A 230,686-nucleotide genomic window follows, 5' to 3' on the forward strand; every position below is an offset into this window, starting at 1 on the left:
CTGAGCGTGACCGTCGTCGGACTGTTCAGGCCGAATGCGACGGACGGCGCGATGCCCCAGCGCTTGCTATAGACGTTATTGCGGCCTGCCTGATTGGCATCGAAGCCCATCGCGTTGAAGCGGAACGCGTTGTCGCCGGCGAACTTCTGGTTCACATCGAGCGTCAGGCGCTTGTACGCATCGGTACCGATGCCCGCGCTGCCGTTGATGAAGTTCTCGTTCTTCGGCATCTTGGTTTCGATGTCGATAGAGCCGCCCACCGCGCCGCGCCCCGCATACACCGAGTCCGGACCTTTGATCACCGTGATGCTCTCGATGTCGAACGTCTCGCGGTTCTGCACGCCCGAGTCGCGAATGCCATCGACGAAAATCGAATTGCGCGATTCGAAACCGCGGATCACCGGCCGGTCCGCCGACGGATTCGCTGCCGCATCGCCCCCGAGGAACGTGATGCCAGGCACGGTCTTGAGCGCATCGGCGAAGGTCGTCGCGTTGGTTTCCTTGATGAGTTCTTCGGGAATGACCGTGATCGAGCGCGGCGTGTCCAGCAGCGGCGCGGTGAATTTGTACGAAGGCAGTTCCTTCGTCTGCAGGTCGGATTGCACCGTGCTCGCGTTCACCTGAACCGCGGGCAAGGATTGGGGCGAAGCGTCGTTCGAGACTGGCGCCGACACGGACTGCGCGACGGCCTGGGACGGAGCGAGAAAACTTGCGCAATAAAGAGCACCGACGGACGCGAGCAGACGCGTCCGCGTCTTTAACAGAGCGGGCATGGTGACAATGTGAAGAAGGATGAAGCCCCACGTTGCATGGAGCGGACGGGCGCGAGACGGATCGCGTTAGACTCAGTTAATGAGAATCATCCTCAATAACTGACGGGACGGATTGTAATGTTTATTTACAAAGGTGTAAACGTCTTCGGACGTGCATTTGCCGAAATGCCCCGCCACATAAGGCGAAACAGTAGAAATGAAAGATTACGCTAAGTAAACAGAGGTCGCTAAGCAACGTCTAAGTAAACCCCGGCAGAGTGCCGCCTGACTCGACGCGTGAGCCCGAGCGAACTCACACCAATCAAAAAACCAGACCGGAACGCACATGGATATGTTGTTACTCGTCAAAGCCGCGATCATGGGAATCGTCGAAGGGTTGACGGAGTTTCTGCCGATCTCGTCAACCGGGCATCTGATCCTGGCCGGGTCGCTGCTCGACTTCACCAGCGAGAAGGCCAAGGTATTCGACATCGCGATCCAGACGGGCGCCATCTTCGCCGTGATCCTGTTCTACTGGCGTCGTCTCGTGGACACCGCCGCCGCACTCGGCGATTCATCGCGCGCCCGGCGGTTCGTGCTGAACGTGCTGATCGCGTTTTTGCCCGCGGTGGTGATCGGTCTTCTCGTGGGCAAGGCGGTCAAGGCGCATCTCTTCACTCCGACGGTCGTGGCCACGTCGTTCATCGCGGGCGCGCTGGTGATCCTGTGGGCCGAACGCCGTCCCAAGAGCACGGTGCGCGTTTTCACCGTCGACGACATGTCGCCGCTCGATGCGCTCAAGGTCGGCCTCCTGCAATGTCTCGCGCTTGTTCCAGGCGTCAGCCGTTCGGGATCGACCATCATCGGCGGAATGCTGGTCGGACTGAGCCGCAACGCGGCGACCGAGTTCAGCTTCTTTCTCGCGATACCCACACTCATCGGCGCGGGCGCGTACAGCCTCTTCAAGGAACGTCATCTGCTCTCGGCGACCGACGCGCCTTTGTTCGCCGTCGGATTGATCTTCTCGTTCCTGAGCGCATGGGTGTGCGTGCGCTGGCTGCTGCGCTACGTGGCGACGCATGACTTCGTGCCGTTCGCGTGGTATCGGATCGCGTTCGGCGTCGCGGTGCTGGTGACGGCGCACTTCGGCTGGGTCAACTGGGCCGATTGACGGGCCTTGAACAGTATGCTCGTACTAAGACCCTGCTAAGGATTCGGTAGCAATTTGATTGAAGGCGCGACGTCGATTTTATAAAAAGCACGCTTCGCGAGCGCCTCAATCAATCGAATCACTCTCGAGGATATTTTCATGCTGACACTGATCATTGGCTCCGTCTACGCCGTCTCGCTGGGCGCATTGCTAACCCTGTCGATGGGCCGATTTTTCGAGCGGATTGAGCTTAGCGAGACCGCGCGACGACACGGACGCTTCGCCTGAAGACGTTCCGGTACACGCTCGGCTCCAGGCAAACGGCGTCGCCACACGCCGACGCAGATTACAAGCTTGTCATTTAACGGACAGTATCAGGTAAGGCGGCCGCCCGCACACTCCATCCCGTTGTGCAATCACAAGACCCGGCGCCTTCTGGCGTCGGGTAACAACCGTGGATACTGCTCGTGTGGATCGTTCGCCTGGCCCTTCGGCGGCCCTATACCTTCATCGTTCTGGCGCTGCTGCTGTTCATCATCGGCCCGCTGACGATTCTGCGCACGCCGACCGATATCTTCCCCAACATCAATATCCCGGTGGTCAGCATCGTCTGGTCCTATAACGGCTTTTCAGCCGAGGACATGGCCCGGCGCATCACGACCAACTATGAGCGCGCGCTGACGTCGGATATCGAGAATATCGAGCACGTGGAGTCGCAATCGCTCAATGGCGTGTCGATCATCAAGATCTTCTTTCACCCCGGCGCGGATATCAATCGTGCAGTGGCGCAGGCGACATCCAGCTCGGCGTCGATCCTGCGGGTGCTGCCGCCCGGCACGCTGCCGCCCAATATCATCACGTATAACGCGTCCACCGTGCCCATCCTGCAACTGGGTCTGACCAGTGCGACGCTGCCCGAACAATCGCTGTACGACCTCGGCAACAGCTTCGTGCGCACGCAGCTCGCCACCGTGCAGGGCGCGGCCGTGCCGCTGCCCTATGGCGGCAAGATCCGCCAGATCATGATCGATATCGATCCGCGCAAGCTGCAGGCGCGCAATCTGTCGCCGAGCGATATCGTCAATGCGGTGAACGTGCAGAACCTGATCCTGCCGGGCGGTACCGCGAAGATCGGCACGCGCGAATACAACGTTCAAATGAACGGCAGCACCGAGAACGTCGCCGCGCTCAACGACTTGCCCATCGAGGCGGTCAACGGCAGCGTGGTCTATCTGCGCGACGTGGCGCAGGTGCGCGACGGCTATGCGCCGCAGACCAACATCGTGCGCAGCGACGGCAAGCGCGCCGCGCTGCTGACGGTCGAGAAGACCGGCAGCACGTCCACGCTGACCATCATCCAGCAGATCAAGTCGATGCTACCCACGATCTCGGCGGGCTTGCCCAAGGCGCTGCATATCGTGCCGCTCGCGGATCAGTCGGTGTTCGTCAAGTCCGCGATTCTCGGCGTGGTGCGCGAGGCGCTCATCGCCGCGTGCCTGACCGCGATGATGATCCTGCTGTTTCTCGGGAGCTGGCGCGCGACGCTCATCATCGCGGTGACGATTCCGCTGTCGGTCATCACGTCGCTGCTGGCGCTGTCCGCGCTCGGCGAGACCATCAACATCATGACGCTGGGCGGACTCGCGCTCGCCGTCGGCATTCTGGTGGACGATGCGACCGTCGCGATCGAAAACATCACGCATCATCTGGAGAACGGCGCGCCGCTCGCGGATGCCATTCTCAACGGCTCAGGCGAGATCGCCGTGCCCACTTTCGTTTCGACGCTTTCCATCTGCATCGTGTTCGCGCCGATGTTCATGCTGTCGGGCGTGGCGCGCTATCTCTTCGTGCCGATGGCCGAAGCGGTCGTGTTCGCGATGTGCGCGTCGTACTTCTTCTCGCGCACGCTGATCCCGACGCTCGCCATGTACTTGCTCAAGGCACGCTCGAAGCAGGCGCCGGCCGGCCGGCTTGCGTTTCTCTCGCGCGGGCAAGCGGCCTTCGAACATCGCTTCGAGCGCCTGCGCCTGCGATACAAGGCCGCGCTCACGAACAACACGGGCCGGCCGCGCACGGTCATCCTGATCTTCGCGCTCTTCTGCGCGGCCTCGATGGCGTTGATTCCATTCGCGGGGCGCGACTTCTTCCCCAGTGTCGATACCGGCGAGATTCGCCTGCATATGCGCGCGCCGACGGGCACGCGCATCGAAGAGACCGCGCGGCTCGCCGATCAGGTGGAAGCGAAAATCCGCACCGTGATACCGAAGTCCGAAGAGGCGTCGCTGCTCGATAACATCGGCCTGCCGGTGAGCGGCATCAACCTCACGTATTCGTCGTCGGCGCCTATCGGTTCGGAAGATGCCGACATCATGATCGCCCTCAAGCCCAGTCATGCGCCGACCGCATCCTATGTCGCGAAACTGCGCGGCGTGCTGGCCGCTTCGTTCCCCGGCACGACGTTCTCGTTCCTGCCCGCCGACATCACGAGCCAGATTCTCAACTTCGGCCAGCCCGCGCCGATCGACATACAGATCGTCGGCAGGAATCTGGTCGCCAATCGCGCCGTGGCCAACGATCTGCTCGCCCGGATGCGCGGCGTGCACGGCCTCGTCGATGCCCACATCCAGCAACCCGACGATGCCCCGGCGATCAATATCCGCGTCGATCGCACCAAGGCCATGCTGGCCGGCCTCACGCAGAAGCAGATCGCGCAGGACATGCTGATCTCGCTCTCGGGCAGCTCGCAGACCACGCCGAATTTCTGGCTCGATCCGAAGAACGGCGTGAGTTATCCGCTCATGGCGCAGGTGCCTCAGTACGATATCCATTCGTTGCAGACGCTCGCCAATCTGCCGCTCGACCAGCACGCGGCATCGAGCGCGCCGCAGAGCATTCTGGCGTCGCTCGGCAGCATGCAGCGCGGCTCGCAGCAGGCGGTGGTGTCGCATTACAACGTGCAGCCCGTCCTCGATATCTACGCGTCGGTGCAGGGTCGCGATCTGGGCGGCGTCGCCGCGGACGTGTCGCGCCTGATCGCGCAGAGCCGCGCGCATCTGCCGGGCGGCTCGACCATCGTCATGCGCGGGCAGGTCCAGTCGATGACGCAGTCGTTCAGCGGCCTCGGCTTCGGACTCGTCTTCGCGATCGCGCTCGTGTATCTGCTGATGGTCGTGAACTTTCAGTCTTGGCTCGATCCGCTCATCATCATCGGCGGATTGCCTGCTTCGCTTGCGGGCATCGCGTGGATGCTCTTCGCAACGGGCACCACGCTGAGCGTGCCGGCGCTCACCGGGACGATCCTCTGTATCGGCATCGCGACGGCGAACAGCATTCTCGTGATCAACGCCGCGCGCGAACTCTTGAGCAATGGCATGGCACCGGTTCAGGCCGCGATCGAAGCGGGCTTCTCACGCTTTCGCCCGGTGCTGATGACCGCGCTCGCGATGCTGATCGGCATGCTGCCGATGGCGCTCGGACTGGGCGATGGCGGCGAACAGAACGCGCCGCTCGGACGCGCGGTGATCGGCGGCCTGATGCTCGGCACGGTGTCCACGCTCCTTTTCGTGCCCGTGGTGTTCGGCGTCGTGCATGCATGGCTCGCGCGCCGGCAGGCTGCGAGGGGCGCATCGAGTGCAGATCTTTCTATCGACGCCTAATAGCGACCATCATGAACCGGCAAGACGAACACACGACCAAGCGGCGCTTTCTCCCAGCGCTAATTCTTCTCGGGATCGCAGCCGCGCTGCTCGGCGCCGGCATCATTCCGCGCCTGCACGCACAGAGCGCGCTCGCCGCGCAGGCCGATGTCCAGAGCGTGATGAACGTATCGGTTATCGCGCCGCGTCAGGCCCCGGCCACGCAGGAGCTGTTGTTGCCGGGCGCCGTGTCGGCGTACTCGGACGCGTCGGTCTATGCGCGCACCAGCGGTTATGTACAGCACTGGTATGCCGACATCGGCGCGCACGTGAAGCAAGGGCAGTTGCTCGCGGTGATCCAGACACCCGAAGTCGATGCGCAATTGCAGCAAGCACGCGCCGACGAAGCCACCGCGCGAGCGAACTATGTCTATGCGCGAGACACGGCCGCACGCTGGCAGGACATGCTGAAGACGCAGTCGGTGTCGCAACAGGATGCCGATACGAAATCCGGCGACATGCTTGCGAAGCAGGCCATGTTGTCATCCGCGCAAGCCAACGTGCGCCGCCTCACGGAACTCGTGTCCTACGAGAAAGTGCTCGCGCCGTTCGATGGCGTGGTGAGCGCGCGACGTGTCGATGTGGGCGCGCTCGTCACGGCGGGCGGCACGCCCGGCCTCGGCGGCACCACGGGTGAACTCTTCCATGTGGTGCAGAGCGATACCTTGCGCGTATTCATCGATGTCCCGCAAGGCGATGCGCCTTACGTGACCTCGACGACCCAGGCTTATCTCACCGCGCAGCAATATCCCGGACGACGCTTCCCCGCGACGGTCGCGCGCAATGCCGGCGCAATGGACCCGGTGACCCGCACCTTGCGCGTCGAGCTGGATGTGGCGAACGCCGATGGCGCGCTGTTGCCGGGCGCTTACGCGCAGGCGCATCTGGAGCTCATCAGTCAGACGCCGAAACTGGATCTCCCCGTCAGCGCCCTGCTCTTCCGGCCGAACGGCGTGACGGTGGCGACCGTGGATGCATCGAACAGGATCAGTCTCAAGACCGTGACGCTCGGCCGAGATTTCGGCACGCATGTCGAGATCATGACCGGCGTGCAGTCGTCCGATAAAGTGATCGACAACCCCGGCGACGCGATCACGAGCGGCGAAGCGGTGAAGATCGCAAAGTCCGCGAGCGCATCGTGAAGGAGGACAGAATGAAACGTGTCCCTTTCGCGCTGCGCCGTTGCGCCGCTGCCCTCGTCTGCGTGACGCTCGCCGCTTGCTCGACCGTGCCGCCGTATCAGACACCGGAGGTCGCCGTTCCGGCGCATTTCGCGGGCTCACCGCTTTGGTCGGTTGCCGCGCCCGCCGATTCGACACCGCGCGGCCCTTGGTGGAAAGCATTCAAGGACCCGCAACTCGACGATCTCGAAGCGCGTGTGAACGTCTCGAATCAGTCGCTGAAGAAAGCCGTCTCTTCGTTGCAGGAAGCGCGCGCCATGGTCGACTATCAGCGCGCGGGTTTCTTCCCGACAGTGACAGCCGGCGTGGCGCAGAGCCGCTACCGCACATCGCAGAATCTGCTCGGCAAATCGCTGGCGGGACAGACCATCTCCGACTATTCGACGGGCGTATCGGCATCGTGGGAACCGGATCTTTTCGGCCGCATCCACGATGCGACGCTCAACGCGCAAGCCAGCGCCGAGGCGAGCGCCGCCGATGTCGAGGCGCTGCGTCTGGCGCTTTCGAGTCAGCTCGCCGTGAACTACTTCAATCTGCGCTCGCTCGATACCCAGAAGCAGCTTCTCGACGATTCCGTCAGCGCTTATGACGCCGCCCTGCAACTGCTGAAGCGGCAACTTGCCAGCGGTGCGATCGACGCATCGGCGGTGGCGCAGGCGCAGGCGCAACTGGAAAGCACGCGCACGCAGTCGACCGAGGCCGCTTCGCAACGCGCGATGCTCGAACATGCGATTGCGACGCTCATCGGCGAACCGGCTTCGACCTTCTCGATACCCGCGCGCAAGCAGACCTTCCTGTTGCCGGACATTCCGCAGGCGCTGCCTTCGCAATTGCTCGAACGCAGGCCGGACATCGCCGCAGCGGAACGCCGCGTCTTCGCGGCGAATGCGCAAATCGGCGAGGCACGCGCAGCCTTCTTCCCCGATCTGATCCTGAGCGCGAGCGCGGGTCTGGAGTCGAGCTTCTTCGCGCCCTGGCTCACCGCGCCGAGTCTCTTCTGGTCACTCGGTCCGCAGCTTGCGGGCACCTTGTTCGATGGCGGGCGTCGGAAGGCATCGCTTGCGAGCGCGCATGCGCGCTATGACGGCTATGTCGCGGATTACCGGCAAACCGTGCTCACTTCGTTCCAGCAAGTCGAGGACAACCTCACCGCCCTGAACGCACTTGCGGACGAAGCACGCAGTCAGCGCTTGGCATCGGACGCGGCGGCGCTCTCGCTGAAGCTCGTGACGAATCGTTTCGATGCCGGCGCGGTGAGTTATCTGGATGTCGTGACCGCGCAGACCATTGCGCTCACCAACGAACGCACCGCGGAGCAGATCGATGCGCGCCGGGCCGTCGCCTCCGTGGGCCTCCTGGTCGCGCTGGGCGGCGACTGGCGGGTACGCGCAGATCAGTGATATCGGGCTTGGCAATGTGGCCTGATGAGGGCGTTTTCGCTGGATCCCGTATTCGTGTCGGTCTATTTGTGTTGCCCCTGTGCGGGGCGGCAGTCACTTTCTTTGCTGCTGCAAAGAAAGTAACCAAAGAAACAGCTATCCCCAGCCTAAGCACTTCATGCCGGCCGCGGCACAGGCAATTGGCTGAATGGCCCGGCAGTAGCGAGTGCCCCCACAAGCAGACAAGGGCTTGGACCGCGCACGGTCTGACGAGCCATAACCTTGAGCGCGCTGGTTCAGCACCAAATAGCTCCGGCCCGCTTTGCGGCCGATGGGTCAATCGGGTCTGCGCGAACTTCTTCGATGGTTTCCCTCGCAGACCCGACGGCAGCGCGTAGCGCTGTGCCGAAGCTCTTTGGTGCTGAACCAGCGCGCTAAAACATTTGGGGTGGCAGACCGTGCGCGAGCCAAGCCCGGTTGGTCCTTCGAGGGCGACACTTAGGCGAGGGCCACTGCGGGCTGGCAAGCATGGCCAAACTGCGTGTGACCGCGGGCGGTGAGAAGCTGCTTTCTTTGGTTACTTTCTTTGCAGCAGCAAAGAAAGTGACCCCCGCCCCGGGGAGGGGCAGTGCCAATAGACCACTGCGAATACGGGATCCAGCGAAAAGCCAGAAGCGTGTCACGCGCTCTCTCCAAGAAATTCTGCATTTCTTAGAAAAAGCACATAACACGCGCCAGCGTTCAGTTCGACGTCTGACCGTCCGCTGCTCCGCCGTAACCCGTTGCCGCAGCATGCGCTTGCTCTCGCGCCTGAAAGGCGGCCTTGTTCCGTGCGATGGCGCCCGCGTTCGGCGGATAGTCGACGCCGTTCGCAGGCAACAGACCCTGCGCTTCGGCTTGAACCAGTTGTTGCTTGACTTCGGCGCGCGTGATTCCGCTGGTCTGCGCGGACGCCTGCCCCGCCACACCGATAGCCAATGAAGCGAGAAGAAGCAAAACAGTCTTTTTCATGATCTTAATCCTTAAGGAGTGCGTGAATATAAGCCTATGACTCGACTAATGTGATTCGATTGAGTGAGTTTCTCGGCGATGCCGCTTCACAAGTTATTGCGCGCCTGCACTACCCACTTGATGCGCGCCGCCCTGATCGCCGCCGTACGCGGCGTTGTGGCCTTGCATCGCTGCGACTTTCGACTCGGCGGACATGAGCGCATTGGGATAATCCGCGTCATGCGTGCTCGGCCGATATCCGACCGCTTCCAGTTGCGCGAGATCGGCGCGCACTTCGGCGCGTGTCACCTGCCCGCCCGTGGTTTGCGCGAAAGCGCTGAACGGCAGCAGCGTTGTTACTGCCAGCACGACACATGCGATAGCTTTCATGGTGTTCCCTCTCCGAAATAGAAGACGAGGGTCTTGCCCGAGTGCAATTTACCCTCGCGACACCGGCTTCAATGAATGCCGGCGTTGAAGTTATTCTGGATTCGGAGCACTGCCGAAAGTCTGACGCTGACGTTACAAGTTTGAAATCTGAGCGCGTGAAACGCTGCCGCCTTCGGTCAGATCGGACGCTTCCACAACCGGGAAGGTCAGTATGAACCGCGTGCTGCGCGTATCGCTTTCGGCGTGCGCACGGCCGCCATGCAGATCCATGATCGTGCGAACGATTGCAAGTCCGAGTCCGGCCGATCCCGCGGTCGTCCCCGATGCACCGCGCGACGGATCCGCCCGGTAGAAGCGATCGAAGATCCGTTCGAGCAAGGAAGGATCAATAGGCGCGCCTTCGTTCTCGACGCATACGCGGACCCGGTCTTCCGCGCTGTGGATCGACAGCGTGATCATGCCTTGCGCCGGCGTGAATCGCATCGCGTTGGCAAGCAGGTTGCTGACCGCGCGCCTGAAGAGTTCCACATCGACCCGCAACATCGCGGACCCGCACGCGACGATGTGAACACCGGCATCGTCCGCCAATCCTTCGAAGTAGTCGGCGATATGCTGCAATTCCTTGCCGCCGTCGATGATGCGCATGTTCTTCGAAAACTGCGGATGCTCGGCGCGCGCGAGAAACAGCACGTTCTCGATCATCCGCGAAAGCCGCTCGCATTCTTCGAGGCCGGACTCGAGTGTCGCCTGATACTCCTCGACCGGGCGTGGCCGCGCAAGCGCCACCTCCATCGCGCCGCGCATGTTGGAAAGCGGCGTGCGCATGTCGTGCGCGAGATCGGCGGTGAACTGCGAGAGTCGTTGAAAGCTGCTCTCCAGTCGGGCGAGCATCCCGTTCAGCGACACGACGAGCGGTTCGAGTTCAATGGGGACGCGCGACGCTTCGATTCGGGTATCGAGCTTGTCCGAGGTGATGCTGGCTGCGTTGACCGCCATTTCACGCACCGGCTGCATCGCGCGGCGCACGAGAAAATAGCCGATGCAGAATGCCAGCAGAACGCCGAGCACGCCCGCCAGTTGCAGCTTGTCGCGGTATCGATCCAGCAGCAGCCAGCGATCGTGCATGTCGCGCATGACGACGATGGTCGCGATCGTTCCGTTCTGCAGCGCGGCATCGACGGCGAGCGCGCGGATCGGCGCGCCGGTGGCGATGGCGAGCGGCGCGATGGCACGCTCCGTGATCTGGGCGTTGGCAGGCACCGCGGCGGTGGGCATCTCACGCGTGCCAATCGCCGGATCGACGTTGTGCTGCACGAGCGTCGTTCCGGCCGCGTCCGAGATTCGCAGCGATAGTGCTTCGTTGCCGAGCACTTGGCTTTCGAGTCGTTCACGATGCCGCAGAATATCGCCGTAGTCGGTCAGCTCGTCGGCGAGGCGGCGTGTATGCCGGGCCGCGAGCACGATATCGAGATCGTCCTGAACCTTGACCTGTTGCTCCAGCGCAAGATAGACGAAAGTGCCGACAAGCCCGAATACCGCCAGTGTGGTCGCCGCGAACGCCAGAGCAAGCGTGGTGGTCAGCGAGCGCGGCCTGATCACGCGGAGTCTTCCAGCGCGATGACGTAACCCACACCGCGAACGGTCTGAATCAGTTTGGTGGCGAATTCGTCGTCGATCTTCGCGCGGAGTCTTCGTATGGCGACTTCCACCACGTTGGTGTCGCTGTCGAAGTTCATGTCCCAGACGTATGACGCAATCTGCGTTCGGCTCAGTACTTCGCCGTGCCGCCTCGCAAGCAGTTGAAGCAGCGCAAATTCGCGCGGCGTGAGATCGATGCGCTTGCCCGCGCGCTTGACGCGCCGCCGCGTGATGTCGATTTCCAGATCGCCGAGAACGATGAGGTCGCTCTCCCGAGGCGGACCGCGACGCGCAAGTGAGCGCACCCGGGCGAGCAGTTCGACAAAGGCGAACGGCTTGACCAGATAGTCGTCGGCGCCCAGCTCCAGACCACGCACGCGGTCGGCCACGTCATCGCGCGCGGTCAGAAAGAGAACGGGCGTCGACTTCGACTCGCGCAGGTTCTTGACGATGGACCAGCCGTCCATCGACGGCAGCATGACATCGAGAACGATCACATCGTAGTTCTCTTCTTTCGCGAGAATGAGGCCCTCGGCGCCGTCGCCGACGACGTCGACAAAGTAACCCGCTTCTTCGAGGCCCTTTTTTATGTAGGCGCCCGCCTTCTGCTCGTCTTCGACAATGAGTACCCGCATTCTGGCAGTCCCGTTTGCTCCAGTTCGTCTGCAAGCAATTCTACGCGCGCCTTACGCAGGCTGAATTACAAATCTGTTATCTGGGGATGATTCAGTCAGACGATATTCCTCCGAATCTCGATGGAGAACAAAAGCCGGGCAACCGCCGCGCGGCCATTTCTTACCCCCGCGAAGCACAACACTCCTTATGAAATCCTTAACAACGACCGCATCTGAAGAAAAATAAAGTACGCAGAAGACAGTCAATCGAAAGCCCTTGTTCATGGACGCGCCGCAATTGCACCGCAAATTGATAGGCCTCTGCGAAAGCTTCATCAATTGACAACAAGGTGAGACATGAAGAAGACGAACAGACGCACCCTCGCGCACAGCCCTCTCGTCGTCGCGATTCTCGCGGCGGCTACATTCAACGCGTCGCATGCAAGGGCAGACGACCGCGATCATCGCCGTCCGGATCATGATGACCGCGCCGTCGCGAAGCATGTGATTCTCATCAGCTTCGACGGTCTGCACGAACAGGACGTCGCGCGCTGCGTGGCATCCAATGCGTGTCCCAACATTGCGCTGCTCGCCAGGGACGGCGTCACTTACACCAACGCTCACACGCCCGGGCTGTCCGATTCCTTTCCCGGTCTCGCCGCACTCGTGACCGGCGGTTCGCCCAAGACGACCGGACTCTTTTACGACGTGTCGTACGACCGTACCCTGTACGCCCCGTCCGACACCAACTGCAGCGGCGCGCAAGGCTGGAACGTGGTATTCGACGAAACCACCGGCATCGATGCCCAGAATGGCGGCGCACTCGTGCATCTCGACGGCGGCAATGCATTCAATCCGCAAGCGATTCCCCATGCGAAAGTCGATGGCGTCTGCAAGCCCGTTTATCCGCACGATTATGTGAAGACCAACACCGTCTTCGAAGTTATCAAGGCGCGCGTGCCGCAGGCGCGCACGGCGTGGGCCGACAAACATGCGTGGGGTTACGACTGGCTGAACGGACCGTCGGGCACGGGCGTCGACGACCTGATGCGCACCGAGATCAACGCGATCGATCCGAAGACGAACACGAACTACACCGACATCTACACGCATACCGAAGTCTTCGACGATCTCCACGTGCAGGCGCTCATCAACCAGATCGACGGCAAGAGTTCGGCAGGCGACCCCGCGCCCGGCGTTCCGACCATCTTCGGCGCGAACTTCCAGACGCTGAGCGTCGCGCAGAAGGCCACGGTGGCAACGAACGGCGGCTATCTCGACGCGAGCTTCACGCCGGGTCCGCAGGTGAGCGCAGCCATCGCTTATGTCGATGCATCGCTCGGGCGCATCGTGTCGGAACTGAAGCAGCGCGGGCTGTACCGGTCCACGGCGATCATCGTGACGGCCAAGCACGGCCAGTCGCCGACCGATCACAGCAAGCTCGTGAAGAATGGCGATACGGTCGCGGCGCTGCTTCAGGCGAACAACTATCTCGATCCGAAGGGCAACTACGGCCAGAATGCGACGAAGACCGGCAACCTGAACGATGGCAGCGGCCTCGTCGACACCGGCTTCGTGCAAAGCGACGATGTCAGTCTCATCTGGCTGCGCGATCAGCATCAACTGGCGCAAGCCGTCAAGTCGCTCAAGGACAATCTGAGCTGTAACGCGCCGGGCATCTGCGCGGACGGGCCCCATGCCTATCTGCTCTACGGTCCGCGCATCGCGGCCGCATTCGGCGATCCGCGCGAGGGGCGCACGCCGGACATCATCGTGCAGCCGAATCCGGGTGTGATCTATACGTCGAGCGGATCGAAGGATGAAGAGCACGGCGGCAACGCACCCGACGACGGTCACCTCGGCCTGATCGTGTACGCGCCGGGCGTGAAGCACGCGGGGCGCACGGTCGATGACCGCGTGCTGACGACGCAGGTCGCGCCGACCATGCTGAGACTTCTCGGCGTCGATGCAAAGCGTCTGCATTCGGTCGAGATCGAAGGGACGCAGGCGTTGCCCGGTTTCGAAGGCGACCGCTTCTAGTTGAGCGAAAGAAGTTCGTCACGCCGATCAGCCGGCAGCGTGATCAAACGAGCGTTCTCATTCAATTCGATCAGCTTTTGCGGGATGTCGAGCTGACCGGTTGTCACCGCATTGGCGGAAGAATTGGATCGATCCGGCGTGCGTGGGAGCAGACGCGGGTTCGTCGCGCTGGAGTCGGATATCGGCGGTACCTCAGCGACGGCTGATGCATCAAGCATGGGAAAAGCGCGCGCACATGACGTGCGCGCGCATCGATAAGACAAAGCTAGCAGCAGCCTTTGAAATCTGCGCCGCGACGCCCCGCCCGGCTATATGGCCGCAGGCGTCGCCAGGCTATCCGGCCGTGGCGGTTTCGTGACGCGCGATACGGACGTGCGATACCAATGCGGGATCGTCGAGCCGAACAGCGCACCAATCGCGGCGCTCAGCAATATCGGCACCAACAGGCTGGGCGGCTTGTCGTTCGCGTGAAGCAGCGCCTGATCCACACGGAGCCAGTACACGACGAATGCGCCCACCGTCCCCATCAGAACACCGAGGCCAGCGCCTTCGGCCCACCGGAGCAAGGGTGGCGGAACATCGTTGCGAAAGTTGTCGCATTCGAACGCCAGTGCGAGCGCGAGCACCGTCGACAGAACCAGCCACTTGCATTGCGCGGAGAACGGCAGAACCGGGCCGCTCGCATCGAAAAAGTGGATGCGATACAGATAGAACGCATACGACGCCGTCAATCCCACCAATAGCGCGGCCAGTGTCGAGAGAAAATAGGCGAGCCACGGCCGTTCATTCGATTGCTCGATATCCGCGAACTTCCACGCCTGCTTCGGCACGAGAGCGGCGATGGCCGCGATCACGTGATTGAAGGCGACGAGCACGCCGATCGAAAACGCCTTCTCGATGGGCATGGTGTTGGCGGAAAGCACCGTCGAAACGATGAAGAGCGCGATCACGCCCAGCAGATCGAGACACAGCAGGTTTGCTGGTATGAGGATGCGCTTCGCCGGCGGGATGGCGAAACCCATCGCCCGGAATTTATTGGCGACCGCGAGATCGTTGTTGCAACTGTAGAGGAGCGCCCTTGCGAGCATCAGTTTGACATCGGCGGCGCTCGCGAGAATTACCTTGCGGATATTCTCGGTCGCATCCGCGGGGGGCTGGAGCTTCTGCGCCGACAACTGGTCGATCGTCGCGAAGTAGCCCAGACTGTGCGCGAAGAAGTTCGCCATCTTCGCTTCGAACTCCGTATCTATTTCCGGGAACGCACTGACGAAGCGGGGTTGAATCTCCAGGTCGCGGTAGGCGACATAGAGCACCACGACTTCGGTGAATGCATGGGGAATCCTGGCGCCTTCCGGGTCAATGACCAATTTCAGCGCAAGGTCGTCCTGCAGGTCGGGCCGGCATCTGACGTACTGTCTCGCCCTTTCGAGCGCGCTCTCGGTCATCACGAAAGAAACCGAGCCGAGCCGCTGCACCCAGCGGATCGCATTGACAGGAATGGCGCCCATGCCGTGAAAGAACGAGAGCATGCCAGCGTCGAAATCCCGAAGAAACGGGAAGCTCGGAAGCAGGGTCGTCAGCATGAGCGCGCCGATAGCCGGCGCATCGAATCCTGAAACCTGCTTGCCGACGCTTCCCTCAGCGCCCATGTGCAGCCAGTTGATGGCGTCCGGATTGTCCTTCACCAGCCACGTGATGATCAGCAGCATTGCTTCGCAGCAGATGACATAGGCCACGCCGCTGCCGTAGAACTGGAAACGGCTCGTCTCGGAGCGCAGCGTCCTGGGCGTATTGAAGCGGCTCCAGGCATAGAACAGCACGAGGAGCATGGCGACCAGGTAGCTGATATCGGTGTCCAGCGCGTCGAGGATTGATTGAATCATGACTTGCTCCCAACCAGAATGGATTGCTCTGCGAAGCCGGCCACGGCGGGCGCCCGCGCGGGCACATCGTCATCGAGCGGCACCCGAAGGCGCCGCCCGCGCCTGACGCTTCGCGCTTACCGGTTACATCAGCGCGTCGAGCAGTTTCGCGCCGTCGGGAACGCCCAGACCGGTGCAGGCGTCCCAGCCCTTCCCGGCCGCATACGCCCCGTTATTGCCCTGCGTGATATCGCGCGTGATGCCGGCGGTCCGATACAGCAACGGATTGAGGAAGCCGACCGGATGCCCGAGCTTGTGATTGAGCAGCGCGACGAGACCGGCCATCAGCGGCGCGACGGCGCTCGTGCCGCCGATCACGGCATCCTGCCCGTGAACGCGCACGAGATAGCCGGTAGCCGGATCGGCGTCCGCGGCGATGTCGGGAACGCCGCGTCCCTTGCGGCCGCCGGGATTCGCGGACACAGGAATCTTTGCGCCGGCCTGATAGCCCGGAACGTCGAAGAAATCGCTGATGCCGCCGCCTGTTGCGCTGCGCACCGGATCTTCGTTCCACACGGTCTCGCTCGTGATCGCACTTGCCGACGCCACGAGCTTCGTTCCGCCACATGCGAGCGCGAACGGGCTCGAAGCCGGGAAGTCCGCGTGCGACAAGCCGTCGGGCGTAAGGCCGATGCTCGCGAGCGCGTCGGGATTCTCGTCGCTCGAACCGGCGTCGCCGGACGCGGCGCAGATCGTCACACCGAGCGCCGCCGCATCCTGGAAGACCTGATCGAGCTGCGTCTTGATCTGCGCCGACCAGTCCTTTTCCGGACCGCCCCAGCTCACCGAAATGACGGACGGCTTGTGCACCGTGTCATGAATCGCGTGCGTGAAGGCGTCGATGAAACCCTGCGAAGTATTCGGCGCAAAGTACACGACGATCTGCGCTTTCGGCGCAATGGCGGCCGCGACTTCGATATCGAGCATCACCTCTGCGTCCGCGTCGTCCGAGCGCATATGCGCGTGATCGACGAGCACCGTGTTGACGTGCGGCGCGGGCAATCCGAGTTCCTTGAAATAGGCGCGGATATCGGCCGCGCGGATCGCTCCGCCGAACTCGACGATGCCGATGCACTGGCCCGTGCCGTCCGTGTCGCCGGGATAGTTGTATAGCTTCGCCAGTTGCGGCGGCGTGAACGAGGCGCCGCCGGCGTGTGGCGCGGCTCCATCTTCCGCACGCACGGCATGCGCCGAGCGCTTGAAATGTGCGATGGCCTGCGGACGGTCGTCGAGACCGAAGACGCCCTCGACGATGTCCCCGATCTCCGGCGATACGAACACCGGGCCGACGCGCCCGCGATAGCTGCCGCCGTCGAAGCGGTACTGCTGCAGCTTCACGGCGAACGCCGACTCCAATGCCGCAACCGTGCCCGATACGATGACGCAGCGGCGCGCGGCGCTCGTCAGCACGACCTGAAGGCCGTGCGACTGCGCGAACGCCTCGACCTTCGCGATATCCTCGGGCGCTGCGCCATGCGCCGACGCGAGCTGTTCGCGGCTCAGATAACTACGCTCGCCAGGCGGACGAAGAGACTGCGCCTCGGAGGCAGACGCGTGCAGTTGCGCGCGCGGACGCACGCGCAATGTCACTTCCAGTCGCTCGTCGCTTGCGGCGGGACCGACGACGTGCGCCGTAGGCAGCGCCGCGCGCTCGCTGCCGCGAACCGGAATGGATGAAGGCTGGGACGGCATGATCGACTCCATGTGGCGACGCCTTCCGCCGAGTGGAAGTGTCGCGCAAGATGAGAGACTGTCTCGGCTGATTGAAGCTCAGACGCGGTGCGAATCGGGGCGCGGCGCTCGGTTGCTTCTGCGCTTTGTGTTGCGCCCTCTGTACGTCAGGTCTCCTCGCGCAAAAGCCCTTCTCTCACACATTACTTCGCTATCCGAACTACTTGATGAACGAAGAGACAGGCCGCGCGGCGAAACTTACGGATTGGTGACGAGAATATCCGTCGATACCCGAAGCGGCGAATTCCATCCGATATTGATGCGGAACTCGGTACGGCCCGGCTTCACCACGATGTTTTGCACGGTGTAGATGGCAGAACCCATGAAGCGGTTGCCGCCGTTATCGCATTCGCTGACGGACACGAACACGTGTGATCCTGCCTGGATCGGGCCTGCGTTGAACCCGAAGGAGACCTCGCCGTGCAGCGAGGGCCACGCATCGTAGCGATACGCCACGCCAGTCATGGTGCCGGACAGACGAGTCTGAACGACGCCGTGATGGTCGGCGCTCACTTCATGAGTGACCGTTTGTTCCGGGGACGGATCGTGCGCTTTCATTTCCATGCTTCGCTCCTTCATTGCTGGTGGATTGCGCGTGCCGATATCGAGCTCAGTCGACGAGCACGCTCGATATCGCACATCCTCGTTCAAGGCGACACTGCTTGCGTGCCACGCCGAATCTCGTGCGATTGCATGAGCCTACAATCCGCGGGATATCGAACCTATCGGCTAGACGGTGTACGTCGAAGGTCGCAGGGAATCTTGATCGACAGGGATCGAATAACCACGTCCCAACCGTAAACCGCGTATAAAGTTATTCGAGTACCGTCAGGGAGACGATGCGATGCGCGTGCTGCTCGTCGATGATCACGAACTCTTCAGAGCCGGTTTTGCACTGCTCATCAAGGAGCTTTTTCCGCATGTCGAACTGCTGCATGCGAGCACGTTGTCGCATGGAGTCGATTCGGCGATGATCGATCATCCGGACATCGTGTTTCTGGACCTCGAACTTCCCGACGGGCACGGTTGCGATGCGCTGGTCCGCCTGAAAGACGCACGACCGTCCTTGCCCGTGGTCGTGGTATCGGCCGATGAGCGCATGGAAACAGTCAGTCGATGCCTTGCACTGCGCGCGATGGGCTACGTGCCGAAATCGTCGTCGCCCGAAGCGCTCCATGCCGCGATCGTCGCCGTGCTTTCGGGCGGCGTCTACCTGCCCGCGGCGAGCATCGCCGGGTTGAGGCGCACGATCGACATGGCCGAGGCGCCGGCACGCGAATCAGGGCATGCACAGCCGACGCACGGTGGCGCGGAACGTTGGGACGCGCCGGATCTCGGACTCACGCCCCGCGAGTACGAAACGCTCGCGTGGCTCGTGCGCGGCCTTCCGTCCAAAGCCATCGCGTCGAAGATGGGGCTCGAAGACATCACGGTGCGCAAGTACATCAGTCATCTGCTCGCGCACTTCAATCTGCGGCGGCGCACCGAACTGATCGTGATGCTGGCCGACAAGGGCATCAAGCTCGGGACGCTGCCGGTGACAGATCCGTCGCGAGATCGGGATTCATCTGCCGATGGGCGGCAACGAAGCGGCTGATCTCCGCCAGCAAGTCTTCCGGAGCCGACGACTTGCGCAGCAGCACGAAGGGCTCGGGGAAGTCGCGCAACACCTGAACGGACAGCAACTCGCCGGTGATAAAGGCGACGGGAATAACGCCGGCCCACGCGAAGTGACGCCTGATCCGGTCTGCGACCTCTTTGCCGGAGACGCCATCGCGCAGCCGGATATCGGTCACGATGAGATCGGGAATGCGGCTGTCGTCGGCAAGAATGGCTTCGAACCCGGCCAGCGATTCGGCGGCCTGCACGAGCGCGCCCGCGCTCGAAAAGAGGCGTCGCAGGCCTTCGAGGACCATCGGTTCATCGTCGCACAGCAGCATGAACGTGCCGTCGAGATCGGGGCGGTGGCGCTCGCCATGCTGGATCGTCGCGCCAGCCGGCTTCGATGCCGAAGTGCTCGCGTAGAGCGAAAAGCGCGATCCGCGCCCTTCGACCGACGCGAAACTCATGGCGTGTCCCGGAAGAATGCGAACCACGCGTTGCACGATCGACAGCCCCAGTCCCAGCCCTTTGGAACGATCGCGTCCCGGATTGTTGATCTGGTAGTACTCGGCGAAAATAGCTTCCCGATAGGCCGGTGCAATGCCGATGCCCGTGTCCCATACATCGACTCTCAACCGGTCATCCACCTGCACCCAGCCGAGCACGACGCCGCCCGACGACGTGTTCTTGATCGCGTTCGATACGAGATTGGATACGGCCCGCTTGAAGAGCGACCGGTCGGTCTCGATGGACGGCGGCTCGACTCGCCGCCTCGCGAGTCTCAGATCGATTCCTCGTAGCTGGGCCGTCTCCCGATATTGCTCGAGGACTTCGGTCAGCAGATCGAACGTATTGACCGGCACAAGGCGGGGAACATGCGAGCCCAGCTCGCTGTAGTCCTGGATCTCCTTGAACATGTCGAGGATCTCTGACGCGGTCTCTTCGATCACGTCGAGATCGCGATCCACCGCGTGTCCGTCCTTGATCCTCGTCCGGGCGCTGCGGATGAAGAGGTTGATCGCGGCGAGCGGCTGCTGGATGTCGTGATACGCCGACGAAAAGAACCGCTCCTTCTCCTTGACGAGCTCCTGCATGCGTTTGTTCTGCTCGTTGATCGCACGCGACGTGGCTTCGACGCGCGCCTTGGCCGCGCGCAAGGTGCGGCGGTACATGAATTCGCGCCGTGCCGAACGTTCCAGCGGAATACTGACGAGCAGACCGATGGCGTACGTCAGCGGCAGACTCGTGCCGTGCGCGATCACCGACGACAGGTGCATGCCGAACCTCTCGCCCGGAGGCTGGAGGAACAGCATGAGCAGGTAACTCGCAATGCACAGCCCGACCAGCCACGCCGTGGTGACCACGCGTAGCCGGAACGCCATGAAGATCGTGAACAGCGTGAGCGTCAGGATCGAATAGTGTTCGTGCCACGGCAGGTCCACGATCTGCAGCAATCTCAAGGTGGCGAGCCACGCACTGAGCGTCCACAGGCAGAGCAGCCCGACGGCCCAGCGTTCATCGAGTGCGCGCGGCGTCCACAGCACGACGGCCACGCTCATGCCGATGGCCGCGGCGCTTCTCGCGAAGATGATTTCGTGGTGGTGCAGATGGGCGGGATCGAGTATGTCGATCCGCCCGAAGTCACGGATCGAAAAAACGATCCACAACGCGGTGAAGATCGCGATGGCGAGTCTTCGCTGTCCGGACATGCGCTGCGCGTAGTCCCTCAGAAACGCCCGTTCCTGAGCCGCCGATCTGAACCTGCGCACCCAGAGGTCTGACGATCTCATCGCGATGCCCGATCCGGAAATGTCGCCGTCCGCGAATACGGCAGCATGACATCCAGACAGAATAGCAGGACCGCATTCGAATGCGGATATACAAATGTAGCGGTACGAATGTATCCGTTCGCTTAACAATAGCTACATCTTCGCGGCGCGATTTCGGGCGCTCGCCTACCTACGTGGGTGTCGAGGGCGTCGGCACTGGCCGACAATCGATACGACGGTGCAGAGAGCCGAGACTTGACCTGTGTTTCGTAACGGCCGCTTTGCACCTGAATCTACTGCCTGGCATTTACGAGGAGGTTGTCATGAAATCAGTCGTTATCGCGGTCGCCGCAGCGTCGGCGCTTTCCTTGCCTCTCGCTGCGTTCTCTCAGACGGATCCGGCATTGACGCGTGCCCAGGTGCGTGCAGAGCTGCAACAGCTCGAACAGGTCGGCTATGATCCGGCCAAAAGCGCGGATGCAAGTTATCCGGGCGACATCCAGGCGGCTGAGGCACGAGTATCGACCGATCACGCGACAGAGTATGGCGGCATGCCATCCGGCTCATCGACGTCCGGATCGCGCACCGTCGTTCGCCCCGCGTCCGACGAAGACATGAAGCACCTCTATTCTGGCGGCCAGTAGCATCCCGTAATCGTCGAGCGCTCAGTTTTCTATGCCGGCGACCAGCTCCATGAATTGCTTCATCCGCCTTGCTGCAAGCTCTGGACGGATCAGCACGCCGGAAGCATCGGCTTTACGAAAGACGTCCGCGTAATGAAGTGCCGATCGCGCCGATTGCATTGCGCCTGCCATCGAGAAATGGTTCTGGTGCCCGTTGAGCCACGCAAGGAACACGACGCCAGCCTTGTAGTACTGAGTCGGCGCAGCGAAGAGTTCGCGAGACAGCGTGACCGTCGGCGCCATTAGCGCGTGATAGGTGTCGGTGTCGTTTCGGGCCAGCGATGCCAGTGCCTTCGACGCAACCGGTGCGATCGGATCGAAGATGCCGAGCAATGCATGTGACTTGCCTGTGCTGTCACCGGCGATGAGTTCGCCATAGTTGTAGTCGTCGCCGGTGAACATGACGACACCTTCCGGCAGCTTCGAGCGCAACTGCCGTTCATACTCCGCGTTGAGCAGGGAGATCTTGATTCCTTCGATCCTCTCCTTTTGATGACCGATGATGTCGAGCACCGTGGCCATCGCGGTATCGACATCGCTACTGCCCCAGTAACCGGCGAGCGCCGAGTCGAACGCATCGCCGAGCCAGTGCAGCACGACTTTTTCGCGTGATGCGGAGATGACTTTTTCGTAGACGTACTTGTAGTCGTCGGCGGAGCGGGCAGCCGCGCAGAGCGCGCGGCTCGCCATCATGATCGGACGGCCGCCCGCAGATTCGACAACCTCGAACTGCTCGTTGTAAGCGGCAACGATGTCGTCGAGAGAATGCGCTTTCTTGCTATCGAGATGATCGGTTCCCGCGCCGCATGCGAGGTCTGCGCCGGGAATCGACTTCGCGTGGGCAATGCTGCGTCGGATCAATTCGGCCCCGACAGGCCAGCCGATGCCCATGCCGCGCTGGGCAGTGTCCATCGCTTCGGCGACCTTGAATCCGAGACTATAAAGATACGTACGGAATGCCAGCGTCGCGTCCCAATCGACAGCGGGTGCATCACCCGAAGGCTCGTAAACAGCACGCGCATCAATGACGACGTGCGCGGCCGCATACGCTATCCGGTTGAACGTCGGTGCGTTCGATCCCGGAAGCTGGTTCTCGAGATTCTGTAGCGAATATGCCCGGACCGTACCGTCCTGCAGTGGCAAATTGATGTTCATGCTGTACCTCTCAGTGTCTGGAAGGAATGGCGAAGTCGGACAGGTTCGTGATAGGTGCAACCGTGGGCGCGGCGATGCTCGCAGACGCGGACTGAATGATCATGTCCGCTGCTTTCTCGGCGACCATGATGGTCGGCGCATTGGTATTGCAGGAAGGCACGAAAGGCATCACGGACGCATCGACGACGCGCAGTCCATCGAGACCGATCAGCCGCAAGTCGGGCGTTACGACCGCGTCCGGATCGTTTGCCTGTCCCATGCGGCATGTCCCGACCGGGTGATGATCGGTCTTCGCATTTGCGCATGCGTACTCGAAAAGCTCCTGATCGCTGTTGGCCCGCGATCCCGGAAGAACTTCGTTCTGCACGAAGCGGCGCATGGCGGGCGCGCTGAGGATGTCGCGTGCCAGACGCAAGCCCTTGATTGCCATATGCCTGTCGTGCGGGTCCGACCAGTAGTTAGGATCAAGCAGAGGCGCATCGGCGGCATTACTGCTTGCGAGACGAACCGTGCCGCGCGACCGTGGCCGAAGATAAGCCGTGTTCAGCGTCACGCCCGCGTTTTTCAGCTTGGCCATACCCGCCTCGATTCCCGAACCGAGCCCCAGATGGAACTGGATATCGGGCGAGCGGTCGCGGTCGGGCGAGTCACGGTCTGCGTACCAGAACCCGCCAGTTTCGAAGAGACTCGACGCCACCGGGCCCTTTTTCAGCACGAGGTATTGCAACGCGGCCCACGCAGCGTGATGCAGCTTGTTGTATTTGTCGTAGGTGTGATCGCCCGTGCATTCAGAAATGACGAACAGATCGAGGTGATCCTGAAGATTTTCGCCGACGCCCCGCAGATCATGGACTGGTTTGATCCCGACAGACTGAACATGCGCTGCGGGCCCGATGCCCGATTGCAGCAGTAGCTTCGGCGATCCGATCGCGCCGGAAGACACGATCACTTCTTTCGCGGCTCGAATGATTTGCGTATCGCGGCTGTCGCCGACGACTACCTCGACGCCCACCGCGCGATGGCCTTCGACGATGACGCGCAACGTGCGCGTGGCCATTTGCACGGTGAGGTTACGTCGTCCGAGAACCGGCTTGATGAAGCTCGTTGCTGCCGACGAACGACGCGCGTCAAGCTGCGTCAGTTGATAGTACCCAAGTCCCTCTTGCGAAGCGCCGTTGAAATCGGGGTTGAACGGAATACCTAACTCCTGCCCGGCCTGAAAGAACGCTTCGCAGATAGGAAGCGGGCTGATCGGATTCGAGACGCCCAACGGTCCGCCGTACGCGTGGAACTCATTCGCGAAGCGCTGGTTGTTTTCGGAGCGCTTGAAATACGGCAGTACCTCGCGATAGGACCAACCCGTCGCTCCGGCCTTGCTGACCCATTCGTCATAGTCGGCGGGCACACCACGCGTATAGAGTTGCGCGTTGATCGACGAGCCGCCGCCGATCACCTTTGCTTGCGTGAAGCGCAGGACGCGATTGTTGAGATGCTTCTGCGGCACGGTATGCCAGCCCCACGACCCGATGCCCTTGGTCATCTTCGCGAAGCCTGCCGGCATCGCAAAGAACGGGTGGCGATCCGAACCGCCCGCTTCCAGAAGAAGCACGTTCACCGCGGGGTCAGCGCTCAACCGATTCGCCAGCACGCATCCAGCCGAGCCGCCGCCCACGATCACGTAGTCATATGTCGTCGTATTCATGTCGGTCACGCTCAAAATGCAGGGATCGAAAGGCCGCCGTCAACGTGCAACACGCTGCCGGTGCAGAACGGAAGAGATCCATCGGCGAGAGTGGCGACCGCGCGGGCCACTTCCTCGCTTTCGCCCCAACGAGCCGCGGGGACCAGCCCTTCCTCGAATCGGGCCTCGTACTTCTGTGCGACGCCTGCCGTCATCGGCGTCCGGATGATTCCGGGCCGCACTTCGAAGACGCCTATGTTCGACTTCGCCAGTCGCAGCGCGAAAAGCTGCGTAAGCATCGGCAAGGCGGACTTCGACAAGCAGTATTCCGCTCGCTCCACCGAGGCCATCTGCGCCGAGACCGACGAGACCGTCACGATCGAACGCGCACGTTTCGATGACGTCGCGATCATGTGCCGCGCGACAGCTTGCGTCATGAAGAACGTGCCGCGGAGGTTGATGCCGAGCACGGTATCGAACGCGTCTGAACGAACGTCGAGGAGGTCGCCGCGACTTGGCGAGCCCACGCCCGCGTTATTCACGAGGCACTCCACGCTGCCTTTGAAACCGATGGCGGCGTTCACAACCTCTGCGTGCGATTCGATATCGATCAGGTCGCTGCGAACGAAAAGCGCATCTTGTCCCTCGTTGCGGATAAGGTCGCACGTCGCGTGCGCGTCTTCGTCATCGGTCACGTCGGTCAGCACGACATCGAAACCGCGCCGTGCCAGTTCGACACAGATCGATCGGCCGATTCCTCTGCGTCCGCCCGTAACCAGCGCGGTCGGGCATGGTCCATTCGACTTGCTCATAAGTCCACCGTCCCAGTCGTCGATCAATGAATGCGTGCTTCCGTGTCCTTATCGAACAGCACCAGCTTCGACAGATCGACACGCAGTTCGCAACGTTCACCCGACTCGTGCGGCATGTCCGGCCCGAGCCGCGCGGACACTTCCATGCCGCCGAAATCGAGGACAGCGAGCGTGTCCGGTCCAGTGGGCTCGAGCACGTTGATCCTGACGGGCACAGTTCGAATAGCAGACGCCGCGCGTTCGTTCTCTACGCCAATCGCCTCCGGCCGCAACCCTGCGACGACTTCCTTGCCGACATAGCGGTCCACGGCTTGAGATTGCGGCGGAAGTTCGAGATCCAGCGCGTCATTGCCCTGACCGATCTTCAGATGCAGCGAACCGTCCCTGCCCTCGATTCGCGCGGGAATGAGGTTCATCGACGGCGACCCCATGAATGTCGCCACGAACGTGTTTGCGGGCGTGTTATAGACCTCGGCCGGCGTGCCGAGCTGCTGAAGAATGCCGCCCTTCATCACCGCGATGCGGGTTGCAAGCGTCATCGCTTCGATCTGATCGTGCGTCACGTAGACGATGGTTGCGCCCAGCCGCTGGTGCAGCTTCTTGATTTCCGTGCGCATGTCCACGCGCAGCTTCGCGTCGAGGTTGGAGAGCGGCTCATCGAACAGGAAGATCTTGGGATGGCGCACGAGCGCACGGCCCATCGCGACGCGCTGGCGCTGACCGCCCGAAAGCTGACCGGGCCGACGATCGAGCAGATGCTCGATCTGAAGAAGACGCGCCGCATCCTGTACGGCTTTCTCGCGATCGGCCTTCGAGACTTTCCGCATCTCCAGTCCGAAGCTGATGTTTTGCCCCACGGTCATGTTGGGGTACAGCGCATAGCTCTGAAACACCATGGCGATATCGCGCTCGCTCGGATGCAGGTCGTTGACCTTGTCGTCACCGATGCGGATTTCGCCGCCCGACAGCGTATCGAGTCCGGCAATGAGCGAGAGCAACGTCGATTTGCCGCAACCCGACGGGCCGACGAGCACGAGGAAGTCGCCATCGTCCACATCGATATTGATTTCGCGAAGGATTTCCGTAGACCCGTAGGCCTTACGCACGTTGCTGACATGAAGTGAAGACATGATGATTACCCCTTGACCGAACCAGCCATCAAACCGCGGACGAAATAACGACCTCCAACGACGTAGACGAGCAGCGTGGGAAGCGCCGCGATCATCGCGGTGGCCATCTGCACGTTGTATTCCTTGACGCCGGTAGAAGTGTTGACGATGTTGTTGAGCGCTACCGTGATCGGCGCCGATGCGCCGGTCGTGAACGATGCGCCGAACAGGAAGTCATTCCAGATGTTCGTGAACTGCCAGATCACGGTCACGGTGATGATCGGCACCGAGTTCGGCAGGAGGATCCGAAAGAAGATGCGGAAGAAGCGCGCGCCGTCGATCATCGCGGCCTTCACGAGTTCATCGGGAAACGCGATGTAGTAGTTGCGGAAGTACAGTGTCGTGAAGCACAGACCGTAGACCACATGCACGAAGACGAGGCCGGTGATCGATTGAGCGAGACCGATCTTGCCGAGAAACGTCGCCATCGGGATCAGCACGATCTGGAACGGGATGAAGCAGCCGAACAGGACGAGCGCAAACAGAACGTTGTCGCCCTTGAAGCGCCACTTCGTCAACACATAGCCATTCAGCGCGCCGATCAGCGTCGAAAGGAACACTGCTGAAAAGACCATGCGGAACGAGTTCCAGAAGAAGCCTTTCACGCCGGAGCAGTCGAGACCGACACAGGCCGAGCCCCAGGCTTTCTCCCATGCAGCGAGCGTCCATTCGTGCGGGAGCGCGAGAATATTGCCCGCATACACTTCCTGAAGCGGTTTGAACGAGGTGAGCAACATCACCACGAGCGGCACGAGATATACGAGCGCGACGATCAACAACATCGTATAGATGACGATGCGCGATACGTTGTTATGCTTTCCCACCACCATTTGCGGCGAGTCCCAGGTCTTGGCAGCCATGCTTGTCTCCTTCAGGCTACGTGGATAGGTACGAATTGCTTCAGTGACCGCCGCCGGAACGACGGGGGCGCATTTCCGAGTAGAGGTAGGGCACCATGATTGCGGCAACGGTGCAGAGCATCATCACGGCGCTTGCGGCTCCCATACCCAGCTCGTTACGTGTGAACGTGAACGAGTACATGAACGTCGAAGGCAGTTCGGTCGAATAACCGGGGCCCGCACCCGTCAAGGCGATCACCAGCTCATAGCTCTTCACGGCCAGGTGAACCAGGATCACGAGTGCCGAGATGAAGACCGGGCGCAGTTGCGGAATGATGATGCGGCGATAGATCGAGGGCATGCGTGCGCCGTCGATCGACGCTGCCTTGATCTGCTCCTGGTCGATGCCGCGCAAGCCCGCAAGGAACATCGCCATGACGAAGCCGGACGCTTGCCAGACCGCCGCGATGACGACGGTGTAAATCGCCATGTCGTCGCTGATGATCCAGTCGAACTGGAAGCTCGCCCATCCCCAGTCGTGGAAGAGCTTCGTCAGGCCGAGCCCGGGATTGAGAATCCACTTCCACGCAGTGCCGGTGACGATGAAGGACAACGCCATCGGGTACAGGAAGATCGCGCGCAAATAGCCTTCCGCCCGAATGCGCTGATCCAGAAGGATCGCGAGCACGAGGCCGATTGCAAGACACAGGACCACATACAGCGACGCATAGATGCCGAGGTTCTCCACGGCGACGTGCCAGCGAGGGTGTTCCCACACCCGCGCAAACTGCGTGAATCCAGCCCATTTGAACGTGGCGAATGCGCGGGAACGTGTGAACGAGAGCACCGTCGTCCAGACGATGAAGCCATAGACGAACACCAGCGTGATGATCAGTGTCGGGCTGAGCACGAGCTTCGGGAGAAGCGCTTCGAACGCGTTGCGCGCAGAACGCTTTTTCCCGACTTTCTCCACTCGGGCGGGGGACTTGGCCGGGTCTATGGACTGGGCACGAGAGTGTAAGAGCATGATTTCACCTGCACGTCGAGAACATCGAACACGAGAGCGGAGCGGACGCTTGCCGTCCGCCTGAGCGGTCAGATCGTTACTTCGAATTCTGGATAGCCGTGACGAGCGCCTTAACAGCGTCGGCCGACGACTGATTCGAATTGAAGAAGTGCGTGACGACGTCATAGAGCGCTGTCTTCGATGCTTCGGGCATCGCCTGGCCGTGGGCGAAGCTGCCGACCATCGTCCCGTTCTTGAGCGCCGTGCGCATGTCGGCCATCGACTTCTGACCGCACTCGTCGAAGCCATCGGCAGGCACATCGAGACGTGCCGGCACCGCGCCCTTGATCTGATTGAACTGGGCCTGAACCTTGGGGTCCATCACGGCTTCCGCGAACGCGTACTGTCCGGCCTGCCGGTCGCTGCCCGCCTTGAAGGTGGCGAACTGGTCGGTTACGAAGATGAAGTCGCCCTGCGTGCCGGGGTATCGCATGCAAAGATAGTCCACGCCCGGCTTCTTGCCCGCGTTGGCGAATTCGCCTTTCGCCCAGTCGCCCATGATCTGCATCGCGGCCTTGCCATTGATGACCATCGAGGTAGCGAGATTCCAGTCCCGGCCGGGGAAATTCGGATCGACCATGCCACGCAACGCACGCAACTGGTCGAACGCCTTTTCCATCGTCTTCGAGCCGAGCGCCTTGGCATCGAGCTTGACCAACGCATCGTTATAGAACTTGGGGCCACCCGCCGACATCACTGCACTGTCGAAAATCGTAGCTTCCTGCCACGCCTGTCCGCCGTGAGCCAGCGGGATATAACCCGCCTTCCGAATCTTGTCCGCGTCGGCGACGAGCTCTTCGAAGGTTTGCGGCGGCGTGAGCTTGAGTTCATCGAAAATCTTCTTGTTGGCCCAGATCCAGTTGTCGCTATGCACGTCGATGGGCACGCCATACCAGTGTCCATCCGACTTGGAGAAGCGCTGCAGCGGAGCGGGCACCTGCTTGTCCCAATCGCCCTTCTTGGCGATGCTGTCGAGGTTTGTGAGCAGGTCCTGCTCCGCGTAATCCAGCACGCTGAAGCCAAGCATCTGCACCGCGTCGGGCGGATTGTTCGAAGCTATGCGCGCGCGCAACACCGTGCGCGCCGCTTCGCCGCCGCCGCCCGCGATCGGGCTGTCTTTCCACGCATAGCCTCGCTGCTTCAGGTTGTCTTTCAGAACGCCCAGCGCTTTGGCCTCGCCGCCGGAGGTCCACCAGTGCATCACTTCCACTTGCTTGTCGGCGGCGATCGCCGAGAGTGCGTGGCACGCGAACAATCCAGCCGCGACGGCGGCAATACGCTTCTTGAACATCTTCGTCTCCTTGTTGATCGCCCCGCGACGGGAGCGTTCGTATATGACTGTCACTTGGTGGACTGGGGCAGCCACCAGTTCTTGCGTGCGCCGATGTGCAGCTGGATGGTTTTGGTTTCGGTGTAGTCCTCGACCGCCTGCTTGCCGAGTTCGCGACCGACGCCGCTGGACTTGAAGCCGCCGAAGGGCAGTTCCGGATAGCCGTCGAGGAACGTGTTGACCCATACAGTCCCTGCGTCTACGCCGCGTGCGACCGTGAGGCACGTGTTGATGTCGTTGCTCCAGACGGCGGCCGACAGTCCATACGCCGAGTCGTTGGCGATCTCGATCGCTTCTTCGACGTCCTTGAACGTCACGATCGAGAGAACGGGACCGAAGATCTCGTCGCGCGCGACGCTCATCTCTGGCGTGACATCGCTGATGATGGTCGGCTCGAGGTAAAGACCCTTGGCGTCGTAGCGCTTGCCGCCCAGACGAAGGCGCGCGCCGGCGGCTACGCCCTTGTCGATGTTCGCGAGAATTTCCCCTAGCTGCGTTTCGCTGACGATGGCGCCGATCTTGGTATCGGGGTGCAAAGGATCGCCCACCGGAACCTGTCGCGCGCGCTCGACGACAGCCTGCGCGAACTTCTCCGCTACCGAATCATGAACGAGAACACGGCTGCCGCTATTGCAGCATTCGCCCGCATTGAAATAGACGCCGAAGACAACGGCATCGACCATCGCGTCCCAATCGCAATCGGGGAAGACGATCTGCGGATTCTTGCCGCCGAGTTCGAGCGCCACCTTCTTCAACTGCTTCGACGCGATGCCGCCGAGCAGTCCGCCCACGCGCGTCGAACCGGTGAAAGACAGCATGCCGATGGCCGGGTGTTCGGCGAGCGGCTGGCCGACCGTGGGCCCCTTGCCGGTGACGACGTTCACGACGCCCTTCGGAACGCCGGCTTGTTCGAGAATCTCCGCGAGAATGACCGTCGTGCTCGAAGTCAGTTCGCTCGGCTTGATGACGCACGTGCAGCCTGCGGCAAGGGCAAACGGAAGCTTCTGCGAAAGAATCCAGATAGGGAAATTCCAGGGCGTGATGAGCCCGACCACGCCGATCGGCTGACGCAGGACGATCCCCAGCATGTCTTCGCCGAGCGAGTCGTAAGCGTCGCCGCTCGTCGTACGGGCGAGGCTCGCGGCGTACTGCCAGAGATCGACGCAGCCCGAGACTTCGCCACGTGCTTGCGTGAGGGGCTTGCCGGTCTCCAGCGATTCAAGCAACGACATCTCTTCGACCCGCGCCTTGATGCCCTCGGCGACCGCGAGCAGCACGCGTGCGCGCTCGACACCCTTCATCCTGGGCCACGGGCCTTTCCTGAAAGCGACGTCGGCGGCCTGAATCGCGGCTTCGACGTCTGCGCCCGTGGCTTCGGGAAATGAACTCACCACTTGACCGTGAGCCGGGCTGCTGCGCTCGAAGCGCTCGCCGCTTGCGGCCTCCTTCCATTGGCCATCGATGAACATCTTTCCGGCGAACGCCTCGTGTTGCAGCGGCTTTGCGTTCTCAAGCAGCGCCGTTGCGGCGGGAACAGCAATCTGACTCGTCATTTCATTGACCCTCGTATTGCGCCTTGCGGCGTTCGCGGAAACTGGCCATACCCTCGCGGGCGTCTTGCGTCGTGGCGGAGAGCGCGCCGGCCATCGCTTCCAGCGTGGCGCCGGTATTGAAGCCTGCGGCTGCGTTGATCAGTTGCTTCGTGAGTTGCGCGGACACGGGCGCAAGCGTCGCGATCTGCCCGGCGACGGCCATCGCCGCATCGAGCGACTTGCCCGCTTCGGACACTTCGTCGACGAGGCCGATTGCATAGGCGCGCTGCGCGTCGATGCGTCGTGCGGTGAGCGCCATCGACTTCACGTGACTGGGTCCGATGAGGGACACGAGCCGCTGCGTTCCGGACCAGCCGGGACAGGTCGCGATGCTCGCTTCGGGCAGCGCGAAGGTCGCGGCCGGATCGGTCACGCGAACGTCGGCGATTGCGGCGAGTTCCAGACCGCCGCCGAACGCATGACCGTTGATCGCAGCGATCACGGGCAGGCGCAGTGCAGCCCAACGATCGAAGATGCGATGTCCGCGCGTGACCCAGACACGCCACATATCCAGCGGCGCGAGGGCGGACCATTCATTGATATCCGCACCGACACAGAAGGCACGTTCACCAGCGCCTGTCAGCACGACGGCGCGCAGACTGCTGTCCGCTTCGAGTTGCGCAGCGGCGTCTTCGAGTTGTCCAAGCATCGACGGCGTGAGCGAGTTGAGCTTGTCGGGACGATCGAGCGTGACGACCGCAACCGGACCGCGCTTTTCGATGCGGATAAAGGCCTGATCAGCCATGACGCGCCTCCTTGAGCTTGAGTCCGAATGGTGCGTCCGTGAAGATCGCGGGGTCCATCGTCTTCAGCGAGGACGACACCTTCAACTCGACGTCGCACTGATCCAGCACGTCCCTTTGCAGATCGATACCGGGAGCGATCTCGATGACTTCGAGCCCGTCTTTGCCGAGCCTGATCACGCATCGTTCGGTGATGTACAGGACTTCCTGATCGCGGGCTTGTCCCATGCGACCGCTGAAGGTCACGTGATCGACATCGGCAACAAACTTCTTCTTGCCTTCCTTGACGATCGAAAGTCTTCCGTTGCCGACTTCGAATTGCGCGCCGGCCGTAAAGTAGCCGCTGAAGACAAGGCGCTTCGCGTGCGTCGTGATATCGATGAAGCCTCCGCACCCCGCCGTCAGATACGGCTTGCTCGGAAGCCTGGATACGTTCACGTTGCCGAAGCGATCGATCTGCATGAACGAGAGCAGAGACACATCGAAACCGCCGCCCTGGAAATAAACGAACTGCGACGGCGACGGCATGATGGCGTCGGCATTGCCCGAGCAGCCGAACGCGAAACCCAGCAATGGCACACCGCCCACCGCGCCTTGCTCGATGGCCCACGTCACATCGTTCGGATAGCCTTCTTCGAGCAAGATGCGAGGCACATTCGCGGAGATCCCGAAGCCAAGATTGACCGCGTCGTTCTGCGCCAGCTCCATCGCGGCGCGCCGGGCGATGATCTTGTCCGGATGCCATTGCGCAAACTCGAATGCGCTTTCGGGCAGCTTGATTTCGCCGCTGATCTCCGGGTCGTATTCGATCTGCGTGGTCTGCTTTTGAGCCGGATCGACCACGACGTAGTCGACCAGATTGCAGGGAATGTGCACCGATTGCGTGTGCAGCGATCCCGCTTTCACGACACGTTTGACCTGCGCGATGACGATGCCGCCGTTATTGCGCACCGCAAGCGCCTGATCGCGTCCGCCCAGCAGCGCGCCTTCGTGTTCGAAGGACAGGTTGCCGCGCTCGTCCGCGGTCGTGGCGCGAACGATGGCAACGCGCGGGACGAAGTTTCGATAGTGCAGCCACTCGTCGCCGGCGAACGTCACCTTCTCCACGATTGGGAGCTCGGCAGCGCTGGCGTTCATTGCGCCGCCCTGGCGCGACGGATCGACGAAGGTGTCCAGTCCGACCTTGGTCAATACGCCGGGACGCCTGGCCGCCGCCTCGCGGTGCATATCGAACAACACGCCGCTCGGCAGGTTGTACGCACGAATCTCGTTGTCGGCGATCAGGTGCCAGATGTCCGGCATCGGCAGACTCGACGGGCCACTGGGGAACGAGCCGGCTATGACCGTTTTGATGAGCCCTTTCTTTGCGATGTGATCGATGCCCTTGATCCCGTACATGTCGCCGGCGGCGATAGGATGGAGCATCGTCAGATTGCGCGGATGCGCTTGCGCGTCAAAGCGCGCGCCGATCGCGGCGAGCATTGCGTCCGGACAGCCCAGGCCGCTCGACGAACTGACGGTGACTACATCGTCATCGTTGATGAGGCTGGCGGCTTGTGCGAGGGTGATGACCTTGCTGGAACTCACGGTGAGTCTCCTGATAAAGCGGTTCTGGCTGATTTATTCGGCGTAGCGACGCGACACATCGACATGTCCGCGGGCTTGCGCAGCCTGTGCGACCGCGAGGGCCGTGATCAGCGAGCGATATCCGTCCACCCCGCTGGCGGCGGGGCTCTGGCCTTCGCGGATGGCCCGGTGAAACTGGGCAACGCCGGTGTGGTAGAGGTTTGCGTGTTCCACTTCGATCGATCGCACACCGTTCGCGTCGCGGAGTTCGATCTCCCCGACTGCGCGCTGGGTCATCACGTCCTTTGCGATCAGCGAACCGTCCGAACCGTGAACTTCGAGTCCGGTCGCCGCGAATGGCACGGTGAAGGCGTCGTGGAGTTGCGCGAGAACGCCATTGTCGAAACGCACGATCGCCATGACGCCGTCGGTAAGACCCGCGTTGCTCATCGTGCCGGTGGTCGTCATTGCACTGACTTCGATCGGCTCCGCGTTCAGCACGAAGCGCAGCGTGTCGACGTCATGAACGGTGATGTCGAGCACGACGCCGCCGCTAGCGTCCTGCTTTTCGATGCGCCACCCGCGCAGATGTGGCGGGAGCGACACCGCATGAAAGACGCGGGCAAAGAGCGGCGTTCCGATCGCGCCTTCGATGATGAGTTCGCGCAGCTTGCGATGCGTGGAAGCATTCCGGAGATGGTGGTTCGTTCCGAGAATGACACCGTGTTCGGCGCAGGCCTCGATCATCCGGGCTGCGTCTGCTTCGGAAAGAGCAAGCGGCTTCTCGCAGAGAACATGTTTGCCGGCGCGCGCCGCGGCCAGAACTTGCGGAAGATGTTTCTCGTTGGTGCTGCTGATATACACCGCGTGGACTGCCGGATCGGCGAGCACGGCATCGAGATCGGTGGAATGCCTGGCGATGCCGTGCTTCGCGGCGAATTCTCGTGCGCGCGCTGCATTGCCGCTGACGACGGTTTCGATCGTCGCGTCAGCCTGGGCCCGGATGGCGTCGACCATCCACTCGTCTGCGATCGTGCTGGCGCCAACGAGCGCCCATCCAATTCGTGCCGCCATGTTTGTCTCCATATCGTTCAAGTAGAACGTTCCACTAGCGGAGGGAAAAAAACGCGTTTTCCGCGTTCCTGGCTATCGTCACCCTCGGTGGATCGTTCCACTAAGCTGCTGAAAAATTCGGCGCCCGGCGCCGTTCTTCGTGGTGGATCGTTCCACTTAATGTAGTTCGCGGGTTCTTGCGAGTCAACTAGAGACGAACCCTGATCCCTTCGATAATCGGGAACGCAAAACATCCGACTATTCAAAAATTCAGTGGAACGTTCTAGCGGCGGTGATAATCTTCCGGTGAGCAAGCCGTTCCCGAGCCCGTCCCACATGAAAAGCAATCCAACCATCCTCGACATCGCCAGAACCGCGGGCGTGTCGAAATCGACCGTGTCGCTGGTGTTGCAGGAGAACCCGCGCATCCCGGCAGACACCGCGGAAAAGGTGCGGCAGGCCGCGCGACAGCTCGGATACGTGTACAACCGGGGCGCGGCGGCGTTGCGCGGTCGACGCAGCGCCACGATCGGCATGGTCATCAACGACCTGACGAACCCCTTCTTCGTCGAGTTGCTGGTGGCGATCGAACGCGTGCTCGCCGAGGCGGGTTACACCACGTTGATGGCGCATACGGCCGAAAGCGTCGCAACGCAAACTCGCGTGCTGCGCTCGATGCGGGAACAGAATGTCGCCGGCTTGATCATGTCGCCCGCGCTCGGAACGGACGATGCGCTTCCGGCGGAGATTCGATCGTGGGGCATTCCGCTCGTGCTGGTGATGCGTCCGATGGGCGACGACGTCGATACCATAGGCGTCGATAACGCTTTCGGCTTCGCGCTCGCCACTGAGCACCTGATCGCTCAGGGACATACGCGCATCGCGTTCGCCGGCAATCGCAAAGGCTACGCGGTGGCTAGTCAGCGTCGCGAGGGTTATCTCTCGACGATGAAACAGCACGAACTTCCGGTTGCCGACGAGTGGACTATCGACGTCGAACTCACGCCACAGGGCGGCCAGAAAGCGGTGCGCGCGATCTTTGACATGGCGCTCCGTCCCACGGCAGTGCTCTGCTACAACGACCAGGTTGCGATCGGCGTGCTGCATGAACTCGATCGGATGGGCAAGCGGGCAGGCAAGGACCTGGCGGTTGTGGGTTGCGACAACATCGTGGCGGCCGAACATACGAATCCACCGCTTACGACGCTCTCGGCAGGCTCCGACAAACTCGGCGCGCTTGCAAGCGAGACCCTTCTTTCGAGGTTGGTTGAAGGCGCTGTGACGGACGGTCCGGCAAAGCAATTCTTTGCTGTGCCGGAACTTATCATCCGTGAATCAAGCGAGCATGCGATCGAAACAGAGGACGCCACGCAAACCGTTCGAGGCAAGCAGCCTGGCCGCAAGCGTACAGCCCGGGCCTCGTGAACGAACCGATGCGCGCGCTGCGTTGCGTTCGATTCTGCCCGTTCGCACTCAAACAGGCGCGCAGTGGATGTCGAACTTGATCAGCTTGGTCGGGCCGAAGGTATTGCTGATGGCGACATCGGCGGCATCGCGACCTCGCGCCATCAGCACGCGGCCAATGCGCGCCACGTTGTTGCGCGGATCGAAGGTCTGCCATGAACCGCCCACATAGGCTTCGAACCAGGCAGCGAAATCCATCGCGCTATAGGGCGGCGGCACGCCGACATCGCTGATATAGCCGGTGCAATAGCGCGCCGGAATATTCATCGCGCGGCACAGCGCCACGGCCAGATGAGCGAAGTCGCGACAAACGCCCTGTCGTTCCTCAAACGCCTCGAACGCGGTCTTGGTCGGTCGTGCGAATCCGTATCCGAACTTGATGTGGCCATGCACGTAGTCGCAGATCGCCTGCACCCGGTCACGCCCTGGGGGAGTCGCGGCGAACAGTTTCCACGCGATGGCGGACAACAGATCGGTTTCGCAATATCGGCTGCCGAGCAGAAACACCAGACATTCATCCGGCAGCGTCTCGACGGGATGCTGATGCCCGAGCGGTTCGCGCGTCTCGGGTTGGTCGGAGATTTCGAGCAATGCGCTGGTGGACAGCGAGATCAGCCCCGCCGGTGCGACGATGCGGCTGCACAGATTACCGAAGCTGTCGCGATACTGCGTGATCGGCACGGGTGGATCGACCACCAGCAGATCACCCGACAGCACGTCCTGCGCGCGGGAGAAGTGCGTGTTCAACATCAGCATCATCGGGGTCGGCTGCGGACACTCGTAGATCAGTTCATAGCCCACGCGGAGTTTCATCGAATCATCCTTGCATTGAGAAGTCATTGGCGCGGGGCGCAAAGATGTTTCCATCAGTTGTCTTCGGTGACGCTCACGTCTACGTCGAGGCTTCGGAACGAATGCATCGCGCCGTGCCATGTTCCCCACAGCGGCAGCGCCTGATCCGAATTCCAGGCTACGGCCACACGAATCAGATGCCGATTTCCGATGATGCTGTTGGTCGGATCGAAATCGACCCAGCCGGCACCGGGGAGATAGATCTGCAACCATGCGTGCGTCGCACCGCCGCCCAGCGTGGTGTCGTGGTTCGGCACGAAGATATAGCCGCTGACAAACCGGGCTGCGAGGCCCAGCGAGCGGACCGCATCCATCATGAGCACCGCGAAATCCCGGCAACTGCCGCTGCCCAGCCGCAGGGTCTCGGCTGGTTGATTGACGCCCTTCTCGACTCGCCGCACGTAGGTGAAGCTGTTCTTGATCTCGAGCGTCATGCTGCGCAGCAAGGTCATTGTTTCGGTCGATCCGCCCGGTCCGATGAAACGTCGCGCCCATGCGTCCACGTCGCCGGTAAGAATCGGCCGGCTTCGCGCGTTCACGAGATTCGACGCCTCCTCGCTGGTGTACGCGAAAGGCCACTTCGATGCATACCCTTCCAGCGAATAATCGGGCAACGGCGCTTCGTAGTGTTCGAGCGTCACCTCGCTTCTGAAAATCAATTCGGACGCCTCGCCCGAGAACGTCGCAATTGCGACCGAATTGTCGAATACGTCATGCAGCCAGTGCAGGCGATCGGGCGTCGGGCTAATCATCAACTGCGTACTCAGAAGACGCAGATCATGACTCGCACGCGGGCGGAACATCATGCGATGCTCTCCGAAGCGCACCGGCTCCGAATAGCGATATGCACTTTGATGTCGCACGGTAAGACGTTGCGGGCCGCTCATTGCGGCACGCAGCGGAGAGACTGGATCACTATTTCGCTCCCAAAGGGTTAATCCGCGCGGAAATGCGCGAATGAGTCAACCGAGACTCGGAAGCGCGTCAAATAATCCGAACATCGAATGAAAAGCCAGGCATGAAGTAAGACTGACTCACGTACACGGCCATGCAAGGCATGGCGGCAATCGGCTATTTCTTTTTGGCGGCGCTGGTTGACCCCGTAGTCTTGGGAACCGGGATCTTGAACGGATCGGCGACTGGCGCCGACAATTTTTTGGCTTGTTTGGGCTTCTTTGCCTCGCGATTACTTCGCATTTGACCCTTTGCCATTTTGCGCCCCTGTGTGGCGGCCACGGAATGGGCCGCTAATTGGCCTATTCTGAGCGCATTTTTAATTGCTGTCGCGATCTATTTAATTGGCTCGGCGACGAGCGTTGAGAGGCGCGTCCGCAGATTTCCTCGAGGCATCGCCCTGTCGAAGTCTGACGATTGTTCTTGCTTTGTTTCGCCATGCGGCGCACGCTCGCGTGGCTAACGTTCATCGACCTTCTTTTTTGCGGAAATCAACATGCTGAAGCGAATCCCGACCGACCCCGCCGCACCGTTTCGAAAGCAGGACCTTACGGCAACTCAAAAGGCGCGCGTGGAAGCATTGCGGCAGGCAGAGTCCGACCGCGCCGAAAAGCGACTCGAGAACGATGCGCGCATCGACGTCAACGCTGCGAAGTGGCGTTATGTATCACCGACGAACTAGATCGCCTCGAAGTTTCCCTCTGACGAGGTATCTCGGCATGGAGTTTGATTCGGATTTCTGACTATTTTGGTGAGATGCGAGCTGGCATTTGAACACGTATCAGATGAGCCCGAAGTCGGCGCAAAGCACTTTGATCGGTGAGCGGGAGCCATCCCTTTGTTTCTGAGTCGCTATCCCGACGATGTGATTCAGGTTCACACGCAGGACTTCGCTGTCCTGCGACACCGACCCGTCCGAGCCGAAAACACGGTCGAGACATTCGCGCGTGACCTGCACCTGCAAGCGCTTGTTCTGGATCGTCTGGCTGAAGAAAAGATCGCCGTCTGACCGAAGGAAAGGACGATTTAAAGACAGAGCCTCGGAAGCAGCGGCTTGCTGCAAACGAACGCCGCCTCTTTTTGATCCGGTCAATGGATTACGTTCGAAGCAGCCCGGGCATACGAAATAAATCCCGAGGCTATCGATGGCTGGATGCGCGTTGTGCCGGGATACATCGACTTTGCAGTGCTTGCAGTTCCACATGGCGACCTCCGCGTCGTCGATGCAAGCAAACAGGTTACGCGTCGTCTCGTGCGCTTGCGAGACTTCATTTGTAAAAGCAAGTCCGGCCCTTTTGATTTGTCGCGCAAGAGCTAACGCCTTATTCTCACCGCCTGACGTCGCGCGTGAGCCGAGCCGCCTTCATAGGCTTCGTCCTCGGTCTCGAAGCGAAGATGACTGTCGTAACGGATCTCGCTGACGTTCGAACTACTCAAATCCACATCGACACATGCGTAGGTGAAGCCACCGGCAGGAAGCGGTTGAACCACAACATGGAATTCATGGTTTCCAACTTTCAACATGCGTGACATCGAGAACTCCAGTAGTGGTGAGCCATCGTACCACGCGATGAAGAACGAACCCGCGGTCGTGTCGCTGGGGCTCGGGCATTTGTGTTCACTGCATCGAAATGATCAGGCGTGCTATTCATTTCGACGAAAACACCTGAACGAAGTTTAATTACCCCAGATACGAAACTGCCGGTTCCGCATGCGGAACCGGCAGGAAGGCTACTCAGATCGGCGTGATGTTCGCGGCCTGTAGACCCTTGGGGCCGCTCTTCGTCTCATAGCTGACTTTCTGATTTTCCGCGAGCGTCTTGAACCCTTCGGCGCGAATCTCCGAGAAATGCGCGAACAGGTCATCGCCGCCGCTGTCGGGTGTGATAAACCCAAAACCCTTACTGTCGTTGAACCACTTGACGGTGCCGGTATCCATGAAACTCTCCTGAAGATGAACGAACAAATGGGACCGCGAGAGGGTCCCGGAACAAAGGATCAAGGAGGGAGAGGACAACGAACACCGCAGGCTGCGGTCAATGATGAGCAGCAATCGCGCTTCTTGAAGACTTCATCAAGAAAATTACGCCTCGCCTCGAAAACCGTCAAGATCTTTCGGCCCGCGGCACGGCAAGCGATTTGTCTAACTGCTCGTCCCCGCCCCGACGGGCCTGCGTGTCCGGAATAACGCAAACCGTTTACCGCGCGACCCCGGCGGGCTTTACGGGTATAGTGGATCTTCATTCTCGAGGAGACGTTCATGCCAGCATTCCCGCCTCTTTACAAGGGCTTCGAACTCCATCCTCTCGTGTTCTCGCGCGCATTCAGCCGCTTCGACAGGCATTCGCGCTACGACGAAGGCTACGATGTCGCGATTCGCATCTGTCGCCCGGAGATATCGGGCGAGGCCGGCACGAGCCGCGTATTCAAGCTCGATCGGCAAGATGTGTTTGTGGACTTCGGAATTGCCCGGCGCGCCGCTCGTCAACGCGGTGAAGATATCGTCGATGGAAAGGTGGAAGGCTCGTCTGTCGCCGATATGTGAGCCTTATTCCTGGTGTACCTGGTGTAAGCAGCCATTCGAATGGCTCGTTTGCCAAGGTGGCCGTCACGCCACCGCAATTGCTGGCGAATTTCTTTATGCCGCGTGAGCCGCGCAGGGGACTGCAAACTTTCCATCTTCCCGGCTCGCATAGCGCGACGCCGGCCTGGCGAGACCGAGATGATCGCGTAGCGTGCGGCCTTCGTATTCGCTTCGAAAGCGTCCGCGCCGCCGCAACTCGGGCAGCACCAGTTCGATGAAATCGTTCAGCGAATCGGGCAGCAGCGCGGGCATCACGTTGAATCCGTCCGCGCCGTAATGCACGAAACGCTCTTCCAGCGCATCGGCGATCTGCGCAGGCGTGCCGACCAGTTGCCAGTGTCCGCGCGCGCCAGCAATACGACGATAAAGCTCGCGAATCGTGAGATTTTCCCGGCGCGCAAGCTCGATCATCAGCGTCTGACGGCTTTTGCTTGCGTTGGTCTCGGGCAGTTCTGGAATCGGTCCATCGAGCGGATAAGCCGACAGATCGAAGCCGCCCGTCAGCATCGAAACCATCGCGAGGCCCACGACCGGATCGATGAGCGCCTGCAGTTCGTCGAACTTCGCGCGCGCCTCGCCTTCCGTGCGGCCGACTATCGGCATCACGCCCGGCATGATCTTGAGCGAGTCCGGATGACGGCCGTGGCGCGCCATGCGGCCTTTGACATCGGCGTAGAACGCGACGGCGTCGTCGAGCGTCTGTTGCGCCGTGAAGATCACTTCCGCGGTGCGGGCGGCGAGTTCCTTGCCCGCCTCGGACGAGCCCGCCTGCACGGTCACCGGGTGTCCCTGCGGCGAGCGCGCGACGTTCAATGGCCCACGCACGTTGAAGAACGCACCGCGATGATCGAGCACGTGGCGCTTGTCCGGATCGAAGTATCGCCCCGACGATTTGTCGCGCAGGAACGCATCTTCGTCGAAGCTATCCCAGAGGCCCGACACGACATCCGCGAATTCGTCCGCGCGCTCATAGCGCGTCGCGTGCGCGAGATGCTCGTCGAAGCCGAAGTTGCGCGCCTCATGCTCGCTCGATGACGTCACCAGGTTCCATCCCGCACGTCCGCCGCTGATGTGATCGAGCGACGCGAACTTGCGCGCGATGTGATAAGGCTCGTTGAACGAGGTCGATGCCGTGCCGACGAGACCGATGCGCCGCGTGATTGCCGCAAGCGCGGAAAGAAGCGTGATTGGTTCGAACTGCGCGACGTAGCTGTGGGCGGTGCGGCTCAGGAACTGCGCATCGTCGCCGCGCGTGCCGGAACTATCGGCGAGAAAGATCAGATCGAACTTCGCCGCTTCCGCCGCCTGCGCGAGCTGAACGTAGTGGGCGAAATTGCTGCCCGCATCGGCGCTCGCATGAGGATGCCGCCATGCGGCGATGTGATGGCCCGTGGGATAGAGAAACGCGCCGAGATGCAGATGTCCGTTCCGTTGAGTCATGTCCGATGGTTTCTCGTTGTGAGTGCGGTGCAGGTTATGCCTTGCCCGCTCAGTGGCAATACAGATCGTTCTGGGCGTTGAACATGTCGAATGCGAGACGCGTCGCCTGATCTTCGCGCACCGTCGAGAGCCAGCGTTGCCGTCGCCAGTCCTCGACTGTCCGTTCGATGAACGCCGTGCTCGCGACATCGCCGGTGCGTGTCGCGATGAAGGCAGGCGCAGGCGCAACCGTGCCGGGGAGACTCCGGTAATAAGCCCAGTCGGGCTGCTTCAGCAACTGGCGGATCACATATTCGTCGTCGACGAGCGCGGCGCACTCGCCCGCCTGAAACGCCAGCAACGCATCGAGCGGACGGTCGAACGCCTGTATGTCCGCATGCGCGCGGCGGGCGGCCTCGGTCGCGAACGGACTGCCGCGCGATGCGCAGATCACGCCGTCCGCGAGATCGCTCCAGTCGCGCACCGCGCCGCGCCGAAGCACGAGCGCCGTGCCGCGCCCGGACGTATAGGCGCTCGGCGCATAGGCGATCGACGGTTCAGCGCCGAAGCCCAAGCCCGCGACGGCGACATCCGCGCGGCCCGATCGCAGCGCCTCCGCAGCTTCGCGTGGTCCGGCGAGCAACAGGGTAACGGGCAGTCCCGCGCGCTGTCCGATGTCTTCGGCCAGCGCCGCGGCAAAGCCGTCCGCCACGCGCGCGAAGTGATCGACCCGGCCGACGTTGAGCGTGGGCGCCGGCCGCGACGGCACCGCGACGATCAGCGTTCCGCGTGCGAGCGCGGCGGCGAAGGGCCGGTCATCGTCCGGACGATTGCGCCATGCATCGCGCAGCGGCAACGACGAGAGCGCGACCATCGCCATGACTGCAAGGGCAAGCCAGCGCAGCCGTTTGCCGTGACCCGGAAGCGCTGCGAACGCGCTCCTAGCCATTTTGCGCGAGCCCCACGCGCCAGCGCAGCAAGCGCCGTTCGAGCAAAGAAAGACTCTTGTTGATCAGCAAACCGAACAGCGCGAGCAGCACGATGCCCGCGTACATGTCGGGAATCTGGAACGTCTCCTGCGAATTGAGCGTGTAGAAGCCGAGACCCGAGCGCGCGCCGATCATCTCCGCCGCGACCAGCGCCGTGATGCTGTACGCGCCCGCGAGCCGGATGCCCGTGAGGATCTCGGGCAACGCGGCGGGCAGCACCACCTTGGCGAAGATGAAGCTCTGCGAAGCGCCCATCGAGCGCGCGCAATCGATGAACACGCGCTCGACCTGCTTGACGCCCGAAATGGTATTGAGCAGCACCGGCCAGAACGCGGCCCACACGATGATCGCGATCTTCGACGACTCGCCGATGCCGAGGAACAGCATGAACACCGGAAACAGCGCGAACGCGGACACCTGGCGCAGCAGTTGATAGAGCGGATCGATGATCCGTTCGGCGCGACGAAACCATCCCAGCGCGAAGCCCGACACGACGCCGCCCGCGATGGCCAGCAAGAGGCCGACGATGGAACGCAACGCGCTCGCGCCGAGGTGCTTCCACACGTCGCCGCTATCGAACAGGCGCGCGATGGCGAGCGCCACTTGCGACGGTGGGCTGAGATACGCCGGGCTCACGATGCCCGAGCGCGGCAGCACTTCCCACAGCAACGCAAAAACGATCAGCGCGATCGAACGCTCGAACGCGTAAGAGACGTTCATGCCGCGCCCGCGCTTTGCCTTGCGCGGAACGTCCCGCTTCGCGCCGATCAGCACCGGCAGCTTGTTCAAGGTCTCTTGCTCTGCCACTTCTCATGCCCCCGTCAGTGTTTCGGCGACGAGCTCACGCGGCGCGCCCCGCGCGTCGTCCAGTTCATCGCTCAGGCTCGCCCACGCGCGCTGCCGCAGCGCGACGAACGCGGCGCTGTGTCGTATCGATGCGGGACGCGGACGCGGCAGATCGACATCGATGATCTCCTTCACGCGCCCCGGCCCGCGCCCGACGATAGCCACGCGATCCGCCAGAAAAATCGCTTCGTCGATGCTGTGCGTGACGAACACGACCGTCTTCGCGCTCTGCTCCCAGATGCCCAGCAACTCCTGCTGCAAGGACTCGCGCGTCTGCGCATCGAGCGCGCCGAAGGGCTCGTCCATCAGCAGGATTTCGGGGCCGTAGGCGAGCACCCGCGCGATCGCCACGCGCTGCCGCATGCCACCAGAAAGCTGATGCGGATAGTGATCGGCGAAATCGAGCAGGCCGACCAGACGCAGGAACCGTTCGGCCTCGCTGCGGCGTTGCGCCCGCTTCACGCCGCGAATATCCAGCCCTGTTTCGACGTTCTTGCGCACCGTGCGCCACGGAAACAGCGCATAACCCTGAAACACGAAGCCGAGTTTGTTGCGCGCCGCGCCGACAGGCTCGCCGTCCACGCTGATGCGGCCCGAGGTCGGCGCGGTCAGGCCCGCGAGAAGGTTGAGCAGGGTCGACTTGCCGCAGCCGCTCGGACCGAGCACGGCGAGGAACTCGCCCTCGCGCACGCGCAGGTCGAAGTGTTCGAGCACGGTATGGCTCGACGCCGTCGCCTCGTTGACGTAAGCGAGCGACAGATCGCGCACGACGATCTTGTCGGGTGCCGTGCGTGTCGCGCTCATGATGGTCTGCCGTTCGCGACCGGCGTCGCGTTTGCCTGCGACTGCTTCGAGGCCAACGGGTTGTACTGGTTCGTGTAGACGTCCTTCACCTGCACCTTGCCCTTCGGGATCTTGCCGGCCTGTTCGAGGATATCGATGTAGTACTGGATCGGCGGTTCGGTCACCACGAGATCCTTCACGTAGGCATAGCGCTCGACCAGCTTCACGTCGATGCCGAGCCGCTCCGCCGTGAGCTGGCGCGCTTCGTCCGGATGCGCGTTGACCCAGTTGCCGGCCTTCGCGATGGCCGTCACGAAATCCTTCACCGCTTGGGGATGGGCGCGCGCGAACGCGCCGTTCACGCTGTAGGGCGCCATGCCGCCCAGTCCGCCGTCCTCGTCCCAGTCGCTCCACAGCTTGTGCAGTTGCGGATCGGCCTCGGCAGCGCCGGAGAAAGGCGGATGAATGATGGCGATATCCACGTTCTTCGTGACGAGCGCCTGCTGCGACTGGTTGTCGGGCACGACGAGCCAGTTGACCTTCGACACGTCCACGCCGTGCTGCGACAGATACTTCTTCGTCACGAACTCCGCGCACGCGCCGAAGCTGTTGAACGCCACTGTCTTGCCCTCGAAGTCCTTCGGCCCGCGAATGCCCGAATCCTTGCGTGTGAAGTACTTCATATGCGGCGCATCGGGCAGCGTCTCGCCGCCCGCGGACACGACCTTGATATCCGCGCCGCTCGCGATCGCGGAGATGACGAGCGGCACCATGCGCGTGCCGAAATCGATCTCGCCCGTGCCGACGAGCGGAATGATCTGCGGCGCGGATATCTTGCCGACATACTTCGGACGCGTGCTCGTGCCTTCGAAATAGCCGAGCTTGTCGGCGAGATAGACGAGATCGAACGCCGGGTTGTCGGGATACTTGAAGTACGTCACTTCCTGCCGGCTACTCTGCGCGACCGGCGACGCCGACGATTGCGCCTGCTCTTCATGAGGCTTGCAGCCGCCCAGCAAAACGAGCGCGGCGGCCATGCAGGCCACCACAGTGAGCTTTCCGGCAACGTATGGCCGGCGATGCGAATTGGACGCCTTCATGGGATCGGAATGAGAAGAGCAGCAAAGGGAAATGGTCAGGCACGGCGCGACCGGCCATGCGGTGCTCAGGCATTCTCACGCCGCGAGCGACACGCGCGAACGAAGGAAATATGCATAGCTCTTGCGATGAAAACTGAAATGCAATTCAGGCGATTGGCAATGGCATAAGCGGCATCGGCGGATATGAACACTGCAAAGCAAAGAACAATAAAACGTTTGTCGACGCGCCATTCGGCGGCTTCTAATAAGCAGCTCTCCTTCTCGACTCGCGGATAGCTTTTTATCGCAGCGCCCATCCTTCATGGCTGATACGGAAATGAAATGGCTGACCTGACTTCCACCCGCAACAGCTATGTGTCTTCGCATGCACCTCGCGCGGGCATATCGAAAGTCGTGCTCTATCGATGGCTTTCGTGGGCCATTCCCGCGATCGTCGTGCTCGTGTGGGAAACAGCATCGCGCATCGGGCTCATCGCGCCTCAAGTGCTTCCCGCCCCGAGCCGCGTCTTCGACACCGCCGTGAATCTCGCAAGGAACGGCGAGCTTTTCGTTCATCTCGGCGTGTCGCTGTTGCGTGCCGCGGGAGGCTTCGTCATCGGTGGGACGATCGGGCTCGCGCTGGGCGTCGCCGTCGGCTTCTCGCCGTTTGCGCTGGCGCTCTTCGATCGCTCGATCCAGATGGTGCGCGCAGTTCCTTTTCTGGCGATGCTGCCGCTCGTGATCGTCTGGTTCGGCGTCGGCGAAGTCGCGAAGATCTTTCTGGTCGCGCTCGCGGTGCTCTTCCCCATCTACATCAACACGATGCTCGGCATCCGGCAGATCGATCCGAAGCTGATGGAACTCGCACGCGTGATCGGCATGGACCGGCTCGCGATCGTGCGGCGAATCATTCTTCCCGGCGCGATGCCTTCCATCCTGACAGGCGTGCGCTATGCGCTCGCGCATGCATGGCTCGCGCTCGTCATCGCCGAGACGCTCGCGACGACGAAAGGCATCGGCTTTCTCGCGATGGATGCCCGCGAATTCCTGAACACCAACGTCATCCTGCTGACCGTGATCATCTACGCGATCATCGGCGTCGTTGCGGATGCGCTCGTGCGCCTGCTCGAAGCACGTTTCCTCTCGTGGCACGCGAACTATGCCAAAGGAGCGCGCAAGTGACGCAGAGCACTGTGTTGTCCTACGAGCGCGTGAGTTCGTCATCGGCGCTGGCCGTATCGGTGCGCGGACTGCAACGGCGCTATGGCAGCCGTGTCGTCATCGATGCACTCGACCTCGACATCCGCAAAGGCGAATTCGTCGCGCTGCTCGGTGAAAGCGGATGCGGCAAGACCACGCTGCTGCGCGCGCTGGCGGGGCTCGATCTGCCCGACGCCGGAAACATACGTGCGCCGGAGCGCCCTTCCGTCGTCTTCCAGGAGCATCGGCTGCTGCCCTGGGCGACGTTATGGCAGAACGTCGCGCTCGGTCACGAAAACACGATCGGCCGCGAAGGCGCGGCGCGCGCGCTTACCGAAGTCGGACTCGCCGGACGTGAGGACGACTGGCCGCGCAATCTGTCGGGCGGTCAGGCGCAGCGGGTGGCGCTGGCGCGCGCACTCATTCACGACCCCGCGCTGCTGTTGCTCGACGAGCCCTTCGCGGCCCTCGATGCACTCACTCGCATCCGGATGCACGGCCTCGTCAAGGAACTCGTCGCGCTGCATCAGCCGGGCGTGCTGATCGTGACGCATGACGTCGACGAAGCGCTCACGCTCGCCGACAGGATTCTCGTGATGCGCGCCGGACGCATCGCGGCTGCGTTCCAGCCCAAGGATCACGCGCCGCTGGCGCTGCGGCCCATCCTGCTCGCGGAGCTGGGCGTCCGCACTCACTGACCTCTCACTGACCTCTCACTGACCTCTCACTGACCTCTTTCCGTACAACCAGAAGGACCTCAAAGGATGACTGATTCTTCGCTGACCCGCCGCCAGTTGTTACGCGCGGCAGGAGGCCTGCTGGCCGGCGTCGCCACCAGCGGACTTTTACCCGCGCGAGCCGCCGAGCCGCGCAAGCTCACGCGCAATACCGATACGGTGCGCATCGGCTGGGGCTACGGCAGCCTGCCCGACATCGCCAGGCAGCGCGGCGTGTTCGAAAAGACGCTCGCCGCCAAAGGCATCAAGGTCGAATGGATCGGCCCGTTTCCGAACCATGCGCCCTCGATTCAGGCCGTGGTCGGCGGCAGCGCCGACTTCGGCTTCTGGGGATCGACGACCCCCGCGCTCGCCGCGATGCTCGCCGGATCGCCGATCGTGTTCAACGCGTTCGATATCTATTCGCCCCGCTCGACGGCCATCATCGCGAAGAAGTCGAGCGGCATTGATTCGGTCGCCGATCTGGCGGGCCGCAAGGTCGCCGTCAACCGTTCGGGCCTCGGCGAATTCCTGCTCATCGCGGCGCTGGAAAAGCATCGCGTCGATCGCGACAAGGTCCAGTTCGTCTATCTGAATCCGCCCGACGCCGCGCCGGCTTTCGCGCAAGGCAAGGTCGATGCATGGTCGATGTGGTCGCCCGGCGTGGACATCTCGCGCTTCTCGAATGACGCGAAGGACATCTTCAACGAAGGCCGCGATCTGGATTTCCTGATCGACTACAGCTCGCTCGTGACGCGCCGGAAGTTCACCGAAGAGAACTCCGAGCTGATCCGCGCGGTGATCGATGCGTACCGCGTAGAAGGCGCATGGCAGTCCGCGCATTCCGCCGACGCCGAGCTTCTCGTGCAACGCGAAGGCAAGTATCCGGACCAGGTGCGCGACTATCTCGCGAGTCTCAAGCGCGTGAATCAGTTCCACGAGCCCGACGACGCCGCTTTCATCGCACAATTTCAACGCGCCGCCGACTGGCTCGCGGAACGCAAGATCATCAATTCGCGCATCAAGGTCGCGGATTACAGCATCAAGGTTTGATTCGAGGAAATGCAAGATCATGTCTGAACTCACCAACGTATCGAGCGCCGGGCCCGCGCTCGTATCGCCGCTGTCGGCAAGCCTCGGCTTCGCGCAGATCATCGACGATATCGCCACGAGCGCCGCCGAGCGTGAACGCGATCATCGCCTTCCGCGCGAGGAGATCGCCAATCTAAAGGCGCTCGGCTTCGGCGCGCTGCGGCTTCCCGTCGATGCCGGCGGACGCGGCGTGTCGCTGCGCGAATTGCTCGTCGTCGCGCGCGATGTGGCCGCGGCGGACTCGAACATCGCCCATGCGTTCCGCAATCATCTGTGGCAAGTGGAAGCCGCGCTCAGAAGGCGCGAGCATCCCTTTCATGCACGCGTGCTGGAACTCGCCGCGCAGAAGAAGACCATCGGGCTGAGCTTCGTCGATAGCGACGTGACGGCGGCAGGCGCGCGCCCGACGAAGGTGCTGAGCCGGCTCGAATGGGACGCTTCCCGCGATGTCTACGTCGGCTCGGGCGACAAGGTGTACGCGACGGGCAATCTGTACAACGACGCGTTCATCGGACTCGCGGTGGAAAGCCGCGCGGGCCGCACCGTGCAATACGTGCTGGACCGCGGCGAAGGCGTAAGCGATGACGACGACTGGCAAGGTTTCGGCCAGCGTCTGACAGGCTCGGGCACGGCGCGGTTTCGCGACGTGACGCTGCCCGCCGCGCATCTCTATCCGACGGACCCGCCCAAGTCCGACGAAGCGGCGCCGTGGGGCTATACCTTCCATCAGGTCTATCTGACCAACTGCATCGCGGGCATCGTGCGTCGCGTGGCGCTGGACGCCGTGGACGTGCTGCGCGCGCGCGGGCGCAACTTCTATCACGGCGAAGCGGCACATCCCGCTGACGAACCCGCGCTGCAATCGCTGCTCGGCCGTATTCGCGCGTACGCGGCGAGCGTCGAGGCGACCGCGGACCGCGCGGTCGCCGCTCTGCAACGCGTATGGGATGCGCAAGGCACGCGCGACGAATACGAGACCACGCTCGCCGCTACCTTCGCGGCTTCTGAAGCCAAAGTCGTGATCGACGATCTCGCTCCGCAGATCGCGAGCTGGCTGATCGATCTCGGCTCGGGCTCGGTCGTCTCGCGCATCGGCGCACTCGACCGGCACTGGCGCAACATCAAGGTGATCGCCTCGCATAATCCGCGGCTCTACAAGGAGCGCCTGCTCGGGCAGAACCTGCTGACCGGGCAACTGCCGCCCACGGGCGCGTTCTTCTGATCATGCGTAACGGGTTCGCTCGCGCGCCGCTGAAGGCCTGGCGCGACGAGCGGACCGCGTGCTCAGCCGCCCAGCAGACGGCGCACGCGCGGCATCACTTCCTGCGCGAAGCGGCCCATGTCGGCCTCGAATGGCTGGAACTGCAGCATGAACAGTTCGATGCCTGCCCGATGAAATTCCGCGATGCGTCGCGCGACCGTATCGTAATCGCCGACGAGATCCGCCGCCGTGCCGCCATTCGACCCCACGCGCGCCGAGCGCGCGAAGGTCTGGTGCATCACCGCTTTCGGATCGGTATTGGCCTTCTGTCGTTCGCGCAGCGGCTTGTCGAGTTCCGCCAGCGCAAAGAGACGTTCGAGATGCGCCTGCGCTTCATCCTGCGTCTCGCGTGCGATCACGAACGCCGACAAGCCGAAGCGCAACGCCTCGCGTCCGGCCGGTCGCGCGCGGGCGGAGACATCGGCGATCAGGGCGGCCACGTCGTCGTGCGGCTGGCCGTTGATGAACCACACGTCGCCATGCGCCGCCACGAGCGAGCGCGCCGGCTCCGATTCGCCGCCGACATAGATGCGCGAACGCGCGCGGAACGGATCGGCGGGACGCAGTCGATAGTCATCGATACGGAAGTGGTCGCCGCGATGCGTGACGGCTTCGCCGCGCAGCAACGCCTCGACGACAGCTATCCACTCACGGCCATAGGCATAGCGCTCGTCGTGCTCGGCAAAGCCGATGCCGGCGCGTTCGAGCTCCGGACGGTTCCACGCGTTCACGAGGTTGATCGCGAAGCGCCCGCCGCCGAGGTGCTCGATCTGCTGCGCCATCTTCGCGAGCACGACCGGATGATAGAGATAAGGCTTGATGGCCGCGATGATCTCGATGCGCGAAGTGAGCGCCGCCAGTGCCGCCGAGGCAGTCCACGCTTCGAGCTGATCGAGCGAGGGATCGTGCGGATTGATCGTATGCTGCGCGACGAGCACGGAATCGTAACCGAGGCGTTCTGCCTCCAGCACGAGCGCCTTGTTGCGCGTCCACGAGGCGTCGTACGGCTCCTCGGGATCCTGCAGCGCTGCGCGGCTGCCATGCACGAGCGCCCAGACGCCGAAGCGGGGAAATTTGGACATCGCTTGAATGAACCGATGGACAGAGTGGGAAGGATGCTCATGCTAACGCCGGGCGCTCACATGGCGATCCAATTTCTATCGATAAGGAATTGCCATATCGACATTAGGCGCGCGCGGACTTGCTGCGCTGATCGATCCAGAGCCGCGCCCAGCGCGCCGCATATGCGATGGCGTGATCGGGCTCGAAGAAGTAGTCGAGCGCATCGAAGGTGAAGGATGCGCCGCTTGCCGCCGTGGGGCTCTCGATAATCAGGTTCGCCGCATACAGGCCGCTCGGCAATGCATGTGCGGACGGTGCCACGTCATATCCCTTGTATCGCATGAAGTTTTCCTGGAAAGCGCTGGAGCGTGAAAATCATCTCTGGCGCCCGATGCTAAAGCTCGATGCGCGCATCGCCAACGAATGCTTTGAAGAAAGCAAATCAGCGCTGGCCTCAGTTACATCGCGCGAATGCTTTGGATTACCAATTACATTGACGAAGCAGTGAGCACTCGATCAAAACCACGACAGTTAATTAACCGCTGCAATATGATCCGTCGGCTTGGATATCCCGCCGCATCGCCTATACTGAAAGTGAGCCGCGCGGAAGCCGGCCCCTGACGAAAGACGAACGAGAAACCGTTCATTGGGGCGCGGTAGCGGGGCCACGGAAACGCCTGCGTTCAGCGCGGGCGTTTTCTTTTTGCGAGCCTCGACCGCACTCACTCACGCCTGCTTTCGAATGTCGGTGCACAGCTCGATTACATCGAGCAAGGCGCGCTTGATCGCATTTTCCGGACCGCACGAGGCAAGCCCGATTCCCGACGTGTGATCGCGCAGTTCGAGCGGCCGGGCAACGACCTTCGGCGGCAGCGCCATCGCCGCGGCAGCCGGAATCACGCCGATGCCGAGCCCCGCTGAAACCAGCGCGAGCATCGTCGAGAATTCGCCGAGTTCCTGCGCGATGTTCAGGTCCACGCCCTCGCGCTTGAGCGCCACCAGCATGTCGTCGTGAAATCCCGGCGCGTAACGGCGCGCCAGGACGAAAGCCGGAAAACCCCGGAGATCGGGCGGATGAATCATCGTTTGCATGGCGAGCGCGTGATCGTCGGGGAGCGCGACGACGAACGGTTCTTCGAGCACCACGCGGATGTCGAGGCCGCTGACACTCACCGGCAGGCGGATCAGGCCGAAGTCGAGCTGATTTTCCCGGAGCGCGGCGATCTGATCCGGCGTCGGCATATCCTTCAGTTCGAGCGTGATGAGCGGATAGCGCGTGTGCATTTCGCGGATGAGCGCCGGCAGCAGCTTCGGCAGCACCGACGACACGAACGCAATACGCAAGGTGCCGATCTCGCCGCGCGCCGACAGCCGCGCGATCTGCTCCGCGCGACCCGCCTGATGCAGCGTCGCGCGCGCCTCGGGCAGAAAAAGCCTGCCGGTCGCGTTCAGGACGACCTTGTGACGATCGCGTTCGAACAGGCGCACGTCGAGTTCCTCCTCAAGCGCCTTGATCTGCATGCTCAGCGCCGGCTGCACGATGCACAGGCGCTGCGCGGCCCGGCCGAAATGCAGTTCCTCGGCAAGCGCGACGAACGCGCGCAGATGCTTCAGCTCCATGAAAACCCCCGGCTCGCGGGCATACGTCGCCCGTCATCACGATTCATGATAACAGCGTCATGAAAGACTATTGGCGCGACGACCGTTCTTCGGGTGAACTAGGCGCATTCGGAGACAAACCGCATCCATCAACGAATGGGGCGCTAAAAAATGGACGAGACACTCAAACTCTTCAGCCTGCACGGCAGGCGCGCGCTGATCACCGGTTCCGGGCGCGGCATCGGGCTGGCGCTGGCGCGAGGGCTCGCGGGCGCGGGCGCCGCAATCGTCATCAACGATCGCAATGAGCAAAAAGCAGCCGGTGTCGCAGCAAGCCTGCGCGACGAAGGCTTCGACGCCGCCTACGCGGTCTTCGACGTGACCGATCGCGAGCAGGTCGTCGCGGCGATCGATCGCGTCGAGAAGGACATCGGCGCAATCGACATTCTCGTCAACAACGCGGGCATCCAGCGCCGCGCGCCGCTCGAAGACTTCGGCGAGCGCGACTGGCACGACCTTCTGCGCGTGAATCTCGACGGCGTGTTCCAGGTCTCGCAGGCCGTCGCGCGGCACATGCTGGCGCGCGGGCGCGGCAAGATCGTCAATATCGGTTCGGTGCAGAGCGAGCTGGCGCGGCCGGGCATCGCGCCCTACGCCGCGACCAAGGGCGCCGTCCGCATGCTGACCAAGGGCATGTGCGCGGAATGGGCGCGCCACGGCATTCAGGCCAACGCCATCGCGCCCGGCTACTTCGAGACCGATCTCAATCGCGCGCTCGTCGACGACCCGGCGTTCTCCGAGTGGCTCTGCAAGCGCACGCCTGCGGGCCGCTGGGGCCGCGTCGAGGAGCTGTGCGGCGCGGCGGTGTTTCTTGCGTCGGCGGCGTCGGATTTCGTGAACGGCCAGACGCTTTTCGTCGATGGCGGATTGACCAGCGTGGTCTGAGCCCAAAAGGAGACAACAAGATGCTTGATTCACTGGCAAATCGAAGCCGCCGCGTCCGGGCGCTCGCCGGTCTGACGATGGCCGTCGCGGCATGCGCTGCACAGGCGTCCGACTGGATCGTATCGGGCAACGACGGCAAGTATCAGCGCGTCGAAGGCCGCGACACGTATCCGGACAACCCCGCGCCTGACACGCTGACGCTGCTGGACGCGAGCGTCTTTCCCCCGCGGGTCAGGATGCAGGTGGAAGTCGAGAACGGCATTCAGGGTCCGCCGCAGGCGGTCGCCATCACGCCCGACGCGAGGCTTGCGCTGGTCGGCGCGCCCACGCGCTACGACTACGCCGCGAAGAAGCTGCTGATGGATTCGTTCGTGCAGATCGTCGATTTGCAGGCGACGCCGCCCGCCGTGACCCGGCTCGATATCGGTAGCCATCCGCAGGGCATCGCCATCGACCGGAGCGGTGCGCTTGCGCTCGTCCCGTGCGTCGATGGCAGCGTGGCGGTGCTCGGCATCGACGGCAACCGCGTGACGCTTCTGGACACGCTGAAGATCGCGCAGAAGCGGCTCGCCGGCGTGAGCTTCACGCATGACGGCGCGCATGCGCTCGTCGCGCTGCGCGACGAACAGGGCGTCGCCGTGCTCGATGTCGCCAACGCTCACGTGACCGATAGCGGCACGCGTCTTTCGAGCGGCGTCGCGCCCTACACGATCGACGTGTCGAGCGACGGCAAGTGGGCCGTCGTCAGCGATGTCGGGCTGGCCGGCCTGCCCGGCTATCCGGGCAAGCTCGCGGGCGATGCCGATACGGTGACGCTCATCGACGTCTCGCGCACGCCGTTTCGCGCGGTTCAGCATGTGAGCGTGCCGTCGCTGCCCGAGGGCGTGGCGATCTCGCCCGACGGCAAATGGATCGGCGTGCAGGCGATGGACGGCTCCAACCTGACGCCGGACAACCCCGGACGCCACGCGCGCGGCAAGGTGCTGCTGTTCGCGATCCGCGATGGGCAGGCCGTGAAGGTCGCCGAAGCGCCGGGCGGCGAAGCGGCGCAGGGCATCGTCTTCACCGCCGACAGCAAGCATCTGATCGTGCAGTTCAACGTCGAGAAGCAACTCGCGTTCTACGCCGTGAACGGCGGCCATCTGCGCGACACCGGACAACGCATTTCACTGACGGGCGGACCTTCGTCCCTGCGCACTACGCCGCGCTGACGCGCCAGTCTTTCACGCAACGAACATCAGGAGAGAAGCATGCGTACGCCCAGCGCCGAACGCAGGAACGTGGTCGTCTTTCGAAAACTGCCGGACGATCTGCTCGACCGGATTCAGACGAGACACGACGTGACCGTCGCCGACCCGCGACGCGCCGATGAACTGCCGCGCTTTCGCGAAGCCTTGGGCGACGCCGACGGCCTGATCGGCTCCAGCTTCAAAATCGGCGCGGACGACCTCGCGCGCGCCCCGCGGCTGAAGGTGATTTCGAGCATATCGGTCGGCGTCGACAATTACGATCTCGCGCATCTGAAACAACGCGGCATCACGCTCTGCCATACGCCCGGCGTCCTGACCGAAACCACCGCCGACACGGTGTTCGCGCTGATCATCGCGAGTTCGCGCCGTCTGGTCGAGCTGTCGAATCATGTGCGCGAAGGGCGCTGGACCCGCAACATCGGCGAAGACCTGTTCGGCTGGGACGTGCACGGCAAGACGCTCGGCGTGCTCGGTTTCGGCCGTATCGGGCAGGCGGTGGCGCGGCGCGCGGCGCTCGGCTTCGGCATGCCGGTGCTCTTTCACGATCCCTTCGATGTGCCGGTTCCCGAGATGCTCGCCGGGCACGCAACACGCGCATCGTTCGACGAGGTGCTCGCACGCGCGGACATCGTCGCGCTGACGCTGCCGCTCTCTGACGACACGCGCGGCCTGATGGACGCGCAGGCGTTCGCCGCGATGAAGCCGGGCGCGATCTTCGTGAACGGTTCGCGTGGCGCGATCGTGCGCGAGGACGCCCTCTTCGCCGCGCTCGAAAGCGGCCATTTGCGTGCAGCCGGGCTAGACGTGTTCGCCGTCGAACCGCTCGCGCAGGATTCGCCGCTACGCACGCATCCGAAGGTCACGCCGTTTCCGCATATCGGATCGGCGACGCACGAAACGCGCCGCGCGATGGCCGAGCTCGCCACCGACAACCTGCTGCGCGCGCTCGATGGCGTTGCGCCCGTCGCCGCGTTCGATCTCTCGAACCACTGACCGAGCATGCCGACCATGCCTCATTCGATTCCTTCCCTGTGCGGCTCGCTCGCGGGCCAGCCCTTCACCTTCAACGTCAAGGTGCATAACGCGGCCTATCGGGCGCTCGGCGTGGACTACACGTTCGTCAGCTTCGGCGTGGAAGATGCAGCCGGCGCGATCGACGCGATGCGCACGCTCGGCATCCGCGGACTGAACGTGACGATGCCGCACAAGCAGGCGGTGATACCGCATCTCGACGCGCTCGACGAAACCGCTCGCGAGATCGGCGCGGTCAATACCATCGACAACCGCGACGGGCATCTCACGGGCTACAACACGGACTGCGTCGGCGCCGTGCGTGCGCTCGAAGAAGCGACGCCGCTCGACGGAAGGCGCATCGCATTGCTCGGCGCGGGCGGCGCTGCCCGCGCGATCGCGTGGGGCGTGCGGCGCGCCGGCGCGCGGGTCACCGTGTTCAATCGCACGGCGTCGCGCGGGCAGGCGCTCGCGCACGACTTCGGCCTCATATACGGCGGCGATCTCGACGACTTCGATCCGCACGCGTTCGATGTCGTCGTGAACGCGACGGCCGCCGGATTCCGCGCGCCGGACGTGAATCCATTGCGTGCCGGACAGCTCGCGCCGCATCTCGTCGTGATGGATGCGGCCTTCATCCCGGTTCGCACGAAGCTGATCCGCGATGCCGCCGAGCTCGGCTGCCGGGTGATCGACGGCACGCGCATGCTGCTGCATCAGTTCTGCGGCCAGGTCGAGCTTTACACGGGCAAGGAGGCGCCGCTCGAAGCGATGAGCGCCGCCCTGCTCGACGAAATCGCCCGGGTGGGTTAGCGCCCATTCGTCTATCAGGAAGAGCCGGCGGTCCCGCATTTCGCGCGAAGACGAAACGGGACGGCTGCCAGTAGTCGAAGGAACGGAGAGAGACACCATGAAACACCAGCCAACCATCGCGGCCGCCGACGGCGGACTCGCGCGCAACGCCAGCGCCGGCACGAACCGCGACGAGGTCACGACAGGCGACCTGTATCGCGCCGCGTGGGCCGCATCGCTCGGCAGCGCGCTCGAATACTACGACTTCGCGCTCTACAACCTCGCGTCGGCGCTGATTTTCGGGCCGCTGTTCTTTCCGTCGGCCGATCCCGCGATCGGGCTGATCGCGAGCTTCGGCGCGTACTTCCTCGGCTTTGCGATCCGGCCCGTGGGCGGCATCGTCTTCGGCACCCTCGGCGACCGCTACGGCCGCAAGTTCGTGCTGATGGCGACGATCCTGCTGATGGGCGTCGCCAGCACGCTCATCGGCGTGTTGCCGACATATGCGAGCGCCGGCATCTGGGCGCCGATCCTGCTGGTCGGCTGCCGCCTGCTGCAAGGTCTCGGCGCGGGCGCGGAACAGGCCGGCGCCGCTGTGCTGATGGCCGAATACGCGCCCGCGAAAAGACGTGGCTACTTCGCCGCGCTCCCCTTCATGGGCGTGCTGCTCGGCACGGTGATGGCGGCCGCGATCTACTTCGCGCTCGTGCGCGTCGAAGATATCTCGCAAAGCTGGCTGTGGCGCGTGCCGTTCCTGCTGAGCGTGCTCATCATCGCGGTGGCGATCTGGATCCGGCTGAAGCTCAAGGAATCGCCGTCGTTCGCGAAACTCGAAGCGCGTCATCAGATCAATGACAGCCCGCTCAAACATCTCATCAAGCATTCGAAGCCGACGCTGCTCAAGGTTATCGGCATGCGTATGGCGGAAAACGGCGGCTCGTCGATCTATCAGTCGCTCGCCATCAGCTACATGGCGACCGCGACGGGACTCAAAGGTCCCATCGGACCGATCGCGCTGCTGCTTGCCGGCGTATCGGGCGCGGTGATCATTCCGCTCACCGGCAAGCTCAGCGATCGCTTCGGGCGCGTGCCTGTGTATCGCGCCTTCGCGCTGTATCAGTTGCTGCTCGCCTATCCGACGTGGTGGGTGCTGAGCCAGGGCAATGCGACGGCCAGCATCGCGATGCTGTGCGTCGCGCTCGCGGGCGTCTGGGGCATGTTCGCCACGCAAGGCGCGCTGTTGCCCGAGCTCTTCGGCGCGCAGCATCGCTATGCGGGCGTCGCCGTGGGTCGCGAGGTATCCGCGGTGATCGCGGGCGGGGTCGCGCCGCTGATCGGAGCGTCGATCATCGCGTGGGCGACTGCGCACTGGGGCGGCAGCGAAGGACGTGTTCTCGCGTGGATTCCGCTCGCCAGTTATGTCGCCATTCTGAGCCTGATCGGTGTCGTGACGACGTTCTACACGCCTGAAACGCGTGGCCGGGATCTCGACGATTTGCGCGATGCGGCTGATGCTGTTTAGTCGACGACGTCCTCACGAAGCAGGTCGAACGACCGTTAGACGGCAGGCCGCGCACCTTCCCAGGCACGCTGCAACAGTGCTCGAAGCGGCTTTGCCTCCACCGGTCTCGGGTTCCAGTACGGGTTCGACAGCGCCACCTCGCAGGCGTGATCGAGGTCGGCTTCTTTCAATCCGATCTCACGGAGACCTTGCGGCACACCAAGCTCCTTGTTCAGTTGATAGAGTCCGTCGGGTGCCGAGCTCACGCTCAGCGCCCGTGCAATCCGCTCCATGGCATCCCCCGCGACCGCACTGTTGTACGCAAGCGCGTGGGGCAGGACGATCGCATGCGTCTCGGCGTGAGGAAGATTAAACGTGCCACCCAGCGTATGGCAAAGCTTATGATGCAGCGCCATGCCTACATTGCCGAGCACCATCCCGCACAGCCACGCGCCGTAAAGACATTCGCTGCGCGCCGCTTTGTCCTTTTCGTTTTTCTTCACGCCACGCAGACCCGTGGCAAGAGCGCGAATGCCCTCCTCCGCCATCAGCGACATGACGGGATTTCCGTCCTTCGCATACAAGCCTTCGGCGGCATGGGCGATTGCGTTGAGTCCGCTCACGATAGAAAGCTTTACGGGTAACCCCATCGTCAGTTCCGGGTCGTACAGAACCGTCTTCGGGATGACCCTGGCGTCGCGGCCTGTCTTTTTCAAGCCCTTCTCGGTTATCCCGTAGATGGGCGTCATCTCCGACCCGGCATACGTCGTCGGTATTGCGATGATCGGCAGCGAAGATTCCAGCGCGATCGCCTTCCCGAGTCCGATCGTCGAACCTCCGCCGATGGCCACCGCGCAGTCGGCATCCACTTCCTTCGCATGTTCGCGCGCGCGACGAGCGTTCTCAATCGGAACATGCATCTGGGCGCCATCGAAGACGCCCGCGCTCGAGGGACCAAGGAGGGACGAAACGACTTCCGCCTGAGCCTTCTGCTCGGGCGTACACAGCACCAGCGCACGCCGTGCGCCCAGAGCCTCGACTTCCTGTTGAATAAGCTTCATGCTCCCTGCACCGAATACGACTCGGGCTGAAGGCGTGGTATAGGTGAATTCATACATGAGAGTGGCTTCCTCGCTCGTCAATCGTCAAACTCGCTCAGATGTAATCGACCTGATGACGAGCGATACGCACATCACCGACAACTTCCTTCACCCGCAGATGCTCCGGATGCGAGGCGTACGCGTCGAGCGACTCCAGGGTTTCGAACTCCGTGTACAAGACGACGTCGCACGCGTAGTCGACGGCGCTGACATCGACGCCAACTTCGAGCTTCGTAAGCCCGGGGATCTTTCCGCTCAGACTTTCAAATGCGGACTTCACGAGCATCGCGGATTCCTTCTTCTGCTCGGGCGTGTTGCCGCGAACGTCCCACATCACGATATGCTTGACCATAATTATTTCCATTAGTGATGCTGAAAAACAGGCCAAATGTTAGAGATGCAATCTCGTGATTCAAGTCTGCATGTCGGCGGAACCTCACCACGCAACCGGTCCCGCCGACTTCTGAATCTGGTCTGCTGTCGAAATTGGGCTTTACGCCTTGTTCTTGTTGTAGACATCGACGAACACGGCGGCGAGCAGCACGATGCCCTTGATGACCTGCTGATAGTCCACGCCGATACCCATGATGGACATGCCGTTGTTCATCACGCCCATGATGAAGGCGCCCACGACCGCACCGACGACCTTTCCGACACCGCCGGACGCCGATGCACCGCCGATAAAACACGCTGCGATCACATCGAGTTCGAATCCAGTGCCGGCCTTCGGCGTACCGCTATTCAAACGCGCGGCGAAAATCAGGCCCGCGAGCGCGGCGAGAATACCCATGTTCACGAACGTCAGAAAGCTCACTGCCGGCACGCTGACACCTGACAGACGCGCAGCCTTCGCATTCCCGCCAACTGCATAGATGCGACGTCCGATGGTCGTGCGATTCATGAGGAACGTGTACACGCCAATCAGCACGCCCATGATGACCAACACCGTCGGCAAGCCGCGATAAGACGCGAGCAGGTAGCAGAAACCCACGATGAGCGCCGTAAGCACGACATTCTTCGTAACGAACATCGTGAACGAGCCGCTCTCGACGCCATGTTTCGCCGCACCAGCGCGATGCCGAAGCTCGATCACGAAAAAGAGCACGCCGACGAAAACGCCGAGAAGGATGGAGGTAAGGTGAAGCGCCTGGCCGTGAAAGACGTCCGGGATAAAACCCGAACTCACCGTGCCAAACCCTTCGGGGAACGGTCCGATGGACTGTCCCTGTAGCACGAGATTCGTCATGCCGCGGAACACCAGCATGCCGGCCAGCGTAACGATGAACGAAGGCATCCGCCAGAAAGCAATCCAGTAGCCTTGCATAGCGCCAATGAGCGCGCCAGCGGCGATACAGATGATGGTCGCCCACACGTAGTTGACTTCATACTGCACCATCAATACGGCGGCCAATGCGCCCACGAGCCCGGCCGTCGAGCCGACAGAAAGGTCGATATGACCCGAAACAATCACCATCAGCATGCCGAGCGCCATGATGACGATATAGCTGTTCTGCAGCACAAGGTTGGTCAGATTGAGCGGCTGCATCAGCACGCCGTTCGTCGCAATCTGGAAAAACACCATGATGATGACGAGCGACAGCAGCAGCCCATATTCGCTACCGATACGCTTGACCATCCCGAATACTTCGCTTTTCTTGACCTCGGCGCCTTCGGCGGCTACCGGAGAGAGTGCCTTACGCATTTTGAATGTCTCCATTTCGCATGATCGCTCGCATGATGCTTTCCTGCGAGGCTTCTTCCGCGGTTAATTCGCCGACGAACCGGCCTTCATTCATGACATAGATGCGGTCGCACATTCCAAGTAGCTCGGGCATTTCCGAAGAAATCATGACCACACATTTGCCCGCTGCAACCGCCTGATTGATGATGTTGTAGATCTCGTACTTCGCTCCGACGTCAATGCCTCGCGTGGGTTCGTCGAGAATCAGCACCTCGGGTTCGGAAAACAGCCACTTGCTGATGACGACTTTCTGCTGATTTCCGCCCGACAGGTTTCCTACTACATGCGTCACGCCTTGCGCACGAATTCGAAGCTTCTTGAGAAACTCGGTCGCGACCTTGATCTCCTCATGCTCATCGACGACACCGAGCTTCGAAACACCGGACAGGTTGGCCAGCGTAATGTTTCGCTTGATGTTGTCGTCGAGCAAAAGGCCATTGCCTTTGCGGTCCTCGGTGACATAGGCGATGCCCGCATTGATCGCCTTCTTCACCGATGATGTGTCGACCTGCTTTCCGTGCATCAGCACCTGGCCTGTGATGTCCTGACCATACGTGCCGCCGAAAACACTCATGGCAAGCTCGGTGCGCCCGGAACCCATCAGGCCGGCAATACCAACGATCTCGCCCTTGCGTGCTGTAAGATTCACGCCTTTGAGGACGGCGCGGTCTCGCTGCGTGGGATGCTTTACGCGCCAGTCCTTCACTTCAAAAATCACGTCGCCGATTTCCGGCGTACGCGGCGGATAGCGGTCGGACATCTCCCGGCCGACCATCGCTTTGATGATGCGGTCTTCGCTCACAGCCTCAGTGCTGCAGTCGAGGACATCGACCGTCGATCCATCGCGAATCACGGTGATCCCGTCCGCGACACGCGAGATTTCGTTCAGCTTGTGCGAGATGATGATCGACGTTACGCCGTTCGCCTTCAATTCGAGCAGCAGCGTAAGAAGCGTGTCGCTGTCTTTCTCGTTCAAGCTCGCTGTCGGTTCGTCGAGGATGAGCAGACGAACTTCCTTCGACAGCGCTTTCGCGATTTCCACAAGCTGTTGCTTGCCGATCCCGAGCGTGCCAACTGCAGCGTCGGGAGAATCCGTGAGGCCGACTTTCGCCAGCAGTTCTCTGGCTTTCGCACGCGAGATCTGCCAGTCGATAACCCCGCGCCTGGATTGCTCGTTACCGAGAAAGATGTTCTCGGTAATCGATAGCATCGGTACGAGGGCGAGTTCCTGATGAATGATGATGATGCCGACCGCCTCGCTATCGGATATATCGGCGAAGGCTCGCTCCTGGCCGTCGTAAAGGACGTCGCCACCGTACGAGCCGTGCGGATAGACGCCACTGAGAATTTTCATCAGGGTCGATTTTCCTGCGCCATTCTCTCCGCAAATGGCGTGAATCTCGCCCTGGCGCACCCTCATATTCACGTTATTCAGCGCTTTGACAGGGCCAAAGCTTTTCTGAATGCCGCGCATCTCCAGAATGGTATCCATGGTCAAACTTTCTCCGATTGGTCACGCTCCGAGGCGTACCCGCGTGGCGGGGCCTTGCCACACTCCGCGCCACGCTGACGTTCAGGCGCCTTACTTGATCTGGGCCTGCGTGTAGTAGCCGCTCGTGACCAGCTCCGACTGATAGTTGGCCTTGTCGACCAGAACGGGCTTCACGAGATAGGTGGGAACAAGCTTCGCGCCGTTGTTGTAGCTCTTCGTGTCGTTGACGGGCACCTGCTTGCCGGCCAGCGCGTCGTTGACCATATCGGCTGCGACGCCGGCGAGCTTGCGCGTGTCCTTGAACACAGTGGAAGTCTGGTCGCCGCGAACGATGTTCTTCACGTTCTGAACATCCGCGTCCTGTCCCGTGATAGTCGGCATTGCTTGTTGAGCCGAACCGTATCCCACGCCTTTGAGAGAGGAGATGATGCCGATCGCCAGCGCGTCGTTCGGCGCCCAGACCGCATCCAGATGGTCCTTGCCGTAAAACGCGCTCAGCAGGTTATCCATGCGGGACTGCGCTGTCGCACCATCCCAGTTGCGCGTCGCGACTTTCTCGAAGGCAATCTGCTTGCTGCGAATCACGAACTTGCCGCTGTCGATGTACGGCTTGAGAACCGACATGCCGCCCGCGTAGACCATGTGAGCGTTGTTGTCATCGCTGGAGCCGCCGAACACTTCGATGTTGAACGGCGTCTTGCTGCCCGCTTTCTGCCATGCACTAACGATGCTCTGCGCCTGCAGAACGCCCACGCCGTAGTTGTCGAACGTCGCGTAATAATCGACGTCCTTCGTCTGGCTGATCAGACGATCGTAGGAGATAACCTTGATGCCCTTCTTCTGGGCGAGCGCCAACGCATCAGAGAACGTCTTTCCGTCGATGGGCGCGATGACCAGCGCCTTGACGCCCTTCGCGAGCATGTTCTCGACCTGGTTGACCTGCGTGGGAACATCGTAGTTCGCGTACTGAAGGTCCGACGAGTAGCCCTTCGCCTTCAGCGCGTCGACCATGCTCTTCCCATCGGTAATCCAGCGGGATTCCGTCTTGTCCGGCAGCGAGATGCCGACGACGCCCTTATCTTCTGCAAAAGCGGCATCCGAAGCTGCTGCGAAAGCAGCCGAAGCTGCGAGAACCACCACGACACTCTTCAAAATCTTCATGACACTGTCTCCTGATTAGGAATACGAATTTACGTTCCCGATTTATGATCTACGGATTCTTTGACTGACGCTATTGAGCGTCAGTCTTGCAAGCAGTTATCGGATAAAGACCTCTGCGCCGGCTTCTTTCGAGGAGGCGAACATGGCCTCGATAACTCGGCTGATGTTGTATGCCTGCGTCGCTGATACAACCGAAGGCGTGCCATTGCGCAATGCGTCGACGAATGCGTTCGACTCGCGGTCGAAGTACACCGGATTGCCGATTTCAGCGATGTCAGGCGAATACTCCGTCTTCTTCGTCGCCCAGATTTCGGGGAAGCTGGTCTCCTGCCACTCGGTCCAGCCTTCCGGATAGTCGCCTTTGCCCGCGTCATAGATCTTGTAGCTAGAGGGCAGCGAGCGGGATGACATGATGCCTTCGGTGCCGTAGGCCGTGATGTCCCAGCTTTCCGTCCACGGCAAAACGTCCCACGACATGAAGTCGACGCTGACGATCTTGTCTTCGTAGTTCAGCACCGCGCCTGCCGCGTCTTCACGCGATTCGTCGCCATGGAAGTTCGGGAACTTCGTGATGCGGGCGTTCACCGAACGCGGCAACCCGAAATGCAGAAGAATGCGGTCGATGAGGTGGCAGCCGATAACGAACACGGCACCGCCGATGTCGCCAGGCTGGGTCATATGCGGCGTGCCCGCCTCATCGTGCGAGCATCCGCCGTGAGCGCGCACCTGAACGACTTTCCCAAGACGGCCGCTCTTGAGCGCCGCCTGCATGGCGTCCACGGAAGGCGCGAAGCGCCAGCAATAGCCGACCTGTACGAGACCGCCGGTACGCTCCACCGCGTCGACGATGCGCTTCGCATCCGCCGAGCTGCGTCCGGCCGGCTTCTCGCACAACACAGCCTTGCCGGCTTCGAGTGCTTCGATGGTCAGGTCGGCCATCTTCTCGCTCTTCGAATGAACCAGCACGACATGAACATTCTTGTCCGCCAGGATATCTTCCTTAGAGCGGGCTTCGAGGCCGAGCGCATCGACGAACGGCGTGAGCAGCGGGCTCGTATCCCACGCGCCGAGCATCTTCGCGTCGGAACGGCGGGCAATCGCCTTGACTCGCCCGGACGTGTGCGGGTGAGTGATGCCAAGACATGCCACACCGAGCGTTTCGTTGGGACCAATCTTTCGTGTCATGACGTATCTCCTCCGGATTCTCGGTTACACCTTGACGGCTTTGCCCGTCAGCGCGGACTCGAGTGCAGCATCCGCCAGGCGCAGCGCCTTCAGCCCGTCCTGCACCGACGTCGGCAACGGGGACTTCGTGTTCAATGCATCGACGAAGGCTTCGAGTTCGGCCTTGTACGCTTCAACGTAGCGTTCGAGGAAGAAGTTGAGGAGCGGCTCGCGCGCGTCCGTGACGTCTTTCGACCAGCGCCGAACCGTCGACGGCCGGAGATTCTCTTGCAGAAGCATGCCTTTGGAACCGGACACTTCCATGCGCTGGTCGTATCCATAGACAGCTTCACGACAGCAGTTGATGTGACATTGCTTGCCCGAAGCGGTGCGCAACTGAACCATCACCGTATCGAAGTCGGTCAGCTTTTCCAGCGACTCGTCGATGAGGCGGCTGGCCATAGCCATCACTTCGACCGGTTCTTCGCCCAGGAGCCAGCGCGCCATGTCCAGGTCGTGAATGACCATGTCGCGGAAGATGCCGCCCGAGTGCTCGACATAATCGCGCGGCGGCATGCCGGGGTCGCGGCTCGAAATGATGACCTGACGCACTTCGCCGACGTCACCCGCATCGATCGCCTTGCGGAACGCCTGGGACGTCGGATCGAAGCGGCGATTGAAAGCGAGCATGACGCGGCCGCCCTGGCGTTCGACTTCGTTCGCGGCGGCGAGCGACTTTGCCATGTCGAGGTCGATGGGCTTTTCGCAGAGCACAGCCTTGCCGCGCTTCACGGCTTCGAGCATGAACGTGATGTGCGTGTCCGTCGGCGTGCCGATGACAACCGCGTCGATGTCGTTGCGCTCCAGCACGCCTGCCGGGTCCGTCGACGCTTCGCAGCCGAGCTTGGTCGCCAGCGACTGTGCCGCGCTTTCGATCGGGTCCGCGACCACGACGAGTTTCGCGTTGGGGCTCGCGGCGACGTTGCCAGCGTGAATGCGACCAATGCGGCCTGCACCGAGTACGGCGATTCGAATCATGTGAGTCTCCAAAAGTACTTTGTCGTTTAGGGTGGGAAGCGCTTAGGGGGTAGTGGCAGGCTTCGCCGAGAACTGTGCAACGGTGGTGTCGTAGGCGCGCTTTGCCATCTCATCGAGCGGGAATTTCCGGTGAACTTCGGAGATGAGCTCGACGCCGTAGTAAGGCAAAGTGCAGCCTGCTTGCTCCAGCGCATCGACGAAGGCAACGCAGTCGCCGGCACCTTCGCCGCAGAGCTGGCGGTTGAAGGTCGAGTCGTCGAAGAGCGTTCCCTTCACGTGTGCGGCAACGTCGTCCATCTCGACGCCTTTGATGAAGCGCGCCGGGATTTGCGCGACCTCGGTATACGGCGTGTTGGCGCGGGCCACGTGCCAGTGGTCGACCATCAGTCCACCGTTGGGCTGGGCGGCCCCTTCCGCAACCTTCAGCACCTCTGCGACGTTTCGGATCGGAGAGAAAGGCATGAACTCGATTGCGACCGTCGCGCCGACCGTCGCCACGTCCTGGCAAAGCTTTGCGAACTCGTCGGTCATGCGGGGGAAGTCGGGCGCATTTTTGTCGAACGGGCTCGCACCGATCTTCAGATTGCGCATCCCGAGTTCGCCGCCCAATTCGATGAAGCGACGGCGAGAGTGGTCCGACTTCTCACGCGCCTCACCGTCGAAGTACCAGTCCATCAGAATTTCGAGCTCGAAGTACTTCATGCCCGTGTCTTCCAGAATGTTCTTGACACCCGACAGGCCGTACTTCTCGATGCTGTATTCGAGGTCATCGAGGATGAGGCCGACGCCGCTCCATCCCGCGCGCATCGCCGCTTCGCAGCGGTCGCGCAGCGGAAACGGACTGATTTCATTTGCCGCACACGGATAGACGTCGCCTGCGAGTGTCCAGTACGCTGCCAGCAGTTCTTTCTTCGCTTTCATGTGTAGTATTCCTATGTCACTCGATATCATCTGTGTTCATGCGGCACGTTCTGACGTGCCAAACGATTACGTGTTTTGCCGATGCGGGTTGCCGGATGTCGCGAGCGTGAAGTCCCACGACACAGACCAGAAGGGCGACGAGAACCCGGCGCGCCTCGCCGCATCCGCGTCGTCGATCTTGTTGAATTCAGCGATAAGCTCGCGCTTGACGCCGAAGACCGCATCCTCGGGCAAGTACGGGCAGTCCGGCGTAAAGATGTGAGTGATGACCGGGTCGAATCCGGGCGCAGTCACGATGAAGTGCAAATGCGCGGCCCGGTTGGGGTGCCGCCCCATCGCGCCGAGAAGCTTTCCGACCGGACCATCCGAGGGAATCGGATAGTGGCGCGGCTTGACGGACTTGAACCAGTAGCGGCCATCGGCATCCGACGTGAAAACGCCGCGCATGTTCGAGTCAGGCTGAACGCCCTTTTGCTGTACATCGTAGAAGCCGTCATCGTTGGTCTGCCACACTTCGAGCTTCGCGTTCGGAATCGGATTGCCTTCGATGTCTGTCACGCGGCCTTCAACGACCATCGGCTCACCCTTTTCATCCAGGCAGATGTTCGTGCCATTCGAATATTCGGGTGCATCGGCGACATAGAAAGGTCCGAGAATCGTGTTCGGCGTGGCGCCGCTCGGACGACGGTGATTGATCGCGTCGACCAGCATCGAAACGCCGAGTATGTCCGAGAGCAGGATGTACTCTTGCCGCCAGTCGGTGCACATTTGACCGGTCTCGGTCAGGAAGCGGATGGCAGCGAACCACTCTTCGTGAGTCGGTTCGATTTCCTTGATGGCAGCATGAAGATGTCTGACCAGTACCGACATCACTTGCTTCAGACGAGGGTCGGCGTCGTCGCTCATGCGAGCGTTGACCACGTCTGCCGAGCGTGCTTCATCGAAATACGGCGAGGCGGACTGAACTGCGGGGAATGCGCTTTGCATTACTTGTCTCCATCGATCTCTTGTGTAGCTTTGAGACCAGTCTATATTCGCCCTGGCTGGCAAAACAGAGCTAGAAAGGGAAAGTCTTTCGCGCTGAGTGGGAATACGCCTCAAGGGCAGCGCGAACCGGGCTCACGCCATCCAGTGACGTTCGTAGTCGTTCTGCTGGAAGCGCTCCAGTAGCGCATCGATGAACAGTCGCACTTTCACGGGCAGATGCGCGCGGGTCTGAAACGCGATGTTCATGGTGAGCCGCGGAAGGTCCCAATCGTCCAGCACCGGGATCAGACGGCCGGCCTTGAGGTCGTCGTAGACGATGTATTTCGGCTGCACAAGGATGCCCATGTTGTCGAGCGCGGCGACGCGGAGTATCTGACCGTCGTTCGACTCGACCAGTGGCTTCACCTTGACCACCACGTTTTCGCCGCCGCGGGTGAATGAGAGCTCGCGTGCATTGTCGGCGAGTTGATAGTTCAGCAACCTGTGCTTCACGAGTTCCGTCGGGAACCGGGGGCGACCGTTCGCCTCGATGTAGCCCGGAGAAGCGGCGAGAATCCGGCGTGTCGATGCGAGCCGTCTGATCGTGATGTTGCTATCCGGTTCGAGCACTTTGGTTCGAATCGCGACGTCGATGCCGTTCTCGATAATGTCGTAATAGCGATTGGCCGCGACCACATCCACAGCGATGTCCGGATAACGCGCGGTGAACTCGGGAAGCATCGGCGCGATGTGCAGCATGCAGAAGGACAATGAAGCGGTGACTCGAAGCACGCCGCTCGGACGTACGACTGCTTCCTTGATGACGGCTTCGGCTTCGCCGAGGTCGGACAGTATGGATTTGCAGCGCCGATGAAATTCGGCGCCCGCCTCGGTCAGATAGAGGTTACGCGTCGTCCGGCGAACCAGTTGGACTCCGAGTCTCGCCTCCAGCGAGATCAGATACCGGCTCGCCGCCGAAATCGACAGGTCCACTGATTCCGCAGCGCGACTGATGCTGCCCGACTCGGCTACTTCCACAAACAACTGAAGTTCCTTGAACTGGTCCATGCCCTTGCACCATCACGCCTTTTGACTCCGCCCGCACTCCAATGGAATGAGGGAGCACGCGCGATCTCGTCGAATCATTATTTAGGTATCGCGCATGCATCATCATAGTGCGGCAGATCTATCTTGATGCTACAAAAACGCATCAATAATCTATCAGTCCGGATTCAATGTTATCGCGCTCACATACGGGAATACCCGTTATTTCAGAGAGCACGATGGCTCCTTTTTTTCGATGTAGCATAGGCCGGGATGGCCTTTCTGAAGTCTCGGAAGCACATCAAAAATCTATCTGTAGTGGAGGGTCGCAGTGGCTCACCGGTTTTTGATCAAGGAAATCGCACTTCAGGCAGGGCTCGGCGTGGCGACCGTAGACCGCGTACTGAACGGGCGTGCCAACGTCCGCGAGCACACTCGTCGGCGGGTCGAGCAGGCCATCAAGGAGCTGGAGAAGCAGGAGTTGAATCTCGCGACTACGGGACGAAAACTCATCGTCGACGTTGTTGTCGAGGCGCCTTTGCGATTCAGCGATGAGATCAAGCATGCCCTCGAAGGTGAACTCGCTCTGATGCACCCCGCAGTTGTTCGACCGCGCTTTATGTTGCAGGAGACGATGACGACCTCGGAAGTCGTGGAGGCGCTCCGGTCGATTATTCGACGCGGAAGTCACGGTGTTTTCCTGAAGGCCCGGGACGTTCCCGAGATTGCGGAGGCGGTGGCGGAGCTTCAGCGCCACGGCATTCCGGTCGTCACGATCGTCACCGACATACCGCTGTCGGGGCGCATCGCCTATGCGGGGCTCGATAATCGCGCTGCCGGCGCCACGGCCGCGTATCTTCTTGGCCTGTTGCTGGGAACGCAGCCCGCCAATGTGTTGATAACGATGAGTGACGAGCATTTCCGGGGCGAAGAGGAGCGCGAGATCAGCTTTCGCCGGGCATTGCGCAAACATCATCCGCGCCTGAAGCTGGTCGATGCGAGCGGCGGACATGGCCTCGATATGCCGACCGAGGATCGAGTCCGCAGCGCGCTCGGCGACGATACCCATGTCACAGCCGTCTATTCGATGGGCGGCGGCAACATCGCCATTCTTCGCGCGCTGGAGGCGCAGCAACAAGCGCCAGTCTTCTTCATCGGACACGACCTCGACAGAGACAATGTGCAGTTGCTGCGCGATGGACGGATACAGGCCATTCTGCATCACGACCTGCGACAGGACATGCGTTCTGCCTGTCATCACATCATGCACTATCACAAGCTTCTGCCAGCATCATCCGTCGCGACTTCTTCTTCGGTCGTTGTCGTCACTCCGGAAAATATCCCGGATTACATTGCCAGCCGCTTTCGCGACTGACTCGAACGCTCGCGGCTCGCTTCGTGAGCGTGCCATCAGAACCTTGTCGCCAGCCCCGCAATCACGCCAAACTGGCTCTTGCCATAGTTAGGGTTAGTGCTCGACGGGTTTCCGTTGACCGGATCGTCATTCGTATTCGCACCGTACAGGCTGCCGTCGAGGCCCAGGTTGGACGTCGAGCTGTTGCGCACGTATGCGAGTTCAGTGTAGAGGAGCGTTCGTTTCGAGAGCGAGTAATTTGCGCCCAGCGTGTACAGCGTTGCGTTCCCGTTCCCCTTGTTCGCGTTGGCGTGATACACCGCGCCGGTAATAGCGAGCGCAGGCGTTGTCTGCCAGATTGCGCCGATCCATTCGTGATTGACGGTTGTTGGCAGGCCGGTACCCGATGGCAATGCCGACGGCGCCGCCGCACCGAAATACCCTGCGTTGGATGCATCGGGAGCACTCAGGTGCTGGTAGCCGAGATACGCGGTCACAGGACCGAATGCATAGGTCAAGCCCGTGAGAATCGAGCGCGACGTCAGATACACGTTGCTGAACTGGCCATTCGGGTCGCGCACTTCGTCGTAGGTCGCTTGCCAGAAGAGACCACGATTCGCGTACGACAGTTTGATGCCATCGGAACGTCCCTGAGCGCTTCCAAGCCCGGTGGACGTGCCCAGTTGACCAGGCGCGCTGCCCGGGTTGCCGGCATTCCACGTCGGTGCGTTGGTCAGGTCATACTGGCCTTGCAACGTAAAGCCCGCGATTGTCGGTGATAGATACTCGACGCCATTGGCTGCCTGCGAGAAGATGCGTCCGCGAACCAGTGTTCCGATCGCGTACTTCTTCGTCTGCTGCGGATCGACATCGCCCGAATACTGGCTAATCTCCGCCGAGCCCATGTTTCCGAACTTGATTTGCCCCCACGTGTCGTTCTGCAGGCCCACGGTCGCCTGTCCTTCGAAGAAGCTCCCGTTCGCGAGGCTGCCGTTCATCGTGTTCAGCCGGGACTCGAGCTGGAAGATTGCATGCGTGCCGCCGCCAAGATCCTCCGCACCTTTGAGGCCAAATCTGGATTGCGCCCAGCCTCCGCTCTGCGCTCCGAATACATGACCCTTCGGCTGATTTGTCTCGTAAACGATACCGTTATCCACGATGCCGTATAGCGTGACGTTGCTCTGAGCCGTGGCTGTCGCCGTAGCTGACAACGCGAACACGCCGAACAAGAGCTTCTTCATTATCCGCCTCCATTCATTTAGTTATGCTACTTACATACTTTGTTATCACGGGCTAACTTGTGCCGCCATTTACGCGTGAACTGCTGACGCTCGCTTCTTTCGCGCCCGTCTATCGTTCATCGAGCGTGGGCGACGATATTTCCGCATGTCGTCTTCTTCTGCATTGCTCTTGTGTATTTTTGGCGAGTCTATCTTCCCTATTCACTCGAACAAAGAGCGGAAGGGGGAATCTCTTTCGCGGAATCAGGGAAAGTGTCGCTTGAAGCTCGCGCGCAAAAGCACTTCAGCGGTATGCTGTGGTTATTCTTGCGGTTAACCCCCGTATCCCTTTCGACGCCTCATCGTTTACGGTTCGGGCGTTCCGATCAGGAACCAGTCAATTAGCGTTGAAGCAGTCTTCCGTCGCCAACCTACCCTATGCGGAGATACGTATGAACCTCAAGAAACTGTCCGTTTTTGCTGGCTCGGCAGGTATGGCTCTGAGCCTCGTCCTGATCCCGGCACTTCAGGCTCACGCCGCCGCCAGCGACGCGGACGCATCCGGCGCTACGATGTCGAAGCAGGAACTCAAAGCGCAAAAGAAAGCGGAAAGCAAAGCGCGGCGCGCGAAGAAAAACGCCGAGCTGAGCACGCTGGAAAAGAATGGGTACAACCCGGGAGGAAGCCAGACCAACTATCCGCAGAATCTCCAGAACGCCCAGCAGAAGGCGGCTGGACAGAAGCCAATGAACGCACCGGCAGTAGCGCCGTGATGCCGGGCCTAGACGCTGACGCACATTGAGAGAAGATCGGCGAAGCGGCCGCTCAGCGCGACTTTCCGGTCGCACGAGCGCGTCGCGATTTCGCTTTCTCGTTTCCCTGCAATTGTTCCGCGTCGCTCTGAAGCGCCGCCGGCAATTCCGCCTTTAGCAGTTCGATCCACGCCCGCGTCTTTGCTTCGAGAAACTTTCTCGAAGGCATCAGGACATAGACGCCCACATCCGGCGAGCGCCATCGCGGCAAGACATGCACGAGTTCGCCGCTGCGTATCTTGTCCAGCACCGCAAAAGCCGGCAGCAGCGCAATGCCGAGTCCGCTCGAAGCAGCATGCACGACCGCTTCGGGATGATCGCCGATCAGCGGACCCGCCGGCTCGAACGACAGCGAAGTCTTGCCGTCGCTGAGTTCCCAGTCCGGTGTCGTCGACGCATTCACGAGGCGCAGGCATGCGTGGTCCGCGAGGTCCGCCACGGTCTTCGGGGAACCGCGCCGCCTGAGGTAAGCAGGCGCCGCACACAGCACGCCGTGAATCGCGCCGAGCCGCTGCGCGACGACGCTCGAATCCGGCAGACGCTGGGTCAGATAGACGCTCACATCCACCCCTTCCGCCAGAAGATCCGGCACGTACTGCGAGGCGCTGTACTCGACGGTCACCGTCGGATACATCGCGCAATACTTCGCCACCAGCGGCACCACGTAGTGATCGCCGAAGCTCGCCATGCATAGCAGTCTCAGTCGTCCCGACGGCTGGATGCGCGCGCCGCTGACCTCGCCCTCTGCCTCCGTCACCAGTTCGAGGATCGTCCGGCACTGGTTCGCATAACGCTCGCCCGCGCTCGTCATGGCCATGCGCCGGGTCGTCCTCTGAAGCAGCTTCGCCTGCAGCCGATTCTCCAGCTCGGAGACGAGCCGCGACACCTGCGCCGTGGTCAGCTCCATTTGCTCCGCCGCAGCGGTGAAGCTGCCGGCATCGACGACCCGCACGAACGCAGTCATCGCGTGAAGCAGTCCATAGTCGAGATTTTTGCGCATCACGTAACAATTTTTCGAATCCGACGGTATTTTCCCACGATGGCGGAATAGCTAGGATCAGCCCGTACGTCGTTGCCATCCGGGTGCCGAAACGCCCGGAGCAAGGACTGATTGAATCGATAACGAGGTGATCCAATATGAACGGTGCTGAAAGCTTGTTGCGTTCGCTCATCGCGAGCGGTGTGGATGTCTGCTTCGGAAATCCGGGCACGTCCGAGATGCATTTCGTGGCGGCGCTGGACTCGGTCGAAGGCATGCGTCCCATTCTGGGCCTCTTCGAAGGTGTCGTTACCGGCGCGGCCGACGGTTACGGCAGAATGGCGGGCAAACCCGCCTGCACGTTGCTGCATCTCGGCCCCGGGCTGGCGAACGGTCTCGCGAATCTTCACAACGCCCGCCGCGCATCGAGTCCGGTCGTCAATATCGTCGGCGATCATGCATCGAGCCACGCCCGCTACGAAGCGCCGCTTACGTCCGATATCAAGGGCTTCGCCCGCCCCGTGTCGGACTGGATCCATTCGTCGGGCAGCGCGCTGACAGTCGGAGCCGATGCCGCCCGCGCCGTTCAGGCGTCGCTGGAAGGCGCAGGCCAGATCGCAACGCTGATCCTTCCGGCCGACACGGCCTGGTCGCAGGCCGACGGCGTGGCTTCGCCGCTGCCGGTCCCGAGGCCGGCCCTCGTCGGCGCGGACACGATCGAGCGCGTTGCCGCACTCGCGCAAAGCGGCGTGCGCACCGCGTTTCTGCTGCGCGGCAAGGCATTGCGGGGCCGGGGGCTTGAAGCGGCCGGCAAGATCGCCGCGAAGACGGGCGCACGGCTTCTCAGCGACACTTTCGCACCGCGCATCGAGCGCGGCGCGGGGCGCGTGACCATCGAACGGCTGCCGTATTTTGCGGAGCAGGCCGCCGATTTCCTCGCCGGCATCGAGTTGCTCGTGCTCGTCGGTGCGCAAGCGCCGGTCAGCTTCTTCGCGTACCCGGACAAGCCGAGCTGGCTGACGCCCGAAGGATGCCGCATCGCGATTCTGTCGCATCCTCACGAGGACGGCACGGCGGCGCTCGAATCCCTTGTCGACATGCTCGGCGCGCAGCGTGCCGTCGCCCGGACGAACGCGCTCACGGCAGCCGATTTTTCGCCGGGCAGCACGCTCGACGCGGCGTCGATCATGCGCACCGTCGCCAAGCGCTTGCCCGAGGGCGCGATCATCACCGAGGAGGCATCGATGGCGATGGCGTACTCGGGTCTCACCGAAACGGCCGCGCCACACGATCTTCTGACGCTGACCGGCGGCGCGATCGGCTGCATGATGCCCGTTTCGATCGGCGCGGGCATCGCCTGCCCCGACCGAAAGATCGTCAACCTTCAGGGCGATGGCAGCGCCATGTACACGCTCCAGTCTCTCTGGACGCAGGCGCGGGAAAACATCGACATCGTGACCGTCATCTACGCAAACCGCGGCTACAAGATCCTCGCCAACGAGCTCGCGCGCGTGGGCGCCCGCACGGATGGCGCGCAGGCCGCATCCATGTTCGACCTCGACAATCCGTCGCTCGAATGGGTTGCCCTTGCGAAGGGCATGGGCGTCGAAGCGGTGCGCGCCGAATCGGCCCGCGATTTCGACGCCGCATTCGCGCACGCGATGAAGCGTCGCGGCCCGATGCTGATCGAAGCCGTGATCTGACCGCGTCGCAAGCAAGTCCAATGAACCGCTCAACATTCCTCGATATTTAGTATGCCAAATCAATTTAGACTGCCCGTCGAACCGACGTCCGAGCAGATTCGCGCTCACCTCGACGCCATGAAGCAGGCACAACTCAGGGACGGTCCGCCGTCGGCCGCGCTGCGCCGCGACCGTATCGACCGCGCAATCGATCTGCTTCGATCGAACAAGCGCGCGTTCGTCGACGCGATCAATGCCGATTACGGCTGTCGCAACACGCAACAGACCTTGCTCGCCGATATCCTCGCGTCGGTCGAAGGGCTGCGCTTCAATCGCGAACACCTCGGAACGTGGATGGCGCAAGCGGCGACGGCTGAGCCGTTTCCCGGCGTCAGGACGCGGGTCGACTATCAGCCGCTCGGCGTAGTCGGGATCATCAGTCCGTGGAATTTTCCGGTCGTGCTGGCGTTCGGACCGCTCGGCGGCGCCTTCGCCGCGGGCAACCGGGCCATGCTCAAGCCGTCCGAGCTGACGCCCGCCACGTCGGAACTGATGGCCGTGCTGATCGCCCGTTACTTCGACGCCGACGAACTCACGACCGTGCTTGGCGGAGCCGAAACGGGCGCGGCATTCAGCGCCCAGCCATTCGATCATCTGGTGTTCACAGGCAGCACGCAGGTCGCGCACCACGTCATGCGCGCGGCATCGGAGAACCTCGTGCCCGTCACGCTCGAACTGGGCGGCAAGTCGCCGGTCCTCATCGGGAAGGATGCGGACCTTCGGCTCGCCGCCGAGCGCGTGATGACCGTGAAGACCTTCAATGCCGGCCAGATCTGCCTGTCTCCCGACTATGTCCTGATTCCCGCCGATCGCGCCGACGCGTTCGTGGAGCACGCCAGAGCGGCCGTCTCGCAGATGTATCCGACCATCCGCGAGAATCCCGACTACACCTCGATGATCGATGTTCGCGGCTTCGAGCGCCAGCTTGCGCTCGTCGACGACGCCCGCAGCCAGGGCGCGCAGGTCGTGAGTCTGGCTCCCGCTGGCGAAGAACTGTCCGATCCGCTCGTGCGCAAGATGGCGCCGACCATCGTTCGCGGCGCCACCGATGCCATGCGCGTGATGCGGGAGGAAATCTTCGGCCCGCTGCTGCCGATCGTGACGTACGAGACCTTCGACGACGCACTGGCGTACATCAACGCGCGTCCCCGACCGCTCGCGCTCTACTTCTTCGGCGACGATGCAGCCGAGTCCGGGCAAGTCGCGACTCGCACCACATCCGGCGCACTCGTCGTCAACGACGCGATGACCCACGTGTTCTTCGACACGCTGCCCTTCGGCGGCGTGGGTGCATCCGGCATGGGCCACTACCACGGCGAATACGGATACCGCACGTTCAGCCACGCGAAACCGGTCGTGTTCCAGAGCGCGGGCGGCGAGTCGAACCTGCTGATGCGGGCGCCGTATCTGCCGGCTTCCGAAACCGCGATTCATGGCCTGATCGACGCCTGAGAAGTCGATCTCACCACGGCGATCCGCAGCGATTGCGGCATCGCCAAACGGAGTTCTCCATGCCGAAGCCATTTGCCGTTCCTCTTTCGCCGCGCGGTCTGTCGAGCATCGCGCCCCCGCCGCCCTGGCACTATGCCGGCGACTTCGTGCTCGTCGAGTTCTGGGCCGATCCCACGGCGGCGGCCGCCGTGCTGCCGAAAGGCCTGAGCGCCGATCCCGCGTCGCCCGGACACGCAACCGCGCTCTTCATCGACTGGCAGTTCACCGCCGACAACGACGAGATGCTCGATCCGGCGCGCTATCAGTATCGCGAGTTTTTCGTATTGGTCGACGCGCTCTTCGAAGGCAAGCCCGTTTCGTATTGCCCGTACATCTTCGTCGACAACGATTCCGCGATGATGCGCGGGCTGATCCAGGGCTTCCCGAAGCGCTACGGCCAGGTACACCAGACGCGCTCGTTCGCGGCACTGAGTCCGGCCGCCGCGCCGGTAGCGGCAGGCACCCGCTTCGCCGCGACGGCGTCCGCCGCCGGACAACGCATCGCGCGCGCGGAAGTCAGGCTTGAATCGGCGGTCGATGACGTGTCGAAGCTCGCCATCGCCGGGCGGCCGGTCGTCAATCTGCGCTACTTCCCGCGCCTCGCCGCCGGCCAGCACAATACGCCGGCCGTGAACGAGCTGGTGCTGTCGGTCATGGATAACGCGCAGATCACCGACGTGTGGACGGGCGAAGGCGCGCTGTCATTCCCGCTCGCTGACGGCGAAGAGATCGCGGATCTCCAGCCCGTGCGCACAGGCGCCGGATTCCGCGGCTCCATGGCGTATAGCGTGACGAATCTCGAGACGCTGGTGGACAACACGAAACAAGCCTGACCGGCAAATCCAGAGGTCGCAACGCTCCCACCGGCTGGCGGGAGCGTCATATCCTGACTAGAACATGTAACGCAGACCTGCCATCACGCCGAGCTGCGTCGTGCCGAAGGACGAACTTATCGCGTTGACGCCCTGCAACTGCGCGCCCACCAGTCCTCCCCGATACTGCGAGTAATCGACTTCAAGATAGGTGTCGGTGCGTTTCGACCAGTTGTAATCGGCGAGCAACTGGAATTGCGTCGCGTTGCCGTCGGCGGACTGGGTTTTGCCGGTCTGAATCGTGCGCCACACGTTCGCGGAAAGGTGCGTCGCAAAGCCGATCTGCTGCGTCACGCCGCCGAAGAACATCTGCCTCGAACTGAACGTGTTGAATTTCAGGGCGCTCAACTCGGGCGGAGTGAACGGGCCATTGGGAAAATTACCGACGAATCCCTGGTCCTGCCGGTTGACGGCCCATCCCGCCGATAAGGTCGTCGAGCCGAACGTGTACGAGCCGCCCGCGGTCCACGACTTGAAGTGCGCGGAGGTGTTCACGGCATCGCGCGAATCGAGGTACCCGGCGCCGAAGGTGAGCGGCGCGGGCGGCAGATACAGGACCGATGCGCCGATCTGGCTTCCCGCGCCGAACTGGCCCGCGGTGCCGCCGAACGCGTACGAGATTTCGGCCCTGAGGTATTCCCATCGCGCGGCGTACTTGACCATGTTGCTCGTCCATACGCCCTGAGCCATCGTCACTTCCGGGCGGAACCGATAGAACGTCGGCAGCCAGCGATTGCTCGCGAAGGCGCTTATCACCGCATCCGACAGCGGATTGAGCTGGCGTCCCATCGTCAGCCTGCCGAAGCTGTCGGACTGCAGGCCGACGAATGCCGTATTGAAGAACGGATAAGCCGGATCGCTCTGCCCCGTGTTCGGGAAGAAGCGATTCTCGAGATTGAAGACGGCCTTCGTGCCGCCGCCTAGATCCTCCGTGCCTTTGAAGCCGAAGTGGCTCTCGCTCGCCCCGCTCGTCACCTGATATTGCGAATCGCCGGCCGCGTTCGCGTGCGTCGAGTATCGAACGCCTGCATCGACGAGTCCGTAAAGCGTCACCGTCGACTGCGCCGCCGCCGGGACGGCATGCAGCGTCGCCGTCGACATGAGTCCTGCCAGCAGGCTCACCGGGCGGCTGTTCATTCTCCTCTTTGTCTTCTTCATGTGATGCTTCCTGTCTCACGTTTATGTTGTTGTGTGAAACCGGCATGGCGGATCGATTTTCTCTTTGCGGCTTAGCAAAGTTAAATCGATACGTAAGCCTAACGAAAATAAAAGCGACGCCACGAACCGTGGCGCCTGCTTTCAGAACTGCTCGATCCCGATGTCCATCGCTCCAGCCGCTCCACGCAGAATCATCTCGCGAAGCGCGTGCGTCTTCGGCAGAATCTTCTCCATATAGAAACGCGCGGTAGCGACCTTGGTCCGGTGAAACTCCTGATCCTCTCCCGCTTCCTCGTTCGCCGATGCAACCAGCGCGGCGCGCGCCATCTGCCATCCGCCGCAGACATAGCCCGTCATCATCAGAAAGTCGACGGAACTCGCGAGCGCTTCATCGACGTGCGTGCTCGCTGCGCTGCACATCCACTTCGTGACGTCTTCGAGCGCTTGCACGCTCGCGGCGAAGGCGGGCGCCATCGGCGCGAGCCGCGCGTCGGCGTGGTGCTCCAGTTCCTGCGCGACGCTTCGCATCTCGGCGAGCAGCGCGGACATGGCGGCGCCGCCGTCCGATACGAGCTTGCGTCCCACCAGATCCGCCGCCTGAATGCCCGTCGTGCCCTCGTAGATCGGAGCGATACGCGCATCCCGCAGATACTGGCACGCGCCGGTTTCCTCGATGAAGCCCATCCCGCCATGCACCTGTACGCCGAGCGACGCGATGTCGACACCCAGTTCGGTGCACCATCCCTTCACCACCGGAATCAGCAGATCGACACGCGCCTGACGCAACGCGCGTTCGGCGGCGTCAGGATGCCGGTGCGCGCGATCCATGTCGGCGGCCATCACGTAGGCGAACGCGCGCATCGCTTCGATCTGCGATTTCATGGTCAGCAACATGCGGCGCACGTCCGGATGCTGAATGATCGCGACCGCTCCGCCCGTGCGGCTCGCAGCAAGACGTCCCTGCACGCGCTCCTTCGCATAGTCGCGGGCCTGCTGATACGCGCGCTCCGCGATCGCGAGACCCTGAATGCCGACTTTCTGGCGGGCTTCGTTCATCATCGTGAACATATGAGCGAGGCCCTTGTTTTCCTGTCCGACGAGATAGCCAATCGCCCCTTCCTGGTCGCCGAAGCTCATCACGCAGGTCGGGCTCGCGTGGATGCCGAGCTTGTGTTCGAGCGACACGCAATGCACGTCGTTGCGTTGCCCGGGCGATCCATCGGCGTTCGGCAGGAACTTCGGCACGAGAAAGAGCGAGATGCCGCGCACGCCTTCGGGCGCATCCGGCGTGCGCGCGAGCACGAGATGGATCACGTTGTCGGTCATGTCGTGATCGCCCCACGTGATGAAGATCTTCTGACCGTGCAGCCGATAGTGATCGCCCTCGGGCACAGCCTTCGTGCGCACGGCGGCGAGGTCCGATCCGGCCTGCGGCTCGGTGAGATTCATCGTGCCGGTCCACGCGCCGCTGACGAGCTTCGGCAGATAGCGTTGCTTGAGATCGTCCGAACCGTGGTGCCGCAATGCCTCGGTGGCGCCCGCGTTCAACAGCGGACACAGCGCGAAGGCCATGTTCGACGAATTCCACATCTCCACCGCCGCCGCGTGCAACAGTTCCGGCAGTCCCTGTCCGCCGAATTCGGGATCGCCGCCGAGGCCGGTCCATCCACCTTCGGCGAATTGCCGGTAAGCCTGCGCGAAACCATCGGCGGCGATCACACCGCCGTCGGTGAGACGCGCGCCCTGTGCGTCGCCCGTCTTGTTGAGCGGCGCGAGCACTTCGGTGGCGAATCTCGCGGCTTCTTCGAGTACCGCGTCGGCCAGCTCGGGTGTGGCTTCTTCGAAACCCGGCAGCGACGACAGCGCGTCGAGGTCCGCAAGTTCGGTCATCACGAAGCGCATGTCGCGCACGGGTGCAATGTAAGTGCTCATTGTTTGTCTCTAAGTTTGTTTGGTTATGAGTTCGGTACATACGGCGGACGCGGATCGCGTCGTATCGCCCAGCGAGATCGATTTGTGCGTTGCAATGCGATGCACGCGATCGAGACTCGCGTATCATCGGGTGAGCAGTGCCTCGCACTGCGCCGTTGCCAGGCTGCACGCCGATCTCCCCTATGGGAATCCATGGTCTCCCAGCGTGGTGCCGCGCGATATCCCCCGTACAGGGGAGCGCGATTCGCATAGGCGGGAGATGGCAGCCGGGCGTCACCCGAGGACCGCAGCCGCCGACGCATATGACCGAAGTCATCGAGCCGATCAGGCCCACCCTTCTGCTCGCCACGAAGCTCCTTCCGCCACGTCTTCCCGCCGGGCTGATCGATCGGCCGCGGCTCGTCGATCTGGCGGCGCAGGCCGAAAACAGGCGTCTCACCGTCATCAAGGCGCCCGCGGGCTTCGGCAAGACTTCGCTTGCGCTCACGTGGCTCGGCTGGCTGCGCGAACGCGGCGCGCTGGTCGCGTGGATTTCCATCGACGCGGACGACGACGAACCCGCCCGCTTCCTTCACCATCTCGCGCAGGCGTTGCGGCAGGCGTGCGGCAACATCGGTGCGTCCGCGATCGCGCTGACCGCCGATGCGTCGCTCGTGCCTGCGCAATCGATCGTCGCGACGCTGATCAACGAGCTGATCGAAGTCGAGGACGAGCTTTATCTCTTTCTCGACGACTATCATCTGATCGGCCTGCCGGTCGTGCGCGAAGTCGTCGCGTTTTTCATCGAGCATGCGCCGTCGCATGTCCACGTCGTGATCTGCACCCGCGACGACGCAACGCTGCCGCTCGCACGCCTGCGGGCGCGCAACGAGTTGCTGGAAATCGATGCATCGGCGTTGCGCTTCAACTTCGACGAAACGCGTTGCTTCGTCGAGCGCGAATGTCCGGGCAAGCTGAACGCGTCCACGCTCCGCTCGCTCTTCGCGAACACCGAGGGCTGGGCCGCCGCACTGCGCATTTCCGCGGCGGTGCTGGCGCGGGAGGAATCTCGCGCGGACGCCGAATCGCCGATGCCGTCCGGCGCGTCCCGGCCGTTCGCGGCCTATCTCCAGGAGATGCTGAAGCGCCTGCCCGCCGAGGTGGTCGAGTTCATGCTGCGCACGTCGATCGTCGAGGGGCTGAACGCGTCGCTGTGCGAGGCGATCACCGGCGTCGCGGACAGCCAGGGCATGCTGGAGACGATCGCCGCGCGCCAGCTCCTGCTGGAACCGATGGACCTCGAAGGGCGCTCGTTCCGTTACCACCATCTGATGCGCGACTACCTGCGCCAGCGGCTCGACACGCTGTATCGCCGTCAGGTGGCGGACCTGCATCTGCGCGCATGCCGATGGTACGCACGCGAGACGCAATGGACCGACGCCGTCAGGCACGCCCTCACTGCGGGCGCGACCGACGAGGCGCTCGCGCTGATGAGCCGTTGCGCGATGACGCTGGTGATGAAAGGCGATCTGCTCACGCTGCTCGGCTGGCAGCGCGAGTTCCCGGCGAATCTGATGCAGGCGCAGTTGCAGGTGAGGCTGGCGATCGCGTGGGGCATGGCGCTCGCGCTGCGTTTCGACGATGCCCTCGCGATGATCGACGCTCTGGAGCGCGATGCCGACGGCGTCGCCATCGCCGCCGAGGCGGAGCAACTGCGCCGTGAATGTCTGGCGATCCGCTCCGTGCTGGCGGGCCTGCAGGACGACCCGCAACGCGCGCTCGAGCTCGCGCAGACCTGTCTCGAACGGCCGTCGAGCGATCTCTGGACGGTCAACGTCGTCTCCAATGTCGTACGCTTCGCGCACTGGCGAGCGGGCAATCTCGAGGCGCTGTATGCGACGCCCTGGATTCCCTGCGCCATCGAGGACGATCAGCGCAATGTGGTTACGCCGGTCTATCGGCTGTGCCTGCTCGGCCATACGGAAATGCAGCAATTGCACTTCCCGCTGGCCGAGCAGTACTTCACGGAGGCGATGCACATGGCCCGGCGCTACGCCGGCCCGCAGTCCGTCTCCGCGGCGTTGTGCGCGCCGATGATCGCGCAGTTGCGCTACGAGCAGGGGCGCCTCGACGAAGCCGAAGCGCTGCTCCTCGACCTGATGCCCGTCGTCGATCTGGCGGCCATGCTGGACAGCGTGCTGAGCGCCTATCGCGTGCTGATCCGGATCGCGATCGCCCGCTCGAACCCGGCGCATGCCTACGCGCTGCTCGACCGCGCGCAGACGCTCGGGCACAAGCGCGGCTGGCAACGTCTGCTGGCCGCGGGGCTCGTCGAACGCACGCGGCTGCATCTGCGGGAAGGCAGAACGATGGAAGCGTCGGCATGCGTGGCCCAACTCGATGCGCTCGCCGCGCACGGTGCCGGGCCGGGCGCTCCCGTGTCGGCGGAGATCGAGAATTATCGCGCGCTCGCGGCAGCCTGCGTCGCGATGAGCCAGAACCGCAGCCTCGAAGCCGTCGATCTGCTGGAGGAGGCGCGGCAAAGCGCCGGGCGCCGACACAACCATTACCTGGGCTTGCGCTTGCGCACCATGCAGGCGCTTGCGTGGATGAGCGCTGGCATGCGCGGCGAGGCGGTTGAGGTCATCGGCGAAGTCGTGAGGATGGCCGCGCCCGCGGGGCTCCATCAGTCGCTGCTCGATCAGGGCGAGCAGATCGGACCATTGCTGCAGGCGCTTCGGGACGACACGCGCAACTCGGCGCAGACCCGCGACGTGCTGAGCTATATCGATCGTCTGCTCGATGGCTGGCGCGCGCAATACCAGCCCGACGGCACATCGCGCCGCGAGGCAGGACGCGAACCGCTGAGCGCGAGGGAGCGCAACATCGTCGAGCTGATCGCGCAGGGACTGTCGAACAAGGAGATTGCGCGCGACCTGGGCGTCACGCCCGAGACGATCAAGTCGCACGTCAAGAACATCTTCGTGAAGCTGGCGGTCGACAAGCGCGCACATGCCGTCGCGCGCGCGCAGGCTCTCGGGCTCGTGCGCCACGGCTGACTAGATCGCGTAATGCGCCACGGCGAGCGTGCCCGCGTGAAGCAGCACGCCCGCGATGCCGCCGACCAGCGTGCCGTTGATGCGCACGAACTGCAGATCGCGGCCGATTTCCGCCTCGATCTTCCGGCTGACCTCGGTTGCGTCCCAACCCTTGACGACCTCGGTGATCAGTTCCGTCAACCGGCTTCGGTAGCGCACGACGAGTGCGCGCGCCGCTTCCAGCCACCACGCGTTGAGCGTGTGCTGAAGCGCGGGCGAGCGCGCCACGCCGTCGCCGAAAGAGACCAGCATGGAAGTCGCGATGGCGCGCGTGACGGAGCGCTCGCGGCCGGCATCGTCGGCGACATGGCGGCGAATGCGCCTCAGCACGACGCGCGCATGCCCCGCTCGCCTGACCTGACGAATGCAGTCGCGCAGCAACGACTTGCCGAAGCGGCGATGCGTATCCGATGTCTGCAACTGCTCGATGAAAGTCAGGAAGGCGCGGTCGATCTCGCGGCGCAGCGCATGATCCGGCGTCGCGGCCACTTCCTGCACCAGCGCGACGATGCCCGCAACAAAACGGTCGACGACATAGGCGTCGAAGCGCGCGGGCGTGTATCGCGAAGCCTCGCTGAACTTCGCATTCAGCACGCCCGCATGACGCACGAGCCAGCGTTCGAGCGCGCGAAGTCCGTGTTCCACGAGCGGCTTATGCCGTTCGCTCTCGGCGAGCATGCCCAGCACGCGGCCGGCCGCGCGCGACGCGTCGAAGCTGCGCAGACGCGGCAGCAGCATCCATTCGATGAAGCGCGCGGCTTCGTTCTCGTCGATAGTGTCCAGCACGCCGGGAAGCGATTCGACGAGCGCAGCCGCGATGATCTCGCTGTTCGCGCGATTCGACAGCGATTGCGCCAGCGCCTTTGCCGCATTGTGACCGCCGAGTTTCGCGACGATCAGCTCGGGCTCCAGGAAATTCTCTTCGACGAACCTGCCGAGACTCTCCGCGATGCGCGGCTGATTCCGCGCGATGATCGCCGTATGCGGCAACGGCAACGCGAACGGATGCCGGAAGAGCGCAACCACCGCATACCAGTCCGCGATCGCGCCGACGGTTCCCGCTTCGGCGAACGATCGCAGCCACGCGAGCCACGGATACCGCTCCTCGAGAACGACGCATGCGAACAGCAGCACGGCCATGCATCCGAGCAGACCGGTCGCCGCGCGCCGCATGCGGGTCATCCGGCGTTCCTTCTCGCTTTCCGTCGCGGCGGACGCGTTCGCGGCCGCCCCTCGCCCGTCGCGAAACGGCAAGCTCAACCCGGCTCCTGACGCAGGAATCTGCGCACGACCGGCGCGACGTCCTTCGCACGCGTGATCAGAAACAGATGACCGTCGTCGATCACATACAGCACCGATTGCCGGATGCGCGCAGCCAGAATCTTTGCGTTGGACAGCGGCACGATCGGATCGTCGTTGCCGTGCATCACGAGCGTCATCTGCGGCAGCGTGCCCAGCCAGTGCAGGCTGGTCCAGCCCCAGGCGGCCATCAGCTGATAGAGATATCCGCGGCCGCGCGGCGGCTGGATATGGCGGCTGTGCTCCTTAAGAAGCTCCGGATCGCGCCGGTACGCGCCGCCATAGATTTCCGGCCCGACCTGCTGAAGATACGCCGGATCGGTGTAACGGCGCGGGCCGATCAGCTTCGACAGAACGGAAAGCCGCGCCGGTATCATGAGCACGCCCGCCGATGTCGATGCGAGAATCAATCGGCGGCAGCGCTCGGGATATTGCCGCGCGAACTGCTGCGCGAGCGCGCCGCCCCACGATACCCCGAGCACGTCGACGGGCCCATCGTGTCCCAGCCGCTTCAGGAGCTTGTCGGTCAATACGCAGAGCGTCGAGAAGCGGTAAGGCGCGAGCGGCACGGGCGAACCGCCGACGCCGGGGATATCGAAAATGATGACGCCGACATCCCCCAGCGCCTCGACGAACGGCTCCACGAGTTCCAGATTCGCGCCGATGCCGTTGAAGATCAGAAGCGGCGGCGATGCGTCGCTTCCCTGCCGCACGCCGACGCGCACGAGCTGACCGTCGAGATCGACGGTCTGGGTTTCCATGATGCCGACAGACTCGGAAGTGTTATTCATTGCTCTCATCCAGACCTGATCTCGTTGATGCGCCGCGCGGGACGCGTTACTTGCGCGGTTGCAGCAGCGCCCTCAACTCCTCGACGTTCTCCGCGACGCGCTTCGAAATGACCGCGTAGCTGTCGGAGTGGGCCCGATACGCCGTGCCGAAGAGTTCCCGCACGTCGGAAAGCGTCGTGTAGAACGCCTGCTGCACCGCTTCGCTCGCGGCGGCCGGCCGGGCCTCCTGGCTGGGTTGCTTGCCGGACAGCGCGCGGACCCGCGTCATCGTTCCGGAGAGGATTTCAATCTGCTTCTGGCCGAGCGACTGGATGCCCGTCAGCGCGGTGGTGCCGACGGTCGCGAGCGCTTCGACGTCCTTGCGGCGTGAATCCAGAATGGCGTTCGCATCGAAGCCGGACAAGCGCAGAGGCTTGATGAACTTGAGGCATCCGTCGAAGAAATTGCTTTGATTGGTCGATTCCATGATCCGTTTTCCTTTCGATGAAAATAGGTCGATGCCAGCCGCGACGCGGCCGGCGCATCGAAGTCAGTCCTGCAGGACGTAAGTGCCCGGCGCGGCCGCGAGCGACGGATGCCGTTCGTTGCCGAGCGCGGCGGGCGCCGCGCGGCGTTTGCCTGAGCGCGCGGCGAGCCACACGCTCCAGTCGTTCCACCACGAATCCGCTTTCGGTTCGGCAGCGTCGAGCCAGGCGTCGGCGCTGGCGGACAGCTCGGGGTTGAGATAGAACTTCGCCTTGGGATTGCCCGGAGGATTGATCAGGCTCTGGATGTGACCGCTCGAACTCAGCACGAAGCGCGTGTTGCCGCCGAAGAGACGCGCCGTGTCGTAGACGCCCTTCCACGGCGTGATGTGGTCCGTGATGCCCGCCACCATGTATTTGTCGCAGGTCACGTCGTTCAGGTCGATCGGCGTTCCCAGCACGCTCAGCGCGCCGGGCTTCGTGAACAGGTTGTCCGTGAAGATGTCGAGCAGCTGGCCGTGCAGCTTCGCCGGCAGACGCGTCGTGTCGTTGTTCCAGTAGAGGATGTCGAACACAGGCGGCGTGTTGCCCATCAGGTAGTTGTTGACCCAGTAATTCCAGACGAGATCGTTGGGCCGCATCCATGCGAACACGCGTCCCATCTCCTCGCCGGCAAGCACGCCGCGCGATGTGCTCGCATGCTTCGCCGCCGCGATGGCCTCGGGCGTCGCGAAGAGCCCGAGCTGCGAGTCCGCCGTGTTGTCGAGCACGGCCACCATCAGCGTGGCGGCGTGAACGGATGTATCGCCACGACTTGCCAGAAGTCCGAGCAAAGCCGAGATGGTCATGGCGCCCGAGCATGCGCCGTGCAGGTTGACATCGTCGCTGCCGGTGATGTCGCGCACCGCCGCGATCGCTTCGAGGAGCGCCGTCACATAGGTGTCGAGATCCCAGCGGGATTGCGCCGCGGTCGGATTGCGCCAGCTCACGACGAACACCTGAAACTCGCTTTTCAACAGATGCTCGACGATGCTCTTGCCCGGCGAAAGATCGAACACGTAGAACTTGTTGATCTGCGGCGGCACGATCAGTTGCGGCCGGCTATGCACGTTCGCGGTCGCCGGCGCGTACTGGATCAGCTCCAGCACTTCGTTGCGAAACACGACAGCGCCCTTCGACGTGCCGAGATTCTTGCCGACCTCGAATGCGGTCCGGTCCACCTGGGCGGGCATGCCCTGATTCTTCACCATGTCCGTCACGGCGTTCTTCAGGCCGCCTATCAGGCTCGCGCCGCCCGAATCGACGGCTTTCTTGAGCGCGGCCGGATTGCCGAGCAGGGTGTTGGTCGGCGACATCGCGTCGGTAAAGAGGGACATCACGAACTGCGCGCGCTCCTTGCTCTTCGGGTCGAGCGCGGAGCGGTCGACGAAGCCGGAGAGCGCGTCGCGCCACGCGAAATAGCCCTGCATCGTCATGCGATAGAGCGCGTTGTCGCGCCACGCGACATCGGCGAAACGCTTGTCGCTCTGCGGCGCGCCTGGCGCGTCGCCGCTCAGCGCGGCGATCAGATCGCGGACCAGCGCGGCTTCCTGTTCGACGATCAGCGCGGGTTGCCGCCACGCCTGCGCGCCGATATGACGCGCGGTCGCGACGACGTCGCAAGGACGCAATCCGACGAACGGATTCGGGCCCGACATGCCTTCCGTCGCCGAATGCACGAGGTCGTTCGCTGCCGCTCCGCGCGCCAGTCTTTTAGTGCTTACCGCCATTTTGATGCTCCTCCGACTTGCTCTCAGGTTCTTCGTTATGTTTGCTTACGCGATCAGCATCGCCAGCGTCTCGGCGATGAGCGCCGGCTTGTCCTCACCTTCTATCTCCAGCTCGTTCTTCGTCTTGACGATGACCCGGCCGCCGCTCTTTCGCTCAACCGACAACAAGCTCACGCGGTTGCGCACGCGCGCGCCGGCCTTCACCGGCGTCATGAAGCGCACCTTGTCCAGCCCGTAGTTGAGACCGGCGGACGCGTCCTCGGGAATGACGCCGATCTCCATTGCGAGCGGCGCCAGCAGCGACAGCGTCAGATAGCCGTGCGCGATGGTTCCGCCGAACGGACTTTCACGCTTCGCGCGTTCGACATCGACGTGGATCCACTGCGTATCGCCGGTGCAGCGCGCGAAGTCATCGATGCGCGCCTGATCCACGACCGTCCAGTCCGACACGCCCAGCTCCCGACCCACGAAATCCTCGATCGATGCGATGCGGTATTCCTTGATGCTCGACATTGCCTGGCTCCTTGTGACCGATCAGACGAACTGGGCGCGCAGCCACTTCTTGTTCACCTTGCCGACGCTCGTCTTCTCCAGTCCCTCGACGAACCTGACGATTTGCGGCACCGCGTACTTCGAGATGCGCCCCGATGCGCTGAACGTCAGCACGTGACGCTTGATCTCGTCCTCGGTGATGACCGCGTCCGCGCGCACCACGACGAGCGCGACCGGCCGCTCGCCCCACTTCTCGTCGCTGACGCCGATCACGGCGACTTCGGCGACGCCGGGATGCATCGAGATCAGGCTCTCGACTTCGAGCGACGAGATCCATTCGCCACCCGACTTGATCACATCCTTCATGCGATCCGTGATCAGAAGGCTGCCGTTCGCGCCGATGCTCGCGATGTCCTGCGTATGCAGATAGCCGCCGTCCCAGAGCTGTCCGGATGCCTCGGGGTTGTTCAGATAGCCTTGCGTGAGCCAGGGCGCGCGGACGACGATTTCGCCGTTGGCCTTGCCGTCGTGCGCGACGTCTTCCATGTTCGCGTTGACGATGCGCAGATCGACGAGCGGAATCGGCGAACCGGTTCGGCAGCGCAGGCGCACTTGCTCGTCGAGATCGAGGGATTCGTCGCCGGGTTTCAGTTGCGCGAGGCTCAGCACCGGGCACGTCTCCGACATGCCGTAGCCCGTGAAGACATCGATGCCGCGATCGAGCGCGGCGCGCGCCAGCCCGTGCGTCAGCGCGCCGCCGCCGATGACCACCTTCCATCTGCTGAGGTCGGCCGATTTCGCTTCGCCGCAGGTGAGCAGCATATGCAGGATCGTGCCGACGCAATGCGAGAACGTCACGCCTTCATCGTGCAGCAGCCGCACCAGCCGGTCCGGCACGTAGCGCCCCGGATAGACCTGCTTCACGCCCAGCATGGTGGCGATGTAGGGCATGCCCCACGCATGCACATGGAACATCGGCGTGAGCGGCATATACACGTCGCCGCGATGAAAGCGCTGACCCGTTTCGGGGCTCGCCAGCGCGGCCATCACGGTGATGGTGTGCAGCACGATCTGACGATGCGAGAAGTAGACGCCCTTCGGCAGTCCCGTCGTGCCGGTCGTGTAGAACGTGGTGGCGCGCGTGTTTTCGTCGAAGTCCGGGAAATCGTAGTGATCGGCGGAGGCGGCGAGCATCGCTTCGTATTCGGTCGCGAACGACATGGCGTGCTCGCAGGTCTCGCCGTCCTGCTCGTCGATCAGGATGAAGGTGCGCACGGTTTCGAGCTGATCCCTGATCGCCGCCAGCACCGGGAGGAAATCGGTATGGACAAGCAGAACTTCCGCGCCCGCGTGATTGATCGTGTACGCGATCTCCGCATTCGAGAGACGCACGTTCACGGTCTGCAGGACGGCGCCCATCATCGGCACCGCGAAGTAGCATTCCAGATAGCGGTGGCTGTCCCAGTCCATCACGGCGACGGTGCTGCCGTGCTGAACGCCGAGTTGGCTCAGGCCACCGGCGAGCCGCGCGATGCGCTCGCGCAGGCCCGTGTAGGTCATGCGCGTCCGGCCTCGGTAGACGATCTCCTGGTCGGGCGCCTGAAGGAATGGCGTGTGCAGCAGTTGCTTGATCAGCAACGGGTAGGCGTAGGCCGAGGGCGCGGCGGCCTGGAGGTCGTCCCGCATCTGTGTCTCCTTGTCTCATTCTGTTAGAGGGGCGGACATCGCCGGCTGGCGGCGGTGTCGTTTCCGGTAAGTGAATGATCGAAGGGAACAGGATTCGGAACCATCCCCTGAACGGGGGAGCGTGCCGTGATCGAGCCCGCTCAGCCCCGAGACTTCAGGGGTTTATACGTAAGGGAAACCCCGCTCGCTTCTCGCGACGCGAGCGGCGAGCGGTCGTTTGGGTCATCTAACGCGGCGGCGCGGCCGCGATGCCTTCACTTGACCTCTTTTCTCTCGATGTTCTTGCCGGTCTCCTTGTTGTAGCGTTCGACATACTCGTCGGTGAGCTTGCGGATCGCGCGTCCGATCTTCCGATAGTCGGACTCGTTGAGATTCGCAAGCGACACGCGCCCCGACGGATGCTTCGTGCCGAAGCCCATGCCCGGCAGCAGCACGACACGCGCATCGGTGGCGAGCCGGAACAGCAGCTCCGACGCCTCCGTGTGCTTGAGCAGCCAGTCGACGAACTCGCGCCCGTACGCGCGTTCCCCGAAATATTCCATGTCGATGATCGAGTAGTAATCGACCTGGTTCGCGTCCTTCTCGTCGAACGCAATGCCGATCTCTTCATAGAGCGCGCGCTTGCGGCTGCGGATCAGGCGCTTGAGCGCGTCCTTGTAGGCATCCGGCGTATCCATCAGCGAGAACAGCGAGAAGAGCACCATCTGCACCTGTTGCGGCGTCGACAGGCCCGCCGTGTGATTCAGCGCGACGGTGCGGCTGTCCGCAACCAGCCGGTCGATGAACTTCAGCTTGTCGGGTTCGGTCGTGATCGACTCGTAGCGATGATGCAGGAGCTTCTTCGTGTCCTTCGGCAACTCGGAAATCAGCTTGTCGAGGACGTTGTCCTTGTGCGTCGCGATCGTGCCCAGACGCCAGCCCGTCGCGCCGAAATACTTCGAGTACGAGTACACGAGAATCGTGTTCTTCGGCGCGAGCGCGAACAGCGACACGAAGTCGTCGGCGAAGGTGCCGTACACGTCGTCCGTCAGCAGGATCAGATCGGGGCGTTCCTTGACGATCTGCGCGATGTATTCGAGGCTCTCGTCGCTGATCCTCACGGAAGGCGGATTGCTCGGATTCACGAGGAAGAACGCCTTCACCTTCGGATCGCGCAGCTTGTCGAGTTCGGCCTTCGAGTATTGCCAGTTGTTCTCGACGTCGGCATCCAGATTCACGACATTCAGGTCGTACTCGCCGAGCGTCGGAATCTCGATGTACGGCGTGAAGATCGGACGGCCGAGCGCGATCGTGTCGCCCGCCTTGATCAGGTGGTTCTGCTTCATCGTGTTGAAGATGTACGTCATCGCGGCCGTGCCGCCTTCGACGGCGAAGATGTCGAATTCGCCGACGAACGGATACTTGCCGATCATCTCGCGCCGCAGATATTGCCCGACGATGGTTTCCGAGAGCTTCAGCATCCGGTCCGGCACCGGATAGTTCGACGCGAGAATGCCTTCGCACATCTCATAGAGGAAATCGTTGCCCGACAGGCCGAGCTGATCGCGCACATACGACACGGCGCCCGCGAGAAAGGCGATGCCCGGCACGCCCTTGTTTTCGCGCAGGAACAATTCGAAGCGCTCGGACAGCCCTTCGCGCTTCGGAAAGCCGCCCACGCCCTCGGGCATGTACGCGAACGAGCGCTCCGACTCGCGCATCGCAAAGAGCCCGAGCTGCCAGAAGCCGTGGCGCGGGATCGTCGCTAGAAAGTTCGGGTTGCCGCGCCCGGCGTTGAGCATCGAGATGTTGGCCGGACGTTCGACTGCTCCGCCGCCCGCCGCCTTGATCAGCTCGTCTTTCAGTTCGAACGGACTCAATGCCTGCAGCGCTGCCTGATCCTTGCTCTTGTTGGCCTTTGCCATGATGCGTTCTCCAGTGAAAGATTCAAACCAGGCCGACGACGAGCGGCCCCAGTAATGTGAGCAGCACGTTCGCGATCGCATAGGTGATCGCGAACGGCACGGTCGGCACGGCGCTTTCGGCCTTGTCCAGCACGCCGCCGAATGCGGGGTTCGCGCTGCGCGAGCCGGACAGCGCGCCCGCCAGGATCGCCGCGTTGTCGTACTTCAGCACGTAGCGGCCGAACAGCATCGTGAGCAGCAGCGGCAGCATCGTCACGACCACGCCGAGCAGGAAGATCGTGACGCCGAGTTCCTTGATCGTCGTCACCGCCTGCAGTCCCGAGTTCAGACCGACCACCGAGACGAACGCCGCCAGCCCGAAGTCCTGCAACAGGCGCGATGCGGCGGGCGGCATCACGCCGTACATCGGATGCTTGCCGCGCATCCAGCCGAACACGAGGCCCGCGAGCAGGCAGCCGCCCCCCGACCCGAGCGTGAGCGGCACGCCGCCGATGTTGACCACGATCAGCCCGATCAACAGGCCCACGACCATGCCGACGCCCATATAGATGAAGTCGGTCTTGATCGAGTAAGGCAGCTCGTAGCCTGTCGCCGCCACCGCGCGCTTCGTGTCTTTCGCGGAGCCGAAGTAGGTGAGCACGTCGCCGTGTTCGAGCTTGGTTTCGGGCAGGATCGGCACCGGTTGCCCGACGCGCGTGATGCTTTCGAGGAAGACGCCGTGACGCAAGTCGCGGTCGACGGTCTCGCGCACTTTCTGGATCGTCGTATGGTTCAGGCCCTTCGCCGTGAATACGGCCTGGCGCGTCTGCATGACCGCGCTGACATCCGTCACGTCCGACACTTCGGTGCCGATCTTCGGCGCGATGGGCACCATGCCTTCGCGCCGCCCGACCACGAGCACGACGTCATCGGCCGCGAGCACGACATCGGGCCCCGGCTCGACCTCCTTGCCCGCGCGCCGTATCTTCTCGACCGACACGAAGTCCTGCGCCGCCATTTCGATCTCGGAGACCTTGCGCCCCGCCGCCGCCCCGACCCTGAACGCCCGCCCGACCAGTTCGGGCAGCGCCGCGAGTTGCCCCGGCGCGCGCGACGGCGTGCCGCCCGCGAGCTTCGCTTCGGCGTCGAGCGCGGCCGAGCGCAGATCGCGTCCCATGAACTTCGGCAGGATGTTCACGCACACGATGATCGCGCCGAGCGAGCCGAACACGTACGTCACCGCATACGCAATGGCCACGTCCGACTGCAGCGACTTCACTTCTTCCGCTGGCAGGCCGAGCCGCGCGATCGCATCGCCCGCCGTGCCGATGATCGCCGATTGCGTGAGCGCGCCGCCCGCGAGCCCGGCGGCAAGACCCTTGTTCAGATGGAAGATCTTCGCGCAGATGATGACGGTGACGAGCGCCGACACGGCGAGGAACACCGCCATCGCGATTTCACGCAGCGTCTTGCGGTTCAGCGAGTTGAAGAAGCCCGGCCCCGAGTCGTAGCCGACCGCGTAGATGAACACGGCGAACATCACGGCTTTCACGCCGTTGTCGATCGACACGCCCGCCTGGCTGATCACGACGGCCGCCAGCAGCGAGCCGCCGACGCCGCCGAGCTGGAACTTGCCGAAGTTGATCTGGCCGATGAAATACCCCACGGCCAGCGACAGGAACAACGCTATCTCGGGTGACTTGTGAAAGATGTTGTGTATCCAGTCCATCGTGCCCTCTCATTGAAAACGCGCTTGGGGTCCGCTACGAAACGCGGCGGACGACATGGCACTACCTTCCCTTGCCCGATCGCAAATCGGCGCCTGCAACGCGATCGACGCGGTTGCGTCCATTGCGCATGACGCCCTTCAGCCCTTGAACTGCGCGGCGAGGCCGACCACCACGGGCCCCATCAGCGGCAGCAGAATGTTCGAAAGCGCGTAGGTGATCGTGTAGCCGATGACGGGCGTCGAATTGCCCGTCACGCCGACGAGCGCGCTGATCGCAGGCGTGCTGCACTGCTGGCCGGCGATCGCGCCGAGCAGCATCGGCGGATCGAGCTTGAGAAACGCCCGGCCGATCCACAGGGACAACAGCCCCGGCACCAGCACCAGCAGAATCCCGGCGACGGGCAAGGCGAGACCGTACTGATGCACGAGCTTGATCGCGTCCGGCCCCGCCGACAGCCCGACGGCCGCGATGAACGTCGCGAGTCCGAAGTCCTTGAGGATTTGCGCGGCCGCCGGCGGCAGCGAACCGACGATCGGATGGAACGAGCGCAGCCACCCGAACAGCAGCCCCGACAGCAGACACCCGCCGCCCGTGCCGAGCGCGAGCGTGACGCCTCCAAAGGTGCCCGACAGCCGGCCGATCGCCATGCCGACGAGCACGCCCAGGCCGAGATACACGAAGTCGGTTTTCAGGGTCGCCGGCAGCAGATAGCCGAGCCGCTTCGCGCCGCGCAGCACGTCGGCCTTTGCGCCGACCAGCGTCAGCACGTCGCCGCGATTGAGTTCGGTGCCCGGAAGCGCGGGTATGCGGTTCTCCAGCCGCGTCACGGCCGCGATGTAGATGCCGCGTCCCTGCTCGGGGTCCGCGCGCTCGCGCAGTTGACGGATCGTCGCGCCGTGCGCGTCCTTGCGCGTGAGCACGACGTCGACCATATCGGCGAGCGCCGTCGAAAAATGATGGCCCGACGCGACCTCCTCGCCGAGCGCCGGCGCGGCCTCGATCAGCGCCTCGCGCCGCCCGCCGACCAGCACGAGATCGTCCGCGGCGAGCACCAGGCCGGGCGCGACGGCTAGCGTCGCGCCGCCGCGTTCGATCTCCTCGATGGTCAGGTTGTGGCCGTATTGCGCTTCGAATGCGCCGACGCTCAAGCCCGCCGCCCGGCCGACGCGAAACGCGCGTCCCACCAGCGCGGGCGCGGCGAGCCGCTCGCCTTCGCCCAGCGAATCGCCGCCGCCGAGCTTGCGCCACACGCGCTCGGCTTCTTCGCGCAGATTCACGCGCAATAGCAGCGCCGCGAACTGACTCGTGAAGAGCACGATGGTGATAAGTCCGAACAGATAGCTGACGCTGTACGCGGTGACGATATTCGCCTGCAGGCGCACCGTGTCCGCGTCGGGCAAGCCGAGCTTCGCGACGGCTTCCGACGCCGTGCCGATCACCGCCGATTCGGTCGCCGCGCCCGCCAGCAGTCCCGCTGCCGTGCCGGGATCGAGATGCAGCACGGCGACGGCGATCATCACGAGCGTGAGCACCGAGACGATCTCGACGATCGACAGAACCCCGTAACGCCAGCCGCGCCCGACATTGGCGAAGAACTGCGGGCCGCCGGTGAAGCCGAGCGCGAAGATGAAGAGCGCGAACGCGATGTTCTTGAGGTCGGGCGACAGACGCGCGCCCGTCTGGCCGAGCAGCAGCGAAACGATCAGCGTGCCGCACACGCCGCCTAGCTGGATCGGGCCGATCTTGAAAGAACCGATCAGATAGCCGAATGCAAGACTCGCGAACAACGCAATTTCCGGCTGAGATCTGAACAATTCGGCAATCATCTACGCATCCCCGGAAATTGCGCCGCTTCGTATGGATTGCTCTGAATCTCGAACGGATAATTCAGCCGTTTAAAGAGAAACTTCCGACAAGTCGCGCTGGCGAAGGGTCGTGGCTTAGACCGATAATATAAATCGCCGCTTTGGGTAGTCGATTAAATTTATGAGAAATGCTTTTCTGATAGACCCCTATGTCTTTCAAGAAAGCATTCGCCGTGCAGACAGGTCCAAAGGCGCTATCTGAAAGCTTCCCGGCGCGGAATCCGAACAGTCTGCGCTTGCGCTGTCGCGCCAAACGGGGCCGAGTTTTATACCGATTCACTCGATCGATTGCGCTCTGGCAATACGAAACTGATCCCTGAGTTTCTCGCGCTGATGAAAAGGGAGTCCGAACGCAATGACGTCAATATCGTAATCGGGATTACCGGTTTTTACCTCGAATTGACGAAACACCATCGATGAAGTTTCGTATTGACCGAATACGAAACCCGCGTCGCCGACCGGTCAGCAAATAACGGCGCCACGCGGACATCGCCACAACCGAATCCGAAAAACCTACGGGTCAACCCCGAGTTGAGCTTTCCTCAACGCCGGCCTGAAAAATCGTCGGTTCCTGCTCGCGCGAGCGCCGCCGCAGAATGCCCTTCATCCACCGCGGCGGTGGCGCAACCGATTCTCTCTGACGGAAAAACAGGAACGAGACAATGGAAAAGACTCTCTTCATCGGCGAAGGCTTCGAAGGACCGGGCGTGAACCTCGCCCACATCAACGTGCTGGTCGGACCGCGCAACGGCCCGGCTGGTCAGGCATTCTCGACCGCGCTCGCGACACCCTCGGCCGGTCACGCGCCGTTCGTCGTGATCGCGCAGCCGGGCGTGCCGACCAAGCCGCTCACGCTGTATGTCAACAAGGCGCAGATCGACGGCGACTTCCACGGCAACGCGACGTGGGGCGCATCGCAGGCGGGCATCGCAAAGGCGGTCGCGGAATCGCTGGAAAACGGCACGTTGCCGCCGGAAGCGGAGAACGACTGGGTCGTCGTGTCGGCGAACTGGGTCAACCCGAAGACCGACGATCTCGACGCCGTCTACGAGAACAACTATCGCGCGTGCAAGAACGCGATCATCGCCGCGATGGAAGGTCTGCCGCGCAAGGAAGCGGTGTTCAAGGCCGCACGCGAAGTGTCGAACCCGTTCTACACGCCGAAGAAAAGCTGAGGAGTTCTCGCAAATGGAATATGTGCGTCTCGGCCAGTCCGGCCTCAAGGTTTCGCGTCTGTGCCTCGGCACGATGAACATGGGCACGCCGCAATGGAAGCCCTGGATTTTCGATGAAGCGCAAAGCGAGCCGATCGTGAAGCACGCGCTCGATCATGGCGTGAACTTCATCGATCTGGCCGATTTCTATTCGACGGGCGTCGGCGAGGAAGTCGTCGGCCGCATTTTGAAGCGTCTCGTGAAGCGCGACGAAATCGTCGTCACGACCAAGGTCGGCTACGACATGGCGAGCCACGCGAACGCGGGCGGCCATTCGCGCAAGCACATCATGGACGGCATCGACGCGTCGCTCAAACGTCTCGACATGGATTACGTCGATGTCTACATGCTGCATTTCTTCGACGTGAACACGCCCGTCGAGGAAACCATGTGCGCGCTCGACGACATCGTGCGCGCGGGCAAGGCGCGTTATATCGGCGTATCGACGATGTACACCTGGCAGTTCGCCAAGATCATGCAGGCATGCGAGCGCCACGGCTGGCACAAGCCGGTCAACATGCAGTTGCAGCTCAATCTCGCGTATCGCGAGGAAGAGCGCGAGATGATTCCGTACTGCATCGATCAGGGCGTCGGCGTCTCGGTGTTCAGCCCGCTCGCGCGCGGTCTTCTGACCTGCGATGCGAAGTCCAACCGCAATCAGACCGACTTCTTCACCGCGCAAATGTACGGCGACCATGCCTCGCAGGAAGTCTCGGCGTCGGTGGCGCGCGTGGCGGCGCGGCGCGGCGTATCGGCGGCGCAGATCGCGCAGGCGTGGGTGCTAAGCCGTCCGGGCATCGCGAGCATGCTGGTCGGCGCGGACTCGGCTGCGCAGTTCGACAGCGCGCTCGCCGCGCTCGACACGCGCCTCGACGCCGACGAACTGCACGAGCTGGAGCGCAACTACACGCCGTGCGATCTCATCAACGACTACACGGCGGGACGGCGCATCGCGCGCGAGGCGCGTGCCGCGCAAGGCGTGTTCGACGACACACTGGAGCGCGCAGCATGAAGACCCTGTTGCAGACGAATCACTATATCGACGGCCAGTGGCGCGAGAGCGCGAGCACCTATGCCGTGCGCAATCCGGCGACGGGCGAAGTCATCGCGAACGTCGCGCGCGGCGGCAGCGCGGAAACCCGCCAGGCGATCGACGCCGCCCGGCGCGCCTTCCCGGCCTGGCGCGCGCTGACCGCGAAGGAACGCGGCGCTCGCGTGAAGCGCTGGGGCGAACTGATGCTCGCGAACCGCGACGCGCTCGCCGAACTGTTGACGCGCGAACAGGGCAAGCCGCTTGCCGAAGCGCTCGGTGAAGTCGCGTATGCGGCGAGCTTTTTCGAATGGTTCGCGGAAGAAGCGAAGCGCAGCTACGGCGACGTGATTCCGAGCCCGAAACCGAATTCGAAGATCATCGTGACGCGCGAGCCGGTCGGCGTCGTCGCGGCGATCACGCCGTGGAATTTTCCGCTCGCGATGATCACCCGCAAGGCCGGTCCGGCGCTCGCGGCGGGCTGCACGATGGTGCTGAAGCCATCGGAGGAAACGCCGCTGTCCGCGTTCGCGCTCGGCGTGCTCGCAGAGGAAGCCGGCATTCCACCGGGCGTGTTCAATATCGTGTCCGGCGACGCCGTCGCTATCGGCCAGACGCTCACGGAATCGCGCGACGTGCGCAAGCTGTCGTTCACGGGCTCGACGCGCGTCGGCAAGCTGCTGGCGAAGCAATCGTCGGATACGCTCAAGAAGCTTTCGCTGGAACTCGGCGGCAATGCGCCCTTCATCGTTTTCGACGACGCCGATATCGACGCCGCCGTGCAGGGCGCAATCGCGTCGAAGTTCCGCAACACCGGACAGACGTGTGTCTGCGTGAACCGCTTCTACGTGCAGGACGGCGTCTACGACGCCTTCACGCAGGCGCTCACGCGCGCCGTGCATGCCTTGCGCGTCGGCAACGGTCTGGCAGGCGAGTTCGATCAGGGTCCGCTCATCAACGAAGCGGCGCTCGCGAAGGTGCAGACACACGTCGCCGATGCCGTGAGCCACGGCGCGAAAATTCTCACCGGCGGCAAGCCGCACGCGCTCGGCGGCACCTTCTACGAACCGACGGTGCTCGCGGACGCAAAGCCATCGATGCTGATCGCCGGTGAAGAGACCTTCGGTCCGGTGGCCGCCTGCTTCCGCTTCGAGACGGAAGAGGAAGTCATCGCCGCAGCAAACGACACGCCTTACGGCCTGTCCGCGTATTTCTACACGCGCGATCTGGGCCGCGCATGGCGCGTCGGCGAAGCGCTGGAAAGCGGCATGGTCGGCATCAACGAAGGCATCATCTCGACGGAAGTCGCGCCCTTCGGCGGCGTGAAAGAGTCGGGACTGGGCCGCGAAGGATCGAAGTACGGGCTCGATGAGTACATGGAGCTCAAGTACATGATGATGGCCGGCCTCGGTCGCTGAGGCATCAACCGCCGCGCACGCACGAACGATAAAACCATCGCGTGCGCGGTTTTCATGCGGTGCGATCCGCACCGCTGCACTCCGAATGGAGGAGATACTCTTGGATACTCGAAGCATGAGCGCGGACGCGCTCGCTGTGCATGCCGCCGCGCCTTTCGCCGGCACCCCCGATCGCGTCGCGCTCGACGATGTTCCGCTGAACCGCTTTCACATCAAGATCGCGGGTCTGACCTTCGGCGCGCACTTCACGGAAGGCTATGCGCTCGGCACGATCGGCTATGCGCTGACGTCGCTGAACAAGCAGATTCCGCTCGATGCATTCTGGATGGGCCTGCTCGGCTCGTCCGCATTGATCGGCATTTTCATCGGCAGTCTCGTGTTCGGCTGGCTCTCCGACAAGCTCGGACGGCAGAAGATCTTCCTGCTGAGCTTCGTCATCATCACGGCGGCCGCCTTCGCGCAGTTCTACGCGACGACGCCCGCGATGCTCGTCGGCCTGCGCGTGTTGATCGGCTTCGGCATGGGCGGCGACTTCGCCGTAGGACACGCGATTCTCGCGGAGTTTTCGCCGCGCAAGCATCGCGGCACGTTGCTCGGCTCGTTCAGCGTGATCTGGACGATCGGCTATGTGATCGCGAACGTGCTCGGCATGCATTACGCCGACGCCTCACCGGACGCGTGGCGCTGGCTGCTCGCGTCGGCTGGCGTGCCGGCGTTTCTCGTGCTGATCCTGCGCATCGGCACGCCGGAGTCGCCGCGCTGGCTGCTCGGCCAGGGACGCAAGGACGAAGCGTTGCGCATCGTACGTAAACACTTCGGTCCGAATGTCACGCTCGGCGCGGATGCGGGCGGAGACCACGCACCCGCGGGCGGTTTCGCGCGGCTCTTCAAGCCCGATCTGATCCGGCGCACGATCTTCAACTGCGCATTTTTCGTGTGTCTCGTGATTCCGTATTTCGCGATCTACACGTTCCTGCCGAGCATTCTCACGGCGATCCGCGTGCCCGAAGGCTCGGGCGCCGATCTGCTGCTGAATGCGTTTCTCGTGCTCGGCGCGCTGCTCGGCATCTGGCTGACCATCAAGCTGTCGCGCCGCTCGTTCCTGATCGGTTCGTTCGCGGTGTGCTGCGCGTCGCTGCTTGCGCTGGCGGTGCTGCCGGCTTCGGCGAATCTCGGGATGATCGTCGCGTTCGGCATCTTCACGCTGACGATGTCGGCGTTCTCGAATCTCGTCGGCGTGTTTCCGCCGGAGTGCTTTCCGACCGAGGCGCGTGCTTGCGGCGTGGGGCTGTCGATTGCGTGCAGCCGGCTGGGATCGGCGGTTGGGACGTTTCTGCTGCCTGTCGGCATTGCGCAAGCCGGCATCCAGATGACCATGCTCGCGCTGGCCGCGGTGCTGCTGGTGGGCATGATCGTGTCGATTGCCTGGGCGCCGGAAACGAAGCATCTGACGTTGAACCAGGCAAGCGGCAACTGATCGCCCGCTCAGAGCTGCGCGGCCTTCGCCCCCTCGCCGCGCAGCCATTCCGCGAACGCCTGCACGCAATCCAGCCCCGCGTGCGACGGCGCGATATCCAGCCAGTAGCCATAAGGCCCGCTCGATTCCACCGGCGACAACTGCACGAGCGCGCCGTCATGCAAATCATCGACGATCATGTTGCGGTCCACCACCGCGAGGCCCGAGCCCGCGCGCGCGGCATGGATCGCCTGATCGAGCGTGGAAAACTCGATGCCGTTCTCCGCATAAGCGCGCGGCAAACCGGCCGCATCGAGCCAGTTGGGCCAGAGCGTCAAGCGCACGTCGTTGTGCAGCACATGCAGCGTCGGCGTGCGTTCGAGCAGCGTTTCGACCGGCTGCCCGGCATATTTCTTCGCACCGACGAGCACATGCCGTTCGATGAACAGCAACTCCGAGCGATGATCCGCGCGCGCTTCGTATCCAAAGCGAATGCTGCAATGACGATCGTCGGCGGCATCGGTGCGCACGGAAAGGTCGATATCGGGCACGGCGTCCATCAGCGCGCCGAGCCGCGGCGACAGCCAGCGCGACGCGAAGGTCGGCGGCGCGGTCACGGTCAGCCGCTTGCGTTCGCCGGGTTTCGCGCTGGACAGCGATCGCGTCACGCGCTCGATCGAATCGAACGCTTCGGCCAGGCATTGAAGCAGTTCTTCGCCTTGCCGCGTCAGGCGAATGCCTTTGTGATCGCGGTCGAACAGCTTCGTGCCGAGCGCATCCTCGAGCAGGCGAATCTGCCGGCTGACCGCGCCCGGCGTCACGCACAGCGCGGCCGCCGACTTGTTGAAGCTCATATGCCGCGCGCTTTCTTCGAAGAAGCGCAATGCGGTCAGGGATGGCAGACGGCGCACGGTTGTCTCCTGGTTTTTTTATTGGCGGCGGCGCTCCGGCCGCCCTTCTATTCTCTCGCGCGCAACGGCCAGCCGCGCTCCTGCTCTTCGATCTCGCGACGCAGCCAGTCACGGAACACGGCGACCGGCGGCGCGTCGTCCTGGCCGGTGCGCGTCACGAGCCAGTAGGACTGATGCCCGTCCACTTCGACGTCGCTCAGCGGCACCAGCGTGCCCTGCCGCAACTCGGACGAAATCATGTGGCGGTCGGCCATGGTGACGCCGAGCCCGTCCACCGCCGCGCGGATCGCGTGATCGAGCAGATCGAATTCGTGGCCGCCGCCGAGATCGACATCGTCGATATGCGCGGCCTTCAGCCAGTGCTGCCACGTCAGATAACGCTGATCGCTGCTCGCCAGAACATGGAGCAGCGTGAACGCGCCGAAATTCTCCGCCGCGCCCGTGCTTCCGCCGAGCAGCGACGGCGCACACACGGCGAGATGCCGCTCGTTCATCAGCAACTGATTGTCGAGGCCGTCCCACTCGCCGTCGCCGAAACGCACCGCGCAGTCGAGCGAGCCCGATTCGACGAGATCGTCCTTCACGCTGGATGTCACCGTGAGTTCGAGCTCGGGCGCCGCCGCGCGCAGCGATTGCAGACGCGGCATCAGCCAGCGGCTGCAAAACGTGGGCGGAACATTGACGCGCAGGCGCTTCAGGTGCGTCTTCTCCTGAATGCTGCGTACCGTCAGTTCGATGCGGTCGAATGACAACTTGAGCGCCTGCAACAACAGGCGCCCCGTCGCGGAGAGTTCGAGATGATGATGGCGGCGCACCAGCAGCGTCTCGCCGAGTTGCGTTTCGAGCTGGCGGACCTGCCGGCTCACCGCGCTTTGCGTGACGTGCAGCACTTCCGCGGCACGTGTGAAGTTGCCGGTGTGTCCGGCCACCTCGAAAGCCCTCAGCGCATTGAGGGCGGGCATTTTTCGCTTCAAGACGATCTCCTTTTCGCCGCCGGAGGCGGCTCCGGCACGCGACGCGCATTCGACACGCAAGTGCACCGGAGCATGCCGTTCTTTGACGGCATTTTACGAATCGAGGCAAATTATGCAGCTTCGGCGACGCGTACTCGCGCCGCGAAGTTCAGACCGGCACGAGTTCCGCTGGCGTGGACGCCTGCGCGGGGTCGGCCTGCGCGTCTTCGAGGATCATGTCGGCGCCTTTTTCGGCGACCATCATCGTCGGGGCATTGAGGTTGCCGGACGTGATGTTCGGGAACACCGACGCATCGACGATACGCAGCCCGTCGACGCCATGCACGCGCAGCCGCGCATCGACGACGGATGTGGCCGCATCCGCGCCCATCGCGCACGATCCGCACAGATGGTAGATCGAGCCGGATTGATCGCGAAAATAATCGAGCAGAACTTCGTCGCTTTGCACGTCCGGTCCCGGCGAAATCTCCTCGGCCGTGATGCCGCGCAGCGCCTTCGAATTCATGATCTTGCGGATCAGCTTGCTGCCCTGCACGGCTTCATGCAGATCCTTTTCGGTCGTCAACGCGTTGATGCGGATCGCCGCGGCATCTTCGACGCGGTTCGACGTGATTTCGATGCTTCCCCGGCTCGTCGGACGGCACGGATTGAAGCACAGCAGAAAGCCCGAATACGGTTCCGGTTCGAGCTGCGCCTTGCTGCTTTTCGGAATGCGGTACGACAGCGGATTGAAGTAAAGCTGAAGGTTCGGTTCCGCTTCGTGTGCGTCGCCCTTGAAGAAGCCGCCCGACTGGTTGACGCTCATCGACAGCGGCCCCTTGCGCGAGAGCAGATAGCGCAGCGCCGCCTTCGCCTTGCCCGCCAGCGAACGGAGTTCGTCGTTCAGCGTCTTGACCGTCGCGCGATAGTAGAAGCTCACGCACAGATGGTCCTGCAGATTCCGGCCCACCGCAGGCAACGCGTGTTGCACGGCAATGCCATGCTTCGCGAGCAGCGCCGGTTCGCCGACGCCGGACAGTTGCAACAGCTTCGGCGTATCGACTGCGCCCGCCGAGAGAATGACTTCGCGCTTGGCACGAAACGTCAGCGGCTCGCCCTTGCGCGATGCCTCGATGCCCGTCGCGCGCTTGCCGTCGAACATCACGTGGCGCACGGTGACATTGCGCTCGACGCGCAGGTTCTTGCGCGACAGCGCCGGATGCAGATACTCGAAGCTGCTCGACGAGCGCTCGCCGTTGCGCGCGTTGAGGTCATAGATGGCGGCGCCTTCGTAGTCCGGGCCGTTGATGTCGCCGGTAACCGGATAGCCCGCCTGACGCGCGCCTTCCAGGAACGTGCCGCAGATGGCATGCGCGCCGTCCTTCATCGACGTAATGGCGATCTTGCCGTCCGCGCCGTGATATTCGGTGGTGCCCGCCCAGTGCGATTCGACGCGCCGGAAGTACGGCAGCACGTCGCGAAAGCTCCAGCCGGGATTGCCCGCGCGCGCCCAGTCGTCGAAATCGTGGGGCTGGCCGCGCACGTAGATCATCGCGTTGATCGAGCCGGAGCCGCCCTGCACCTTGCCGCGCGGACAATAAAGCTGGCGGCCGTTGAGCTGCGCTTCCGGCTCGCTGTAGTACATCCAGTTGTATTCCGGGTTGTAGTAGGTCTTGGTGAACCCGACCGGAACCCTGAACCAGAATGAACTGTCCGCGCCGCCCGCCTCCAGCAGCAAAACCGAATGCTGTCCCGACTCGGAGAGCCGGTCTGCGAGAATGCAGCCCGCCGATCCGGCGCCCACGATGATGTAATCGAATTCCATGATTCTGTCGCCTTCAGTGCCTTCGGTTCAGCCCCTTGCGGGCGCGAGGTCCTTTACGTCGAACGGCTTCGCCGCCATCTGCAGATGCAGCCGCTCGCCGGTGTACGGCGTGTGCGCGCGCACGACGTCCATGTTCAGTTCCACGCCGAGACCCGGCTCGTTCGACGGAATGATGTAGCCGTCTTCCCAGCGAATGCCCGACTTGAGCACGTCGGCGTGAAAGCCGTCCCATGTGCCGATGCTTTCCTGGATCAGGAAATTCGGCGAACACGCCGCGATCTGGATGCTCGCCGCCGCGCCGACCGGGCCGTTGTAGAGGTGCGGCGCGATCTGCGCGTAATGGACTTCCGCAAGACTTGCGATCTTCTTCGCTTCGAGCAGACCGCCCACGCGTCCGACGTTGAACTGCAGAATCGACGCCGCGCGCGCTTCGAGCAGCTTGAAGAACTCGTACTTGGTCGTGAGACGCTCGCCCGCCGCGATCGGGATGCTGGTCTTCGCGGCGACCTGCGCCATCGCCTCTTCCTGTCCGGGCGGCACCGGCTCTTCGAACCACAGCGGATCGTACTTTTCCAGACGCTGCGCGAGACGGATCGCCGACGACGGCACCATCTGGCCGTGAGTGCCGAACAGCAGATCGGCCTTGCTGCCGACCGCCTCGCGCACCTTGCGGCAGAACAGTTCGCAACGGTCCATCACGTCGAGCGACACCTGATGTCCGGAATACGCGGTGTACGGGCCGGCCGGATCGAACTTGACGGCCGTGAAGCCCAGTTCCACGTTATGCGCGGCGCATTCGGCGGCGAGATCGGGATCGTCGTAGTCGTATTCGCCGCGCGAGTTCTTCGGATAGAGATACGTGTACGAACGCAGACGCTCGTGCACGCGGCCGCCGAGCAGTTCGTACACCGGCTTGTTCGCCGCCTTGCCGATGATGTCCCAGCACGCCATTTCCAGGCCGCTGACGACGCCCATCATCGTGAGATCGGGGCGCTGCGTGAAGCCGCTCGAATAGCACTCGCGATAGAAGCGCTCGACATGATGCGGATCGTGTCCGAGCAGATAGCGTTCGAACACGTCCTCGATGATCGGCGTCATCGCTTTCGGATGGAACGTCGCGGAATAGATTTCGCCCACGCCCTCGATGCCGCAATCGGTACGCAGCTTGACGAAGATCCAGTACATGCCGCCCACATGCGGCGGCGGCACGGCGACGATATGAGTTTCCAGCGCGGCGATTTTCATGCTTGAGCCTCTTGTTTGTCGAGACGATGCTTGAAGACGAGACCGGCGACACCGCCCAGCACGGACATGCAGGCGATATAGCCGAAGTAGAGTTGATAGCCATGCACGCCCGGATAGTTCTGCGTGAGATAGCCGTTGATGAGCGGCAGCACCGCATCCGGCGAATAGCCGATCACGGAGACGAGGCCGATGGCGAGGCCCATGGTTTCGGGCGGCACCTTGCACTGATCGAGCAGCGACCAGTAGAGGCCGCGAATCGCGTAGGTCATCACGCCGATGAACAGCACGACCACGGCGATGACCGCGTGGCTGCCGATGGACGGCGCGGCCATCAGCACGAGCAGCGCGGCGGCCGCCGCGAACAGCGCGAACACGAGCACCGAGGTCTTCGAGAAGCGGTCGCCGAGAAAGCCGCCGCCGATGCCGCCGATCGGGCGCATCCACAGCTTGAGCGTCGTGATGAAGCCGGCTGCCACCACCGACAAGCCGATTTCCCGCTCATGCAGATACGCGGAGAAGCTGTAAGTCGCCCAGAACACCTGATAGCCGCAGAACACGATCGCGGCGAGCAGCCACAGTTGCGGGTTCTTCAGCAGCACGGCGAGATCGCGCATGACGTTGCTGTCGCGGCGCTTCGTTTCCTTCGCCTCGACAGCGGCCGGATCGCGCACGAGACCGAGCACGACGCCGAGCCCGATGCATAGAAACGCGTACATGTAGACGACGAGCCGGAAGCCCGCCGCCGTCGATTCGCCGTGCGTCTGCGTGGCCCACGCGAACAGCGATATCGCAATGGTCGCGAGCAGCGCTTCGATCAGACCGCGCCCGCCGTCAAGAAAGCCGAAGAAGCGGCCTTGTTCGTCGGTGCCGGCGATCATCTGCACGCGCTTGATGATCGCGGCCCAGAACGTGAGGCCCGTCGTCAGGCCCCAGCAGCCGAAGATCACGATCAGCGAGCCGAACGCCGGCGCGGTGGAGTACCACAGGCCGAGCGCGCCCGTCGCGATCAGCGAGAAGCTGATAAGCACGCGCGGCGCGATGCGGTCCGCGAGCCAGCCGCTCGGCAGATAGCAGACGAGAAAGATCGTGCCGAGCGCGGAATACAGATAACCGAGTTGCGACTCGGTGATGTGAAAGACTTCGAGCATCGTCGGCTGATAAACCTGCCGCAGATACAGAATCGGATAAATGGCGCCGGCTGCCAGAACGAGCAAAGTGAGCTGGATATAGCGGTCGGCGCGCGAGCCTTCGCGCGACGCGGCGACGCTCCGGCTGGATTGAGCGGGATTCGATGACACGTTTGTACTCCTGAAAGGACAGTGGCGCGCGGCATGCAAACGCCGCGCGGCCGGCCTTCGATATGTTTTTATGGATGGACTTGTTGCTGCGAAACGGCCGGTTGCGTTTTGACAACCGGCCGCGAAACTCAGTACTTCATGACGACGAGACGCGTCTGCGTGAACTCCAGCATGCCGTGCTTGCCGTCGTCGCCGCCGATGCCGGAGCGCTTCCACCCGGCGTGAAAGCCCTGATACGGATCGGCAGGCGTGCGATTGATATACAGCTCGCCCGCTTCGATCGAATTGGCGACCTTCATCGCGTTGCGGTAGTTCTCGGTGTACAGCACCGAAGAAAGCCCGAACTGATGATCGTTCGCCATCCCGATGGCTTCATCGAGCGTCGCGTATTTCAGCACCGCGAGCACCGGACCGAAGGTCTCTTCCTGCACGATCTCCATGTCCTGACGACAGTTCGACAGCAGCGTCGGCGGATAGAAAAAGCCCTTGCGGTCCGGCACTTCGCCGCCGGTTTCGAGCCGGGCGCCGGCTTCGATCGCACGGCGCACCATCGCATGGATGCCGTCGCGCGACGCCGCATTGACGAGCGGTCCCATGAAGCCCGCATCGTCGCTGCGATCGCCGATGCGCTTCGCCCGCATCTCGTCGCGCAGCATGCCGACGAACGCGTCGTGAATGCTTTCGTGAACATAGACGCGCTCGATCGCCGTGCAGAGCTGCCCGCAATGCGTGAGCTTCGATGCGACCAGTTCGCGCGCCGCCTTCTGCAAATCGGCGTCCGGCTCGACGATGGCGGGCGTCTTGCCGCCGAGTTCGAGCGACGGTTTCGCGATATTCGCCTTGCAGTAGTCCAGCACCTTGCGGCCCGCGTTGACGCTGCCCGTCAGCGTGATCATGCCGACCTTAGGATGTGTGCAGACGGCTTCGGCGGTGGCGTGATCCATCGCCAGGATGTTGACGACGCCCGCGGGCAGCTCCGCGCGCTCGACGGCACGCGCGAGTGCGAAGGCCGACAGCGGCGTGTTGTTGCTCGGCCGCACGACCACGGTGTTACCCGCGATCAGCGCCGGCGCGATCTTGCGCATCAGCGTGTAGATCGGGAAGTTGAACGGGATCAGGCACGCAACCACGCCGATCGGCTCCCGATGCAGCACGAGGTTTTCGTCGGGCGTATCGCTCGGAATGACTTCGCCTTCGATGCGGCGCGCCCATTCCGCGTGATAGCGCGTGATCTGCGCGGCGTAGACGGCTTCGTTGCCCGCATCGGCGACGCTCTTGCCGGATTCCATCGCGAGCGCAGCGCCGATTTCGGCGCACGCGCTGGTGATCTCATCCGCGAGGCGCTGCATGTGCGCGCCGCGTTCGACGGCGGGCAGCGCGCGCCACGGACGTTGCGCGGCGGCGGCCTGCTCGACGGCCAGCAGCGCCTGATCGCGCGACGCGTTATGGACGTGACCGGCAATCGCTTCGGTCGCGGGATTCAGGATCGCAACGACGTCATCGCTCAAAGGGGCGATGAAACGCCCGTTCACAAAATTCCGTTCTGGCTTCATTGGCAGCGCTGTCCCGTGAGTATTTGCGGCCCATTCTTTCGCGCTTCGCAGTGCAGCAACAAGCGAAGAATTCGCGGGCGAAACATTCGAAAAACTCACGTTTGTCCTTCAACTTAATCCTTTGGCAGCCCTCCCTTGCGTGTCGCACAATCGCTCGCTCGCGGTCCCGGCGACGCTTGATGGTCGGGACTTTTGACGAAAATTAAAAGACTTGAGACTTTCATGAGAATCACAGCCATCTCATTGGCGGCACTCGCCTGCATCGCAACTTCAGCGCATGCTCAAAGCAGCGTCACGCTCTACGGCATCCTCGACGAAGGATTCGATTTCACCAGCAATGTCGGCTCGAACCGGGCCTACGAACTGACCAGCGGCTATGCGTCGGGCAGCCGCTGGGGCTTGCGCGGCGTCGAGGATCTGGGCGGCGGAACGCAGGCCGTGTTCCAGTTGGAGAGCGGCGTCAACATCAGCAATGGTGCGGCCGGACAAGGCGGCCGCATGTTCGGACGGCAGGCTTATGTCGGCGTGGCGAACGATCGCCTGGGTTCGGTCAAGCTCGGCCGTCAGTACGATTCCGTGGTCGACTATCTCGCGCCCACCACCGCCAACGGCAATTTCGCGGGCTACCTGTTCGCGCATCCGTTCGACAACGACAACACGGACAACTCGTTTCGCGTGAACAACACGGTGAAGTACACGAGCCCGGCGCTCGGCGGCTTCCGGTTCGGCGGCACGTACAGCTTCAGCAACGACACGAACTTCGCCAACAACCGCCAGTACAGCTTCGGCGCGTCGTATGCGAACGCCGGCCTGCTGCTCGGCGCCGCTTATCTGCGCGCCGACGGCACGGGCCTCAACGCCAATGGCGCAATCGCGACGAACGATGCGAGCTTCATCGCGCAACGTATGCAGATTTTCGGCGCGGGCGTGAACTACACCATCGACAAGGCCACGGTCGGCTTCGCGTACACAAATTCCAGCTATCGCGATCCCGTAACGAACGGCTACATCGGCGTGCCGCTCGCGTCGGCGGGCAACACGCTCAAGAATCTCCGCTATCAGAACTTCGAAGTGAACGGCAAGTATCAGTTCACGCCGGCGTTCTTCATCGGCGCGCAGTATGTCTATTCGATCGAAACCTACGACTCGACCGCCGGCACCGTGAAGCCGCGTATCCATTCGGCCGGTCTGATGGCGGATTACTTCCTGTCCAAACGCACCGACGTGTACGTGCAAGGCGCGTATCAGAAGATTGCCGGCGCATCGACCGGTTCGGTTCTGGATCAGGCGTATATTCCGGGCGCGCAGGGTGTGTCGTCGAATGCGGAGCAGTTCATCGCGCGCGTGGCCGTGCGGCACGCGTTCTGAGGCTGCCAGGCACGCTCATCCTTTTTGCGACGGTATCCGCCATTGCACGTTCAATAGATGGTCGCGCATGCGCGCGGCGGCGGTTGCGCCGTCGCGCTTGATCATCGCCTTCACGACAGCCTGATGCTGCTCCGCGAAATGCCGCCGCGTATCCTGATCGGCGGTTTTTTCGCGTGCGGTGGGCTTCATGCGCATGCCGTTCACCACTTCCATCAGCGCGATGATCGCCGGATTGCGCGTGGCCTGCGCGATCAGCAAATGAAAGCGGTGATCCCACTGCTGCCACTCGTCATCGTCCTTCGCCGTGGCGTTGCGCCGCGCGCATTTCTCCAGTTCCGCGAGATCGTCCGGGCTCGCCTTACTCGTCGCCAGTTCGACGAACGCCGGTTCGAGCACCAGCCGCATTTCCGCGATATCCGCCGGGCTCGACCCTGCGCGCAGACTGCTTAGCGACGCCGAAAACTTAAGCGGACGCGTGCCCAGATACGTGCCGCGCCCGACGCCGCGCCACACGCGTCCCGCCGCTTCCAGCGATGACAGCGCCCCGCGCAATTCGCGCCGGCTCAGGCCGAGCGCCTCGGCGAGGCTCCGCTCCGACGGCAGCGCGTCGCCGTCCTTCAGATTGTGTTGCGCGACGTAGTCGAGCAGTCTGTCGAGCGTGGGCTTTTCCATGATCTTTTTTGAACCATTGTGCATTGGTTCAGATTAGCAGATTGCCGGCTGAATCACACGGATTGCTTTACTTTTTATGATGATTTACGCTACGTGAAGCGCTCTCCATTTCGCATCACGATACGCGCATCGGCATTGAAAAACCGAACCACTCGACAATGGTTCAATCAACGGACGACAGTAATGAGCTTCACGACACGACCCGAACTGATCGGCACTTTCGGCATGGTGGCGTCGACGCACTGGCTGGCCAGCGCGTCCGCGATGGCGGTCCTCGAAAAAGGCGGCAACGCGTTCGACGCGGCAGCGGCAGCCGGCTTCGTGCTGCAGATCGTCGAGCCGCATCTGAACGGGCCGGGCGGCGAGTTGCCCGCCGTGTTCTATAGCGCGAAGGAAGACCGCGTGCGCGTGTTGTGCGGCCAGGGCGTGACGCCCGCCGCCATGACCATCGAGCGCATGAAGGAGCTGGGCCTCACCGTGATGCCCGGCACGGGCCTCTTGCCCGCCGTCGTGCCGGGCGCGTTCGGCGGCTGGATGACCTTGCTGCGCGACTACGGGCAGTTACCGCTGGAAGACGTGCTGAGCTATGCCATCGGCTACGCGGAACATGGCTATCCGGTGCTGCCGCGCATGGCGTCGTCGATCCTCGCGATCCAGGATTTCTTCAAGCGCGAATGGCGCACGTCCGCCGAGCAATGGCTGCGCGACGGCGAAGCGCCGCGACCCAATCATCTGTTCGCGAATCCGGCCATCGCGGAAACCTACAAGCGCATCCTGCGCGAAGCGAACACGCGCGGCGACCGCGCGGAGCAGTGCGAGCGCGCGCGTCTTGCCTTCTATCGCGGCTTCGTCGCGGATGCGATCGATCAGTACTTCCGTTCGACCGACGTGCTCGATACGTCGGGCCAGCGTAATCGCGGGCTGCTGGATGCATCCGATCTCGCGCGCTGGGAGGCGACCTACGAAGACGCCGTCTCCTACGAATACGAAGGCTTCATGGTCCACAAAACGGGACCGTGGGGCCAGGGCCCGATGTTCCTGCAGCAACTGGCTTTGCTGAAGGGCTTCGATCTCGCGGGCATGGACCCGCTGGGACCGGACTTCGTCCACACGGTCATCGAATGCGCGAAGCTCGCGTTCGCGGACCGCGACGTCTTCTACGGCGACCCGAACTTCTCCGACGTGCCGATGGACACGCTCCTGAGCGACGCCTACAACGACGCACGCCGCCGGCAAATCGATCCGCGCCGCGCATCGTTCGAATTCCGTCCAGGCAATCTGCTCGACAGCGAGGCGCGCGCCGCGAAAATCCTCGCCAACGCGGGCCGCCAGCAACCGGGCGGCTTCGGTCAGGGCGAACCCACGTTCGCGCCGCTGCCCGAGTTGCGCGGCGACACTGTGCATCTCGATGTCGTCGATCGCTGGGGCAACATGGTGTCGGCGACGCCGTCGGGCGGCTGGCTGCAGGCATCGCCCGCGGTGCCCGGACTGGGCTTCAACGTGACCACGCGCGGCCAGATGTTCTGGATGGAAGAAGGACTGCCCTCGTCGCTCGGACCGGGACGCCGTCCGCGCACCACGCTCTCGCCGACGCTCGTCACCCGCGACGGCAAGCCGTATGCCGCGCTCGGCACGCCGGGCGGCGATCAGCAGGATCAATGGTCGCTGCAACTGCTGTTGCGGCACGTGCACTTCGGCCTGAATCTGCAAGCCGCCGTGGATTCGCCTTCCTTCCAGACCGCGCACTTCCCCGGCTCGTTTTATCCGCGCGACATTCAGCTCGGCAAGATGTCGGCGGAAGGCACCTTTCCGCAAGCCACGCTCGACGAACTGCGCGCGCGCGGCCACGAACTCACGGTCGCCGAACCCTGGTCGCTCGGGCGCGTGTGCGCCGTGGGCATCCGTCACGGCCTGATGCGCGGCGCCGCCACGCCGCGCCAGATGCAGGCTTACGCCATCGGGCGCTGACGCAGCATCCATCGGAGAACATCGATCATGTCCGCTGTCGCCGCCCGCCTCGAACGGCTGCCGCTATCCGGCTTTCATCGCAAGCTGCTGATCATCGGCGGAATGGGCTATCTGTTCGACGGCCTCGATTCGTCGTCGCTCGCGTTCCTGCTTCCGGTCGTCAGCAAGCTGTGGAACCTGACGAGCGCGCAGACCGGACTCGTCGCGAGCAGCACGTATATCGGCTATTTCTTCGGCGCGTTCCTGTCGGGCGTGCTCGCGGACATCATCGGCCGGCGCCGCATCATGATGAGCGCGCTCGCGATCTATTGCGTCGCGTCGCTCGCGAGCGCCACCGCCAACGACTGGCATACGTTCTTCGCGCTGCGCATCGTCGCGGGCTTCGGTTCGGGCGCCGAAACCGTCGTGATCGCGCCGTTTCTCGCCGAATTCGTGCCGCGCCGCTATCGCGGCATGTTCTGCGGCGCATTGGTCGGCTTCATGTCGTTCGGCTATCTGAGCTCGTCGATTCTCGGCTATACCGTCGTGCGCAATTTTCCGGACGGCTGGCGCTATCTCGCGGTGATCACCGCCCTGCCCGTCGTCATGCTGCTGTGGTGGCGGCGCACGCTGCCCGAATCGCCGCGCTGGATGGAAAGCCAGGGCCGCGTCACCGAGGCCGGCAGCATCGTCGACGATATCGAGGCATGGTATGCGCAACGCGGCATCGCGCTCGCGCCGCTGTCCGCCGTGGGCGCGATTCCGTCCGCCGCAAAGAGCAGCGGCAGCGCCTGGCAAAACGTGAAGACGCTGTGGTCGAAGCGCCTCGCGGGTACGACCGCCGTCAGCTGGCTGATGTGGTTCGCCGTGGCTTTCGCGTACTACTCGTTCTTCTCGTGGATCCCGAGCCTGCTCGTCAAGGAAGGGCTCACGATCACGAAGAGCTTCGGCTTCTCCATTGCCATCTACGGCGCGCAGATTCCGGGCTATTTCTCGGCGGCGTGGCTCAACGAGAAGATCGGCCGCAAGGGCGTGGTGGCGTCGTACATGACGCTCGGCGGCATCGCGGCGATCATGCTGTCGCTGTCGCATACCGGCGTGCAGATCATGGCCGCGGGCATCTGCCTGTCGTTCTTCATGAATGGCGCGTTCGCGGGCGTCTATGCCTACACGCCGGAAATTTTCCCGACCGCCGTGCGCACCACGGGCACCGGATCGTCGTCCTCGTTCGGGCGCATCGGCTCGGTGAGCGCGCCGATTCTCGTCGGCATCGTGTATCCGTCGTTCGGCTTCTTCGGCGTCTTCGCGATGACCACCGCCGTGCTGCTTGCGGGCGCGTGCGTCGTGTTCTTCCTCGGCATCGAGACGCGCAATCGCTCGCTCGAAGACATCGAGATCAACGGCGCGATCGAGGACGATGCGCGCGACCGTCTCGCCTCCACTCATCTGCGCGGCTGAGCGCCTACACCGACAACGACATCATGCGCGACACAGAAGCACACACCACGCGCCCGTTGCAACTGAACGATCTGCAACGGCTCGCACGCGCGATGCGCGAGAGAGCCCAGCCCGCGACGCTCTTCGACGCGGTCGCGGTGGTCGCCGCCGAGACGATCGGCTTCCGGCTCTTCACCATCATGGCTTACGATGCGCGCAATCACGAAGTGGAGCGCGTCTTCACCAACATGCCCGAGGTCTATCCGACCGGAGGCCGCAAGAAGAAGCGCGGCACCGCGTGGGCGACGCAAATCCTCCATGATTTGCGGCCGTTTCGCGGCGAGACCGCGCACGACATCCGCCGCGCGTTCGACGATCACATGACGATGGCGAACATGGGCCTCGGCTCGATCCTCAACATCCCGATCGCCTATGACGGCGAATGCATCGGCACGATGAATCTCACGCACGTCGAGCACTGGTACAAGCGCGAGCACGAAGACACGGGCGTGCTGCTCGGCTCGTTTCTCGCGCCCGCGCTGGTCGCCCGCATGCCGCTCTTCGCCGACGAGGAACCGCGCTCATGAATCGCGCTTCTCCCGAAACCGGGCGCTGGCTGATGGTGTTCGCGCTCGGCTATCTCGCGCTGCTCGTCGATGGCGCCGACGTCATGATGTACGGCCTCACGCTCACCCGCATCAAAAGCGAATTCGGCCTCACCAATGTCGAGGCGGGCGCGCTGGGCAGCCTCACGCTCGTCGGGATGGCGGTGGGCGGCATCCTCGGCGGCTGGGCAAGCGATACGCTCGGGCGCGTGCGCGTCGTCGTGTGGGCGCTCGCGCTCTTCTCGCTCGGCGCAGGCCTGCTCGGACTCACGCACACCTTCGCGCAATTCGCGCTCGTGCGCTTCATCAGCTCGCTCGGGATCGGCTGCATGGTGCTCGTGAGCACGCTCGTCGCCGAATATGTTCCGACCGAACGGCGCTCGCTGATTCTCGGCATGTTGCAGACGGGTGTGTCGGCGGGCTATATCGTCGTAATCTCGCTCGCCAACTGGATTCTGCCGCTCTACGGCTGGCGCATGCTCTTTTACGTCGCGACGATTCCCGTCGTGCTGGCGCTGGCGATTCACTGGTTCGTGCCCGAGCCGCCCGGCTGGCGCGCCAGCGTGGCGAAGCGGCAAGACGCGCCGCGCGTGCGCCGCCCTTGGCGCGAGAACCGCTATTACCTGATCTTCTCGGATCGCGAGGCACGCAGGATATTCATCCTGTGGGCGCTCGCATCCGTGTTTGCGCTGTCGGGTTTTTACGGGCTGAACAACTGGTTGCCGACCTATCTGGAGAAGGAACTGCACGTGCGCTTCGGCTCGATGGCGGGCTATATGATCGGCACGTACGTCGTCGCGTTCGTGGGCAAGATCGTCGCGGGCTGGGTCGGCGACCTGTGGAGCCGGCGCGGCGTGTATGTGCTCGGCTGCATCGGCGCGGCCTTGTTTCTGCCGGTCATCGTGTTTCTTCACACGCGCGAGAACATCGTCTGGCTGATGCTGTTCTTCGGCTTCCTCTACGGCGTGCCGCTCGGAACGATGGGCGCGTTCATGTCCGAGAGCTTCGCCACGCGCATTCGCGGCACGGCTGTCGGCGGTTCGTATAACGTGGGACGCTTCTGCTCCGGCGCGGCGCCGGTCGTGATCGGCTATGTCGCCACGCAATTTACGTTCGGCGTGAGCTTTCTGATGGTCGGCGCGGTGTTCTTCCTGAGCGGCGTCTGCGCGTTCTTCATTCCCGACCGCCTATACGATACGAGCGCACGGGAACCGAACGATCCCGGCCCCGCGACGGCCTCGCGCGATGCAAAGTCCGAAGCCGCGACGCAAGCATTGACGCCGCGTTGATGTGCTCGCCGGGAAGCCGTCGCCTAGATGCGCTTCGCTTCCCGAATGCTTCTGAGAAACGCGCGGGTTCTGTCGCGCACGGGGTCGCCGAAGATCTGCTCCGGCGGCCCCTCTTCATACACCGCGCCATCGCACAGGAAACAGACCTTCGACGATACCTCCCGCGCGAAGCCCATTTCGTGCGTGGCAAGCAGCATGGTCATGCCTTCGCTCGCGAGATCGCGCACGATGTTGAGCACTTCAGAGACGAGCTCGGGATCCAGTGCGGAAGTGATTTCGTCGAGCAGCAGCACCATCGGGTCCATCGCCAGCGCGCGCACGATCGCCACGCGCTGCTGCTGCCCGCCCGAGAGCCGGTCGGGATATTCCTTCGCCTTGTGCGCAAGACCGACGCGCCCGAGCAGCGCCATCGCGCGTTCCTCGGCCTCGGCCCTGGATTGCCTGAGCACGCGGATCGGCGCGAGCGTCACGTTCTCCAGCACGCTCATATGCGGGAACAGGTTATAGCCCTGAAACACGATACCGATGTCCCGGCGCAATGCGTCCACGTCCACGCCGGGGCCGGTGATCGGGTCGCCGTGGACCAGAATCTCGCCGTCGTCGATCAGTTCCAGACCGTTGATACAACGCAGCAGCGTCGATTTGCCCGAGCCGGACGGCCCGATCAGGCACACGACCTCGTGCTCCTCGACCGTCATCGCGAGACGCTGGATAACCGGTACCTTGCCATACGACTTCGATATGTCACGAATGTCGATGAACGACATGGGCTCGTCTCCTCAGGCTTCGCCGGCACGCATGCGCGCCCGGTCGCGTCGCATCATCCGCTCGACGAAGCGCGTCTGCGGAATCGATATCACGATGAACAGCAGCGCCACGGTGCTGACCGCGGACAGGTTGTAATAGTTCGACGCGATCAGCATGGATTGATTGAACGAGTCGATCACGCCGACCACCGACACCAGCGCGGTATCTTTCTGCAGGGAGATGAACGAATTGAGCAGCGGCGGAATGATCTGCCGCACGCCTTGCGGCACGATCACGAATCGCAGGGTCTGGAAGTGCGACAGGCCGAGCGAGCGCGCGGCCGCGCTCTGACTCCAGTGGATGCTCAGAATCCCGGCGCGGTAAATTTCCGCGACGTACGCGCCCACCGTCAACGTCAGCGCGACGATGACGAAGATCGTCAGCGAAAGGTCCTTGAGAACGGGGATGCCGGTCAGCGGAATGCCGAAGCCGACCAGATAGATCACGAGCACCGCGGGCACGGCGCGGAAGATATCGACATACGCCGTCGCGATGAGACGCACCGGCTTGCCCGCCGCGCCCGGCGCGAACATCGCGAGGGCCACTATCAAGCCCCAGATCAGGACGAGTATCTCCGTGATGACGGCGATCTTGACGTTCATCCAGAAGGCGGCGAGCACCAGCGGAAACGTCTTGATCATCAACGGCACCGCGAAGAACGTCTTCGCCACCGCCTGATGATTGATCAGGAAGAACTGCAGCACGATGACCAGAACCAGTTGCGCCAGCGCATAACCCAGCGCGATGAAGCACTGATCCCTCGTGGCCGATCGAGCGCCGCGCGCCTTCGCCAGATCGCGGCGCGCGGCGGCGTCGCGGATGGCATTGCCGAAACGCAGCGCCCTGACGAGCGGCACGACGATCGCCAGGGAGAGCAACGCCAGCACGACAGCGAGCGCATTGACCGCCGCGCTATCGAGCTGAGCGGCCAGCAGGGAGCTTCGCATCACGGCAATCGTGTACCAGCTTGCCAGGACGACGGCCACGACCGTCACGATCGACGTGCTCAGCAGGGACGTCGGCACGCACGGCATGCCGCCCGTCTTCAGGCGGCGGCCGTTCGTCACCGGAGCCTGTGCCTGTCCCACCTCGCTCGTGTGTCGCGTTGCGTTGCTCATGGTTCAGGCTCGCTCAGGGGTTCAGCACGGGCACTTTGGTCGGATCGGTGCCGAGCTCCGGCGTCAGATACTTGGCGCTCAGCCGTTCGAGCGTGCCGTCCTTCTTGAGACCTTCGATCAGCTGGTTGAAGGCCGCGAGATTCGGCGAATCCTTGTTGACCACGCCGCCCCACTTCTCGCCCGTATCGAAGCGTCCGACCACCTGCAGTGCGCCATTCGAGTTCTTCGCGCGCAACAGCACGTTGGGCGTGTCGTAGATCACGGCGTCCACCTGTCCGGCTGCCAGCGCCGTGTACATCGACGGAGGATCGTTGAACACCTTGGGCTGCTCAGCGGGCTTGATCTTCTCCATGATGTAATCGTAGGCCGTCGTGCCGCGCTCGACCGCATAGCGAAGGCTGCTCAGGTTGCTCTTGTCGACCTTGGTTCCCGCCTTCACGAGCACGCCCTGATCGGAACTGAAGTAAGGCTCGGTGAAGTTGACCACCTTCTTGCGCGCGTCCGTGATGGTGATCTCGCTCAGCGCGATATCGAATCCCTGCGATTGTCCCGTGAGGACCTGCTGAAACGATCGGCTCACCAGGACGACGCGATCGAGGCCCGCGCGATAAGCCATGTTGGCGGCCATGCAGTACTCGAAGCCATCCTTGATGGTCTCCAGCGAGTCGCCGTTCCACCAGCCGGGCACGCCGAGCACGGGGCGCACCGAAAGCGCGCCGGGCGTGACGGTCGTCAGTTTGACGGAGCCCTTGTCGCCCTTGACTTCGCAATTCCCATAGTCCGTCGCGGCGCTCGCCGCGACAGCGAACGCGCTCATCGCGATGGAAACGATCGCTCGTTGAAGCCGGAGTGCACCTGTTGTTGCGCGAGGCATACTGCTTTGCATCACGTTAGTCTCCTCTTGGTGGAATAAAGCCCGTCTTCTACCGGCAACACGCTCAGCTCATGCACGGCGTCGCCGGTTGCGCGATGCCGCCATGAGGCATGCCGCCCGACACATCGCCCCAGAGGATCGCATGATCTTCAGGCAGCGCGCGCGAGTTGGGTACCGAAAGCCAGAGACGCATCAGCATCCTGTCCTGGCCGGTGCTCACGTCGTCCTTGAACGCGGTGCGTCCGTGATAGATGACGTGGTTGTTGAGAAGCTGGATATCGCCGGGCGCGAAACGCATCTCGAAGCAGTGCTCCTGCGCAAGCTGCAGCAGCAGGCGAATCGCTTCGTGCTCGGCATCGGTCAGTTTGCGCACGCCGGGAAGCAGTTGCGCGTTCTCGATATACGTCAGCGAAAAATGGCTCGTCAGCTTGCCGTCGCGCACGCCGAACACCGGCAGATCGTAAGCGACGTGTTCGCCGCCCGCTTCCTCGCCGAAGCGGCTTCGCGGAATAGGCCTGCAAAGCAGCGCGTGCAGGTCCGGGCGGCGTCCGAGCATTTCGTTGTAGATCGTCGCGCTGCTCGCGAGCTTGCTCACGCCGCCCTCCGACGCCTGCCGCACACACAGCAAGCCGACGACATCGCAACGGTCCGTATGGAAACGCAACTCGCCCGGCGACAGTGTCCGCGCACCCGACGATAGAAACTCCTTCCCCGATGCGTCCACCGTCGAGCCATAGAGCTTCGCACCGACGCCCGCGCCTTCGTCCCTGATCTCGCGCATCAGCTCGCCGCGGCGGTTCTGGAACATCGGCGTGCCGAGATGCCGGCCCAATGCGTACCAGATGCGGCGCAGTTGTTCCGCGTCGTAGCGGCCGACATCGAGGCCACGGATCTTGACCATCCCGGAGCCGTTTTCCAGTTCGTCGCGCACATCGTCGAAGAACGCAGCGGCGCCCGGCAGCGGGAAGTTTTCGCGCGTGATGTCACGCCAGCCGGTATCGGCCGTCCTGGCGACAGCCGCGTCGATCTCGTCGAGCACGGCAGAAGGAATCTGTTTGATCCATCGCTGATTCTCCCGCATTTCGACGCCATTCCACACACACGCACCTTGCAGATATTCGGCGGAAGACATTTGCGCTCCAGTGATTTGGGACCTTGGACTCGATGCATGCCGCGACGCGCCAGCGAATGCACGCCTTAGGCAAATCGCACGCTTGTATATACAAGATTTGCAATCTAAACCCGCTCGACTTTTCCATCAAGAAGATGTGACAGCCATGCGGGCAAACACCTAGGCCGGTATTATCGCGTCGGGTAGCGGTTCGGGATGGAGAAGAAGCGTATCTGGAACGATGCTCGACGGCCGCGCGGAGCGTGCGCGGCCGGTTCTATTCTTGCGAATTCTATGAATCGTCGAGTCTTGTCTAGACAAATTATCCGATCACGCGAGATCGCCGACGAAGAAACGGGCGCCACTCACGACGCCCGAATCAGAGACATTTTTCGACCCGACGATGCCCGCGCTCAGCATGGCTCCGTTGCGATACGCCGCTCGTATCGCCGCACACCGCCGAGCCACGCCGACAGCAACACGATCAACACGAACACGGCGGCAAGATTGAAGAACAGTTGCGCGACCGGCAGATGCATCGACAGCAGCACGCCGCCGAGCATCGATCCCGCGACCGACCCGAGCTTGCCAATGCCGATCGCCGTGCCGACGCCGGTCGAGCGCAGCGTGGTCGGATACACCATGCCCGAAACCGCATAGAGCGCGAACTGGCTGCCGATCACGCACACGCCGCTCGCGAACACGGCCGCGAAGAGCCACGCCGTCGGCATCTGCATGCCGAGCAATGCGGCGATGGGACAACCGGCCAGCGCAAGCAGCAGAATCACGCGCACGCCATAGCGATCCACGCAGCGGCTCAGCGCAAGGGCGCCGACGGTGCCGCCGACCGGAAACATCATCGCCGCCTGAGCCGCGCGGGCGGGCGCGAGCGTGCTCATGCTGAACAGGATCGGCAGCCAGTTCTGCAGGAAGTGCAGCGCGAGCGAATTGAGGATGAAGATCGCCCAAAGCAATGGCGTCACCTTGGCGAGGCCATCTTGGAACAGCGCGGCCGGCCGCACGCGCACGCGGGTTTCGTCATCCACGACATAGCGCACGCCTTCGCCCTCGGCCGTTGCGCCGAGACGCGCCGCGATGCGTCGAATCCTGCGAACGTCGCGCCCGTTCATGATGAGAAAGCGGATCGATTCGGGCAACAGCGCGAACGACGCCAGCGCCACCACGACCGCCGCGACGCCGCCCAGCGTGAACAGCACGGGCCAGCCGAAGCGCGGCAGCAGCCACGAGGCGACCGCTCCGCCACCGCCCGCGCCGATCGAGAAGCCGGAAAACATCAGCGTGATCCACGTCGCGCGGCGCGCTTTCGGGGCGTACTCGGAAACGAGCGCGACGGTGTTCGGCACGACCCCGCCCATGCCGATGCCCGCGAGAAAGCGCAGCAGCGTGAGTTGCCCGAGCGAGTCCGCATAGCCGCACATGAAGGTCAGGATGCCGAACCAGAGCGATCCGTAGATGATCGTGACGCGGCGTCCGAAGCGGTCGCCGCTGAAGCCGAGCAAGAGCGAGCCGACGAGCACGCCGAACAGTCCCACGCCGAACACGCGTCCGAAGCCGGCCGCGTTCGTGTGCCACGCGTGCATCAGCGCGGGCGCGGCGAAGGCAGCTGCGACCTGATCGTAACCGTCGATCAACACGATCAGGAAGCACCACATGATCAGGAACAGCGCGAAGCCGCCGAGCTTCTGGCGCTCGATCAGCGCCGAAACGTTGATGGTGGTCTCCGGGGCGGCGACGTTGCTCATCGTCGTGATCCTCCGTGGGCTTCATGTCGCGGCGACATGCCGTCTCGGTCCATCTCTGTCTCCTTTATTTTCGCCGACGCATTTATGTTTCGGCATCCGAACCGATTCACAAAGCGCGGCATCGGTACGACATGCCTCGCTGTGGAAATTACGCGTCCTGCACCAGTGAACCCCGGCCCGTTTCAGCGCCGGCCCCAACGCCCGGCGTTTCGCCGAAGCGCTTGCGGTACAGCAGCGCGAGGATCGTCGAGAACACGGCGGCAATGAGGAACAGCACCGACGCCGCGTAGAAAAGCTGCGTGATCGGCAGATGCATCGAGAGCAGAAGACCGCCGATCACCGGCCCCGACACCGAGCCGATCTTGCCCACCGAAATCGCGCTGCCGACACCGGCCGAACGGAACGAGGTCGGATAGATCATGCCCGCCACGGCATACAAGCCGTACTGCGCGCCCACCACGCAGAAGCCGGTGGCGAAGACAGCGAGCATGAGCCAGCCCTGCGAGGAGCCGTGACCGAGCGCCGCCACGACCGGAAGACCGATGACGGGCAGCGAGATGATCGCCGCGACGCCGTGACGATCGACGAATCGGCACAGCACGAGTCCGCCGATCACGCCGCCGACAGAGAACATCATCGTGATGAGACCCGCGCCGCGCGGATCGATGCCCATGCCTTCCATCAGGATCGGCAGCCAGTTCTGCAGGAAATAAAGCGCCATCGAGTTCGCGATGAACACGATCCACAGCAAGGGCGTAATCGCGGCGAGGCCGTCGGAGAAAATCAGCTTGAGCACGAAGCGCTGCTTCTCGCGCACTTCGCCGGCGACGAACTGCGCATCGGCGGGAATCTTCAGATCGGGACGCAGGCGCGTGATGAGCTTGCGCAGCATCTGCGGATCGCGCTGCCGGATGGCGAGCAGCTTCGCGGATTCTGGCAGCGTGAAGATCAGCAGCAGCGCGACGAGCAAGGAGCCGACGCCGCCAACCGCGAACATGACAGGCCAGCCGAACCGGTGAATCAGCGACGACGACACCAGGCCGCCCGAGCCCGCGCCGATCGAGAAGCCCGAAAACATCAGCGTGACCCATGTGGCGCGCAGACGCTTCGGCGCATATTCCGCGACCAGCGCGACCGAGTTCGGCACCACGCCACCCATGCCGATGCCGGCCAGGAAGCGCAGCAGCATCAGTTCCTGCAGCGAAGTCACCCACACCGAGGCGTAGGTCAGCGCGCCGAAGAAAAGACTGCCGATGATGATCGCCCGCTTGCGGCCGAGCCGGTCGCCCAGGTAGCCGAAGATGAACGAGCCGATCAGCGTGCCGAACAGGCCCGCGCCGAAGACGGGGCCGAAGCCGCCGCGCGCGACGTGCCAGTCCTTGATGATGGCCGGCGCCGCGAACGACACGGCCGTCTGGTCGTAGCCGTCCATCAGCATGATCAGGAAACACCAGAAGAGCAGACCGGCGGCGAAGCGTCCCGTCTTCTGCTCTTCTATCAATGTCGCGATGTTGAAAGTCCGGTCTGCTTGCATGTATGTCCCATTTACCTCGTGCCAAGGGACGCACCCGAGGGGCGCGCCCGCTTGCACTGCTGCTGAATGTCTCTCATGACGGCGCCGTGGCCCGAGCCACAATATAAGAGTCGGCCCCGCGCGGCTCAATCAAAAAGAAACGATGATGCGATCGAAATAAGTGATGAATCCGCCTCGCGCGCTCAGTCGCACCCCGTTTGCACTATGTTTCAACGCACGATGGCCGCCCTCCGTGTCCTCAGAACATATGGTTGACGCCGATGCGCGCGACCGTCTGGCTGCCGCTCGACGAAGGCTGATAGCCGAACTGCGCGGCGCGCGCGCCTGGACCCGAAGCGCGCTGCAGGCCCACGCCGGCGTAGACCTGCGTGCGCTTCGACAGATAATCGGTCAAAAACAGGTTGTACTGGTTGATCGTGAGTCCCTGAAACAGGGAGTGATCCGCGGACAGGCCGAGTACGAAAAAGCCCAGATTGCCGACCAGTTCCGTGTTCACGCCGGCCTGATAGTTGTTGAGCGTGGTCGAGCCCTGCGCGTTCTGGAGCTTGACGCCCGTGTACGTCACGTGCGGCGTGAAGATGCCGAACTTCACCGACGCCCCGGCGGCGAGCGTGCTGTAACGGCTCGCATTGAACATCGTGCCCTGTCTCAACGGCTGGCCGAGCAGCGAGTTGAGGCTGAAGGTGCCGAAGACGTCGGCGGTGCGGTTATGCGACATCGTGTACGCGACGCCGAAATTCACGGTGTCGCTCGAATACTGCGCGCCGACGCTGTACTGGCGTCCCGCGCTGAAGTCGCCCGCCTGATTGCCGAACGCGTTCATCGCGCCGGCCTGGAAGCCGTGGAAGTTGATCGTCTCGTACTTGACCGCGTTGTTCAGCGCATGCGTGTTCGCGAGGCCGTCGAGATTGCCGGGCGTGTAGTACGACGAGATGCCCGGCACCGAGTTGTTCAGCCGCCCGACGTACTGGTAGATGTAGTCGTTGATGTTGCCGAAGCTCAGCGAGCCCCAGGTATCGTTCGAGAGCCCGACGTAGGCATTGCGGTTGAAGAAGCTCGTCGGGTTGATCTGCGCGCCGGTGTTGGTCAGGAAACCGGATTCCAGCCGCGCGAACGCGGAATTGCCGCCGCCCAGATCCTCCTTGATCAACAGGCCCCAGCGATCCGGCGTGCGCTTGCCGGACGATTCCTGATACAGACGCTTGCCCTGGGAGTTCGATACGAAATCGACGCCAACATCGACGCTCCCATACAGCGTCACAGACGACTGCGCCCACGCGGGGCCAGCCAGGATCGCGGCGCAACCGCCGACCAGCAGACAAGTTCTCAACCGAAGTCTCCAATGTTTTTATCGTTGGCCGGTCGCTCGTCGGCGCCGGCTTCTTGCATCGCGCAGTGCTGCTCTGCCCGATGCGGAACCGAGTTTAACTACTTCAATTCGGCTTTTGAATCACGAGTTATTTATCAATCAATCGAACATCCCGAATACTCGATCAGGGTATTTACTCATCGATTCCAAAAATGCCGATAACCTCATCGACAGATTGAATCGCCGTGCTAACATCCGCGACGTTTAATTCATCACCGATAAAACGGAGAGCACAGATGCATTTCAGCGCAGTACAGCCCAGGCGCATGATCGTGGGCATCAGCGGCGCATCGGGCGTCGTCTACGGTGTCCGCCTGTTGCAATTGCTCAGGCAACTCGACATCGAATCGCATCTGGTGATGAGCCGCTCCGCGCAGGTCACGCTCGCGCACGAGTCGCCCTACAGCGTCGCCGATGTCCGCGCGCTCGCCACGGTCACGTATCCGAACACGGACATCGGCGCGGCGATTTCGAGCGGCTCGTTCCCCGTGATGGGCATGATCGTCGCGCCCTGCTCGATCCGCACCCTCTCGGAAGTCGCCACGGGCGTGACGAGCGGCCTGCTCACGCGCGCCGCCGACGTCACGCTCAAGGAGCGCCGCCGGCTCGTGCTGATGGTTCGGGAAACGCCGCTGCATCTGGGCCACTTGCGCAGCATGACGAGCGTGACCGAGGCCGGAGCAATCGTCTATCCGCCGGTGCCGGCATTCTACGCGAACCCCGAATCGCTCGACGAAATGGTCGATCACACCATCGGGCGCGTGCTCGATCTCTTCGGCATCGAATCCTCCGTGGTGCATCGCTGGGGCATGTGAGATTCACGCGCGCGCTCTCTCGCATTATCAATTTTCACTGATAACTCGTTCGAATTCTTTTGCTTCTTTAGCGGCTGGCGTTCATTTAAAGTGGTTTTGTTTCAGAACGAAACCCCATTTAAAAGATTTATCGATCGAATCATAAATCTTCTCGATAAGAGACAGCGTTAATACGAAAGAGGTCGAATGAAGATCGTCATTGCAGGGGCCGGTATCGGCGGCCTGACGGCGGGAGCCGCATTATTGAAAGCAGGCTTTCACGTCACCATTCTCGAACAGGCCAAGGCCCTCGGGGAAATCGGCGCGGGCGTGCAACTGAGTCCGAACGCGACGCGCGTGCTTTACGGAATCGGCGTCGGCGAGCGCCTCGAAAGCCTCGCGTGCGAGCCGCCCGGCAAGCGCGTGCGCCTCTGGAACACGGGGCAGACCTGGCCGCTCTTCGATCTCGGCGCGGCATCGCGCGAAGTGTACGGCTTCCCCTATCTGACCATGCACCGCGCGGATCTCCACGAAGCGCTCGTCGATGCGGTACGCGCGTTCAGCCCCGATGCGATCAGGCTCGATCACAAGGTCGAGTCGATCGTTCAGCATGATGGTCACGTCGAAGTGCAGACCGTCTCGGGCGCGACGTTCGAAGCGGACCTGCTGATCGGCGCGGACGGCGTCCACTCGCGCGTGCGCCGTGCGCTCTTCGGCGCCGACGAGCCGGTCTATTCGGGCGTGATGGCCTGGCGCGGCGTGATCGACGCCACCAAGTTGCCCGAGCATCTGCGCACCCCCTACGGCACCAACTGGGTCGGTCCGGGCGCTCACGTTATTCACTATCCGCTGCGCGGCCACAAGCTCATCAACTTCGTCGGCGCAGTGGAGCGCGATGGCTGGGAGGTCGAGTCGTGGTCGGAGCGCGGCACCATCGACGAATGTCTCGCCGATTTCGACGGCTGGCATGAAGACGTGCGCACGATGATCTCGGCCATCGACATCCCGTACAAGTGGGCGCTCATGATCCGCGAGCCCATGACGCGCTGGACATCAGGCAACGCCACGCTGCTCGGCGACGCCTGTCACCCCACGCTGCCGTTCCTCGCGCAAGGCGCGGGCATGGCGCTCGAAGACGGTTATCTGATCGCGCGCTGCCTCGCGCGCCACGCGAACGATCTGCCGCACGCGCTCGAACGCTACGAGGCGCTGCGCCTCGAACGCACGGCGCGCATCGTGCGCGGCTCGGCGGCGAACACGCAACGCTTCCACAACCCCGCGCTCGCGCATGCGGAAGGCGCGGCGGAGTACGTCGATCGCGAGTGGAGCGAGGAGCGCGTGAAGGAACGCTACAACTGGCTGTTCGAATACGACGTCGACGCCATAGAAGTCTGAGCGCGCGAAGCTCGCTTCATCAAGCAGCATCAAGGAGACACAGCATGTCCGACCATCTGCCGCCCGTGCGCGGCCTGCATCACTTCGCCTGGCGCTGCCGCAATGCCGAAGAAACGCGTCATTTCTACGAGGACATTCTCGGCCTGCCGCTGGTTCATCTGATCCGCCTCGACCGCGTGCCGAGCACCGGCGAGCATTGCCCCTACGTGCATCTGTTCTTCGAGATGGCGGACGGCTCGAACATCGCGTTTTTCGATCTCGGCGACGACACGGCCGCCGAACCCTCGCCCAACACGCCGCCGTGGGTGAACCACATCGCGCTGCGGCTCGGCACGCTCGACGAGCTCGAAACGATGAAGCAGCGCCTCGTCGATCACGGCATCGAAGTGCTGGGCGTCGTCGATCATCACTTCGTGCGCTCGATCTATTTCTTCGATCCGAACGGCCTGCGGCTCGAACTGACCGTGCCCGTCGCGTCGCTCGAAACGCTCGCTGCCTATCGACGACAGGCGCGGCCCGCACTCGACGCGTGGGCAGGCGAAGACAAGAGCGCCATCGCGGAGACGCCTCTCGCATGAGCGCGCTCAACTCCACTCACGATCCGGCCCGGCGTAGCTGGATCGACTCGGCGAACCTTCCTGAAGCAGACTTTCCGATTCAGAACCTGCCGTTGGGCGCGTTCGTGCGCGACGGCATCGCACGCGCCGCCGTCGCCATCGGCGAACATGCGGTGGACTTGCACGCGCTCGCGGACAGCGGCCTGCTCGACGCGGGCAGCGATGCGGCGATCGCCTGCGAAGCCACACGCGGCGGCACGCTGAACCGCCTGATGGCGATGCCGTCCCGCCATGCGAGTGCCCTGCGCGCCGCGCTGTCCGACCTGCTGAAGAGCGATGCGCCGCAGCGCGCGCGCATGCAGGCGCAAGCCGACGCCTTGCTGCCGCGCATCGATACGCTCGAACTGCGCCTGCCCTGCGAAGTCGGCGACTATACGGACTTCCTCACGTCGCTGTATCACACCGAGCGGCACGGCCGCTACAAGGGTCTCGCCGATCCGCTTCCGCCCGCGTTCAAGTCGCTGCCGATCGCCTATCACGGGCGCGCTTCGTCCTTGCGCGTGAGCGGCGGCGACGTGCGCCGTCCGCACGGCCAGTATCGCGATACGAACGGACAGATCGTGTTCGGCCCCGCGCCCGCGCTCGATTTTGAGCTCGAACTGGCGGCGTGGATCGGCGAAGGCAATGCGCTCACGCAACCGATTTCCGTCGACGATGCGCACGCGCACATCTTCGGCTATTCGCTGCTCAACGACTGGTCCGCGAAAAGCATTCAGTGGTTCGAACAAGTGCTCGGCCCGTTTCTCGGCAAGAGCTTTCATTCGAGCCTGTCGCCGTGGATCGTCACGTCCGAGGCGCTCGCGCCGTTCCGCAAGGCGCCCGTTGCGCGCGCCGCGGACGATCCGCCGCTCATGGCGCATCTGCATGGCGCGCGCGACCGGCAAGAAGGCGGGCTGCATCTGGAACTGCACGCCGATCTGTCGACGCGGCAACTGCGCGAAGCCGGACATGACGACGTGCGCATCACGCACACGCATCTGGACAACCTGTACTGGACCTTCGCGCAGATGGTCGCGCATCACACGAGCAACGGCTGCAATCTGCGCAGCGGCGATCTGCTCGGCAGCGGCACGATTTCCGGCGCGAACGACGCGGCGCGCGCCTGTCTCACCGAGCTGACGAACGCGGGCCGCGATCCGCTGCGCCTGCCGAACGGCGAAACACGCACCGCGCTCGAAGACGGCGACGAGATCGTGCTGAGCGCGCGCGCGTCGAAGGAGGGCGCGGTATCGATCGGCTTCGGCGAATGCCGCGGCCGCATCGCGCCGGCGTTCGCATTCGCGTCGCGCGAAGCGGGAGTGGCGGCATGACGCAGACGCTCAACGGCTACGTGCAGGTCGGCCACGGTCCGCGCAAGGTGCTCGCGATGAGCGGCTGGTTCGGCAGCGCCGCCGACTGGCAGCCGCTCGTCCCCGCACTCGACACCGATGCCTTCACCTATGTGTTCTTCGACTATCGGGGATACGGCCGCTCACGCGAACGCGACGGCGCCTTCACCTTCGACGAAGCCGCCGGCGACGTGCTCGCGCTCGCCGATCATCTCGGCTGGGACACCTTCAGTCTGATCGGCCATTCGATGGGCGGCGTCGCGATCCAGCGTGTGCTGCTAGCCGCGAACGGGCGCATCGATCGCATGGCGGGCGTGTGCGCCGTGCCCGCGTGCGGTTCGCGCATGGATGAAACGCGCCTCGCCGGATTTCGCGCGGCGGTGGACGACATCGAGCGGCGCGCGGCGATCATCGCGTTCTCGACCGGCAATCGCCTCGCACCGCGTTTCACCGCGCATCTCGCGCGCGAATCGCAACGGCAAGCGCGCGCCGATGCCTTCGCGGGCTATCTGCCGCACTGGGCCGCGAGCGATTTCTCGTCCGAGGTGATGGGCAACGCGACGCCGGTGAAGCTTTTCATCGGCGAACACGACCCGACGCTCACCGCCGACGTGATGAATCGCACCTGGCTCGCGTGGTATCCGCACGCGAGCCTCGAAACGATCGCGAACGCGGGACATTACCCGATGTACGAAGTGCCGGTCGCGCTCGCGACAGCATTGGAAAACTGGCTGAAACAGGCCTGACGGCCACCGGCCGCGGGAGACTTCATGTACGAAACCCTTTACCTGCGCCCGTCCTCGCTCGACGAAGCGCTCGGCCTGCTGCGCGAACACGAGGAGGCCCGGCCGCTCTCGGGCGGCATGACGCTGATTCCGACGCTCAAGCAGCGCCTCGCCGCGCCGTCGCATCTGATCGACCTCACGCGCATCGAAGCGATGCGCGGCGTGAGCGTCGAAGGCGGCGTGCTGCGCGTCGGCGCGCTGACGAAACACGCGGAAGTGGCCGCATCGAAGGTGGTCGCCACGGCGATTCCCGCGCTCGCGCAGCTTGCGAACGTGATCGCCGATCCGCAGGTGCGCAATCGCGGCACGATGGGCGGCTCGGTCGCGAACAACGATCCCGCCGCCGATTATCCGAGCGCGGTGCTCGCGCTGAACGCACGCGTGCTCACTTCACAACGCTGCATCGGCGCGGACGACTTCTTCGTCGATACCTTCGAGACCGCGCTCGAACCCGGCGAACTCGTGACGGGATTCGAGTATCCGCTTCCCTTGCGCGCCGCCTATGCGAAGTTCCGCCAGCCGGCGTCGGGCTATGCCGTGGTGGGCGTGTTCATCGCGCAATTCGACGATGCGATTCGCGTCGCGGTAACGGGCGCGGGCGCGTCGGTGTTCCGCTGGCTCGATGCCGAAGCGGCGCTTGCCGCCGATCTGTCCGAAGCCGCGCTCGCCCCGCTGAAGATGGACGCCGCCGCACTGCCCGACGACGCCAACGGTTCGTCCGCCTATCGCGCCCATCTGATCGAAACCTACACGCGCCGCGCATTGCGGGCGCTGCTGGCGCAGCCGCTGCGCCAGCCTGCCTAAACCGTTTTCAGGAGACAAAGACATGGAATTCACCGGATCGCAGACCATCGCCGCCACGCGCGAACAGGTATGGAAAGGCTTGAACGATGCCGCAGTGCTGCAGGCATGCGTGCCCGGCTGCGAGGAGTTCATCGGCGAAAGCGACGACGAATACAAGGCCGTGGTGGTCGCCAAGGTCGGCCCCGTGAAGGCGCGCTTCAAAGGCACGCTCGTGATTTCGGATCGCGACGGCCCGAACGGCTACCGGATTCTGGGCCAGGGCGAAGGCGGCATCGCGGGCTTCGGCAAGATGAACGCGACGGTCACGCTCGCCGACGCCGACGAAGGCGGCACGCTCCTCACCTACGTCGCCGATGCGCAAGTGGGCGGCAAGCTCGCGCAGATCGGTTCGCGCCTCGTCACGTCGGTCGCGAACAAGCTCGCGGCGGAGTTCTTCACGCGCTTCAACGCGACGATGAGCGCGGAAGCCAGCGCCGCCGCGCAGTAAGCACGCAGCAAGACGAACGAGGTAATCATGGCTGAAATCCAACTACGGGTGAACGGCGTCGACGTGAAGCGCGAGGTGCCGGACCAGACGCTCCTGGTCGAGTTCCTGCGCGAAACGCTGCGCCTGACGGGCACGCACGTCGGCTGCGACACGAGCCAGTGCGGCGCGTGCACGGTGCATCTCGACGGCGCATCGGTGAAGTCGTGCACGGTGCTCGCCGCGCAGGCGAGCGGCGGCACGGTCACGACGGTCGAAGGACTGCGCGACAACGACAGCGCGCCGCTGCATCCGGTGCAGAACGCGTTCGTGCAGTGTCACGGTTTGCAGTGCGGCTTCTGCACGCCGGGCATGATCATGGCGTCGAGCTACTATCTGCGCGAGCAGCCGTCGCTCGACGAAGAAAGCATCTGCCACGCGCTCGAAGGCAACATCTGCCGTTGCACGGGCTACGTGAACATCATCGAGGCCGTGCGGCATGCGGCGCGCGAGATGTATCCGTCATCCGGCGACGCCGCGACGGAGGAAGCCACGCGATGATCGGCCAACCCATCCCGCGCCTCGAAGACCGGCGCTTCGTCACCGGCAACGGCCAGTACACCGACGATCTTCGCGTCGAAGGCCAGGTGCATGCCGCGTTCCTGCGCTCGCCGCACGCGCATGCCGCGCTGCGCTCGGTCGACGTATCGGCTGCGCGCGAAGCGCCCGGCGTGATCGCGGTGCTCGTCGGCCAGGATTATCTCGATGACGGCTTTCAGGGCGTCGATCACGTGCCGAATCCCATCGATGCCGTCGATGCCACGAAGAAAGCCTTCCTTAGCTCGCTGACCGGCGAGATCTTCAACCAGCCGCATGTTCCGCTGCCGATCGACCGCGTGCGATATGTCGGCGAGCCGATCGCGATGGTGATCGCCGAGACCGCGCTCGCCGCGCGCAACGCGACGGAGATGATCGACGTCGACTACGACGTGCTCGACGCCGTCGTCAACGCGGCGGATGCGATGCAGGACGGCGCGCCGCAACTGTGGGACGGCGCGGCGAACAATCTGTGCTTTCAAACGCAGATCGGCGATCGCGAGGAAGCGCGCCGCGTCATCGCCGATGCGCCGTTCGTGCTCACGCGCGAATTCCATCACAGCCGCGTCGTGAACTGCCAGATGGAGCCGCGCGGCGCGATCGGCGTGTTCGACGGCGCAAGCGGCGTCTACACGCTGATCTCGGGCAGCCAGGGCGCGGTGCGCCAGAAGCTCTGTCTCGCCGTCGCACTGAAAGTGCCGCCCGCGCAGGTGCGCGTGGTCTGCCCCGATACCGGCGGCGGTTTCGGTCCGCGTTCGTTCATCTACGTCGAGCAGCTTGCCGTGGTGTGGGCCGCGCGGCGCATCGGCCGGCCGGTGAAGTGGACGAGCGATCGCAGCGAAGCATTCCTGTCCGACTATCAGGGCCGCGACCAGATCGTACGCGCCACGTTCGGCTTCTCGCGCGACGGCCGCATTCTCGCCATCGACAACGCATGGATCGGCAATGTCGGCGCGCATACGGTGTCCTATGTGCCGATGTCGAACGGCACGCGCATCATGACGACCGTCTACGACGTGCCGCTCGCCGCCGTGCACATCAGCGCCGTGCTGACGAACACGGTGCCGACCGCGCCCTATCGCGGCGCGGGCCGCCCCGAAGCGACGCACGTGATCGAACGCATGCTCGATCTCGCGGCGGCGGAACTGGGCATCGAGCGCGCGGAGATCCGCCGCCGCAACCTGATCGCTCACGAGAAGCTGCCGTATCGCAGCCCGATGGGCCTCACCTACGACAGCGGCGAATTCGCGCGCAACATGGCGCGTGCGCTGGAACTCGCCGAGTGGGACGGTTTCGAGGCGCGTCGCGCGGCTTCGCGTGCGAACGGCATGCTGCGCGGCATCGGGCTTGCCAACTACATCGAGTCGCCGGTGGGCGCGCCGCGCGAACGCATCGAACTGACGGTGCTGCCGGAAGGCCGCATCGATATCGTGTCTGGCACGCAGTCCACCGGTCAGGGCCACGAAACGACCTTCGCGCAGGTCATCGCGCAGCATCTGGGCGTGCCGATCGCATCGATCGCGCTGCGCACCGGCGACACGGCGTTCGTGAGCGTCGGCGGCGGCAGCCATTCGGACCGCTCGATGCGCCTCGGCGGCATGCTGCTCGTCGATACCGCCGCGCAGATCGTCGCGCAGGGCAAGCGCGTGGCCGCCGAGTTGTTCGATGTCTCGCCGGAGCGCGTGAGCTTCGCGAACGGCGTGTTCGCCGATGCGGCTTCATCGCGCGAAATCGGCCTCTTCGACGTGGCCGCGCACATCGCCCGCGACGGCATGCCCGGCGAGCGCGCCACGCGCAGGCTCTACGCGGAAGCCGAAGTGAACACGCGCGTGCCCGCGCATCCCACGGGCGCGGCCGTCTGCGAACTCGAAGTGGACCCGGACACGGGCGTCGTGAAGCTCGTCAACTACACGTCCGTCGACGATGTCGGCCAGCCGATCAATCCGCTGATCGTCGAAGGTCAGGTGCATGGCGGTCTCGCGCAGGGCATCGGGCAGGCGCTCTCTGAAACCTGTTATCTCGATCGCGACACGGGGCAGGTGCTGACCGGCTCGTACATGGACTACGGCATGCCGCGCGCCGGCGTGATTCCACGGCTCAATCTCGAACTCACCGAAGACCCGACGCACGGCAACCCGCTGCGTGTGAAGGGCGGCGGCGAGAGCGGCATCACGCCTGCCACGGCGACGATCTTCAACGCGCTCGCCGACGCCCTGAAGGAATACGGCACCGAAGAACTCGCGATGCCCGCCACGCCGAAAGTCGTGTGGGAATTCATCCACCGCGACGCATGAATACGCTCACCAAGGAGACCAGCATGACCAGCCCTCACGTTGCGATTCGACGCAACGGCCCGCTCGTGGACGTGGTGCTCGACCATCCCGGGAACGGCAACCTGATCGATGCGCCAATGAGCGAAACGATCATCGAAACCGTCACGACGCTCGACGACGAAGTGAAGCTCGTGCGCATCCTTTCGAGCGGCCCCGACTTCTGCAAGGGCCGCCTCTCGCCGATGCCGCCGAAGGATGCAAAGCCGTCCGCCGAAACGCTGCGCCGCGTGGTCGCCGCGCCGCCGCTCGCACTGTACGACGCGCTCAAGGCGGTGCGCGTGCCGGTGCTGTCGGTGGTGCGCGGCGATGCGCTCGGCGTGGGCTGCGCGCTCGCGGGCGTGTGCGACATCGCGCTCGCATCCGACGACGCCGTGTTCCAGATTCCCGAAATGGAACGCGACATTCCACCGACGCTCGTGATGTCGGCGCTGATCGGCCGCGTGCCGGTGAAGACCGTCGCGCACATGGTGCTGAGCCGCGTGCGGTTGTCCGCGAACGAAGCGCTCCAGGCGGGTCTGGTCAGCCGCGTCGTTCCGGCCGCAAGCCTCGACGCGGAAGCGGACGCGCTCGTCGACACCCTGCTCGGCTGCAGCGCCGTCACGCTGCGCGCGGTGAAGCAGTTCCTGCATCTCGCGCCTGAAATGCCGGCGAGCGGCGCGAGCGGCTTCGCCGCCCATCTCGCGGCGACGGCGCTTTCCGCGCGCTTCTAAGACACGCATCAAGGAACCCAGATTGAGACCCAAGACCGCCATTCCCTCGACCTTCGACGGCACGCCCGCGCCCGACCTCGAACGCTTCCGCCTGCGGCGCTTTCTCGAATCGCTCGACGAGACCGAACTCGAACGCCATGACGCGAGCGTCGATCTCGCCGACATCGCCGGCATCATGGAAGGCAATCCGCGCGCCGTGTGGTTCAGCCGTCCGTCCGGCGGCGCAATCTCGCTCGCGGGCAGCGTCGCCGCGAGCCGCTCGCGCCTCGCGAAAGCCTTCGACACGACGCCGCAACGCCTGCTCGACACCGTGCGCGAACGCCTGCGCGCGAAGGGCCGGCTCGTCGAAGTGAGCCGCGAGGAAGCGCCCGTGCAGCAGGTCGTGCTGACCGGCGACGATTGCGATTTCACCGCCCTGCCCGTGCATCTCCAGCACGAACTGGATGGCGCGCCGTACATCTCCGCGTCGATCGACTTCGCGGTCGATCCCGAAATGGGCTGGACCAACGTCGGCATTCGCAGGCTGATGCTGCGCGGACGGCGCACGGCCGGCATCGATCTCGTCGCGCCATCGGATCTGCGCGCGATCGCCATCGGCCATGCGAAGCGCGGCGAGCGCACGCCGATCGCGTTCGCGGTGGGTACGCATCCGATCGATCACGTCGGTGCGACCATGCGCATTCCCGCCGATGAACTCGAACTCGTCGCCGCACTGCGCGGCGCGCCGATGGGCGTGGTCAAGTGCGTGACGAACGATCTGCTCGTGCCCGCCGACGCCGAGTTCATCCTCGAAGGCTATCTCGACGAACGCGGCCACGCGGAACCCGAAGGCCCGTACGGCGAATTCCTCGGCTACTACGGCGGCGTGAAGACGAATCCGCTGTTCCATCTGACCGCGATCACGCATCGGCGCGACGCCGTGTTTCAGACCTGCACGATCGGCGGGCGCTCGATGGCGCGCACCGACACCGCGCAGCTCGCCGCGCTGCGCACGGAAGTGACGGTGTGGCGCGCGCTCGAAACCGCCGTGCGCGAAGTGAAGTCCGTCTACGCGAACCCGGCCACCGGCGGCATGTTCAACGTGCGCGTCGCCATGCAGCAGCGCGTGCCGGGCGAGGCGCGCAACGCGATTGCGGCGGTGTTCGCGTCGCTCGCGAACGTGAAGCATGTGTTCGTGGTCGATCCGGACATCGACGTGTTCTCCGACGAACAGATGGACTGGGCGCTCGCCACGCGTTTCCAGGCCGATCGCGATCTGGTGCTTCAGGACAGCCTGCGCGCGATGCCGCTCGACCCGTCGCTGCTCGGCGCGACGAAAACCGCGAAGGCCGGCTTCGATCTCACGCTGCCGCTGCTCGCGCCGGGCGCCGAGCGCGACCTTGAGCATCGCGTGCCGACGCCGCCTGCGTATCGCGGCGCGCGCTTCGAATCGCTCGACGCGGCGCTCGAAGACGGACCGAAGCGCTTTTCCGAGCTGATGGCCGCGACGGGCACGCGCGACGGCCGCGAAGTCGTGCGCTGGCTCGAAGACACGGCGCAACGCCGTGGAATCGCGCGGGACGAAGAAGGCCGCTACGTCCTCGCGTAACGCCCCGGCGGCTGCCGCACCGCAGTTCCAGGGTACGGCAGCCGCTGCAACGGACGGGATAGAATCGGGCTCCACGCGCGAAAAAGAAACGGCTGTCGTCAATGAACCTGTCCCTCAAACAACTCAAGGTTTTTCTTGGTGTCGCGAACGCGTCGAGCTTCACGAAGACCGCGCAGAGCATGCATCTGAGCCAGGCGGCGCTCTCCGCGATCATTCGGGAACTGGAAACGCAGCTCGATTGCCGGCTGCTGGAACGCACCACGCGCACGGTCTCGCTGACCGAAGCGGGCCGCCTTTTCTATCCCACCGCAATGGCGATCGTCGAGTCGCTGGAGAAGTCGGTCATCGAGCTCAATGAGCTGGGGCGTCAGAAGCAATCGTCGCTGCTGCTCGGCTGCACGCCGATGATCGCCGCGAGCCTGATGCCTTCAGTGCTCGCGCGCTTTTCGAGCGTGTATCCGAATGCGCAGATCGAACTCGTCGATCGCAATCCGACCGAGCTCGTGCAGATGGTCGAGGAAGGCCATCTCGATGCGGCGTTCGGCGTGTTCTTCTCGCAGCTTTCCGGCATCGACCGCACGCCGATCTTCCCGACGCGGCTCGTCGCGGTGTCGCCCGCGCAGGCCGGCACGCCGCTGCGCGGTCCCGGCATCCGCTGGACCGCGCTGGAGAATCAGCCGCTCATCACGCTGCCGAAGGACAATCCGCTGCAACGGCTGATCGAGGCCACGCTGTCGAAAGAGGAAGTGACGGTCAGCCGCCGCATCGTCGTGGGCCATTTGCAGACGGCCATCGCGATGGCGCAGGAAGGGCTCGGCACGGCGGTCATGCCGTCCTTCAGCGAACATATCTGCTATCGCTACAACGTGCGCGTCGATGCGTTGCGACCCGAGGTGCCGCTCTCGTTCTATCGCATCACGCGAACCGGCCGCGACACGCTCGCCACGCTCGATCAGTTCACGACGATGTTCACCGAAGCCGCGAAGGAAGATCCCATCGGCGTGGGTGACAACGACATCGACGAGGACGAGGACTGACACTCGCGCGAGGCGGATCGGCGCATCGGTCCTGCCACTGCCGTGGCTTTGCACTTGCAACTGCCCGCGTGCATACTCTCTGCACCGAAGCAACACTGCCGTTGGGAGACGGCTTCCCGGAGAGTCGATGCGTTTCGATCTGCAATCGCTGAAATTGTTCGTCGCTGTCTGCGAGCAGGGCAGCATTGCCCGCGCGGCGGAGGCCGAGAATATCGCGCCTTCGGCTCTCAGCAAGCGCATGTCGCATCTCGAAGACACGCTCAAGACCGCCCTCTTCGTGCGCAGCAACAAGGGGCTGGAACTGACCGCGGCGGCCGCGGCCCTCTTGCAGCATGCCCGCGTGCTCCTGCGCGATATCCAGCAGATGGAAAGCGAACTGCTCGATCATGCCGAAGGCGTGCGCGGCCAGATCCGGCTGCATGCCAGCCTCTCGACGATCGTGCAGTACATCGCCAACGACATCCGCGAGTTCCTCGAACTGCACCCGGGGCTGCGCATCGATCTTCAGGAAAGCCTCAGCCCTGCTGTGGTCCGCGCGGTGGCGGAAAACACGGCCGATATCGGCGTGTTCGGCGGCACGACCGTGACCACCGGACTGCAGGTCTTTCCCTATCGCAGCGACCGGCTGGTGGTCATCATGCCGCCCGATCATCCGCTCAGCCACGCCGGTCGGGTGAAGTTCCGCGAAGTGGCCAAGTACCCGCTGGTGGGACCGCAAGCGGGCAGCTATCTGAACTCGCTGGTGTTGCGCGCGGCGGCGGACCTGGACCATCCGCTCAAGCTGTCGATCCGGGTCAACGGCTTCGAGCCGGTGCGCAGCATGGTGGAGGCGCGCCTCGGTATCGGCCTCGTGCCCGAGCATCATGCCGAGCGCTATGTCAGCTCGGCTCCATTGGTCGCCGTGACGCTCGACGAACCCTGGGCCGAGCGGCACTGGAAGATCTGCGTGCGCGAGGCGGAATCGCTTCCCGCGCCGGTTCAGCTCTTTCTCAAGCATCTGCTCGCGAGCCAGAATGCGCATCCGGCGCCGGGCGATCACGCGTAAGCCAGCTTCAGTCCGGCCTGGGGCCAGGGCAGAGTTCCGAGCCGCCCCGTGCCCGAGAGCGTGACGTACGCCGTCTTCATGTCGGCGCCGCCGAAGCAGATGTTGGTCACCATACCGTCCGGCACCATCACCTGCCGCAGCACCTCGCCCGTGGGCGCGACCACCGTGATGCAGCCGGTGACGAGCGTCGCCACGCAGATATTTCCCTCCGCGTCCACGGCCAGGCTGTCGAAGCGCTGATAGCCCGGCAAGCCGCACACCAGACGCCCGCCGTGCGGCGACGGATACGGATGCTTGCGCGCCCGGCCGGGCGTCTCCAGATCGAACGCCCACAGACGCGCGGTCTCGGTCTCCGCCACATAGACGACACTGTCGTCCGGCGACAGGCCCACGCCGTTGGCCGTGGTCAGCGGATAGGCGACTTCGACGATCATCGAACCATCGGCGCGCCCGTAATAGAGACCCGCATGATCGCGATCGCGCAGCCTGTTCTTGCCGAAGTCGGTGAAGTAGAAGCCGCCGTCGTGATCGAACACGATGTCGTTGGGACCACACAGAGGATGGTCGCCACAACGGTCGTACAGCGTCGTCAGCGCGCCTGTGCGCGGATCGAATCGCTCGATGCGGCCGCTGGTATAACCCGGATGCACGCCCGGCCTGGTGCGATTCAGGCCCGCAACCGTGCGGAACAGAAAGCCTCCGTTGTTGCAGATGTAGAAGACGCCTTCCGGTCCCATCGCGAGACCGTTGGGCCCGCCGCTCACCTGCGCGATCACGCTCACCGTGCCGTCGTCGGCCACGCGGCTGATGGTCTCGCGCTCGATCTCGACCAGCACGACGGAGCCGTCGGCCATCGCCACCGGTCCCTCGGGAAATTTCAGGCCTTCGGCCAGAATGCGGATGCCGCTCTCCATCGTCGCTCCCTCGCCAGGTCAGTGTTTGCCGGCGTTCTCGACAAAGCGATTGTCGTACGTGGCCTTCAGATCGATCGACGCCTTGCCGATGTCGGGATCGAACGCGGCCAGCACATCGTGTACGGTATGCGCGGCGGCGTCCGTCATCAGGCCGTCGCGCGAGATGCAGCTTCGCATGTTGCCGTAGGCCTGGGCGAAGACATCCTTGTCGGCCAGCGCGTATTGCTGCGGCACGGCTGCCGCGACCTGCTCGGGCGTTGCCTGCGCCATCCAGCGTTCGGCTTCGAGTATCGCGTTGGTCACCGCCTGCACGGTATTCGGATTTTTGGCGGCGAACGCTTTCGTCGTGTAGATGGCCGCTTCCGGATAATCGCCGCCCAGCGTGGCGCGGGTGCCGGCCGGATCACGCATCACGGCCAGCGGGAAGAGATCGCCGCTGCTTTGAAGCACGGTCGCGACCGGATCGTTGCTCATCAATGCATCGATCTGCCCGCTGCGTGCCGCTGCGATCGCACCGGCAGACGATCCCACGCCGATGATCGACACATCGCCCGGCTTCACGCCCGACTTGCTCAGCAGATAATTCACGCCCATGTGAAAGCTCGAACCGGGCGAGCTCACGCCGATGCGCATGCCCTTGAGATCGGCATACGTCTTGACCTTGCCGTGGCTCGCGCGAGTCACGCCGAACACCCAGCCGGGACAGGAGGCCAGCGTGACGAACGAGACCAGTTGCTGGCCTTTGGCGGCCATCGTGATCGTGTTGGAGTAGGCGCCCGCCACGATATCGGCGCTGCCGCCCATCAGCGCCTGAAGTGCCTTCGCGCCGCCGCTGAACACGCCGATCTCCACATCCAGCCCCGCCTGTTTGAAATACCCCCGGCTGTCCGCGATGACGAAAGGCAGATAAGGGAATCCCACGCCCGCTGCAGCCAGATGAAGTTTCGGCTTCTCCGGCACAGGCGCGGCTCCGGCGGCCGACGCATTCACGACGACCGCGCAGGTGGCCAGCACCGGCAACACCAGACGCCAAAGCGCTTTCACGATGGTTTGTCTCCCGGCTTCATGTACAGGCTCGTCTCAGTAGGTCGCGCGTCCGCCGGACAGGTCGAAGACCGCGCCGGTGGTGAACGAATTCTCTTCGCTGGCAAGCCAGGCGATCATCGCGGCTGCTTCGTCGAGTTCGAGGAAACGGCCGCGCGGGATCTTGCCCAGCATGTAGCGGATATGCTCGGGCGACTGCTCCATCGCGCCGGGCGTGCGCGCCACGGCGGGCGTGACGCAGTTGACGGCGATGTCGTGGCTCGCCAGCTCCTTGCCGAGCGACTTGGTCATCGCGATGACCGCAGCCTTGGCCGAACTGTAGGCTGCCGCATTCGGGTTGCCCTCCTTGCCCGCGACCGAAGCGAGATTGACGATGCGGCCGTAGTTCTGGCCGATCATGCTAGGCACCACCGCGCGGCAGCAGTGGAACGTGCCGTTGACGTCGATATCGATCACCTGCTTCCACACGTCGACCGGATAGTCGATCAACGTGGCATTCGGACCGACGATCGCCGCGTTGTTGATCAGGATATCGATACGCCCGCAGGCTTTCAGCGTCCCCGAGACCGCGGCCTGCACGCTCTCGTAATCGGCGATATCGACACGCTCGAAATGGACATCGTGCCCGCCCAGTTCGGCACGGGCCTGCTCCATGCCCGCCGGATTGATGTCCCAGATCGCGAGCCGCGCGCCGGAGGCCAGCAGCCGCTGGCCGACCGCGAGGCCGATGCCCTGTGCGCCGCCGGTCACGACGGCGACGCGGTCCTTCAGATTGATCGCGTTGGTCTGCAAGATGGTTTCCTCGAAGTTCAGGCGCCCGCGGCCACGGTCTGGCCGGCGACGGGGCGCCAGCGCAGCAGATGGTCCTCGACCATCGACACCGCCGTATCGAGCAGAAGAGCGAACACGGTCAGCACCAGAATGCCCGCGATCACCGAGTTGATATCGAATACGCCTTCGGCCAGCAGAATCAGATATCCGACGCCCTTTTCCGATCCCAGATACTCGCCGACGACGCTGCCCACGAAGGCGATGCCGATCGCGTTATGCAGGCTCGAGAAGACCCAGCTTGTCGCCGAAGGCAGATACACATGCCGCAGTAGCTGGCGCGAATTGGCGCCCAGCATGCGGGTGTTGGACAACACCGTCGGGCTGACCTCGCGCACGCCCTGATAGACGTTGAAGAACACCACGAAGAACACCAGCGTGACGCCGAGCGCCACCTTCGACCAGATGCCGAGGCCGAACCAGAGCGCGAAGATCGGCGCGAAGATCAGGCGCGGCATCGAATTCATGGCCTTGATGAACGGATCGAACACCACCGCGAGAAACGGGTTGAGCGCCAGCCACAGACCGAACGCCAGGCCGAACGCCGTGCCGATCGCGAACGCCAGCATGGTTTCGACCAGCGTCGTGTAGAGATGGCGAAACACCGAACCCGTCACGAACCAGTCGACGATGCGCAGCGCCACGCCGACCGGATCGCCGAAGAAAAACGGCGACAGCCATTTCTGACCGGTGCCGAGCCACCACAGGAACAGAACACCGAACAGGATGGCCAGCCGGGCGACCAGCACCGTGAATCGATTGTTGGGGTCAAACACGGTTGCGCGCATAGCTTTTCAGTACCTCGCCTCGAAGCACGTCCCAGATCTGGGTGTGCAGTTGCAGGAAACGCTGCGTCATGCGGATCTCCGACATTTCGCGCGGCCGCTCGAGATCGATCTCGAACTCGGCGATAGGCCGCGTACCGGGCCCCGCCGACAGCACGATGACGCGGTCCGACAACGAGATCGCCTCTTCCAGATCGTGAGTCACGAACATCACCGACTTGCGATCGTAGGACCACAGTTGCAGCAGCTCGTTTTCCATCAGATGCCGGGTCTGGATATCGAGCGCGCTGAATGGCTCGTCCATCAGGATGATGCGAGGGTTCAGCGCCAGCGCCTGCGCGAGGCCCGCACGCTTGCGCATGCCTCCGGAGAGCTGGTGCGGGTATTTCTTGCCGTGCCCGTGCAGACCCACGCGCTTTAACCAGTCGTGCGCCACGCTCAGCGCCTCTTCGCGTGGCGTGCCGCGAAAGATCAAACCCATCGCGATGTTTTCTTCGGCCGTCTTCCACGGCATGAGCGCGTCGACCTGGAACAGATAGGCGGCCTGCCTGTTCAGGCCGTTCGTCAATTTCTCGCCGAACACGCTCAGGCTGCCGGAAGAAGGCCGGGTCAGTCCGGCCGCCACATTCAGCAGCGTGGACTTGCCGCAGCCCGTGGGCCCGACGATCGAGACGAACTCTCCATCGCCGATCGTCAGGTTCCCCCCGGCAATGGCGGTGTAGGTCTGCGCGTTCTTGCCGTTGCCCGCGAAAGTGCATGTCACATTGTCGAAGCGCAGGGCTTCGCGCCGCGCGGCTTGTCCGCTATCGAGCGGGATGGCGCAGGTCGCGGTGCTCATGGCTGGATCTCCGCGGCCTTCCTGACGAACCGGTTGTCATAGGTCGAGGCGAGGTCGATCTTGGCCGATGCCACGGTCGGATCGAACGCCGCCAGCACGTCGCGCACGGTCTGCGCGCCCTTGGCCGTGATCTCCCCGTTCTGCGCGATACAGCGGCGGCTGTTCGTGAAGGCCTCGGCATAGAGCGCCTTGTTGTCGCCCAGAAACTCGGGAGGCACATTGTCCGCGACCTGCTCCGGCGTGGCCTTGGCGATCCACTTCTCGGCCCGCACGATCGCATTGGCGACGGCCTGCACCGTCTTCGGGTTCTTGTTGACGAAGTCCTGCGTCGCGAACAGGCTCGATTCAGGGTAGTCGGAGCCGAACACCTTGACGTTGCCGTCGGCGGTGCGCATGTTCTCCAGCGGCTTGAGGCTGCCGTCCTTGACGAGAATCGTGGCGCTCGGATCATTGACGATCAGCGCGTCGATCTGTCCCGCCCGCACCGCCGCCACCGCTCCCGCCGCCTGCCCCACGCCGATGATCGACACATCCGAAGACTGAAGTCCCGCCTTGTGCAGGATGTAGTTGACGGCCATGTGCGTGCTGGAACCCGGCGCGCTCACACCGATGCGCATGCCCTTCAGATCCTTCGGCGATTTGACTTCGGCCTGGCGTTTCTGGGAAACCCCGAAGATCCAGCCGGGACAGATGACCTGCGCCGCCACCACCACCAGATGCTGGCCCTTGGTCGCCATCGTGATGGTGTTCGAATAGGCGCCCGCCACCATGTCGGAGCTGCCGCCAAGAAGCGCCTCCAGCGTCTTCGAGCCTCCGGAGAAGGCGGCGATGGTCACATCGAGTCCTTCGTCCTTGAAGTAGCCGCGCGTCTTCGCGACGAGCATGGGCAGATAGGTGATGCCTGTCGAAGCCGCCGCGATGTGCAGGTCCGGCTTCTCGGGCACATCCTTGGCCACGGCCGTGGCGGAACCGAAGGCAAGCCCGAACGCTGCGCACAGCGCAATGCCAAGTTTCAGCTTCATGATCGTCTCCTCCCTTTCGCGGGATTTTCTGGTGCAACGAACTGCCTGGGATGACCGGGCCTCATGCCGAACCCGGTCCGCCTGATGCGATCCGGCTAGGCCGCCTGCCTGTGAAGCGCCTCGACCACCGCATCGCCCATGTCACGGGTGCCGACGCATTGCGTGCCGTCCTGGCGGATATCGGCGGTGCGGTAGCCTGCGGCCAGCACCGCGCGTACAGCCTGTTCGACGCGGCTCGCCGCATCGTCCATCTCGAAGCTCTCGCGCAGCATCATCGCGAGCGACAGGATGGCGGCGAGCGGATTGGCCACGTCCTTGCCGGCGATGTCCGGCGCCGAACCGTGCACCGGCTCGTACAGCCCCTTGCGCTCGTAACCCAGCGAGGCCGAAGGCAGCATGCCGATCGAACCGGTCAGCATCGCGGCGGCGTCCGAGAGAATATCGCCGAACAGGTTGCCCGTGACGATCACGTCGAACTGTTTGGGCCGGCGCATCAGCATCATCGCGGCGGCGTCCACGAAGAGATGGCTCAGCTCGACGTCCGGGTAATCCTGTCCGACACGCGTGACAACCTCGCGCCACAACTGGCTCGCCTCCAGCACGTTCGCCTTGTCCACCGAGCACAGCTTGTGATGACGACGGCGCGCCGCCCGGAACGCGGCATGCGCGACCCGCTCGACCTCGGATTCGGAGTAACGCATCGTGTTGAAACCCACCCGCTCGCCCGCCTGATTGGTTTCGAAGCCGCGCGGCTGGCCGAAATAGGCGTCGCCGTTCAACTCGCGCACGATCACGATGTCCAGCCCGTCGACCACTTCGGGCCGCAAGGTCGAAGCGCCGATGAGCTCCGGGAACATGTAGGCCGGGCGGAAATTTGCGTAAAGGGTCAGCGCTTCGCGCAACTGCAGCAGGCCGGTGCCGGGACGGCGTTCGCGCTCGATCGCGGCTTCATCGGCCACGCCTACCGCGCCGAACAGGATGGCATCGGCCTTGCGCGCCATCGCGAGCGTGGGCTCGGGCAGCGGCACGCCATGCGCCTGAATGCCCGCCTCGCCGATGGGCGCCTCCTGAGTCTCGGCCTGCGGCGCCACGACCCGCAGCACCTTGAGCGCCTGCGCCACCACTTCGGGACCGATACCATCACCGGGCATGACTGCAATCTTCATCTGTACTTCTCCTTGGTCGATTTCAGGAAGCGCGCGCCTTCAAAAGTCTCCGGCACGATTGCGCTCGAAAGCATCGATGCGGTCCCGATGCGAAAGCGTGTAGTCGATCTCGTCCATCCCGCGCAGCAGACACTCCTTTGCGAAGGGCTCCATGTCGAAGGCATGGGACGAACCGTCGGGCAAGGTCGCGGTCTGCGCGGGCAGATCGATGGCGATGCGGCTGCCGGGACTGGCCGACAGCGTCTCCAAGAGCGGCAGGACCACGGCCTCCGGCAACACGATGGGCAGCAGTCCGTTCTTCAGGCAGTTGATGAAAAAGATGTCGCCGAAGCTCGGGGCGATCGCCGCGCGGAAACCGTAGTCGTAGAGCGCCCAGACCGCATGCTCGCGTGATGAGCCGCAACCGAAGTTATGGTTGGCGACGACGATGCGCGACTCGCGAAAAGGCGTCCTGTTGAGCACGAAGTCCGGCTGTTCCGCGCCGTCCGGGCCGAAGCGCAGCGCGCGAAAGAGGAACTGGCCGAAATCGTCGGAGCGGGGTTTTTGCAGGTAGCGCGCCGGCAGGATCTGATCGGTATCGCAGTTGATGGCGACGATCGGCGCCGCCACTGCGTCGAGGTGCGTGAGGCTTTCCATGTCAGGCTCCCAGGAGGCGGCGCACATCGGTCAGGCGGCCGGTCACCGCGGCCGCAGCCGCCATCGCCGGGCTCATCAGATGCGTGCGCACGCCGGGCCCCTGACGGCCCACGAAATTGCGGTTCGACGTGGACGCGCAGCGCTGCCCCGGCGCGGCGATATCGCCGTTGGTCGCGAGGCACATCGAACAGCCGGGGAAGCGCCACTGAAAGCCCGCGTCCTTGAACACGCGGTCGAGCCCTTCGGCCTCCGCCTGCGTGCGCACCTCGTGCGAGCCCGGCACCACCCACGCCTCGACGCCGGGCGCGATGTGGCGGCCACGCGCGACCTCCGCTGCGCTGCGCATGTCCTCGATGCGCCCGTTGGTGCACGAGCCGATGAACACCCTGTCGATCGCCACGCCTTCCAGCGCTTCGTCCGGGGCCAGTCCCATGTAGTCGAGCGCCCGCGACATCGCGGCGCGCAGATCGGGATCGGGCTGCATCGCGGGATCGGGCACGCGGCGGTCGATGGCGCAGGCATATTCGGGCGTCGTGCCCCAGGTCACCATCGGGGCGATGGCGGCCACGTCGATGTGCACCTCGCGATCGAACGTCGCGCCGGGGTCGGAGAACAAGGTGCGCCAGTGCGTCATCGCGCGGTCCCACGCATCGCCCGTGGGCGCGTAGGGACGCCCGTCGAGATAGGCGAACGTGGTTTCGTCCGGCGCGATCATGCCCGCGCGACCGCCAGCCTCGATGGTCATGTTGCACAGCGTGAGCCGCCCTTCCATCGACAAGCCCGCGATCGCGGAGCCGGCATATTCGATCACGTGGCCCACCGCCCCGGCCACGCCGATCCGCGCGATCACGGCCAGGATCAGGTCTTTCGCGGTGACGCCCGCACCCGGCTCGCCGTCGAGGGTGACGCGCATGTTCCGCGACTTGCGCTGCCACAGGCATTGCGTGGCGAGCACATGGGCCACTTCGGTCGCACCGATGCCGAACGCGAGCGCGCCCATTGCTCCGTGCGTCGACGTGTGGCTATCGGCGCAGACGACGGTCATGCCCGGCAGGCTCAGCCCCTGCTCGGGTCCGACGACATGCACGATGCCGCGTCGCGGATCGTTCATATCGAACAGGGTGATGCGCGACTCGGCCGTGTCGCGTTGCAGCGCTTCGATCATGGCGCGCCGTTCCGGATCGGCGACTGCCGCGATGTCGTTTGCCGTGCTGGAAACGTAGTGGTCGGCCGTGCCGAAGATGCGCTCGGGCGAGCGAGGTTTGAGCCCGCGCTGGCGCATCAGGTCGAATGACTGCGCGGTGACGTCGTGGATGAAATGCCGGTCGATGAATAGCAGATCCTGTCCATCGTCGCGGGACATCACGCGGTGACTGTCCCAGATCTTGTCGTAAAGCGTCCGCGGACCATCGCTTTTCTGGTCGAGTTGCATTGCTTCGTCTCGCTCCATCGATCTGCCGGCTGCGGCAAGCGCGGGTATGCGCTTTCGCAATCGGTTGTGGTTTGCGAGCATCATGGACCAGGCGAGCGCGGTTGTTCGTGGTCTTTTGGAAAGGCACCATCGCCGATCGCGATGACGATGTATCGCGCCGCGCATGCGCTGTCGCCTTCACATTGTTCTCGATGCGAGAATTGTGGTTTGCGCTATCGGGCCATTCCCCTATCCCGTCGGATTGGTCATGATCCTTCTATCGCATCGCAGCATGCGGTGCACGACATCAATCCCCATACGCGGAGAAGGAAGCATGACAAAGCAGGCGTTTATCGCGGTCGATATTCAGAACGACTACTTTCCGGGAGGCAAGTGGATTCTCGACGGAGTCGATGCTGCCGCTGACAATGCGGCCGCCGTGCTCGCGCAGGCACGAAAGAACGGCGACCTCGTCGTTCATATCCGACATGAGACTCTGGCGAAAGACGCGCCGTTCTTCGTGCCGGATACCGAAGGCGCGCAACTTCATCCGAAGGCGGCGAGTCTTCCGGGCGAGCGAGTGATCCTGAAACACCACATGAATCCGTTTCGCGAGACCGACCTTCAGCACGTGTTGAAGGCGAATGGTATCGAAGAGGTTGTCGTGGTCGGGAACATGAGCCACATGTGCATCGACGCGGTCACGCGTCATTCGGTGGACCTGGGCTATGCGACCACCGTGATCCACGATGCCTGCGCGACGCACGATCTCGAATTCGATGGCGTGCATGTCCCGGCAGCGCACGTGCATGCGGCCTTCATGGCGGCGCTGCGTTTCGGGTATGCGAAGTTGATGTCGGCGAAAGAGTTCACGCGCTGACCAATCCGGGCGTAGCCCTTCAGGCTGCGGGCGCACGCAAGGGCGCGGCAGGAACGACCGTCTCGATACGGCCGGTCTTGACGTCGTAGACGAGCCCCGACACCATCAGGCTGTCCGGCAAGTCCTTGTTCGCCCTGAGTGCTGCAACGTCGAGCGCGACTGCTTCGTATGGCTTAGTAATGGCGAGATCGTCGAGCGCGTCCGTTTCGACGCCGAGATGCTTTGCAAGTAAAGCCGGCGCATGCCTGTGACAACCGATGATCCCGCAGTCCGTATGCTGGAGCAGAACCAGATTGCGGGCGCCGTCCGGACGTCCGGCCGCTTTCGCGACGACGGCAAGCACCGCCAGCGTTTCGAGCAGCGGCTTGTTGACCCGGCCGCCGACATTGCGAATCACTGCCGCTTCGCCTTGCTTCAAACCCAGCACGTGCACCGGATCGACGCGAGGATCGACGCAACCGACGATCACCGTTCCGGTCGACGGCATCATCTTGAGTTCGGCCGAAAAGGCCGTATCGGCGAACTCGGCGTTGCGCTCGAGCATGACATCGTTGAAGTCCATTCTGCTCACTCCAAGTTGTTCGGGCGAAGCCGCCCGATTGATTTCGTTTCGGCCATCGATACGCGCTCGCAGGAGCGCATGGCGCGTCAGGCGGAAATTTCCAGGTCCACGGACGACGCCTCTGCCGGCGCGTGCAATGAACGTTCGATGACGTGCGTCTTCGGCGCCCGGTCGATCACGAGCCCGAGCACATCGGGGCGGCTGTAGTGACCGCGCGAGTCCATCATGCGTTTGCGCTTGTCGATCTGCCAGAAGTCCAGATCCGCGATGATCTCGCCCTCTCCTTCACGCAGCGGCGCGCCGCCCATGAACTCGCCGTCCGGCGACACGATCGCGGTGAAACAGCCGCTCGAAATCGGGCCGATCTGCGACGTATTCGTATCGAGCAGAATCTGCTGTTGCTGTTCGGGCGTCAGCCACGCCGTCGCGTTGACCACGAACGCGCCTGCTTCGAGCGCGTGCTGACGAATGTTGACGGAGATCTGCTCCGAGAACAGATCGCCGGCGAATGAGCCGGGATACATGGCCGAATGGATTTCCTCGCCATCCGCCATCAGCGCGTAACGTGCGAGCGGGTTGTAGTGTTCCCAGCAGGCAAGCTGACCTACGCGGCCGACGGCGGTATCGACCGCGCGCAAGCCCGAGCCGTCGCCCATCCCCCAGACCATTCGCTCGTGATAAGTCGGCGAGAGTTTGCGACGGCGCTGCACCAGCGTGCCATCGGCATCGAACAGCAACTGGGTGTTGTAGAGCGTGCGCCCGTCGCGCTCGTTGACGCCGATCGACACCACCATCCCCGCCTGTCGCGCTGCTTCGCCGATCGCGCGGGTCGTCTCCGACGGGACCGTCACTGCCTGATCGAGCAACTTGTAATGCTCGGCGCCCATGGCGAAAGGAGATTCGATAAACGAGAAATACGGGTAGTAGGGAACGACGGTTTCGGGGAAGGTGGCGAACTGGACGCCCTGCCGGCCGAGTTCCAGAATTTTCTGGACGACCTTGGCGACAGTGCCTTCGCGGCTATAGAGAACGGGGGCGATCTGCACGGCTGCGGCCCGGATGATTTTCGACATGACGTCGTTCCTTGGCGGTTGAAGAAGTGCCTATACCTTAGCGCCGCGAGCCATTAGCATGTATGTCGTTGTTGCCACCATTCGTGCCATCCGTCGCGTGGGCGCGAGTCGCGATCGGGCTCGCTGGCAACCGCGTCCGGATCACGAAAGGCAGGAGTGGATATGCATCGGATCGGCTTCATCGTGCCGCAAAGATTTCAGCTGATGAGTCTCGCCGCGCTCACCACGTTCGAGCTTGCGAACATGCCGCCGCGAGGCCCGTGCTATGACATTCGCCTGCTGTCCGAACACGGCGGACCCGTCGTATCGTCCGGCGGAATGACGCTGCAAACCACGGCATTCGAAGAGACGGCATTCGATACGGTCATCGTGGGCTCGATCACCGAGATGCGGATTCCGCCATTCGATCCGGCCGTCATCGCGTTCGTGAAAGAGGCCGCGAAAGCGTCGAGACGCATAGCCTCCATCTGTAGCGGCGCATTCGTGCTTGCCGAGGCGGGACTTCTGAACGGCCGGCGCGCGACGATGCATTGGGCGCATGCGTCCGAGTTCCGGGCACGTTTCCCCAATGTCGTCACGGAAGAGGATCGCATCTTCATCAACGACGGTCCGATCTGGACCTCGGCGGGCATGACAGCCGGTATCGACCTTGCGCTGGCCCTGCTCGATAACGACCTCGGTCCCGATGCCGCGAAGCTGGTCGCGAGGCTTCTCGTCATGAATCAGCGCCGGCTGGGCGGGCAGATGCAACACTCGGCTTTGCTCGACATGACGCCGAAGTCGGATCGAATCGAACTGGTCCTGGCGCACATACGGCGCAACCTGCGCAATCCGCTCACCATCGACGAACTCGCGGATGTCGCCAACCTCAGCCCCCGGCAGTTCAGCCGCGCGTTTCTGGCCGAAACCGGTCAATCGCCGGCGAAGGCGGTCGAACAGCTTCGGCTGGAAGCGGCAAGATTCATGATCGAGCAAGGCCGGCATACGATCAACGTCGTTGCTCAGGAGACGGGCTTTGCGGACAGGGAGCGTATGCGTCGCGCGTTCGTTCGGACCTACGGTGTGCCCGCCGATGTGCTGCGCAGGAACGCGCGACGGGAAATAGTCGCGGATGCCTGAATCCGGACGCGCTCAGCCGCGAAGATTTTCCTCGCAATCGTCCCAGTATCGAAGCGGGTCATGATGGTCCGGATAGCGCTGGTCGAGCCACGCTTCGAGTCTGGGCCAATCCGGATGATTGACACCCGTGCGCGCCGACCAGGTCGAAGAGCGCTCGAGAATCCGGCCGTTCCCGCGATCGCGAACCAGCACGCTGCCGAGTCCGTTCGAGCTGTTTGCCTGCGATTCGATGAGATAGCGCGGCAGGATTCTGAGCTCGGCATCCTTGGCCCAGCCGAATACGCCGCGGACCACGCCGGACGGATCCCGCAATTCGATGGGGCCGTTTTTCGGGCGAACCGCGGTCCATCCGTCGGGAAAATCGGCGACGACCTCGTCTTTGGTCTCCCTCACCCACTTCACGCGCCACGCTCGCGTGACCGCTTCGCGCAGGCGAGCCACCGACGCGTAGCCCGCAGGCAACTCGATGGCTATCGGAAGGGTGATCAGGCTGTCCTTCCAGAGGGCGGATTCGTCCTCGACGCGTTTGACGACGTCGGACGCAGCCGGTCCGAAAGGATTCTCGGGCCGGCTCGACACTTTCGCATTCGACGGGGGCAGCCCCTCGAAAAGGCGCTCGGCATCCTGACGGGTCAGTTTCGTCTTTCCCTTATTCATGGTCGTTTGGTGGCAAGGTTGGATCTGCCCGAACGTGCACGCGTCTCTTTGCTGTAAAGCGGTCTGTTCGAGCGATGGATGATGGCGCGCGTTTATCAATCATCTCACGATCCCCCTCGGACCGAACACCTGCGCGCGGCTTGTTCCGCCGGTGACGAGCCAAATCGAAATCTTTCGTTGCCTCTTCCTTGAAATCAGCCTATAACCATCCATATGGATGGTACCCGGAAGGCAAGAGGACTATATGGCAAAAGAACCGGTCGATCGCTCCCGAGGCAGCGATACCGAAAAAATCACGATCAATCTCGGCCCGATCGACCTGGGCCAGATCGATTTGCTTGTGGAGGAAGGCTTTTACTCGAACCGGACCGATCTCATCCGGACGGCAATCCGCAACCAGTTGTCCATTCACGCGCCGGTGGTCAAGGACACCGTGACGCGACGCGAACTGGTGCTGGGCCTCCAGTACTTTTCCAAGCAGGACCTCGAAGCGGCGCGCGCCGCCAATCAGCGGCTCAAGATCCAGGTGCTGGGTCTTGCCAGCATCGCCAGCGACGTATCGCCCGAACTCGCGCTGGCAACGATCGACTCGATCCTGGTTCGCGGCGCGCTGCATGCATCACCGGCAGTCAAGGCTGCGCTGGCGGATCGCATCCGATAGCGGCCTCACCCAATACTCGGCAATGGAAAACATGAAACTCAACGAAGGCTTTCTCGACTCGATGAAAGAGGCGTTTGCGCTCTTTCGCAAGAATGATCCCGCCGCGGCGGCTGAAATCGTGAAGCGCGCCATGCACGTCGAGCAGACGAACGTGGCACGCACGCACAACGACGCCGATATCGGTATCGACATCGACAAGGCGCGAACGCGCTTCACCGATGTCTTTCGCGCCCGGCGCCCCTCGCAGCCCGCTCGAACAGATTCCGATGTGCAGGATCGCGGGCACTTCAGCACCCGACTCTATGCGAACGGCGCGGGTCAACGCAGCTACAAGCTTTACGTGCCGAGCAGCTATCGCGACGAGCCGCTGCCGCTCGTCGTCATGCTGCACGGATGCACGCAGGACGCCGACGATTTCGCAGCGGGCACGCAGATGAACGCGCTCGCCGAAACTCACGGCTTCATGGTCGCGTATCCGATTCAACCGCAAGGCGCGAATCCGTCCAGGTGCTGGAACTGGTTCAAGCCGTCGGATCAGCAACGCGATCAGGGCGAGCCGTCGCTGATAGCGGGCATCACGAGCGAGATCATGACGCAACACAACGTGGACCCTAAGCGTGTGTATGTGGCAGGCCTGTCGGCAGGCGGCGCGATGGCGGCAGTCATGGCGCAGCGCTATCCCGATCTGTATGCGGCGGCGGGCGTCCACTCGGGCCTGCCTGTCGGATGCGCACACGATCTGCCGTCCGCGCTCGCGGCCATGCGCGGCGGCAAGGCCAAGCCGAAGGCCGCAACATCGACATCCCGATGCCCGCTGATCGTCTTTCACGGCGATGCCGACACGACAGTGCATCCCGTCAACGGGACCGAACTGTTGCGCGGATTCACGCCGAGCGAAGCCGAAGCGGGACACCGCTCATCCACCGATGGCGGCGCACGCAAGCACGCAGTCCAGCGCATGAAATCGCCTGAAGGCACGCCCGCGGAATTGTGGACCATTCACGGCGCGCCTCATGCGTGGTCGGGCGGTTCGTCGAACGGCAGTTATACGGACCCCACCGGACCGAATGCCAGCGCGGAGATGGTGCGCTTCTTCCTTGCGCATCCTCGCGGTCACTGAGGCACGAGAGCCCGGATCGGCATTGATAACCGGCGCACATCAATCGTTCCAAAAATAGCACTTATCGTGTCGCGAGGTTCGGGCGAGTATTCGGCAAACAATAAATCGCCCGAACACCGTAAGCCAAGAATATCTGGAGACACCTCGATGCACCCTTCCCCTACGCCCCTCGCTTCCACCCAATCGAAGGCATCCGCCGTGCTGCGCGTGACGGCAGGCAACTTCCTCGAACAGTTCGACTTCTTCCTTTTCGGCTTCTACGCCACGCAGATAGCCTCCGTCTTTTTCCCGGCGGGAAGCGAGTTCGCCTCGCTGATGATGACCTTCGCGGTGTTCGGCGCCGGCTTCCTGATGCGGCCGCTGGGCGCGATCATCCTCGGCGCGTATATCGACGAGGTCGGCCGGCGCAAGGGCCTGATCGTCACCCTGTCGATCATGGCGGCCGGCACCATCCTGATCGCGATCGTCCCCGGTTATGCGTCGATCGGACTCTTTGCGCCGGCGCTGGTTCTGATCGGCCGCCTGCTGCAGGGCTTCTCGGCGGGCGCGGAACTGGGCGGCGTATCGGTCTATCTTGCCGAAATGGCGACGCCCGGACGCAAGGGCTTCTTCACGAGCTGGCAATCCGCCAGCCAGCAAGTGGCGATCGTGGTCGCGGCGGCGCTCGGTTTCGCGCTCAACCAATGGCTCGACACGGCGACGATCGCCGCGTGGGGATGGCGCGTGCCGTTCTTCGTCGGCTGCATGATCGTGCCGTTCATTTTCATTCTGCGGCGCAATCTCGAGGAAACGCGGGAATACAAGCAGCGCCAGCATCGTCCGGGCATGAAGGAAGTCTTCGCCACGCTCGCGCAAAACTGGACTGTCGTGATCGCCGGCGTCCTGATGGTCGCGATGACCACCACGAGCTTCTATCTGATCACGGTGTACGCCCCGACCTTCGGCAAGACGGTCCTGCATCTGAGCACCGCCGACAGCCTGCTCGTCACGCTGTGCGTGGGTATCTCCAACTTCATCTGGCTGCCGATCGGCGGTGCGCTGTCGGACCGGATCGGTCGCCGCCCGCTCCTTCTCGCGATGACGATTCTGGCGATCGCGACCGCCTATCCCGCGCTGTCGCTGCTTGCCCACGCGCCGAGCTTCGTCAACATGCTGCTCGTGCTGTTGTGGCTCTCGTTCATGTACGGCATGTACAACGGCGCGATGGTCGTCGCGCTCACCGAAGTGATGCCGGTCGAAGTGCGGGTCGCCGGATTCTCGCTCGCCTACAGCCTCGCGACGGCGGTCTTCGGCGGATTCACGCCTGTCATCTCGACCGCGCTGATTCACATGACCGGCGACAAGGCCGCGCCCGGCTACTGGATGAGCTTCGCGGCCGTGTGCGGGCTCGCTGCGACGCTGATGCTGTTTCGGCGCCGTCCTGTGGCGTTGCAAGTGGCGTCCTGACATATCGGATGCGTTCGAACATGAAATCCATCCTGCTGAAATGCTGCACCGCCGCGCTGCTCGGCGGCGCCGTCGCGGCGGCAAACGTACAGGCCGCCGATCTGCATGTGATGAGCTCCGGCGGGTTCACCGCGGCGTACAAATTGCTCGGCCCGAAGTTCGCGGCATCGACGGGCAATACGCTCGATACCGCGCTCGGCCCGTCGATGGGCAAGTCGCCGGAAGCCATTCCGAACCGTCTTCAGCGCGGCGAGCCTGCCGATGTCGTGATCATGGTCGGCTACGCGCTCGACGACCTGATCAGGCAGGGCAAGGTCATCCCCGGTTCGCGCGTCGAACTCGCGGATTCGCGCATCGGCATGGTCGTGCGCGACGGAGCGCCCAAGCCCGACATCGGGTCCGAGGCGGCGCTCAGGGAGACCTTGCTGCATGCCCGGTCGATCGCTTACTCGGACAGCGCGAGCGGCGTCTATATCGAGCGCGAGTTGTTCAGGCGGCTCGGCATCGAGGACCAGGTGAAGGCCAAGGCGAAAATGATTTCGAAGATCCCGGTGGCGTCGGTGGTTGCGACCGGCGACTGCGAAGTGGGCTTTCAGCAGGTGAGCGAACTGCTGCCGGTGAAGGGCGCGGCGTACGTCGGCAAGATTCCGGAGTCGGTGCAATCCGTCACGCGCTTTGCGGCGGGCATACCGGTCGGCGCACAGCATCCGAAGGAGGCGAAAGCGCTGCTCGACTATCTCGCGTCGCCCGCCGTGCAGCCCGAGGTGACATCGACCGGGCTCGATTCCGTCGCCACGCATTGAGACGACGGCAACGATTCAGCCCGGCAGGTCGGCGGGCTGATCGAGCGGTTCTTCCGGCTCGCGCGCAACGCTCAACGCTTTCTTCAGACGCGCCCGGTCACGGGCGCGCTCCCACATCGATACGAAGATCACCGCGCAGGCGTTGCTGATCACGCTCGTCAGGGCGCGCGCCTCGGACATGAAGCGATCGATGCCGACCAGGAGCGCGACACCCGCCAGCGGCAGATCGGGGACGACGGCGAGCGTGGCGACGAGCGCGACCAGCCCGCTGCCCGATACGCCCGCCGCGCCCTTCGACGTGAACAGCATGACCGCGAGCATCGTCGCGATCTGGCCAGCGGAGAGTTGTACGTCGCACGCCTGGGCGATGAACATCGTAGCGAGCGTCAGGTAGATCGCCGTGCCGTCGAGATTGAACGAATAGCCGGCGGGCAGCACGAGACCGACGATCCCTTTGTCGCAGCCCAGCGCTTCCAGCTTGACGATGAGGCGCGGCAACACCGGTGTCGTCGACGATGTCGCGAGCACGATGACGAGTTCCTCGCGCATGTAGCGCAGCAGCCGCCACAGCGAGAAGCCATGCAGGCGCGCGAGCGGCCCGAGCACGCACACGATGAACAGCAGGCATGCCGCATAGAACGTCACCATCAGCATGCCGAGCGAGCCAATCGATCGGATTCCGAAGCGGCCTACCGTGAACGCCATCGCGCCGAATGCGCCGGCGGCCGCGAGCCGCATGATCAGCGCGAGGATGCGAAACAGCACGTGCGCGATGCCGTCGATGAATTCCTGTACCCGCTGCCCGGCGCTCTGGCTGGCGTTCAATGCGAAGCCGAACAGCAGCGCGAGCAACAGGACCGGCAGCACTTCGCCTTTCTCGAAAGCGCCGACGAACGTCTTCGGAATCACATGCAGCGCGAATTCGACGATCCCGCGCGGCTGCGTGCGCGGCGAATACTGCGCCAGAACGGCGGCGTCGAGATGGCGTGGATCGATGTGCAATCCGGCACCGGGTTGCAGCGCGAACGCCGTCGCGAGGCCCAGAAGGAGCGCGGCGACGGTGAGGAAGTAGAACAACGCCAGCGCTTTCAGGATGGTCCGGCCGATTGTCGATCCGCTCGACAGCGACGTGATGCCGGTGACGATCGTGCAGAAGACGATCGGCGCGATCATCATGCGTACCAGCGCGACGAACGCATCGCCGAGCGGTTTGAGCGCCGCGCCGGCCTGTGGCCAGAAGTGGCCGACGGTCATGCCGAGCCCCATGCCGAGCAGTACCTGTACGTACAGCAGATTGAAGGGCCTTGGCAGGTTCACTTCGAGGTCTTCTTCGCCGCACGGCCCATGCCGCTGCGTTTCGTTTCGAGGATCATCTGATAGAACTGTTGCGCGGCCGGCGCGAGCGGGCGTCCCCGCCGCCTGACGATGCCCACCCGCCGCGTCACGACCGGATCGACGAGCGGGACGCTCGTGAGAATCGGATGGTCACGCATGGGCATCGCCATCGACGGCACGGCCGCTACACCCAGTCCCGCTTCGATCAGGCCGAGCATGGTGGTGACATGGCGAGTCTCGCACACGCTCGGCGCGGCCGGCGACACGCTGGTCAACGCCTGATCCAGCAGCAGACGATTGCCGGAAGTCTTGTCGACGGAAACGTATTCGTGTTCATAAAGCTCATTCCAGGACACGCGTGTCTTTTGCCAGCGGATGATCGCGACGGCACGCGGCGACGAACCGTTCCTGCAGCAGGACCTTGAACTCGACCTCGGTTTCCTGGCTGCCCATGAAGCTGACGCCGAAATCGGCTTCACCGCTGATGACCGAGCCAAGCACTTCGTTGGCGCTCGAATCGAGCAGCTTGATCCGGATCCGCGGATAGCGGCTGTGATAGGCGGCCACGACGCTCGGCAGAAAATAGTAGGCAACCGACGGCACGCACGCGATGGTCACGTGACCGAGGCGGCTGCTGGAGACGTCGCGGATGCCGAGCAATGCGACATCGAGATCGTCGAGAAGCTGTTCCGCGCTGTGGGCGAACACGCGGCCCACGGTGGTGAGCATCACGCTGCGGGTGGTCCGTTCGAAGAGCCGCACGCCGAGCGCCGCCTCGAGCTTCTCGATGCGCCGGCTCAGCGCCGGTTGAGAAATGCTGACGGCCTCCGCTGCCTTGCGAAAGCTGCCTGTCTCGACGACGGCTCGAAACGCCTGCAAATCGTTCAGGTCGAAATTAACGCCCACAAGCCATCCTCGCAATTCACGTGCGCGTATTTTGCATCATGCCGACGGGCGTGCCTATCGAAGCGGCAGCGCTCAAGCGTTAGCCCGCGATTTGGCGGCACAATGGTCGTCACGTCAGCCGCGGGTCGCTTTAGAATCTGTTTCTGAACGTCGAATTCGTAATTCAAAGGAGGCAAACGTGCCAGGGTTACTTCCCGATGTGGACCGCGAGGGGCTCCTCGAATATTCGGTCGTCTACACAGACCGATCGATCAATCACATGTCGCAGCTCTTTCAAGGCGTCATGCGCGACATCTCCGATGCCCTGAAAAAAGTCTACAACGCGAAGTCGGCCGTTGTCGTCCCGGGCAGCGGGACTTTTGGCATGGAAGCCGTCGCGCGTCAGTTCGCGACGAACAAGAAGTGTCTGGTCATCCGCAACGGCTGGTTCAGTTTCCGCTGGTCGCAGATTTTCGACATGGGCGGCATTCCGGCGGAATCGATCGTTCTGAAAGCGCGTCCGGTCGCTGAAGGGAGGCAGGCTGCCTATGCACCGCCTCCGGTCGAAGAGGTAGTCGCGGCGATCAGGGAAAACAAGCCGGATCTGGTGTTTGCGCCGCATGTCGAAACCGCATCCGGGATGATGCTGCCCGACGCCTATTTGCGCGCGGTGTCCGACGCGGTTCATGACGTGGGTGGAATGTTCGTGCTGGATTGCATCGCTTCCGGCACGGTATGGGTCGATATGCAGGCGAGTGGCATCGATATCCTGATCAGCGCGCCGCAAAAGGGATGGAGCGCGTCACCCTGCTGCGCACTGGTCATGCTCGGCCCGCTCGCCCGCGAGAGAATCGATTCGACGACCAGCACCAGCTTCGCCTGCGACCTTCGCAAGTGGCTCCAAATCATGGAAGCCTACGAGAACAACGGCTTCGCGTATCACGCCACGATGCCCACGGACGGCCTCACGATTCTGCGTGACGTCATGAAGGAGACGGAAGCATACGGCTTCGACAAAGTGAGAACGGAACAGCTCGAACTCGGCAAGCGCGTTCGCTCGCTGCTGGCCGAGAAAGGCTTCAAGAGCGTGGCGGCCGATGGCTTCGAGGCGCCGGGCGTGGTGGTCTGCTACACGGACGATGACGGCATCCGGTCCGGCAAGAAGTTTGCGGATGCCGGCTTGCAGATCGCGGCCGGCGTTCCGCTTCAATGCGACGAGCCCGCGGATTTCAAGACCTTCCGCATCGGACTGTTCGGGCTGGACAAACTGCATGACGTCGAAGGTTCCGTGGACAGGCTTGTCAAGGCACTGGACCGTATTGTTTAACCTGCTGGACAAGAGACGGTTCTCGAACGAGAACCGTCCAGTCCAACGACCTACTTCGCGAGAACGATGTGTGTGGCTCGCTCCGTCGGAACATGCTCGATCGTCCGATATCCCAGCGCGCGCAGATCGAGTCCGCTGAAAAGCGATTCCCCCTGGCCGAGCGCCACCGGCGCGAACGCGAGGTGAATTTCATCCACGTGGCCGGCCTGAATGTATTGCTTCACCGTTTCGGCGCCGCCGCCAATCTTGATGTCCTTTTCGCCTGCCGCTTCGCGCGCCTTTTGCAGCGCAACCTCGATGCCTTCCGAGACGAAATGAAATGTCGTGCCGCCCAGCATCTCGATCGGCGGACGCGGGTAATGAGTCAGCACGAAGGTCGGCGCATGATAAGGCGGATTATCGCCCCACCATCCTTTCCATTCCTCGTCCGGCCATTCGCCGCGAACGGGTCCGAACATGTTGCGGCCGAGAATGAAGGCACCGAAGCCATCCATTGCGCGTCGCGCGAAGCTGTCATCTAGGCCCGTGTCGCCATCGTCTTTTCCCTGCATCTGACGAAACGTCCGCGTCGGGAAAAACCATTGAAAGAGCTCCGCGCCTCGCACACCCAGCGGATTATCCAGGCTCTGATCGGTGCCCGCCGCGAAGCCATCGAGCGAAACACTGAAGCCGGCCACTTTTACCTTGGTCATTCTTATCTCCGTAGCTGCTGTGAATCTTCATGACACGAAATCCGCACCGGCGGATTTTCCTACACGCGCTCACTTTACTACCGACGCTCCCTCGTTTTGTCACAACGCATAGTGAGCCCCGGTTGCGGGTAAACGCCCATTTGACCGCCCGATCCGATGACTTACTGTATCGATACACTAAATCGATACAGTCGCGCCGCCCCGAGGTGTCGCACTGAACCCGTCCGCCCGCGCTCGGAGCGGCATCCAGGAGACAACACCATGCATTCGATTTCCCGGCGACGATTCCTTCAAACGGCCTCGGCGGCCTCGCTCGCGGCGGCGGGAGCCGGCTTTCCCGCGATCGTGCGGGCCCAGCCCAGTGTCGCATTGCGGCTCTCGTCATCGATGCCGCCCAACGAAAACGCCGCGCACTACGTGTGGTATCAGAACCTCGCCGCGAACCTGAAGGCGAGCGTCGGCGACCAGATTCGCATCGACTATTTCCCGAACAACCAGCTCGGCAAGGAAAGCGACGTCGTCCAGCAGGTGAAGGTCGGCGCGGTCGACATGATGGTCACCGGCTCGTCGATCTGGGCGACCGTGCTGCCGGAACTCGGCATGCTCGATCTCGGCTACGTGTTCGACAACTTCGACCATGTCGGCCGCGCGATGGATGGCACCGTCGGCAAGTCGTTCGACACCATGCTGCAACAGCGCGCGGGCTGCTCGGTGCTCACGTGGGGCTATTCGTTCGGCGCGCGCAACGTGTTCACGAAGAAGCCCACGCAATCGCTCGCCGATATCAAGGGCGTGAAGCTGCGCGTGTTGCCCACGCCCGCCTTCATGGAGACCTTCAAGCTGATGGGCGCGGTTCCGACGCCGATTCCCATCGGCGAGCTGTATATGGCCGCGCAAACAGGTGTCGTCGATGGCTTCGAGCACGACTGCGCGACCGTGCTCGCGAGCAAGTACGACGAAGTCGTGAAGTCGTGCTGGCAGACGCAGCACGTCTTCAGCCCGCTCGTCGTCGCGATGGGCCGCCGCGCGCTCGCGAAGATTCCGGAGAACCTGCGCCCCGCGTTTCAGAAGGCGGCGCAGGACGCGACCGCGAAGCAGCGCGTCGCGGCCATCCAGACGGCGGCCAGCGCCGAGCAGGAGCTGAAAAAGCGCGGCATGACGTTCTATCCGATGTCGAAGGCCGACCGCGACACCGCGCGCGGCGAGATGCAGTCGCAGTTGTATGCGAGCTTCTCGAAGCAGTATCCCGCGACCGCGCCGCTCTTCACCGCCATCGCCGCCACGCGCGGCTAACGAGGCAGGCACACCATGACCACTTTCTCCGCGACGCCCGGACCGGAGGCGCAACTCGCCGCGCCGGGCTTCGGCCATGAGACCGTGCTCGCGCGCGGCCTCGTGCGCCTCATGCACTGGATCGAATACCTGTGCGCGGCCGTGCTGGCGGCCGACGTGCTCGTCGTGTTCCTCTCCGTGATCTACCGCTATTTTCTGCACGATCCGTTCGACTGGGCCGAGGAAGTCGCCGGCGCGCTGATGATCGTGCTGGTGTTCTTCGGCGCCGCCACGGTGCTGGGGCGCAGTCAGCATGTCGGCGTCGATCTGTTTCGCGGGATGCTGCCCAGGCGCTGGCAGAACCCGCTCGTGCATGTCGGACACTGGGTGATCGCGGGCGTCGCGGGGAATCTGTGCGTGTCGTCGTGCCTGCTGCTGATCGATTCCTATGGACAGATGACGCCGAGCGGCCTGCCCGCGTGGATCAACGTCTATCCGCTCGTGATCGGCAGCGTCTTCATGACGGTGTTCGCGCTCGCCAACGCCGTCAACGGCGCGCGCAAGACCGTGCTCGGCACGCTGATCGGCTGCGTGCTGCTCGCGGCGGCGGTGTTCGCGTGGAACGCGTTCGTGCCCGGTCACGCGCTCAGGCCCGGCTTCCTGCTGATGGCCGGCTTCATAGGCGGACTCGTGCTCGGCGTGCCGATCGGCTTCGTGCTCGCGTTTTCGGCGCTGCTGTACTTCCTTGCGGAGCCGTCCCTGCCGATGCTCGTCTATTCACAGCAGGTGATGGCGGGCACCGATCACTTCGTGCTGCTCGCGATTCCGTTCTTCGTGCTCGCCGGCCTGCTGATGGAAACCAATGGCATGTCCTCGCGCCTGATCGAACTCCTGCTGCGGATGTTCGGACGCGTGCGCGGCGGCCTCGGTCTCATCACGATCATGGCGACCGCGTTCTTCTCGGGCGTGTCCGGTTCGAAGCTCGCGGATATCGCGGCGGTCGGCGGTGTCGTGATGCCGGCCGTGCGCCAGAGCAAGGAAGACCCGAACGAAGCCGCCGCGTTGCTCGCCTGCAGCGCCGTGATGGCGGAAACCATTCCGCCGTGCGTGAACATGATCATCATGGGCTTCGTCGCGAACATCTCGATCGCGGGGCTGTTTCTCGCGGGCGTCGTGCCGGCTGCGGTGCTGGCGGTGGCGCTGGCGATCGTCGCGGTGATCTTCGGACGCCGCATCAATCTCGCCGATGCGCTCACCAACCCGCGCGCGTGGATGCCGCTCGCCGGCGGCGCGCTGGTCGCGCTCGTGATGATCACGATGATTGGCAAGGGCGTGACCTCGGGTATCGCGACATCGACGGAAGTGTCCGCGTTCGCCGTGGTCTATGCGCTCGTCGTCGGCTGGCTGGCGTTTCGCGAACTCACGCCGAAATCGGTCGCGCGCGTGTTCGTGCGCTCGGCGTCGATGGCGAGCAGCATTCTGTTCATCGTGGCGGCGGCGTCGAGCGTGTCGTTCGCGCTGACCATCGAGCAGATTCCCGCGCTCGTGTCCGATTCGATGATCGCCTTCGCGCATCAATACGGCCCGACGATGTTCCTGCTGCTGTCCGTGCTGATCATGATCGTGTTCGGCGCGGTGCTGGAAGGCGCGCCCGCGCTCATCATCTTCGGCCCGCTGCTCACGCCGATCGCGACGCAGCTCGGCATCAACCCGCTGCATTTCGGCACGGTGATCGTCGTCGCGATGGGCCTCGGCCTCTTCGCGCCGCCGGTCGGCCTCGGCCTGTTCGCGACCTGCGCGATCACGGGCACGGAAATGAAAGCGGTGGCGCGTCCTATGCTCAAATACCTCCTGGTGCTGTGCGTCGCACTGGTGGTGCTGATTCTGGTGCCGTCGTTTTCGTTGTGGTTGCCGACCCGGCTCGGCCTGTAGCCGGCAGAAGCAAAACCTTATGAGCACCATTCAGGATGTCGCCCGCGAGGCCGGTGTGTCCGTCAGCACGGTATCCAACGTGCTCAACGGCCGCACCGACCAGATGCGCCAGGAAACGCTCGCGCGCGTGCAGGCCGCGATGAGCGCGCTGCAATACCGGCCGAGCACGCTCGCGCGTCAGTTGAAGACGGGGCAGACGCCGCTGATCGGACTTTTGGTGCCATCGATCGCCAATCCGATGTACGGCTATATCGCGCGCGAAGTCGAAACCTGCGCGCAGGAGCGCTACGGCTATCGCGTGATGATCGGCAATACGTATCGCGATCCGGCGAAGGAAGCGTCGTTCTTCGAAGACCTGCTGTCGCAAGGCGTGCGGCGCGTGATCGTGATCTCGTCGCTCGCGAACGAGCGCCATCTGGAAACCGCCGTCGAGCGCGGCATGGTCGTCGTCAGCTACGACCGCCGCGCGACCGAAGGCGAGACCACGCGCGTCGAGCACGTCACGCCGGACAATTTCGAGGCGGCGAGAATCGCGACGCGGCATCTGATCGCGCACGGTCACACGCGGCTCGCCTTCGCCACGCTGACCGGCATGACGATGAGCCGCCGCGACAAGATCGACGGCTTTCTTTCGGCGGCGAAGGAAGCCGGCCTGTCGAAAGACGCGCGCGTGCTCGACAGCGGCCCGGTGAACGAATACGGCGATTCGATGATCGCCGAGAACGGCCGCGCACTCGCGCGTCTGCTGGCCAAAGACGATGCGCGTCCGACGGGCGTCGTCGCCGTCAACGATCTGATGGCGCTCGGCCTGATGGCGGGCTTGCGCGAATGCGGCTTGCGCGTGCCCGAAGACGTGTCGATCGTCGGCATGGACGGGCATTTCCTCGCGGCGATCTCGAACCCGGCGCTGACCACCGTCCAGCTTCCGGTGCCCGCGATGGCCGCCGCGATGGTCGAACGCGCGATGCGTCCGCACGACGAACCGATGCCCGCATCGGAACAAGCGCTTTTCACGGATATCACGCTGGTCGAGCGCGAGTCGGTCGCGCGGCCCGCGAAGCAATTCAGGACGAGGATATGAACAAGGTTTTCGTGAGTCATCCCCGGCACATGCTGGACCATTACTTCGGCGCGCGCGCATCGGCTGCGCTCGCGCGCTTCGCCGACGTCGCGTACAACGCCGAAGATCGCGAACTGACGACCGAAGAACTTGCCGACGCCGCGCGCGATGCCGATGTCATCATCGCGTACCGGCAGACGCCCGCGCCGCGCGCATTGTTCGAGGCGCTGCCCAAGCTCGCCGCCTTCGTGCGCTGCGCGGTGGATATCCGCACCGTCGATGTCGATGCCGCCAGCGAAATGGGCGTGCTCGTCACGCAGGCGAGCGCGGGCTTCGTGCCGTCCGTATCCGAATGGGTGATCGGCGCGATGCTCGATCTCGCGCGCGGCACGACCGCGTATGCCGAGGGGTATCACCGCCACGAAGCGCCCGTGCCGAAGATGGGCCGCGAGTTGCGCGGCAGCACGTTCGGCGTGATCGGCTACGGGCAGATTGCGCGTTATCTGTGCGATCTCGCGCTGGCGTTCGGCATGCGCGTGCTCGTGTCCGATCCGTACGCGACAGTCGACGATGCCCGCGTGCATCACGTGCGCTTCGACGACTTGCTCGCGCAGTCCGACTTCGTCGTGTGTCTCGCGCCCGCCAATGCGCAGACCGCGAATCTCATGAACGCGCAAAGCTTCGCCGCGATGAAACCCGGCGCGTACTTCATCAACGCCGCGCGAGGCGAACTCGTCGACGATGACGCGTTGCTCGCCGCTTTGGAGCGTGGTCATCTGGCGGGCTGCGCGCTCGATGTGGGCCGCGCCGCCGATCAGATGCCCGCGCCGAAGCTCGCCGCGCATCCGCGCGTGATCGCCGCGCCGCATATCGGCGGACTGACGCCGGGCGCGATCGAGCATCAGTCGATGGAAACGGTCGCGCAGACCGAAGCGCTGTTTCAGGGCCGCGTGCCGGCCGGCGCGGTGAATGCGGCGCATGCGTTTCGCCTTTCGGGTTTCGACTTGCAGGCGGCCGCGCGATGAACATCGAAGGCGCCTGCGATTGCCACATTCACGTGTACGAGAAGGGTTATCCGCTGGCCGCGAGCGCGACGTTCACGCCGCCGCCCGCGCCTGCCTCTGCCTATCGGGACGTGCAGCGCGCGCTGGGCTTCTCGCGCGCGATCGTCGTGCAGCCGACGGGATACGGTTTCGATAACCGCTGCACGCTCGCGGCCATCGCGCAGTTCGGCGACGGCGCGCGCGGCATCGCGGTCGTGCCGCCCGACGTCGGCGATGACGAACTCCAGCGTCTGCACGATGCGGGCATACGCGGCGTGCGATTCATGATGCTTCCGGGCGGCGTGCTGCCGTGGGATGCGCTCGTGGACATGTCGGCGCGCATCGCGCCGCTCGGCTGGAATGTGAATCTTCAGCTCGACGGCCACACGCTGCCGCAGCACGAAGCGATGCTCGCGCGCTTGCCGTCGAAGCTCGTGATCGATCATCTCGGCAAGTTTCTCGCGCCGGTCACGCCGGAAAGCGCCGGGTTCGCGTCGTTGTGCCGTCTGCTCGACGGGCCGCGTTGCTGGATCAAGCTGTCCGCGCCGTATGAAAGTTCGCGCGACGGCGCGCCCGGTTTCGATGACGTGTCGTGGCTCGTTCGCACGATTTCGACGCGATTTCCCGAGCGCGGCGTGTGGGCATCGAACTGGCCGCACCCCAACGTCAAGCCTGTTCCCGACGACGCGCGCATGCTCGACTGGGCGATGCGGCTCGTGGAAACGGACGAGACTCGCCGCAAGATACTCGTCGATAATCCAGCGGCGTTGTACGGCTTCTGATCGAATTTCTTTACTTGACCTTCGCCGCGGCCGCGAGCTTGCGCACACCCTCTTTCGCGTCCTCGTTCGAGTTCATGAAATTCGTCACGACATCGGTGATTGCGCCGGCCGTCACCGGGGATTGAAGTTCACCGAAGGCCAGTGAAGGAAAGAACCCGCCCGACTTGATCGTCGCCTGTTCGTCCGCACGCGATTTCTTCGCGCAGCTATCGAACTTGTCCATCGGCACATCGAGCCTGACGGGTATCGAACCCTTGTTGAGACTGAACTGCTCCTGAAACTCGGGGGACATGATCGTCTTGGCCATCGCGAGCTGTCCCGGTGTCGCGTCCTTCTTGCCGTTCTGCTGAAAGAACACGAATGCATCCGCCGTGTACGTGTAGGCGTTCGATGTGCCCGGCGCGGGCGCGCAGATGAAATCGACATCGGCCTTCTTGTTCGCGTTGGCGAACTCTCCTTTTGCCCAGTCGCCCATGAACTGCATGCCGCCCGTTCCGGAGATCACCATCGCGGTGGCGAGATTCCAGTCGCGGCCGTGATAGGCCTTATCGAAGTAAGTCCGGATCTTCTGCACGGTTTCGAACACCTGCACCATCTGCGGCGACGTCAGCGTTTTCTGATCGAGATCGACGAGCGCCTTGCGATAAAAGTCCGTGCCCTGCGACAACACGACCGTCTCCCATATCGTCATGTCCTGCCAGGGCTGACCGCCGTGCGCGACAGGCGTGATGTCCGCCGCGCGGAACTTGTCGGCGAGCGCGAAGAACTCCGGCCATGTCGTGGGCGGCGCACCGCCCACCTTGTCGAGGTCCGCCTTGTTGATCCATAGCCAGTTGATCCGATGCACCGAAAAAGGCGCCGCCACATAATGCCCGCCCGCCTTCACGTCTTTATCGATCTGCGCGGGCGTATGGCTTTTCCAGTCCGATGCCGCCTGATCGATCGTGACCAGCACGCCCTGGTCGGCCCAGTCCTGAATCAGCGGCCCCTTGATCTGCGCAGCCGATGGCGCGTTGCCCGAAATCACCTGCGTCTTGAGCGCCGTCATGGCCGCCGTGCCCGAGCCGCCCGCGACAGCGAAGTCCTTCCACTCGTAGCCCTGTTTGCTCATGTCGTCCTTGAGCACGCGGATGGCTTTCGATTCGCCGCCGGACGTCCACCAGTGCAGGACCGAAATCTGTTCGGCGGCGAGTGCCGCATGCGTACCGGCGATGACGAGCGCGACGGCCGCTGCCGCCGACGTCAGTGAGTATTTCATTGCAGTCTCCGATTTTGTCTTTATGAGTGATGCGACGCGTTCTTTGCCGGCTACAGGTCGAGCCCGAGTTGCGCACGTCCGAGCGGCGACAGATCGTCGACAGTCGCGCGGCCCGTGAAATCGGTTTCGAAATGATCGGCCGGGAAGTCGGGCGGACTTTCGCCTTTTAGGAAACTCGGCGACTGCCGTTTGAGATAGGCATCGTTCTTGGCGCATGCGGGCGCGGAAGCGATATACATCACGTTGCTGTAGCCCGCGCCCTTGTGCTCGTCTTCGACCGCGTGGATGACGTCGCTGTGCCAGAACACCGTATCGCCCGCTTCCATCTTCGGGATGGACGACAGCGCTTCGAACAGCGGCGCGTGAAATTCCGGCTTGATCGAGAGCGCGCGTCCCGGCATCGCGCCGCACAGATCGTCGTCGGCGACATCGTCCTGAAGGGCGCGCAGGAGGATATACACCATCGCGTTGGCGATGGGCACGAGTTGCAGCGTGCCGTCGCCGGGGCCTTGCGGCGTCAATGCGGTCCAGCCCTGGAACGTGCGGAACATCGAGCAGACGGCAGGCGATGCGATCTCTTCGACATCGGGGCGGAAGGCGGCATCGAACGGATCGTAATCGCGCCAGTTGCCCGCGAATACATGTCGATACACCTTGCGGAAATTGCCTTCGATCCAGCGTTCGACCGAGCCGCCATCGCAATGCGCCGACAGGCCGAGCGACGCCGAGCCGGGCGGCCTGCGGCGCAGACGGTCGGCATAAACGGGCACGCGTTCCGGATCGAAGTGAACGCGTCCTTCGCTTTCGTTGCGCCAGAGCTTGTTGAGAAAGACACGCGCGGCCGTGAGCGACGCCGACTGACGCGCCAGCACTTGCGGCTTTGACCAGTACACGCCGTAAATCTGCGGCTTGCTCGATGCCAGTTGCCCGAAGTATTTGTCTTCCGCGCGGTTCTCGAGGCGCTTGTCGAGATAGTTAAGCTCGACGTACCGCGCGATATCGTCGTCCCAGCTTTGCACCTGCTCGCGAGGAAAGACACTGCGGATCACGCATGCGCCGCGCGATTTGACGAGCGCGATTTGATCGGCGCTCACACTTTGTCCGGCGATGTCGGAGAACTGAATCTCGGGAATGACGTTCTCTCCGCGATCGCGTTGCGCGGCGATTCGCTTCGCTTCTTCACCGATCGATGCTTCGACTTCGGCGAAGACTTCCCGGTAGTTCGGCAGCGCCGCGCGCAGTTCCTTTTTCGCCTGCCGGATCGCGCTCGACAAGTCATCGATTTTCAGCGCCATGATCGTCTCCACGTAAATTTCTGTGCGAAAAGCATATGACGCCGACGCAGGCGCGGGTGATACTATTCAGGCAATTCATTCGCACTTTCGGCCATGAAACCAGCGTACGAACATGTCGAGTTCGGCGAGGATTGTTCGGTGCGGGTTTACCATCGGCGGCTTGCGCGCATTCCGTTCGAATGGCATCACCACCCGGAATACGAGCTGACGCTGACGATGAATAGCCAGGGCAAGCGCTATATCGGCGACTCGGTCAACGACTATCAGGCCGAGGATCTCGTGCTCGTGCCGCCCGATTTGCCGCATACGTGGTCATCGAACCGGTCGATCGATTCCGGCTTGCCGCAGGTCGCCATCGTCATCTGGTTCGACGGCGAATGGGCGCGACGCATGGCGGATTGCTGCCGTGAATACGAGCCGCTTCGCAAGCTCTTGCGCCGAGCGGCGTGCGGACTGGCTTTCGAGCCGGCTGTAGGGGAATGGATGCGCGGCCGCCTCGGGCCGCTGCTCTCGAACGCGCCACGCGAACGCCTGAGCGCGGCGCTCGATATTCTGTGCACGCTCGGCGAAGCGCCCGGCCATCCGCTCGCTTCGCCGAGCGCGTTCAATCAGACGAGCGCGGGACCATCCGGCCACGAACCGGAAAGGATCAACCGCGTTCTTTCGATGATCGATGCCCGCTTCGCCGAACCGTTGCGGCTTGCGGAACTCTGCGCGGCGGCCAGCCTGTCGGAACGCACGCTGACGCGCTATTTTGTGCAGCATATCGGCGAGAGCGTCGGACGGTATATCGCGCGGGTTCGCATCGGCCATGCGTGCCGGATGCTGGGCGACACGTCCTTGCCCATTTCCGTCATCGCGGCCCGCTCGGGCTTTGCGAATGTCGCCAATTTCAATCGGCAGTTCAAGGCCGCGAAGCAGACGACGCCGGTTGAGTATCGGCGTCGGTTTCTGGCTGCGGGCATCGCGGAGAAGGACACGGCGACCAGCCTGACCGAACGGTCTCCGTCGCTGCAACGGAAAACGAAAGCCGCGCGGCGGCGAAACGGCGAAGCGGTCGACGCCTAGCCGGTGTCAGCCATGTCGGCTGCAAACGAGCGTCTATGCACTCTGCGCGATGTAACTGATCTCGCGCTTCGCAGGCGTAAGCACGCGGACGGGCGTACCGCCTATCCAGGCTCGAATGTTTTCAACCGACTCGCCATAGTAGATGCGATAAGACTCATCGGTGACATAACCGATATGCGACGTCGCTATCACGTTGTCCAGAGAGCGGAACGGGTGCGTTGCCGGCAAGGGCTCCTGATCGAAAACGTCGAGCGCCGCGCCCGCGATGCGTTTCTCTCGCAAGGCATCGATCAGGGCTTGCTCGTTGACGATCGGTCCGCGCGCGGTGTTCACCAGCAAGGCGTGCGGTTGCATCGTGGCCAGTTCGGCTGCGCCGACCAGATCCCTAGTTCGGTCCGATAGCCGTACATGAACCGAGAGGATATCGCTGGAGGCGAACAGCTCCTCCTTCGGCACGTAAAGCGCGCCATGCTTCGCGGCCGACTCCCGGGTCATGTTCTGGCTCCAGGCGATCGTGCGCATCCCGAAAGCCTGCGCCACCCGCGCGGTCGCGCCGCCGGTGTAGCCGAGGCCCAGAAGTCCGATCGTCTTGCCATGCAGGTCGCCGCCCACCGATACTTGCCAGCCTCCGTTGCGGAACGAAGCGACTTCGCTCGGGATGTGCCGCGTCGCCGCGAGGATAAGCGCCCAGGCGAGTTCCGCCGCGGCCGTTGGCGACGACGCGGTTCCGCAAACCGTGATGCCGAGTTCATGCGCGGCTTCGATATCGATGGCTGCGTTCCACGGCCCCGTGCTCGCGAGCAACTTCAGATTCGGCAACCTGGACAGGATGCGTTGCGTGAACCAGGTGCGCTCGCGCATCACGCACAGGATGTCGTAGGGTTGCAGACGCTCGACCAGATCGTCCTCGTCACTGATCGTGTTCGTGAAGACGGTGATGTTGGCGTGTTCGCGCAAGCTGTCCCAGTCTCCGAATCGAAGCGCGGTGTTCTGGAAATCATCGAGAATGGCAATGTTGTGCATATGTCTCAGTCTGTTCCTGTCGAATCGATTTCGGCCGATACGTCCGTCGCTCTGTGCATCGGTCCTCACGTTGCAGATCATGCCTGCGCTTTGCCCCGGCCTCTGAAGCCGAGCAACATGACGAGAATGCCCGCCACGAGTATTGCCGTCATCACGTAAAGGCCGCTGACGAGCGTTCCCGTCGCGGTCTTGAGCCATCCGATGACGAACGGACTGCAAAAACCACTCAGCAAGCCGATGCAATTGACGAAAGCGATGCTTGTCGCTGCTGCCGGCGAGCCATTCAGATAGTCCGCCGCGAGCGACCAGATGAGCACGTTCGTGGCGAAGATACCGACGCAGGCAACCGTCAACAACCCGACGGTCAGTGCGGCAGAATTCGTCGGATGCGACACGAGCAATAACGCGACGGCGCCAATGAATCCCGCGATGGCCGCATGCCACCGGCGTTCCAGCATTCGATCCGAGCTTCGGCTTATCGCGACCATGCCGATCGCGCCCATGCCGTAAGGTATGACGGAAAGCCATCCGAGCAGGGAAAGGTTCGAAATGCCCGCGTCTTTCATGACGGTCGGGAGCCAGAACGTCACCGAATAGGTTCCGCAGACAAAGGCGAAATCGATGAACGCCAGCATATAAACTTTCGGATCCGAAAGCGCCTCGGCGAGCTTCGCATGACCATGCTGCCCGGCACTGCGCTTTCGCTCCATCTCCACTTCGAAGCCCTGACGAAGCACGCTCTTCTCCGCTTCGGTGAGCCATCTTGCCTTGTCGATGTTGTCGTCCAGCAGGAACAGCGTGACGAGACCCAGCACGACCGCCGGCAACGCCTCGACGATGTAGAGCCATTGCCATCCGGCGAGGTTGGCGACGTGCGCAAGACTCGTCATCGCCCATCCCGACACCGGTCCGCCGACGAGCCCCGCGACCGGAAAGCCGACCATGAAGCACGCGATGATCACGCCGCGCCTTCTCTCCGGAAACCATGAACTCAGGTAGAAGATCACGCCTGGGAAGAAGCCCGCTTCGAAGACGCCCAGGAGCAGACGCACGGCATAGAACTGAGGGACGTTCGTCACGAATGCGGAGCACGCTCCGACGATGCCCCAGCAGATCATGATGCGCGCGATGGTCTTCTTCGCGCCCATGCGCCTGAGCAGCATTGCGCTCGGCACTTCCAGCAGGCAGTACGAGAGAAAGAAGATGCCGGCGCCCAGACCATAGACGCTATCGCTGAAGCCGAGCGCGTCCTGCATCTGCAGCTTCGCAAAGCCGACATTGATGCGATCCAGGAACGCGACGACGTAACACACGAAGAGCAGCGGCACGATGCGAAGCGTGACTCGCAGATAGAGCGCGCGTTCACGCGCGCTTGCGCTCGAGCCGGACTCGAGAGAATCGGCTGATGTCGGATCGGACTCTAGAACGGACTGGTTCACTCGCTGTCTCCATGTCTTGCGGCTTGGGCTAATGTGATCGGCTCGAGAATCCGGCAATCAGGTCAGTCTAAGAAACATCGATGCGCGAAGATAATGAAAAGTACCGATCAGGTGAGACGCCCGGGTTATATCGGTGATAACCAGTAACCGGCTATGCTCGAAGCACCCGTCGATCGGTTGCGTAGCGGCTCTATCTCTGCGACGATTCACCGTGCCTTCATGCACGCATGCATCGATCAGGAGACCGGCTTGAACGACACCCCACGGAACGACTCGCCCGATACCCCGCTTCGCTTCAACTTCGTACTGGTCCACGGCGCCTGGCACGGCGGCTGGGTCTGGCGATCCGTCATGGACGAACTCACCGGGCGCGGCCATCGCGTAATGGCGCCGACGATGACCGGACTCGGCGAGCGCCATCACTTGATCGCGTCGGCAACGTCGCTCGATGTGAACATCGCCGATATCGTCAACGTCATCGAAGCAGAGGAACTGAACGATGTCGTGCTCGTGGGTCATAGCTATGGCGGTCTCGTTGCATCGGGCGTCGCCGATCGTATTCCCCACGCGCTGCGCACCATCCTGTTCCTCGACAGCCTGCTCGTGGAAAGCGGACAGTGCGCGTTCGATGTCCTGCCCGCAAGCGTGGTCGACGAGCGTCGTGAGTCGGTGAGGGCAAGCGGCCAGTCACTCGGCATGCCGGTCAGCGGATTGAAGGGCACCGGCATTCCGGACGATCATCCGCTTGCCGGCTGGGTTCTCCGGCGGCTCACGCCGCATCCGCTGGCGACCTATACCACGCCGCTTCTGCTCGAACATCCGCCCGGCAATGCACTGCCTTGCACCTACGTGCATTGCGCGAATCCTTCGTACGACACGCTGGCGCACGTGCGCGAACACGTTCGGTCGCGACAGCCGGACTGGGGCTGGGAGAGCATCGACACAGGCCACGATGCGATGGTACTCGCGCCCGTCCTGCTGGCCGATCTGCTCGAACGGCTCGCGGCGGGGTCCTAGGCCTTCGAGCTAATTCACGCGGCGATCGCCTGCCGATGCACGAAGGTCTTCGGCAATCCCGCGCGAGCGATCGCGCCCGTGAACGGCTCGCCCGGCAGCCATGCGGCGATCGTCTCGCGAATCGCCAGCAGTTCGTCTATATCGATGCCCGTGCGCAGGCCTTGCGCTTCGAGCATGAACACCGTGTCCTCGGTGTTGATGTTGCCCGTTGCATTGGGCGCGAACGGACAGCCGCCCAGACCGCCGAGCGACGCATCGAACGCACGCACGCCCGCATCGAGCGCGGCCATGACGTTGGCGAGGCCCAGACCGCGCGTGTCGTGAAAATGACAGGCGACGGGCACCTGCCCCGCAAGCGCCAGCACCTGCCGCATGAGCGCACGCACCTGCGCGGGATTCGCATAGCCGACCGTGTCGGCGATGGTGATCTCCTGCGCGCCGGCTTCGATGAGCGTTTCGACGAGTCCCAACACGATGCTTTCGTCCACCTTGCCCGCGATCGTGCAGCCGAACGCTGTCGCCACGCCCGCGCCGAGCACGATATCGCGGCTAAGCTCGTCGCGCGCCGCCGCGATGCGCACGAAGTCGTCCACCGACTCCGCCGTGCTGCGCCGCACGTTCTTCAGATTGTGCTCGTTGCTCGCGGACAGCACGTAATGCACCTTGGCGAGGCCCACGTCGAATGCGCGCTGCGCGCCCTTCAGGTTCGGCACCAGCGCGGCGGCATGAAGGCCGTCGATGGCAAGCGCGCCTGCCGCGACCTCGACCGCGTCCGCGAACTGCGGCACGACTTTCGGCGGCACGAAGGACGTCACTTCGATATCGGTCACGCCCGCATCGACGAGACGCGCGCACCATTCGAGCTTCTGCTCGCTCGTGAGGATGGTGCGCACCATCTGCAAGCCGTCGCGCAAGCCGACTTCGCGAATCTGCACTTCTCTATCGTTCATGTGAGCTCCTGTTCAGATCGTCGCATCGGCGACCGCATCGCTGCTTTCATCGGTATGTCCGGCGGTAGCCGCGGCGGTCGATGTCGCAGGCGCGAGCACCACGGCGGCGATGGCGCCGAGCACCATCAGCAGCGCGATCGCGCCGAGACCGCCCGCCATGCTGTTGGTCATGGTCTTGATCGAGCCGATGATCATCGGACTGACGAAGCCGCCGAGCAGGCCCACGCAATTGATCACCGCGACGCCGCCCGCCGCGCCGCTGCCGCGAATGTAGTCGGTCGAGATCGCCCAAATCAGCGGATTGGGCGCGAGGATGCCCGCCGTCGCCACCGACAGCGCCGCCAGCGACAGCGCGAGGTTGCCCGTCGTGAACGCCGCGACGACGAGGCCTGCCGCGCCGAACACCATCGCGATGGCGCAATGCCAGCGCCGCTCCATGGTGCGGTCGGAATGACGGTTCAGCATGATGAGCGCGATCCAGCTCACGAAATACGGGATCGCCGAATAGCAGCCGATCTGCAACGCGCTCGACACGCCCGCGCTCTTGATGAGCGTCGGCAGCCAGAAGCCGATCGCGAATACGCCTGCGATCTGCGTGAACCATACGAAGCCCATCACGTAGACGCGAAAGTCCCGAAGCGCGCGGCCGAAGGTGTGCTCCGTGTGGGTCGTCGAAACGCTCGAACTCCGGCGAATATCGTGAAGCACGACGGCCTTCTCGCGCTCGGTGAGCCACTTCGCCTGCTGCGGGCCGTCATCGAGAAAGAAGAATGCGATCACGCCGAGCACGCTCGCCGGCAAGCCCTGCACGATGAACATCCACTGCCAGCCATGCAGGCCGAAGTAGCCGTTGAAGTAGGTCATCAGCGCACCCGACAGCGGCCCGCCGAAGAGACCCGCGATGCCGGTCGCGCAGGTGAAGATGGCGATCACCTTGGCGCGCCGCTCGACCGGATACCAGCGCGTGAGATAGAAAATCACGCCGGGATAAAGCCCCGCCTCCGCAAGCCCGAGAAAGAAGCGCACGGTGTAGAGATGCGAAGGCAGCGTGACGAACGCCGTGCCCGCCGCGATCAAGCCCCACAGGATCATGATGCGCGAGAACGTGCGCTTCACGCCGATGCGCGCGAGCAGCAGATTGCTGGGCACTTCCATCAGCACGTAGCCGAGAAAGAAGATGCCCGCGCCGATGCTGTAGGTGAGATCGCTGAAGCCCACGTCGTGCTTCATGTCGAGCTGCGCGATGCCGATATTGATGCGATCGAGAAACGCGAACACGTAGCACAGGAACAGGAACGGTATGAGCCTGCGCGTGATCTTGCCGTAGGTCGCTTCGGCGTCCGGCCTGTCGAAGCTGCCGATGTCGGGTGTCATGTCTGTCTCCTCCGGTGAATCCGGGTTTCGGGTCGGCCGTGCCGTTATGGTCTAGCGGCCTTTGAATCGGGGTGAGCGTTTCTCGTTGTAGGCGCTGATGCCTTCGAGACGATCCTCGGTCGGAATCAGCCGGTTGTACGCTTCGATTTCCAGATACAGCCCGGTGCGCAGGTCGCCCTGCATGCCGAGGTCGATCGCCTTCTTCGCCTGCGCGACCGACAGCGGCGCGCTCGTGCAGATGTCGCGCGCCGCGTCGATGGCATCGGCCAGCACACGCCCCGGTTCGCACAGCCGGTTGACGACGCCCCACGCGAGCGCTTCCTGCGCCGTGAACTTCGCGCCGCGCAGGATCAGCTCCTTCGCCCGCCGCGCGCCGATGGTCCGCGGCAATTGCTGAGTGCCGCCGCCGCCCGGCATGATGCCGCGCTTCACTTCCGTGAAGCCGAACACCGCGTTCGCCGTTGCATAGGCGAAGTCGCAGGCGAGCAGCAGTTCCAGCCCGCCCGCGACCGCCGATCCGTTGGCCGCGCAGATGATCGGCACCGGGCAATAAGTGATCGCGCGGTTCATGCGCTCGAACAGATAGTGCTGCACGCCGAATTGCTCGTCGGTCATGCCTTCGCGTTGTTTGAGGTCCGCGCCGCCGCAGAACGCGCGCTCGCCCGCGCCCGTGAGGATCACGCAGCGATACAGCGCCGGGTTCGCTTCGAGCGCGCCGAATACGCGGATGATTTCCTCGCCCATCGTCGTGCTGATCGCATTCGAGACTTCCGGACGGTTCAGTTTGACGATGAGGATCTGTTCGTCGATTTCTTCGAGCGTCAGCGCGTCGAGTGCGCCAGCCAGTTGCGATGCAAGTTTCAAGATGTCTCCAGTGGCGTCTTCGCCAGCAGATGATTGTGTTCGCCGAGCTTCGGCGTGACGCCCGTGTGCGCGGGCCGCGCGCCGCCGAACGAGATCGGCACGCCGACGATCGTCGCCGCGCCGTCGTCGGTGGTGCGCAGCAGGTCGAGCGCCTTGGTCTGCTCGTGCTGCACCACCTGATCGATGGTCTGGATCGGCCCGCACGGAATGCCGGCTTTGTCGAGCGCATCGAGCCAGTGCGCGGCGCCGCGCTTGGCGAATTCGACATGCAGCAGATCGATCAGCTCGACCCGGTTGCTCACGCGCGCGCCGTTGGTGACGAAGCGCGCGTCGTCGGCGATCGCGGGAATCGCGAGCACGTCGCACAGGCGGCGGAACAGGCGGTCGTTGCCCGCGGCGACCATGATGGTGCCGTCCGCGCATTCGAAGGCCTGATGCGGCACGATCGCGGCCGTCCCCGAACCCCAGCGTCCGGGCAACACACCCGAGGCGAGATAGTCGGCGATCTGGATGCCCGCCCAACTGATCGCGGTCTCGTACAGCGACACCGACACGACTTCGCCCGCGCCCGTCGCCTGGCGTCTGAAGAGCGCGGCGAGCACGCCGATGGCGGCCCAAAGCCCCGTGCCCATGTCGTTCACCGACACCGGGATGCGCGACAGCGGTTCGCCCGGCTGTCCGAGAAAGCTCATCAGACCGGACAACGCCTGCACGAGCGGATCGTAGCCGGGTTTGTCGCGCAGCGGCCCGGCCGTGCCGAACGCGCCGAGGTTGCAATAAATGAGCGACGGCTTCATGCGCACCATCTGTTCGCCGCCGAGACCGTACTTCTCCGTGCCGCCCGCCTTCAGGTTCTGCAGCACGACATCGGCGCGGCGCGCGATCAGTTCGCGCAACGCCTGCGCTTCATCCGGATTCGACAGCGACATCGCGATGCTCTGCTTGCCGTGGTTCACCGCATGAAACAGCGCGGCCGCGCCATCGACGAAGGGCGGGCCCCAGTCGCGCGCGTAGTCGCCGTGCTCCGCGCTCTCGATCTTGATGACCTCCGCGCCCAGCGAACCGAGGATCATGCCCGCGTACGGCGCGGCGAGGCTATGGCCGATCTCGATCACGCACACGCCCGCGAGCGGCAGTGTCCGGTTCATGGTTTCGTGCGTGCTCATGGCGCCGCCACTTCCAACGGCGCGTCGGCCGCCTGCTCCGGCGCCGCATGGTGACGCTGCCCGTAGAGTTGCGCCGCCGCGTCCGCGCTGATGTAGCCATCGGCGACATCGGCGTCGATACGCGTCTGCTCGCGTTCGCCCGGATCGCCGTAGCCGCCGCTGCCCGCGGGCTGCACCGTCACGCGATCGCCGCGATACACGACCGTCTGCCCGCCCTTCGCCGCGACCTTGTGCTCGCTGCCGTCCGCGCGCTCGACTACGCACTGAAAACGCGTGCCGGGCTGGCCGCCGAAGTGGCCTTCGGGCGCCGAACGTCCGCGCTCGCCGGAAACGGTGAAGGTGGCTTCGTCGTACTCGACGCGATACACGCGCCGCGAGGTCAGCCCGCCACGCCGGCGGCCCGCGCCGCCGCTGTCGGTGACGAGCGACCATTCCTCGACCAGAAGCGGCGAAGTCGCTTCGATCATCTCGACCGACTGGCTGCCCGCGTTGCCCACATAGACGCGCACGCCGCTCACGCCGTCCTTGCCCGCGCGCGCGCCCATGCCGCCCGCGTGGACGTCGTGCATGGTGACGAATTCCTGGCCGGTGCGAGCGACGCGCGCCTCATCGGTATCGCGTCCGCTGAAAATCCCCGCGCACGACGCGCAGTTGCTTTGTCCCGTGATGCGCTCCGGCACCGCGGGCGCAAGCGCCTTGAGCAGCAGGTCGATCACGCGCGGCGAGGTTTCCGTGTTGCCCGACACGACCGATGCGGGATAGCGGCAGTTCAGCACGCTGCCCTCGGGCGCGATGATCGTCACCGGCCGATAGCAGCCCTGGTTGATCGGGATGCCGGGATCGGTCAGCGCCTTCACGGTGAACCACGTGCTGTTGCACGTGACCGACAGCGGGCAGTTGATGCCGCCGCGCGCCTGCGGGCCGGTGCCGGTGTAATCGAAAGTGATCTGGTCGCCGGTCTTGGTGATCTTCACCTTGAGCAGCGGGCGCTCCTGTTTCCAGCCCGGCGCTTCGATCGGATCGAGATACTCCTGCGCTTCATAGACGCCATCGGGAATGCGCGCGATCTCCGCGCGGATCAGCTTTTCCGAGTGATCGAGGCTCTGGCTCATCACGTCGCGCAGCGCATCGGCGCCGTACTTCGCCACCAGTTCGCCGATACGGCGGTCGCCCACGAAGGTGCCCGCATATTGCGCCTGAATGTCGAGCAGCAGTTCGTGCGCGTTGCGGCTGTTTCTCGTGAGCAGGTTGAGCATGTCCTGCACCGGCTCGTCGTTGCGATAGAGAAACACCGGCGGAATGCGGATGCCTTCGGCGAACACGTCCCAGGTCGTGACGGTATAGCTGCCCGGCGACTGCCCGCCGATATCGGTCCAGTGGCCGCGCGTCATCACGAACGCGACGATCCTGCCGCCGGCGAACACGGGCCGCGTGAACTGCACGTCCGGCTGATGATTGCCGCCGCCCACGTAGGCGTCGTTGCTGACGATGACGTCGCCGGGGCGCAGGTTCTCGCGCCCGACCGCTTCGACCGACACGCGCGTCGAGATGACGGCTGAGCCGAGCATCGTCGGAATGTCGTTGCCTTGCGCGACGAGTTGCATGTCGGCGTCGAAGATGGCGGCCGACGAATCGCCGCTCGCGTGCATGAGCGGGCTGCCGGCGGTGCGCATCATCGCGATCTTCATTTCACGCGCGACCGCGAAGAGACTGCTGCGGATGATTTCGTAAGTAACGATGTCCATGGATTCAGGCTGCCAGTTCGATGACGAGATTGAGATCGGGATCGACGCGCGCGACGTGCGACGCCTTCAGCACCGCGCAACTGCTGTGCTCCTCGATGACCGCCGGCCCTTCGATGATCGCGCCGACCGGAATCTGCGTGCGCGCGAACACCGGCAACGTGCGCACGCCGCCATCGAAATACACCTCGCGGGTGCGTACCGGCTTGGGCAGTTCGCCGCCATCGGCGCTCGCCACGCCGCCGCGCCAGCCGGTCGTCGTCACGAGTTGCAGGCGCACGTTGGCGACCACCACCGGCTTGTCCTTGCTGATGAAATTCCATTGCCGCAGATGCGCGTCTTCGAAGGCGCGCACGAGCGCCTCGCGGATGCCCTGCGCCTCGCCCTGCACTTCGACGGTGATGACGTCGGGCTGGCCCGCGTAGCGGCAATCGGCGAGGCGCACGGCTTTCACGCCCTGCGCTTCGACGCCGTGCCGCCGCAGCTCGTCCATGCCTTGCGCGGTCAGTTCGTCGAGCGCGGCGTGCAGGGTTGCGTCGTCGATTCTCGCGAGATCGCTTTCGAGCGGGCGCTGATAGTCGTATTGCTGGTCCGCGACCGTCATGCCGAACGCGCTGAAGAGACCCGGCAACGGTGGTATCACCACGCGGCGGATGCCCATTTCGTGCGCCAGATCGACCGCGTGCACCGGCCCCGCGCCGCCGTAGCAGATGTAGGAGAACTCGCGCGGATCGTAGCCGCGCTCGACCGTCATGATGCGGATGGCCTGCGCCATCAGCGCGTTGGCGACCGAGCGCACGACTTGCGCGGCTTCGGGCACGGAGACGCCGAGCGGCCTCGCGATGACTTCATCGACGACGCGCCACGCCGCCTGCGCATCGAGCTTGAATTCGCCGCCGAGAAAGCTGTCGGGATCGATATAGCCGAGCACCAGATTGCAGTCGGTGACGGTCGGACGCGTGCCGCCGCGTCCATAGCACGCGGGACCGGGGTCCGCGCCCGCGCTCTCCGGCCCGATGCGCACGCCGCCGCCCGCGTCGATCCACACGATCGAGCCGCCGCCCGCGCCGACCGAATCGATGTCGATGCTGGGCGAGCGCACGGTATAGGTATGCAGCAGGCTCTTGTTGCGCAGCTCGGGGCGGAAGTCGCGGATCAGCGAGACGTCGAAGGTCGTGCCGCCCATGTCGCCGAGGATCGCGTTCCTGAGTTCGCTCTTCTCGCAGTTGCGGATCGCCGCCGAGACGCCGCCCGCTGGCCCCGATTCGAGCAGCACGATGGGCTTGTCCGCGACCATCGCCGGACTCGCGAGACCGCCGTTCGACTGCATGAAGAGGAACTTGCCCGCGAAGCCGTGTTGCGCCAGCGCGCTGATGAGCCGGCCGATGTAGCGTCCGCACACCGGTCCGAGCATCGCGTTGATGACGGTCGAGCTTGCGCGCTCGTATTCCATCGATTCGGGATTCACTTCGTGCGATGCGCAGATGAAGTGGTCCGGCAACAGGCGGCGCAGCGTACCGACGGCTTCGCGTTCATGGCGCGGATTGACGTGCGCGTGCAGGAAGCACACGGCGACGGCTTCGATATCCGACGCCCGGATCTGATCGGCGAGCGCTTCGAGCTGCGCGTGATCGAGCGGCGTTTCGATGCTGCCGTCATGGCGCAGACGCTCGTTCACTTCGAGCCGCCAGCGGCGCTCGACGAGCGGACGCGGGTTGTCGAACAGCAGATCGTACAGATCGGCGCGATCGTGACGCGACACGCGCCTCAATTCGAGGATGTCGCGAAAGCCGCGCGTGGTGACGAGCGCGGTCTTTGCGCCGGTGCCTTCGACGACCATGTTGGTCGCCATCGTCGTGCCGTGGCCGAGGAACGAGACGTCCGCGCTGTCGGTGCCCGACAGTTCGAGAATCCTGCGGAAGCCTTCGATGGTGCCGATGACGCGATCCTTCGGCGTCGTCGGCACCTTGGTCGACCAGATGCGTCCAGTCTCATCGTCCACCATCACGACATCGGTGAAGGTGCCGCCGACATCGAGTCCGATTCTTTTCAATTTGCTTCTCTCCTGTGGATGCGTGATTTCTGGTTCGCTTGCTCATGCCGCGTGTGTTCCGGCATGATCGAGCCGCGCCGCCGGGCGCCGCGCCGTGACGAACATCGACCGGGCCAGTTTAAAGAGGCATCGACGCGGCCAGATAATGAAACCTTCCGATCAGGTGAGACGTTGGAGTTATATCGGTGATAACCAGTATCGATGCGATATTGAGGCGGCTGCGCGGCAATCATGTCGCGCTGTTGATCGCGCTGGACGACCACGGCTCGCTGCGCAAGGCGGCGCAGCAGGTGTCGCTCTCGCAGCCCGCGACGACCAAGTCGCTGCGCGAAATCGAGTCGATGTTCGGCACGGAGCTGTTCGCGCGTTCGCCGCGCGGCATCGTGCCGAACGAACTCGGGCGCTGCGTGATCCGGCATGCGCGCGCCGTGCGATCCGAGATCGGTGCGCTGCGCGACGAGCTTGCGGCCATCATGCGCGGCGGCGGCGGCATGCTCGCCATCGGCGCCGTGATGGGCTCGATGCCCGAATGGCTGGCGCCCATACTGCGCTCGTTGCGGGAAGTTCAGCCGGACGTGTCCGTCGAGGTCTGGGAGGACAACAGCGCGCGTTTGTTATCGATGCTCGATCAGCGTCTGCTGGATCTCGTGATCGGGCGGCCGAGCATCAGCGTGCATCCTGAAGCTTACGACTTCATTCCGCTCGAAGTGGAGGAAGTGTGTCTGGTCGTGGACGGCGCCGATCCGCTCGCGAGCGTGCAGCGTATGACGCTTGCGGAGCTTGCCGACAATCCCTGGATCGTGCCGCAGGCAGCCCTGCCGATGCGCTCCCTGCTCGAACAGCTTTTCGACGACGCCGAGGTCCCCTTTCCGCGTTACGCCATCGAAACGTCTTCGACGTTCGCCACGTTGTCGTTGCTGCGAGCCAGCGCGGGGACCGTCGCACTGATGCCGTTGAAAGTCGCCCAGTACTTTCAGGTGCACGGAATGATGGCGGTGTTGCCGATCCGCATCGAGCGGCGCGGCGCGCCCTATGGAATCGCGACGCGTCGCGGGGCCACGGCGACCGCTCCGGTACAGCGATTCATCGAGCTGTGCAAGCAAAAGCGGGACGAACAGCTTCGCTAGGGCGTGCATCCTCCGACAACGCGTCGTGAAGCGTTCGAAATACCGCGTCCACCATCGTCCTTATCTGTGACGAGCATGGACGTCGCCCTGACGCTCCGGCTCCGATGAATCCGGCTGGCCTTACAGCACCCGCATTGCCCCTCTACGACTTTCGATGTAGGTCGTCCGGCTGATTTCGCCCCCCTCCTCCTGCCACTAATTTGTAAGCGCCGACTCGCAGGAACGGCTGCAAAGCCGAAGCGCCTCGGGCCACTCGCTTGGCAGCGAACCGGTCTCCCCAGGAGGGGCCATGTTCAAGAAACTCGACTTCACGGCGATGCATACGGCGCGCCGCGCCCCGGTTCCACACGATGCGGTGCCGTCATGGACGCACTGACCCATCAGGACGCCGGCGCCTTCGCGCGGGAGGGTTATTCGCTCGCCGACCTCTGGCATCGCCGCGCAAGCCTCTCGGATATCGAGATCGGGCATATCTACCGGCTGGTGCTGTCGACGCTCCGGTCCTACTACCCGCCCGAACTGCGCGGCCTGCACGAGGACAAGGAAGAACTGATCTCGCAGTTCTTCTTCTCGCGCGTGTTGCGGCTCGACTCGGAGCAGCGCCCGTCGCACGCGTCGGCGGAGAGCGCGCCGTCCACCGCGTATGCGCTGTGCGCCTACTTTCGCCGCTTTCTGATCGATTGCCTGCGCAGCGCGAGCCTGCAGCGCAATCTGTCGCTGGAAGTCGACGGCGTGCAGGACGAAGTCGACTCCCGCGCACATGCACCCGACGATCCAGTCGAAGCCACGCTCGCCGACTTCGGGCTGAACGAGGCGCGCGTGCGGGCATTCGCACGGGTGTTCATCGCGATGTGCGACGCGCCGGACCGGCTCATCCTCGCGGGCAGCCTCGGCGCGAGCAGCGAACGCAAGGCCGGCCTCAAGGGCGTCGCCGAGCAATACGACGTGCCTTCGTATCACTATCGCGCGCGCAAGCTCGGCGTGACGATGAAAAAGGACGCGACGCCAGCGTGCTTCGCCGCGACGAAGATCGGCCGATGGATGGTGCAGACGCTCGGCATCGAGATCACGCCGGAGAATCGCGACGCAATCCTGATCGTGCTGAACCTGCTCGCGCTGGAAGCGCACGAATGAACGACGCGCGGCGATGCTTCGGGTCACGAAACGCCTATGCGCCGCGTTCCTTGTCGGCCTGCAGGCGGCCCGCGATGAGCTGCACCAGATACAGCGCGAATTCGGGCTCCTGATAGTAGAGCCGAATCGCGTCGGCGGCCGAAACGGTGCGCATTTCGCAGTCGGTCTTGCATATCACCGTGGACGTGCGCCGGCGCTCCGGCGAGAAGAGCCCGATCTCGCCGAGCACCGTGCCCGCGCCCAGTTCGATGCCGAGCTCCGAAAGCCGCACGACGCCCGTCTCGACGTAGAACATCTGGCCGCTCGGGTCGCCCTTGCGAAACAGCACTTCGCCGGCGCGAAACCGCTGGCTCTCCATCCTTCCGAGCAGCCGCGCGACCGGCAAGAGGCCGTTGACCGCATGATTGACCTGGGTATCGCGGATCTTTTCCATGCGCGCCGCGACCGCGCTCGCTTCGCCGCGGCTCGATACGTTCAGCGCCTTGAAGATCGTCGTCAGATGCGTCTTGACGGTAGCTTCGGCGCAATCGAGTTCGCGCGCGATCATCTTGTTGGAGCGTCCGCGCGCGAGAAGCGCGAGCACTTCGATCTGGCGCGGCGTCAGATGCAGGTCCGGGCCGGGCTCGGCCGCGGCGCGCGGCGCCGTCCTTTCCGATGACGTGGACGGCGCGTCGCGCCCCGCTACGAGAAGCGAACGTGGCAGCGACACGCCGCCCGCCAGCACGAGACTCAGCGCACCGGTAAGCAGCTCCGCCGACGCGGATTTCTCGACGCATCCCGCGACGCCCGCCGCGATCAGTTCATCGACAAGTTCGCGCTTCGCTCTGGCGAGCAGCACGATGACGGGCGTGGTGCGTGCATGGCCGCGCACGACATCGAGCGCCTCGCTCGACTCGCTCATGGAGTCGCCGTCCATCACGATGCAATCGGGCTTGCGGCCCTCCGGCCATTCGGCGCCGAGACGCTCGCATCCCTGCACGTCGGCATCCGGCACGAACGCGCGCAGGAGCGCCGCAACGCCGTCGCGAAGCAGTCCCGCCGGTCCGATGAGCAGTATGTACATGCGATGCATGCTATACCGACTCGCGCGGCCATGCCCGATATCTCTATGCGGTGGTGAGGGGCGTGGAATTCGCGCGCCGCGTGCGCCGCGAAATGAAGCCGGGCGACCCGGCCGCGGTCGTCGATTCGCGCTTACGCGTGTTCGGCACGACCGGCCTGAGAGTGGTGGACGCGTCCATTTTTCCGCGCATTCCGGGATTCTTCATCGTCACGCCCGTGTACATGATCAGCGAGAAAGCCAGCGACGTGATCCTCGAAAACGCGCGACGCGGATGATCGCGGCACACGCCCCACGCGTCTTCTCCCTGACGTGACCGATCGTTCGCTGCGAGCGCGATCGGTGCGTCGTCGGACCGGCAATCGGCACATTTGAAGCGTCCGCTTCATCGTCGTCTGTCGCGCCTGCGCAAATCATTTCGATACAGCCCACTTAGGGCTAATTAAAAGCGCGCATATCCACGATAATCTAATAGGCCAGAGGAACGCTGGCGTCATGTAGTCCTGCCGATTCGACCCGTCGCCGATGCACGCGCGAGTCGCAGCGTGCCGATGTTGCGCACGCACGTTGGCACAGAGGAGTCGCTCGATGGATCCGCTTTCGACATGGCTTGGCGAGCTTGGCCTCGAACGTTACGCGACGGTATTCGAGGCCAATGGCGTGGACCTGGAATCGCTGCCGCTCCTGACCGATCGCGATCTCGCCGAACTGGGCATGCTGCTCGGTCACCGCCGGCGTCTGCTCGATGCCTTGTCGCACCCTCAACCCCAGCGCGAAGCCGCGCGGCAGGCGCCGCTGCCCTCCCGTGGTCATCGTGCGCCGGGCGAGCGGCGTCAGCTCACGGTGCTTTTCTGCGATCTCGCCGGCTCGACCGAACTCGCGCAGCGTCTGGACGCCGAAGAACTGCACGAAGTGATGCGGATCTATCAGGAGACCTGCGCACGGGTCGTCACGCGTTACGAGGGACACGTCGCGCAATATCTCGGCGACGGCGTTCTCGTTTATTTCGGATTCCCGCAGGCGCGCGAAGATGCCGCCGAGCGCGCGGTGCGCGCCGCGCTCGAAATCGTCGCCGAAGTCGGGCGGCTTTCCGCCAGCGCGCCGCTGCGCGTGCATATCGGCGTCGCGACGGGTGCGGTCGTCGTCGGCGAGCTGGAAGGCCACGAATCCTCGCCTTTCGATACCGCCGTCGGCGCGACGCCGAACCTCGCCGCGCGCCTGTGCGCCCACGCCGGCCCCGACGAAATCGTGATCGCCCCGAGCACGCGTCGCCTGCTCGGCAGCACGTTCGAACTCGAAGAGCTCGGCGAGCACGAACTCAAGGGCATCAGCGTGCCCGTCAACCTGTCGCGCGTCGCGGGCCTCGCGTACCGCGAAAGCCGCTACAGCGCGTTCCGACCGATTCGTGCGACGCCGTTCGTCGGCCGCGAACACGAAGTCAATCTGCTCGTGTCGCGCTGGCGCACCGCGCGCGACGGCGAAGGCCAGGCCGTCTTGCTCATGGGGGAGCCTGGCATCGGCAAGAGCCGCATCGCCCATGTGCTGCGCGAACGGCTGAGCGGCGAGCAGCATCTGACCCTGCTCTACCAGTGCTCGCCGTTTCAGACCAGCTCGTCGTTTCACCCGATCATCGGGCATCTGTCGGAAACCAGCGGCTTCCAGCGCCAGGACTCGCCCGAAACGCGCCTCGACAAGCTGGAAGCGGCGCTGCGGCTCGAACCCGGCGAGCGCGCCGAGGTCGCGCCGCTGTTCGCCGCGCTGCTCTCGCTGCCGACCGACCGCTATCCGCCGCGCATGGATTCCCCGCAGCGGCTGCGCGAAGTGACCATCGAAGCGCTCGTCGAGCAGCCTATCCGGCTGTCGAGCGGTCAGCCGCTCCTGATCATTTTCGAGGATGCGCAGTGGGCCGACGCCGACACGCTCGAAACCATCGCGCGCTTCATCGAACGAATCCGCCACTGGCCGATCCTGATGCTGATCACCTGCCGCCCCGAGTTCACGCCCGCGTGGACCGCGCACGGCAACGTGACGCTCCTGCATTTGAATCGCCTCGCGAGGCGCCAGGGTGCGCAGATCGCGGCGGAGCTGACCGCCGTCAAGCCGCTTCCGCCCGACGTCCTGGAACAGATTCTCGAACGCGCCGACGGCGTGCCGCTCTTTGTCGAGGAACTGACGCAGACCGTGCTCGAAGCCGGGCTGCTGCGCGACGCCGGCGATCATTGGGAAACGAACGGGCCCGCCGCGCCGCTCGCGATTCCGTTCACGCTGCACGATTCGCTGATGGCGCGGCTCGATCACCTCGCGCCGGTCAAGACCATCGCGCAGATCGGCGCGTGCATCGGGCGCGAGTTCGATCACGCGCTTCTGGCCGCGATCGCGCCCGTCGACGATGCGCGGCTCGCCGAAGCGCTCGCGTCGCTCGAAGCGAGCGGGCTGGTCTTCCGGCGCGGAGGCGGCGACGATGCGATCTACCGTTTCAAGCACGCGCTCGTCGGCGATGTCGCCTATGACAGTCTCCTGAAGAGCCAGCGCGTGCGCATTCATGCGCGCATCGCGAAGGCGCTCGCGGACGTGTTCGCCGATCGCGTCAAGGTGAGTCCCGAACTGCTCGCGCTGCACCTGACGCGCGCGGGCCTGACCGACGAAGCGCTTGCACAATGGATCGCGGCCACGCGGGTCGCGATGGCGCGGTATCGTCATCGCGAGGCGCTCGCGCATGTCGATTCGGGGCTCGCGCTCGTCGCGCACTCGAATCCGGCCCGGCGCGCCGACTGCGAGGTCGCGCTACTGGTGATGGGCGCGGCATGCCATTGGGCGCTCAAGGGTTACGCGTGCGAGGAATGCGCCGCGCTGTGGACCCGCGCCGAAGCGCTGCTCGACGGCGTGACGCAGGAACGGCTGCGCGTGCTGGCGCTCGTCGGCATCAACAATTTCGCCTATGCCGCCGCGGATTCGCCCAAGTGCGTCGCGACCTCGGAACGGCTGATCGAGCTTGCTTCCGGTACGCAGGATACCGACAGCAAGATCGTGGCCTATGCAGCGGTCGGGCCGATCCTCTATCAGCAAGCCCAGTTCGAGCGCTGCGCGACGCTCCTGCAATATGTGATCGATACTTACGACCTCGCGCATTCCACCGGCTACGGGCGCTTCAACGACGCCAAGGTGACCGCGTGCTGCTGGCTCGGCTATTGCGAGCTGTCGGCGGGCCGCTTCGGCCGCGCCCGCTGGCTCGCGCGCATGGCGATCGATCACGCCGACGCGCTCGCTCAGCCGTTCGTGCTGTCGCAGGCGCTGGCCGTCGGGGCGCGGCCGTTCGTCGAGATCGGCGATATCGGCGCGGCGCGCGAGCTGTGCCGCCGCTGCATCGACCTGTGCGACACACAGCGTCTGCCGTTCTGGAAAGGCTGGGCGATGGTATATGAGGGCGTCGCGTCGGCGCGGGAAGGACAGCACGCGAACGCGCTTGCACGGCTGGAGGAAGCGGTCGAGCATCTCGCGGGCAACGGTGGGCGCAACGACCTCGCCTATGTGCACGCGTGGCGCGCGCAGGCGCTCACGCATCTCGGACGCCACGACGACGCGCGGCAGTGCATCGCCGCCGCGCGCGCCGATTGCCTGCGCACCGGCCAGCGGACCGGCCTCGTCGATCTCTCCTACGCGGCGGGCGTCGTCGAGAAAGCCGATCCGCGCGCCGAGCCGGGTCTCGCGCTCACGCTGCTGCGCGCAGCGGCTGCCGACGCACGGGCGCAGAACCTGCGGCTGCTCGAACTGCGCGCCAGCATCGAGATTGCGGGCGTGCTGCGCATCGAAGGACGCGGCAACGAAGCGAGCGAGTGTCTCGAAGCGCTCGTCGCCAGCTTCGCCGAAGAGCAGGACTGCGCGCTCGTCACAGAAGCGCGGCAGTTGCTGTCGACATGCGCGACGCCGGAGTAGACGTCGTCGCGCGCTATCGCGACGGCGGCGTGTTCTGCACGATTGCGTTCGCGGCCGGCAACGCCGTCGAGCACGGCAAGCTCTGCCCGACGAGCTTACGCGTGCGGTCGTCCATCACCTGCGAGACGATCACCTGCGCGCAGCCGAGGTTGTTGGGGTAGAAACGGCCTTTGTCGAAGCCTATCGGGGCGACTGCGTCGTTGACGTACAGAAAGAGCCGCCCGCCCGTCTTCGCGGTGATCTGCGACACGAGCACCTTGCGGCCGGCGGGCGTCGGATCGCCGCCCACGACGCACGCGGCCTGCTGCGCGCCGAGCGGTTCGAGATGTCCGCCGCCGACGTCGCACAGCGGCGGCTTCGAGCTCGCGGCAATCACGCCGCTAGCGCGATGATTGTTCGCATATCGATACGATGCGAACGGCGCTTCGGGTTCGAGCACATATTCGTCGTGCCCTTTCTCGCCGATCCGCGCGATCGGCTTGAACCAGTCTTCGAACCACCAGCGCTTGAGCCCGGCTGCGGCGAAGTGAGCGGCCGTGTCCGTCGGAAAACCGCCCACGTCCGCGCGCTCGCTCCGGTCGAGCCAGTCGCCGTCGGTCACGAGCCGGATTTCGTAGCGCGCGTCCTTGTCCAGCGTCACGCCCGAATCCCAGCACAGATCCTTCGTGTGGAACGCGACGCCCATCGGCTTCGCGGGATCGGCCGCCGTATCGCCGGCCTTCTGGATTGCGCAAACCTTGCCGACTGCGCTCAGCCCGTCGAACAACGCGCGGTTCGCCACGGCGATGCCGAGCAGCCCGACAAATGCCAGGCACAGGCCCGGCAGAATCACGCATTCGATCTTCTTGCAGACATACCCGAATGCGCCGTTGTCACGCAGCCTGCGCGCGAGGCTCAGCGCGAAACCACCTTTCATGGCCTGCGCAATCGCCGCGGGCGTGGCGTCGCGCTGGTTCACGGCCCTGTGGTTCCGGTCGAGCCGCCTCACGCGCGCTTGTCGCCACAACGCGAGGGCGCATAGCGCGACGGCGGCCCCCGTCAGCTCCCAGCTGGTGCGCTGGTTCTTCAGCGTGCCCCACGCGAAGGCCGCGAGCAGTGCGAACAACGCCGCGCCGGCCAGCGTCATGTTGCGGCTGCCCGCCTCGGACAGCCGGCGCCATTCGAGATAGGTGAGGCAAAGCTTCGGATGCCACGCGAGAAATGCGCGGTCATGCACGCGCTTTCTCAGCACGCCGCCGAACTGGAGCGAGCCCAGCCAGACGAGCAGCGTCAGCACGAAGACGCTCGAATGCGCGCCGAATGCGCTCGTCCACGGAGAACTCCACGACGGAAGCATGCCCTTGATGAAGGTCAGCGCCGTGTTGAACATGTCGTCTTCGAGTTGGGCGGGATTCGAAACGCTCAGCGCGCCGTTGTGCCACTTCTCCAGCCATTCGATGCCGATCGTGAACCAGGGAAAGAGGATCAGCAGCGCCGATAGGATGAGCGTCGCGAGATACGCGGCGCGGCGCCAGAACACCGTGTCCCAGGCGAGGCCCATCGCCGCGGTGTCACGCTCCTTCAGCGAGGCGAGAGCCTGACGGAGCGTCGCTTCGTTCTCCTTTAGCCTGGCGGCGGCTTCGCCCGTAGGCCGCGTCGCGGCCTGCGCCGGACGCAGCAATGGCGGCGCGGCGATGCCCGGATTCGCAGGAACCGCTTCGAGCGTGCCGTCCGGCATGAGCACCTGAAAGCTCTCGCGCAGCGCGACGGGCGCATAGCGGTCGGTGCCGAATGCGACGCGCACCGGCACGCTCCAGTGCACGATCGGCCAGAACGGTTTCCCATCCTTCGTCACGCAGGGCAACGCCAGCCTCGGCAGATAGGGATAACCGCCCGCGAGCCCCTTGCGCGAATCGTAGACGCGCGCGAAGGGCGACTGTGTCGCGACGATATCGGAGAGCGCCGCAGGCAGCACGCGAATTCCCACCGCGATCGCCTCGTTCAGGATCCAGTGCAGCGAGACGAGCGAAAGCTGATCTTCGGGATAGCCTCCGCCGACGTTGCAGTGCACGCCGGGAAACCATACCTGCGTGATGCGTCCCGGCTGGATGCCGCCGTGCGCGTCGCCGGTCTGCGGTTCGCCGGTTTCATCCCACGGCAGCGGATGGAAGGTCGAGCGCTCGTCGTCGAGCGACAGCGCGTGGCACGCGCGCTTCACATGCGGCGACAGCTTGAGATCGCCGAACATCATCGGCCAGATGGTCGCGTCGATTGCGCGCTTGAGCGGCAGGATCGGCACGCCGTACGCGGAGACCGTGTCCCACAGACCGAGGAATCGAATCGGTATCTGTTTCCGCTTCGCGACCTGCGCATAGAGCGGCCGCCGCCGCACCCGGTCCGATGCCCACAGCAAGCCGTCGCGCAGTGCGCGCAGTCCCCAGACCAGCGGACTCTTCGACGGAAAGCGCGCGGAACGGTAGTGACGATAAGCCCTGCGGGCATCGCGATCGAGATCTTCCTCGGAGGTCGGCTCGAGCAGACCTTCGGAGTCGATCAGGCCGACGAGCACGCGGATCGTGAAGGCGCCGCGGCTGAAGCCGAAGCCGCTGATGTCGTCGCCCGGCCGATAGTTGCGGCAGACGAACTTGTAGAGATCGATGACGTTGCGCTTGAGGCCCCAGCCGAACGCACCGCCGACGAGCGCGAGATACTTGTTGGCCGATGTGCCGACGCCGTCGTCGTAGAACGCGATCTGATCGCTCGCCGATTGATCGAGCGCCTGGAACATGCGCCACACGTTGGTCTTCTGCGCTTTGGCGGAGCTGTTTCCGGTGCCGTCCGAAAGTACCACGATACTGGTCATCGCCGAGCTCCCGTCGATTGGGCAGGCACACGTTTCACGGTGTCTCGCGCCGATTCACTATGTGACAGACGCAGCATGTCCTCCCGACAGACGTTAGGAATGCTACGCCATCCGTCCGTGCTATTTCGGGCGGATCATGCCGACAAGACGAAGCGCGCGTGCCCGGTTTGAAAAGCCGGGCTGCCTTTTCGCATCAGAACCGATAGCCGACGCGCAGCGAGAAAACGATGGGATCGAGCGTGAGCTTGGCCTCGGAGCGCCGGGTGACGGGCCCGAGAGGCGTCTGACTCGTGGTCGTGAAGTGACCGGTCGTATGCAGCGGAATGTAGGACAGCGACATCACGCCAAACCAGTGCTCGTTGACGGCGTAGTTGAAGCCGATGTTGAAGATGGGCGCCCAGGTGGAGTCCGCGTCGGCGGTAGTCGTGCCGCCGAGCGCACGCATTTCGAACGCCGTGTTGGTGATTTCCGCGTCGCTGAAGGAAGTGCGCGTGACGCCCACGCCGATATACGGCCTGAATTTCGCTTGCGGCTCGAAGAACACGTACTTGAAGATCAGCGCGGGGCTCCATTGCTTGACGGTGCCGAGCTTGCCGAAGCTTTCGAGCGACCCGGTGCCGGTGATATCGAATTTCGGCGGGATGCCGATTTCGAGCTCCGCCGTGATATGACTGGTCACGAAGTAACCGATCGTGCCGCCGAACGTGTCGGCGCTCGACGCGCCCGCGCCCGTGTTGGGCTGCACGATGTTGACGGGCCGGCCGTTGACCGAAGTCACCGTGAACGGGCCGCTGCTGTCTTGCGGCGCCAGATGGAACCAGCCGGCGGTGACGTAGAGATTCTGCAGGGATTGCGCGTGACTGGTCATGGGAGACGAGGCAAGCGCGGCGCAGAGGACCATCAAACGGGATGCTTTCACTGGATGTGTCTCCCTGCATCGCATTCGCTCAGGAATATTGATCGTACGCGAGGGTAGGTCGGATACGATTGGGATGACTATCGATTGCTTAGTGGGGCGCGGCGTGGTAACGGGGGGTGCTTCCGGCGTCGGAGCGACCCGCGAACGGAGAAGGAAAAATGCGCGGCACGCTTGGCTCATGCCCGATCCGCATCCGGTGCCGCTCAGAGGGCGCACGATCGATGAGTTCTGTGCGGCGTCTGGGGCACAGTGACGATGCAGGCGAAGTCATGGCATCCGCGCAAACGCATCGGGCGCGGTGAAGCGCTGCAGCCAGCCATTGGTGGTGTCCGCGGTCCAGCGCGTGCCGCCGAACGAGGCATGGTCGCGCACCTGCAATGGCAGCAGCGCCTGCGCGATGGCCTCGTAAGTCGCCAGTCGCTCGTGCCGATGACGATCGCCCAATTCCGGCGCCGCTCCAGCCTGGAGGATCAGCCCGCCGGGCAGACGCTGCCAACGGTAGGCGACGGACCGCGCGGCGGCGACGGCGTCCGCGTCCTTCGACTCAAGCCGCTGCCCGATAACGGTGAGCCAGCTCGGGCACTTATAGGCGTCCAGCATATTCTTAGCTGTGACGTCGAGGTCCTCGGCCTCCACGCCCCAGTAGCGGCGCGCCAAAGCGTACACCTGATTGAAGGACGACCGGGCGAGAGGTCCGTTGGCTTGAGCCTGGAAGAAGTAACCCGCATAGCCGGAGACGCACCGAACGATGCCGAGAACGTCCTGCGTGAATCGCAGCAGCCGTTCGGGCGGCAACGCCCAGTCGAACTCGAATCGGAAAAAGCTGGCATGACCCGGCTCGGACGAGGGTCTGTAACCATGGAACATCATCAGCCATGCGTCGGTCGCGCGGCTTTCGAAGAAACCGTATCCCCAAGCCTCGAAGCGGCGCAATCGCAGCAACTCGACCTGCTCGAAGCGTTGGCGTGCTTCCGGCGTCCACTCCAGGAGCGGATAGCCCGGGTCGGTCGAGCAATACCTGCGAAACGGATCGCCCCAGGTCCTCATGTACAAATCGTAGACCGCGCGCGCCGTCTTCGGCCCAGGCGGCGTGTCGACGAACAGCAGGAGGTGCTGTTTCAGTTCCGCCAGCGCAAAGGGTACCGCCGGGTCGGGGCTCGGGCTGATCAAGGGATTTGCAGGCATGAAAGATCAGTCGTCCGGAAGATTGGCGCGGTCGGCCAGATTGGCGTTGAGGACATCCTTCTGGAAACGTTGCTGCGACCACAGCAGATCCTCAAAATTCGCGTAAGTCGTTTCGTCCCCGCGCAGACCAACCCACACCACGGCAGGCTCTCCCGCCGTGTCGATCGAGTGGACATCGAACGCGATGAATTCTGCCGTGTCGCCCGCGACGATCACAAACTTGTGCAAGGGATCGTATTCATCCCACTCCTCCTCGTCCGACCCGGCCGACTCGACGATCTCGAGCGCCGAACGCAAGGACATACCCACGTAGCGCATGTAGTCGGGAACGCCGTCGCTGATCTGGAGAAATTGGCGAAACGAAGGCGGCACCGCAATCCCGATGTGCGCACAGTGCGCTTCCAGCGCGGCGAGATCCGCGGCGGAGACAGGTGCTTGCAGCAGCGCTTGCGGCGCTGGCGATTCTTTCATCCGATATCCAGCATTGCGGCTCTGGTCGGCCAGGGTCTGTTCCAGCATGCATTTCATTTCCGCGTCGTTCATGTCGATGCTCCTCAGGCCGGGCAATTGCAGGACGGTTGAGCCTTGACCCCGCCCGGGTGGGTCGTTTCATCGTGTTTGTCCATGGCTTTGCCGACTGACGAGTTCACGTTCGAATCGGCCCATTTGATCTTGCCTGGCAACGTTCCGCCGCGGTTCACGGGATGCATGTGATCGGGGCTCATGGCACCGGGTACTTTACTGCGCGGAACTGGTATCGGTGCGCCCATTCCGTCCGGCGGCGGGTCCGCCCATCTCCGATGCAAACACGGAGTGTGGAATTGCTTGACCACGTCGTCATGATACGGGTCCTCCTTTTTTTTCACCAAAGCATTGAAATTGTCACTGAAGGACTCGAGGCTGTCCGTGTATTTGCCGAAAGCCACGTTCTGAGCGGTTACCTGCGCTTCGGTCAGACCGGAGAACTTACTGGCGGGTTTGGACGGAGTTCGTTCGGGTTTGAACTTGGGGTCTGGCGATTCGTTATATGCCTTGATCATCGCGCATAGTTGTTCGACCTCGCATGGTCCCCACCGGTGCTTTTTCTGCGTCGTTTTCTTGGCGCAATCGACGCCCAACTCCATCTGCGTATCCGCGATGGACGCCTGGCTGTTGGCCACCGCCCCCGAGTTGTCGGGACTGCCACCGTTGTTGGTCATCGCATCGCCGAGCAACTGGATGTTCTGCCCGTCGGCCTTTACGTTCATCGAGCCCGGCGCGACGAACTTGGTCTTGCCCTGCGTCTTCGACGAGATCACGCCGCCGCCGGTGCCCTGGCTCGCCACGTCGCCCGAAGGCTGGCTCATGTACGAGCTGCCCTTGATCGCAACCTTCTTGCCTCTGATCTTGACCGTCGTCGTCGCGTCGTCGAGCCGGTCGGCGGAACGCCCCAGATTGGGCAGCGGCGTCGGGACGAAAGGCGCAGGCGGCCCAGGCATCTTGCAGACATTGGGCAGGGTCGCGGCAGCCGTATCGAGACTGTCTTCGGAGACCGGAGTCTTGGGCGGGTTTACGCCGACGTTCGTCATCGCAGCGTCCCGTCAGTCGACATCAAGTGCGAGTACGACCGCGCTGCGATAGCCGCCTTCGCCGCCGGCCCAAAGCAGCGGCCACGCACCCCGGGCGTAGCCGCGCAATCGCGATTCGACCGCAAGTGTCGCGAAAAGCGGTCCCGACGCGGCGCCGACGTCGCCCCAGCAACTGGCCGGACACAGGTAGTCGTGGGCGTCGACGAACGCGCCCTGCGTGCGCAGCAGCGTGTAGACCAATTCCTCGCTGCGGTAGCGTTCCCCGTTGAGATCGCAGTATGTCGTGGAGATGGCGTCGTGCGGCAAACGCTGCTTTCCGGTGGCGCCAGCCACGGCAGCGCTGAGCCCTTCCCCGACACACAGCCGCAAGCTGCACCTAGGGTTCGGTTCGACGGCGGTGCAGGCAGCTGCCACGCGCGCCAGCACCGGTAACCGGTGACGCCGTGCCGCCTCGCCGCTCGCGAGCAGGCATGCGCCTGCGGCTTCTCCCGGCGGAAAGCCGTTGCGATTGCTGCTGCTCATCAGTTGTCCGCCCTGATCGAGCCACTCCAGCGTGTCGGCATCATGGTAGGAGTCGACGCCGACGACCACCCCCAAATCGACCTGCCCGCCCGCGATCTGCTGCGCCAGCATCTGCATGGCCATGAGACCGCTCGCATGACCGTGCTGGACACAGCGAACCGATTCCTTCGTTATGCCGAGCGCCTCGGTTGCCGCGTGCGCGCAGGCCTGCACGACATCGCCGGTCATTCCGGGCCGCGGCTCGGGCATGCCGACCCAGCAGGGCAGGCGCGGCGTCCGACCTGACCACTCGAGCTGCCTGGTCAATTCCGCGAGGGCCGCCGCCAGCAACTGTCCCATGCGCTCTGCCAAAGACACGTGGGATGCGAGCAAGGGATCGTTCGCGAGCTGCATCGACGAACCGCTCTTGTCGACGAAGACTGGATGCAGCGTGAGCGCCGAGATCCCGGCCCGTACCGCAGCCGATGAAGAGGCACGGTGCAGTCCGACCGGTGTTCGCGCGCCGACCGCGCACAGAAACACCTCGCGGCCGGGCGCTTCATGCCACGTCGACACGGCCAGTCGAGGTTTGCCCGTCATGCTGACGGACTCACGGTCTTTTGCGTCACAACGGTGACATCGAGATCGTCGATCCGGTGGTTGCAGACAATGGACGTCTGCCACGACATCACGACCCGCGACTGATCCGGCTCCAGCAATACCGTGCAGAGCTGGCCCCTGTGCTCCTGGCCATCGCGCCCGAACTGCGTGCGAAAACACGGATGGATTCTCGGCAAGGTGAACGCGACCCTGCCGTCACGCGACAAGTTTTCCAGTTCGACTTTCTCGCCGCCGCGCAGGAACTGTCCCACCTGCTGGTCGAGCGGTGCGCAGTTGTTATAGCGCCCGTCGAAGTCTTCGGCCCACAGCGGGAAGCGGTCGCGTTGCCAGGCTTCGTCATATGTGCCGGCCAGTTGACGCCGGGGCGACCAGCTACAGTCGACCGCGTTCAGGCCAGCGGGCGCCGGGCGGTCACGCCATGACTCGATCAGCCGGTCCGGATATTCGATGTTGGGCAACCGTTGGTCGACGCAATGCTCGACCCGCACCGCGAAGCCGGCGCCCACCGGATTGCGGTCCTCGATGCGGTGTTGCGCCGGATCGTCCGCCGAGAGATCCTGGCCGCCATAAGCGCGCTCGTAGCGGATCGGCATCGATTCGAACCACTCGGGCGGCGTGGCCACGAGGCCGCGCACGAGATGGCGGCGCCAGTATCGCTCTCCGCTGACGCGCAGCCGCTTGTTCACCGGCCCCACTCTGAGATGAACGTCGAGCGCGCGTGCGCGATGTCCCTTGGGCGCCCATGCGGAGCCATTGACGAGCACATCGGTGCCGAGCTTCACGCCGAACAGGTCCGATTCGTGAATCAGGCTGGTCTTGCCGGCCGCGCCCATGTGCTTGCACGTCTGTGCGACCGGAATCTGCTCTTCGGCCAGCGACGTGACGCCGCCCGGGGAGATGTCGAACGTCGCTTTCACGACGACCATCCACAGCTTGTTGCCGTCCCTGTCCTGCCGCCAGGCCTTGTCCACGGCGTAAGGCGTGCGATTGTCCATCATCCACATCCGAAACCTCCAGGGCGACGTGCCGGACGCCGCACGCTTGCGCCGTGTGCGTCCGTCTCGATCGAAAAGACGAAAGGAGGTCGGGCTTTTTTAACGGCTGCCGACGAGCCATCGCCGCTGTCTTCTCGCCGGCGCGCACACGGAAAACAGCCGGCTGTCCGGAAGAAGCAGACGCAGATAATCTGCCGCGAGAAAGCGCTGTCGCTGATAGCCGTTCGCCAACACCGTCAAGCACTGCGTCTGCGTCACGGCGTTGCCCATGAAATAGCGCGTGCCCGGCCTGAACAGGCCGCTTCGCTCCTTCCACCAGACGGCCACCTTCTCCGGGTCCGGCCACCGTAAATCGTCGTCGTCGTTCATCGACACATCGTCATCGCCGGTGTCGTCGCCCGGCGACTCGGCCGCATCTGCCGGCTTCGCGCCTTCCAGGTGGTCATGCACGAGATTCGCGCCGGTGATCAGAGACAGCGCCTCGCCCGCGGCGCGCGCCGGGTACGTCGTCTCCATTTGCCGAATCAGCCAGTTCGCATAGTGCGGGTCGCCGCTCACGCCAACGCCGAACAAAAGCAGACGAACGTTGCCTGCGTCGCCGCTGAACGCTTCCAGCAACGCGGCGGTTCGCGACGGATCGGATAGCTGTATCGCAAGTCGCAGCGCATGCGCGCGCATCGGACCGGTGTCCTGCGCAAGCCGCATCAGCACCTTCGCCGATTCGACGCGTTCACCGAGGAATGCGGCCGAGCGTGCCGCCCAGAAACGGCATGCGGGATTGTCGTCCTCGTAGGCGTCGATGCAGTCGCGCAACAGGTCCGGCCGATGACACTCGCCGGCTACGCGCAGCGCGCGGCATCGCAGTGCGCCGCCGGTGTGCGCCGCCGGCACGAGGTTTCGGCCCGGATCGACCCGATGCATCGCGCAGGCGGCGAGTCCACATTCCATCACGAACGGATCGTCGGATTCGAGCAGCCGGCGCACCACATGCTCCAGATGAGCCGCGCCGACCCAGCCGAATGCGCACAGCAGACCACGCCGAGTGGCGGGCACTGCCTTGGCCAGCGCCAGGATGCGCGTCAGCCGCCGCAGATCGCCGCTCGTCAGCGCGACTGCCGCAGCCGTGAAGACTTCGCCTGCGCCCGCGTCTTCGAGCGCCTCATCGCACATGGCGCTGCCGAAATCGCCCGCCACTGCGATGCCATCGAGTTGTGCGTCGATGCGCTCATCGTGCCTCGCGAGATCCTTCAGGGCGACATGCGCGGCGCTTCGCAAACGGGTGCGCGTCGCGCGCAGGAAAGCCGCCTCGGATACGTGATGCGCGACGATTCGCGGGATATGAATGGAAGCGTCGTCGTTCATGTGCACATCGCTGGCATCAGTTGATTTCCACCGACGCGCCCTTGATGCGATTCGAGCCGCGCGAGCGGGTCAACACGTATTCACCTTCGATCAACACTTTTCCCGCATGCGTAAGCGTAATGCTCGCGGCCCCGCAACGAAGCACGATGCGTTCTTTCGCGGCGACGACGAGGCGCACGCCGTCGGCCTCGAGCTGAATCTCGGCGGCGCCCGTATCGGCACGCAACGCTCCGGGCCTCAGCGGCGCGCGGATCAGGCCGACGACCACCGGTTTGCAAGGATCGGCGTTCTCGAACATGATCGCGACCTTCGCGCCGATATGCGCGCCGCACAGATCGACGATTGTTCTTGCGCTGAGCGCCGCGCCCGGATGCGCTTCGATGAATACGATGGGCGTCATGCCATCATCCTTGATGCCGATGAGCTCACCCACCACGAAGCCGGCCGCGGCGTCCGGACGCGGGTGCCCGCTTTGCGGGGCAAGCGCTCCGGGTTCGGCCTTCAGGTTGTCTCTACCGCTCATGTCTCGTTCCCTATTGCAGTTTTCCGATGAAACGCAGCGACGGTGAAGCCAGTCATGCCGCAACCACTAATTGTTCGTAACCTTGCTACCCTTGATTGCAACATCCCCATCCGCCTTCACATTGATCTTCCCGCTCCCAATCACCGTAATATCCTTCCCCTTGATCTGAATCGTCCCATCCTTCTTCATGCTGAAACTCGCATCGCCAGTCTTGATGACCACCGACTCTCCCGCCTCGATGACGAGATTCTTCCCGACCTTGAGCGCATCGTCCTCGCCCACCTCCGTGGTGCGCCCCTTCCCCACCTTGCTCGCCTGCGCGCCGTCGATCGACTCGCTCGCGTCCTTGGCGACCGACACCGTCTGCCCGCCGCTCACGCTCAACGACTGATCCCCGCCCACGGTCGTCGCCTGCTTCCCGCCGACATTGACCGTCTGATCCGAACCGACCGTCACGCTCTGACTCGATCCGACACTCACCGTCTGACTCGCGCCGACGGTTTCAGTGTGATAAGCCCCGACCGTCACCGCCTGATAAGCGCCAACCGTCACCGCCTGAAACGCGCCGATCGTCACTTCCTGCGCCGCGCCGACGGTGATCGTCTCGTTGATGCCCACGCTATGCGTGCGTTGCAGCAACACCGTCGCGGTCTCGCTCGCCTTCACGGTCTTGGTCCGGTTCGCGCCGATCGTGATGCTCTCGTTGACGCCCACCGTCTCCGTGCGGTTCATCGTCACGTCGATCTTCTCGTTGTTCCCGACCGTCTCCGTGCGATCGTGCTTTACGACGGTCGTCTCGTCGTGATCGATGTTCTTCTTGCGGTCGTGCCCGACCCAGTGCGTCTCATCCTTTTCGACTTCGATGTCCTGATTGCGCTCGGCATGCAGCAACACCTGCTCCGCGCCCTTCTTGTCCTCGAAGCGCAACTCGTTGCAGTTCGCGGCGCTGCCGCCCTTGCTCGATCGGCTCTTGATGCCGGTCTGCGTCATGTTGCCGGGCAAGTCGTACGGCGGCATCTGCTCGGCGTTGTAGACGCGCCCCGTGATGATCGGCCGGTCCGGATCGCCCTCCAGAAAATCGACGATCACTTCCTGCCCCATGCGCGGTATCGCAACCGCGCCGAAGCCCTTGCCCGCCCACGGCTGCGACACGCGAATCCAGCAGGAGCTGTTCTCGTCGCGCTTGCCCTGACGGTCCCAGAAGAACTGCACCTTCACGCGCCCGTACTGATCCGTATGAATCTCGTCGCCGCCCGGTCCGACGACCACCGCCGTCTGCGGCCCCTGCACGAAAGGCCTGCGCGTCACGCGCGCGGGGGTGAAGTGCTGCTTGGCGTCGATCGCGGAGAACCAGCATTCGCAGCGGTTCGACTGCGCGCCGTCGAAGGCTTCGTAGTCGGCGAGATCGATCTCGTAGTTCGTGCGCGTGACGAGATACTGCGCGTTCTGATCGGCGCGCGGATGGCGCGTGAGCTTCAGCAGCGTGCCCGCGCGCACGCTCCTGCCGTTGCTGCGCGCATCGACCTGATGCCAGTTGATCGCGGGATCATCCGTCACGCTGGCCTCGACGAGCCCTTCGTCCGCGCGCGACTTCGCCCGGCTCTCGCCGTGATCGGCCTCGACATAGCCGCCGGGATAATCGAAATGTTCGAGCCCGGAAAACGCATCGAAGCCCGGCATCTGCTTGACGGCCTGCTTCTGCAAGGGCCGCGACGGATGCTTGAAGTCGTAGTCGGTGAGCACCCAGTTGCGCGTCTCGATCATGTGATTCACGCGCCACTCGCTCACGTATTCCATGCCGGGCGCGGCGCTCATCACCGCGCCGTACGGCAGCGATTCGCAGCCCGCGACGCTTTCGTGCGCGGCGAGCGTGTCGGTGAGAATCAGCGATTCCTTGCCGTCCTTGTCCTGAAACCAGTAGTAGATGCCTTCGTCTTCGAGCAGCCGGCTCACGAAATTGAAGTCCGACTCGCGATACTGCACGCAGTACTCACGCGCCCGGTGCGCGCGGGAATTGGCCTTCCATTTGATCTCGCCCAGTTCGAGCTGCTTGTAGACCGGATCGGCGAAGACCGCCTTCACGATCTCCTCGACCGTCTTGTTCTGAAAGATGCGGCAGGTGCTGCGCCGCGTGAGCAGCCACAGCCACGGACGCACCGCCGCTTCATAGGCGTACAGACGTCCGCGCATGCCGGTCTGCCGGAAGCTCACCACATAGCCGCCGAACACACGCGGCTTCGCGCCGTCCACGCGCAGCGATACCTTCACGTGCTTGCCGAGTATCTTGCTGAAGTCGATATCGGCGCGCTTCGACACGAGCGTGAGTTCACAGCGCGGCATGCGCCCGAGCTCGGCGCTCGCGCGCAGCGAGAGAAAGCGCAAGTCGTCGGCGAGCGGCGTCTCGACGCTTGCGAGCGGCTGCGCCGTTGCGACATCGGTGGTGGACATCGGCGCACCCGCGTCTTGAGAGTCGGTTGCGAAGGTCAGCGCACTTCGGTCGTCAAGGCGTCGTAGCCGAACTTGACGGCGCCGCCCAGCGCGCCCTTGTCATCCTGCGGCTTGTATTCGAACTCGATGTCCGCATAGAGCAGGCTCACGTTCTCATGCAACTCGCCGCCCATGCCGCCGCCCATGCCGACGTGCGTCACGGTCACCTGTTTCATCGTGACGGTGAGGAATTCCTTCTGCCCTTCGCCCGACTTGCTCACGGTGAGCTTCGCGTTCGCGAGGTGCTTGCCGCTCACGCAGCTCTTCGCGAGCGTGGGCGAAGCCTTGTCGTAGAAATGCGCGAACGTGAACATGCCGGGCTTCGCCTTGCCCTGACCGCTGCCGCCGCCGACCGCCGGACTGCCGGCGTTGGTCACGTCCCAGTCGAAGGACTGCACCTCGATCTGGTTCTCCGCGCCCTTGTGCTTCGATTCACCTTCGATTCCGTCAATCTTCAGATAGCAGTCGATCGTTGCCATGTGGTCCTCCGTAGTGGTCCGGTTTGCGTCGCGCGAATTCGCGCTTGCAGGTAGGACGATCATCGGCGGAAAATTTTCAATATCGATCGCGTTCAAAATCGCAGCGCAGCCGCCGTCTTATGTTCGATGACCGTTTCCCGGACCAGGACGATGCCAAGCTCCGACACGCGCGAGCCGCGCCCGCACGACTGCCTCTCGCTCGATGCCCTCCGCCAGTTCGACGAGCTCGCGCTGCCCGAATCCAACGACATGCTGTTGCAGGTCGTGCCCAAGCGCAGCAACACGCCCGTGAAGGGCGAAGCGAGCAAGCGCGGCGACTGGGACACGCCGATGCAGATCCACGGCTGGCGCTGGGCGCAGGGCTACGACGCGGTACAGCACACCGCCGCGCTCAACGCGAGCGACTTGCGCGTAAGCTCGCTCGGCCTGATCCGCACGGTGGATTCAGCCTCGCCCGTCATCGCCAAACTGTGCGCGCAGGCCGAATTGCTCGCGCTCGTGCACATCCGCTGCTTCAAGTCGGCGGGCACCGATCACGGCGTGCAGATCGAGTTCCTGTCGATGAAGCTCGAACAGGCGTATCTGCGCAACTATCAGATTTTCACGAGCCCGCGTTTCGGCCGCCTGTGCGAGATCTTCGAGCTGTCCGCCCAGCAACTCACGATGACCTGCGCGCCGCAGACCGAAACCGGCGCGCGTGGCGCAGACGTGACCTTCGCACTCGACGTGTCCACGCGGCGCATCGGCTGAGCATCATGTCGATGAACGCACCCAGCGCCGCCGATCGCCTCCAGCCCACGCTGCTCGACCGGCTGATCGACGACGATCCCACATCGCGCACCGATCCCGCCGGCGAGCGCTTTCTCTCGCATCGCGGGCTGCGCGCGGCGGTGCTGCGCGATGTCTCGTGGCTCTTCAACACGACCAATCTCGGCAGCGAGATCGACGAGGACCAGTTCGCGCACGCATTCGCGTCGGCGCTCAACTACGGCCTGCCGTGCCTGTCGGGGCGCTTCGCATCGACGGTCGATCCCGTCGTGCTCGAACAGGCGATCCGCACGGCGATCGAGCGCTTCGAGCCGCGCATCGATCCGTCGACGCTGGAGATCGAACCCGTCCTCGACCGCTCCGTGCTCGACATGCACAACCAGATCGCGCTCGTCATTCGCGGTCTTCTGTGGGCACAGCCGGTGCCGCTCGAATTCGCGCTGCGCACGCAGATCGATCTCGAGGAAGGCGGCATCACGGTGATGGAACTGCCGCGCTGATCGCGCGCGAAGGACGAAAGCACACTCATGGACCCGCGCCTGCTGCGTCACTACAACACCGAGCTCGCGCATCTGCGCGAGATGGGCGCGGAGTTCGCGCAGCAGTTTCCGAAGATCGCGGCGCGGCTCGGGATGAGCGGGATCGACGTCGCCGATCCATACGTCGAACGGCTGCTCGAAGGCACGGCGTTTCTCGCCGCACGCGTCCAGTTGAAGCTCGAAGAAGAGTTTCCGCGCTTCACGCAGCAGCTCACGCACGTCGTGCTGCCGCAGGCCGCGTGTCCCACGCCCGCGATGCTGATCGCGCGTCTTGCGCCCGATCTCGCCAATCCCAATCTCGCCGATGGCTTCACCGTGCCGCGTCACACCGCGCTGTTTTCGTTGCGCACGCCCGCGCAGACGACGCCGTGCGAGTTCCGCACCGGCGCCGCGCTCACGCTCTGGCCCGTCGAGCTGACCGATGCGCGCTATCACGTGCAGACGCCCGATCTGCCGCTCGCCGCGCTGCCCGCGACGCGCGCGCTCGCGCCGCATGTGAAGGGCGCGCTGCGCATCCGGCTCGCGACGGCGGAAGGCCTGTCGTTCGATGCGCTGCGTCTCGATGCGCTGAGCCTCTACTTCGCCGGCGGCGACGACATCGCGTTCCGGCTGCACGAACTCGTGCTCGGTCACACGCTCGCGATCGTAGTATCGACGCCCGAACGTCCGGCCACGACGCTCGCCGTGCTGCCAGGCGATGCCGTCGCGCCCGCGGGCTTCGCCGACGACGAAGCGCTGCTGCCCGTCACGCCCAACGCGTTCCAGGGCTATCGGCTGCTGCACGAGTATTTCGCGCTGCCGCAGCGCTTGCGCTTCGCGCGCATCGAAGGGCTCGCGGACGTGCTGCCCGCCTTCGCCGCGCGCGACATCGAACTCACGTTGCTGTTCGGCGCGGGCGATGCCACGCTCGAACGCATCGTCACGAAGGAGAACGTGCTGCTCGACTGCGTGCCCGCCGTCAATCTCTTTCCGAGGCACGCGGATCGCGCGCTCGTCACGGATTCCAGCGCGCGTTTTCATGTGGTGCCCGACCGCACGCATCCGCTCGACTTCGAAGTGCATTCGGTCACGGGCGTCTCCGGCTACGGCGCGCACGACGACAGCGAGCAGACCTTCCATCCGTTCTACGCGGACTATCTCGCCGACCGCCCCGCCGAGGCCGCGTACTTCACGACCGAGCGCGAGCCGCGCCTCGTGCCCGCCGCGCGGCGCAAGAGCGGCGTGCGCACCGATTACGTCGGCAGCGAGACGTATGTGTCGATCGTCGATCCGCGCGCCGCGCCGTATCGCGGCTCGCTGCGGCAACTGTCGTTCGAAACGCTTTGCAGCAACCGCGACCTGCCGATGATGATGGCGGCAAGCGGCCCGGGCAGTGACTTCTCGCTCGACATCGCGGCGCCCGTCGCCGCGGTGAAATGCGTGAGCGGACCGTCGCGCCCCGCGCCCGCGCCGCTCGACGCCGCGCAGACCTGGCGTCTGATCGATCAGTTGTCGCTGCACTATCTGTCGCTCTGCAACGGTCCGCGCGAAGCGGCGGCGGCGTTGCGCGCGCTCCTGGCGCTGCATGTCGCGGCCGCCGATCACACCGGCCGCAATCAGGTCGCGGGCGTGGTCGCGGTCGATGCGAAGCCGGTCGTGCGCCGCCTGCCGATGCCCGGCCCGATCGCCTTCGGGCGCGGCCTCTCGATCGACGTCACCGTCGACGATCTCGCGTTTCAGGGCGGCAGCGCGTGGCTCTTCGGCTGCGTGCTCGACCGCTTTTTCGCGCGCTACGTGTCGATCAATTCGTTCGTGCAGACGGTGCTGCGCACCGGCGCGCGCGGCGAAATCCTGAGCCTGCCCGCGCGATGCGGCACGCGAGCGATCTTCTAGCCGTGGCGCGGCCAGCGCCCGCCGAAGCGCCCGCGCATACGCGCGCGCTGCTGGAGTTGTTCGACGCCGTCGCCGCCGAGCCGCATCGTCACGACTTCTATCGGCTGATGCGGCATATCGAGGCGCTCACGCCGGAGCTGCCGCGTCTCGGCGCGGGCGCGCGGCCCGCCGACGAACCGTTGCGGCTCGCGCAAGATGTTTCGCTCGCCTTCGCGCCCGCGGCGCTCGCCGCGCTGGCACGCGATGACGGCGGTCATGCGCCGCGTCTCGCGCAGCGCTTCTTCGGCTTTCTCGGACCGAACGGGCCGCTGCCCCTGCATCTGACCGACTTCGCCCGCGAGCGCGCGCTGCATCATGGCGACACGGCGTTCGCGCGGCTGCTCGATACGCTGCTGCATCGCTTTCTGCTGCTGTTCTATCGCGCGTGGGCGCAAGGTCGTCCGGTCAACGGGCTGGACCGTCCGGCGCAGGATCGCTTCGCGTTCTACGCCGGCGCGCTGATCGGTCATGCCGATCCGGCGACGCAGGCCCGCGACGCCGTCTCCGATCACGCGAAGCTGCATTTCGCGGGCCTCCTGAACATGCAGACACGTCCGGCCGACGTGCTCGAAGGCATCGCGTCCGCGCTGTTGCGGGTGCCGGTGCGCATCGAGCCGTATCGCGGGCACTGGATGACGCTGCCGCGCGCCGAGCGCACCGCGTTGCGATCACGCGCGGCGCGCTTCTCATCGCGTTCGGCGGGCTTCGCGCAACTCGGCCACGGCGCGGTGCTCGGCGCGCGCGTGTGGGACCGTCAGCACGCATTCCGGCTCGTGCTCGGGCCGCTCACGCTCGCGCAGTACGAATCGTTCCTGCCGGGCGGCGCAGCGCTATCGACGCTCGTCGCGCTGGTTCGCCGGCATCTGAACGGCGAGCTTGCATGGGATGCGCAACTCGTGCTCGCCGCAAAGGAAGTGCCGACCGCACAGCCGGGGCGCTACGGCCGCCTCGGGTATTCGGCGTGGCTCGGCACGCTCGCGCGCAAGACCGATCGCGCCGATCTCGCGCTCGACGCCGATGCGCATGTCGCCTGAATCGATGCGCTTTGCAAAAACATCGCACGAGCGCCGTCTTATCGGATGAAGCCGCGCCTCCGGTCGGCGCGCGCGCGTTCAAAGGAGTCGGACGATGGCGGAAATCAGTCGTGTGGCGCTGTTCGGCAAGCTGGACAGGCTCGGCTACAAAACCGTGGAGAGCGCGACGGTGTACTGCAAGATGCGCGGCAATCCCTACGTGGAACTCGCGCACTGGCTCATGCAGATGCTGGAGACGCCGCGCTCCGATCTGCAGCGGATCATCGCGCACTACGACGTGGACGCCGCCGCGCTCGCCCGCGAGCTGACCGCCGCGCTCGACCGGCTGCCGCGCGGCGCGGCGTCCATCTCCGATATCTCCGAGCACATCACCGACGCGATCGAGCGCGGCTGGGTCTACGGCACGCTGCTATACGGCGCGAGCAAGGTGCGCACGGGCCATCTGCTCGTCGGCATGCTGAAGACGCCGCGTTTGCGCGGCGTGCTCGTCGGCATCTCGCGGCAGTTCGAGCGCATCAGGCCGGAAGATCTTTCGGACAACTTCGCGCGCATCGTCGCCGATTCCGTCGAGGAAAGCGCCGATGAACCGCGCACGCAAGCGAGCGCCCCCGAAGGCGAGACCGCGCCCGCGAGCATGGGCAAGCAGGAAGCCCTGCACAAATACGCCACCGATCTGACGGACAAGGCGCGTCGCGGCGCGCTCGATCCCGTCACCGGCCGCGACGATGAAATCCGCCAGCTCGTCGATATTCTGATGCGCCGGCGCCAGAACAATCCGCTTCTGACCGGCGAGGCGGGCGTGGGCAAGACCGCCGTCGTCGAAGGCTTCGCGCAGCGTCTCGTGCGCGGCGACGTGCCGCCGCCGTTACGCGAAGTCGCGCTCTGGTCGCTCGATCTCGGCCTGTTGCAGGCGGGCGCGAGCATGAAGGGCGAATTCGAGCAGCGGCTGCGGCAAGTCGTCGAGGACGTGCAGGCGAGCCCGAAGCCGGTGATCCTGTTCATCGACGAAGTGCATACCATCGTCGGCGCCGGCGGCGCGGCGGGCACCGGCGACGCGGCCAATCTGCTCAAGCCGGCGCTGGCGCGCGGCGACCTGCGCACCATCGGCGCGACGACCTGGGCGGAGTACAAGAAACACATCGAGAAGGACCCGGCGCTCACGCGGCGCTTTCAGGTCGTGCAGGTCCACGAACCCGATGAAACCAAAGCGGTGCGCATGCTGCGCGGCGTGGCGGCGGTGCTCGAAGGCCATCATCGCGTGCAGTTGCTCGACGAGGCGATCGAGGCGGCCGTGCGGCTGTCGCATCGCTACATTCCGGCGCGGCAGTTGCCCGACAAGGCCGTGTCGCTGCTCGATACCGCGTGTGCGCGCGTCGCGGTCAGCCAGCACGCGACGCCGCCGCAGGTCGACGATTGCCAGCGGCGCATCGAGTCGCTCGACGTGGAAGCGCAGATCATCGCGCGCGAGTCGAACGTGGGCGTCGATGTCGGCACGCGTGCGGCGGATGTCGAAGCGGCGCTCGCGCGCGAACGCGACACGCTCGCTGGCCTGGAAGCGCGCTGGAAGGACGAGAAGCAGGTCGTCGATGAATTGCTGGCGTTGCGGGCCGCGTTGCGCGAAAGCGGCGCGGCCGTGGATACCCCGGCGCAAGGCGAAGCGCCGCCCTCGCGCGATGAACGCCTCGCGCGTCTCGCCGAACTCAAGGCGCGGCTCGTCGAACTGCAAGGCGACGCGCCGCTGATTCTGCCGAGCGTCGATGCGGGCGTGGTCGCGGGCGTGGTCGCGGACTGGACCGGCATTCCCGTCGGCAGGATGCTGAAGAACGAGCTGGCCGCCGTGCTCGGTCTCGCCGATGCGCTCGATCGCCGCGTGATCGGCCAGCGCCACGCGCTGGAGATGATCGCGAAGCGCATCCAGACTTCGCGCGCGCGGCTCGACAATCCCGACAAGCCGGTCGGCGTTTTCCTGCTTGCGGGCACTTCGGGCGTCGGCAAGACGGAAACCGCGCTCGCGCTCGCCGAAACGCTCTACGGCGGCGAGCAGAACGTCATCACCATCAACATGAGCGAGTTCCAGGAAGCGCACACGGTCTCGACGCTCAAGGGCGCGCCGCCCGGCTATGTGGGCTACGGCGAAGGCGGCATCCTCACCGAAGCCGTGCGCCGCCGCCCGTACAGCGTCGTTTTGCTCGACGAAGTGGAGAAGGCGCATCCCGACGTGCACGAGATCTTCTTCCAGGTCTTCGACAAGGGCTGGATGGAGGACGGCGAGGGACGCTACATCGACTTCAAGAACACGATCATCCTGCTGACGTCGAATGTCGGCTCGGAGCTGATCATGTCGATGTGCCGCGACCCCGCGAACGCGCCCGCGCCGGACGCGCTGGCCGCCGCGCTGCGCCGCCCGCTGCTCGACGTGTTTCCCGCCGCGCTGCTCGGGCGGCTGGTCACGGTGCCCTACTATCCGCTCTCCGACGCGATGATGGCCGATATCGTGCGTCTGCAACTGGAGCGCATCCGCAGGCGCGTGTCGGACAATCACGGCATTCCGTTCGACTACGACGACGACGCCGTGCGGCTGATCGTGTCGCGCTGCACGGAGGCCGAATCGGGCGGACGCGTGATCGACGCGCTGCTCACCAACACCGTGCTGCCGCGCATTTCCACCGAGTACCTGACGCGCCTCACCGAAGGCGGCGCGCTCGGGCGCATCCGGCTGTCGGCGAGTGCGAACGACTTCGTCTACGCGTTCGACTGAACCATGCTCACACTCACGGTGACCCGTCACAACGGCCAGCCGCCGCGCACGCCGCTCGCGGCGAGCTTCAGCGCCGAGGGCGGCACCATCGGGCGCGCGGTGACGAACCGGCTCGTGCTCGACGACGCCGAGCGCACCGTCTCGCGCATGCACGCGCAGATCGCGTGGCGCGACGGCGCGTACCGGCTGACCGATCGCGGCAGCAATCCCGCGCTCGTCAACGGCGTGCCGCTCGATCCCGGTCAGGAAGTGCCGCTCGCGCACGGCGACGAAGTGCAGATCGGCGGCTATCAGTTGCGCGCGCAGGTGTGCGACGAGGATCGCACGGAGACGGCTTTCGAGACGCCGTACGTGAACGCCGCCGCGACTCCGGACGATCCGTTCGCGGGCCTCTTCGATGCGCCCGCCGCGGCCGAACCGCTCGCAGCGCCCGAGTCCGGCGCGGCGCATGAGCGTTTCGACTTCGAGTTCGACGATCCGGCTTCGAAGCGTTCCATCGACGAGCTCTTCGGTCTCGCGCCGGGGGCGTCGAGTCCGCTGATGAAACCGCTCATCGAGCCGCTTATTGATCCCATCACGCAACCTAACACCGCCCACGACGACGACCCGTTCGCGAGTCTGACCGGCGCGGCGCGGCCGGTCGCGCCGCCCGCCACGCTGTCCGACGCCGGCTCGGAGTTGCACAGCGCATTCACGCCGCCGGCCGCGCGCGCCGCGCCAGCGCAGGTAGCCGCGCCTTCGTCTGCGCCTGCGGTGCAGGGCGACCAGCGCGCCCTCATCGCAGCCTTATTGCAAGGCCTCGACGCCCCCGGCGTGCGGATCGAAGCGCTCACGCCCGCGCTGATGCAGCTCATCGGCACGTTGTTGCGCGAATCGATCCAGGGCACGCTCGAACTGCTCGCCGCGCGCGCCGCGTTCAAGCGCGAAATGCGCACGGAGGCGACGATCATCGCGGCAGCGGACAACAATCCGCTCAAGTTCTCGCCGAACGTGGACGCCGCGCTCGCGCATCTGCTCAGCGGGCCCACGGGCGGCTTCATGCCGCCCGCCGCGGCGCTCGCCGATGCCTGCGCCGATTTGCGCGCGCATCAGGTCGGCATGGTCGCCGGCATGCGCGCGGCGCTCGACGGCGTGTTCGAGCGCTTCGAGCCGCAACGCATCGAGGCGCGTCTGCCCGGGCGCTCGCGGTTCGACGATCTCATGTCCGGCAAGAAGCGCCGCGCACGCTGCTGGGATCTCTTCACCGAGCTCTACGGCCAGTTGTCGAGCGAGGCGACCGAAGATTTCCACATGCTGTTCGGCCGGGCGTTCGTCGCCGCCTACGAAGCGCAGATCAGCGAACTGAAACGCCGCGGCCGCCCGTGACGCGCGCCGGAGAACCCACATGCAACTTCAAACCGCAAGCGTGAGCGATGTGGGCGGACGCTCGCGCAACGAGGACGCCTACGGGCAATGGCGGCACGCGGCGCTGTTCGCGAGCGTGGTCGCGGACGGCGCGGGCGGTCACGGCGGCGGCGATACGGCTTCGCGCATCGCGGTCGATACCGTGCTGGCCGAACTCGCGCGCGTCGCGCAAACGGGCGTCGCGCTCACCGGGCCGAACCTGTTGCGCGTGCTGCTGCGCGCGAACGACGCCATCATCGATGCGCAGGAGCATGACGGCGATCTGGCGCAGATGCGCTCGACGGCGGTGCTGCTCGGCATCGACGAAGCGGCGGGCCTCGCGTCGTGGGCGCATTGCGGCGACACGCGGCTCTACTGCTTCCGGCGCGGTGCGACGGTCGTGCAGACGCAGGATCACAGTCTCGTGCAGAGCATGATCGATGCGAACCTGCTCGAAGCGCGCGACGTGCGCAGCTATCCACGACGCAACGTGCTGTTCTCGGCGCTCGGCACGGCGGACGATCTCGATATCGCGGCGTCGGCGGAGCCGTTTCCGATCGCCGATGGCGACGCGTTCCTGCTCTGCACCGACGGCTTCTGGGAGTATCTCGACGAATCCATGATGATCGAGGCGATCGGACAGGCGCAGACGCCTGCCGCATGGCTCGACCTGATGGTGAGCCGTCTGCGCGGCAGCGCGCGGCCCAGACACGACAATTTCACCGCGAGCGCGGTGTGGGTGGGCGATGCGTCGGAAACCACGGTGTTGCGGATGCCCGCGTGAAGCGGGCATCGGCGTACGAAACATCTGAAACGTTCAGGCCGCTTCCTTCTGCGAAGGCAGGCGCGAAACGAGCCGCAGCGAAACCGTCAGCCCTTCGAGCTGATAGTGCGGACGCAGAAAGAACTGCGACGTGTAATAGCCCGGCGCGCCCGGCACCTCCTGCACCTTCACCTCGGCGGCGGCGAGCGGCTTCTGCGCCTTGGTGTGCTCGGAGGAATTGGCGGGATCGCCGTCCACGTACTGCGTGATCCACTTGTTGAGCCAGATCTCCATGTCGGAGCGTTCCTTGAAGCTGCCGACCTTGTCGCGCACGATGCACTTCAGGTAATGCGCGAAGCGGTTGCAGGCGAACAGATACGGCAGGCGCGCGGCGAGCGCGGCGTTCGCGGTGGCGTCGGGGTCTTCGTATTCGAAGGGCTTCTGCAGCGATTGCGCGCCGATGAACGCCGCGAAATCCGAATTCTTGCGATGGATCAGCGGCATGAAACCGTTCTTCGCGAGTTCGGCCTCGCGGCGGTCCGAGATGGCGATTTCCGTCGGGCACTTCATGTCGACGCCGCCGTCGTCGGTCGGGAAACTGTGCACGGGCAGCCCTTCGACCGCGCCGCCCGACTCCACGCCGCGAATGCGCGAGCACCAGCTATAGAGCTTGAACGAACGCGTGATGTTCACGCCCATCGCATAGGCCGAATTGGCCCACGTGTACTTGGAGTGATCGGCGGAACCCGTTTCTTCCTCGAAGTCGAATTCATCGACGGGCTCGGTTTTCGCGCCGTACGGCACGCGCGCGAGAAAGCGCGGCATCGCGAGGCCGATATAGCGTGAATCTTCCGACGTGCGCAGCGAACGCCAGCTCGCATATTCCGGTGTACCGAATATTTTCGTGAGATCGCGCGGGTTGGCGAGTTCCTGCCACGAGTCCATCTGCAGGAGACTCGGATCGGCTGCGGCGATGAAGGGCGAGTGCGCCGCGGCCGCGATCTTCGACATCTCCCCGAGCAGTTCGACATCGGGCGGCGTCTGATTGAAGTAATAGTCGCCGATGAACGCGCCGAACGGCTCGCCGCCGAGCTGACCGTACTCGTGCTCGTAGATCTGCTTGAACAGGGGGCTCTGGTCCCACGCGACGCCCTTGAAACGCTTGAGCGTCTTGCCGAGGTCCTTCTTCGAGATGTTCATCACGCGAATCTTGAGCATCTCGTCGGTTTCGGTGTTGTTGATGAGGTAGTACAGCCCGCGCCACGAGCCTTCCAGCTTCTGGAAGTCCGCATGATGCATCACTTCGTTCACCTGCTCGGTGAGCTTCTTGTCGATCTCGGCGATCATCGCCTGAATCGAGCGGATGGCGTCGCCCGAGATGATCTGCGTCTGCGAGAGCGCCTGCTGCGCGAGCGTCTGCACCGCCGTCTGCACCGCGGTCTTCGCCTCGTCGCTCTTGGGGCGGAACTCGCGGTTCAGCAGCGAGGCGAGGTCGTTGCCTTCGAGCGTCGCGCCCTGCAGTTCGGGTGCGGCTTCCGCCGTTTGAGGAATGTCGGACATGGTCGTTACCTTTCAGGGCTCGTTCGTGATGGCTTGCGCGCTACGCTCACTCGGCGGCGGGCGCGGCGGCTGGGGTCGAAGCGTCGGCGGCGGCGGCCTTGTCGGGCGTCGCGGTCGCGAGCGTCTTGAGCAGCGCGGGATCGTCGAGCACGCGCGCGATCAGTTCCTCCGCGCCGTTCTTGCCATCCATGAAGATGACGAGATTGGCGAGCTGCGTGCGCGCCTCCAGCAGCTTCGAGAGCGAGTCGACCTTGCGCGCGACGGCGGCGGGAGAAAAATCGTCGAGCGTATCGAAGGTGATATCGACGCTCAGATTGCCCTCGCCCGTCAGCTTGTTGGGCACCTGGAACGCGACGCGCGGCTGCATCGCCTTCATGCGGCTGTCGAAGTTGTCGATGTCGATTTCCTGGAACTTGCGCTGCTCGACGGGCGGCAGCGCCTCGGCGGGCTTGCCGGAGAGGTCGGCCATGACGCCCATCACGAACGGAAGCTGGATCTTCTTCTCGCTGCCGTAAGTCTCGACGTCGTATTCGATCTGCACGCGCGGCGCGCGATTGCGGGCGATGAACTTCTGACTGCTGGTTGCCATGAGGCCTCCTGTGCATGTGCATGAGCCACGCCTGGAAGACGATTCACGCGTGGCTTGTTTTAAAGCGGGTTGCGGCCCGCGCGGTCAACGCGGCCTGGTTCCCGCGATCAGGTGAATCTGCGTGAGGCTCTCCGGCGCCAGGTCCTGCATCACGGAGAGGAAGTCCTTGCCGAGCCATCCGCGCGCGCGCCGGATCAAAAGCGGCGCGGGATGCGCAGGCTCGGTGCGTTCGAGAAACGCGCAGACCGCGTCGAGCAGTGCGATGGCGTCCTCGCGCGTCGCGATCTCGCCGGGACGCGCCGCCACGCGGGGAGCGCTCGCGGGCGTCGGGGCCATCGCGCCGGGCACAGCCGCATCGGCCGGCGCCGACGCATCCGGCTGCGCCGCCGCGCGCAACTGCGTGGCGATCCAGCGCGCGGTGTCCATCATCTTTTCGATAAGCGGCGTACGCTCCGCGCCGAGCCGCGCCGTCATGACGATGCCGAGCGTCTGCACCACGCGCGGCAGATCGATACCGGCAGCGAAGACGTCGCGGTCCTGCGCGAGCGCATCGGCGAGCATGCCTTCGACCCGCGCGGGCGTCGCGGCGCTCGCCCCTTCGGCCGCCATGAGCCTGCCCTGCGCGATCAGGATGTCGCGCACCGTCAGCCGCTCGCCGCGCGCGCGGCACACTTCGGTCTCGCGCAGGTCGTGCAGCAGGGTTTCGGCTTCCGCGAAAGGCGTGTAGGCATCCGCGAGGGGCGCGAGCGCGTTGACGCGCAGCACGGGATCGTTGTCGTCGTCGGTATCGAGCGGCGGATAGAGGTTGTCCCAGTAGCGCTCGAACAAGCCCGTCAGAAGCCGCAGTCCCGCATGAAAACCCGCGAGGCCGTGCACACGCGCAGCGGCCCGAGCGTAGACCACGGCGATGCGCAGATCCTTCGACTGCGCGAGCAGCGCCCGCGACTCTTCGAGCACATCGGGCCACGCGGTCGGCTCGGCGAGCGCTTCGAACTGGCGCTCTGGATTGCCGCGCGCGAGCGCCTCGAACGCGAGGAACGCCGGATCGTATTCGAGATCGACCCCGGCGGGCGGCATCGTTTCGGCTGGCGCGAGCAGCGGTTCTACATCGATCATCACGGCTCCGTTCTCAGAATTCGCCGCAGCCGTGCTGGCCGTTCACCACCAGACAGTTGTTCAGGTTCGGCCGCGAGCGCACGCGCTTCCATTCGGAGGCGAGCGAATCGGCCGGTCCTTCGGACTGCTGCAAGGCAAGGATCGGCTCGCTCGTGCCGACGCAGACATTGACGCCGCCGAGATTGCTCTCGTAGACGAAGCTCTGCTCCTGCGCGGTGAAGAGCGGTTGCAGGCCGGTGCGGTTGAAGACCGCGCCTTCGAGAGGCGGGGGCGGCGGTGGAGGCGGCGGCAGGGGCGGGGGCGGCGCCATCACCGTGAGCGTGCCGGGAACGACGGTCACGTCGTAGCCCACGGCCGACGAGAACGTGCCGTTGATCGCGTATGTTCCGGGGGCGGAATTGCGGTTCGCCGGCGAGCTCATCGAACCGGCGAGCACGTTGCCCTGCTGATCGCCGCTCAGAAAGCGCTGCCCTGACGAGTAGCTGAACGGCTGGTTGTCCTGCCCGGCGTAACGATCCTGATTGCCGATATCGACGGTGATCGCCGGCCGCTGCGTGTACACGAAATGATTGCCGTTGCCCGACACGACATCCATCGACGGCCGGCCGTTCCAGCCGCACACGCCGCCGTAGACGCAGCCATAGAAGTTCGGCAGCGGGCCGCGCGGATCGATGCCGCCGCGGTTCTCCCCTTGCCACGTCATGGCCCACACTCGCCAGGCGTTGCCCGCGCCCAGCGTGCTCCCGTACGGATTGTCGAAGAATGCGTTCTCCATCACGAGGTCGATGCTCCCGCCCGCCTGCAGATTCAGCGGCGCGTTCGGCGCGCCGAGCGTGACCTGGCCGTTGTCGGAAATCGCGACGAGATTGCCCGTGAGCGTGCCCGGCTGGCCGCCGATCGGCACGACGCGGCCGTTCGCATCGACGCCGTTCGCGCTGCCGGCGCCGATCGTGAAGCTGCCCGCGTTCCTGAAGTTCACCGTGCCCGCGCCCGCGATGACGAGCGTATCGATGTCGTTCGGATCGAGCAGATTGAAGACGCCGCCGCCCGCGAGCACCAGCGTGCCGGTCTGAACGCCGCCCGGATCGCTGACCGTGCCGGTCGTGTCGAGCGCGAGCGTGGCGTTGGCCGGCAGCGCGATGCCGGAAGGCAGATCGATACCCTGGCTGCCGGCGCCGGTATTTTCGAGCGTGAGGCTCGTCGCGACCGCCGGACGCGTGGCGCAGCCCGCGCCGCCCGCGCACGGTCCCGCGACCGTGATGCGCCCGGTCTGCGTCGGCGAGCCGAGCACGAGGGTTTGCAGGCTGGTCGAGAAGGTCTGATACGTGGCGTTGTCGATGGAGAGGCCCGGCGTCGCGCTCGTGCCGAAGAGCGTGATCGGCACGCCGTTCAGCGCGGTCACGTTGAAGCTCGACGGATCGACCGATCCAGCCGAGATCGCGAGCGTGCCGCCCTTCGGATCGATCGAGCCCGCGCCGACGCGGCCCAAGAGACTCGTGGCCGTGCCGTTGTTGGACGCCCGCAGCGAGATGACGCCGCCCTCACCCGTCGTGATCGAGAACGGCCCGGCCGTCAGCGGCGGGAAGCCCGGCAGCGGCACGGCGCCGTATGCGATGCCCGCATCGGCGCTGGGCGTCGACCCGGCGATCGAAACCGTGCCGGACGGCGCGCTCGCGTTGATCGAGCCGTTCAACAGCAGCACCCCGTAAGTAGGCGAAGACGCGCTCGCGCCGGTGATGTCGTAGACGCTCGCGCTGCTGCCGCGTATGTCGATGAGACCGCCCGCGCTCGTGATCGACGCGCCGTTCGTCACCGTCACGCCGGCATAGCCGGGGCCGCTACCGGTGCCGTAAATGCGGATCGCGCCAGTGCCCGTGGTGATGCGCGCGGGACCGCCCGGCCCGGACTTGGACTGCGCGGCGTCGCCCAGCACCACGCCGCCGCCCGGATTCACTCCGGGATTCAGGCTCTGCCCGACGAGGGTGACGTCGCCGCTGCCGGTCGCGATCGTCGCGTCGTTGACTTCGATGCCCGCGCGCGTGCCCAGGAACGATCCGGCGGCGCCGGCTGGCGCGGGCATGGTGCCGCGGATCGTCACGGCGCCGCCTGTTGCCGTCGGCGTGTCGTTCGCCGCGCCCGTGCGCGTATCGATGTCGGCCAGACGCAGCACGACGCCCGCGCCGGTGGTGCTGGCCGGGCCGTCCGACGTGGTCACGGTGGCGCCCTGCCCGGTCAGCGTCACGTTGCCGCCGTTGGTCTGGATGGCGACGCGCGAGGCCGTGCCGTCGCCGCTCGCGAAACCGCCGACGAACACTTCGTTCAGCGCGTCGGCGACGAGGTTGAGCGCGCCGAGCGTCGAGGTGATGTTCGAGCCGATGGTGACGGAATCGGCGCTGTGCAGATCGAGCGTGATGTCGTGGCCCGACGTGTTCTGGAGCGGCGTTCCGATCTCGATATCGCCGCTCGTCGATGTGAGCGTCAGGTTGCCCGCGAGCGTCGAGCGGGTTGTGCCGTCGATCGTCCTGAAGGCGTTGGTGGCCGCATCGAACACGGTCCCGCTGCCACTGTCGAGCGTCAGGCTCGTGCCGCTGAGCGACGTATTGCCGGTGCCGACGAGCGTGACCGGCCCGAAGACGTTGTTCGCGTTAATCAGGGTGAACGTGCCCGGCCCGGTGAGCAGGAGCCCGACCGCGCCGATCGGTGCCGCCTGCGTCACGGGTCCGGCGGAATCGAGCGTGAGCTGCCCGCCCAGCGAAATGCCCGAGAGCAAGGAAATGCCCTGGCTGCCCGCGCCGCCGTTGGCGACCGTCAGATTGCCGAAGGTCGGCAGGCCCGCGCACGGCGCGGCGGCGCACGTGGCGCCGACCGCGATATGCCCGGTGTGCGACGCGGAGCCGATATAGATGTTATCGACGCTCGTTGTGAAGCGGGTGCCCAACGTGCTGTCGATGGTGAAGCCGCGCCCGGTCGCGCCCGTCACGCCGATGCTGATCGGCGCGGCATCGTCGGCGGCGATGTCGAACGTGGTCGCCGACACGCTGCCCGGCGCGAGCACGAGCGTGCCGTGGGGCGCGGCCAGCGTCGAGCGTGCATCGAGCGAGGTCGAGCCGGTATCGAACGCAATGGACGACGTGTTCGCGGCAGTGTTCGACGCGCGCAGCGTGAGCGTCTTCGTGGCCGTCGAGCCCACGCTGGAATCGATGATCTGCAGCCCCGCCAGCTCCACCGTCGCGCCGCCGGAGATGGAGCCGGCGAGCGTGATGTCCGAGCCGTCGAGGCTCGCGTTGACGAGCTTCACGCCCGAATGAAAGCGCGCATCGGCGCCCGACGCGGTGATTTCCGTGCTGTTGGTCACGCCGCGAATGTCGATCGGGCCACCGGTGCCGTTGCCGTTGGACGCGACGAAGAAGATGCCCCGGCCGCTGTCCACGCCGCCCGCCGAGGTCGAGACGCCTTCGTAGCCGTTGCCGCTGCCGTAGACGCGGATGCCGGGCAGGCCCGAACGCAGCGTGATGTTGCCTTCGCCCGCTCCCTCGATGGTCACGCCGCCGCCAAGCGGGCCATCGAGTGCCGCGTGGCCGCGAATGGTGATGCCGCCCGTCGTGGTGATCGGCATCACGGAGAGCGAGACGCCGTCCGCCCGTGCAACCGATCCGGAGGCGAGCGCGGTGCCGTCGATCGTGACGTTGCCGGAACCCGGCTCGATGCTGCCCGATTGTGCGGAGACGCCGCCCGCGCCGCCGCGTCCTGTCAGCGAGAACGCGCCGCTGCGAGACGTGAGCGTCGCCTGATCGAGCGCGACGCCGATGCCGTCCGCGGAGGTGCCGTCGATGGTTACATTGCCGGTCACCGAGCCGACGTCCGTGCTCGAGAGCGTGACGCCGCCTGTGAGACCGGTGCCCGTTACCGAGATTGCGCCAGCGGACGTGGAAAGCGTCGCGTCGCTGATGGAGACGGCGTTGCCCGCCGCCGAGTTGCCGATGACCGAGAGATTGCCGGTGGCGGATCTGAGCGCGCCGTCGGAAAGCGCCACGCCTTGCGAGGAGCCCGTGCCCGAAACCGTGATCGCGCCGCCGGTCGCATCGACGGTTGCGCCGTTGATCGCGACTCCGACGCCCGTGGACGAGTTGCCGGTGAGCGTGACGTTGCCCGTGGTCGTCGAGAGGCTGCCGCCGCTCATGGCCACGCCGGTGCTCGCGCCGGTGGTCCCGCCCGTGCCCGTCACCGTGATCGCGCCGGCGCCCGAACTCACGTTCGCGCCGGTGAGAACCACGCCGGTTCCTGCCGATGATCCCGTGCCGTTCAGGCTGATTTCGCCCGTCGTCGAAGTGATGCTGGAGGCGCGCGCGCTGTTGCCGACGCTGCCGCCGACCTTCACGCCGCCCGTCACGCCGTCGCCGGTCAGCGCGATCGCGCCGGTCGTCGTTTGCAGCGTGGACCCGCCTTCGACATTCACGCCGTAGCCAAGGCCGCGCGCGTCGCCGACCGCGTCCACCGGGGCAGAACCATTGATCGAGATCCGGCCGCTCGGCGCATCCGTGCCGATCTGGACGGCTCCGTCCCCCGACAGCGTATCCGTGCGCGTGCGCGTGTCCATGTTGACGTTGTCGACCACGACGCGCGGCGCGACGCCGCCCGCCTGCCCGCCTATGGTGACGTCGCCGCCATTGGTGAAGAACTGCAGCGGCGCATTGCCTTCCGATCCGCGCAGCAGGACTTGCGCGGTGCCGTCGGTGTGACCCGCGGTGTTCGCCGTCAGCACGACCGACAGCGGGCTGGCCGGCGCGGTGCTTGCCTGCGACGAGATGATCCCCGCCCCGCCGCTTCCCTCCGCCGTGCTGTCGATGATGATCGAGCGCGCGGCGAGCAAAGTCAGCGTCGCCGCGTTGCCCTGAAACTTGTCGATCATGCCTTGCAGCGTGATATCGCCGCTCTGCGTGCCGCCCGTCCCGGTATTGATGGTGACCGACGTCCCCGCGTTCAAACGGTTGTTGATCGTGCCGACCGAGATCGTCGAGAGGTCCGACGACGCGGAAAAATTGGGCCCACCGCCGCTGTCGATGCTGGTCGACGTGATCGTCACGTCGTACGGATCCAGCAGCCACGTTCCGCCTATGCCATGCAGCGACGATGCATCGATATTCGCGCCCGCCACATCCAGAAACCGCCCCGACGTCTCGATCAGACCGCCGTTGCCCGCGACGTTCCCGCCGCGCGCCGTGAGCGTGCCGAACACGCGCACCGCGTTCGTGCCGTAGACCACGACGTTGCCGCCGTCGCCGCTGTCGAGCGCATCCGCGTGGATTTGCGCGCCCGGCCCCATCCACACGGCATCGGCGTTGTGGATATCGGTTTCCTTCCCTGCGGAGCCGCCGCCCACGCGCACGCGCCCGCCGCCCGCACCGCCGCTCGCGTCGATGGTCGCGCCCTGCTGCAGCAATTTGCCCTCGTCATCGAACACGGGGCTCTTCAGTTCGACGTGATACCCCGTGATATCGATCCTGCCGCCGGAAAGGCCCGCGCCGCCGGTCGCATCGACGCTGCCCGCCACTTGCGTCAGGCCCGCGTTGCCGCCATCGAGCACGATGCGCCCGTTGCGCTCCGTCACGCTCCGCGCGCGCACCGTGCCGGTCTGGTTCAGCACGGTCGAGGCGAGCGCATCGGCGGTCTGCACCGACATCATCACCTGGCCGCCGTCGGCCTGAAGCACGCCCGAGTTGCTCGCGAGCGCCTGCGCCGCCGGGCCGTCGATCTTGAGCATGGTGAGGCCGTCGCCCGCGAAATCGAGCGTGATGTCGCTGCCCGCGCCCATCGCGACGGTGCCGAGCTTCGCGCTCACCGTGCCGCTGTTGTCCACCTGCGCGCCGAGCAGCGCGACCGTGCCGCGCTCGCTCGCCGTGATCGTGCCTTCGTTGCGCACGAGCCCGCCCGCGTTCTGCGCGCTCGTGAAGCGATACTTGCCCGCGAGAAAATCGCTGTCCGAAATGCCGAGCGTGGAGGCGACGATCGAGCCCACGTTCACCGACGCGCCGTGCGTGAACAGCACGCCCGCCGGATTGACGAGAAACACCCGCCCGTTCGCGTTGAGATGCCCGGCGATGTTGCTCGCCTCGCCGCCCGTCACGCGATTGAGCAGCACCGCCTGCGGCGAAGGCTGCGCTATGTTCACCGTCTCGTTCCCGCCGATCGAAAACGAATTCCAGTTGACGATGCCCTTCTGCATGCCCTGCGTGATCGTCATCGTGTGCGGATCGGGCTGGCTGATGCTCACGTTGCCGGTCACCACCTGCCCGCCGCCTGGCAGCGCGAACACGCCGGGCGCGGCCACCAGCGCGATGAGCGGCAACAGCGCGGCCGGCTTGACGTCGATGCCCGCATGGCGCGCCGCGCGCCTGGCAAGCCGCCGGATCGCTCGCTCCCACTCCCGGCGATGCCGGCGGGTCCGAAGGCTGATGTCGTCGCTCATGTCGAACTCCTGTCTGACCGCTCCGATGCGGCGTTGATCAGCTAAAACGATTTGGAAACCTGAACATATACGCGCGGCACCTTGTCATCGCCGGTGCTGTCGGCGCGGGTGGTGCGCCACGCCACGCTGGCGTCCACGGTGATGCCGTAAGGCGCGTTCCAGAAGACGCCCAGGCCCGCCCCGCTGCGCGTTACGGTGTTGGCGCCCTGTCCCGGGACCGAGCGCGCGTTGTAGCGGCCCACGCCGATATCGAAGAAGGCGGAGAGCGTCAGCGTCGGAATCACGGCGTAGCGCAACGAGGCCGTCGCGACCAGCCCTTCGTCGACGATCGCCTCCGACGGCGAGTACGCGCGCACCGCCTTCGGCCCGCCGAGCGCGAAGCGCGACGAGCTGTCGAGATTCTGGTTGGCCCACTGCCCCGACACGCCGACGAAGAAGCTCGTCTTCGGCGTGATCGCATTGAGGCGGTTGGCCTGCATGATCATGCGCACGCTGTTGCCCGCGGTATCGCGTCCGCCCGGACCCTGATCGATCAGCTGCCCGGCCGTCGAATCGATATTCAGGTGTGCGAAGGCCAGTTGCAGGTCGGCGCTGTTGAAGCCGCCGCCAAGAAAGCTGTCGCGGCTCTCGTACGACAGCCCGACGCTCGCCACATACAGCTTCTGCGGATTGTCGAAGTTGACGGTATCGATCTTGTCCGTGAGCGAGCGATACTCCAGCGCGCCGCGCAGGAGCAGGTTCTGGCTGCGCGAGCGGATCAGCGGATGCGTGACCGACGCCGTGACCACATCGGCATTGCCGTGCGCCTGCAGCGCCGAGAAGTCCTGCCCGAGGTAGTAGTAAAGATGCGAGTACGCGATCCCGAGACGCGTGCCGTTGGCGTCTATCGGCGCGTCATAGCCGACGCGCCCGTAGAGCGTGTCGGCGCGCTCGGCGGCGAGCAGGTTCACGTCGAGGTTGTCGCCTATGCCGAATGGCGACGCCAGCCGGCCCACCGCGCCCAGACGCCAGCGTCCGGCGGGCGCGGAGCCGTAGTTGTCGCCGGCGAGCGCGAAGTCGTAGCGGCGCGCGGCCTCGACGGTCACGTTCAGATCGACGGTGCCGGGCGCGCTGCCCGACTCCAGCGCCGAGCTCACCTTGATGCCGGGCACGTCCGAGAGCAGCAGCATCGTGCGTTCGAGCTCGCCTTGCCTGAGCGGCTTGCCCGGCTCGATCGCGGCGAGCCGCGCGCGCACGAGCGACTCCTTGATCGGCGCGCCCGGCGCCAGGGTCAGCCGCACGCGCCCGATCTTGCCTTCGAGCACCGTGAAGGTGACATCGCCCTCGGTCACGTCCTGCGGCGGAATCACGACCTGCGCGAGCGGATAGCCGCGATCGCGATACACCTGCGCGACGCGCGCGGCCATCGCGTTGAGATCGTTGATGGACACTTCCTGACCGATCCTGTCGGCGACGGGCGCGAGCAGCGTGTCGGCGGGCAAGGTCTCGTTGCCCGCGAGCCGGATGCTCTTGAGCACGAACTTCTTGCCCTCGGGCACGGGCTCGGGCGGCGCGATCGGCGCGGGCAGCGCGTTGGCCCCGCCGCCGGGCGGCGGCGCGGTGACGGGCGGGCGCGGCTGCTCGTTGAGCAGCGTGCCCGCGCTCGGCACCTGCGCCGTGCCGGGCAGCGGCACCTGCTGCGCCCACGCCGTGATCGCGCTCGCGCAGGCGAGGCTCGCGCCCGCCATGCGCACGAGACGGCGCGGACGCAGACGCGAAGGCAAACGCCGGGCGGGAAGTTCGGTTTTCATGGCATGGTTCACGGCGACATCCTCATCGGGACCGGCGCGGCACGGCGTCGGACGAAACTCAGCGGGCGACCGAAAGCCGCCAGTTGCCCATCAGATCGAACGGCGCCCAGTAGAACGGATGGGCGAAACGGCTGTTGGCGAGCACCGCGAGCTGGGCGTCGCGCATCGCGTCGATCGCCTGCTCGCCCTTCGTGAGCGAGCCATAGAACGTGCGCATCGTGAGTTCGGTCGATTCATCGGCGACCGGCCACATCGACACCAGCAGCGCCGACGCGCCCGCATAGAAGAACGCCCGCGTGAAGCCCATGATTTCGTCGCCGCGCCCGACGCGCCCGAGCGCCGTCTCGCACGCGGACAGCGTGACGAGCGCCACCGTGTCGAGCTTGAGGTTGTAGATGTCGGCGGCGAGCAGCGGGTCGGGGCCATCGGCGGGCTGGCTCGAAGGCGCGAGCAGAACTCGCGAATGCAGCGGATCGATGGTGTCCGCCTGCGCGTGCGTCGCCACATGCACGATGCGGCCGGCCGGCGCGTTGTCGTCGAACGCCTTGCGCGTCACGTCGCTGCGCAGGAAGGTCTCGTTGCGCGCGAACAGCGGGCCGATGGCGCGCACTTCCGCCTCCGCCGACGGCAGTTCGTACTCCGGCCCGATGCGCGGATTGCCGAACGCGACGAGATTGCTCGCGATATGCTGCTGACGGCGCACGAGCTGCACCGCGACGCTCGCAGAAGGCGCGAGCGAGATCGCGTGACGCTGGATCAGAAAGCCCTGTGCATTTTTGAGCGCCTGGAACGGCATGTAGTGCAGCGCGCCGTTTGGCACGATGATGAGCCGCTCGTCGGCACGCAGGTCAAGCGGCTCGATCAGCAGCGCATCGAGCTTCGTGCCGTAGGCAATCGCCTGCGGCTTGCCGCGAATGATCGCGTTGCGAAAGTCGCTCACGGCGAGCGTCATGTCGTGGCGCTTGATCGGCAGCGTGAAGCCCGCGATGCCATCGGCGCGCACGACCCACGCGATCATCCGGTCGGGCAGCCCGTGATATTCGACGATCGCCTCGCCGGGCGCGAGCGTGGCGCGCACGTCGGCGAGCGAAAGCGTGCGGCCGTTGAGCTGCGTTTCATCGACGTTCTTGTCGAGCCGGTTGCGCACCACGTCGAGCAGCGCGCGGCTGCGGCTGCGTTCCGACAGCGTCCACGCGAGCGGATAGTCGCCGTCCTCCACGACCAGCGCGATGGTTTCCTCGAAGACCGTCTGCGTGTCGGAGAAGAGGCCGGTCTTGAACTCGTCGCTGCGAAAGCGCGCGCGGATCGATTCGGAATCGTCGAGCGCGGCGAGCCACGCATCGCGGGCTTCCTTGCGCTTACCGAGCGCGAGATATGCGCGGCCCATGCCTTCGTGCGCCCACAGATTGTCGTAGCTCGCATCCGATCCGCCCTTCGCCGCACTCGCGGAGAACGCGGCGAGCGCCTGTTCGGGCTTGTTCTCGGCGAGCAGCAGATTGCCTTCGATGCGTTTCCTGAGCGGCGCGAGCAGCGTGCCGTCGACATCGCCGGTCTGCTCGAAGGTCGCGCGCGCGCCCGCCGCATCGCCGCTCGCGATCTGCGCATTGGTGATCGACAGCAGCACCAGCGGCCGATAGCGCGGCGAGGCCGCATCCAGCGCCGCGCGATATTCGGCGAGCGCCGCCGCCGCATCGCCGCGCCGCGCCGCGATGTCGCCGAGCACCTTGTGCGCGGGCGCGAGCACTTGCTGCGGATTCTTCTCGCCCGCGGCGAGCGCTTCTTTCGCGTAGCGCGCGGCGTCGTCGAGATCGCCCGCGTAGCTGTAGGCGATCGCGAGGTCGCGGCGCGACAGCGCGGCGAGATTAGAGTTGTCCGTCTCCTTCGCGACGACGAGCGCGCGCGACGCCGCCTCGATGCTCTCGCGGAAGTCGCCGCGCTCCGCCGCCGCCACCGACATGCTGCAGTACGCATAGCCGTCGAGCTTGACCTGATCGCGCGCGAGCAGCAGTTGGCCTTCCTTCGAGAGCGTCGCGATGGTTTCGGCGTCGCGCACGCGGGCTTCGGCGTCGCGCGCCGCGCTCGTGAGCGGCGCGCCTTGCGCGGCATCCGATGCAGACGCGGCGTGCGTTTCCTTCGTGTCCGGCGCGTTGCGCGCGCCTCGCGCGGGTTGTCCGGCAGGCGCGTCGTTCTGCGCGAGCTGCATGCCCGGTTCGTGCAGATCGTTCGACGCGAGCTGAATGCTGGCGGCATCCGGTGCGCACGCCGATCCGGCAGCGCGCAGCGTGGCCTGCGCATGAACGGCGGGCGAACCCAGCGCCAGCATCGTAAGCAGCGCGAACAGAATGTCGACCCGTTTGCCCGCGCCGCTCATGGGCGCGTGTGCATCGGCCTCGATACAGGCCGACGCGATCCGCTCGATCGGTTTCACAGATGCGCTCCTCGATGGACCCCGGCTTTTGTTTCGACGCGAGCGGCAAACGTTCGCGGCGGTGTCACGAGTAGACGATCCATTGCGGCCGGTTTGAAAAATGCAGCGGCGCCGTTCGTCTGCTGCTGTGTTGGCAGGCATACGGACGAACCATGAGCAACGTCGAGCCGATTTCACGCTTCGGGCGCTTCATGCGCTTCATTGCCGCGCGCGCCGTCGCGCCTTTCGTCCTGATGTGCGCGTTCGCCGTCACGGCGTGCAAGTCGCCGCCGCCGCCTCCACCTCCGCCGCCGACGATCGTGCATATCGACGTAAACGCCATCGATAAGGTCAATCCGGATCGCAGCGGCCGTCCCTCGCCCGTGCTCGTGCGCGTGTACGAGCTGAAGGCGACCGCCGCCTTCGACAGCGCCGACTTCTTCACGCTCTACGGCAAGGATCAGGCGACCTTGGGCGCGGATCTCAATGCGAAGAACGAGTTCCTGCTCAAGCCCGGCGATAAACAGAGCGTCGAGCAGCCGGTGCAGCCGGGCACGAAGTTCATCGCGGTCGTGGCGGCGTATCGCGATATCGAGCGCTCGCGCTGGCGGGCGACCGCGCCCGTGCCGCCGAACCAGACGACGATCATGAGCGTGAGCATCGACGCCGCCGATGTGTCGATCGCAGCGAAGCCTGCTCCCGCGCCGCCGCCGTCAAAGAAGAAGGCGAAGTGAATCCGCCCCCGCGCCGCTTTGCAAATTCGCGCCGCTGGATCGTTCTATGAGCGGAGCGCTCGCGCCATGCTGCGGCAATGCGCGAGCGGAACGCCGAACCCACGCGAAGCGGATACGCCACCATGACCTGGCACCAACGCATGATCTGGTCCGAGGGGCTGTTTCTCGAACCTCAGCATTTCCAGCAGCACGACCGCTTCATCGAGCATCTCGTGCGCTCGCATGCGCGTGCGACCGAGGCATGGTCGTGGGGCTGGGCGTCAGTCATGCTCGATGAAGTCGCGCTCGGGCTCGGCAAGATCGCGCTCGCGCAGGCGTTCGGCGTGCTGCCCGACGGCACCGGGTTCTCCTTTCCCGACGACTTCCCCGCGCCGCCGCCGCTCGACATTCCCGCCGGCGCGCGCGACGAAACCGTGCTGCTCGCGCTGCCGCTGGAACGCTTCGGCGCAAAGGAGTTCGATCCCGACGGCACGGCCCCGGTGATCAACGGTCACGCCGACGCATTGCGCTATCGCACGACCGACACCGCCGTCGCCGATGTCACGACCAGCACCGACCGCGTCGCCGAGATGCGCGTGGGCGCGCCGAACCTGCGGCTCATGCTCGCGCGCGACGCCACCGACGCGTTCGCGACCATCGGCATTGCGCGCGTGTTGGAACGGCGCGCGGACAATCGCGTGATGCTCGACGCGCGCTATGTCCCGCCGATGCTCCACGCGCTCGCCGATGCGCGTTTGCTCGGCCATGCACAGGAAATCGCGGGGCTGCTGCATCAGCATGCGGACCGGCTCGCGCGGCATATCGCCAATCCGGGGCGCGGCGGTGTCTCCGAGATCGCGGACTTCCTGCTGCTGCAAACGCTGAACCGCTTCGAGCCGCAGTTCGCGCATCTGCTGCAGGTGCCGCTCCTGCATCCCGAACGCCTCTATCAGACGACGCTCGCGCTCGCGGGCGATCTCGCCGCCTTCGACGAGCGCCGCCGCGTGCTCGCCTATCCGCCGTATCGCCACGACGATCTCGCCAGTTCCTTCGAACCGCTCATGCGCGACGTGCGGCAACTGCTCGCGCAGGTGCCGGAGCCGAACGCCATCGCGATCGAATTGCAGAGCAGGAAGCCCGGCGTGCGCGTCGCCGTCATCAACGATCTCGAACTGCTGCGCACCGCCGGCTTCGTGCTCGCCGCGAGCGCGCAGATGCCGGGCGAGGCGCTGCGCACGCGCTTCCCGACGCAGGTCAAGGTCGCACCCGCCGAAAAGCTGCGCGATCTGGTGAATCTCGCGCTGCCGGGCATCGAATTGCGCGCGATGCCGGTCGCGCCGCGTCAGATTCCGTTTCACGCGGGCTATTCGTACTTCGAAATGGATCGCGGCGGCGAACTGTGGAAGGAGCTGGAGCAGACCGGCAATCTGGCGATGTACATCGCGGGCGAGTTTCCGGCGCTGGAACTGGAGTGCTGGGCGATCCGCCACTGATCATTAGGTTTCCCGACGACATGACGAACGACGACGATCCTTTCGCCGGATTCGAATCCGACCAGACGATGATCAAGCCCAATCCCGGCGCGCGCCGCCGCACCGGGAACACGCAGGGGCCGTTCACGCCCGGCGCGGCATCGCCCGATGCAAACGCGCATGCCTTCGACGCGGCCTTCGCGCAGGGCGGCGCGGTCAATCCGCTGGTCGCCGCGTGCGCGCCGCTGTTGCAGCTCGCGCCGCGCATCCGCACGATGAGCGCGTGCGCCGATCCCGCCGCGCTGCGCGATTCGCTCGCGGCCGGTGTGCGCCGCTTCGAAGCGCAGGCGCGCGTGAACGGCGTCGCGGCGGAACAGGTGACGGCGGCGCGCTACATCGTCTGCACGATGCTCGACGAAGCCGCGTCGTGCACGCCGTGGGGCGCGGGCGTGTGGGCGCGTCAGAGCCTGCTCGTCACCTTCCATAACGAGGCGTGGGGCGGCGAGAAAGTGTTCCAGTTGCTCGCGCGGCTCGCGCAGAAGCCCGCGCAACACCTGCATCTGCTGGAACTGGCGAGCATGGTGCTCGCGCTCGGCTTCGAGGGACGCTATCGCGTGGCGGCGCAAGGCAGGCAGGCGCTCGATGCGATCCGCGCGCGGCTCTATCAACTGATCCGCAAGGAGCGCGGCGAGCCGGAACGCGCGCTCTCGCCGCACTGGGAAGGCGTGCCCGCGGCCCGGCGCCGCACGACCGACGTGCTGCCGGTGTGGGTCGCCGGCGCGTTCGCGCTGCTGGTGCTCACGCTCGCGTATCTGGCGATGAGCTTTCGCCTGGGGCAACTGTCCGATCCCGCGTTCAACACGCTCGCGTCGATCCGCGCGGGCGCGCAACGGCCGCTCGTCGTCACGCAGGCGGCGCGGCCGCGTCTCGCCGAATTTCTCGCGCAGGAAATCCGCGATGGCCAGCTCGCCGTCGATGACCGCGTGGACCGTTCGGTGGTCACGCTGCACGGCGACAACGTCTTCAGGCCCGGCAGCGCGGAAGTGTCGGACGGGGTGCGGCCGCTCATCGAACGGATCGCGGCGGCGCTCAAGGCGGTGCCGGGCAACGTGCTCGTCACCGGCCACACCGACGACCGGCCGATCCGCTCGGCGCGCTATCCGTCGAACTGGGAACTGTCGCAGGAGCGCGCCGCGAACGTGCGCGACCTGCTCGCGGCCACGGTACCGGCGGCGCGTCTGAAGGCGGAAGGCAAGGGCGAAGCCGATCCCGTCGCGCCGAACGATTCGCTCGCCGGCCGCGCGCGCAACCGGCGCGTGGAAGTCACGCTGTTCGCGAAGCCCGGGTCCTGACCATGAAGAAGCTTCTGAAGATCGTCTTCCATCCGCTGCTGCTGCTCGTCATCGGACTTCTGCTCGTTTCGGGCGCGATATGGATCGCCGGGCCGCTCGTGTCGATCGCCGGCAAGTATCCGCTCGAAACGCGCGATGCGCGCTTCATCGCGATGGGCTGCGTCGTACTGCTGCTCGTGCTGCGGCATGCGTGGGTCGCGTGGCGCGCGCGGCGCACGCAGGCCGCGCTCTGCGCCGGACTCGCCGCGCCGCCCGAGATCGCGCGAACCAATGCCGCGCCCACGCCCGGCGAAGCGGAAGTCGCGACGCTCGCCAAACGCTTCGATGAAGCGCTCGGCGCGCTGCGCGACGCGCGCATCACCGCGTCGGGAAGAAAGCCGGGCTGGCGCGACTGGATCACGCTCTCGGGCAGACAGTATCTGTATCAGTTGCCGTGGTACATGTTCATCGGCGCGCCGGGCGCGGGCAAGACCACGGCGCTGGTGCATTCCGGCCTGCGCTTTCCGCTGGCCGAGCGCTTTGGCACCGACAAGATTCGCGGCGTCGGCGGCACGCGCAACTGCGACTGGTGGTTCACCGACGACGCCGTACTGATCGACACCGCCGGCCGCTACACCACGCATGAAAGCGACCGCGACACCGATCAGGCCGCATGGCAGGGCTTTCTCGCGCTGCTGCGCAAGACGCGTCCGCGCCAGCCGATCAACGGCGTGCTGATGACGCTCGCCGTGCCCGATCTGCTCGCCGCGACGCCCGCGAGCGCCGGCGACATGGCGGCGACGCTTCGCGCGCGCATGCGCGAGCTGATGCAGGCATTCCGCACGCGCTTTCCGGTCTACGTGCTCGTCACCAAGACGGACCTGCTGGCGGGCTTCACGGAGTTTTTCGCGGACCTGTCGAAAGACGAGCGCGCGCAGGTCTTCGGCTTCACCTTTCCGTACGATCCGAAGCGCCCGCTCAGCGAAGCCGAATTCGCCGCGCGCGTCGATGCCGAGCTCGATGCGCTCGAAGCACGCCTCGTCGCGCGTCTGCCCGAGCGCCTGAACGCGGAGACCGGCATCGCGCAGCGCGCCGCGATCATGGGCTTTCCGCAGCAGTTCGCCGCGCTGAAACCGGTGCTCGCCGAGGCATTGCGCGCGACCTTCGTGCAATCGAAACACGACGACATCCCGCTCGTGCGCGGCGTCTATTTCACGAGCGGCACGCAGGAAGGCACGCCCATCGACCGCGTGATGGGGTCTCTCACGCGCGCGTTCGGCATCGAGCGCGGCGTGCAGCCGGCGCGCGCATCGAGCGGGCGCAGCTTCTTTCTCGAACGGCTGCTCACGCGGGTCGTGTTCACGGAACAGGGCCTCGCCGGATCGAACCTGCAATGGGCGCGGCGGCGGCATCTGTGGCGGCTTTCGGCCTACGCGGCGATCACGGCGGTGAGCGCGTGCGCGCTCACGCTCTGGGGCACGAGCTATCTGCGCAACCGCTCCTACGTGGCGAGCGTCGATCAGACCGCGCAGCTCGCGAAGCAGGCAGCGGCGGGCACGACGGCCGCGAACGCGAATGTCGTCGCGCTGCTGCCGCTGCTCTCGGCAGTACGCAGTCTTGCATCGACTCCGCAGGTCGATGCCGCGCATCCGCCGCTCGCGATGAAGCTCGGCCTGTGGCAAGGCGCGAAGCTCGACGCCGCCGCGAACGACGCGTACGAGCGCCTGCTCGACGATCTGTTCCTGCCGAAGCTCGCGGCGCGCATCGAGGAACAGGCGCGCGGCGCGAACCCGTCGAATCCCGGCTACGCGTATGAATCGCTGAAGGCGTATCTGATGATGAACCAGCCCGATCATCAGAACGCCGATGCGCTCAAGACCTGGATAGTCACCGACTGGGACCGCAGCTTGCCGCGCGAAGTCGGCAACGAGGAGCGCGCCACCCTCGCCGCGCATCTCGATACGCTGTTCGCGCGCGGCGTGGTGCATCCGAATCTGCCGTTCGACGAACGCCTCGTCGCGCATGTACGCGCGATGCTCGCCACCAGCACGCTCGCGCAGCGCGTGTACGGGCGCGTGAAGCAGCAAGGTGTCGGCGCGGACTTTCCGGAATTCACCGTGGCGCGCGCGGCCGGGCCGAACGCGTCGCTCGTGTTCGTGCGTTCGAGCGGCAAGCCGTTGACGAGCGGCGTGCCCGGCCTGTATTCGTTCGACGGCTATCACAAGGCGTTTTTGAAGGCCGTCGATCAGGTCTCGGTGCAGCTCGCCGCCGAGGAGCCGTGGGTGCTCGGCATCCGCGACCAGAGCGGCCTGCCTCGCGGCGATCCCGCGGCGATGCAGCGTCTGACCGAAGACGTGCGGCTGCTCTATCTGCAGGACTACGTGCGCGTCTGGACCGAGTTTCTGAACGACGTGCGCATCGTGCGCTCGGACAATCTGACGCAGTCGGTGCAGATCGCGCGCATCCTGTCCGCGCCGGATTCGCCGCTCGCGATGCTGATCAAGGCCGCGTCGCGCGAGACCACGCTCGGCGCGAAGCCCGACAGCGAAACCACGGTCGTCGATAAAGCCACCGACAAGATCAGCGCGGCGCGCCAGCAGTTGCTGAACATCATCGGCGGACCGGACCCGACGCGCATCGCGCCGGTCGCGCCGGGCACGCGGCTGGAGAGCATCGTCGATGACCGCTTCACCGGGCTGCGCGCACTCGTGACGAGTCCCGGCGGAGGTCAGCCGCCGCCCGTCACGCAGATGCTCGCGTTGATCAACGACGTCTACACATACCTGAGCGCGACCGACGAAGCCCTCCAGCAGAAAACCGCGCCGCCGCCCTCGGACGCGCCCGCGAAGCTGCGCACGCAGGCGGCGCGCATGCCCGAGCCGATCCGCACCGCGCTGCTCGATCTCGGCAGTCAGGGCGCCGCGCAGACGCAGCAGGTGCGGCGCGCCAACATGACGGGCGACCTGAAGGAGTCGATTTCCGCGTACTGCGTGAGCGCGGTGGGCGGGCGCTATCCGTTCAATCCCGGCTCGACGCGCGACGTGCTGCCCGAGGATTTCGGCGCGCTGTTCGCGCCGGGCGGCAAGTTCGACGACTTCTTCAAGAAGAACCTCGCGCAGGACGTCGATGTTTCCGCGAAGCCGTGGGCCTTCAAGAAATCGGATTCGTCGGCGACGCAAGTGAGCCCCGCGGGACTCGCGCAGTTCGAGCGCGCCGCGACCATTCGCGGCGTGTTCTTCGCGGCGGGCGGCAAGACGCCCGCGCTCACGCTCAAGTTCAAGCCGCTCGACATGGACCCGACGATTCTCTCCTTCACGCTCGATGTCGACGG

190 protein-coding genes and 2 pseudogenes (2 of these 192 running past the window's edge) are annotated in these 230,686 nt (G+C 64.2%); 78 read left to right on the forward strand and 114 right to left on the reverse strand.

All coding sequences use genetic code 11. The features are described 5' to 3' along the window. Positions 1 to 773 carry the 5' end (the start) of a TonB-dependent receptor gene (locus tag ACEN42_RS35005; protein WP_371883172.1) on the reverse strand. Its footprint begins 1,450 nt before the window's first position, so 773 of the gene's 2,223 nt are visible here — the first part of the coding sequence; it begins with the start codon at positions 771 to 773; its stop codon lies beyond the left edge, outside the window. 325 nt (positions 774 to 1,098) lie between these two features. Between ACEN42_RS35005 and ACEN42_RS35010 the strand changes: the two genes are divergently transcribed. The 5 genes from ACEN42_RS35010 (at position 1,099) to ACEN42_RS35030 (ending at position 8,178) form a co-directional block, all read left to right on the forward strand. Further along, positions 1,099 to 1,923, forward strand: a complete 825-nt coding sequence (locus tag ACEN42_RS35010; RefSeq protein ID WP_371883173.1) for an undecaprenyl-diphosphate phosphatase — start codon at positions 1,099 to 1,101, stop codon at positions 1,921 to 1,923. A 138-nt stretch (positions 1,924 to 2,061) separates the two neighbouring features. After that, complete coding sequence (locus ACEN42_RS35015; RefSeq protein ID WP_273591698.1) at positions 2,062 to 2,190, forward strand: hypothetical protein; 129 nt, start codon at positions 2,062 to 2,064, stop codon at positions 2,188 to 2,190. Positions 2,191 to 2,369: 179 nt separating this feature from the next. Continuing rightward, entirely contained in the window at positions 2,370 to 5,558 is a 3,189-nt protein-coding gene (locus ACEN42_RS35020; RefSeq protein WP_371883174.1) for an efflux RND transporter permease subunit, read from the forward strand. Between the two features lie 11 nt (positions 5,559 to 5,569). Further along, entirely contained in the window at positions 5,570 to 6,739 is a 1,170-nt protein-coding gene (locus ACEN42_RS35025; RefSeq protein WP_371883175.1) for an efflux RND transporter periplasmic adaptor subunit, read from the forward strand. 11 nt (positions 6,740 to 6,750) lie between these two features. Then, the gene (locus ACEN42_RS35030) at positions 6,751 to 8,178 is read left to right on the forward strand and encodes an efflux transporter outer membrane subunit (protein WP_371883176.1); all 1,428 of its coding nucleotides are present in this window, start codon (positions 6,751 to 6,753) and stop codon (positions 8,176 to 8,178) included. Between the two features lie 720 nt (positions 8,179 to 8,898). Here ACEN42_RS35030 and ACEN42_RS35035 read toward each other — a convergent pair. The 4 genes from ACEN42_RS35035 to ACEN42_RS35050 form a co-directional block, all read right to left on the reverse strand. Next, positions 8,899 to 9,168, reverse strand: coding sequence for a DUF4148 domain-containing protein (locus ACEN42_RS35035; protein ID WP_250486965.1), 270 nt, complete (start codon positions 9,166 to 9,168; stop codon positions 8,899 to 8,901). Between the two features lie 93 nt (positions 9,169 to 9,261). Beyond that, complete coding sequence (locus ACEN42_RS35040; protein ID WP_371883177.1) at positions 9,262 to 9,537, reverse strand: DUF4148 domain-containing protein; 276 nt, start codon at positions 9,535 to 9,537, stop codon at positions 9,262 to 9,264. A gap of 132 nt (positions 9,538 to 9,669) precedes the next feature. Then, positions 9,670 to 11,133: a heavy metal sensor histidine kinase gene (locus tag ACEN42_RS35045; protein WP_371883232.1), complete on the reverse strand. Its 1,464-nt coding sequence runs from the start codon at positions 11,131 to 11,133 to the stop codon at positions 9,670 to 9,672. Further along, positions 11,133 to 11,810: a heavy metal response regulator transcription factor gene (locus ACEN42_RS35050; protein ID WP_035500116.1), complete on the reverse strand. Its 678-nt coding sequence runs from the start codon at positions 11,808 to 11,810 to the stop codon at positions 11,133 to 11,135. The genes ACEN42_RS35045 and ACEN42_RS35050 overlap by 1 nt, the downstream gene beginning before the upstream one ends. A 336-nt stretch (positions 11,811 to 12,146) precedes the next feature. Here ACEN42_RS35050 and ACEN42_RS35055 point away from each other — a divergent pair, with 336 nt between their 5' ends. Further along, complete coding sequence (locus ACEN42_RS35055) at positions 12,147 to 13,829, forward strand: alkaline phosphatase family protein (RefSeq protein ID WP_371883178.1); 1,683 nt, start codon at positions 12,147 to 12,149, stop codon at positions 13,827 to 13,829. Here the strand turns inward: ACEN42_RS35055 and ACEN42_RS35060 are convergent. From ACEN42_RS35060 to ACEN42_RS35075, 4 genes are all read right to left on the reverse strand, one after another. Continuing rightward, positions 13,826 to 14,047 (reverse strand): hypothetical protein, encoded by a 222-nt coding sequence (locus ACEN42_RS35060; protein ID WP_371883179.1) that lies wholly within the window; start codon positions 14,045 to 14,047, stop codon positions 13,826 to 13,828. The two genes, ACEN42_RS35055 and ACEN42_RS35060, sit on opposite strands and share 4 nt — an antisense overlap. Before the next feature lie 90 nt (positions 14,048 to 14,137). Continuing rightward, positions 14,138 to 15,712, reverse strand: coding sequence for a hypothetical protein (locus ACEN42_RS35065; protein ID WP_371883180.1), 1,575 nt, complete (start codon positions 15,710 to 15,712; stop codon positions 14,138 to 14,140). Between the two features lie 123 nt (positions 15,713 to 15,835). Continuing rightward, on the reverse strand, positions 15,836 to 17,443 hold the full coding sequence (locus ACEN42_RS35070; protein WP_371883181.1) for a protease pro-enzyme activation domain-containing protein: 1,608 nt from the start codon (positions 17,441 to 17,443) through the stop codon (positions 15,836 to 15,838). A gap of 237 nt (positions 17,444 to 17,680) precedes the next feature. Beyond that, positions 17,681 to 18,046 carry a hypothetical protein gene (locus ACEN42_RS35075; RefSeq protein ID WP_371883182.1) on the reverse strand — a complete coding sequence of 122 codons (366 nt, stop codon included), beginning with the start codon at positions 18,044 to 18,046 and terminating at the stop codon, positions 17,681 to 17,683. A gap of 280 nt (positions 18,047 to 18,326) precedes the next feature. On the opposite strand from ACEN42_RS35075, the gene ACEN42_RS35080 reads away from it, so the two are divergent. Continuing rightward, the gene (locus tag ACEN42_RS35080; RefSeq protein ID WP_371883183.1) at positions 18,327 to 19,079 is read left to right on the forward strand and encodes a response regulator; all 753 of its coding nucleotides are present in this window, start codon (positions 18,327 to 18,329) and stop codon (positions 19,077 to 19,079) included. Here ACEN42_RS35080 and ACEN42_RS35085 read toward each other — a convergent pair. After that, complete coding sequence (locus ACEN42_RS35085; RefSeq protein WP_371883184.1) at positions 19,000 to 20,874, reverse strand: hybrid sensor histidine kinase/response regulator; 1,875 nt, start codon at positions 20,872 to 20,874, stop codon at positions 19,000 to 19,002. The genes ACEN42_RS35080 and ACEN42_RS35085 overlap by 80 nt on opposite strands. Positions 20,875 to 21,176: 302 nt before the next feature. On the opposite strand from ACEN42_RS35085, the gene ACEN42_RS35090 reads away from it, so the two are divergent. After that, the gene (locus ACEN42_RS35090; protein WP_238212962.1) at positions 21,177 to 21,497 is read left to right on the forward strand and encodes a DUF4148 domain-containing protein; all 321 of its coding nucleotides are present in this window, start codon (positions 21,177 to 21,179) and stop codon (positions 21,495 to 21,497) included. A 21-nt stretch (positions 21,498 to 21,518) separates the two neighbouring features. Here ACEN42_RS35090 and ACEN42_RS35095 read toward each other — a convergent pair whose 3' ends face one another. From ACEN42_RS35095 to ACEN42_RS35145, 11 genes are all read right to left on the reverse strand, one after another. Next, positions 21,519 to 22,691, reverse strand: a complete 1,173-nt coding sequence (locus ACEN42_RS35095) for a dihydrodipicolinate synthase family protein (protein ID WP_371883185.1) — start codon at positions 22,689 to 22,691, stop codon at positions 21,519 to 21,521. 10 nt (positions 22,692 to 22,701) lie between these two features. Beyond that, a complete protein-coding gene (locus ACEN42_RS35100) occupies positions 22,702 to 24,393 on the reverse strand; it encodes a GMC family oxidoreductase (protein WP_371883186.1) in 1,692 nt (563 codons plus the stop codon). A gap of 11 nt (positions 24,394 to 24,404) precedes the next feature. Next, on the reverse strand, positions 24,405 to 25,184 hold the full coding sequence (locus ACEN42_RS35105; RefSeq protein ID WP_371883187.1) for a 3-ketoacyl-ACP reductase: 780 nt from the start codon (positions 25,182 to 25,184) through the stop codon (positions 24,405 to 24,407). Positions 25,185 to 25,207: 23 nt separating this feature from the next. Beyond that, on the reverse strand, positions 25,208 to 26,314 hold the full coding sequence (locus tag ACEN42_RS35110; protein ID WP_371883188.1) for an ABC transporter ATP-binding protein: 1,107 nt from the start codon (positions 26,312 to 26,314) through the stop codon (positions 25,208 to 25,210). Positions 26,315 to 26,319: 5 nt separating this feature from the next. Beyond that, entirely contained in the window at positions 26,320 to 27,213 is an 894-nt protein-coding gene (locus ACEN42_RS35115) for a carbohydrate ABC transporter permease (protein WP_371883189.1), read from the reverse strand. 40 nt (positions 27,214 to 27,253) lie between these two features. Next, complete coding sequence (locus ACEN42_RS35120) at positions 27,254 to 28,219, reverse strand: carbohydrate ABC transporter permease (RefSeq protein WP_371883190.1); 966 nt, start codon at positions 28,217 to 28,219, stop codon at positions 27,254 to 27,256. Between the two features lie 76 nt (positions 28,220 to 28,295). Beyond that, on the reverse strand, positions 28,296 to 29,549 hold the full coding sequence (locus ACEN42_RS35125; protein ID WP_250486953.1) for an ABC transporter substrate-binding protein: 1,254 nt from the start codon (positions 29,547 to 29,549) through the stop codon (positions 28,296 to 28,298). Between the two features lie 50 nt (positions 29,550 to 29,599). Further along, positions 29,600 to 31,141, reverse strand: a complete 1,542-nt coding sequence (locus ACEN42_RS35130) for an aldehyde dehydrogenase family protein (RefSeq protein ID WP_371883191.1) — start codon at positions 31,139 to 31,141, stop codon at positions 29,600 to 29,602. A gap of 1 nt (position 31,142) precedes the next feature. After that, a complete protein-coding gene (locus ACEN42_RS35135) occupies positions 31,143 to 31,925 on the reverse strand; it encodes an enoyl-CoA hydratase/isomerase family protein (RefSeq protein ID WP_371883192.1) in 783 nt (260 codons plus the stop codon). After that, positions 31,918 to 33,510: an acyl CoA:acetate/3-ketoacid CoA transferase gene (locus ACEN42_RS35140; protein ID WP_371883193.1), complete on the reverse strand. Its 1,593-nt coding sequence runs from the start codon at positions 33,508 to 33,510 to the stop codon at positions 31,918 to 31,920. Before ACEN42_RS35140 ends, ACEN42_RS35135 begins: the two co-directional genes overlap by 8 nt. A 33-nt stretch (positions 33,511 to 33,543) precedes the next feature. Beyond that, positions 33,544 to 34,563: a Gfo/Idh/MocA family protein gene (locus ACEN42_RS35145; RefSeq protein WP_371883194.1), complete on the reverse strand. Its 1,020-nt coding sequence runs from the start codon at positions 34,561 to 34,563 to the stop codon at positions 33,544 to 33,546. Between the two features lie 285 nt (positions 34,564 to 34,848). On the opposite strand from ACEN42_RS35145, the gene ACEN42_RS35150 reads away from it, so the two are divergent. Continuing rightward, entirely contained in the window at positions 34,849 to 35,967 is a 1,119-nt protein-coding gene (locus ACEN42_RS35150; protein ID WP_371882296.1) for a LacI family DNA-binding transcriptional regulator, read from the forward strand. A gap of 48 nt (positions 35,968 to 36,015) precedes the next feature. Here the strand turns inward: ACEN42_RS35150 and ACEN42_RS35155 are convergent, their stop codons facing one another. Both ACEN42_RS35155 and ACEN42_RS35160 read right to left on the reverse strand, forming a co-directional pair. After that, complete coding sequence (locus ACEN42_RS35155) at positions 36,016 to 36,819, reverse strand: transglutaminase family protein (protein ID WP_371882297.1); 804 nt, start codon at positions 36,817 to 36,819, stop codon at positions 36,016 to 36,018. A 53-nt stretch (positions 36,820 to 36,872) separates the two neighbouring features. Beyond that, positions 36,873 to 37,745, reverse strand: a complete 873-nt coding sequence (locus ACEN42_RS35160) for a transglutaminase N-terminal domain-containing protein (RefSeq protein WP_371882298.1) — start codon at positions 37,743 to 37,745, stop codon at positions 36,873 to 36,875. Positions 37,746 to 38,308: 563 nt separating this feature from the next. Between ACEN42_RS35160 and ACEN42_RS35165 the strand changes: the two genes are divergently transcribed. Next, positions 38,309 to 38,494, forward strand: coding sequence for a hypothetical protein (locus tag ACEN42_RS35165; protein WP_187603172.1), 186 nt, complete (start codon positions 38,309 to 38,311; stop codon positions 38,492 to 38,494). Between the two features lie 99 nt (positions 38,495 to 38,593). On the opposite strand, the gene ACEN42_RS35170 is transcribed toward ACEN42_RS35165, so the two are convergent. From ACEN42_RS35170 to ACEN42_RS35180, 3 genes are all read right to left on the reverse strand, one after another. After that, on the reverse strand, positions 38,594 to 39,016 hold the full coding sequence (locus ACEN42_RS35170) for a hypothetical protein (RefSeq protein ID WP_187603171.1): 423 nt from the start codon (positions 39,014 to 39,016) through the stop codon (positions 38,594 to 38,596). A 110-nt stretch (positions 39,017 to 39,126) separates the two neighbouring features. Beyond that, positions 39,127 to 39,345: a hypothetical protein gene (locus tag ACEN42_RS35175; RefSeq protein WP_187603170.1), complete on the reverse strand. Its 219-nt coding sequence runs from the start codon at positions 39,343 to 39,345 to the stop codon at positions 39,127 to 39,129. Positions 39,346 to 39,547: 202 nt separating this feature from the next. Further along, positions 39,548 to 39,751 carry a cold-shock protein gene (locus tag ACEN42_RS35180; protein WP_035500078.1) on the reverse strand — a complete coding sequence of 68 codons (204 nt, stop codon included), beginning with the start codon at positions 39,749 to 39,751 and terminating at the stop codon, positions 39,548 to 39,550. Between the two features lie 321 nt (positions 39,752 to 40,072). Here ACEN42_RS35180 and ACEN42_RS35185 point away from each other — a divergent pair, with 321 nt between their 5' ends. Continuing rightward, positions 40,073 to 40,357 carry a hypothetical protein gene (locus tag ACEN42_RS35185; RefSeq protein WP_035500077.1) on the forward strand — a complete coding sequence of 95 codons (285 nt, stop codon included), beginning with the start codon at positions 40,073 to 40,075 and terminating at the stop codon, positions 40,355 to 40,357. Between the two features lie 93 nt (positions 40,358 to 40,450). Here ACEN42_RS35185 and ACEN42_RS35190 read toward each other — a convergent pair whose 3' ends face one another. The 5 genes from ACEN42_RS35190 to ACEN42_RS35210 form a co-directional block, all read right to left on the reverse strand. Continuing rightward, a complete protein-coding gene (locus ACEN42_RS35190; protein ID WP_371882299.1) occupies positions 40,451 to 41,836 on the reverse strand; it encodes an LLM class flavin-dependent oxidoreductase in 1,386 nt (461 codons plus the stop codon). A gap of 49 nt (positions 41,837 to 41,885) precedes the next feature. After that, positions 41,886 to 42,764: an ABC transporter substrate-binding protein gene (locus tag ACEN42_RS35195; RefSeq protein ID WP_371882300.1), complete on the reverse strand. Its 879-nt coding sequence runs from the start codon at positions 42,762 to 42,764 to the stop codon at positions 41,886 to 41,888. Further along, positions 42,757 to 43,524 (reverse strand): ABC transporter permease, encoded by a 768-nt coding sequence (locus ACEN42_RS35200; RefSeq protein ID WP_238213194.1) that lies wholly within the window; start codon positions 43,522 to 43,524, stop codon positions 42,757 to 42,759. Before ACEN42_RS35200 ends, ACEN42_RS35195 begins: the two co-directional genes overlap by 8 nt. 90 nt (positions 43,525 to 43,614) lie before the next feature. Further along, a complete protein-coding gene (locus ACEN42_RS35205; protein ID WP_371882301.1) occupies positions 43,615 to 44,454 on the reverse strand; it encodes an ABC transporter ATP-binding protein in 840 nt (279 codons plus the stop codon). Then, positions 44,451 to 45,470 (reverse strand): ABC transporter substrate-binding protein, encoded by a 1,020-nt coding sequence (locus tag ACEN42_RS35210; RefSeq protein WP_371883233.1) that lies wholly within the window; start codon positions 45,468 to 45,470, stop codon positions 44,451 to 44,453. Before ACEN42_RS35210 ends, ACEN42_RS35205 begins: the two co-directional genes overlap by 4 nt. Before the next feature lie 384 nt (positions 45,471 to 45,854). On the opposite strand from ACEN42_RS35210, the gene ACEN42_RS35215 reads away from it, so the two are divergent. The 4 genes from ACEN42_RS35215 to ACEN42_RS35230 all read left to right on the forward strand — a co-directional run bounded on the left by ACEN42_RS35215 (position 45,855) and on the right by ACEN42_RS35230 (position 49,742). Beyond that, entirely contained in the window at positions 45,855 to 46,694 is an 840-nt protein-coding gene (locus tag ACEN42_RS35215; RefSeq protein ID WP_371882302.1) for an ABC transporter permease subunit, read from the forward strand. After that, entirely contained in the window at positions 46,691 to 47,410 is a 720-nt protein-coding gene (locus tag ACEN42_RS35220) for an ABC transporter ATP-binding protein (protein WP_371882303.1), read from the forward strand. Before ACEN42_RS35215 ends, ACEN42_RS35220 begins: the two co-directional genes overlap by 4 nt. Before the next feature lie 66 nt (positions 47,411 to 47,476). After that, on the forward strand, positions 47,477 to 48,481 hold the full coding sequence (locus tag ACEN42_RS35225; protein ID WP_238212940.1) for an NrtA/SsuA/CpmA family ABC transporter substrate-binding protein: 1,005 nt from the start codon (positions 47,477 to 47,479) through the stop codon (positions 48,479 to 48,481). A gap of 19 nt (positions 48,482 to 48,500) precedes the next feature. Beyond that, positions 48,501 to 49,742, forward strand: a complete 1,242-nt coding sequence (locus ACEN42_RS35230; protein WP_371882304.1) for an acyl-CoA dehydrogenase family protein — start codon at positions 48,501 to 48,503, stop codon at positions 49,740 to 49,742. Between the two features lie 62 nt (positions 49,743 to 49,804). Here the strand turns inward: ACEN42_RS35230 and ACEN42_RS35235 are convergent, their stop codons facing one another. Together ACEN42_RS35235 and ACEN42_RS35240 are read right to left on the reverse strand one after the other, a co-directional pair. Further along, on the reverse strand, positions 49,805 to 50,863 hold the full coding sequence (locus ACEN42_RS35235; protein ID WP_371882305.1) for an LLM class flavin-dependent oxidoreductase: 1,059 nt from the start codon (positions 50,861 to 50,863) through the stop codon (positions 49,805 to 49,807). Positions 50,864 to 50,966: 103 nt separating this feature from the next. Next, entirely contained in the window at positions 50,967 to 51,185 is a 219-nt protein-coding gene (locus ACEN42_RS35240; RefSeq protein ID WP_238212936.1) for a hypothetical protein, read from the reverse strand. On the opposite strand from ACEN42_RS35240, the gene ACEN42_RS35245 reads away from it, so the two are divergent. Then, the gene (locus ACEN42_RS35245) at positions 51,175 to 51,351 is read left to right on the forward strand and encodes a hypothetical protein (protein WP_371882306.1); all 177 of its coding nucleotides are present in this window, start codon (positions 51,175 to 51,177) and stop codon (positions 51,349 to 51,351) included. The genes ACEN42_RS35240 and ACEN42_RS35245 overlap by 11 nt on opposite strands. Positions 51,352 to 51,569: 218 nt before the next feature. Here the strand turns inward: ACEN42_RS35245 and ACEN42_RS35250 are convergent, their stop codons facing one another. Then, positions 51,570 to 52,463, reverse strand: coding sequence for a LysR family transcriptional regulator (locus ACEN42_RS35250; protein WP_371882307.1), 894 nt, complete (start codon positions 52,461 to 52,463; stop codon positions 51,570 to 51,572). Between the two features lie 150 nt (positions 52,464 to 52,613). Between ACEN42_RS35250 and ACEN42_RS35255 the strand changes: the two genes are divergently transcribed. From ACEN42_RS35255 to ACEN42_RS35275, 5 genes are all read left to right on the forward strand, one after another. Beyond that, the gene (locus ACEN42_RS35255; protein WP_371882308.1) at positions 52,614 to 53,387 is read left to right on the forward strand and encodes a glucose 1-dehydrogenase; all 774 of its coding nucleotides are present in this window, start codon (positions 52,614 to 52,616) and stop codon (positions 53,385 to 53,387) included. Positions 53,388 to 53,407: 20 nt separating this feature from the next. Beyond that, on the forward strand, positions 53,408 to 54,598 hold the full coding sequence (locus ACEN42_RS35260; RefSeq protein WP_371882309.1) for a YncE family protein: 1,191 nt from the start codon (positions 53,408 to 53,410) through the stop codon (positions 54,596 to 54,598). 39 nt (positions 54,599 to 54,637) lie between these two features. Then, positions 54,638 to 55,630 carry a 2-hydroxyacid dehydrogenase gene (locus ACEN42_RS35265; protein WP_371882310.1) on the forward strand — a complete coding sequence of 331 codons (993 nt, stop codon included), beginning with the start codon at positions 54,638 to 54,640 and terminating at the stop codon, positions 55,628 to 55,630. Positions 55,631 to 55,645: 15 nt separating this feature from the next. Beyond that, positions 55,646 to 56,461: a shikimate dehydrogenase gene (gene aroE, locus ACEN42_RS35270; protein WP_371882311.1), complete on the forward strand. Its 816-nt coding sequence runs from the start codon at positions 55,646 to 55,648 to the stop codon at positions 56,459 to 56,461. 97 nt (positions 56,462 to 56,558) lie between these two features. Further along, the gene (locus ACEN42_RS35275; protein WP_371882312.1) at positions 56,559 to 57,962 is read left to right on the forward strand and encodes an MFS transporter; all 1,404 of its coding nucleotides are present in this window, start codon (positions 56,559 to 56,561) and stop codon (positions 57,960 to 57,962) included. Between the two features lie 35 nt (positions 57,963 to 57,997). Here the strand turns inward: ACEN42_RS35275 and ACEN42_RS35280 are convergent, their stop codons facing one another. From ACEN42_RS35280 to ACEN42_RS35325, 10 genes are all read right to left on the reverse strand, one after another. Next, positions 57,998 to 59,059, reverse strand: a complete 1,062-nt coding sequence (locus ACEN42_RS35280; RefSeq protein ID WP_371882313.1) for a maleylacetate reductase — start codon at positions 59,057 to 59,059, stop codon at positions 57,998 to 58,000. Between the two features lie 37 nt (positions 59,060 to 59,096). Beyond that, positions 59,097 to 59,393 carry a Dabb family protein gene (locus ACEN42_RS35285; protein ID WP_371882314.1) on the reverse strand — a complete coding sequence of 99 codons (297 nt, stop codon included), beginning with the start codon at positions 59,391 to 59,393 and terminating at the stop codon, positions 59,097 to 59,099. A gap of 141 nt (positions 59,394 to 59,534) precedes the next feature. Next, entirely contained in the window at positions 59,535 to 60,743 is a 1,209-nt protein-coding gene (gene mmsB / locus ACEN42_RS35290; RefSeq protein WP_371882315.1) for a multiple monosaccharide ABC transporter permease, read from the reverse strand. Then, entirely contained in the window at positions 60,736 to 62,274 is a 1,539-nt protein-coding gene (gene mmsA, locus ACEN42_RS35295) for a multiple monosaccharide ABC transporter ATP-binding protein (protein WP_371882316.1), read from the reverse strand. Before mmsA ends, mmsB begins: the two co-directional genes overlap by 8 nt. 90 nt (positions 62,275 to 62,364) lie before the next feature. Continuing rightward, positions 62,365 to 63,435, reverse strand: coding sequence for a multiple monosaccharide ABC transporter substrate-binding protein (gene chvE, locus ACEN42_RS35300; RefSeq protein ID WP_371882317.1), 1,071 nt, complete (start codon positions 63,433 to 63,435; stop codon positions 62,365 to 62,367). 96 nt (positions 63,436 to 63,531) lie between these two features. Then, entirely contained in the window at positions 63,532 to 64,620 is a 1,089-nt protein-coding gene (locus ACEN42_RS35305) for a Gfo/Idh/MocA family protein (RefSeq protein ID WP_371882318.1), read from the reverse strand. Positions 64,621 to 64,644: 24 nt separating this feature from the next. Further along, positions 64,645 to 65,637, reverse strand: coding sequence for an inositol 2-dehydrogenase (gene iolG, locus ACEN42_RS35310; protein ID WP_035500042.1), 993 nt, complete (start codon positions 65,635 to 65,637; stop codon positions 64,645 to 64,647). Positions 65,638 to 65,679: 42 nt separating this feature from the next. Further along, on the reverse strand, positions 65,680 to 66,444 hold the full coding sequence (locus tag ACEN42_RS35315; RefSeq protein WP_371882319.1) for a sugar phosphate isomerase/epimerase family protein: 765 nt from the start codon (positions 66,442 to 66,444) through the stop codon (positions 65,680 to 65,682). Between the two features lie 180 nt (positions 66,445 to 66,624). Next, positions 66,625 to 67,545 carry an intradiol ring-cleavage dioxygenase gene (locus tag ACEN42_RS35320; RefSeq protein WP_371882320.1) on the reverse strand — a complete coding sequence of 307 codons (921 nt, stop codon included), beginning with the start codon at positions 67,543 to 67,545 and terminating at the stop codon, positions 66,625 to 66,627. Positions 67,546 to 67,677: 132 nt separating this feature from the next. Beyond that, positions 67,678 to 68,592, reverse strand: a complete 915-nt coding sequence (locus ACEN42_RS35325; protein WP_371882321.1) for a LysR family transcriptional regulator — start codon at positions 68,590 to 68,592, stop codon at positions 67,678 to 67,680. Positions 68,593 to 68,899: 307 nt separating this feature from the next. Between ACEN42_RS35325 and ACEN42_RS35330 the strand changes: the two genes are divergently transcribed. After that, on the forward strand, positions 68,900 to 69,943 hold the full coding sequence (locus ACEN42_RS35330; protein ID WP_371882322.1) for a LacI family DNA-binding transcriptional regulator: 1,044 nt from the start codon (positions 68,900 to 68,902) through the stop codon (positions 69,941 to 69,943). Between the two features lie 35 nt (positions 69,944 to 69,978). On the opposite strand, the gene ACEN42_RS35335 is transcribed toward ACEN42_RS35330, so the two are convergent. Next, a complete protein-coding gene (locus ACEN42_RS35335; RefSeq protein ID WP_238212913.1) occupies positions 69,979 to 71,163 on the reverse strand; it encodes a porin in 1,185 nt (394 codons plus the stop codon). A 431-nt stretch (positions 71,164 to 71,594) separates the two neighbouring features. On the opposite strand from ACEN42_RS35335, the gene ACEN42_RS35340 reads away from it, so the two are divergent. Beyond that, positions 71,595 to 71,915, forward strand: a complete 321-nt coding sequence (locus ACEN42_RS35340; protein WP_371882323.1) for a hypothetical protein — start codon at positions 71,595 to 71,597, stop codon at positions 71,913 to 71,915. Between the two features lie 52 nt (positions 71,916 to 71,967). On the opposite strand, the gene ACEN42_RS35345 is transcribed toward ACEN42_RS35340, so the two are convergent. After that, complete coding sequence (locus ACEN42_RS35345; RefSeq protein ID WP_371883234.1) at positions 71,968 to 72,954, reverse strand: LysR family transcriptional regulator; 987 nt, start codon at positions 72,952 to 72,954, stop codon at positions 71,968 to 71,970. Positions 72,955 to 73,091: 137 nt separating this feature from the next. Here ACEN42_RS35345 and ACEN42_RS35350 point away from each other — a divergent pair, with 137 nt between their 5' ends. The 3 genes from ACEN42_RS35350 to ACEN42_RS35360 are packed head-to-tail and all read left to right on the forward strand — an operon-like array spanning position 73,092 to position 76,999. Continuing rightward, positions 73,092 to 74,636, forward strand: coding sequence for an acetolactate synthase large subunit (locus ACEN42_RS35350; RefSeq protein WP_371882324.1), 1,545 nt, complete (start codon positions 73,092 to 73,094; stop codon positions 74,634 to 74,636). Positions 74,637 to 74,687: 51 nt separating this feature from the next. Continuing rightward, positions 74,688 to 76,127: a coniferyl aldehyde dehydrogenase gene (locus tag ACEN42_RS35355; RefSeq protein WP_371882325.1), complete on the forward strand. Its 1,440-nt coding sequence runs from the start codon at positions 74,688 to 74,690 to the stop codon at positions 76,125 to 76,127. Positions 76,128 to 76,186: 59 nt separating this feature from the next. After that, on the forward strand, positions 76,187 to 76,999 hold the full coding sequence (locus tag ACEN42_RS35360; protein WP_371882326.1) for an acetoacetate decarboxylase family protein: 813 nt from the start codon (positions 76,187 to 76,189) through the stop codon (positions 76,997 to 76,999). A gap of 57 nt (positions 77,000 to 77,056) precedes the next feature. On the opposite strand, the gene ACEN42_RS35365 is transcribed toward ACEN42_RS35360, so the two are convergent. Both ACEN42_RS35365 and ACEN42_RS35370 read right to left on the reverse strand, forming a co-directional pair. Beyond that, the gene (locus tag ACEN42_RS35365) at positions 77,057 to 78,196 is read right to left on the reverse strand and encodes a porin (RefSeq protein WP_371882327.1); all 1,140 of its coding nucleotides are present in this window, start codon (positions 78,194 to 78,196) and stop codon (positions 77,057 to 77,059) included. Between the two features lie 141 nt (positions 78,197 to 78,337). Next, positions 78,338 to 80,128, reverse strand: coding sequence for an acyl-CoA dehydrogenase (locus ACEN42_RS35370; protein WP_371882328.1), 1,791 nt, complete (start codon positions 80,126 to 80,128; stop codon positions 78,338 to 78,340). Between the two features lie 302 nt (positions 80,129 to 80,430). On the opposite strand from ACEN42_RS35370, the gene ACEN42_RS35375 reads away from it, so the two are divergent. Then, positions 80,431 to 83,166, forward strand: a complete 2,736-nt coding sequence (locus ACEN42_RS35375; RefSeq protein WP_371882329.1) for a LuxR C-terminal-related transcriptional regulator — start codon at positions 80,431 to 80,433, stop codon at positions 83,164 to 83,166. On the opposite strand, the gene ACEN42_RS35380 is transcribed toward ACEN42_RS35375, so the two are convergent. The 9 genes from ACEN42_RS35380 to aspT (ACEN42_RS35420) all read right to left on the reverse strand — a co-directional run bounded on the left by ACEN42_RS35380 (position 83,167) and on the right by aspT (ACEN42_RS35420) (position 95,145). Beyond that, on the reverse strand, positions 83,167 to 84,465 hold the full coding sequence (locus ACEN42_RS35380; protein WP_371882330.1) for a DUF445 domain-containing protein: 1,299 nt from the start codon (positions 84,463 to 84,465) through the stop codon (positions 83,167 to 83,169). Continuing rightward, complete coding sequence (gene phaZ / locus ACEN42_RS35385) at positions 84,462 to 85,295, reverse strand: poly(3-hydroxyalkanoate) depolymerase (protein WP_371882331.1); 834 nt, start codon at positions 85,293 to 85,295, stop codon at positions 84,462 to 84,464. The genes ACEN42_RS35380 and phaZ overlap by 4 nt, the downstream gene beginning before the upstream one ends. Positions 85,296 to 85,341: 46 nt before the next feature. Beyond that, a complete protein-coding gene (locus ACEN42_RS35390) occupies positions 85,342 to 85,761 on the reverse strand; it encodes a phasin family protein (RefSeq protein WP_371882332.1) in 420 nt (139 codons plus the stop codon). Positions 85,762 to 85,824: 63 nt separating this feature from the next. Beyond that, positions 85,825 to 87,528, reverse strand: a complete 1,704-nt coding sequence (locus tag ACEN42_RS35395) for an alpha/beta fold hydrolase (RefSeq protein ID WP_371882333.1) — start codon at positions 87,526 to 87,528, stop codon at positions 85,825 to 85,827. Positions 87,529 to 87,573: 45 nt separating this feature from the next. Further along, a complete protein-coding gene (locus tag ACEN42_RS35400; protein WP_371882334.1) occupies positions 87,574 to 88,041 on the reverse strand; it encodes a MaoC family dehydratase in 468 nt (155 codons plus the stop codon). Between the two features lie 21 nt (positions 88,042 to 88,062). Continuing rightward, positions 88,063 to 89,706, reverse strand: coding sequence for a fatty acid--CoA ligase (locus ACEN42_RS35405; RefSeq protein WP_371882335.1), 1,644 nt, complete (start codon positions 89,704 to 89,706; stop codon positions 88,063 to 88,065). A gap of 254 nt (positions 89,707 to 89,960) precedes the next feature. Continuing rightward, a complete protein-coding gene (locus ACEN42_RS35410) occupies positions 89,961 to 91,610 on the reverse strand; it encodes a bifunctional aspartate transaminase/aspartate 4-decarboxylase (RefSeq protein ID WP_187603128.1) in 1,650 nt (549 codons plus the stop codon). Positions 91,611 to 91,632: 22 nt separating this feature from the next. After that, positions 91,633 to 93,318 (reverse strand): aspartate-alanine antiporter, encoded by a 1,686-nt coding sequence (aspT, locus tag ACEN42_RS35415; RefSeq protein WP_371882336.1) that lies wholly within the window; start codon positions 93,316 to 93,318, stop codon positions 91,633 to 91,635. A 138-nt stretch (positions 93,319 to 93,456) separates the two neighbouring features. Further along, the gene (gene aspT, locus ACEN42_RS35420; RefSeq protein WP_250486918.1) at positions 93,457 to 95,145 is read right to left on the reverse strand and encodes an aspartate-alanine antiporter; all 1,689 of its coding nucleotides are present in this window, start codon (positions 95,143 to 95,145) and stop codon (positions 93,457 to 93,459) included. A 701-nt stretch (positions 95,146 to 95,846) separates the two neighbouring features. Here aspT (ACEN42_RS35420) and fae point away from each other — a divergent pair. The 4 genes from fae to ACEN42_RS35440 all read left to right on the forward strand — a co-directional run bounded on the left by fae (position 95,847) and on the right by ACEN42_RS35440 (position 100,323). Continuing rightward, a complete protein-coding gene (fae, locus tag ACEN42_RS35425) occupies positions 95,847 to 96,359 on the forward strand; it encodes a formaldehyde-activating enzyme (protein WP_238287008.1) in 513 nt (170 codons plus the stop codon). Positions 96,360 to 96,372: 13 nt separating this feature from the next. Continuing rightward, positions 96,373 to 97,410 (forward strand): aldo/keto reductase, encoded by a 1,038-nt coding sequence (locus tag ACEN42_RS35430; protein ID WP_371882337.1) that lies wholly within the window; start codon positions 96,373 to 96,375, stop codon positions 97,408 to 97,410. Next, positions 97,407 to 98,846 carry an NAD-dependent succinate-semialdehyde dehydrogenase gene (locus tag ACEN42_RS35435; protein ID WP_371882338.1) on the forward strand — a complete coding sequence of 480 codons (1,440 nt, stop codon included), beginning with the start codon at positions 97,407 to 97,409 and terminating at the stop codon, positions 98,844 to 98,846. The genes ACEN42_RS35430 and ACEN42_RS35435 overlap by 4 nt, the downstream gene beginning before the upstream one ends. A 115-nt stretch (positions 98,847 to 98,961) precedes the next feature. Next, positions 98,962 to 100,323, forward strand: a complete 1,362-nt coding sequence (locus ACEN42_RS35440) for an MFS transporter (RefSeq protein WP_371883235.1) — start codon at positions 98,962 to 98,964, stop codon at positions 100,321 to 100,323. Between the two features lie 8 nt (positions 100,324 to 100,331). Here ACEN42_RS35440 and ACEN42_RS35445 read toward each other — a convergent pair whose 3' ends face one another. From ACEN42_RS35445 to aldA, 6 genes are all read right to left on the reverse strand, one after another. Beyond that, positions 100,332 to 101,213: a LysR substrate-binding domain-containing protein gene (locus tag ACEN42_RS35445; RefSeq protein WP_371882339.1), complete on the reverse strand. Its 882-nt coding sequence runs from the start codon at positions 101,211 to 101,213 to the stop codon at positions 100,332 to 100,334. 47 nt (positions 101,214 to 101,260) lie between these two features. After that, the gene (locus ACEN42_RS35450; RefSeq protein ID WP_187603697.1) at positions 101,261 to 102,175 is read right to left on the reverse strand and encodes a LysR substrate-binding domain-containing protein; all 915 of its coding nucleotides are present in this window, start codon (positions 102,173 to 102,175) and stop codon (positions 101,261 to 101,263) included. 160 nt (positions 102,176 to 102,335) lie between these two features. Beyond that, positions 102,336 to 103,991: a GMC family oxidoreductase gene (locus ACEN42_RS35455; RefSeq protein ID WP_371882340.1), complete on the reverse strand. Its 1,656-nt coding sequence runs from the start codon at positions 103,989 to 103,991 to the stop codon at positions 102,336 to 102,338. A gap of 27 nt (positions 103,992 to 104,018) precedes the next feature. Then, positions 104,019 to 105,236 (reverse strand): mandelate racemase/muconate lactonizing enzyme family protein, encoded by a 1,218-nt coding sequence (locus ACEN42_RS35460; protein WP_371882341.1) that lies wholly within the window; start codon positions 105,234 to 105,236, stop codon positions 104,019 to 104,021. After that, on the reverse strand, positions 105,233 to 106,534 hold the full coding sequence (locus ACEN42_RS35465; protein WP_238216426.1) for a nitrate/nitrite transporter: 1,302 nt from the start codon (positions 106,532 to 106,534) through the stop codon (positions 105,233 to 105,235). The genes ACEN42_RS35460 and ACEN42_RS35465 overlap by 4 nt, the downstream gene beginning before the upstream one ends. Positions 106,535 to 106,662: 128 nt before the next feature. After that, positions 106,663 to 108,087, reverse strand: coding sequence for an aldehyde dehydrogenase (gene aldA / locus ACEN42_RS35470; protein WP_371882342.1), 1,425 nt, complete (start codon positions 108,085 to 108,087; stop codon positions 106,663 to 106,665). Between the two features lie 222 nt (positions 108,088 to 108,309). On the opposite strand from aldA, the gene ACEN42_RS35475 reads away from it, so the two are divergent. Then, complete coding sequence (locus ACEN42_RS35475) at positions 108,310 to 109,455, forward strand: porin (RefSeq protein WP_371882343.1); 1,146 nt, start codon at positions 108,310 to 108,312, stop codon at positions 109,453 to 109,455. 15 nt (positions 109,456 to 109,470) lie between these two features. Here the strand turns inward: ACEN42_RS35475 and ACEN42_RS35480 are convergent, their stop codons facing one another. Further along, positions 109,471 to 110,127: a FadR/GntR family transcriptional regulator gene (locus ACEN42_RS35480; RefSeq protein WP_371882344.1), complete on the reverse strand. Its 657-nt coding sequence runs from the start codon at positions 110,125 to 110,127 to the stop codon at positions 109,471 to 109,473. A 183-nt stretch (positions 110,128 to 110,310) separates the two neighbouring features. Here ACEN42_RS35480 and ACEN42_RS35485 point away from each other — a divergent pair, with 183 nt between their 5' ends. The 4 genes from ACEN42_RS35485 to ACEN42_RS35500 are packed head-to-tail and all read left to right on the forward strand — an operon-like array spanning position 110,311 to position 115,405. Further along, positions 110,311 to 112,095 carry a gamma-glutamyltransferase family protein gene (locus tag ACEN42_RS35485; protein ID WP_371882345.1) on the forward strand — a complete coding sequence of 595 codons (1,785 nt, stop codon included), beginning with the start codon at positions 110,311 to 110,313 and terminating at the stop codon, positions 112,093 to 112,095. Positions 112,096 to 112,122: 27 nt separating this feature from the next. Next, positions 112,123 to 113,532, forward strand: a complete 1,410-nt coding sequence (locus ACEN42_RS35490) for an MFS transporter (RefSeq protein ID WP_238216419.1) — start codon at positions 112,123 to 112,125, stop codon at positions 113,530 to 113,532. A 23-nt stretch (positions 113,533 to 113,555) separates the two neighbouring features. Continuing rightward, complete coding sequence (locus tag ACEN42_RS35495) at positions 113,556 to 114,098, forward strand: GAF domain-containing protein (protein WP_238216417.1); 543 nt, start codon at positions 113,556 to 113,558, stop codon at positions 114,096 to 114,098. Next, positions 114,095 to 115,405, forward strand: coding sequence for an MFS transporter (locus ACEN42_RS35500; RefSeq protein WP_371882346.1), 1,311 nt, complete (start codon positions 114,095 to 114,097; stop codon positions 115,403 to 115,405). Before ACEN42_RS35495 ends, ACEN42_RS35500 begins: the two co-directional genes overlap by 4 nt. 23 nt (positions 115,406 to 115,428) lie before the next feature. On the opposite strand, the gene ACEN42_RS35505 is transcribed toward ACEN42_RS35500, so the two are convergent. From ACEN42_RS35505 to ACEN42_RS35535, 7 genes are all read right to left on the reverse strand, one after another. Then, a complete protein-coding gene (locus ACEN42_RS35505; protein ID WP_035499995.1) occupies positions 115,429 to 116,172 on the reverse strand; it encodes an amino acid ABC transporter ATP-binding protein in 744 nt (247 codons plus the stop codon). Positions 116,173 to 116,184: 12 nt separating this feature from the next. After that, positions 116,185 to 117,330, reverse strand: coding sequence for an amino acid ABC transporter permease (locus ACEN42_RS35510; RefSeq protein ID WP_187603114.1), 1,146 nt, complete (start codon positions 117,328 to 117,330; stop codon positions 116,185 to 116,187). Between the two features lie 13 nt (positions 117,331 to 117,343). Beyond that, on the reverse strand, positions 117,344 to 118,147 hold the full coding sequence (locus ACEN42_RS35515; protein ID WP_238286930.1) for an ABC transporter substrate-binding protein: 804 nt from the start codon (positions 118,145 to 118,147) through the stop codon (positions 117,344 to 117,346). 121 nt (positions 118,148 to 118,268) lie between these two features. Beyond that, positions 118,269 to 119,336 (reverse strand): TauD/TfdA family dioxygenase, encoded by a 1,068-nt coding sequence (locus tag ACEN42_RS35520; protein WP_371882347.1) that lies wholly within the window; start codon positions 119,334 to 119,336, stop codon positions 118,269 to 118,271. Positions 119,337 to 119,728: 392 nt separating this feature from the next. Further along, on the reverse strand, positions 119,729 to 121,078 hold the full coding sequence (locus ACEN42_RS35525; protein WP_371882348.1) for an MFS transporter: 1,350 nt from the start codon (positions 121,076 to 121,078) through the stop codon (positions 119,729 to 119,731). A gap of 148 nt (positions 121,079 to 121,226) precedes the next feature. Further along, positions 121,227 to 122,612, reverse strand: a complete 1,386-nt coding sequence (locus ACEN42_RS35530) for an MFS transporter (RefSeq protein WP_238216404.1) — start codon at positions 122,610 to 122,612, stop codon at positions 121,227 to 121,229. Between the two features lie 238 nt (positions 122,613 to 122,850). After that, positions 122,851 to 123,942 (reverse strand): porin, encoded by a 1,092-nt coding sequence (locus ACEN42_RS35535; protein WP_371882349.1) that lies wholly within the window; start codon positions 123,940 to 123,942, stop codon positions 122,851 to 122,853. Positions 123,943 to 124,217: 275 nt separating this feature from the next. Between ACEN42_RS35535 and ACEN42_RS35540 the strand changes: the two genes are divergently transcribed. The 13 genes from ACEN42_RS35540 (at position 124,218) to ACEN42_RS35600 (ending at position 137,477) form a co-directional block, all read left to right on the forward strand. After that, complete coding sequence (locus ACEN42_RS35540; RefSeq protein WP_035499986.1) at positions 124,218 to 124,796, forward strand: UbiX family flavin prenyltransferase; 579 nt, start codon at positions 124,218 to 124,220, stop codon at positions 124,794 to 124,796. A 186-nt stretch (positions 124,797 to 124,982) separates the two neighbouring features. Continuing rightward, entirely contained in the window at positions 124,983 to 126,170 is a 1,188-nt protein-coding gene (locus ACEN42_RS35545; protein WP_371882350.1) for an FAD-dependent monooxygenase, read from the forward strand. Positions 126,171 to 126,214: 44 nt separating this feature from the next. After that, positions 126,215 to 126,748 carry a VOC family protein gene (locus ACEN42_RS35550; RefSeq protein WP_371882351.1) on the forward strand — a complete coding sequence of 178 codons (534 nt, stop codon included), beginning with the start codon at positions 126,215 to 126,217 and terminating at the stop codon, positions 126,746 to 126,748. After that, positions 126,745 to 128,097, forward strand: a complete 1,353-nt coding sequence (gene fahA / locus ACEN42_RS35555; protein ID WP_371882352.1) for a fumarylacetoacetase — start codon at positions 126,745 to 126,747, stop codon at positions 128,095 to 128,097. Before ACEN42_RS35550 ends, fahA begins: the two co-directional genes overlap by 4 nt. After that, on the forward strand, positions 128,094 to 128,861 hold the full coding sequence (locus tag ACEN42_RS35560; RefSeq protein WP_371882353.1) for an alpha/beta fold hydrolase: 768 nt from the start codon (positions 128,094 to 128,096) through the stop codon (positions 128,859 to 128,861). The genes fahA and ACEN42_RS35560 overlap by 4 nt, the downstream gene beginning before the upstream one ends. A gap of 24 nt (positions 128,862 to 128,885) precedes the next feature. Further along, positions 128,886 to 129,704 (forward strand): xanthine dehydrogenase family protein subunit M, encoded by an 819-nt coding sequence (locus tag ACEN42_RS35565; protein WP_371882354.1) that lies wholly within the window; start codon positions 128,886 to 128,888, stop codon positions 129,702 to 129,704. Positions 129,705 to 129,726: 22 nt separating this feature from the next. Then, positions 129,727 to 130,191 carry a carbon monoxide dehydrogenase subunit G gene (locus tag ACEN42_RS35570; RefSeq protein ID WP_035499981.1) on the forward strand — a complete coding sequence of 155 codons (465 nt, stop codon included), beginning with the start codon at positions 129,727 to 129,729 and terminating at the stop codon, positions 130,189 to 130,191. Positions 130,192 to 130,218: 27 nt separating this feature from the next. Further along, a complete protein-coding gene (locus ACEN42_RS35575) occupies positions 130,219 to 130,728 on the forward strand; it encodes a (2Fe-2S)-binding protein (RefSeq protein WP_371882355.1) in 510 nt (169 codons plus the stop codon). After that, positions 130,725 to 133,058 (forward strand): xanthine dehydrogenase family protein molybdopterin-binding subunit, encoded by a 2,334-nt coding sequence (locus tag ACEN42_RS35580; protein WP_371882356.1) that lies wholly within the window; start codon positions 130,725 to 130,727, stop codon positions 133,056 to 133,058. Before ACEN42_RS35575 ends, ACEN42_RS35580 begins: the two co-directional genes overlap by 4 nt. Before the next feature lie 23 nt (positions 133,059 to 133,081). Continuing rightward, positions 133,082 to 133,807: an enoyl-CoA hydratase/isomerase family protein gene (locus ACEN42_RS35585; RefSeq protein WP_371882357.1), complete on the forward strand. Its 726-nt coding sequence runs from the start codon at positions 133,082 to 133,084 to the stop codon at positions 133,805 to 133,807. 22 nt (positions 133,808 to 133,829) lie between these two features. Continuing rightward, positions 133,830 to 135,395, forward strand: coding sequence for a UbiD family decarboxylase (locus tag ACEN42_RS35590; RefSeq protein WP_371882358.1), 1,566 nt, complete (start codon positions 133,830 to 133,832; stop codon positions 135,393 to 135,395). 101 nt (positions 135,396 to 135,496) lie between these two features. Next, positions 135,497 to 136,432, forward strand: coding sequence for a LysR family transcriptional regulator (locus ACEN42_RS35595; protein WP_035499977.1), 936 nt, complete (start codon positions 135,497 to 135,499; stop codon positions 136,430 to 136,432). Between the two features lie 127 nt (positions 136,433 to 136,559). After that, positions 136,560 to 137,477, forward strand: coding sequence for a LysR family transcriptional regulator (locus ACEN42_RS35600; protein ID WP_371882359.1), 918 nt, complete (start codon positions 136,560 to 136,562; stop codon positions 137,475 to 137,477). Here the strand turns inward: ACEN42_RS35600 and ACEN42_RS35605 are convergent. From ACEN42_RS35605 to leuC, 9 genes are all read right to left on the reverse strand, one after another. Continuing rightward, positions 137,468 to 138,391 (reverse strand): SMP-30/gluconolactonase/LRE family protein, encoded by a 924-nt coding sequence (locus ACEN42_RS35605; RefSeq protein WP_371882360.1) that lies wholly within the window; start codon positions 138,389 to 138,391, stop codon positions 137,468 to 137,470. The genes ACEN42_RS35600 and ACEN42_RS35605 overlap by 10 nt on opposite strands. Positions 138,392 to 138,409: 18 nt before the next feature. Further along, positions 138,410 to 139,435, reverse strand: coding sequence for an ABC transporter substrate-binding protein (locus tag ACEN42_RS35610; RefSeq protein ID WP_371882361.1), 1,026 nt, complete (start codon positions 139,433 to 139,435; stop codon positions 138,410 to 138,412). 36 nt (positions 139,436 to 139,471) lie between these two features. Further along, positions 139,472 to 140,227 (reverse strand): SDR family NAD(P)-dependent oxidoreductase, encoded by a 756-nt coding sequence (locus tag ACEN42_RS35615; RefSeq protein ID WP_371882362.1) that lies wholly within the window; start codon positions 140,225 to 140,227, stop codon positions 139,472 to 139,474. A gap of 17 nt (positions 140,228 to 140,244) precedes the next feature. Beyond that, positions 140,245 to 141,051, reverse strand: a complete 807-nt coding sequence (locus ACEN42_RS35620; protein ID WP_187603094.1) for an ABC transporter permease — start codon at positions 141,049 to 141,051, stop codon at positions 140,245 to 140,247. Continuing rightward, positions 141,032 to 141,886: an ABC transporter ATP-binding protein gene (locus ACEN42_RS35625; RefSeq protein ID WP_371882363.1), complete on the reverse strand. Its 855-nt coding sequence runs from the start codon at positions 141,884 to 141,886 to the stop codon at positions 141,032 to 141,034. Before ACEN42_RS35625 ends, ACEN42_RS35620 begins: the two co-directional genes overlap by 20 nt. Further along, positions 141,883 to 142,908: an ABC transporter substrate-binding protein gene (locus tag ACEN42_RS35630; protein WP_187603093.1), complete on the reverse strand. Its 1,026-nt coding sequence runs from the start codon at positions 142,906 to 142,908 to the stop codon at positions 141,883 to 141,885. Before ACEN42_RS35630 ends, ACEN42_RS35625 begins: the two co-directional genes overlap by 4 nt. Positions 142,909 to 143,003: 95 nt before the next feature. Continuing rightward, complete coding sequence (gene leuB, locus ACEN42_RS35635) at positions 143,004 to 144,074, reverse strand: 3-isopropylmalate dehydrogenase (protein WP_238286826.1); 1,071 nt, start codon at positions 144,072 to 144,074, stop codon at positions 143,004 to 143,006. 39 nt (positions 144,075 to 144,113) lie between these two features. Continuing rightward, complete coding sequence (leuD, locus tag ACEN42_RS35640) at positions 144,114 to 144,710, reverse strand: 3-isopropylmalate dehydratase small subunit (protein WP_309885552.1); 597 nt, start codon at positions 144,708 to 144,710, stop codon at positions 144,114 to 144,116. 1 nt (position 144,711) lies between these two features. Then, positions 144,712 to 146,142, reverse strand: coding sequence for a 3-isopropylmalate dehydratase large subunit (gene leuC, locus ACEN42_RS35645; RefSeq protein WP_371882364.1), 1,431 nt, complete (start codon positions 146,140 to 146,142; stop codon positions 144,712 to 144,714). Between the two features lie 313 nt (positions 146,143 to 146,455). Here leuC and ACEN42_RS35650 point away from each other — a divergent pair, with 313 nt between their 5' ends. After that, positions 146,456 to 147,001 (forward strand): cysteine hydrolase family protein, encoded by a 546-nt coding sequence (locus ACEN42_RS35650; protein ID WP_371882365.1) that lies wholly within the window; start codon positions 146,456 to 146,458, stop codon positions 146,999 to 147,001. Between the two features lie 19 nt (positions 147,002 to 147,020). Here the strand turns inward: ACEN42_RS35650 and ACEN42_RS35655 are convergent, their stop codons facing one another. Both ACEN42_RS35655 and ACEN42_RS35660 read right to left on the reverse strand, forming a co-directional pair. Continuing rightward, positions 147,021 to 147,563, reverse strand: coding sequence for a carbonic anhydrase (locus tag ACEN42_RS35655; protein ID WP_371882366.1), 543 nt, complete (start codon positions 147,561 to 147,563; stop codon positions 147,021 to 147,023). An 86-nt stretch (positions 147,564 to 147,649) separates the two neighbouring features. Beyond that, positions 147,650 to 148,636 (reverse strand): nitrilase-related carbon-nitrogen hydrolase, encoded by a 987-nt coding sequence (locus ACEN42_RS35660; protein ID WP_371882367.1) that lies wholly within the window; start codon positions 148,634 to 148,636, stop codon positions 147,650 to 147,652. A gap of 162 nt (positions 148,637 to 148,798) precedes the next feature. Between ACEN42_RS35660 and ACEN42_RS35665 the strand changes: the two genes are divergently transcribed. After that, on the forward strand, positions 148,799 to 149,755 hold the full coding sequence (locus tag ACEN42_RS35665) for a GlxA family transcriptional regulator (RefSeq protein WP_371882368.1): 957 nt from the start codon (positions 148,799 to 148,801) through the stop codon (positions 149,753 to 149,755). 12 nt (positions 149,756 to 149,767) lie between these two features. Here the strand turns inward: ACEN42_RS35665 and ACEN42_RS35670 are convergent, their stop codons facing one another. Further along, positions 149,768 to 150,412, reverse strand: coding sequence for a hypothetical protein (locus tag ACEN42_RS35670; RefSeq protein ID WP_371882369.1), 645 nt, complete (start codon positions 150,410 to 150,412; stop codon positions 149,768 to 149,770). A gap of 244 nt (positions 150,413 to 150,656) precedes the next feature. On the opposite strand from ACEN42_RS35670, the gene ACEN42_RS35675 reads away from it, so the two are divergent. The 4 genes from ACEN42_RS35675 (at position 150,657) to ACEN42_RS35690 (ending at position 154,442) form a co-directional block, all read left to right on the forward strand. Next, the gene (locus tag ACEN42_RS35675) at positions 150,657 to 151,073 is read left to right on the forward strand and encodes a CopG family transcriptional regulator (protein ID WP_035499960.1); all 417 of its coding nucleotides are present in this window, start codon (positions 150,657 to 150,659) and stop codon (positions 151,071 to 151,073) included. 31 nt (positions 151,074 to 151,104) lie between these two features. Then, entirely contained in the window at positions 151,105 to 152,193 is a 1,089-nt protein-coding gene (locus tag ACEN42_RS35680; RefSeq protein ID WP_371882370.1) for a PHB depolymerase family esterase, read from the forward strand. A 147-nt stretch (positions 152,194 to 152,340) separates the two neighbouring features. Continuing rightward, positions 152,341 to 153,639, forward strand: coding sequence for an MFS transporter (locus ACEN42_RS35685; protein WP_371882371.1), 1,299 nt, complete (start codon positions 152,341 to 152,343; stop codon positions 153,637 to 153,639). A gap of 20 nt (positions 153,640 to 153,659) precedes the next feature. Next, positions 153,660 to 154,442 (forward strand): substrate-binding domain-containing protein, encoded by a 783-nt coding sequence (locus ACEN42_RS35690; protein ID WP_371882372.1) that lies wholly within the window; start codon positions 153,660 to 153,662, stop codon positions 154,440 to 154,442. Positions 154,443 to 154,457: 15 nt separating this feature from the next. On the opposite strand, the gene dctA is transcribed toward ACEN42_RS35690, so the two are convergent. Further along, a complete protein-coding gene (gene dctA / locus ACEN42_RS35695) occupies positions 154,458 to 155,759 on the reverse strand; it encodes a C4-dicarboxylate transporter DctA (protein WP_371882373.1) in 1,302 nt (433 codons plus the stop codon). Next, positions 155,756 to 156,683 (reverse strand): annotated as a pseudogene (locus ACEN42_RS35700) (LysR family transcriptional regulator). The gene dctA and the pseudogene ACEN42_RS35700 overlap by 4 nt, the downstream one beginning before the upstream one ends. 178 nt (positions 156,684 to 156,861) lie before the next feature. Between ACEN42_RS35700 and ACEN42_RS35705 the strand changes: the two are divergent. Next, positions 156,862 to 157,989, forward strand: a complete 1,128-nt coding sequence (locus tag ACEN42_RS35705; protein WP_371883236.1) for an aminotransferase class V-fold PLP-dependent enzyme — start codon at positions 156,862 to 156,864, stop codon at positions 157,987 to 157,989. A gap of 50 nt (positions 157,990 to 158,039) precedes the next feature. Here the strand turns inward: ACEN42_RS35705 and ACEN42_RS35710 are convergent, their stop codons facing one another. Beyond that, positions 158,040 to 158,681, reverse strand: a complete 642-nt coding sequence (locus tag ACEN42_RS35710; protein WP_371882374.1) for a dihydrofolate reductase family protein — start codon at positions 158,679 to 158,681, stop codon at positions 158,040 to 158,042. A 261-nt stretch (positions 158,682 to 158,942) separates the two neighbouring features. Between ACEN42_RS35710 and ACEN42_RS35715 the strand changes: the two genes are divergently transcribed. The 5 genes from ACEN42_RS35715 to ACEN42_RS35735 are packed head-to-tail and all read left to right on the forward strand — an operon-like array spanning position 158,943 to position 164,770. Next, positions 158,943 to 159,974, forward strand: a complete 1,032-nt coding sequence (locus ACEN42_RS35715; RefSeq protein WP_238286784.1) for a TRAP transporter substrate-binding protein — start codon at positions 158,943 to 158,945, stop codon at positions 159,972 to 159,974. 15 nt (positions 159,975 to 159,989) lie between these two features. After that, entirely contained in the window at positions 159,990 to 161,885 is a 1,896-nt protein-coding gene (locus ACEN42_RS35720) for a TRAP transporter large permease subunit (RefSeq protein ID WP_371882375.1), read from the forward strand. Between the two features lie 19 nt (positions 161,886 to 161,904). Then, a complete protein-coding gene (locus tag ACEN42_RS35725) occupies positions 161,905 to 162,966 on the forward strand; it encodes a LacI family DNA-binding transcriptional regulator (RefSeq protein WP_238214198.1) in 1,062 nt (353 codons plus the stop codon). After that, positions 162,963 to 163,970, forward strand: a complete 1,008-nt coding sequence (locus ACEN42_RS35730; protein ID WP_371882376.1) for a hydroxyacid dehydrogenase — start codon at positions 162,963 to 162,965, stop codon at positions 163,968 to 163,970. The genes ACEN42_RS35725 and ACEN42_RS35730 overlap by 4 nt, the downstream gene beginning before the upstream one ends. Next, a complete protein-coding gene (locus ACEN42_RS35735) occupies positions 163,967 to 164,770 on the forward strand; it encodes an amidohydrolase (protein WP_371882377.1) in 804 nt (267 codons plus the stop codon). The genes ACEN42_RS35730 and ACEN42_RS35735 overlap by 4 nt, the downstream gene beginning before the upstream one ends. A 10-nt stretch (positions 164,771 to 164,780) precedes the next feature. Here the strand turns inward: ACEN42_RS35735 and ACEN42_RS35740 are convergent, their stop codons facing one another. Beyond that, positions 164,781 to 166,028, reverse strand: a complete 1,248-nt coding sequence (locus ACEN42_RS35740) for an ABC transporter substrate-binding protein (RefSeq protein ID WP_371882378.1) — start codon at positions 166,026 to 166,028, stop codon at positions 164,781 to 164,783. A gap of 50 nt (positions 166,029 to 166,078) precedes the next feature. Beyond that, a complete protein-coding gene (locus tag ACEN42_RS35745; RefSeq protein WP_371882379.1) occupies positions 166,079 to 167,323 on the reverse strand; it encodes a DUF1479 domain-containing protein in 1,245 nt (414 codons plus the stop codon). Positions 167,324 to 167,416: 93 nt separating this feature from the next. Here ACEN42_RS35745 and ACEN42_RS35750 point away from each other — a divergent pair, with 93 nt between their 5' ends. Beyond that, positions 167,417 to 168,391, forward strand: a complete 975-nt coding sequence (locus ACEN42_RS35750; protein ID WP_371882380.1) for a helix-turn-helix domain-containing protein — start codon at positions 167,417 to 167,419, stop codon at positions 168,389 to 168,391. Positions 168,392 to 168,424: 33 nt separating this feature from the next. Here the strand turns inward: ACEN42_RS35750 and ACEN42_RS35755 are convergent, their stop codons facing one another. Beyond that, entirely contained in the window at positions 168,425 to 169,414 is a 990-nt protein-coding gene (locus ACEN42_RS35755; RefSeq protein WP_371882381.1) for a D-2-hydroxyacid dehydrogenase family protein, read from the reverse strand. A gap of 77 nt (positions 169,415 to 169,491) precedes the next feature. Continuing rightward, entirely contained in the window at positions 169,492 to 170,853 is a 1,362-nt protein-coding gene (locus ACEN42_RS35760; protein WP_371882382.1) for an MFS transporter, read from the reverse strand. 249 nt (positions 170,854 to 171,102) lie between these two features. Between ACEN42_RS35760 and ACEN42_RS35765 the strand changes: the two genes are divergently transcribed. After that, on the forward strand, positions 171,103 to 171,870 hold the full coding sequence (locus tag ACEN42_RS35765) for an alpha/beta fold hydrolase (protein WP_371882383.1): 768 nt from the start codon (positions 171,103 to 171,105) through the stop codon (positions 171,868 to 171,870). Positions 171,871 to 171,884: 14 nt separating this feature from the next. Here ACEN42_RS35765 and ACEN42_RS35770 read toward each other — a convergent pair whose 3' ends face one another. From ACEN42_RS35770 to ACEN42_RS35795, 6 genes are read right to left on the reverse strand one after another with little or no spacing between them, the layout of a single operon-like run. After that, entirely contained in the window at positions 171,885 to 172,820 is a 936-nt protein-coding gene (locus tag ACEN42_RS35770; protein ID WP_187603067.1) for a hydroxymethylglutaryl-CoA lyase, read from the reverse strand. A gap of 12 nt (positions 172,821 to 172,832) precedes the next feature. Next, a complete protein-coding gene (locus tag ACEN42_RS35775; protein ID WP_371882384.1) occupies positions 172,833 to 174,194 on the reverse strand; it encodes an MFS transporter in 1,362 nt (453 codons plus the stop codon). A 51-nt stretch (positions 174,195 to 174,245) separates the two neighbouring features. Continuing rightward, positions 174,246 to 175,058, reverse strand: coding sequence for an enoyl-CoA hydratase-related protein (locus ACEN42_RS35780; protein ID WP_371882385.1), 813 nt, complete (start codon positions 175,056 to 175,058; stop codon positions 174,246 to 174,248). Further along, complete coding sequence (locus tag ACEN42_RS35785) at positions 175,055 to 176,224, reverse strand: CaiB/BaiF CoA transferase family protein (protein ID WP_371882386.1); 1,170 nt, start codon at positions 176,222 to 176,224, stop codon at positions 175,055 to 175,057. Before ACEN42_RS35785 ends, ACEN42_RS35780 begins: the two co-directional genes overlap by 4 nt. Continuing rightward, a complete protein-coding gene (locus ACEN42_RS35790) occupies positions 176,221 to 177,969 on the reverse strand; it encodes a hydantoinase B/oxoprolinase family protein (protein WP_371882387.1) in 1,749 nt (582 codons plus the stop codon). The genes ACEN42_RS35785 and ACEN42_RS35790 overlap by 4 nt, the downstream gene beginning before the upstream one ends. A gap of 4 nt (positions 177,970 to 177,973) precedes the next feature. Further along, entirely contained in the window at positions 177,974 to 180,019 is a 2,046-nt protein-coding gene (locus tag ACEN42_RS35795) for a hydantoinase/oxoprolinase family protein (protein WP_371882388.1), read from the reverse strand. Between the two features lie 185 nt (positions 180,020 to 180,204). Here ACEN42_RS35795 and ACEN42_RS35800 point away from each other — a divergent pair, with 185 nt between their 5' ends. Further along, entirely contained in the window at positions 180,205 to 181,146 is a 942-nt protein-coding gene (locus ACEN42_RS35800; protein ID WP_187603061.1) for a LysR family transcriptional regulator, read from the forward strand. A gap of 363 nt (positions 181,147 to 181,509) precedes the next feature. Then, positions 181,510 to 182,280 (forward strand): hypothetical protein, encoded by a 771-nt coding sequence (locus tag ACEN42_RS35805; RefSeq protein WP_371882389.1) that lies wholly within the window; start codon positions 181,510 to 181,512, stop codon positions 182,278 to 182,280. A gap of 34 nt (positions 182,281 to 182,314) precedes the next feature. Here the strand turns inward: ACEN42_RS35805 and ACEN42_RS35810 are convergent, their stop codons facing one another. Continuing rightward, positions 182,315 to 183,343, reverse strand: a complete 1,029-nt coding sequence (locus ACEN42_RS35810; protein WP_371882390.1) for a LuxR C-terminal-related transcriptional regulator — start codon at positions 183,341 to 183,343, stop codon at positions 182,315 to 182,317. A gap of 104 nt (positions 183,344 to 183,447) precedes the next feature. On the opposite strand from ACEN42_RS35810, the pseudogene ACEN42_RS35815 reads away from it, so the two are divergent. Then, a pseudogene (locus ACEN42_RS35815) lies at positions 183,448 to 183,618 on the forward strand (GMC oxidoreductase); the annotation flags it as partial. A gap of 310 nt (positions 183,619 to 183,928) precedes the next feature. Next, entirely contained in the window at positions 183,929 to 187,273 is a 3,345-nt protein-coding gene (locus tag ACEN42_RS35820; protein ID WP_371882391.1) for an AAA family ATPase, read from the forward strand. Positions 187,274 to 187,286: 13 nt separating this feature from the next. On the opposite strand, the gene ACEN42_RS35825 is transcribed toward ACEN42_RS35820, so the two are convergent. From ACEN42_RS35825 to ACEN42_RS35875, 11 genes are all read right to left on the reverse strand, one after another. After that, complete coding sequence (locus ACEN42_RS35825) at positions 187,287 to 190,115, reverse strand: DUF2235 domain-containing protein (RefSeq protein WP_371882392.1); 2,829 nt, start codon at positions 190,113 to 190,115, stop codon at positions 187,287 to 187,289. 193 nt (positions 190,116 to 190,308) lie between these two features. Continuing rightward, complete coding sequence (locus ACEN42_RS35830; RefSeq protein ID WP_187603694.1) at positions 190,309 to 191,016, reverse strand: OmpW family protein; 708 nt, start codon at positions 191,014 to 191,016, stop codon at positions 190,309 to 190,311. 285 nt (positions 191,017 to 191,301) lie between these two features. Next, positions 191,302 to 192,219, reverse strand: a complete 918-nt coding sequence (locus ACEN42_RS35835; RefSeq protein WP_371882393.1) for a type VI immunity family protein — start codon at positions 192,217 to 192,219, stop codon at positions 191,302 to 191,304. Positions 192,220 to 192,225: 6 nt separating this feature from the next. Beyond that, entirely contained in the window at positions 192,226 to 192,762 is a 537-nt protein-coding gene (locus ACEN42_RS35840; RefSeq protein WP_371882394.1) for an SMI1/KNR4 family protein, read from the reverse strand. 11 nt (positions 192,763 to 192,773) lie between these two features. Beyond that, positions 192,774 to 193,787, reverse strand: a complete 1,014-nt coding sequence (locus ACEN42_RS35845; RefSeq protein WP_371882395.1) for a PAAR-like domain-containing protein — start codon at positions 193,785 to 193,787, stop codon at positions 192,774 to 192,776. A 12-nt stretch (positions 193,788 to 193,799) separates the two neighbouring features. Next, entirely contained in the window at positions 193,800 to 194,888 is a 1,089-nt protein-coding gene (locus tag ACEN42_RS35850; protein WP_371882396.1) for a beta-ketoacyl synthase N-terminal-like domain-containing protein, read from the reverse strand. Continuing rightward, entirely contained in the window at positions 194,885 to 195,913 is a 1,029-nt protein-coding gene (locus ACEN42_RS35855) for a DUF2169 domain-containing protein (protein WP_371882397.1), read from the reverse strand. Before ACEN42_RS35855 ends, ACEN42_RS35850 begins: the two co-directional genes overlap by 4 nt. Positions 195,914 to 196,003: 90 nt before the next feature. After that, positions 196,004 to 197,266 (reverse strand): TIGR02270 family protein, encoded by a 1,263-nt coding sequence (locus tag ACEN42_RS35860; RefSeq protein WP_371882398.1) that lies wholly within the window; start codon positions 197,264 to 197,266, stop codon positions 196,004 to 196,006. Positions 197,267 to 197,282: 16 nt separating this feature from the next. After that, positions 197,283 to 197,789, reverse strand: coding sequence for a DUF6484 domain-containing protein (locus ACEN42_RS35865; protein WP_371882399.1), 507 nt, complete (start codon positions 197,787 to 197,789; stop codon positions 197,283 to 197,285). A 66-nt stretch (positions 197,790 to 197,855) separates the two neighbouring features. Next, on the reverse strand, positions 197,856 to 200,237 hold the full coding sequence (locus ACEN42_RS35870; protein WP_371882400.1) for a type VI secretion system Vgr family protein: 2,382 nt from the start codon (positions 200,235 to 200,237) through the stop codon (positions 197,856 to 197,858). 35 nt (positions 200,238 to 200,272) lie between these two features. Next, positions 200,273 to 200,755: a type VI secretion system tube protein Hcp gene (locus tag ACEN42_RS35875; RefSeq protein WP_187603056.1), complete on the reverse strand. Its 483-nt coding sequence runs from the start codon at positions 200,753 to 200,755 to the stop codon at positions 200,273 to 200,275. A 150-nt stretch (positions 200,756 to 200,905) separates the two neighbouring features. Between ACEN42_RS35875 and ACEN42_RS35880 the strand changes: the two genes are divergently transcribed. From ACEN42_RS35880 to ACEN42_RS35910, 7 genes are all read left to right on the forward strand, one after another. Then, positions 200,906 to 201,505 (forward strand): type VI secretion system tube protein Hcp, encoded by a 600-nt coding sequence (locus ACEN42_RS35880; RefSeq protein WP_371882401.1) that lies wholly within the window; start codon positions 200,906 to 200,908, stop codon positions 201,503 to 201,505. 11 nt (positions 201,506 to 201,516) lie between these two features. Further along, the gene (gene tssE, locus ACEN42_RS35885; RefSeq protein WP_371882402.1) at positions 201,517 to 202,023 is read left to right on the forward strand and encodes a type VI secretion system baseplate subunit TssE; all 507 of its coding nucleotides are present in this window, start codon (positions 201,517 to 201,519) and stop codon (positions 202,021 to 202,023) included. 27 nt (positions 202,024 to 202,050) lie between these two features. Further along, positions 202,051 to 203,934, forward strand: coding sequence for a type VI secretion system baseplate subunit TssF (gene tssF, locus ACEN42_RS35890; RefSeq protein ID WP_371882403.1), 1,884 nt, complete (start codon positions 202,051 to 202,053; stop codon positions 203,932 to 203,934). Positions 203,935 to 203,936: 2 nt separating this feature from the next. After that, the gene (gene tssG / locus ACEN42_RS35895) at positions 203,937 to 205,007 is read left to right on the forward strand and encodes a type VI secretion system baseplate subunit TssG (protein WP_371882404.1); all 1,071 of its coding nucleotides are present in this window, start codon (positions 203,937 to 203,939) and stop codon (positions 205,005 to 205,007) included. A gap of 94 nt (positions 205,008 to 205,101) precedes the next feature. Beyond that, a complete protein-coding gene (tssH, locus tag ACEN42_RS35900; RefSeq protein ID WP_371882405.1) occupies positions 205,102 to 207,765 on the forward strand; it encodes a type VI secretion system ATPase TssH in 2,664 nt (887 codons plus the stop codon). 3 nt (positions 207,766 to 207,768) lie between these two features. Next, on the forward strand, positions 207,769 to 209,130 hold the full coding sequence (gene tagH / locus ACEN42_RS35905; protein WP_371882406.1) for a type VI secretion system-associated FHA domain protein TagH: 1,362 nt from the start codon (positions 207,769 to 207,771) through the stop codon (positions 209,128 to 209,130). Positions 209,131 to 209,149: 19 nt separating this feature from the next. Beyond that, positions 209,150 to 209,932, forward strand: a complete 783-nt coding sequence (locus tag ACEN42_RS35910; RefSeq protein ID WP_371882407.1) for a PP2C family serine/threonine-protein phosphatase — start codon at positions 209,150 to 209,152, stop codon at positions 209,930 to 209,932. Between the two features lie 33 nt (positions 209,933 to 209,965). On the opposite strand, the gene tssC is transcribed toward ACEN42_RS35910, so the two are convergent. The 6 genes from tssC to ACEN42_RS35940 all read right to left on the reverse strand — a co-directional run bounded on the left by tssC (position 209,966) and on the right by ACEN42_RS35940 (position 223,860). After that, positions 209,966 to 211,471 (reverse strand): type VI secretion system contractile sheath large subunit, encoded by a 1,506-nt coding sequence (tssC, locus tag ACEN42_RS35915; RefSeq protein ID WP_187603048.1) that lies wholly within the window; start codon positions 211,469 to 211,471, stop codon positions 209,966 to 209,968. 46 nt (positions 211,472 to 211,517) lie between these two features. Further along, positions 211,518 to 212,060, reverse strand: a complete 543-nt coding sequence (gene tssB / locus ACEN42_RS35920) for a type VI secretion system contractile sheath small subunit (protein ID WP_238214156.1) — start codon at positions 212,058 to 212,060, stop codon at positions 211,518 to 211,520. An 84-nt stretch (positions 212,061 to 212,144) separates the two neighbouring features. Further along, a complete protein-coding gene (tssA, locus tag ACEN42_RS35925) occupies positions 212,145 to 213,176 on the reverse strand; it encodes a type VI secretion system protein TssA (RefSeq protein ID WP_371882408.1) in 1,032 nt (343 codons plus the stop codon). A gap of 13 nt (positions 213,177 to 213,189) precedes the next feature. Next, entirely contained in the window at positions 213,190 to 219,642 is a 6,453-nt protein-coding gene (locus tag ACEN42_RS35930) for a filamentous hemagglutinin N-terminal domain-containing protein (RefSeq protein ID WP_371882409.1), read from the reverse strand. Between the two features lie 41 nt (positions 219,643 to 219,683). Beyond that, entirely contained in the window at positions 219,684 to 221,432 is a 1,749-nt protein-coding gene (locus ACEN42_RS35935) for a ShlB/FhaC/HecB family hemolysin secretion/activation protein (RefSeq protein WP_371882410.1), read from the reverse strand. 58 nt (positions 221,433 to 221,490) lie between these two features. Beyond that, positions 221,491 to 223,860 (reverse strand): CHAT domain-containing protein, encoded by a 2,370-nt coding sequence (locus ACEN42_RS35940; protein WP_371882411.1) that lies wholly within the window; start codon positions 223,858 to 223,860, stop codon positions 221,491 to 221,493. Between the two features lie 152 nt (positions 223,861 to 224,012). Here ACEN42_RS35940 and tssJ point away from each other — a divergent pair, with 152 nt between their 5' ends. The 4 genes from tssJ to tssM form a co-directional block, all read left to right on the forward strand. After that, positions 224,013 to 224,573 (forward strand): type VI secretion system lipoprotein TssJ, encoded by a 561-nt coding sequence (tssJ, locus tag ACEN42_RS35945; protein WP_371882412.1) that lies wholly within the window; start codon positions 224,013 to 224,015, stop codon positions 224,571 to 224,573. Positions 224,574 to 224,695: 122 nt separating this feature from the next. After that, positions 224,696 to 226,045, forward strand: a complete 1,350-nt coding sequence (gene tssK / locus ACEN42_RS35950) for a type VI secretion system baseplate subunit TssK (protein ID WP_371882413.1) — start codon at positions 224,696 to 224,698, stop codon at positions 226,043 to 226,045. A 20-nt stretch (positions 226,046 to 226,065) separates the two neighbouring features. Then, positions 226,066 to 227,376, forward strand: a complete 1,311-nt coding sequence (locus ACEN42_RS35955) for a DotU family type VI secretion system protein (protein WP_371882414.1) — start codon at positions 226,066 to 226,068, stop codon at positions 227,374 to 227,376. 2 nt (positions 227,377 to 227,378) lie between these two features. After that, positions 227,379 to 230,686, forward strand: the 5' portion of a protein-coding gene (tssM, locus tag ACEN42_RS35960; RefSeq protein ID WP_371882415.1) for a type VI secretion system membrane subunit TssM. 319 nt of this gene lie beyond the right edge of the window; 3,308 of the gene's 3,627 nt are visible here — the first part of the coding sequence; its start codon is at positions 227,379 to 227,381; the stop codon falls past the right edge of the window.

It is taken from the genome of Caballeronia sp. S22, from assembly GCF_964261745.1.
Taxonomy (GTDB): Bacteria; Pseudomonadota; Gammaproteobacteria; order Burkholderiales; family Burkholderiaceae; genus Caballeronia; species Caballeronia jiangsuensis.

What these genes read in the sequence shown, in the direction of transcription:
- ACEN42_RS35525 (WP_371882348.1), bottom strand. Translation starts at nt 121,078, where the DNA reads ATGAGCAACGTCGCCGCCCCGGAGACCACCATCAACGTTTCGGCGCTG.
- ACEN42_RS35320 (WP_371882320.1), bottom strand. Translation starts at nt 67,545, where the DNA reads ATGCAAAGCGCATTCCCCGCAGTTCAGTCCGCCTCGCCGTATTTCGAT.
- ACEN42_RS35015 (WP_273591698.1), top strand. Translation starts at nt 2,062, where the DNA reads ATGCTGACACTGATCATTGGCTCCGTCTACGCCGTCTCGCTGGGCGCA.
- ACEN42_RS35540 (WP_035499986.1), top strand. Translation starts at nt 124,218, where the DNA reads ATGCATTTCAGCGCAGTACAGCCCAGGCGCATGATCGTGGGCATCAGC.
- ACEN42_RS35075 (WP_371883182.1), bottom strand. Translation starts at nt 18,046, where the DNA reads ATGGAAATGAAAGCGCACGATCCGTCCCCGGAACAAACGGTCACTCAT.
- ACEN42_RS35205 (WP_371882301.1), bottom strand. Translation starts at nt 44,454, where the DNA reads ATGAGCGCGACACGCACGGCACCCGACAAGATCGTCGTGCGCGATCTG.
- ACEN42_RS35845 (WP_371882395.1), bottom strand. Translation starts at nt 193,787, where the DNA reads ATGACGAACGTCGGCGTAAACCCGCCCAAGACTCCGGTCTCCGAAGAC.
- ACEN42_RS35880 (WP_371882401.1), top strand. Translation starts at nt 200,906, where the DNA reads ATGCCAAGCTCCGACACGCGCGAGCCGCGCCCGCACGACTGCCTCTCG.
- ACEN42_RS35870 (WP_371882400.1), bottom strand. Translation starts at nt 200,237, where the DNA reads ATGTCCACCACCGATGTCGCAACGGCGCAGCCGCTCGCAAGCGTCGAG.
- iolG (WP_035500042.1), bottom strand. Translation starts at nt 65,637, where the DNA reads ATGATTCGAATCGCCGTACTCGGTGCAGGCCGCATTGGTCGCATTCAC.
- mmsA (WP_371882316.1), bottom strand. Translation starts at nt 62,274, where the DNA reads ATGGATACCATTCTGGAGATGCGCGGCATTCAGAAAAGCTTTGGCCCT.
- ACEN42_RS35935 (WP_371882410.1), bottom strand. Translation starts at nt 221,432, where the DNA reads ATGAAAACCGAACTTCCCGCCCGGCGTTTGCCTTCGCGTCTGCGTCCG.
- ACEN42_RS35595 (WP_035499977.1), top strand. Translation starts at nt 135,497, where the DNA reads ATGAACCTGTCCCTCAAACAACTCAAGGTTTTTCTTGGTGTCGCGAAC.
- aspT (WP_250486918.1), bottom strand. Translation starts at nt 95,145, where the DNA reads ATGATTGCCGAATTGTTCAGATCTCAGCCGGAAATTGCGTTGTTCGCG.
- ACEN42_RS35735 (WP_371882377.1), top strand. Translation starts at nt 163,967, where the DNA reads ATGAACATCGAAGGCGCCTGCGATTGCCACATTCACGTGTACGAGAAG.
- leuC (WP_371882364.1), bottom strand. Translation starts at nt 146,142, where the DNA reads ATGCAACTCGACCAGAAAAGCGATGGTCCGCGGACGCTTTACGACAAG.
- ACEN42_RS35575 (WP_371882355.1), top strand. Translation starts at nt 130,219, where the DNA reads ATGGCTGAAATCCAACTACGGGTGAACGGCGTCGACGTGAAGCGCGAG.
- ACEN42_RS35820 (WP_371882391.1), top strand. Translation starts at nt 183,929, where the DNA reads ATGGATCCGCTTTCGACATGGCTTGGCGAGCTTGGCCTCGAACGTTAC.
- ACEN42_RS35285 (WP_371882314.1), bottom strand. Translation starts at nt 59,393, where the DNA reads ATGGTCAAGCATATCGTGATGTGGGACGTTCGCGGCAACACGCCCGAG.
- ACEN42_RS35790 (WP_371882387.1), bottom strand. Translation starts at nt 177,969, where the DNA reads ATGGACATCGTTACTTACGAAATCATCCGCAGCAGTCTCTTCGCGGTC.
- ACEN42_RS35370 (WP_371882328.1), bottom strand. Translation starts at nt 80,128, where the DNA reads ATGAGCACTTACATTGCACCCGTGCGCGACATGCGCTTCGTGATGACC.
- ACEN42_RS35755 (WP_371882381.1), bottom strand. Translation starts at nt 169,414, where the DNA reads ATGCACAACATTGCCATTCTCGATGATTTCCAGAACACCGCGCTTCGA.
- ACEN42_RS35410 (WP_187603128.1), bottom strand. Translation starts at nt 91,610, where the DNA reads ATGGCAAAGGCCAACAAGAGCAAGGATCAGGCAGCGCTGCAGGCATTG.
- ACEN42_RS35155 (WP_371882297.1), bottom strand. Translation starts at nt 36,819, where the DNA reads ATGAAACTCCGCGTGGGCTATGAACTGATCTACGAGTGTCCGCAGCCG.
- ACEN42_RS35375 (WP_371882329.1), top strand. Translation starts at nt 80,431, where the DNA reads ATGACCGAAGTCATCGAGCCGATCAGGCCCACCCTTCTGCTCGCCACG.
- ACEN42_RS35485 (WP_371882345.1), top strand. Translation starts at nt 110,311, where the DNA reads ATGAGCTTCACGACACGACCCGAACTGATCGGCACTTTCGGCATGGTG.
- ACEN42_RS35030 (WP_371883176.1), top strand. Translation starts at nt 6,751, where the DNA reads ATGAAACGTGTCCCTTTCGCGCTGCGCCGTTGCGCCGCTGCCCTCGTC.
- ACEN42_RS35660 (WP_371882367.1), bottom strand. Translation starts at nt 148,636, where the DNA reads ATGTCGAAAATCATCCGGGCCGCAGCCGTGCAGATCGCCCCCGTTCTC.
- ACEN42_RS35325 (WP_371882321.1), bottom strand. Translation starts at nt 68,592, where the DNA reads ATGGACCAGTTCAAGGAACTTCAGTTGTTTGTGGAAGTAGCCGAGTCG.
- ACEN42_RS35010 (WP_371883173.1), top strand. Translation starts at nt 1,099, where the DNA reads ATGGATATGTTGTTACTCGTCAAAGCCGCGATCATGGGAATCGTCGAA.
- ACEN42_RS35505 (WP_035499995.1), bottom strand. Translation starts at nt 116,172, where the DNA reads ATGTCGTTCATCGACATTCGTGACATATCGAAGTCGTATGGCAAGGTA.
- ACEN42_RS35185 (WP_035500077.1), top strand. Translation starts at nt 40,073, where the DNA reads ATGCCAGCATTCCCGCCTCTTTACAAGGGCTTCGAACTCCATCCTCTC.
- ACEN42_RS35745 (WP_371882379.1), bottom strand. Translation starts at nt 167,323, where the DNA reads ATGGCGCTGAAAATCGATGACTTGTCGAGCGCGATCCGGCAGGCGAAA.
- ACEN42_RS35565 (WP_371882354.1), top strand. Translation starts at nt 128,886, where the DNA reads ATGTACGAAACCCTTTACCTGCGCCCGTCCTCGCTCGACGAAGCGCTC.
- fahA (WP_371882352.1), top strand. Translation starts at nt 126,745, where the DNA reads ATGAGCGCGCTCAACTCCACTCACGATCCGGCCCGGCGTAGCTGGATC.
- ACEN42_RS35435 (WP_371882338.1), top strand. Translation starts at nt 97,407, where the DNA reads ATGAAGACCCTGTTGCAGACGAATCACTATATCGACGGCCAGTGGCGC.
- ACEN42_RS35495 (WP_238216417.1), top strand. Translation starts at nt 113,556, where the DNA reads ATGCGCGACACAGAAGCACACACCACGCGCCCGTTGCAACTGAACGAT.
- ACEN42_RS35055 (WP_371883178.1), top strand. Translation starts at nt 12,147, where the DNA reads ATGAAGAAGACGAACAGACGCACCCTCGCGCACAGCCCTCTCGTCGTC.
- ACEN42_RS35315 (WP_371882319.1), bottom strand. Translation starts at nt 66,444, where the DNA reads ATGCGCGCGGGATGGAGCGGCGTCGGCCTCATCCTCGATGACCTCGAA.
- ACEN42_RS35570 (WP_035499981.1), top strand. Translation starts at nt 129,727, where the DNA reads ATGGAATTCACCGGATCGCAGACCATCGCCGCCACGCGCGAACAGGTA.
- ACEN42_RS35235 (WP_371882305.1), bottom strand. Translation starts at nt 50,863, where the DNA reads ATGTCCAAATTTCCCCGCTTCGGCGTCTGGGCGCTCGTGCATGGCAGC.
- ACEN42_RS35585 (WP_371882357.1), top strand. Translation starts at nt 133,082, where the DNA reads ATGACCAGCCCTCACGTTGCGATTCGACGCAACGGCCCGCTCGTGGAC.
- ACEN42_RS35215 (WP_371882302.1), top strand. Translation starts at nt 45,855, where the DNA reads ATGGCTGACCTGACTTCCACCCGCAACAGCTATGTGTCTTCGCATGCA.
- ACEN42_RS35630 (WP_187603093.1), bottom strand. Translation starts at nt 142,908, where the DNA reads ATGAAGCTGAAACTTGGCATTGCGCTGTGCGCAGCGTTCGGGCTTGCC.
- ACEN42_RS35850 (WP_371882396.1), bottom strand. Translation starts at nt 194,888, where the DNA reads ATGACGGGCAAACCTCGACTGGCCGTGTCGACGTGGCATGAAGCGCCC.
- tssB (WP_238214156.1), bottom strand. Translation starts at nt 212,060, where the DNA reads ATGGCAACCAGCAGTCAGAAGTTCATCGCCCGCAATCGCGCGCCGCGC.
- ACEN42_RS35170 (WP_187603171.1), bottom strand. Translation starts at nt 39,016, where the DNA reads ATGTGGAACTGCAAGCACTGCAAAGTCGATGTATCCCGGCACAACGCG.
- ACEN42_RS35250 (WP_371882307.1), bottom strand. Translation starts at nt 52,463, where the DNA reads ATGGAGCTGAAGCATCTGCGCGCGTTCGTCGCGCTTGCCGAGGAACTG.
- ACEN42_RS35035 (WP_250486965.1), bottom strand. Translation starts at nt 9,168, where the DNA reads ATGAAAAAGACTGTTTTGCTTCTTCTCGCTTCATTGGCTATCGGTGTG.
- aroE (WP_371882311.1), top strand. Translation starts at nt 55,646, where the DNA reads ATGCCTCATTCGATTCCTTCCCTGTGCGGCTCGCTCGCGGGCCAGCCC.
- ACEN42_RS35725 (WP_238214198.1), top strand. Translation starts at nt 161,905, where the DNA reads ATGAGCACCATTCAGGATGTCGCCCGCGAGGCCGGTGTGTCCGTCAGC.
- ACEN42_RS35335 (WP_238212913.1), bottom strand. Translation starts at nt 71,163, where the DNA reads ATGAAGAAGCTCTTGTTCGGCGTGTTCGCGTTGTCAGCTACGGCGACA.
- ACEN42_RS35580 (WP_371882356.1), top strand. Translation starts at nt 130,725, where the DNA reads ATGATCGGCCAACCCATCCCGCGCCTCGAAGACCGGCGCTTCGTCACC.
- tssC (WP_187603048.1), bottom strand. Translation starts at nt 211,471, where the DNA reads ATGTCCGACATTCCTCAAACGGCGGAAGCCGCACCCGAACTGCAGGGC.
- ACEN42_RS35715 (WP_238286784.1), top strand. Translation starts at nt 158,943, where the DNA reads ATGCATTCGATTTCCCGGCGACGATTCCTTCAAACGGCCTCGGCGGCC.
- ACEN42_RS35830 (WP_187603694.1), bottom strand. Translation starts at nt 191,016, where the DNA reads ATGGTCCTCTGCGCCGCGCTTGCCTCGTCTCCCATGACCAGTCACGCG.
- ACEN42_RS35090 (WP_238212962.1), top strand. Translation starts at nt 21,177, where the DNA reads ATGAAATCAGTCGTTATCGCGGTCGCCGCAGCGTCGGCGCTTTCCTTG.
- aspT (WP_371882336.1), bottom strand. Translation starts at nt 93,318, where the DNA reads ATGGACTGGATACACAACATCTTTCACAAGTCACCCGAGATAGCGTTG.
- ACEN42_RS35275 (WP_371882312.1), top strand. Translation starts at nt 56,559, where the DNA reads ATGAAACACCAGCCAACCATCGCGGCCGCCGACGGCGGACTCGCGCGC.
- tssF (WP_371882403.1), top strand. Translation starts at nt 202,051, where the DNA reads ATGGACCCGCGCCTGCTGCGTCACTACAACACCGAGCTCGCGCATCTG.
- ACEN42_RS35130 (WP_371883191.1), bottom strand. Translation starts at nt 31,141, where the DNA reads ATGACGAGTCAGATTGCTGTTCCCGCCGCAACGGCGCTGCTTGAGAAC.
- ACEN42_RS35685 (WP_371882371.1), top strand. Translation starts at nt 152,341, where the DNA reads ATGCACCCTTCCCCTACGCCCCTCGCTTCCACCCAATCGAAGGCATCC.
- ACEN42_RS35475 (WP_371882343.1), top strand. Translation starts at nt 108,310, where the DNA reads ATGAGAATCACAGCCATCTCATTGGCGGCACTCGCCTGCATCGCAACT.
- ACEN42_RS35195 (WP_371882300.1), bottom strand. Translation starts at nt 42,764, where the DNA reads ATGGCTAGGAGCGCGTTCGCAGCGCTTCCGGGTCACGGCAAACGGCTG.
- ACEN42_RS35345 (WP_371883234.1), bottom strand. Translation starts at nt 72,954, where the DNA reads ATGCGCAAAAATCTCGACTATGGACTGCTTCACGCGATGACTGCGTTC.
- ACEN42_RS35655 (WP_371882366.1), bottom strand. Translation starts at nt 147,563, where the DNA reads ATGGACTTCAACGATGTCATGCTCGAGCGCAACGCCGAGTTCGCCGAT.
- ACEN42_RS35670 (WP_371882369.1), bottom strand. Translation starts at nt 150,412, where the DNA reads ATGAATAAGGGAAAGACGAAACTGACCCGTCAGGATGCCGAGCGCCTT.
- ACEN42_RS35750 (WP_371882380.1), top strand. Translation starts at nt 167,417, where the DNA reads ATGAAACCAGCGTACGAACATGTCGAGTTCGGCGAGGATTGTTCGGTG.
- ACEN42_RS35955 (WP_371882414.1), top strand. Translation starts at nt 226,066, where the DNA reads ATGACGAACGACGACGATCCTTTCGCCGGATTCGAATCCGACCAGACG.
- ACEN42_RS35355 (WP_371882325.1), top strand. Translation starts at nt 74,688, where the DNA reads ATGCCAAATCAATTTAGACTGCCCGTCGAACCGACGTCCGAGCAGATT.
- ACEN42_RS35350 (WP_371882324.1), top strand. Translation starts at nt 73,092, where the DNA reads ATGAACGGTGCTGAAAGCTTGTTGCGTTCGCTCATCGCGAGCGGTGTG.
- ACEN42_RS35105 (WP_371883187.1), bottom strand. Translation starts at nt 25,184, where the DNA reads ATGAGCAAGTCGAATGGACCATGCCCGACCGCGCTGGTTACGGGCGGA.
- ACEN42_RS35550 (WP_371882351.1), top strand. Translation starts at nt 126,215, where the DNA reads ATGTCCGACCATCTGCCGCCCGTGCGCGGCCTGCATCACTTCGCCTGG.
- ACEN42_RS35680 (WP_371882370.1), top strand. Translation starts at nt 151,105, where the DNA reads ATGAAACTCAACGAAGGCTTTCTCGACTCGATGAAAGAGGCGTTTGCG.
- ACEN42_RS35440 (WP_371883235.1), top strand. Translation starts at nt 98,962, where the DNA reads ATGAGCGCGGACGCGCTCGCTGTGCATGCCGCCGCGCCTTTCGCCGGC.
- ACEN42_RS35785 (WP_371882386.1), bottom strand. Translation starts at nt 176,224, where the DNA reads ATGAGCACGCACGAAACCATGAACCGGACACTGCCGCTCGCGGGCGTG.
- tssH (WP_371882405.1), top strand. Translation starts at nt 205,102, where the DNA reads ATGGCGGAAATCAGTCGTGTGGCGCTGTTCGGCAAGCTGGACAGGCTC.
- ACEN42_RS35225 (WP_238212940.1), top strand. Translation starts at nt 47,477, where the DNA reads ATGACTGATTCTTCGCTGACCCGCCGCCAGTTGTTACGCGCGGCAGGA.
- ACEN42_RS35280 (WP_371882313.1), bottom strand. Translation starts at nt 59,059, where the DNA reads ATGTATGAATTCACCTATACCACGCCTTCAGCCCGAGTCGTATTCGGT.
- ACEN42_RS35810 (WP_371882390.1), bottom strand. Translation starts at nt 183,343, where the DNA reads ATGTACATACTGCTCATCGGACCGGCGGGACTGCTTCGCGACGGCGTT.
- ACEN42_RS35255 (WP_371882308.1), top strand. Translation starts at nt 52,614, where the DNA reads ATGGACGAGACACTCAAACTCTTCAGCCTGCACGGCAGGCGCGCGCTG.
- ACEN42_RS35065 (WP_371883180.1), bottom strand. Translation starts at nt 15,712, where the DNA reads ATGATTCAATCAATCCTCGACGCGCTGGACACCGATATCAGCTACCTG.
- ACEN42_RS35095 (WP_371883185.1), bottom strand. Translation starts at nt 22,691, where the DNA reads ATGAACATCAATTTGCCACTGCAGGACGGTACGGTCCGGGCATATTCG.
- ACEN42_RS35770 (WP_187603067.1), bottom strand. Translation starts at nt 172,820, where the DNA reads ATGAACGATAGAGAAGTGCAGATTCGCGAAGTCGGCTTGCGCGACGGC.
- ACEN42_RS35230 (WP_371882304.1), top strand. Translation starts at nt 48,501, where the DNA reads ATGTCTGAACTCACCAACGTATCGAGCGCCGGGCCCGCGCTCGTATCG.
- ACEN42_RS35865 (WP_371882399.1), bottom strand. Translation starts at nt 197,789, where the DNA reads ATGAGCGGTAGAGACAACCTGAAGGCCGAACCCGGAGCGCTTGCCCCG.
- tssK (WP_371882413.1), top strand. Translation starts at nt 224,696, where the DNA reads ATGACCTGGCACCAACGCATGATCTGGTCCGAGGGGCTGTTTCTCGAA.
- ACEN42_RS35460 (WP_371882341.1), bottom strand. Translation starts at nt 105,236, where the DNA reads ATGAAAATCGCCGCGCTGGAAACTCATATCGTCGCCGTGCCGCCGCCG.
- ACEN42_RS35740 (WP_371882378.1), bottom strand. Translation starts at nt 166,028, where the DNA reads ATGAAATACTCACTGACGTCGGCGGCAGCGGCCGTCGCGCTCGTCATC.
- ACEN42_RS35400 (WP_371882334.1), bottom strand. Translation starts at nt 88,041, where the DNA reads ATGTCGAGCATCAAGGAATACCGCATCGCATCGATCGAGGATTTCGTG.
- ACEN42_RS35110 (WP_371883188.1), bottom strand. Translation starts at nt 26,314, where the DNA reads ATGTCTTCACTTCATGTCAGCAACGTGCGTAAGGCCTACGGGTCTACG.
- ACEN42_RS35620 (WP_187603094.1), bottom strand. Translation starts at nt 141,051, where the DNA reads ATGCGCGCAACCGTGTTTGACCCCAACAATCGATTCACGGTGCTGGTC.
- ACEN42_RS35825 (WP_371882392.1), bottom strand. Translation starts at nt 190,115, where the DNA reads ATGACCAGTATCGTGGTACTTTCGGACGGCACCGGAAACAGCTCCGCC.
- fae (WP_238287008.1), top strand. Translation starts at nt 95,847, where the DNA reads ATGGAAAAGACTCTCTTCATCGGCGAAGGCTTCGAAGGACCGGGCGTG.
- leuB (WP_238286826.1), bottom strand. Translation starts at nt 144,074, where the DNA reads ATGAAGATTGCAGTCATGCCCGGTGATGGTATCGGTCCCGAAGTGGTG.
- ACEN42_RS35240 (WP_238212936.1), bottom strand. Translation starts at nt 51,185, where the DNA reads ATGCGATACAAGGGATATGACGTGGCACCGTCCGCACATGCATTGCCG.
- ACEN42_RS35395 (WP_371882333.1), bottom strand. Translation starts at nt 87,528, where the DNA reads ATGGCGGTAAGCACTAAAAGACTGGCGCGCGGAGCGGCAGCGAACGAC.
- ACEN42_RS35175 (WP_187603170.1), bottom strand. Translation starts at nt 39,345, where the DNA reads ATGTCACGCATGTTGAAAGTTGGAAACCATGAATTCCATGTTGTGGTT.
- ACEN42_RS35160 (WP_371882298.1), bottom strand. Translation starts at nt 37,745, where the DNA reads ATGAGCGGCCCGCAACGTCTTACCGTGCGACATCAAAGTGCATATCGC.
- ACEN42_RS35910 (WP_371882407.1), top strand. Translation starts at nt 209,150, where the DNA reads ATGCAACTTCAAACCGCAAGCGTGAGCGATGTGGGCGGACGCTCGCGC.
- ACEN42_RS35625 (WP_371882363.1), bottom strand. Translation starts at nt 141,886, where the DNA reads ATGAGCACCGCGACCTGCGCCATCCCGCTCGATAGCGGACAAGCCGCG.
- ACEN42_RS35135 (WP_371883192.1), bottom strand. Translation starts at nt 31,925, where the DNA reads ATGGCTGATCAGGCCTTTATCCGCATCGAAAAGCGCGGTCCGGTTGCG.
- ACEN42_RS35365 (WP_371882327.1), bottom strand. Translation starts at nt 78,196, where the DNA reads ATGAAGAAGACAAAGAGGAGAATGAACAGCCGCCCGGTGAGCCTGCTG.
- ACEN42_RS35930 (WP_371882409.1), bottom strand. Translation starts at nt 219,642, where the DNA reads ATGAGCGACGACATCAGCCTTCGGACCCGCCGGCATCGCCGGGAGTGG.
- ACEN42_RS35855 (WP_371882397.1), bottom strand. Translation starts at nt 195,913, where the DNA reads ATGTGGATGATGGACAATCGCACGCCTTACGCCGTGGACAAGGCCTGG.
- phaZ (WP_371882331.1), bottom strand. Translation starts at nt 85,295, where the DNA reads ATGAATAACACTTCCGAGTCTGTCGGCATCATGGAAACCCAGACCGTC.
- ACEN42_RS35835 (WP_371882393.1), bottom strand. Translation starts at nt 192,219, where the DNA reads ATGCCTGCAAATCCCTTGATCAGCCCGAGCCCCGACCCGGCGGTACCC.
- ACEN42_RS35050 (WP_035500116.1), bottom strand. Translation starts at nt 11,810, where the DNA reads ATGCGGGTACTCATTGTCGAAGACGAGCAGAAGGCGGGCGCCTACATA.
- ACEN42_RS35490 (WP_238216419.1), top strand. Translation starts at nt 112,123, where the DNA reads ATGTCCGCTGTCGCCGCCCGCCTCGAACGGCTGCCGCTATCCGGCTTT.
- ACEN42_RS35305 (WP_371882318.1), bottom strand. Translation starts at nt 64,620, where the DNA reads ATGACACGAAAGATTGGTCCCAACGAAACGCTCGGTGTGGCATGTCTT.
- ACEN42_RS35690 (WP_371882372.1), top strand. Translation starts at nt 153,660, where the DNA reads ATGAAATCCATCCTGCTGAAATGCTGCACCGCCGCGCTGCTCGGCGGC.
- ACEN42_RS35530 (WP_238216404.1), bottom strand. Translation starts at nt 122,612, where the DNA reads ATGCAAGCAGACCGGACTTTCAACATCGCGACATTGATAGAAGAGCAG.
- ACEN42_RS35390 (WP_371882332.1), bottom strand. Translation starts at nt 85,761, where the DNA reads ATGGAATCGACCAATCAAAGCAATTTCTTCGACGGATGCCTCAAGTTC.
- ACEN42_RS35875 (WP_187603056.1), bottom strand. Translation starts at nt 200,755, where the DNA reads ATGGCAACGATCGACTGCTATCTGAAGATTGACGGAATCGAAGGTGAA.
- ACEN42_RS35070 (WP_371883181.1), bottom strand. Translation starts at nt 17,443, where the DNA reads ATGCCGTCCCAGCCTTCATCCATTCCGGTTCGCGGCAGCGAGCGCGCG.
- ACEN42_RS35520 (WP_371882347.1), bottom strand. Translation starts at nt 119,336, where the DNA reads ATGTCTTCCGCCGAATATCTGCAAGGTGCGTGTGTGTGGAATGGCGTC.
- ACEN42_RS35675 (WP_035499960.1), top strand. Translation starts at nt 150,657, where the DNA reads ATGGCAAAAGAACCGGTCGATCGCTCCCGAGGCAGCGATACCGAAAAA.
- ACEN42_RS35720 (WP_371882375.1), top strand. Translation starts at nt 159,990, where the DNA reads ATGACCACTTTCTCCGCGACGCCCGGACCGGAGGCGCAACTCGCCGCG.
- ACEN42_RS35210 (WP_371883233.1), bottom strand. Translation starts at nt 45,470, where the DNA reads ATGGCCGCCGCGCTCGTTTTGCTGGGCGGCTGCAAGCCTCATGAAGAG.
- ACEN42_RS35665 (WP_371882368.1), top strand. Translation starts at nt 148,799, where the DNA reads ATGCATCGGATCGGCTTCATCGTGCCGCAAAGATTTCAGCTGATGAGT.
- tagH (WP_371882406.1), top strand. Translation starts at nt 207,769, where the DNA reads ATGCTCACACTCACGGTGACCCGTCACAACGGCCAGCCGCCGCGCACG.
- ACEN42_RS35120 (WP_371883190.1), bottom strand. Translation starts at nt 28,219, where the DNA reads ATGCTCTTACACTCTCGTGCCCAGTCCATAGACCCGGCCAAGTCCCCC.
- ACEN42_RS35100 (WP_371883186.1), bottom strand. Translation starts at nt 24,393, where the DNA reads ATGAATACGACGACATATGACTACGTGATCGTGGGCGGCGGCTCGGCT.
- ACEN42_RS35165 (WP_187603172.1), top strand. Translation starts at nt 38,309, where the DNA reads ATGCTGAAGCGAATCCCGACCGACCCCGCCGCACCGTTTCGAAAGCAG.
- ACEN42_RS35605 (WP_371882360.1), bottom strand. Translation starts at nt 138,391, where the DNA reads ATGGAGAGCGGCATCCGCATTCTGGCCGAAGGCCTGAAATTTCCCGAG.
- tssA (WP_371882408.1), bottom strand. Translation starts at nt 213,176, where the DNA reads ATGATCGATGTAGAACCGCTGCTCGCGCCAGCCGAAACGATGCCGCCC.
- ACEN42_RS35190 (WP_371882299.1), bottom strand. Translation starts at nt 41,836, where the DNA reads ATGACTCAACGGAACGGACATCTGCATCTCGGCGCGTTTCTCTATCCC.
- ACEN42_RS35450 (WP_187603697.1), bottom strand. Translation starts at nt 102,175, where the DNA reads ATGCCCGCCCTCAATGCGCTGAGGGCTTTCGAGGTGGCCGGACACACC.
- ACEN42_RS35650 (WP_371882365.1), top strand. Translation starts at nt 146,456, where the DNA reads ATGACAAAGCAGGCGTTTATCGCGGTCGATATTCAGAACGACTACTTT.
- ACEN42_RS35360 (WP_371882326.1), top strand. Translation starts at nt 76,187, where the DNA reads ATGCCGAAGCCATTTGCCGTTCCTCTTTCGCCGCGCGGTCTGTCGAGC.
- ACEN42_RS35340 (WP_371882323.1), top strand. Translation starts at nt 71,595, where the DNA reads ATGAACCTCAAGAAACTGTCCGTTTTTGCTGGCTCGGCAGGTATGGCT.
- ACEN42_RS35500 (WP_371882346.1), top strand. Translation starts at nt 114,095, where the DNA reads ATGAATCGCGCTTCTCCCGAAACCGGGCGCTGGCTGATGGTGTTCGCG.
- ACEN42_RS35265 (WP_371882310.1), top strand. Translation starts at nt 54,638, where the DNA reads ATGCGTACGCCCAGCGCCGAACGCAGGAACGTGGTCGTCTTTCGAAAA.
- ACEN42_RS35115 (WP_371883189.1), bottom strand. Translation starts at nt 27,213, where the DNA reads ATGGCTGCCAAGACCTGGGACTCGCCGCAAATGGTGGTGGGAAAGCAT.
- ACEN42_RS35085 (WP_371883184.1), bottom strand. Translation starts at nt 20,874, where the DNA reads ATGAGATCGTCAGACCTCTGGGTGCGCAGGTTCAGATCGGCGGCTCAG.
- ACEN42_RS35510 (WP_187603114.1), bottom strand. Translation starts at nt 117,330, where the DNA reads ATGAGCAACGCAACGCGACACACGAGCGAGGTGGGACAGGCACAGGCT.
- ACEN42_RS35200 (WP_238213194.1), bottom strand. Translation starts at nt 43,524, where the DNA reads ATGAACGTCTCTTACGCGTTCGAGCGTTCGATCGCGCTGATCGTTTTT.
- ACEN42_RS35730 (WP_371882376.1), top strand. Translation starts at nt 162,963, where the DNA reads ATGAACAAGGTTTTCGTGAGTCATCCCCGGCACATGCTGGACCATTAC.
- mmsB (WP_371882315.1), bottom strand. Translation starts at nt 60,743, where the DNA reads ATGCGTAAGGCACTCTCTCCGGTAGCCGCCGAAGGCGCCGAGGTCAAG.
- ACEN42_RS35775 (WP_371882384.1), bottom strand. Translation starts at nt 174,194, where the DNA reads ATGACACCCGACATCGGCAGCTTCGACAGGCCGGACGCCGAAGCGACC.
- ACEN42_RS35560 (WP_371882353.1), top strand. Translation starts at nt 128,094, where the DNA reads ATGACGCAGACGCTCAACGGCTACGTGCAGGTCGGCCACGGTCCGCGC.
- ACEN42_RS35515 (WP_238286930.1), bottom strand. Translation starts at nt 118,147, where the DNA reads ATGAGCGCGTTCGCTGTCGCGGCGAGCGCCGCGACGGACTATGGGAAT.
- ACEN42_RS35125 (WP_250486953.1), bottom strand. Translation starts at nt 29,549, where the DNA reads ATGTTCAAGAAGCGTATTGCCGCCGTCGCGGCTGGATTGTTCGCGTGC.
- ACEN42_RS35025 (WP_371883175.1), top strand. Translation starts at nt 5,570, where the DNA reads ATGAACCGGCAAGACGAACACACGACCAAGCGGCGCTTTCTCCCAGCG.
- ACEN42_RS35430 (WP_371882337.1), top strand. Translation starts at nt 96,373, where the DNA reads ATGGAATATGTGCGTCTCGGCCAGTCCGGCCTCAAGGTTTCGCGTCTG.
- ACEN42_RS35545 (WP_371882350.1), top strand. Translation starts at nt 124,983, where the DNA reads ATGAAGATCGTCATTGCAGGGGCCGGTATCGGCGGCCTGACGGCGGGA.
- aldA (WP_371882342.1), bottom strand. Translation starts at nt 108,087, where the DNA reads ATGAAGCCAGAACGGAATTTTGTGAACGGGCGTTTCATCGCCCCTTTG.
- ACEN42_RS35060 (WP_371883179.1), bottom strand. Translation starts at nt 14,047, where the DNA reads ATGCTTGATGCATCAGCCGTCGCTGAGGTACCGCCGATATCCGACTCC.
- ACEN42_RS35600 (WP_371882359.1), top strand. Translation starts at nt 136,560, where the DNA reads ATGCGTTTCGATCTGCAATCGCTGAAATTGTTCGTCGCTGTCTGCGAG.
- ACEN42_RS35180 (WP_035500078.1), bottom strand. Translation starts at nt 39,751, where the DNA reads ATGGATACCGGCACCGTCAAGTGGTTCAACGACAGTAAGGGTTTTGGG.
- ACEN42_RS35840 (WP_371882394.1), bottom strand. Translation starts at nt 192,762, where the DNA reads ATGAACGACGCGGAAATGAAATGCATGCTGGAACAGACCCTGGCCGAC.
- leuD (WP_309885552.1), bottom strand. Translation starts at nt 144,710, where the DNA reads ATGGAAAGCCTCACGCACCTCGACGCAGTGGCGGCGCCGATCGTCGCC.
- ACEN42_RS35260 (WP_371882309.1), top strand. Translation starts at nt 53,408, where the DNA reads ATGCTTGATTCACTGGCAAATCGAAGCCGCCGCGTCCGGGCGCTCGCC.
- tssE (WP_371882402.1), top strand. Translation starts at nt 201,517, where the DNA reads ATGAACGCACCCAGCGCCGCCGATCGCCTCCAGCCCACGCTGCTCGAC.
- ACEN42_RS35040 (WP_371883177.1), bottom strand. Translation starts at nt 9,537, where the DNA reads ATGAAAGCTATCGCATGTGTCGTGCTGGCAGTAACAACGCTGCTGCCG.
- ACEN42_RS35455 (WP_371882340.1), bottom strand. Translation starts at nt 103,991, where the DNA reads ATGGAATTCGATTACATCATCGTGGGCGCCGGATCGGCGGGCTGCATT.
- chvE (WP_371882317.1), bottom strand. Translation starts at nt 63,435, where the DNA reads ATGAAGATTTTGAAGAGTGTCGTGGTGGTTCTCGCAGCTTCGGCTGCT.
- ACEN42_RS35805 (WP_371882389.1), top strand. Translation starts at nt 181,510, where the DNA reads ATGGACGCACTGACCCATCAGGACGCCGGCGCCTTCGCGCGGGAGGGT.
- ACEN42_RS35405 (WP_371882335.1), bottom strand. Translation starts at nt 89,706, where the DNA reads ATGCGGGACGACCTCCAGGCCGCCGCGCCCTCGGCCTACGCCTACCCG.
- ACEN42_RS35145 (WP_371883194.1), bottom strand. Translation starts at nt 34,563, where the DNA reads ATGGCGGCACGAATTGGATGGGCGCTCGTTGGCGCCAGCACGATCGCA.
- ACEN42_RS35860 (WP_371882398.1), bottom strand. Translation starts at nt 197,266, where the DNA reads ATGAACGACGACGCTTCCATTCATATCCCGCGAATCGTCGCGCATCAC.
- ACEN42_RS35480 (WP_371882344.1), bottom strand. Translation starts at nt 110,127, where the DNA reads ATGGAAAAGCCCACGCTCGACAGACTGCTCGACTACGTCGCGCAACAC.
- ACEN42_RS35080 (WP_371883183.1), top strand. Translation starts at nt 18,327, where the DNA reads ATGCGCGTGCTGCTCGTCGATGATCACGAACTCTTCAGAGCCGGTTTT.
- ACEN42_RS35710 (WP_371882374.1), bottom strand. Translation starts at nt 158,681, where the DNA reads ATGACCAAGGTAAAAGTGGCCGGCTTCAGTGTTTCGCTCGATGGCTTC.
- tssJ (WP_371882412.1), top strand. Translation starts at nt 224,013, where the DNA reads ATGAGCAACGTCGAGCCGATTTCACGCTTCGGGCGCTTCATGCGCTTC.